Genomic DNA, 228,123 nt, shown 5'->3' with positions numbered 1-228,123 from the left:
CGAAAGACTTCGGTCTTCTCGAACGGCTCGGTCTGACCCATCCGCAACCCGGCAAGCGTCGTGAAACGCTGGTCAATGTCGCGGCGGTCAAAGCCGGTTAATACGCGGCAAGGCACGAGCCTGCTGTTGCAAAACAGCGCGAGGCGGCGGCAACTGCGCCGCGTTTGTGCTTTCCTCGCGCTTATTTGCGCCTGTCCGTGCTTACTTGCGCAGCGTCACCACTTCGCCCGTCAACGCGACGCCGGCGATCACCGCGCCCGCGCCGCAGGTGTACTCGGTCGCGCTCTCACGCAACTCGTTCTTGTAGTTGCTCTTGATGTTGATCACCGCGTTGCCGCCTTCCTTGCGCGCGCGTTCCTGCAACTCGATCACCGCCGAGAGGAACACGTGCTGGCAGGCTTGCAAATCGCTCTTGCCGAACGCGTTGGTCTTCTTGTTGGTGGCGAATTCGCCTACCGTCTTGACGACGGCCGGATGGCGCTGACCCGCGAAATACAGCGCGATGTCGTCGCTCACCTTGCCGGGTTCGCTTTGCAAGGCCTGGTCGATGGGATAGTTGTTGACCGTATCGCGGGCAAAAGCCGGCGCGGCGCTGAGCGTGGCAAACGATGCAAACAATGCGGCAAACAGCAGTTGGCGTTTCATTGAGGCTCCTTCGTGGTTGTTGTTGCTCTGTGGGTTCTATTTTCAACTCGGTTCAGTTCGATTCCAGCACGACGAGCTGGCCGCACACCGCGATCGCTGCGGCGCTCGGACTGGCCTTCACCTGCGTCGCGCAACCCGCCTGCGTCAACGCCTCGATGGCCAGCGCGCCCAGCACGCGTGCTGGTTTCATTTTTATCGCCTTCATTTTTTTGGGTCGCGGCCGTTTCAGCCGCCCTGCCATGCTTCGAACATCAGGCTCGCGCAACTGCCGCCGAACCCGTATGAAACCGACATCGCCGTGCCGATGCGCGCCTCGCGCGTCGTGCGCACGAGCGGCATGCCGTCGAGAGCCGGCTCCGGCGTGTCGATGTCCGCCGTGCCCGCGATGAAACCGTCGCGCATCATCAACAGCGTGTAGATCGCCTCGTGCGCGCCGCACGCGCCGAGCGGATGCCCCGTCATCCCCTTGGTCGACGAAAATGCCGGCACGCGACGGTCGAACGCCGCGCCGAACACTTCTTTCAAAGCGTGCAGTTCTTCCAGGTCGCCGAGCGGGGTCGACGGCGCGTGCGTGTTGACGTAGTCGGGCCGCTTGCCCGCTTCGTGCAGCGCGCCGCGCATGGCCCGCGCAATCCCCGCCGCGCGCGGCGTGACCATGCCGGCGCTATCCGTGCAGTCGCCGAAGCCGGTGAGTTCGGCGTGGATGCGCGCGCCGCGTGCAAGCGCGTGATCGAGCGCTTCGAGCACGAGCACGCCGCCGCCGGAGGCGATCACGAAACCGTCGCGCTGCGTGTCGTAGGGTCGCGAGGCCCGCTTCGGCGTATCGTTGAAGCGGCGCGACAACGCGCCCATCGCGTCGAACATCAGCGTCATGTTGTCGTGCAGCGACTCGCTGCCGCCGGCGAGCACGATCTGCTGACGGCCGGTCTGAATCAGCTGCATCGCCTGGCCGATCGCGAGCGCCGAAGTCGTGCACGCCGACGACGGCGAATAGCTGACGCCTTCGAGCCCGAACACCTGCGCGACATTGGCCGACGCGGTGCTGCTCATCGCATGCGGCACGACGTAGGGCGGCACTTTCTCGACGCCGCGCGCGTTGGCGACTGCCATGGCCGCGTCGTAGCTCAGCATGTTGCCGACGCCCGAACCGATCACCGTGCCCGCACGCGGCGAGCACAACTGCGCGGCGTCGAGCCCGGCGTCGCTGATCGCCTTGCGCGCGGCATGACAGGCAAACCGCGCGGTATCGCCCATGAAGCGTTCGAGCTTGCGCTCGAACGGCGGCTCGTGCGCGACCGAGGCGACGCCCGCGACCTGCGAGGCGAAACCACGCTCGCGCCACGCGTCGATCCGCTCGATGCGCGAGCGGCCCGTGCGCAAGGCAGCGGAGACTTCATCGAGCGTATTGCCGAGACACGACACGATGCCCATGCCGGTCACGACCACGCGTTGCAACGCCATGCTCATCGAACGCGCCTGAAAATCAGCGACGTGTTGATGCCGCCGAACGCGAAGTTGTTGCTCATCACGTAGCCGGCGTCGATCTCACGCCCCGTGCCGACGATGTAATCGAGCGGCGCGCAAGCCGGGTCGACATTCTCCAGATTCAAGGTCGGCGCATACCAGTTGCGCTTCATCATCTCGATGGTCCACCATGCTTCGAGCGCGCCGCACGCGCCGAGCGTGTGGCCGACATAGCTCTTGAGCGAACTGATCGGCATGCGCGCGCCGAAGGTCTGCGCGGTCGCATGACTTTCGGCAATGTCGCCGCGATCCGTCGAGGTGCCGTGCGCGTTCACATACTCGATCGCTTCGGGCGGCAGTTGGGCGTCGTCGAGCGCGAGCTGCATCGCGAGCGCCATGGTTTCGGCGGTCGGCTGGGTCATATGCGCGCCGTCCGAGTTGCAGCCGAAGCCGACAATCTCCGCGTGAATCCGCGCACCGCGCGCCACCGCATGTTCGTATTCCTCGAGCACCAGCGTGGCCGCGCCTTCGCCGACCACGAGGCCGTCACGCGCGGCGTCGAATGGACGCGGCGTCAGATGCGGTTCGTCGTTGCGCGTGCTGGTGGCGTACAGCGTGTCGAACACGGCGACCGCCGGCCCCGACAGTTCCTCCGCGCCGCCGGCCAGCATCAGCGTCTGCTTGCCCGCCTGGATCGCTTCATACGCGTAGCCGATCGCCTGGCTGCCCGAGGCGCACGCGCACGAGGTCGGAATGATCCGCCCTTTCAGATCCCAGAACAGGCTGACGTTGACCGCGGTGGTATGCGGCATCATCTGCACGTAGCTGTTCGACGTGACGTCGCTCATCGAACCGGTTTCGAGCATCGTGCCGAACGCGTGGATCGGCTGCACCGAGCCCGACGACGAACCATACGCGACGCCCATGCGGCCGTCCTTGATGGTGGTGTCGTCGGCGAGGCCGGCGTCGGCGAGCGCCAGTTCACTGGCGCGCACCGAGTACATGGACACCGGACCCATCGAACGCGTCTTCTTGCGCGGATAGTGCGCGGGCGCGGTGAAACCCGGCAGCGGACACGCCAGCCGCGTATGCAGCGATTCGAAGTAATCCCACTCGGGCATGCGGCGCACGGCGTTCACGCCGCTTCTCAAGCGCGTTTCGATGACGTCCCAGCTATCGCCAAACGCCGTGACGCCGCCCATGCCGGTTATGACGACACGTTTCATCAGATCATCCCGCCGTTGACGCCGATCACCTGACGCGTGACATACGAGGCCGCATCCGACATCAGGAAGCTGACCACGGACGCCACTTCGGCAGGCTGGCCGACGCGGTTCATCGGCACCGTCTTGAGCGCCTGCTCGAGCGGCATTTCGTCGAGCATGCCGGTCTCGATCAGACCCGGCGCCACGCAATTGACGGTGATGTTGCGCGACGCCAGTTCGACGGCGAGCGCCTTGCTCGCGCCGATCAGGCCGGCTTTCGCCGCACTGTAGTTGACCTGGCCGCGATTGCCCATCACGCCGGACACCGAAGCGATCGTGACGATGCGGCCGCCCTTGCGGGCGCGCACCATCGGCATGGTCAACGGATGCACGACGTTATAGAACGAGTCGAGACCGGTTTCGATCACGATGTCCCAATCTTCTTCGGTGAGCGCGGGGAACGCTGCGTCACGGGTCACGCCCGCGCTGCACACGATGCCGTAGTAAGGGCCATTCGCCGCGACGTCCGCTTCGAGCACTTCGCGGCATACCGCACGCTCGCGCACGTCGAATTGCAGCACGCGCGCCGTGCCGCCCTGTGCGGCGATGCCCGTCGCCACCGCATCGGCTTCGCTGCGTCCCGTGCGGCAATGCACGGACACCGCGAAGCCGTCGGCGGCCAACTTGTACGCAATCGCGCGGCCGATGCCGCGGCTTGCGCCGGTAACGAGAACACGCCGGCTCATGGACTGAAACTCCCTTCGATGAATGATTGAAAGTCGCGCGGTTGAAAAACCTTGATGACGGCTTCGGCGCAAACCGCGTCGCCGTGCCGGATGGTGCATTCGTAGGCGCCGTGGCCTTCTTCGCTGCGCAGCAGTTCCGTGACATGGATCGACAACTGCGCGCCGCTAGCGAACGACGGCTGCAATGCCTTGTAGCTGCGCGAGCCGAGCAGCACGCCGGGCCGCGCGCGGCCGCCGCCGCGCATGGCCAGCAACGCGACGTGCGCGGCGATCGCCTGCGCCATCAGTTCGATGCCGATCCACGCGGGCATCGCGCCGTCGGCGTCGGCATGCCAGGCGTCGGCGCGCACCGTGGCGCGCGCGGTGAGCGTTTCTTCGCTGAACGTGTCGACGGCGTCGATCAGCAGCATGGTGCCGCGATGCGGGATGATCGCTTCGATCGGCTGGTGGACCAGTTCGTCAACGGAGGGCGTCGAGCTCATCGGGCGACTCATCGGGCAAGGACAAGGCTGACATTGCTGCCGCCGAAAGCAAACGAGTTGCTCATCGCGTATTGCGCGCCGCCTTGCGGCATAAAGCGCTCGCTAACAACCAGGTCCAGCGCCGGCAGCGCGGGATCGGCCTCGCCGTCCCACAGATGCCTCGGCAGCGGCACGTTGTCATGCGCCAGCGAAAGCCACGTGAAGCCGAGTTCGGTGGCGCCCGCCGCGCCGAGCTGGTGGCCGGTCAACGGCTTGGTGCCGCTCGTCGCCACGCCTTGCGGAAACACCCGCGACATCAAACCGGCTTCCATCTCGTCGTTCTTGCGCGTCGCGGTGGCGTGCAGATTCACATAGCCGATCGCAGACGGTTCGATGCCCGCATCGGCAAGCGCCGCGCGCAGCGCGAGTTCGCCGCCCAAGCCTTGCGGGTCCGGTGACGAGATGTGATGCGCGTCGCTCGATTCGCCGACGCCCGCGAGCCGCACCGCCGCTTCGTCGCGGCTCATGAGGAACACGGCCGCGCCTTCGCCGACATTGATTCCGCAACGATTGCGGCTCATCGGATTGCTGCGCACGTTGCTGGTCGATTCAAGCGAGGCGAAACCTTGCACCGTCAACTCGCACAGCGAATCGACGCCGCCCACCACGACGGCGTCGCACAGTTGCAATTGCAGCAGCCGGCGCGCGGACGCGAAGGCCTTCGCGCTCGACGTGCACGCGGTCGAAATGGTGAACGCCGGACCATGCACGCCGAGTACGGCGGCGGCGAACGGCGCGGCGGTGCCGATTTCCATTTGCCGATAGTTGAAGTTCGCGGGCAGATCGCCCGCTTGGGCCTGATACACGAACGCGGCCTCAGCGGCCTCGATGCCCGACGTGCTGGTGCCGAGCACCACACCGATGCGATACACGCCATAGCGCTCGCGCGCTGCATCGACGGCGGGCGCGATCTGCGCCAGCGCGGCGAGCAGCAGGCGGTTATTGCGGCAGTCGTAACGGGCAAGTTCGGCCGGCGGCGCCAGCTCCAGAGGCGCGAGCACGCTGCCGACGAACGCTTCGCCGATCCCCGTGTGCGCGTTCGCCATACCCGGCGAGCGGCCGGCAGCGAGCGCCGGGACAATGCTGTCGAGGTCGCCGCCGAGCGCGTTGATCATACCGAGCGCGTGCAAATAAACTGATGGCGCTTTCATGCGGCCCTCCTTGATTCCGATGGCATGCCGATCGGCGCGAGCAATACCGATACCGCGATGCCGAGCGCGAGCGTCGCGCCGAAACTCTTCAGTGCCGGCATTGCGCTCATGCCGAGCATGCCGAACGACAACAGCGTGGTGGCCGCCGACAGCAGCACGCCGGTCCACACCGCGCCGAGATCCGCGTCCGCGCGCAGGCAGCCTTCGCGCAGGAACACGGCATAGTTTGCGCCAACGCCGAGCACGAGCATCAACGCGAGCCAGTTGAACAGATTGAGCGGCACGTGCGCGTAGCCGAATACGGCGAGCGTGACGCCCACGGCGAGCAGCACCGGCAGAGTCACGGCGATGCCGCCGCGCATTTTGTACCGCACCATCAGCAGGACGAGTACAAGGGCGAGCGCGCCGCCGAGCCACCAGCCGCTATCCACGCGATACGCGCCGAACAGTTTCGACACGCTGGCGGCCTTGTCGACGAACACGACGCCGGGCAAGCCTTGCGCGATGCCGATCAACGCAGGCTCGTTTTGCGGCGTCACACCCTGCGGAATGACGACGGCGGCATATGCTTTCGTCGACGCATCGACTTCGCCGAGCCAGAGATGTTTGTACGGCTGCAACCACGGCGCCGCGAGCCACGTGTCGATCGTGAGCGGCGCTTGCGGTTTGGCGTAGGCGGCGAGCCAGGCGTCGGCGACTTCGTCTTTGAAGCCGGCTTGCAGGAGCGTGGCGCGCAACGCGGCGCGGTCGTTGAATACGTGTTGCGCGAGCAGCGCGCGGTCTTCATTCTGCTGTTTCGCGGACGGCACGAATTGCGCAACCGACTGATAGCTGCCGACCTTGTTCGCGGTGCCGTTCAATGCATCCAGCTTCGTGCCCAACGCTTCGGCGCGTTGCAAAACGCGTTCCGGCGTCTCGCCGCGCACGACGAAAAACTGCGCGCTGTTATCCACGCCGACCGCCTCTCGCACCTTGTCCTCCTGCGCGACGAGCGCGGGATCGCGCTGGATCAGCAGATGGATATCGTCGTCGCTGCTCAGACGCAGCCAGCCGGGAATCGCCAACAGCAGCAACAGCGCCGCCACGAACCACGCGCGCTTGCCGCCAATCGCGCGATGCCACACCGCCAGCACCCGCGCCGCGCCCGAGAACACACGTTGCGGGCTGCGTTTAGGCGGGCGTGTGAGCAGCGCGGGCAGCAGCCACAGCACGGAGGCGAACGCCGTCGTAATGCCGGCAATCGCGAAACAGGCGATCTGCTTGAGCGCGGGGAATGGCACCCACGTGAGGATCGCGTAGCCGAGCAGGCTCGTCGCGAGCGCCACGCTCAACGCGGGACGCACGGCGCGCGCGCCGCGACGCGCGTCCCAATCGCGCTGCGCGCCGAGATACACCACGAAGTACTGGATCGAATAGTCGACGGCCTCGCCGATCAGGCTGGCGCCGAACACGAGCGTCAACAGATGCAGCTTGCCGAACACCAGCATGGTCACCGAAAGCGCGCAAACAATGCCGAGCGCGGTCGATACGAAGCCGAGCAGCAACAGACGCGGTGAGCGGAACACCCACATCATCAGAAGCGCGATGCCGCACAGCGACGCGACGCCGATCAGATGCACTTCATGTTCGGATGCGCTGCGTGCCGATTCCGCGTAAAACACGGCGCCGGTGCGCGCGACCGAGACATCGGGAAACGCTTGCTTCAACGCGCCTTCGCTTTGAGCGAGCGCCGCGAGCACGGCGTGCTGTGTTTTCGTTTCGTACGCGGAGCCCGGCAGCGTCGCAACGATCAGCACGCTGGTGGCGGCGCCGCGATGCGCAACCAGCATGTTGTCTTCGAGTTCGAGATTCGATGTCGCGAGCGGTAGCCCGCCGAGCCAGTGTTCGAGCCAGCCGAACGGATCGTCGGCGAGCGGCGTGGTGAGGCCGCCGCGCAGCGGGCTGTAGATGCGCTGGGCGAGCGCGTCGTGCAGCGCGGTGCTGGCCGCACCATCCGCACCGTCCGCACCATTCGCGCCGCCCGCGAGCGCCGCGCGGTCTGCCGGCGCCAGCAAGCCGAAGCGATATGGCATATACAGCGCCGCGATCTGCGACAGATCGAACGGCGGCAATTCCGCCGTCACCGAACCGAACGCGCCGCTCTTTTGCAACGACGCGCCGAGTTGCTTCGCCGCGGCTTTCGCGTGCGCGTCGTCGTTGCTGGTGACGAGAAAAACGGTGCGGTCGCCGAGCGCGCTCGCCAGCGTATCGACGGCCTTTTCGGCGACCGGGTCGGCCTCGGTCGCCGGCAGCAGCGCGAGTAGATTGGTTTGCAGCGGCGACGGTCCCGCGAACCGCCAGCCGCAATACAGCGCCGCAACGAGCGCGAGCAGCAGCCACGCGGCGCGCATGCCCCACGCCTGTTTCGCGGATCGCTGTTGCAGCATCTCCATCACGGCGCCCCGAGCAGACCGCGTTCAGCCGCGGTCAGTTCGGTCACGGCCGCGCTCTTCGTGAACTCCAGCTGAGTGACATCGCCGTTCGCGAGCGTGATGCGCAAGCGCTGCAGATAGTCGCCGCCGTTCATCTCCAGACCTTTGATCGACTGCGCGATTTGCGGCTGGTTCGGCGTGAGTTGCATGCGCCACTGCGCCGCGCTGCCTTCGGCCTGCACGTCGAATTGCGAGTACAGCGCAGACAGATCGCCGCCGAGCATCGCGCGCATCATCTTCGAAACTTGCGCGACACCGCGCGTGCCCTGAGCGCTGTGAGCCGTGACGCGCTGGCCATTGGCATTGACTTCGGCGACGCCGGCATCGGTGATCACGTAGGTGGCTTTGTACGGCGTGTCGATCTGCCAGATCACGCCGCGTTCGCGGAAGAACAGCAGCGAGCCGGTGCTGACGAGCGGCTGCTTCATCGCCGCGAGCGTTTGCGTCTGCGTGAATTGCGCGCGCACGCCCTTGGCTTGCGCGAGGCGCGCGGCGATCTGCGAGACGAGCGCGGGGTTGCCGGGCGCGCCTTGTGTTGCCGACGCGGCGGCCGACGCAGATTCCGTCCATGCGACTGTCGGGGCAAACACGGTTAACGCGCTTAACGCGCTCAAGGTGCCCACAATCACGGCGCGCAAATTCATCGTCCCCATACGCGCTCCAGCTTGTCGAACACCACCGGCGGTGAAACGAACTGCAACTCCTGGGTGGCGGCATCGACCGCGACCTGGATCGTATAACCCTTGGTCAGTCGCGTGCCGGTCACGCAGTCGACGATTTCGTAGCCAATTTTCAGGCGGTTTTCGTGTTCGAGCAGTTGCGTGCGCACCTCGATCTGCTGACCGTAGATGGCCGGCTTCACGTACTTGAGATGCGCTTCCACGATCGGCCACAAATAACCCGAAGCCTGCATCTCCCGATAGTCGTAATCGAAGGCGCGCAACAGCGCCGCACGTCCGATTTCGAAGTACTTCAGATAATGGCCGTGCCAGCACACGTTCATCGCGTCGACATCATGGAACGGCACTTCCACCGTCGCGCTCGCGCTCAGCACTTTGCGGGAACCGGTCATGCGCCCGATCCTCCGCGATAGTCGTGCAGCAGGTCGCACGCGGCAATGCGCGCGGTCAGCGCACGCAGTTCATGTTCGAGCGCGCGATCTTCGTCGACGAACGGCGACTGCGCGGCCACGCTGTCGATAAACGCTTGCAGCGGGGCCGGCACCGGCGTCGCGCTGTCGATCTTCAACCGCAAACGCGCGGCTTGCACGGTCGCGAGCGTATGCGCGGCGGCGACCTGCTCGGTCAGTTCCAGCACGCGCAAACAGTCGCGCGCGGCGATCGTGCCCATGCTGACCTTGTCCTGATTGTGCGCTTCGGTGGAGCGCGAAAAGACGCTGGCGGGCATCGTGTTCTTCAAGGCTTCAGCGGTCCATGCGGACGACGAAATCTGCACCGCCTTGAAACCATGATTGATCGCGGCGCGCGCAGGCGCGGCGCCCGACAGATTGCGCGGCAAGCCGTTGTTGAAATTCACATCGACCAGCAGCGCGAGTTGGCGGTCCATCAGATCGGCGAGATTGGCGACCGCGACCTTCAGCGAGTCCATCGCGAACGCGATATGGCCGCCGTAGAAGTTGCCGCCGTGCAGCACGCGTTCGTTGTCCGGATCGATCAACGGGTTGTCGTTCGCGCTGTTCAGTTCGTTCTCGACATCGCGGCGCACCCACGAGAGCGCATCGCGCGCCACACCGATCACGTGCGGCGCGCAGCGAATCGAATAACGGTCCTGCAGACGGTGGCCCGGCGTGTCGTCGCGGCCGGACAGGTCGTCGCGAATCCATGCCGCGGCTTCGGCCTGGCCTGCGTGTGGCTTCACTTCGAAGAGCATCGCGTCGAAGTGCGCGGCGCGGCCGTCGAGCGCGACCGTGCACAGCGCCGTCAGGCGCGCGGTGAGCCGCGTCAGATGATCGGCGCGCGCGAACGCAAGACAGGCGAGACCCGTCATCACCGCCGTGCCGTTCATCAGCGCGAGCCCTTCCTTCGGCGCGAGCGTGAGCGGCGCGTGACCGAGTTCGGCCCACACGTCGCGCACGTCACGCAGATGCCCTTCGAACATCACGTCGCGTTCGCCCGCGAGCGCGGCGGCCACATACGAGAGCGGCGTGAGATCGCCGCTCGCGCCGACCGAGCCTTCCGACGGAATGCGCGGCAACACACGATGGTTGACCAGATCGGCCAGACGTTCCAGCAACACGGGACGCACGCCGGAAAAACCGTAAGCGAGCGAATTGAGCCGCGCGGCGATCACCGCGAGCGTTTGCGCGTCGTCGAGATACTGGCCCATGCCGCAGCCGTGATAGCGCGTGAGTTGCAGCGGCAAGGCTTCGACCAGTTCCATCGGCACGTCGACCACGCACGCGTCGCCGTAACCGGTATTGACGCCATACACGGTCGCGCCCGCGGCCAGATGCCGGCGCAGAAAATCCGCGCCGCGCTGGATGCGCGCGCGCCACGCCGGATCGCCGCTCAAGGCGACCGGCGCACGGTGCTGCGCAATCGCGACGACCTCTTCGATCGTCAGCTTGCGGCCGCCGATCACGACCGCCGCTTCGTTCACATTTGCGCCGGCATTCGGCACATCGATCAGATCATGTTCGGCCATTCGCGCCTCGCTTGGGGCTGGCCCAGAAATCGAAGAAGTTGAACCATTGGTAAGGGGCCTTGCGGCAGTAGTGTTCGAGACGCACGGCATAGCGCTGCGCCCACGCGGCGAGATGCTGCGCGCGTTCGCGGCGCGGCAGCTCGATGCGCTCGGCGAACGGTTCGAAATACAGACGGTAGCCGTCGCGCTCTTTCAGACAGAAGAACAGGTAGACCGGGCAACCCAGCGCATGCGCGAGCACATACGGACCCTGCGCGAACGGCGCGGTCGAGCCGAGAAATTGCGCCTCCGTCGTGCGGCCCGCTTCGTGCGCGGGCACGCGGTCGCCGACGATCACCAGCAGTTCGCCGGCGTCGACACGCTCCTGCATCATCATCGCGGTCTCGGGCCCGAAGTCGCTGACTTCGAGCAGATGCTTCGCGAACTCGCTATTGGCCGAGGCCAGCACGCTATTGAAGCGGCGCGCATGTTCGGTATAGACGACCGCCGTGACGTTCGCGTACGCACCTTGCGCGGCGAGCGCGCGGGTCATTTCCAGATTGCCGAGATGCGCGCCGATCACGAGCGCGCCTTTGCCGCTCGCCACCAATGCTTCGAATGCCGAAGGATCTTCGAATTGGACGTCGGCGTTATTGACGCGGCCTGACCATGCCGCGAGCTTGTCGAAGCCCGATTGCGCAAACGCCAGCATATGTCGGTAGGCGGACAACCAGCCCGGACGCGGCGTATCGCCATGCGGCGCGGCCTCGCCGAGATGCCGGAAGTAGTTGCCGGAAGCCTCGCGCGCGGCGCGGCCCGTCAACAGAAAATACGCGACGATCGGATGCAGCCAGAGCGCGGTGAAGCGTCGACCGAACAGCTTGCAACTGAGCGCGAGCAGCGACATGCCGAGATGGCTGCCGCGTTCGGCGATGCGCCACCAGTCCTGTTCGTTTTCTTTGCCCTGCTCGCCTGCAATTGCGGAGCGGCGCGGCATCACCTTGTGCGCGAGCAGCATCGGCAGACGCCACAGCATGCCGAACACGAGCCGCGTATGACTGCGGCTGATGCGCACGTTGTCCCACAGCACGTCGAAATGCGAGACGCCGTCGCTTGCATAAGTGACGCGCGTTGGAATCGAACGGAACGCCGCGCGCCGCCAGTACAGGCGCACGAGGATCTCGATGTCGAAGTCCATGCGCGTGGGCAGCTGCACGCGGTCGATCAGATCGCAGGCGAGCGCCAGCGGATAGAGGCGAAAGCCGCACATCGAGTCGCGGATCGTCAACGAAAGCGTTTCGATCCACACCCACACGTGCGTCAGGTAACGGCCGTAGAGACGCGCTTTCGGCACGCTCTCGTCGTAGACCGGACGGCCGAGAATCACCGCGCCCGGCTCGGCGCGCGCCGCTTCGATGAAACGCGGCACGTCGGTGGCGTCGTGCTGGCCGTCGGCGTCGATCTGCAACGCGTGCGTGTAGCCCGCCTTGCGCGCGGCGCGCAGCCCTGCCATCACCGCCGCGCCTTTGCCGCCGTTGACCGCCAGGCGCAGCAGCGTGAGCCGCCCGGCGTACTGCTGCGCCAGCGTGGCGAGCATCTGCTGGGTGGCCTCGTCGCTGCCGTCGTCGACGACGAAAAACGGCAGGCCATGAACCGCCAGATGCGCGAGCGTCGCGCCAATCGCGTCCTTGTGGTTGTAGATCGGAATGACGATGCATGGGGAGAACGTCATCACGCGGCCTCCCCGTAGACGATCACGCCGGACGCGCATTCACGGCCGTTCACGCGGTACGCGAACTGCACGCGCCGGCGCGTCGCGTCGTGCGCGAGCGTGAGCTTGAGCACCGCGCCTGGCGACACCGGCGCCATGAATTTCAGACGATCGATCGACGCCACCGCGCGCACGGCCGGCACGTGCTCGGCGGCAAGACGCACGGCCCAGTCGACCTGCACGACACCGGGCAGAATCGGCAGGCCGGGAAAGTGGCCGGCGAAATGCACGAGCGCGGCGGGCACGCGCAATTCGTAATGCAGCATGTCGCCGCTGCGCGCTTCGGCCAGCACTTCCATGCCCTCGCTGCGCGGTTCGAACGCGGCCGCCACGGCGGTCACCGGCAATTTGCCGCGCGCGTCGAACGGCAGCGTGACGCGAAAACGCCAATGGCGCGGCAGCACCACGACGTCGAAGTATTCGGCGAGATGCCGGCGCAGGCGTTTCGCGAGCGCCACGCGGCCTTCGTCGCGCAGGGCTGCGCCGCCCGCTTCGGTCAGCGCCACGACGCCGCCGACGCGCTCGCGCGAGGCGCCTTCCAGCGGCACGAGCGCCGCTTGCGCAACATACGGATGCAGCGCGAGGCGTGCTTCCAGTTCCGGCAGCGACACGCGCTTGCCGTCGAGCTTGAGCACGCGGTCGAGCCGCCCTTGCAGGCGGAAACGGCCTTCGGCGTCGAACGCGATCTTGTCGTCGGTGCGATGCCAGCCGGCGTGATCGAGATGCGGCGAGCGGACGTTCAGCGCGCCGTCTTCGTCGCGGCGCACTTCGATGCCGGACACCGGCTGCCAGGCATCGGTCTGATCCTGGCGCCGCCACGCGATGCCGCCGGTCTCCGTGCTGCCGTAAATCTCGAGCGGCGCGGCGCCATAGGCGGCGGCGTATTCCTGCGCGGCTTCGAGCGCGAGCGGGCCGCCCGACGAGAAGAATGCGCGCGGCGCCGGAGAAAGGTCGGCGAAGCCGGGCAACGCGGGCCAGCGCGACAACTGCGCGGGCGTCGAGACGATCACCGCCGCGCCGCATCGTTCGATCTGCGTTTGCAATTGCAACGGCTCGATGCTGACCGCACGGTCGAATGCACGGCCGGCTGCGAGCGGCCAGAGCACGCGGAACAGCAAACCGTAGATGTGGTGATGCGGAACACTCGCGAGCATCGTCGCGTCGCCGACTAGCGCGCCCCACTGCTTTTCTAGCGTGTGCACTTCGGCGTTGAATTGCGCGAGAGTCTTGCGGATCGGCTTGGGACTGCCGCTGCTGCCTGAGGTGTAGAGCGTGAGCGGGGCTTGCGGGTCGATCGGGTACGTGGCGCGGGATGGTTGCGGTGAAGCTGGGTCGGTGTCGGTGTTGGTGTTGGCGTTGGCGTTGGCGTTGGCGTTGGCGTTGGCGTTGGCTTCGGCTTCAGCGGCGTTGGCGGCGTTGGCGGCGTTGGCGGCGTTGGCGGCAACGTTGACCGTGGCCTCCACTTTGGCTTCGGCCTTGGCTCCAGCGGCGAGCGCGAATGGCGGCAAATCTGCGTCGCTCAGCACAACCTCATACGCGTCGGCGAGATCGGCGAGATAGCCCGGCGTCGAGTTGGCCGGAATCACCGGCTCCTTGCTGCACGCGAACAGCGCAAAAAGGGCGCAGGCGAAATCGAACGGATCGTCGATGCACAAGGCGTAGCGTTGCGCGTCCTGCGTTTGCACAAGCCCGATCAACGCAACGACGCGCCCGCGAAACGCCGTGCGATCGAGCACTGCGTCGCCGTCGCGACATACCGGTGCGTGCACCGCGGCAGTCTCTTCGACCACCGTCAACAGCTCATGCAACGCGATCATGCCGCCTCCGAACGCGCGGCGCGCGGCAGCACGACCAGATAACGCCAGATGACCTCGGCCACCAGCAGCACGCCGATCAGCACATAGGCGATCGCGCCGTTATAGAGCGACCAGCTCGCACGGCTCCAGTACAGCGCCGTATAAGCGGAAAACACGCCGTTCAGCGCGAAGAACCCGCACCACACCTGGGTTACACGCAGCGTATGGCGCACCGCGCCCGGCGACAGGTTGGGATTGCCGAGGCGTGCGAATTTTTCGATCATCGACGGCCCGTGCACGAGCGTCGCGCCGAACGCGATCAAGAGGCCCAGATTGACGAGCGACGGATAAAGGCGCAACAGCAGTTCGCTATTGGTCAGCACGATCGCCGCCGACGCGCAGCTCAGCAAGCCGACCACGGTCCAGTCGATCGTGGAGAGCCGCCGCAGCGAGGTCGCGACCGGCCCGCTGCCGGCCCAACGCTGCAGCCACAGAATCGCAAACAGCATGCAGCCGACGTAGCGCGGCGTGTCCCATTTCCATGCGCACAGAATCAGCGCGGGGTACGCGAGCTTCAACAGCACCTGCACAACGGTTTTGCCCAGGCGGCGCTCAGTGCCGGACGAGGCATCGGCGGCCCGATCCGCCCCCGCTTGCGTTCGCGAACGCACGGCAGGCATCAGCCTTGCGCCGCCAGCAGAGATTCGACCGCACCGATCACATCGCCGACCGTGCGCACCGATTTGAACTCTTCCGGCTTGATGCGGCGTCCGGTCATTTCCTGCAGTTTGATCGCGAGGTCGACGGCGTCGATGCTGTCGAGATCGAGGTCTTCGAACAGATGCGCTTCGGGCGTGACACGCTCGGGCTCGATTGCGAAGTTCTCTTTGAAGATGGCGCGGATGCGCTCCAGAATCTCTGCCTCGGACACGATTTACTCCCCCTTTCTGGTTGTTTCGTTCACAGCGTGCACCGCTTCGCGCTGGCTCGTCACGAGCGCCGCCAGCGTGTTGATCGAGCGGAAATGTTCGCGCGTGCGCTCGTCGTTCGCCGCGATGGTCAGTTGGTATTGTTTGCGCAGCACGATGCCGATTTCGAGCGCATCGATCGAATCGAGACCGATGCCGTCGGTTTCGAACAACGGCGCGTCGTCGTCGATATCGGCCGGGCTCAGGTCTTCCAGATCGAGAGCTTCGATCAGGAACTGTTTAATTTCCAGTTTTAAAGAATCCATAGTCGAACAAGTGCTGAGTGATGTGTGCTTCGACGGCGCTCGTCACGCTGCGCGCAGCGAGAGCCGGTGGAGTGTCATGGGCGGCGAGCTGCTCGACGCCGAGCGGCTCGAGCACGTTCACGCGCATTCTGAACGCGCGCGCCGGCACGTCGTACCAGCGCATCTGCTTGGTGAATGCGGGCGGGTCGCAATCCATCAGCACTGGGACGATCGGCGCGCCGACCTTCAGCGCCATGTGCGCGAAACCGCGCGAAAACGCATGCAGCCGGTTCGGCGCGGGGCTGCGCGTGCCTTCCGGAAAAATGATCATGGTATAGCCTGCCGCCAGCTGCTTCGCGCCGGCCTCGACGAGTTCCGCAGGATCGGCGTTGCTGACGTATTCGGCCGAACGCACGATGCCCCAGAAACACGGGTTGCTCCAGTGCGCGTTTTTCACCACGCAGCAGGCATGCGGCGTGAGCGACAGCAGCACCATCACGTCGAGGTAGGTCGGGTGGTTGGCGACCACGATCGCCGGGCCGCCCGCGCGCAACGCCTGCACGCCTGACACTTCGAGTTCCATGACGCCGATGCGCTGCAACACCGCGACCAGCGCGCGGAAAAACCAGTGGATCACGCTCGTCACCGCGAACTGGCGCGAGGCGCGGTGCGGCCACACCCATGCAAGCGGAAACACCACCGCCGAGAACAATACGCCGCACACGCCGAACACCACGAAGGCCATGCCGGTCGCGCAGAATCGCCAGGAGTAATCAAGCCGCGCGGTCATGCCAACTCCAGTGCCAGATGGCGCCGGCGCCTTGCCAGGCGGCGGGCAGGCCGGTTTCCAGACAGTGCTGCAGCGCCTGGCTCTGGGTCGCGAAGAGGGTTTCCGCGGCGACGGCGCCTGCAGCGCCTCGCGCGCTTGCGCTGGTTTGCTTCGCCGACGCCGATTCTGACTGGTCTGCGCGCGACACCGTGCACGTCAGCTCCCCCGTCGCGGTTTCGCCATCGAGCAGGATCGCGATCGCGCCACCCTGCACTTCGTCTTCGATCATGCCGTACGCCGGGTCGGCGGTTTCGTCGGCGTATACCAGCAGCGTCGGCGAATCCGGCTGTGTCGCGTACTGCGCATGTGCTTCCAGCAGCGCATAACCCAGCGTTTCCGCGCCGGCCGAGATCGCGCTCGCCGCGGAGCGGTCGCCGCGCGCTATGCCGAATACGCCGGTCATGGCATTGAGCACCGACAGGCTGAAGGCGGTCGGCGACACCGGCTCGCCCGCGCTGATGGCGCGCAGGATATCCGTGGTGCGCCGCAATTCCCCGTGGCGCGAGGCGAACACGACCCGCGCCGCGTCCTCGCCGACACAGTCGTGCGCAACCTTCAGCGCCACTCTGGACAGAGTGCTCAGACGACGCCGCACGATCGGCTCGATAAAGCCGATATTGGGTGCGGCAGATGCGGCAGCAGGCCAGCTAGACCAGCGAGCGACGGGAATGGTCCAGTGTAGAACGGGCATATCGGTGTTCGCGCGTAGAAGCGAGGAGAGGCTGAAGCGCCTGACGGAATACGGCACCGTCACAGCGTGTACGCGCCGCGCGGACCGGCAACTTCAGCCGGGATCAATCCAATCTTCTTATATAGGTTTCAGCGAATTAACGGCACGTGGCCCCGATTATTTAGGAACCTTTTGCCAATTTGTCTGAAGGATTGTCGCCGGTCCCATGGTCGCCGGAATCATACTGAATATTGTGGGATAAATCAGCCATAAAAGACGTATCCATCTGTATCCGTATCTATCGCGCGACGCCCGCTTGAAAAAGCGCCCGCACGGACCTTTGGCACCCTATTCCACCTTGCGAGCAGCGCCTTTGCCCATTGGCAGTATGGCTCGCCGCCGGTCCGGACACGGAAAACAATCCGCCCGAATCCGCCAATACTTTCAATTTACTTTCTTTAAAAGAATTTCAGCCGGGAAGGCCTGCGTTCATGTGTCGGAGGCGCGACGCGCGCTTTTTCTATCTCAAAAGAACAGAACGGCCCGGCAGGAATGACCTACCGGACCGTTCTGTTCACTACGGGCGTTCACACTTCGATTCGTCACAGCCGCATACGACTTACTGAATGACTTTCGCACCGGACGCCGGCGCCGGCGTGGCAGCGGGCGCGGCGCCGGTAGCAGCGATTTCGTTCGGTGCGCCGCCGTCCTTGCCGACCGGAATCTTCACCGTATGGACCACGCCGTTGCCGAGCGGAAAATCGGCCAGCGCGCTACGCGCCAGATACGGCATGGCCCGAACCAGCGACGACTCTCCGCCCGAATTGCGCGCCGTCACGTTGTAGACCTCCTTGCCGCTAGTCCGCTCGGTAATCCGTACGCCCAGAAGGTGCGTGAAGATCGGATAGCTCTGGTTCACGTAAGTGGTTGGGAACGCGCCCCACGGGCCCCACGGATCGAACGGCCGGCCATAGCCCCAGTACGGCGCTGGCCACGGGTTGTAATACACCGGCTCCGCGACCGTCACCATGTCCGAGCGCATCCCGTACGAAAGGCCGACCAGATAGCGCGCCTGCGCGCTGTCGACCTGGCGGAATGCATGTGCGGCGAGTTCGTTCGCGACAACGCGCTCGTACGTGCTGAGCTCGAGATTGTTCTGCTGGTCCGCCGCCCGCGTGAACGCGTAGGTCCGGGTGGCGTCGTTGCTGCTCCAGTCGGAGAAGGCCGTGACCTGGGTGGTGACATAGGTCGTGCAGCCGGAAAGCAGCACCGTCAGCGCGGCTAGCAGCAGCGTGGCGCGGCGGGTCCATCGATCGATTGTCATGGTCTACCTCGTGAAGCTTCTGAATTGCCTCTGTATTGTCCGTCAAACCCGGCCTCGTCGACGCACAGGCTTTCCCGCACGCGGGCGCCCGATAATACGCTGACCAGGCAATTCGGTAAAAAGTTCGCTCCGCACGATTCGCCGAGGCTTTGTACAATGGCTCGACATGCCCGGCCCGCACGCCAGAAGCGCGCTCGCCGACTTCAGTTCCAACATTACAGAACGCCATGGCCGATACCGCAACGCCCAATGTGATTCGCCGCGCCGACTACGCGCCGCCCGCCTTCCTGATCGAGACCGTCGCACTGGAGTTCGATCTGGTTCCCGAACGCACGGTTGTCCGGAACACCATGCGCGTGCGCCGCAATCCGGAGGCGTCGCGCGCCGCCCACCTGGAACTGATGGGCGAACAACTGGAGTTCGTCAGCGCCGCGATCGACGGCCAGCCGTTCGCCAACGCCCACGCGCACGAACACGGCCTGCTGCTCGACAACGTGCCGGATCAGTTCGACCTGACGCTCACGAGCATCTGCAATCCGGCTGAGAACACCACGCTGTCGGGCCTGTATGTGTCGGGCGGCAATTTCTTCACGCAGTGCGAGGCCGAGGGCTTTCGCCGCATCACTTATTTCCTCGACCGCCCGGACGTGATGGCGACCTTCACAGTCACGCTGCGCGCCAGCAAGGCCGATTATCCGGTGTTGCTGTCGAACGGCAACCTGCTCGAAGAAGGCGACTTGCCCGACGGCCGCCACTTCGCGCGCTGGGAAGATCCGTTCAGAAAGCCGAGCTATCTGTTCGCGCTGGTCGCCGGCAAGCTGGTGGCCCTGGAAGAGCGCGTGAAGAGCGGTTCGGGCAAGGAAAAGCTGCTGCAGGTGTGGGTCGAGCCGCACGACCTCGACAAGACCCGCCACGCCATGGACTCGCTGATCCATTCGATCCGCTGGGACGAGGAGCGCTTCGGGCTCGAACTCGATCTGGACCGCTTCATGATCGTCGCGGTGAGCGACTTCAACATGGGCGCGATGGAGAACAAGGGGCTCAACATCTTCAACACGAAGTACGTGCTGGCGAACCCCGAAACGGCAACCGACACCGACTTCGCGAACATCGAGGCCGTGGTCGGCCACGAGTACTTCCACAATTGGACCGGCAACCGCGTGACGTGCCGCGACTGGTTCCAGCTGAGCCTGAAAGAAGGCCTGACGGTATTCCGCGACCAGGAGTTCTCGGCCGACATGGCGGGCGGCGCGACTGACGAAGCCGCGCGCGCCACCAAGCGCATCGAGGACGTGCGCGTGCTGCGCCAGATGCAGTTCGCCGAAGACGCGGGTCCGATGTCGCATCCGGTACGCCCCGAGAGCTACGTCGAGATCAACAACTTCTACACGATGACCGTCTACGAGAAAGGTTCGGAAGTCGTGCGGATGTATCAGACACTGTTCGGCCGCGACGGTTTCCGCAAGGGCATGGACCTGTACTTCAAGCGCCATGACGGCCAGGCCGTGACCTGCGACGATTTCCGTCATGCGCTCGCCGATGCGAACGGCCGCGATCTCACGCAGTTCGAGCGCTGGTATAGCCAGGCCGGCACGCCGCGCGTGTCCGTGCGCACCCAATACGACGCCGCACAGCACCGTTACAGCGTGACGCTCACGCAAGGCTATGGCGAAGGCGCGCCGGCCGCGCGCGAAACGCAAAAGGGTCCGCTGCTGATTCCGTTCGCGATCGGTTTGATCGGCAAGGACGGCCGCGACCTGCCGCTGCAATTGCAAGGCGAAAACACGGCGTCGGCCTCCACCACGCGCGTGCTCGAATTCACGCAGACCGAACAGACCTTTACGTTCGTCAACGTGGCGCAGGAGCCGCTGCCCTCGCTGCTGCGCAATTTCTCGGCGCCGGTGATCGTCGAATACGACTACTCGGCGCAACAGTTGGCGTTCCTGCTTGCTCACGACAGCGACCCGTTCAACCGCTGGGAAGCCGGCCAACGGCTCGCCACGCGCGAACTGCTCACGCTCGCCGGGCGCGCCGCCACGGGCGTGCCGCTGCAACTCGACGATTCCGTGGTCGCCGCGTTCGCGCGCGTGCTGACCGATGAAACGCTCTCGCCTTCGTTCCGCGAACTCGCATTGATGTTGCCTTCGGAAGCGTATCTGGCCGAGCAGATGGCCGAATCGAATCCGGCGGCCGTGCACGCCGCGCGGCAATTCGTGCGCAAGCGTCTCGCCAACGCGCTCAGGAGCGACTGGCTCAAGGTGTACGAGCAACATCGCACGCCGGGCGCGTACGAAGCCACGCCCGAAGCGTCCGGTCACCGCGCGCTGAAGAACCTCGCGCTGTCGTACCTCGCTGAACTGGACGATCCGGCCGAGGCTGTGGGTCTCGCGTCCGCGCAATACGATGCGGCGAACAACATGACCGACCGCTCGGCGGCGCTCTCCGCGTTGCTCAATGCGTCGGCGGCCAAGGGCGGCAGCGCCGAGGCGCAGCAGGCGCTGGACGACTTCTACCGGCGCTTCGAAAAGGAGCCGCTCGTGATCGACAAATGGTTCGCCTTGCAGGCCACGCAGCGTGGCAGCGCGCAACGTCCGGTGATCGAGATCGTGCGCAAGCTGATGACGCACCCGGCCTTCAACCTGAAGAACCCGAACCGCACGCGTTCGCTGATCTTCAGCTTCTGCGCGGCGAACCCGGCGCAGTTCCATGCCGAAAACGGCTCGGGCTACGCGTTCTGGGCCGATCAGGTGATCGCGCTCGACGCCATCAATCCGCAAGTGGCCGCCCGCCTCGCCCGCTCGCTGGAACTGTGGCGCCGCTTCACGCCGACATTGCGCGACGGCATGCGCGCGGCGCTGGAGAAAGTCGCGTCGCAGGTGAAATCGCGCGATGTGCGCGAGATCGTGGAGAAAGCATTGGCGTGATGCCCGCCTGAACGCGGTTGTCGCATCGAAAGCCGGCAGATGTTGCCGGCTTTTTTTCGCCCCTGCGTTTTGCCGGCGCGACTGTGCGCGGCACTCACGTTAGCCATCTGGACGACTGTTCGACTCGCGTCGGCGAGGGGAAATTAAACGCATTCACTTAACGGTTTACGTTTAACGCGATGCGTTATATCATCCCATGATCACGACATTCGGCGACAAAGCTACGGCGAGAATCTTTCAGGGTAGGTTCGTTTATTCACTGCCGCTTCACATGCAACAGCTCGCGCGCCGCAAGCTGTTTATGATCGACGCCGCGGAGTCCATCCGCGACCTGCACGCGCCGCCTGGCAACCGGCTGGAAGCGCTGCAAGGCCAGCGCAGCGGGCAATGGAGTATTCGGATCAATGCGCAATGGCGCATCTGTTTTCATTTCGTCGACGGGGAGGCGCTGAATGTCGAGATTGTCGACTATCACTGATTATTGGGAGACCGGCATGGTCATCAAACGCTCCGATCTGCACAGCATCGATTTCTCGGACATCGACACCGGCGAGAGCATCCCGGAAATCCATCCGGGCGAGGTTCTGCGCAGCGAGTTCCTCGAACCGCTCGGCATGTCCGTCAACGCGCTCGCGCTTGCGCTGCGCGTGCCGGCGCCGCGCATCAACGACGTGGTGCGCGGCAAGCGCGCCATTTCGGCTGACACCGCACTGCGGCTCGAGCGCTACTTCGGCGCGAGCGCGCAATTCTGGCTCAACCTGCAAATCGCCTACGACCTGCGCGTTGCCACCGCGGCCGCTGGCGAACAGATCGAACGCGAGATCGAACCCATGCCGAAGGCGGACCGCCCGAAAATGCCGAAGGTTTCGACCGAACACGCCCGTGCCGCGGCGCTTGCGGCGAGCGTAAGCGGCAAGCTCACGGCCGGCAAGGCGCGCCGCAAAGCCTGAATTTCGCGACATGTCGGTGTGCCCTGCGGCATCGCCGCGCACGGTTCCCGCGCAAAAGCACGGAAGCGACACAACGAACGGTTAAAATCGGAATATTCCTCAAGCCTTCCCGGAGTACAGCATGGCTTTGCAACGTCGTACCACTCTCACGAAGTACCTGATCGAGCAGCAGCGCGAGACCAACAACCTGCCGGCCGATCTGCGCCTTTTGATCGAAGTCGTCGCACGTGCATGCAAGGCGATCAGCTACCACGTCAGCAAGGGCGCGCTGGGCGATGCGCTCGGCACGGCGGGCAGCGAGAACGTCCAAGGCGAGGTGCAGAAGAAGCTCGACATCCTGTCGAACGAAATCCTGCTCGAAGCGAATGAATGGGGCGGCAATCTCGCCGGTATGGCGTCCGAGGAAATGGAACAGTTCTTCCCGATCCCGGCGAACTATCCGAAGGGCGAGTACCTGCTCGTGTTCGACCCGCTCGACGGTTCGTCGAACATCGACGTCAACGTGTCGATCGGCACCATCTTCTCCGTGTTGCGCTGCCCGGACGGCCAGCAGCCCACCGAACAGTCGTTCCTGCAGCCAGGCACGCAGCAGGTCGCCGCCGGCTATGCGGTCTATGGTCCGCAAACCGTGCTGGTGCTGACCACCGGCAACGGCGTGAACTGCTTCACGCTCGACCGCGAACTCGGCTCGTGGGTGCTCACGCAGAGCGACATGCGTATTCCGGTCGAAACGCGTGAATACGCGATCAACGCTTCGAACGAGCGTCACTGGTATCCGCCGGTCGAGCAGTACATCGGCGAATTGAAGGCTGGCAAGGACGGTTCGCGCCAAAGCGACTTCAACATGCGCTGGATCGCGTCGATGGTGGCGGACGTGCATCGTATCCTGAATCGCGGCGGCATCTTCATGTATCCGGCCGACAAGCGCACGCCGGACAAGCCGGGCAAGCTGCGCCTGATGTACGAGGCGAATCCGATGGCCTTCATCGTCGAGCAGGCGGGCGGCGCCGCGACCAACGGCGAGAAGCGCATTCTGGACATCCAGCCGAAAAGCCTGCATGAACGCGTGGCGGTGTTCCTCGGCTCGAAGAACGAGGTGGACCGGGTTACCCGCTACCATCTCGAAACAAAAAAGTGAGTTCAGGGGCTTGCCAAGCTGATAAAGAAGTCCCTATAATCTCGTTTCTCCTGATGCCGGAATAGCTCAGACGGTAGAGCAGCGCATTCGTAATGCGAAGGTCGGGGGTTCGATTCCTCTTTCCGGCACCAACAGATTCAAGCACTTAGCCCAGTCATTGCGACTGGGCTTTTTGCTTTCTGGGCTCCGTGTAGGCACTGTGTAGGCAGTTTCGGTCAGTGCGCGAGAATACGAACCCTCTGTCCGAAAGGACGCGATGACGCCGCAGGACAAGCTGGCGAGCCTGCCCGGTGCGGCGACGTTCCTGCGCCGAGGGACCACGCTCGAAGTTCTGCGGTAACGCGTCCTTGGTGACCAAACACGTGCCGCAGCTCGCAGCGAGAAAAAGTCGGGACGAAATATGGCCATTGCGTGAGTTAGCAGGCGAGCCAATTTGGACACTCCACGCTGACTTTCAGACCGTCGACAATCTTGCCACTTCGTTCCTACATCGACGGAGTGGGCCAATTCGAAATATATCGAACAAATCGGAGTGAATACCCGTATCGGGTTACTGTCATCTAACGCTCCGTGCGCCAGCGCAATCAGTTCGGATAGCTATGGAAGAATCTGATGATCCGTCCGTACGGCGTTTTGCATGGGCCTAGCATCGAAGCGCCGGTGCGGCTGCGGCTTTATCTGGGGACGAGGAGGCGGCTAACTGCGCTACACTCGCGCTCTGCTAGCGATTCACTATTTCCGCGCTTCGGCAGCTTGCGCGGTCGAGGAGAAAAAATGCGCCTTAAATCCGTCACTTACCGAGAGTATGCAGGCAGCACGCAATTCTGGTGCCTTGAAAAAATGACATATGGGCCAAGGATGCTCATTGTTGGAAAGAATTCCGCCGGTAAGTCACGATCAATCACTGTGCTTGCGTCGCTCGCGAGGAACATATCGGGCCGCCAGCCTCCCGGTCTATCTGGAGATTATTTCGCTGAGTTCGATTTTGACGGACACGCTTATACGTATGAAGTCCGTTACAGTGAAGGCGCAGTTGAGCACGAACGGATTGCAATTGACGAAAGAGAATATCTCTCGCGCGGCGTCGGAGGGTTTGGCAAAATTGTCGCCGAAAAAATAGGGGGCGGTCTGGTGATGGACTTTCAGCTTCCCCCAAATATCCTTGCGGCGACGGCACGGCGAGATGCAGTCCAGCATAGTTTTATCGAACCACTATTCGAATGGGCAGACTCGCTTCGCCACTATCAGTTTGCCGGGATTGCGCAAGGAGCTTTGGCTGTCTTTATACCCGGGGCGCAAGCTGTTGATATTCGCGATCAGAATGCGGTTGCCGGGGTATTCAAGGAAGGAAAGAAGCTGTTTTCGGATGAATTCGTCGAATCAATTAAAAGGGATATGTCGGCAATCGACTATGCGATCGACGAAATTGAATTGGCACCCCCGGTAACAATTCGTGTCAATGGATTTGGCCCCCAACAACCGGTTTCCTTGTGCGTCCGGGAGGCGGGATTGCCTGGTGTGACGGATCAGCTGGGTATGTCGACAGGCATGTTCCGCGTACTGGCATTATTGATTCATGTGAATTTCGCGCAATTCAAAGGCGCGGTGAGCACGGTATTAGTCGATGACATTGGAGAGGGACTCGACTTTGATCGTTCGTGCAGATTAATCGAATTGTTACGAGATAAAGCGGTGCAGTACGGATTTCAGCTGGTAATGTCGACCAACGATAAATTCGTAATGAATCATGTGCCGCTCGAAGAATGGACAGTTTTGCATCGAGAAGGTAATACGGTGCATGTGAAAAACAACCAAAACTCGAAAGCTGCGTTCGATGAATTCAAGTTTACCGGGCTTAGCAATTTCTCATTCTTTGAAATGAACGCGGTTGAGATGGCACAAGAAATCGACGACGAAGAGGGGCGCGATGCGTAGATTGGCGATTTTCGTGGAAGGATATACTGAACTATTATTCATCGATAGATTGATTCGCGAGATTGCCGAGAAAAAACAGCTTGCGGTTCAGCATCGTAAAATTCGCGGAGGTGGACGCGACGGTAAGGTGCCTAAGCGATACGTTGAGCTTCAAGTGCCGACTGAAATGGACGGTATATCGCACTATGTGTTGATCGTCGATTGCGGGGGTGAAAAGTTAGTCGCGCAACGCGTGCGAGAAGAGCACGCCTCGCTAGATGCGAAAGGCTACGAGAAGATTATTGGCATCAGAGACGTGTTCCCGAATTTTACTAAGGCCGATGTGCCCTCGCTCCGCCGGGCGATGCAATACGCGATCAAGACCAAGCTGGCGCCCGTCCAGTTTGTGCTATCGGTCATGGAAATAGAGGCTTGGTTCCTTTCCGAACATCTACATTTCCCGCTTATCGATCCCGCAATAACAGTTGCTGCCATACACGCAGTGCTCGGCTTTAACCCTGCGACCGATGATATGTCCGACAGGCCAGCACCGGCCGAGGACATGACCGCTGCTTACCAATTAGCGGGCAAGACGTACGCCAAGGGTAGCGCGGACGGAACAATTCATGCGCTCGACTATGACCATGTGTATGCGGGCTTGCGCGACCGAATCCCCGACCTCAACGACCTTGTGACGTCTATCGATACGTTCCTTGCATGATGCGAGCGTCCGCTTTGATAAAGGGTTACCGACTGCTGTGGGCCGATGCTGTCGAAAAAGTCGGCGACGGTCTACATAGCGAGGTTTTCATGGGTCGCTTTACCCTTGACCGAGGCCCGCGAACGGCTTGTAGGCCGATCTGAGAGGTCGATTTTCTGGCCGGCGGTGCGCTAACCAACTGCCGCGACTTTTTCAACAGCATCGGTCGGTTTCTGCCAACCGGAGAGGTTCGTGTTCGCACTCACGAGCGCGCGCGTGGGTTGTGACTGTCGCCCCCTTTGCGGGCAGTTCGTTCGCCATCGGCCCAGTATTCCGGCCGCCTTGCCGCCGCGCCCAATAGTAGCCGCTCTAGTGTTCGGCCGCCGCATTCGCCCGGCCGCCGTTCGGCCGTGAGCGCCGCCACCAGATCAGCGCACACCCAAAACGATAGCCGCCTAAATCCTGCGGCTCGCAATCGGAGCTTGTGGCGCTGCAGCCGATTAGCGTTTTTCGATACCATTACCAACCCCTTAAAAACAGAACCCGTCCACCGAGACGCAAAGGACGAAAAGGACGAAATTGCGTCTCGTGCGTCCAGCCCATAGCAAAGACGAAAGGACGAAAAGACGCACCACCCCTTTAGGGGTGGCGTCTTTGCGTCTCGTCCTTTGGGGTTCAGATTTCCCAAACCCATCCGTCGAACTCCGCATAGTGACCCGCCGTGATCAACGCATCGAGCGCGCGACGAGCTTCAGGCTTGCGGCGTCTCTGCTCGCACGTCATATCACTGGCGAGGGCCGTCACCGCCTCCTCTTTTCGCACGCACTGGCGGCCGGCAGGTGCGCCCGCCTCGCCGTGACGCTCCGAGGCAAGCAAGAGGATTTGCATAGACTCATGCACGACCTTTTGCGTCGCTCCCCTTGGCGCGCGCGGGCCGCCTTGTGCGGGGCTGTTATCGGGCTCAACTACGCACGATGTAACCGGCTCGCCGTTGTGATCCTCGCCAAGGTCAACGAGCTGGAGCCGGAACGGATTGCTTGCGCCGTCCGCATCGTCTTTGCTTTTTGCGACGAGCCATTCGCGATGGTCGCCGTCCCGTTTCACTTCAATGCCCGCATCGAGCGCCGCAAATAGGCTGCTATGGCCGCGCAAGCCCTTCGCCGCATCCTTACCTGTGTGATGCACCGCCAACACCACGCCGCCGATTACGCGCTGAATTTCCTTGCACGCCTCGATCAACTCGCCCATGTCCGTACTCGCGTTTTCGTCGGCTCCAGGTGCGGCACGGTTCAATGTGTCGATAACGACCAACCCGTCACGCAAGCCGGTCGCCAATACCGCCGCGCACAAGTCAGCAACATCGGCCGCGCGGCGAAGGTCGAATGGTTGCGTGATGAATTGCAGCCGATCAGAACGCAGCGTCCTGCCGTTGTGCTTGCGCCATGCGTTGACGCGCTTTCCCATACCGGCCTCGCCTTCGAGGCAGACATACATTACAGGCGCAGCATCGACGCGCCGCCCGAACCATTCGCTTCCTTCGGCAACGGCCGCGCACAGATCGAGCGCCAGAAATGACTTGCCCGAGCCCGAAGGGCCATAGAGCGCGGCCAGTCCCGACGCCGGCAGCACACCGCGCACAAGCCATCGAAGCGGGGGAGCGTTTAGCAAATCGTCGGCCGACAGGACGCGGTAACGTTGCGGGTCAGCTTCGTGAGAGTCTCGCGCTTTCGCGGGGTCGTGCCAGCCGGCTTTCTGCGCTTCATAGAACAGCGTGGCAGCCGTCACGGGCACCGCCTTATTGCCCTTGAACGAATCCCACACGCTCCGGCAATCGTCTTCACCCGTATAGTTCGCCCCGTTGGCGCTCCACGCATGGAACACGTCATAAGGGACGCCGGCATCTTTCGCAGCCATCGCGATTCGAACCCATGTTGGGCGGTCGCAGCCGGCTCCGAGCGAGAAAAGCGCATAGCATGCCCTCGCCGCCTCGTTCGGCGGCCGTTTAGAGTCGTTTATAGGGCTGTTCACGGGCTCGATACGGGGCGCGCATACCCATTCGGGCAACAGCGGCATCTGCTGTGCATCAAACGGGCTACAGCCCGGCAGCCATTCATACGGCTCGCCATTCGGATGAATGCTCGGCGGCGCCACGATATAGCCGTTGTGTTTCAGGTCGATCCCCGGCCCAGCCTTGCCGGGCAGGTGCGCGCCGCCAGGTTCGCGGTAATAGCGATGCTCCCCGCCACTGCCCGACTTTGCTACGACGGACGAGCGAAGAGGGCCGTTCTCCGTTTCGAGCGCCGAAAGCGTTTCAAAGCCGTTCGCCTTCCCTTCGTGGCGGTCGATATCGACCACAACGATTCCTGACGCGGCGCAATTGATGCCGATATTGGCATCGGGCACGGCGCGCCACCATGCTTTAATCGCTTCGGCGTCGCACGTCGCATCGTCCTTACCATTTGGCACGAGCGCGCCAAGCGGCGCTTTGCCCTTCGGCCTCAACGGGAGTACGCGCAACCCCCGTGCGGCGTAATCCAGCGCATAATCGAGCATTGTCGCGGGTTCGAGTTGCTCGTGCGCCGCCCCACCGACATATTCTGCAATGCTAATCATTTTCGTTCCGTGATAGGAATGAACGCCCCGGCCTCAAAACCCGGGGCTCTTTTTTATTCGGTTACTTGGTTCGCATCTGTCGGCGAGCCGGGATTGCGCTTGTACACGTGCCAGTCGTAACGCCGCATCTCCGGACTGACGACCATGTCGAATACGCAGTTGATGTGGGCGCTGTTGTCGTGCCTGTAGCCGCAGATAAGCGCGGCGAGAATAAATGCGCCGTTCAAGATATGGTCCGGCAAGCCGTTCTCGCCCGCCCAGTTCTCTGCGTTGTGTTTCAGGCGGTACGAATACGCATTCTTGTTGAACGTCCGGCGTGGCCGGCCCAAAGCCAGCAGGAACAAGACCGCCGCTCGCACTTGCTCATAGTCGAATTCGCGACCAGCGTCGGGCATCCGTTTGTCGGGCCAACCCTGGACAGTAAGCTGAGGGTGTGCCCGCAACACAGCAGCACCGCGCCGCCGCACTTCGCGCACGGTCATTGGCGGCGCGACGGAATTGGAAATCAGACGGGCCGCGCTCATGCTGCCACCCCCGTCAGTTGCTCGACGGAATCCATCGGCCAGCAAAGGCGGCGGTTCGGCAGCTTGACGGGGCGCACATTGAAGTACGCGCCGGTCTGGCTGTAGCGCTTGTGGATTGAGCGCGCACGGACGTTCAAGCGTTCGGCCAGCTCGTCGGTCGTGAGAAAAAGGCGGGTGCTTCGTTCGGTTTGCAGTTCCATGACTCCCTCATCGGTGTGATCGATGGGGAGAACGGTAGATCTTCAGGATAACTACTTGTGTCGATCGAGCGCCGCGGAGCTTCAGACGCCAATTAAGTTATTGATTTTTAAAAGGTCGTCGCGTCTTACTTGTCACTATTCGTTGCACGGCGCTTTCTGGAACTGCATCGCCCTCGATGCCTATTTCGCGGCGAACTCCCAAAGATTTTTTCGACGGGTATGTGCTCGGTGAACTCGCAATTTTTCTTTGGCACGGCCTAAACACGCGGTGAATTTTAAGATTTTTCTCAAAAGAATTTCGTCGGTGAGTGCATGGCATCGCGCTGTAAATCCCGCCCCCTCAGAAGGCTACGGGGGGGCCTCTCCGCGAGCGCGTCGCCCTTCGCGCCGGCATTTACGCATTCGCAACCACACGCAACCCCGGCGCGTCGTCCTCGACCTCGAACTCGATGCGCGCCTGTTCCAACAACCACGCTTCTATCTTGACGTGCCACATGCGCAGCAGGTCGAGCGGGCGGCGGCGGTAATGCTTCTCCGCAATGGCGGACGGCTTGTGACCTTGAATCTGGGCCACCACCCCGACTGGCACCTCGCACCATTCGGCCAGCGTACCGAATGAACGGCGCAGGCCGTGAAGGGTTACGTGCGGCAATCCGGCCGCCGCCAGCGCCTGATTGTGCGCAATTCGCGGCTCGGCAATCTTTCCATCGGCGGCGGCAGGACTGGAAAAGACCCAGCCGTTGCGGCGCGGCAAGGCAGCTAACAAACAAGCAAGGTAAGGCGTCAATGGAATGACGCGGCCTGTGTCCTGTTCCACTTTGTCGGCAATGGAAAGGCTGCGCCACTGGAAGTCCACATCAACCCACCTGAGCGCAGCCATTTCCTCACGGCGCGCGCCGGTCAGCAGAAGCGATTGCAGATAGGCGGAGATAACCGGGTTCCCGATGTTGCGGACCGCCCCAAACCACACCGCCAGTTGCTCGCGCTGCAAGCTGTCGCCCTCCTTCGCCTTGCTCTTAGGCAGCACCGCCGTTACCTTCGGGGAATCGTAAGAATCAGTGGGGATCGTTCCGGCATACTCATCCTGCCCGCCGCACCAGCGGATGAACGCCTTCACGAGCCGATAGGCATGCGCCGCATTGCTCGGGCGCTCCTGTGCCTCGTCCGCCAGCCATGCCGCAACCGTTTTTGCAGTCAGATCAGACAGCTTGAGCGGCATCAGCGGCGCGAGCGGCCCGCGTACCGTCTTTCCCTTGCCGCGCTTCAACGGCTCGCCACCGGGAGCCGCCAGGGCGATATGGTCCGCCAGATAACGGGCCGACCGGGGCAGTTTCGTCTTGGGGGAAATGGCCGATTTCAGGTATCCAAGGTAATCGGCCCATGCGTCGCCAACGGTGGCACTCTGACGGCGCGCTTCTGCCTTCCGGGCCTCATGGGCAACCTTCCGCTCGGCCCTCACTTCACGCGGGTCTTTTCCGTCATCAATCAGGGTCTTGAGCCTCGCTGCCTCAGTCCGGGCCTTGCCAAGCTCCCATGCACGTGCGTCGCCGATGGTTACCCGGACGGTCTTGCCGAACAGGCGAGACTCGTAGATGTACGACCGGGCGCCGGCAGGTGTTACGCGCAGGCCCAAGCCAGGCGTTTTGGCGTCCCAATGGATGGTCTGGGCCTTGCCAACCTCAGCCTGAAACGACGCGACCCGCTCCGCCGTGAAATTTAGTTTTTTCACTACCCACCTCAAATAGGGGCCGCATCAATGTAGGCACCGTGTAGGCAGATTATGTCGCAATCGATCAACCTCGGTCAATTCAGATATGCGAACAAGTAGGCCGCACACCGTTGTATTCATTGATACTGACTGCCTACATGGGCATAAATCAACATCGATAAATATCATCTTTGTCGCATTCGTAATGCGAAGGTCGGGGGTTCGATTCCTCTTTCCGGCACCACAAGATTCAAGCAAAAAGCCCAGTCCTCGAGACTGGGCTTTTTGTTTTCTGCGCCTGCTTTCCCGATACTGCGCGCATTACCGGTAAAGCAACCTACGCTGCCGCTCACCCACGAAAATCCAGCCGATCGTATTGCGCCGTCAAGACGAGGTTACGAGCCACGATCGAATCTTCCACCTGTGCTGGCGCTGACCGTTGAGTGTCATAAGCCGCGACCGCTTCCTGCGGCGCCGAAGAAAACCACAAAATGCGGCCGTCACACTCGATCCCGACCTGACGACCTTTCCAGTAGACAGCGTTTTCCATGGCGAACTCTCTGAAGGGCGAAGACTGCAATCTTCCGCGCCAGTCGTGGCGCGTCCGTTATCCACCGCACTCTGGGCGCGAATAGTCGCTTCAATGATAGGCGGTCATTTCTGGATCGACGGGAGTGCGCGTGCCTCGCCTTCACTGCCATCATCGCCACTTCATCGTCGGGCATGTTCTGTGCGGCCTCACAAACGTCCGCCCGATTCGCCGGGCCGCGCTTATCCGCTATTCATCGATATGGACGCCATCCGCAACAAGTCTCGCTCGACACGGCCGACTTCCGACGCAACCGCATTCACCGGCTTCGTGCGCGTGCGCGGCGCTCGCGAACACAATCTGAAAAACGTCGACGTTCAGATTCCGCGCGATGCGCTCGTCGTCTTCACCGGCGTGTCCGGCTCGGGCAAATCGTCGCTGGCATTCGGCACCTTGTACGCCGAGGCGCAGCGGCGCTATTTCGAATCGGTCGCGCCGTATGCCCGACGCCTGATCGAGCAGGTCGGCGTGCCCGAGGTCGACGCAATTGAAGGCCTGCCGCCCGCGGTCGCCCTGCAACAACAGCGCGGCACGCCAAGCGCGCGATCGTCGGTAGGCAGCGTGACCACGCTGTCGAGTCTCGTGCGTATGCTCTATTCGCGCACCGGCGACTATCCGCCGAAGCAACCCATGCTGTTTGCCGAAGATTTCTCGCCGAACACCGTGCAAGGCGCCTGTCCGACTTGCCATGGACTCGGCCGCGTGTACGAGGTCACCGAAAAATCGATGGTGCCGGACGACTCGCTGACCATCCGCGAGCGCGCGATCGCCGCATGGCCGCCCGCATGGCACGGACAAAATCTGCGCGACATTCTCGTGACGCTCGGCTACGACGTCGACAAGCCGTGGCGCGACTTGCCGAAGCAAGACCGCGACTGGATTCTCTTCACCGACGAACAGCCGACCGCGCCCGTCTATGCCGGCCTCACGCCGAAGGAAACCCGCGCCGCGCTCAAGCGCAAGGACGAGCCGAGCTATCAGGGCACCTTCACCAGCGCACGCCGCTACGTGCTGCACACGTTCGCGAATACCCAAAGCGCGCTGATGAAAAAACGCGTGTCGCAATTCATGGTCGGCAGCGTCTGTCCGACCTGCCACGGCAAGCGGCTTAAGAAAGAAGCGCTGTCGGTGACATTCGCCGGACTCGATATCGGCGAGTTCGCGCAGTTGCCGCTGGCCAGACTTGCCGCGATGCTCGAACCGATCGCGCGAGGTCATTGGCCGGAGTCGGACGTCACCCACTCGGGCCAAACCACCGCCAAGGGCAGCGTGCTCAGCAAGAGCGCCATGCGCGACGCCGTCGACAAGCGGATCGCCGCAGGCGGTTCCGCGCACAAAGCCTCGCCCGATGTGCGGCGCACGCCCAACCTGTCGGAGGAGAAGCGCGTCGCCGCGCAGCGCATTGCAGCTGAACTGCTCGAACGGTTGACGACTCTCGTCGATCTGGGTCTGGGCTATCTCGCGCTGGAGCGCAGCACGCCCACGCTGTCGTCCGGCGAATTGCAGCGCTTGCGACTCGCCACGCAGTTGTCGTCGCAGTTGTTCGGCGTCGTGTACGTGCTCGACGAGCCATCGGCCGGCCTGCATCCCGCCGACGGCGAAGCGCTCTTCAGTGCGCTGCGGGGATTGAAGGCGGCGGGCAATTCGCTGTTCGTCGTCGAACACGATTTGCAGATGATGCGGCGCGCGGATTGGCTCGTCGACGTCGGTCCCGCGGCCGGCGAAGCAGGCGGCCACGTGGTTTATAGCGGGCCGCCCGCCGGCCTGGCGAAGGTCGAAGCGTCGCAAACGCGCCGCCATCTGTTCGCGCCGCCCGCGCCCGTCGAGCGCGCGTCACGCGAACCTGCCGGCTGGCTGCGGCTCGCCGGCATCACGCGCAATAATCTGCACGGTCTGGACGCCGCGTTTCCCCTCGGCTGCCTGACTGCCGTTACGGGCGTGTCGGGCTCGGGCAAATCGAGCCTCGTGAGCCAGGCGCTGCCGGAACTGGTTGCAAGCCACCTTGGACGCGTCTTCGAAAACCCGGACGACGACGAGCAAAACCCGTTGCTTGCCACCGAGACCGTGCCGACCGGCGGCCACATCGTCGAAGGCATGGATGCGCTGCGGCGGCTCGTGCGCGTCGATCAGAAACCGATCGGCCGCACGCCGCGCTCCAACCTCGCCACCTACACGGGCCTCTTCGACCACGTGCGCAAGCTGTTCGCCGACACGCCGCTCGCGCGCAAACGCCGCTACAGCGCGGGCCGCTTCTCGTTCAACGTGGCGCAAGGCCGTTGCCCGACATGCGAAGGCGAAGGCTTCGTCAGCGTCGAACTGCTGTTTCTGCCGAGCGTCTATGCGCCCTGCTCGACATGTCACGGCACACGCTACAACCCGCAGACGCTCGAAATCACATGGCGCGATAAAAACATCGCTGAGGTGCTCGGCCTGACCGTCGACGCGGCGTGCGATTTCTTCGCCGACGAAACCAGCGTGATGCGCGCGTTAAACGTGCTGCGCGACATCGGCCTCGGTTATCTGCGGCTCGGTCAGCCGGCCACGGAACTGTCCGGCGGCGAAGCCCAGCGCATCAAACTCGCCACCGAACTGCAACGCGCGCAGCGCGGCGACACGCTGTATATCCTCGACGAGCCGACCACCGGCCTGCATCCCGCCGACGTGGACCGGCTCATGGTGCAACTCCAGGGACTCGTGGATGCCGGCAATTCGGTGGTGGTAGTCGAACACGACATGCGCGTGGCCGCGCAAAGCGACTGGGTCATCGACGTCGGCCCGGGCGCCGGCGACGCAGGCGGCAAGATCGTCGCAAGCGGCACACCAGCCGAAATCGTGCGCGCGAAGGAAAGCCGCACCGCGGAGTATCTGCGGCAGCAACTCGCAGCCTGAAGGCGAAGGAAGCGTGCACGCTAGCGAGCGCCGCGCTTCTCTTTCGGAAAGTCGATCAGCGCGCGCAGTTTGAGCGGGATCTGCGCGCGGCTCGCCGTGCAGAGATAGAAACCCGGAAAGCTCGGGCACCATGCGTCCGGCACGCGCACGAGGCGGCCGTCGTCGAGCTGCTCACGTGAGTAGTCTTCGCTCACGCGCAGCAAGCGGCGTTTTTCCACGAAAAGAATCGGCGCAGGACAGGCCATCGATTCAATAAAATCCCCGCGCCGACGGCGTAAAAATAACCTCAGACAAAACCCAGCGTTCGCTGCCGAACGTTGGGTTTTTCTCGTTCGGGCAAAAAATCCTGAAAAGTGCTTTTTAGTCGTCAACGAAATCCGAGAATGGTTCGTTTACAAAAGATTAGGGGGCCGAATGGCTTGCACCGGAACGAGTGGTAATAAACGAACGTTCGGCCTCTTAAGAAGAATATCCTGCCGATGTGGCAGTGCACAAAAATCCACGAAGATTGGATGATATTGGCCAATTCGGATTGTGGTGATGTGCAGAAGCGAAGGTTATTGCTGAACAGCCCGCACGACAAGGCGAGGAATGGAGTGGCGAGGAATATCGGAGTGGTTCGGCCAGCGACGGCGAAATCAGCGCACTGGCAGCCAATCGATAAATTCTATTCAAACATTCCGCTTCTTTGTCGGCCTGTGCCGTTAAAGCAACAAACAACATGTGACCCGTGTCAGGCGCTGGTGCAAAACGGGGACCGAGGCAGATAATCGGTTTGTAAAGGAGAAAGATCATGGATGCCAAACCACCGAAAGTTCCGACCCCGGATAAAGTATTTTGCCCGGATCCGGAACCCGCTGGCGTCGAGTTTCTGGGTGCCGAACTGCCTGAGCACGTTCGTGCTTTTTTCGACGAACAACGCAAGTCGTGCGACTCGAAATAATTGCGCAGTGGCGCGATGCAGCATCGACATCCGCGTGTTCGGCGGGCGGCGCTTGCATGCACACGCCTGACCGCTCGATTTGCTCGATTCGTGACGCGGGGTAAGTCCGTCTGATTCGGACGACGCCTGGCCGTGCGGCCCGGCGTTTCGCTTCTGCTCGCCTTCAGAGACATACATCTGGAGGTTTCCCGTCGCGGCCAGGACCTAGGCTCGACGGATCGTCTATTCTTCTGGTTTTCTTCCGCGGCCGCTCGGCCACTGCCCGCTTCCATGAACCGTTCTTACCGCTTCGGCGCGTCATGCGCATTCGCGCTCCTTGCTACGCTTGCGTTCGCGCCCGCCCCGGCCGTCGCTGATGGCGACGACACGGCACTCACCAATCTGATCGCGCTCGCTTCGCAGCGCCTCGCACTCGCCGAACCTGTGGCGCGCTGGAAGTGGGCCCATCACCAGGACATCACCGATACGCCGCGCGAGAACGCGCTCCTTGCCGACGTCGAGAAGCGCGCCCCCGCAGCGAACGTCGACCCGGCGTTCGCCCGCGCTTTCTTCCAGGATCAGATCGACGCCAGCAAGGAAGTGCAAAACGCGCTGTTCGCCACGTGGCGTAGCAGCCAGGCGCCGCAAGGGCCCGCGCCCGATCTGGCGAGCAGCACGCGACCGCAACTGGACCGGCTGACGCAATCGCTCGTGGCCGGCCTTGCACGCGTGCAGTCGTTGCGTGCGGCGCCCGATTGTCCGTCGCGCGTCGCGCAATCGTTGGCCAACTGGAAATCGTTGACTCGCTACGACTCGGTTCATTCGAGCGCGTTGACTCGCGCGCTCGGGCACGTATGCGAAACGGGCGGCGTGGGCGCGACGGGTTAGTTTTGGGCGGGATGAAGCGCGCGGCTTGAGGCTGGTTGTTGGCCGCGTTGGTGGCCCGCGTGCTCGAACCCGCTTTGGACGGCGGGTTATCGGCTGAAAACGAAGCGATTAAGACGTAAGCCGGCGTGCGCCTTCAGGCAAGACTCGCCAGCGCCGTTGCGCTCGACACGCTCAAGGGCATCACACGCAGACCGCGGGCAAGATGACTTTGCAAGATGCGAAAGGTCGACAGCTCGAACGGTCCCGCCGCGCTCGACGCATGCAACTCCGCTGCCTGCGCGAGCGACGCCGCATGACCCACGTAACGCCAACGGTCGACGATATGAAACGCGCGCGCCTGCGACGCCTCCTCGCGCTCCTCGAACACGATCGGCCCTTCGAACGGCCAGGGCGCATCCACTGGATCACTCTTCGCGACCCGCGGCACCCTGTTATGGCCAGGGCGCAGCGTCGCGATCCATTGCGCCTCCGCGAGCATGGCGCCCAATTCGCCACCGGTCGCGCGCCACTCGACACGTCGCACCTGCTGCGCGAGCCGGATATCCTTGGACGAGCGCCGCTCGCCGGTCAAATGTGATCGCAGTCGCTGACGCACGCGCACGCTTCGCCCGACGTACAGCGGCAAATCCTGTTCCCCGTAGAACGCGTAGACGCCGCAACCCGCCGGCGCGGTGTCGAGCAGATCTTCCGTGATATTGCCTGCAAGCCGGTAGCGCCGCATGGTGCGCTCGATCTGCGTGCGCAATACGTCGAGCGGCACGAGGCCGTGCAGACGCTGCCAGAACTGCCAGATCAGATCGGCGTCGGCGAGCGCGCGGTGGCGATCGGACGGTACGAGTGCATGACGCTCCACCAACGCATCCAGACCGTGACGCTTTTCCGCCGGGAATAGCGCGCGCGACAGGCGCACGGTGCACAGCACGTCCGGATCGAACGCCAGGCCCACCCGGCGAAACTCGCCGCGCAGAAATCCGCGATCGAAACTGGCGTTGTGCGCGACGAACAGTTTGCCATTCAGACGCTCGAAGAGAGCCGGCGCAATCGCGTCGAAGGTCGGCGCGCCCCGCACCATTGCATTCGTGATGCCGGTGAGTTGCTGGATGAATGAGGGAATCGGCTGTTGAGGGTCGACCAAACTGCTCCAGCGCGACACGCCGCTGGACCCGACTTCGACGACACCGACCTCAGTAATGCGATGCTCGGCAGTCGAGCCGCCCGTGGTTTCAAGGTCGACAAAGACGATCGGACCATCCAGGGCCGGTTCCGGCAAAAACTGTTCAGACATGAAAAGAAGACTTTGGACGCGTGGCTTTGCGGCAAGTATGCACCAGTTGGCGGCCGCGTACCCGCACAGCATCGCATTACGTCAATTAACTGGGCGCGCAATGGTGCTGTTTTGCGTGAGCGATGAGCTTCGCGCGAACCCAGAAATCATTTTTTCACAGCGGACGCTGAAACCTACGGGGAAAGCTATCCGGGCGATTCGGGTAGGCGGCCCAAATCGTTCCGAACCAGATGGTTAAAACCAATTGCCGCGATCAAATCGCATTGGGTATAAATAGCCCTCGCGTTTTGCGAAGGCTTTTGTGTGTTCCGCTGCTCCGGGCAAAGCATTTGCAGCGTTTACCGGCTTACAAGGGCTGGATGTCGCCGCCTGCTTGCCTTTCGGGCCGGCCTTGAGTCGAACGAGACGCGCTGGCTTTCCCTCAGCGACTTGAAGCCTTCAGCTCGAATTTTCCGAAAAGTGTGCGAACAGATCGTCGCCGCCGAAACCGACGTGATGAAGCCAAAGCGCTTGGCATCGTTGCACCATTTGACGATACCAGTTTCCATTTTCCCGCTTCCCTTGAGAATTTATCCAAATCGGGCATCGCCCCTCAAGCTGAATATACGACTCCGCCGCGCAATCAGATCCGGCGGGTGAAATTCAGCATGGCCGTTTTACCGGGAACGAAGAATTGTCATTCAAGAAAATTTTCGATAAGCGCTTATTGCGCACCGCCATAAGCCACCGTTTTATTTTCTCAACAATTCCAGGCGAATATTCAGTGACATCTGGATAATCAGACGAAGTCCATATTACCTGACCGACTATGTCGATGCGCCATAGCGGGAAATTTTTCGGCAGACATCGGAAATATGTAACAAAAGATGTTTTCCGTAAGTGTTTGTCCGACTTGCTGCACCGCGTTCGCGGCAGGATGATCGGACCCAGTAATGGTAGTAACGCGCATTAGGGAGATTGTCATGCTGTTCAACCAAATCCGCCGCCTCATTACCTGGCTGACCCACTCGTCCGCAGACACGGCTTCTGGACAATCCGCGACAGCGGCAGAAACGCCGTCGATATTCGAGATCGATCCCATGTGGCACGGAGATCACTGGCAGAACCTGCTGTCATGCCCCATGGATGCGCGCCGCTATGTCATGGAAGACTGGAGCGTCTCCGTAGCGAACGACTGGAACGAAGTAGACGGCGCAGCGCCAGCCCACTAACCGCGTTTCCTCAAACGACGCAACGCGGGCGAAAAAAAAGCGCGACTGGGAAGTCGCGCCGACAAAGGTTTGGAGATCTTTTTCGTCAACGAAAAAGTCCGCTTCGGAAAGCAGAAATTTGAGTATAGCGGTTGAACACCATTTCGATTATTCACACAAATAACAATCATCTATTTCAGTAACAACAACAATCTCATTTTACGTTTTATTACGTTGTTTTTTTGCGTCGATTAGTGTCGCTAATCAGCAACGCAGCTGTGTCGCCGCCCCGGCTGCGCGCCGCCAAAATCGCTGGAAGCCTTTATTTATAAGGCTTAAGCGGCATTCATATATCGTTTCCGAACGCGTAATACTTTATTGCGAAAATCGGAACGTCCATTGCGCGAAGTGTCTCTCTACACTCTGGCTAATCGGAAACCGGCGCGATTTTGTTGAGCGCGCTTCACTCGGATTACGCCTCTCGCAGCGCCCGCGTGAAAGGTCTCCCTAAGCCTGGGTTCAATGCCCACTCTCGCTCTCGGAGTTACAAGATGAAAAAGACACTCATGGTCGCCGCCCTCACGGGCGTCTTCGCAACGGCAGCGCATGCGCAAAGCAGCGTGACGTTGTACGGTTTGATCGACGCCGGCATCACCTATACCAACAACCAGCACGGCCATAGCAACTGGCAGGAAACGAGCGGTTCCGTGAACGGCAGCCGCTGGGGCCTGCGAGGCTCTGACGATCTGGGCGGCGGTCTCAAGGCCATCTTCACGTTGGAAAACGGCTTCGGCATCAATGACGGCACGCTCAAGCAAGGTGGCCGCGAATTCGGCCGGCAAGCCTTCGTGGGTCTGACTAGCGATCAGTTCGGCGCCGTCACCCTGGGCCGTCAATACGACAGCATGGTCGACTACGTCGGCCCGCTGGCACTGACCGGCACGCAATACGGCGGCACGCAGTTCGCGCATCCGTTCGACAACGACAACCTGAACAACTCGTTCCGCATCAACAATTCGGTCAAGTACCAAAGCGTCAACTACGGTGGCTTCAAGTTCGGCGCGTTGTATGGCTTCTCGAATCAGGCCGACGGCTTCGCGAACAACCGCGCTTATAGCGCGGGCGCGTCGTACAACTGGGGCGGCCTGAACGTCGCCGCCGCTTACCTGCAACTGAACAGCAACGGCGCAACCGGCGCGGCTGCGGCGTTCAATTCGGGTGGCGCAGTGTCGAGCGACAACACATTCTTCGCCGGCCGTCAGCAAACGTGGGGCGCAGGTGCCAACTACGCGTTCGGCCCGGCAACGGTCGGTCTCGTGTACTCGCAAACCAACCTGTCGAACCTGGCCGGTATCGGCGCTGGTGCATCGGGTCAAACCAACGGCATCGCCTTCGGCAACAACAGCGCTCACTTCCAGAACTTTGAAGCGAACGCTCGCTACGCGCTCACGCCGGCAGTCAGCATTGCGGGTTCCTACACGTACACCCGCGCAAGCCTGGCTGGCACCCGTCCGCACTGGAACCAGTTCAACCTGCAAACCGCGTACGCGCTGTCCAAGCGTACCGACGTGTACCTGCAAGGCGAATATCAGCAAGTCAACGAAAACGCTATCGTCGATGCCGACATCAACGGTCTGGCCGCTTCGAGCAACAACAAGCAAATCGCTGTGACCGCAGGTCTGCGTCACCGCTTCTAAAGCTGCGGGTAGCACCCGTGATCTCGAAGGCGCCGTTCGCGGCGCCTTTTTTATGCCCTAGCGCTGGAGCCGATTGGCGAGAACGAGACGGAGGCGCCTGTCAGACGCGACTCAAGCGCCCGTGTCAGGCTGCGGATACTTGACGTCGAGTATGTCGATCGGCTGCGGGCCGGCCGGCGTGTATAACGTGACCGTATCGCCGACTTTCGCCTTGAGCAGCGCGCGCGCTATCGGCGAGATCCAGCTCACGTGGCCGATATCCAGATCGACCTCGTCGATCCCGACAATCGTCACGATGTGCTCCTCGCCGTCTTGCGTCGCATACTCGACGGCCGCGCCGAAGAAAACCTGATCGACATTCTCCTGCTTGCTACTGTCGACGACTTCAGCGAGATCGAGACGTTTGGTCAGAAACCGGATGCGCCGATCGATTTCGCGCAACCGACGTTTGCCATAGATGTAATCGCCATTTTCGGAGCGATCGCCGTTCGAGGCCGCCCACGACACCAGCTTGACCACTTCGGGCCGATCGACGTCGATCAGATGCAGTAGTTCATCGCGCATGCGCCGGTAGCCGGCGGGCGTGATGTAGTTTTTCGTGCCAGCGGGAACGTCCGGCTGGGCGACGTCGAGGTCGTCGTCATTCTCTTCGCTCGATTCTTTGACAAAGGCCTTGTTCATGATGATCCGGTAACTGCAGCAAACGACTGCCTATCAAGGGTACACGATCACGACTATGGGACAAATCGCAGTTACATGCTTCCCTTTTTCGAAACCTTTGCTATAATCTCGTTTCTGCGTGCGGCTGTAGCTCAGTTGGATAGAGTACTTGGCTACGAACCAAGGGGTCGTGGGTTCGAATCCTGCCAGCCGCACCACTTATTCGAGGGCCTCCCTCTGGGGAGGCCCTTACGTTTTGCCCCAGTTTCAGTGCAGTAAGCATCACCGTTTAGCGTGCGGCTGTAGCTCAGTTGGATAGAGTACTTGGCTACGAACCAAGGGGTCGTGGGTTCGAATCCTGCCAGCCGCACCACCTATAAAGGGCCTTCCGATCGGAAGGCCCTTTGTTTTTTCATCGAATCCAGTTTCATTGGGCTCGCTGCATCCCAGGTCCCTAGCCAGCTCCCAACGAAGCACGCCCTACCGAGGCGGCGACTGAATATCGCCGATCTGCCCGTCCGGGCTCGGTACATCTCCGAACGAACCCCTCGCCGCCTGCTCGTTACCAATCTCCCGCTCGCCGATCGGTTGCGCCTGGTCGCCGGTCACCGCCTGCGCCTCGTGCAACACATCATCCACGGTATCGCCGAAGCGGCTTTCGACGAACGCTCGCAACAGCGCGACCCGTAACGAGTCGCCCCGCCCTTCCACGGTTCGGTGCCCGCCTTCAAATTCCGCAATGCAATGTGCCGAGCCCTGGTAGCTCCGCTCGCGCACTTCCAGCCGCTGCGCGCGCTCCAGCACGGCCGCCGCGGCCTCCCACGACGTCGACGGCGTAAAACGGCCGTCCCACGGACGACCGCGGTCATTGCCGCGAATCGAGACGGTTTCGCCGCTGTCGGTAAAGTGGATTTCGCGCACGAAGTCGTGCAGGCTGCGGGCGACCCAATAGTCGAGCGCCAGTCCGGTGAGGTCAGCTACGTTCACAAGCGTTTCTCCCTGAGTTTCGGATGAAACTCGCCCGCAGCCGCTGCGTTCAGATTCGAACGATGGAGATTGGAAGCGCCCCAAGACCGACTAAAGGCAACCGCTGGAATCAGTAATCCGCTCGCTCGCGGTCGATGCGCATTCCGCCGTCGTGCCGATGATGGCCTTCCTCGCTCGGCCGTTCGCGCGCGATACGCATGACGTCCGGGTTGGTCCGCACCCGGCGCATCACATTGGCCAGATGGACCCGATCGCTAACCTGGATCACGAAGCGCAACACCGTGGACTCCTGCGACAGGTCTTCGTCCATGGCAATGTGGACGATGTTGGCATCCGCCGAGGTAATATCCGCCGCCACGCGGGCGAACACGCCCTTGGTATTCTTGACCAACACCTTCACGGCGACGTCGAACAGACGTCCAGGTTGCGGTGCCCAGGCGACGTCGATCCAGCGGCCCGGATCGCGCCGGTGGATGCGTTGCGCGACGCGGCAGTCCGTGGTGTGGATCGCCATGCCGAGGCCGATGCCGATATAGCCCATGATGTCGTCGCCCGGAATCGGACGGCAGCACGCGGACAGTTGCACCGACATACCCTCGGTGCCGGTGATGACGACCGGCGGCGCATGCGGCAAATCGGAGTGGGAGCGCGAGCCGTCGTCGTCGGCGTCGCGGCCACTCATCAGCACTTCGATGCGCTTGGCCATCACCGCCGCGACACGCCGGCCGAGGCCGATGTCCGCGAAAATTTCCTGACGGTTCTTGTTGCCCGTCCACTGCACGAGCTTTTCCCACGCTTCCGGCGTCACATCCGAGAGCGCCAGCCCATAGCCCTTCAGCGCCTGGTCGACCAGGCGCTCGCCGAGCTGAACGGACTCGTTCAGACGCATCGTTTTCAGATAATGGCGGATCGCCGAGCGCGCCTTGCCAGTGCGCACGAACCCGAGCCACGCCGGATTCGGCTTCGAATAAGGCGCGGTGATGACTTCGACGATGTCCCCGCTCTTCAGCTCGGTGCGCAGCGGCAGCAGTTCATTGTTGATCTTGACCGCGACGCACTGGTTGCCCAGGTCGCTGTGGATCGAATACGCGAAGTCGAGCGCGGTGGCGCCGCGCGGCAGCGCCATGATCTTCGACTTCGGCGTAAACACGTAGACCGCGTCCGGGAACAGGTCGATCTTGACGTGCTCGAGGAATTCGCTTGAGTCGCCGGCTTCGCTCTGAATGTCGAGCAGCGACTTGAGCCACTGGTGCGCGCGCTTCTGCACGTCGTTCAGGTCCGCGCCGCCGTTCTTGTACAGCCAGTGCGCGGCCACGCCAGCTTCGGCGATCTCGTGCATCTTGCGCGTGCGCACCTGAAACTCGATCGGCGCACCGAACGGGCCGACCAGCGTGGTGTGCAGCGACTGATAGCCGTTCACCTTCGGGATCGCGATGTAATCCTTGAACTTGCCCGGCACGGGCTTGTACAGCGCGTGCAGCGCGCCGATGCACGTGTAGCACTCCAGCGCGCTGTCCACCACGACACGGAAGCCGTACACGTCGAGCACCTGCGAGAACGACAACTGCTTGTCGCGCATCTTCTTGTAGATACTGAAGATGGTTTTCTCGCGGCCGGTGACTTCGGCGTCGAGCTTCGCGTCCGCAATGGCGCGCTGCACCGATTCGAGAATCTTGCCGACCACTTCGCGCCGGTTGCCGCGCGCCGCCTTGACTGCTTTTTCGAGCGTGGCGTACCGGTGCGGATTGAAGTTCGCGAAGCTCAGGTCTTGCAGTTCGCGATACGTATTGTTCAGGCCGAGCCGGTGAGCGATCGGCGCATAGATATCCAGCGTTTCGCGCGCCACGCGACGGCGCTTTTCTGACGGCACCGCGCCCAGCGTGCGCATGTTGTGCAGCCGGTCGGCGAGCTTGACCAGAATCACGCGGACGTCGCGCGCCATTGCGAGCAGCATCTTGCGGAAGTTTTCCGCCTGCGCTTCCTCGCGATTGCGAAACTCCATCTTGTCCAACTTCGACAAGCCGTCGACCAGTTCCGCGACCTTCGCGCCGAAACGCTCGGCGAGTTCGGCCTTGGTCACGCCCTGGTCTTCCATCACGTCATGCAGCAGCGCCGCCATGAGCGCCTGGGCGTCGAGATTCCAGCCCGCGCAGATTTCCGCGACGGCGACCGGATGCGTGATGTACGGTTCGCCGCTCTGACGGTACTGGCCCAGGTGGGCTTCGTCGCTGAAATGAAAGGCCGACTTGATGTCCTTGATCTCTTCCGGCTGCAGATAGCCGGACAAGGCGGACGTCAGTTTGGCGATGGAGACGACGTCATGCCGGCGCGGTTGCTCCGGCGTAGCGGTCGGCCCGAACAGATGGCGAAACGACTGTTCGAGGACCGCGTCGATGTACTTCCGTGCAGACGAGGGCGAGTCAGCGTCGTGTTCCACTTCCGTGGCGGTGGGCGGGGTAGCACTCATGTTCGCCTCCGTAGCGGTCAGGGTTGGACGCCGGTCTGCACGTTGATGCGATTACGTGCGGCAAAAGGTGTTGCAAACGCGTGTGGCAAGTAGGCTTGGCAGACAGGTTTGACAAACGCACAATCGAAAACGGAACAGTGCGCCTTAGACAGGCACCTTCTTCAGCATTTCGACGCCGACCTGGCCGGCTGCGATTTCGCGCAGCGCGACGACCGTGGGCTTGTCGCGGCTTTCGATCTTCGGCGTGTGGCCTTGAGCGAGCTGACGCGCGCGATAGGTTGCGGCAAGCGCGAGTTCGAAACGGTTCGGGATCTGTTTGAGGCAGTCTTCGACGGTAATGCGGGCCATGTTGGGTTCCTTCTCAGTATGTTGCTTATTCTACCTTATGTGCTCGGTACACCGCCGCGCTTACGCGTGTGGCAGGTGAATGCCGAGTTGCACGAAAAGCTGCGTGTGGCGTGCGTATTGCGAGGCGAAGCGCGAACGGGTCGCGGCCACGAGGCATTGCAGTTCGCTGAGCGCGCGGTCGAACTTCTCGTTGATCACCACGTACTCCGCTTCCGCCGCGTGCGCCATCTCGCTGCCGGCCGCCAGCAGCCGGCGAGTGATCACGTTCGGCTCGTCCTGGCCGCGCTTCTTCAGACGCTCTTCGAGCGCTTCCAGCGACGGCGGCAAGATGAAAATTTCGACCGCGTTGTGAAACTGTTTTTTCACCTGCTGGGCGCCCTGCCAGTCGATTTCGAGCAGCACGTCATGGCCATTCTTCATCTGGTCCTCGATCCACACGCGCGAGGTGCCGTAATAGTTGCCGTGCACTTCCGCGCTTTCCAGGAACTCGCCCGCATCGTGACGCTTCATGAAGTCGTCGACGGTGGTGAAGTGGTAGTGCTCGCCGTCCTGCTCCTTCGGACGCGGCGGACGCGTCGTGTACGAGATCGACAGACGGATCGCGTCGTCGCCGGCGAGCAGCGCGTTCACGAGCGTCGACTTGCCCGCGCCCGATGGCGCCACGACCATGAACAGGTTGCCGGGGTAAGCACCGGCATACGGATTGCGCGGCGTTTCGCGTGGGTGGTGATGGTCGGTCATGTGGATGGTGCTCCAGCCTTATTCCAGATTCTGTACTTGCTCGCGCATCTGTTCGATGAGCAGCTTCAGGGTCATCGACGAATCCGCCAGTTCCTTCGCGGCCGCCTTCGAACCGAGCGTGTTCGCTTCGCGGTTGAGTTCCTGCATCATGAAGTCGAGGCGCTTGCCGACCTTGCCGCCCTTCTGGATCACGTGGCGAGTTTCGTTCAGGTGAGCCGTGAGGCGCGACAATTCTTCGGCGATGTCGATACGAATGCCGTACATCGTGACTTCCTGGCGAATCCGCTCGTTGATTTCCTCGCGCGAGACGATCGTCGCGGCGGTATCCGGCGCGGCGATGCCGAGCGCTTCCTGCAAGCGTTCGACAATCTTCTGCTGATGCTTGGCGATCAGTTCCGGCACGAGCGGCGTGATCTTCGTGACGATCGTTTCCATTTCGGTGACGTTGGCGATCAGCATGGTCGCCAGTTGCGCGCCTTCGCGGGCGCGCACGTCGATCAGGTCCGTAATGGCCTGCTTGCCGCACGCGAGCACGGCTTCACGCAGCACTTCGGGCGCCACGCCGCTTTCGGCCAGGATCCCCGGCCAGCGCAGAATTTCGCCGGTCCGCAGGCGTTCAGCTTCCGGAAACGTCGAGAGCACCGTGCGTTCGAGCAGCGCGAGTTGCGTGAGCGCGTCGTGATTGATCGAACCCGCGTTGGCGGACTGTTCGCTGCGTTGCAGGTTGATACGAATATCGACCTTGCCGCGCGACAGCTTGTTCATCAGCATCTCGCGCAGCGTGGGTTCGCACACGCGCACGTCTTCCGGCATGCGGAAGTTCAGATCGAGAAAGCGCGAATTCACAGTGCGCAGTTCGACCGACACGCTCACGCCACCTGTGCCCGAAGCCGCGACGAGTTCGCGCGTGGCGCTCGCATAGCCAGTCATGCTGTAGATCATCGTATTTCTCGCGATTGTGGCCATGCGTTCGACGATGGCCGGAGAGTCGAATCGCCCGGCGTGTACGAGACGCGGGGCGGGGAAACGGCATTATCCCATTTTTAACGATTGGGCCCCTTGAAGAGCCAACGCACAGGCGGGCAGCCGGCCCGCCCGATCGGCGGTAAAATCGCGCTTTCCCTCCTGTTTTTCTTCCTCACCGACCCCGACATGACCAACAACACCCAACGCCCCAGCGGCCGCCAGGCCAATCAGCTGCGCGACGTGCGCATCACGCGCCACTACACGAAGCACGCGGAGGGCTCGGTGCTGGTCGAATTCGGCGACACGAAAGTGATCTGCACCGCGAGCATTGCCGAGAGCGTGCCGTCGTTTCTGCGTGATCGCGGCCAAGGTTGGCTCACCGCCGAATACGGTATGTTGCCGCGCGCCACGCACACCCGCAGCGACCGCGAAGCCGCACGCGGCAAACAGACCGGCCGCACGCAGGAAATCCAGCGGCTGATCGGCCGCGCGCTGCGCTCGGTGTTCGATCTGGAGAAGCTCGGCGCGCGCACGCTGCATATCGACTGCGACGTGATCCAGGCCGACGGCGGCACGCGCACGGCCAGCATCACCGGCGCGTTCGTGGCGGCACATGACGCGGTGGCGAAGCTGCTGGCGACGGGCCGCATCGAAAGCTCGCCGATCACGGATTACGTCGCGGCGATTTCGGTGGGCGTGTACGACGGCCTGCCGGTGCTCGACCTCGACTACGACGAAGACTCGCAATGCGACACCGACATGAACGTCGTGATGACGGGCGCGGGCGGCTTCGTCGAAATTCAGGGCACCGCTGAAGGCGTGGCATTCACGCGCGAGGAAATGAACGCGCTGCTGGATCTGGCCAGCGACGGCATCAACACGCTGATCGCGAAGCAGAAGGCGGCGCTGGAGCAAAAGAGTGAGTGAGGTTTTTCAACGCAATAGCGCGGCCAATTCAGGTGCGCCGTTGAAGAAAGTCGTGCTGGCGTCGAACAACGCGGGCAAGCTGCGCGAGTTCGCGGCCTTGCTCGGCGCGGCCGGCATCGAACTGATTCCGCAAGGCGAGTTGAACGTGCCGGAAGCAGAAGAGCCGCATCCGACCTTCGTCGAGAACGCACTGACCAAGGCGCGCCACGCATCGAAGCTGACCGGCCTGCCCGCGCTCGCTGACGACTCGGGCCTGTGTGTGCGCGCGTTGCGCGGCGCACCGGGCGTCTACTCGGCGCGCTACGCGCAACTTGCCGGCGGTGAGAAGAGCGACGCGGCGAACAACGCACGCCTCGTCTCGGCGTTGCAAGGCGAGACCGATCGCCGCGCATACTACTTCTGCGTGCTGGCTTTGGTGCGTCACCCGGACGATCCCGAGCCGCTGATCGCCGAAGGCCGCTGGCATGGCGAAATGCTGGACGCGCCGCGCGGCGCGCATGGATTCGGCTATGACCCGTACTTCTTCTTGCCGTCGCTGAATGCCAGCGCCGCCGAGCTTGAACCGGCGGTGAAGAACGCCAGCAGCCATCGCGCGATTGCGTTGCGGCAACTGCTCGCGCGTCTGACGGAGGAAGCGTGATTCCGATCAAACCGGCGCCCGCCGATATCGGCAACGGCGTCATCAAGGCCTTCACGTCGCCAGGCAGCATCCGGCTGACGTCGCTGCCGCCGCTGGCGTTGTACGTGCATTTTCCGTGGTGCGTGCGCAAGTGTCCGTACTGCGATTTCAACTCGCACGAATGGAAAGGCGACACGTTCCCCGAGAACGAATATCTCGACGCCTTGCGCGCCGATCTCGAGATGGCGCTGCCGCTGGTCTGGGGCCGCCAGGTGCATACGGTGTTTATCGGCGGCGGCACGCCGAGCCTGCTGTCGGCGGCCGGACTCGATCGCATGCTGTCCGACGTGCGCGCACTGCTGCCGCTCGACGCCGACGCGGAAATCACGCTCGAAGCCAATCCAGGCACGTTCGAAACCGCCAAGTTCGCACAGTTTCGCGCGAGCGGCGTGAACCGGCTCTCGGTGGGCATCCAGAGTTTCAACGAAGCGCATCTGAAGGCGCTCGGCCGCATTCACGACTCGGCGCAAGCGCGCCATGCCGTCGAAGTGGCTGCGACCACCTTCGACAACTTCAACCTCGACCTGATGTTCGCATTGCCCGGGCAGACGCTCGCCGAATGCCAGGCCGATGTCGAGACGGCATTGTCGTTCGCGCCGCCGCATTTGTCGCTGTATCACCTGACACTCGAACCGAACACATTGTTTGCGAAGTTCCCGCCCGCCCTGCCCGACGACGATGCATCCGCCGACATGCAGGACTGGATTCATGAGCGCACCTGCGCTGCGGGTTACGAACGTTATGAGGTGTCGGCGTATGCGCAGCCGCATCGGCAGAGCAGGCACAATCTGAACTACTGGCGTTTCGGCGACTATCTCGGCATCGGTGCGGGCGCGCATACGAAGCTGTCGTTTCCGAATCGCGTGCTGCGGCAGGCGCGCTACAAGCATCCCACCACCTTCATCGAGCAGGCGAAGGCCGGCACGGCGGTGCAGGAAGAGCATGAAGTCGGGCCGCACGATCTGCCGTTCGAGTTCATGTTGAATGCGCTGCGACTGGTGGAAGGGTTTCCGGTGCATCGGTTCATCGAGCGCACGGGCATGTCGATGACGTCGATCGAACCGGCTTTGCAGGAAGCCGAACGACGCAAGCTCATCACGCGCGACCACGAAAAGATTGCCCCGACGCCGCTCGGCCAGGCGTTCCTGAACGATCTGCAAGGGCTCTTTCTGAAGGATCCGCAGTAATTGAAGATCGACTGCGCGCCGCAGCGAGGTTTTTTCAGGTTACAATTTAGGGCTTGGAGGTGTGGCCGAGCGGTTTAAGGCACCGGTCTTGAAAACCGGCGAAGGAGCAATCTTTCCGTGAGTTCGAATCTCACCGCCTCCGCCAGAACATCAATGAATACGGGCCTTTCGGCCCGTTTTTCGTTCTAGCCGCCAAAGAACCCGCCAACCATGCAAATGTCCTTGGATGGGTACATCAGGACTTGTGGCGCACCCAATCCCGCAGATGGTGTTCCCGGAACCAGCGGGATAGTCGCTCCTCGTTCTCGGAAACGGCCCAGATCCCTGCGCCAAACACAACCACGATCGTCCCTATTAATATCGCCAACATTGAGTCGCTCATGGCAGCCTCCATCAAAGTCATGGCCACGCTTAAATTTTAGGCGACAGCTTGCACCAATGCCCACCTTGGGTGTTGCCTCGGGTGTAATCATCCGTGCGCACTTGCCAGGCAGGTGCCGAGCACTGCTAGATGCATCCTTGCCGGATGCTCCAAGCATTCCCTCAAGCATCCTCGTTGCGTCGCGTTGGGCTGCGTTGCACGCCATGCAAGACGGTCCCGAATTTGGGACAGTTCCGGTTTTGGTACCGTTGGCGTCCTGTCGGGGGACTAGTGCCGATTCGTGACGCCGTGGGGACCGGATATTGCTGTCCAGTTCATGAAGGGGGAAAAGATCATGATCAGGCTATGCGGCATATTGGCTTTAGGGGCCGGTCTCGCGGGGTGTGTGGTGGCCACGCCATACCAGGATGGCTACGGTTACGGGCCAGTACCTGCGTACGACTATGGCCCCGGCTATTACGCGCCGCGCACTAATATTGGCGTCGGCGTTGGTGGTGGCAGCGGTGGCGGCGGCGTTGGTGTTGGAGTAGGCGTCGGTTTCTGAGCCAGCGCGAAGCTCGGCGCATCGACTGCGTCGATAGGCGCGTGCGCGATGACGAACATGAGCGGCAATGTCGGCGTAAATATCGCGGCCAGTGTGAGCAATGCCCGTTCAATGGGCTCGTGATTCACTGAGCTTATGCATTCACGCGACCCGTTGAACGCCCTTAGCCCACTGCCCCGAACGCGCGCCAAAACTCGGGACGCCAACGCCACTAGCTAAACCAGCGCGGTCGCCTCAACTTCGATCTTGAAACCGTAATGCAGTTGAGGAACTGGCACGACGGCTCTCGCCGGACACGCTTCACCGGCCCAACGCGCGTAGATCTGATTGAAGCTCATCCAGTTTTCGACATCGACCAAATAGACCCGCACTTGCACCAGTTGCGCGACGCTGCTGCCAACGCTTTCGAGCGCGGCCCGCACATTGGCCAGCACCTGTTCGGCCTGAACTTCGAACGACGCCTCGGACAGCTTGCCGCCTTGCGCGGTGATCGGCAATTGTCCTGAGACGAACACAAAACCGTTAGCGACCGCGACGTGGCTGTAGTGACCGCCCGGCTGCGAAAGCGTAGCGGGATTGTCGGTATGCGGCAGACGTGGGTCGTGCTGGCTACCAGCCATGAGTACCACTCCAAATGTGGCGACGCATGACGCTGCGTGCAATTCATTCGCACGGCAGCACTCCGAATCGCAAAAGTCACGAAGCGATCACGCGAGGAATCATGCAACGCGCAAGCGCTCTCGATTCGAGGCACGACGCCTCACGTAATCAGCACGCTTTTGCGAATGAGCCGCCCGCAGCACGCATCACACGCTAAGCATCTCCAGCTTTTCGCGCGCATCCGCACAACGGCCGTTCAGGTCGCGATGCATCAACTGACTGTCAAGCAGTGTCGATACATCAGACAAACCGTAATCAAAGCGCAAGACGTATTCGATGTCTGTGTAATCGTGATAGGCGCCGCTGTCCGCCAGCTTCTGCGCTTCAGCGAAAGCAGCCTGTTGCCGTTCGCCATTCACCAAATCTCTGATCGCCATGATTTTGCCGCTCCGAGGAACAGTGGCTCCATCATAGCAACGCAAATTGAGACGCACGGTCGCGCGCGCGCAACACCTGGTGTTTTCCGTAGACGCGGCGCGCTGTGCGCCTTATCGCTCCTTATACGGCAGCGACAGGCGCTTTGGCTCCATGCCACCTCACGACCAGAATCCGGCCGAGATAGCAGAGCAAGCCCGCCACCCCCACCGTGACGCCCATGCCCTTGGGCGAACCGTCCTGCCAAAGTCCGACGGCGAGGCTCGACAACGCGCCGAGCGCCAACTGCACGGCGCCGAACACGGCGGCCGCGGCGCCAGCATTCATCGGATAGCGATGCATCAGATCGGTCGTGCAGTTGGCGGACAGAAGACCGACCACGCCGACCACGAAGAACAGTCCGAAGACGATCGACCACAGACCGCCCCAACCGGTTAGCGAGACGAGACAGACGAACAGTGAGGCAATGCAGCTGACGGTGGCGGCGAAAGAGATGATTGGGAGCGAACCGAGCCGGCCGACGAGTCGCGTATTCATGAAGTTGCCGAACATGATGCCGACGATATTCAGCGCGAACAGAAAGCCATAGTGCTGCGCCGACACATGGAAATACTCGATGTAGACGAAAGGCGTCGCGGTGATGTACGCGAACATCGACGCGAACGCCATGCCGCCGCACAGCATGTGCCCCCACGCAACCGGATCGCGCAGCAACTTGCCGTACGCGCCGAACGATTTCAGCAATGCCGAGTGCGCACGCTTCTCACGCGGCCACGTTTCCGGCACCTTGAAAAATGCGGTCGCCGCGCACACGGTGCCGAACAGCGTCAGCACGACAAACACGACACGCCAGCCACCGAGCAGCAGCAACTGTCCGCCGATGAGCGGCGCGAGCAACGGCCCGATCGACGTGACGATGGCGAGCATCGAGAGCACGCGAGCGGCATCAGTCGGTCCATGGGCGTCGCGTGCAATGGCGCGCGCCAGCACCGACGCCGCGCCCGCGCCCAGCGCCTGCACGAAACGGAACGTCACTAGCGAGCCGATCGAAAACGACATCGCACATGCCACGCTGGCCAGCGCATACATGACGATGCCGCCGAGCAGCACAGGCCGGCGGCCATAGGTATCCGACAGCGGACCATAGAGCAGCATGCCGATCGAAAAGCCGAACATGAAGCTGGTGAGCGTCGTTTGCGCGGCGCCGGTGCTGATGGCGAACGCCTGCGCGATGGTCGGCAGGCTCGGCAGGTACATGTCGATGGAGATCGGCCCGCATGCGGCAAGCGCACCGAGCAACAGAATCAGCCGGCCATCGGGCCGGCTTCTGGTGACGTGAGACATGGGAATCCAGATGAAGCGCCGCGCCGTCTTCGGCAGCGGAACAGGGGAAACGGGGAAAACAGCAACATGACACCCTCAATTGTACGCGACGGTTAACAAGGCGACCGGGCCTCGGCCATGATGGCGAAGACGCCAGTCAGGTATCGACGGCGCGCGGCAAGCACGCCGCCGATCGGTTAAGCTGCGGCCTGAACGCTTCGGGCGACGCGCGAAGCGGTGCGCAGCGCTCTTCCCTACCATCCACTTCCGACCATGCGATGACCGCATTCCTGCTCATCTGGAGCCCCAGGAAATGGCCGTGGCCCGAGTTGCCCGACGTGGCCAAACGCGTGGCCGCGGGCGTCGCGGTGGCCGACGTATGGGGCTGCGGATTTGCGCGCGGCATCCTGCCGGGTGACCGCGTCTTCCTGCATCGGGTCGCGCAGGAACCGAAGGGCATTTTCGGCTCCGGTTACGTGACGCGCGCGCCGTACGAGGTCCCCGATACGACGACGAAGCGTGGCTACCGTTTGTGCATCGACTTCGTGTACGACTGGCTCGTCGATGCACACGAAGGTGTGGTGATTGCGCGCGAGATGTTGCGCATACATCCTTTCTCCGTGCAGACGTGGGACGCGCAGAGTTCAGGCACCGTGATCAAGCCGATCGCCGAAGGCGCATTGGAAAAACGCTGGGCGGAACTCACCGGCAAGCGCAAGCCGCCGAAGCTCGATACGCCGGCGGGTCCCACGCGCTCAAGCAAGGTCACGGCTCACGCGGCGGCGAAAATGCGCGCAGCGCACGGCCGCGCTGGCAACGAGGCGAAGGTGGCGGCTAGTTCCGTCTCGCCGCAAGTGGCGAACCCGGCGCCCCAATCAGTTGCGACGCGAGACAAGATGCTGGCTACGAAACCGGTAGAGCAGCCGGTGGCAAAGACGGCAGCCGCGAAACGCACGCGCAAAACCTGAGCGAACGGCCCGCTGCGCAGGCGCATCCGGAAAACCTGTTCACGCCGACTCCGGTACAATTTCCCCACCTATCCCAGCGCCGCGCGACTCGCCGACAGGCAACCTGCGCCGCTGCGCAACCCCAATTCCAGCCATCGCCATGTCCAGAAACGAAACCCTCTTCGAACGCGCGCAACGCACCATTCCCGGCGGCGTGAACTCGCCTGTGCGTGCCTTCCGCTCGGTCGGCGGCACGCCGCGGTTCATCGAACGCGCGCAAGGCCCTTACTTCTGGGACGCGGACGGCCAGCGTTATATCGACTACATCGGCTCATGGGGCCCGATGATTCTCGGCCATGTTCATCCGGAAGTCCTCGAAGCCGTGCAGCGCGTGCTGGGCAACGGCTTCTCGTTCGGCGCGCCGACCGAAGCAGAGGTGGAAATCGCCGAAGAAATCTGCAAGCTGGTGCCTTCCATCGAGCAGGTCCGCATGGTGTCGAGCGGCACCGAAGCGACCATGAGCGCGCTGCGTCTCGCGCGCGGCTTCACGAACCGCAGCCGTATCGTCAAGTTCGAAGGCTGCTATCACGGCCATGCGGACAGCCTGCTGGTCAAGGCCGGCTCGGGCCTGCTGACCTTCGGCAATCCGACTTCGGCGGGCGTGCCGGTGGATATCGCCAAGCACACCACCGTGCTCGAATACAACAACGTCGCCGAACTCGAAGAAGCGTTCAAGGCATTCGGCAACGAGATCGCCTCGGTGATCGTCGAACCGGTAGCCGGCAACATGAACCTCGTGCGCGCCACGCCCGAATTCCTGCAAGCGTTGCGGCGCCTGTGCACGGAGTACGGCTCGGTGCTGATTTTCGACGAAGTGATGTGCGGCTTCCGCGTCGCCCTGGGCGGCGCGCAAGAGGTCTACGGCATCACGCCGGATCTGACCTGCCTCGGCAAGGTGATCGGCGGCGGCATGCCGGCGGCGGCCTTCGGTGGCCGGCGCGACATCATGGCTCACCTCGCGCCGCTCGGCGGCGTCTACCAGGCGGGCACGCTGTCGGGCAATCCGATCGCGGTCGCGGCCGGCCTGAAAACGCTGCAACTGATCCAGGCGCCCGGCTTTTACGACACACTCACGGCGCGCACCACGCGCCTCGTGCAAGGTCTCGCGAACGTCGCGCGCGAAGCCAAAGTGCCGTTCGCGGCCGATTCGCTCGGCGGCATGTTCGGCCTCTACTTCACCGACTCGATCCCGACCAGCTTCGCCGAAGTCACGAAGAGCGACGTGCCGCGTTTCAACGCGTTCTTTCACAAGATGCTCGACGCCGGCGTGTACTTCGCGCCGTCGGCATATGAAGCGGGCTTCGTTTCGATCGTTCACGACGACGCAATCGTCGACGCCACGATCGACGCGGCGCGCGGCGCGTTCGCCTCGCTCGTGGCCTGAAGCCCGCGAGACAGCACATCGCTAAAACCGAAACCCGTTACAGCCCAGCCACCGTACCCGACCGGACACAGATGTTTTCGCAAACCGATTTCGTCCATATGGAACGCGCGCTCGCGTTGGCCAAGCGCGGCATGTACACCACCGATCCGAATCCCCGGGTCGGCTGCGTGCTCGTCAAGAACGGCGAGATGATCGGCGAAGGCTTCACGCAGCCGGCCGGTCAGGACCATGCCGAGATCCGCGCGTTGAAAGACGCGCGCTCGCGCGGTCATGACCTGCGCGGCGCTACGGCCTATGTGACGCTGGAGCCGTGCAGCCACTTCGGCCGCACGCCGCCGTGCGTGAATGCGCTCATCGAAGCGCAGATCGCGCGCGTGGTCGCGGCGATGGAAGATCCCAATCCGCAGGTATCCGGACGCGGTCTCGCGATGCTGCGCGATGCCGGCATCGAAGTGCGCTGCGGACTGCTCGCCCTCGAAGCGCACGAACTCAATATCGGCTTCGTCTCGCGCATGACGCGCGGCCGCCCGTGGGTGCGCATGAAAGTGGCGGCCTCGCTGGACGGCCGTACCGGTTTGCCTTCGGGCGAGAGCCAGTGGATCACCGGTGAAGCGGCACGCGCGGACGGCCACGCCTGGCGCGCCCGTGCGTCGGCGATCCTGACTGGCATCGGCACGGTCAGGGAAGACGATCCGCGCATGACGGTGCGCGCCGTCGACACGCCGCGCCAGCCGCAACGCGTACTGATCGACAGCCAGCTCGACGTGCCGCCCGGGGCGCAGATTCTGGCCGGCGCACCCACGCTGATCTTCTGCGGCAATCTCGATCAACGCCATACAGATCGCGCCAATGCGCTGCGCGATCGCGGCGCCGAGATCGTCCAGCTGGCGAATCCGGACGGCAAGGTCGATCTGCCCGGCGTGCTGAAAGTGCTCGGCGAGCGCAACGTGAACGAACTGCATGTCGAGGCGGGCTACAAGCTGAACGGCTCGCTGCTGCGCGAAGGCTGTGTCGACGAACTGCTCGTGTATCTCGCGCCGAGCCTGCTCGGCATGGATTCGATGAGCATGTTCAACCTGAGTGCGCCCGAAACGCTCGAAGGCCGCGTCAAGCTGAACTTCCACGCGATCGACCGGATCGGCGAGGATCTGCGGATTCTCGCGCGCTTTGTGCCCCAACACGCACCCGAGGCCACGCCCGGACCCGGCACCGACCCCGCGCCCCCAACCGTTTCGAAATGATCAAGGATCAGTACGATGTTCACAGGAATCGTCGCGGCCGTGGGCCGCATTGAATCAGTCAAGCCGCTCGGCACGGACGGCGACGCGGGTGTACGCCTGAACGTCGAAGCCGGCGGCCTCGATCTCGGCGACGTGCAGCTCGGCGACAGCATTACGATCCAGGGCGCATGCATGACCGTGGTCGCGAAGACCGCCCACTCGTTCGAAGTCGACGTGTCGCGCGAAAGCCTGAACTGCACGGCCGGCCTCGGCGAGACCGGCGAAGTGAATCTCGAGAAAGCGCTGCGCGCGCACGACCGGCTCGGCGGACATATCGTCTCCGGCCACGTGGACGGCCTCGGCACGGTCACGCATTTCGCGCCGGTCGGCGAATCGCACGAACTGCGCGTGCTGGCGCCGCGCGAGATCGGCCGCTACCTGGCGTACAAAGGTTCTATCACTGTCAATGGCGTGAGCTTGACCGTCAACTCGGTTAAAGATCGCGACGATGGCTGCGAGTTCTCGATCAACCTGATTCCGCACACCGTCGAAGTAACGGCGCTCAAACGTCTGCGTGAAGGCACGCAGGTGAACCTGGAGATCGATCTGATCGCGCGCTACGTCGAGCGCATGCTGAACGCGCCGAAATAAACGACCGCAAGCCCGGCCGCGCATGGGCCGGCGGCGGCGCTGCGCCGCTTTCAGCCGGTTCATGCCTGCATCGTTTCGACGAGCATAACGACGGCGGACGGCTCATCGCCAGTCGGCCAAACGGCCTATGCCGTTCGGCGGAGGCGACTTGGGCTCGCGCGTGGCGTAAAATACGCGCTTTCTCCGAAACTCTCGCCAACATGACGCTCGCCTCCACTCCAGAGATCATTGCCGAACTGAAAGCAGGCCGGATGGTGATCCTCGTCGACGAAGAAGACCGCGAAAACGAGGGCGACCTTGTGATCGCCGCCGAATTCGTCACGCCGGAAGCGATCAACTTCATGGCCCGCTACGGCCGTGGCCTGATCTGCCTGACACTCACGCAGGAACGCTGCAAGCTGCTGAACCTGCCGCTCATGACGTACCGCAACGGCACGCAATACGGAACGGCGTTCACCGTCAGTATCGAAGCGGCAGAAGGCGTCACCACCGGCATCTCGGCGGCCGACCGCGCCCGCACTATCGCCGCCGCGGTCGCACCGGATGCCAAGGCCGAACACATCGTGCAGCCAGGCCACGTGTTCCCGATCATGGCGCAGCCCGGCGGCGTGCTGGTGCGTGCCGGCCACACCGAGGCGGGCTGCGACTTCACCGCGCTGGCAGGCCTCACGCCGGCCGCGGTGATCTGCGAAGTCATCAAGGACGACGGCACGATGGCGCGCTTGCCGGACCTGATGGAATTCGCGAAGGAACACGGTCTGAAAATCGGCACGATCGCGGATTTGATCCACTATCGCAGCCGCACGGAGTCGATTGTCGAGCGGATTTGCGAGCGCACCATGCAAACGGCGCACGGCGCGTTTCGCGCGGTCATGTATCTCGACCAGCCGAGCGGCCAGCCGCACATCGCGCTGGTGCGCGGCACGCCCTGCACGGATCAGGACACGCTGGTGCGCGTGCATGAACCGCTGTCGGTGCTGGATCTGCTCGAAGTCGGCGAATCCACCCACTCGTGGACGCTCGATGCGGCCATGAAAGAGATCGCCGCGCGCGACTGCGGCGTGATCGTGCTGCTGAACTGCGGCGACTCGAAAGACCATCTGATCGACGTTTTCAAGGCGTTCGACTCGAAGGAAAAAGCCGACGCGCTCAAACGCCGCCCGGTCGACTTCAAGACGTACGGCATCGGCGCGCAGATTCTGCGCGAGCTCGGTGTCGGCAAGATGCAGGTGCTGTCGAACCCTCGCAAGCTGGGCAGCATGTCGGGCTACGGTCTCGAAGTCACGGGCTTCGTGCCGATGCCGGGCGGCAAGGCACAAGCTCCGCAACAAGGCTGATCCGACCATTCACGCGCTTAGCGCCCACTCAAAACACTACGGAATTCACATGGAAATCGGACAATACCAACCGAATCTCGACGGCGACGGACTGCGTATCGGCATCGTCCAGGCGCGCTTTAACGAACCCGTCTGCAACGGCCTCGCGGACTCCTGCATCGAAGAACTCGAACGCCTCGGCGTCACCGGCGAAGACGTGCTGCTCGTCACCGTGCCGGGCGCGCTGGAAATCCCGCTGGCGCTGCAAAAACTCGCCGAGAGCGCGCAATTCGACGCACTGATCGCACTCGGCGCGGTGATTCGCGGCGAAACGTATCACTTCGAACTGGTCTCGAACGAAAGCGGCGCGGGCATCACGCGTATCGGCCTCGACTTCGGCATTCCGGTCGCGAACGCGGTGCTGACAACCGAGAACGACGAGCAAGCCGTCGCGCGCATGACCGAAAAGGGTCGAGACGCGGCGCGCGTAGCCGTCGAAATGGCGAATCTCGCCGTCGCTCTCGAACAACTCGGCGGCGACGACGAGGAAGAAGACGAAGAAGAGGAAGAGGCATGAAGAGCGCACGCCGACGCTCCCGCGAACTGGCCACGCAGGGGCTTTACCAGTGGCTGCTGTCGGGCTCGCCCGGCGGTGAGATCGACGCGCAGCTGCGCGGCGCGCAAGGCTTCGACAAGGCCGACCACGAACATCTGGACGCCATTCTGCACGGTGTGATCCGCGATTCGGACTCACTGTCCGCGGCAATCGCGCCGTGTCTCGACCGTCCGATCGAGCAGCTCTCGCCGGTCGAACGCGCCGTGCTGCTTGTGGCCGCGTTTGAACTGAAGAATCACGTCGACATTCCGTATCGCGTGGTCATCAACGAAGCGGTCGAACTCGCCAAGACGTTCGGCGGCGCGGACGGCTACAAGTACGTGAACGGCGTGCTGGACAAGCTGTCGGCGCAACTGCGCGTGGACGAAACGCAGGCGGCTCGCAAGCGTTGAGTGCAAGGCACATGAGCGGCGGCACGACCGTCGTCATGCGCCTCCCTGAGCGCGGCGGCGCAACCGAACCGTTTGCAAGGACGGCGTTTCACGCGTGAACACACGCGCCAAACGTCGTCCCGCTTTTGCTTTTGAACTGGATTTGATCGTATGAACTCCGTGACCGAACCCCTGGTGCGGCTTGCTGCACGCGTGGACGCCATCCAGCCTTTCTATGTGATGGAGCTGGCCAAGGAGGCCGCGCTTCTCGAGCGCGACGGACGCGACATCATTCACATGGGAATCGGCGAGCCCGATTTCACCGCGCCGGAGCCGGTCATCGAGGCGGCCGCTAGCGCACTGCGCCGTGGCGTCACGCAATACACCAGCGCGGTCGGTCTGCACGCGCTGCGCGAGGCGATCTCGGCGCAATACGCCGACTTCTACGGCGTCAACGTGGATCCGGCGCGAATCGTCGTCACTGCCGGCGCATCGGCCGCATTGCTGCTGGCATGCGCGGCGCTGGTCGATCGCGACGACGAAGTGCTGATGCCCGACCCGTGCTATCCGTGCAACCGTCATTTCGTGATCGCCGCCGAAGGCAAGCCGGTGATGGTGCCAAGCGGCCCGGCCGAACGTTTCCAACTCACAGCCGCCGACGTCGAGCGCCTCTGGAACGAACACACCCGTGGTGTGCTGCTCGCGTCGCCGTCGAATCCGACCGGCACGTCGATCGAACCGGCTGAACTGGAGCGCATCGTCAAGGCTGTGCGGGCGCGTGGCGGCTTTACGATCGTCGACGAGATCTACCAGGGCCTCAGCTACGACGCAAAGCCCGTGTCGGCGCTCTCGTTCGGCGACGACGTGATCACCGTCAACAGCTTCTCGAAGTACTTCAACATGACGGGTTGGCGTCTGGGCTGGCTGGTGGTGCCGCCCGGCATGGTCAGCGCGTTCGAAAAGCTCGCGCAAAACCTGTTCATCTGCGCCTCCGCGCTCGCCCAGCACGCGGCGCTCGCCTGCTTCGAGCCGGAAACGATCGCAATCTACGAAGCGCGGCGCCTGGAATTCAAGCGTCGCCGCGACTTCATCGCGCCGGCGCTCGAATCGCTCGGTTTCTCGGTGCCGGTGATGCCCGATGGCGCGTTCTACGTGTACGCCGATTGCCGCAGGGTCGCGCATGCCGCGGCCGGCGACAGCGCGGCGCTCACCAAGGCCATGCTGCACGATGCCGGAGTGGTGCTGGTGCCGGGTATGGATTTCGGCACGCACGCGCCGAAGGAGTACATCCGGCTGTCGTATGCCACCGCCTATCCGAAGCTGGAAGAAGCGGTCGAGCGGCTCGCGAAGTTCTTCGGCAAGGGCTGAGCGAAGCCGCGCGCTCTCAAGCGCCAGACGAAAAAAAGGACACGCCTGCTGGGTGTCCTTTTTTTGTTGCCGCTTGCTTCAACAGCTAACTGTCTGTCAGCTTTACGCTACCAACCTCAAGCGCCCAACTCCGACGCCGATGCCACGTGTTTGGTCGCGCTGGCGCTCGCATCGTCCTGCTCGGAGGAAACCGGCGTCTTCACCGATGTCGCCGCGCTCAACGGATGACTGCCCTCGAGCGTCACCTGCACGCGCTTGCCGTTGCCGGCGGACGCAGCCGTAGCCGTATTGGTCGACGCAGTGAGAACCGGCGCCTGCGGTGCGTTGATCGGCACCTTGCGGCCACGCGCCACATCGCGCAGACGGCCACGTTCGGCCATCACCTTGGCGCCGTAGCCGCCGTCGTCCTGCGAGGTCGAGCCGACGTACAGACGCAAGCCGCCCGGCAGCGAGCCGCCTCGCGCGATGCAATCCTTCAGCACCAGCGCGCCCACCTTGATGTTCGCGACCGGTTCGAGCGCCGCGCTCTGGCCTCCGAAATACTGGAATTTGTCCGAGTGCACCTTGGACATCACCTGCATCAGGCCTTGCGCGCCCACGCCGCTCTCGGCGTACGGGTTGAAGCCCGATTCGATCGCCATCACGGAGAGCAGCAGCAGCGGATCGAGACCGACTTCATGGCCTGTGTCGAACGCGGCCTTCACGAGCTCGCTGACGGGCTCCTGAGCGACGCGATAGCGCCGCGCCAGATAGGATGCAACCAGATCCTGCTCGCGGGTCGAGATCAGCACGCGGTCGTCGCGCGCGTCGGCGGAAACGCGTTGCGACGGGATCAGCCGCGCCAGCGCGGTGACGCTTTGCATGGTGCGCGGGTCGAGGCCGTTCAGTGCCGCGACGCCCATGCCGTTCGAGCCAGCAATGTCGAATGCGCCGTCGAAGCTCGTGTTACTCGCGGTGACGCCAGAGTTGCCGCTGCTTGCGCCGCTCACGGCATCGGAACCGTTCGAGTTGGCGGACAGCGAGTCCTCAGAGGACGCCCGTGCGGGCGGTCCGAAAGCCGGCAGCGGGTTGCCCTGCAGCAGACGGGCGGGACCGGCTTGCACAGCGGCGGAGATGACCGGCATCAACTTGGCGGCAAGCGTGCCGCGCAGGGCCGGCATCAGCCACAGTGCGACTGTCAGCACAACGGCGATCCCGCCGACGATGCTGAACAGGTGATGACTCATCCGCGTCCCGCGACGCAGCACACCACGCACAACTTGCGCGATACGCTCATCGGGACGCCACGATAACCAGGCGTTCATTCAGATCTCCCATGTTGCATGATCCGCGAACCCCGCCGGATGAAGAGGCGGTGAGGCACGTTCGCAGAGTCAAGACGTCGCGTGCTCTGTCTGGTTAGGGCAGCAGCGACGTCGGGAAAACGGCAAATACCGTCTGTGGGGAGCCATCCTGAAAAAGGATCGCGGCATGTCAAAAAAGCATGCGGGCGGTGGCTCCCACGCGAAAAACCAGCGTCAGTCGGCGCTGGCAGCACATCAATAAGACCGATAGATACCGTGCAGGGGTCGGTAAGCGGTGACGCGTTGCGTCTGATGGGACCGGGGGCAGTGGTAAAAAGGTTCACGCCCTGCAACCAATGTGGACGGATTCTATGCAGGGTTTTATAGATCGTCAACACTATAGCTAAGCAAATGTATAACTAATTGTAATAATGAACAGTGTTCAGAGCGTCCAAAACCGCCCGCCGCGCGCGATTTGAGCCATTTCGATTCCTCCGTCTCGCCTAGGCCGTTTGGCCGCTCTACGTGCGCTCGCCAACACAGGTAAAATCGACAATCGTTCTGGCGCCGTTAGACCCTGTTGCGCCTCCCCTTTTCCGCCGCTCGTGCGGCATTGAACCGCACCAGATGAAATACAAAGACCTGCGCGATTTCGTCGGCCGTCTCGAGACGATCGGCGAACTGCGCCGCATCTCACAAAACGTCTCGCCTGTCCTGGAAATGACCGAGTTGTGCGACCGCGTGCTGCGCGCCGGCGGTCCGGCTTTGCTGTTCGAGAGCAAGGCACAGCATGCGTTTCCGGTGCTCGGCAACCTGTTCGGCACGCCTCGGCGGGTCGCGCTCGGCATGGGTATCGACGCGCAAGCCGGCGAAGGCGACGGCGCCGCGCTCGAGTCGCTGCGCGACGTGGGCCGGCTGCTCTCCGCATTGAAGGAACCGGAGCCGCCGAAGGGGCTCAAGGACGCCGGCAAACTGTTCTCGCTCGCAAAGGCGGTATGGGACATGGCGCCCAAGACGGTTAGCGCGCCGCCCTGCCAGGAAATCGTCTGGGAAGGCCGCGACGTCGACCTCGCCAGACTGCCGATTCAGACGTGCTGGCCGGGCGACGCGGGTCCGTTGATCACATGGGGCCTGACCGTGACAAAAGGTCCTAATAAGAGCCGACAAAACTTAGGCATATATCGCCAGCAATTAATCGGACGTAACAAACTGATCATGCGATGGCTCGCGCATCGCGGCGGCGCGCTCGATTTTCGCGAGTTCGCGCTGCAGAATCCGGGCAAGCCGTATCCGGTAGCCGTCGTGCTTGGCGCCGATCCGGCGACGATCCTCGGCGCGGTCACGCCGGTGCCCGACACGCTGTCCGAATACCAGTTCGCCGGCCTGCTGCGCGGCGGCCGCACCGAACTGGCGAAGTGCCTCACCCCGGGCGTCGATGGCTTGCAGGTGCCCGCACGCGCCGAAATCGTGCTCGAAGGCTTCATCTATCCGCAGGAGGGCGTGCCCTCGCCCGCTCCCGCAGGCGCTCCGCCGCGTCCGGTCAAAGGCGCGTCGGCGGGCTACGAACATGCGTTGGAAGGCCCGTACGGCGATCACACCGGCTACTACAACGAGCAGGAGTGGTTCCCCGTCTTCACAGTCGAGCGCATCACCATGCGGCGCGACGCGATCTACCACTCCACCTACACCGGCAAACCGCCTGACGAGCCCGCCGTACTCGGCGTCGCGCTCAACGAAGTGTTCGTGCCGCTGCTGCAAAAGCAGTTCAGTGAGATCACCGACTTCTATTTGCCGCCCGAAGGCTGCAGCTACCGCATGGCCATCGTGCAGATGAAGAAGAGCTATCCCGGCCACGCCAAACGCGTGATGTTCGGCGTGTGGAGCTTCCTGCGGCAGTTCATGTATACGAAGTTCATCGTCGTAGTCGACGAGGACGTGAATATCCGCGACTGGAAGGAAGTGATCTGGGCAATCACCACGCGCATCGATCCGGCGCGCGACACGGTGCTGGTGGATCGCACACCGATCGACTATCTGGATTTCGCCTCGCCCGTCGCGGGACTCGGATCGAAGATGGGCCTCGACGCGACCAACAAGTGGCCCGGCGAAACCGATCGCGAATGGGGCCGCCCCATCGTGATGGACGACGCGGTCAAACAGCGCATCGACACCTTGTGGAACGAGTTGGGCCTCTGAGGCAAGCCGTACAACAAAACTGAAATAACAAAGCTATCGGAGCAGTTGCGCGGATGCATGCCTTTTCAATGATGTCGGATGGATTTTTTCTGTCGTTGTCGCTGTGCCTCGATATCGGTCTCGTGAACGTCGCCATCATTTCCCTGACGCTCTCGCATGGCTTCAAACCGGGCTTCTGGCTCGGCCTCGGTTCGTGCTTCGGCGATCTGATCTACGCGGCGCTCGCGCTCGCGGGCATGGCCGCGTTGCTGCAGTTCGAATCGGTACGCTGGGTGGTGTGGATCGGCGGCGCGGCGATCCTGCTTTTCCTGACCTGGAAAATGACGCGTGAAGCGATGTTCCCGGCGACCGCGCCGGCAGTGGCCGGCGAGGCGGACGCCAATGCGCCGCATCTGTCCGCGTGGCGCGGTTTCTTGCGCGGCGTCCTGCTGGCCGTGTCATCGCCATCGGCGATTCTGTGGTTCGCCGCGGTCGGCGGCGCGCTGATCGCGAAAGCGGGCGCCACCAGCGTGACGACCGCGCCGGTATTTCTCGGCGGATTTTTTCTCGGCGGTCTGTGCTGGACGATCTTTATCTGCGGACTCGGCAGCCACGGACGCAAACGCGCCGGCACCGGTTTGCTGCGCGCCTGTCACGTGCTGTCGGCGCTGCTGTTTGCGTACTTCTCGTACAGCGTGATCGTCAACGGTTATCGCGACCTGATCGTGCAAACCGCGCACGCGGCAAGCTGACATAACAACGGCTCGCGCTGGCGAGCCGTTTTCGATCGGGTATCAGGCATCAGGTTCTGCGAGCGCAGTAGCGCCAGCCGACGCGATGTCTCAAGCGAGATACTGCGCGAGCTTCTCCAGATCGACGTTACCGCCGCTCACGACCACGCCGACACGCTTGCCCTTCACCGGCAAGATGCCGTTGAGCACCGCGGCCGCGGCGAGACAGCCCGTCGGCTCGACCACGATCTTCATGCGCTGCGCGAAAAAGCGCATCGTCTCGATCAACTGCTGGTCACTGACCGTTTCGATTTGCGCGACCAGCTTTCGGATGATCGCGAACGTGTAGTCGCCGAGATGCGTGGAGGCGGCGCCGTCGGCGATCGTGCGCGGCGTGTCGATATGCACGACCTCACCGCGCGCCAGCGACTGCTGACCGTCGTTGCCCGCTTCCGGCTCGATGCCGATCACCGTACATGACGGACTCAATGCCGCCGCGGACAACGCGCTGCCGCCGATCAACCCGCCACCGCCGAGGCACACGAACAGCATGTCGAGCGGACCGGTTTCCTCGATCAACTCTTTCACCGCCGTGCCCTGCCCGGCGATCACATGCGGATGGTCGTACGGCGGAATCAGCGTCATGCCGCGCTCTTCGGCAAGCCGCCGGCCGATCTCTTCACGGTTCTCCGTGTAGTGGTCATAGGTGATCACTTCGCCGCCGTAACCCTTGGTTGCCGCCACTTTGGCCGCTGGCGCGTCTTGCGGCATGACGATCGTCGCGTGGATGCCGGCGAGGCGGGCCGACAATGCGATCGCCTGGGCATGGTTACCCGACGAATAGGTCAGCACACCGGCTTTGCGTTGCTCCGCGTCGAAATGCGAGATCGCGTTATAGGCGCCGCGAAACTTGAAAGCGCCCATGCGCTGAAAATTTTCGCACTTGAAGAACACCGACGCCCCCGTGCGCTCATTGAACGTGGTCGAGGTCAGAACGGGAGTGCGGTGGGCGACGCCGTCGAGACGCGCTGCGGCGTCGAGTACGTCGTCGAAAGTGGGAGCGGGAAGCGCTTGCATCGGCAAAACTCTCCAGAGCGGTGGCGAAACAGCCATTCTCCCAGCTTCGACCGAAGTTTGGAACGTCGGCCGTGCAGTGAACTCTGTCACGCCCCCGCCCTGACGCGGTAAGCGCCAATTCAAAACTGCCATTCAAACGACAAGCCCAGCATCGGCTGCGCGAAAGCGCGCCCGAAAAACAAGCGGCGTAACCCGGCGATCAAGCCGGCGTTACGCCGTCAATCCAAATGGCTCTGTTACCGCGATCAGCGGCGATAGTAGCCGTGACCGTAATAGCCGCGATAATAACCGTGGTGATAGTACGGACGTCCATAGCCGCCGTAATACCCGCCCACCACGACCGGCGGCGGTGCATAAACGACTGGCGGCGCATAAACCGGCTGTGGCGCGTAGTAAACCGGCGGCGGCGCGGCATAAACCGGATAAGCCGGCGCAACCGGCACCCCGATACCGATACCGACGGAAACGTGCGCCTGGGCGGCACCGGCAATTCCCAAGCCGAGTGCTGCGGCAACGACAAACGGAACGATCTTTTTCACTTTATTCTCCTAGCGCGGCCCACCAAGGTCGCCGACTTCGCATGCCCTGCATGCTCTGAAATCAATGTATCGAAAAAGACCGAGCCTATTTGTTCACATTTGTTGCAAATTGCAATTGGCCGCGAAAGGCCGCCACGTCCGCTTTCGCGGCGCGCCGCCATTCGGCTTCGCAACGCACTGAAAACTCAGGGATTGCGCATGGCAGAAACAGCGCAATCAGTCGTGACGCCTGCTTTAAGGCCTGGAGCGTGCGCTTCGCGGTAATCTTTGATTACAAATTAACTTCAATCCTGACGCCGTCCGGTTGAGCTCCAAAATGAAAAATGCCCGGCTGATGAGCCGGGCATTTCTTACCCTGCGAGGGCCGCAATGTCAGCCGACCTTCACATACGCAAATTCGCGGGACACGCTCGGCGGGACATAGGCGCCGCTGATCCGCACGCGCGGCGTCAGGCGCTTTTTCTGGTCCCACCAGCGACGGCGCTGTGCATGCGTCAGGAACCGCAAGTGCTTTCGGTAAGAAAAAATACTCATCGTGAACCTCCCGAATCTGACTGCGAGACGAAGTACCCAGAACAGCAACTGCCAAACCGGCTCTGAAGAATTGTGAGCAGTTTTCAAGCGCGCGGGGCGCACGCCGCCGGATGGCCGGCCGGGCGCGTCATATCGCGCGCGCATTGATCGAAGGAAAGCCTCGCGAGGCCGTGCCGCGGGCGTGGCCGATGCGCGATACTTCTGCTTTTCCAATGTTCCGTCTGGAGCAGGCAACCATGTCCCAGTCCTCTCTGCCGCGCCTCGGCTTTATCGGTGCGGGCCGGCTCGCGCGGTGTCTCGCGCTGAGCTTTTCACGCGCCGGCTATCCGGTCACGGCGGTAGCAAGCCGCTCGGCGGCCTCCGCCGGTCGGCTTGCCAGTCAAATCGAGCATTGCACGGCGTTCGGGAACCCACAACAGGTTGTCGACGCCGCCGATATCGTCTTTTTAGCCGTTCCCGATGACAGCATCGGTACGTCAGCACACACACTCCGGTTCAACCCGGACGACGCGGTTGGCACGCACGGCAAGGCACTCGTCCACTGCAGCGGCGCCTCGCCGGTCGAATTGCTCGCCCCGGCACGCGACCAGGGCGCCTCGATCGGCGGTTTTCACCCACTGTACCTCTTTAGCGGCGAGCTCGCCGATACGGAGCGCATCGCCGGCTGCTCGGTGACGATCGAGGCCGACGGCGCGCTCAAGGACACGCTCACGGCGCTCGCCGTCGCGCTGCGCTGCCATCCGCTGTCGATTCCTGCAGGCGGCCGCATGCTCTATCACGCCGCCGCGCACTACGCCGCCAGCTTCGCGCTGTGCAGCCTCGCGGAGTGCGTCGCGCTGTGGCGCACGCTGGGCTTCGCGGAAGACGACGCCTTGCGCGCGCTGTTGCCAATGCTTTCCGGCACCATCGAAACCGCTCGTGACAAGGGCCTGCCCAACGCCCTCGCGGGTCCCGTATCGCGTGGCGACACGGGTGTCGTGGAGAAGCAGCTGGCGTTGCTGGAGAGCCTCGGCGGCGACCATGCCGCGCTGTACGGGTTGATGTCGCGGCGCGCGGTCGGGCTGGCCGAGCGCCGCGCCACGCCGCCCGCCGCGATCGACGCCATCGCCCAGGCAGTGGAAGAATCGCTCAACCGGTCGCTGAATCAGGCGGCAGCAGGTGCAAGCGTCAAGTAAGCCGTGATAATGTGACGTCCGGCGCCGCGCGCAATCCGCCAGCGTCGCGCATCGGGACCAAACAGACGAGAACGCACAATGATCAAGGTCAGCATCCTTTATCCGTACCGGGAAAACGGCCACTTCGACGTGGACTATTACTGCGTCACGCATATGCCGCTTGCGGCGAAACTATTCGGGCCGTCGCTGAAGGGCTGGTCGGTCGACGTCGGCATCAACGCCGGGCCGCCTGGAACGCCGCCGCCGTACGTCGCCGCGGGCCACTTCCTGTTCGACAGCACGGACGACTTCTACAAGGTCTTCAAGCCGGCTGCCGAGCAATTGATGGCCGACATCCCCAACTACACGGACGGTGGCAACGGCACGATTCTGGTCAGCGAGATCAAGATTTCCGTGTGATGCCCAGCGGAAGCGGAACGAATCACGGCCTTTAATGCAGTGAGCCGTCGATCGTGACCCGCAAACCGTCGCATCGCAACACCACGCGGCCGCTTTAAACGACGCGTAACGCGCCCCAACGGAAAGGCGCGGGAAATCCAACTGAAACCGCCGGCGCGCCGATTGGAGAGCGCCGGCGCCCTGCGGCCGGTCGGCCGCCGTCATCCGAAGGATAAGGACACGAGATGTTTGGCGATATCGCCCGTTTTCTGCTCAATACCGTCTTCACGCTGTTCGGCGCGGCGCTGTTGCTGCGCGCATGGCTGCAGGTCGTGCGCATGCCGCCCTACAACCCTGTCACGAACGCCGTGCTGCAAGTCACCAACTGGATCGTGCTGCCGCTGCGGCATATCCTGCCGAGCACGCGCAAGATCGATTGGGCGAGCCTTGTCGCGGCCCTGCTCGCGGCCATTGTGTACGTGGTCCTGATGGTGGTGCTGACCGGCGCCGATCCGCTCTCGCTGTTGCCGACGCTGCTGATCGTCGCGGTGCTGACGCTGATCAAGTGGGCGCTGAATCTGATCATCTGGATGACGATCCTGATGGCGCTCCTGTCGTGGCTCAATCCACGTTCGCCGGCCATGCCGATCCTGTACCAGCTCACGGCGCCGTTTCTGAATCCGTTGCGCCGCGTGGTGCCGCAGCTCGGCGGCATCGACCTTTCACCGATCCTGCTGTTCGTGATCGTGCAGGTGCTGCTGATGGTGGTCACCCGCGCGGCCGTTCAACTGACTTACTTCGTGATCTGAACGCAAGCGTTGCAAGCCGCTTTCGTCAGCAGCCGCCGCCCGTCAAAGGCGGCGGCTGCTTCGCTTTATGCGTCGCTTGTTGCTTGCGCTTATTGCTTCGTTAGCTGACCGTAGGCGACCGTCGTGTTGGCCGCCGTCTTGATCATGAAGAAAATCGCGCGGGCATACAGGTTGCTGCCCGTGATCGGCAGGAACGTAATCGCGGCATTGCCGGAATAAGTCGCGCCCGATTTCAGCGTGCAGGATGCGGACGTGCCGGTCACGCTCAACGTATAGAGATTTTTCGTGGACGACGGCGTGGCGAGCAGCAATGTTCCGGAGACCGGGCAGTTGCTCAGGGTTCCGCTCAGCGTGCCATCGCTTGCGATCGTCAGCGACGAGCCGGTTTGCGCCCACGTGCCCGCGACGCTCGACTGGGTCACGGCAAGCGCATTCGCGGCGTCGTAGTTCCAGGACAGGTTCACCGTGCTGCCGTTCTCGACGTAGCTGCCGGTGAACGTCTGGTTATTGACGAACGAGCCGGAGCCGGAACTCGCCGGGAAGTAGACGTTGGCGATGAAAGCCGCACCCGAACTGAGCGTCCAGTTCGGCGTGCTGGCCGCGATGACGCCGAAGAATTCCGATATCCCGAAGCCGGCGACCGTATTCAGGTAAGAGATGTTGCCTTGCGGGTCGACGAGCGCCGTGGTCTTGTCGACGCCGGACTGGGCGATCCAGATCCCTTCCACGCCGTTGCCCACGGCCGCTGCCGAACCGCTCTGCGGACTGGACAGACTTGGCAGTTGCTCACCGGCGAGGGCCGGCGAAGAAGCCGGATCCGGCACGCCTGCCGAACCGGGGGCACTCGCCGCCGACGGCGACGAAGCGCTACCTGCCGAAGGCGTCGCCGCCGAATTGCCCCCGTCGCCACCACCGCCGCCACACGCTACCAGAGCGAGCGAAGCGAGCAGGGATAACGTCAATTTAGCCTTATTTTTCATATCCATTTTTTGTTTTTGGGCGAGTGTGCAGCCAATCAGATTGGCTGTGTCACGCCGCTGTTGGTTTGATCTCGATGTTTACCGCCAGCGCCAATTCGTTGAATCATTTCGAAAATCCACTTGACAAAATCAAATCGCGTGAACTCTCGTAACAATTGGAAAAGGACGCCAGAGGAGTAAACGGCGGGATTTCATCAAGCTTTAATATTTATTTGAACGCTTCGAGAGCGGTGTCAGCTGCATGCAGACGAAACATCATGCATAGCGAATAAAGATCGACGCAGGCGCGTATCTGATTGATAGGTCTTGTATTTGGATGCCCTTCTATCCGTCTTCAATTTTCCGCGATCTGATTGGCAATCGACGCGTTAATCGGTGCGTTCGGTGCTGCGTACGGTGGAGGGCGGAACCGGCCTCGGTCTACTCAACGGCGGCGCCTGACCATGACTCGATGCGGGGCCACTTCGGAGTCGCCTCAAGTGAAGCTCGCATGAGAGTTGTTCGGAGCGATAGTCGGCCGAATGGCAACCGCACGCAAGGAAACGCTGAATACGGCCGGCCTAGGTGTGGTGAGGCGGTGCGCCGTGCCGCTCAACACTGCACGCTCCCCGTCAGCACTCCCGCGGCAAGCACGCGTTCAGACGGCCCGTTCAGCCTCACGTTTGCCAAATCGCGTGGAACCCGCGTAGAATGGCGTGCTCTGCGGGCGTCGTATAATGGTAATACCCTAGCTTCCCAAGCTAGAGCCGTGGGTTCGATTCCCATCGCCCGCTCCAGATACTTTCCAGTCAGCCCGTGAACAAGCGGGCAGTTTCGCGAAAGGATCTGTTCCCACCGCTCATGCCCCGTCCGGCGCTTCGTAAAAAGCCATTTCTAGTTCGTCAAATCCAGCAATTGATTCGCGTGCCAAACTATGCAAGCAGACGCGGCATTGCGATAGCGGCCGAGAAAATCTCGAATGCCGCGTTACCATTCTTCGACCGCATTCCCGAAGCACAGTAAGTTAGTCGCGCAGGCGACGCCGCCCCGATCGTGACCCAGCGTGTTCTGCGGGTAAGTTGGAACGGGAGTCAGAGCGGCGGGCACCCAAATCATTTTCGCCATTCTCACATGACGGTAATGACGCGCACACCTGCTGACCGTTGTTATTCGCGAAGATAATCGCCCCGGTAAATTTCCTTAAAAACGATTAAATCAAATTGGCAGGCGCGTCCGTTATTTAAATGTAAGATTCGCGCCCGTATCCCTACTCCCCAACGCCACACTCAGTCTGGACGCACCCTTTTCGGTTGTGCTACCTTACGCGCACTTGCAATGCTTGCTCCACTTTCCTGCTGATGCCTTCAGCAGAATCCAGCACGAGCCGCCTCCATGAAGGCGGCTTTTTTGTCATAGCGGCGGCCCGGCGCGGCGATCCATCAGCATCGCGCTTGCCACCAGCGCGTGTGACTCGCGGCCCATCCCGCGCGAGCGTGGTCAACCCCGCGCAGCACGCCAAGCAAGCCGCCAAGACCTGATCCTTTGTAGCAGCATCGACGATGATCCACGATCCAAACAACGCCGGCCTGCCGGACGAACTCGCAAGGTCCGCCGGCGACGCCGAAGACCAGACCGCCGGCGATGCGCCTCAAGAAGAAGCCCTGCATCGGCGGCGCATCCGCAGCTTCGTCACGCGCGCCGGCCGCGTCTCGACCGGCCAGCGCCGCGCCATGGACGAACTCGGCCCGCGCTTCGTGGTGCCCTTCACCGCGCAACAGCCCGACTGGAACAGCGTATTTGGCCGCGAGGCGCCGCGCGTGCTGGAAATCGGCTTCGGCATGGGTGCGACCACCGCCGAAATCGCCTCGCACCGTCCCGGCGACGATTTTCTCGGCGTCGAAGTACACGAACCGGGGGTGGGCGCACTGCTGAAACTGATGGGCGAACAGAACCTGTCGAACATCCGCATCATTCAGCATGACGCGGTCGAAGTGCTCGAACAGATGATCGCGCCGGAGAGCCTCGACGGCGTGCACATCTTCTTTCCGGACCCGTGGCACAAGGCGCGCCACCACAAGCGCCGGCTGATCCAGCCAAAGTTTGTTGCGCTACTGGCATCGCGCCTGAAGCCGGGCGCCTACCTGCATTGCGCGACGGACTGGCAAAACTATGCCGAACAGATGCTCGAAGTCCTGGGCGCCGATCCGGCGCTGGAAAATACCGCCGACGGCTATGCGCCGCGTCCGGAGTACCGTCCGGTGACGAAGTTCGAGCGCCGTGGGCTGCGGCTCGGACACGGCGTATGGGACCTCGTCTTTCGCAAACGCGGCGCCGTGTAAAACGGCGCAGGAAGATTTATCCGTCGATAAGAAAAAGGTCCGCAAACGCGGACCTTTTCTCATGGATCGACGAAAACGGAAGCGTTCACTCCGTCCAGCTCAAGGCGCCGCTATAGCCGACCAGCAGGATCAGCAGCCCGAAACCGATCCGATACCACGCAAACGCGGTGAAATCGTGGGCGGCGATGTAGCGCAACAGCCAGCGCACACAGGCGAAAGCACTGACGAAGGCAGCCACGAAACCGACCGCGAAGGTACCGAGCGCGTCGACGGAAAGCACATGCCAGTCTTTGTACAGCTCGTAAGCGGTCGCGCCGAAAATGATCGGAATCGCGAGGAAGAAGGAAAACTCCGTGGCGACGCGCCGGTCGAGGCCGAACAGCATCCCGCCGATGATCGTCGAGCCCGAGCGCGACATGCCCGGAATCAGGGCGAAACATTGCGCGAGGCCGACTTTCAGCGCGTCGAGCGCGCTCAGGTCGTCCACGTTCTGCACACGCGCCGCCGTCTCGCCGCGCACGCGCTGACGCGCCTCCGCCCATAGGATCACGACGCCGCCCGCCACCAGCGCGAACGCGACCGGCACCGGCGAGAACAGCGCCGCTTTGATGGATTTTTCGAACAGCAAGCCGAGCACGATGGCCGGAATCGTGGCGATGATCACGTTCAGCGTGAAGCGGCGCGCATCCGGCCGGCTCGGCAAACCGGACACCACGCTGCCGATGCGGCGGCGAAACTCCCAACATACCGCGAGAATCGCGCCGAGCTGAATCACGACGTCGAAGGTTTTCGCGTGCTCATCCGTAAAGTTCAGCAGACTGCCCGCGACGATCAAATGCCCGGTGCTCGACACGGGCAAAAACTCCGTCAACCCCTCGACGACGCCCAGAATCAGCGCCTTGCAAGCCAATAGCCAGTCCATCCTTGACCCTCATCGCTGTAGATAGTCGGAACGAACAGGGCCGGCACGAAAAACACGCGGCCCTGCCGGCCGCGCGCCGCGTCATTTTTCGACGATTTGCACGCGTATACCGTTTGTAAGGATGGTGATTGTACCGGGTTCGTAATTCACTCCGGCAAATTGAAGTTGTTCGGGTTTGAAGGTGTAGATCGGATAGTTGGTCAGCAACTGCGTGGCGAGCAGTGCCGCCGCGGCGTTGATCTGCTGCGTGTAGGCCTGCGCCTGCCCGCTCACGCTGACGTTGTCGACGTTCGGCGACTTGAGCACAACCGATTTGCTGGCGGCGTCATAAGCCAGTTCGCTCGACAGCGTGAACACGCCGTCGACCGGCTGCGGCATGAAGGGACTGGCGAGGCGTGCGTCGAGCTTCACCGAGACGCGATTCGCGTCCGGCAGCAAACCGACCACGGGGTGGGTCAGCGCGACATCGAACACTTGCGAGACCGTGCGCTGATAGGGGAATTTGCGCTGCACCGCGTCCTGCACCTGCTGCTGCGAGAACGTGTAGTGCGAAGGGATGAACGGAAAAGTCGACGTTGCGCAGGCCGCGAGCGAAACGGTGATGCCGAGCGCGCTACAGCCCGTCAGCGCGGCAAGGAGGAAGCGGCGCCGGGCCGGCGCAGCGGGTCGAGTCATGCGAAATCTCCTGTGAAAACCTGTTCGGGCATGCGATTGCGTTGTTCGTTTTCGGGTTGTGGGTGTGCGGCGATCCGCCTGCGCGCGTCAGCAGCGAACCACCGGTTGCGCGTGCGGTTGAGTTTGCGTTTCAAGCTGCGTGAGCCACGCGAGTGCTTCGCCACGGTTCGTGCCGCACATTTCCATTTGCGGTTGCAGACCGGAACAGCATGCCGGCCGCTCCGGTCGGCCGAAGATCGCGCAGCGCAGATCGTCGCCAAGTTGCACGCAGCGTATGCCCGCCGGCTTGCCGTTCGGCATGCCCGGAATCGGACTCGAAATAGACGGCGCGATGCAACACGCGCCGCAATCGGGGCGGCACGCATGACCGGCCACGTGGAACGGAGACTCGCGCTTCACGGCGCTGTTCGGCACATCACTCACGACATTTTTCCTGAACCCGAAAACAGGCAATGCACTATCAGACCCGCATTGTGCCACCGCATTCCGTGCGACCTTTTTACGCAATCGGACGAATGGCCGCTCACGTAAACTCGAAAAATCCTAAAGGCCATGCTCAAGAGGCGTCCGCGCTGTTCGATCCGGCCGCGCGAACCGCGCCGGTTCCCGCTTCTTCCTCGATGGCCGCCAGCCCTCGAGTCCCTCATGTCCACCGCCAACACGCTGTTCCGCCCCGACCTGCTTGCCAAATACAGCGCGAACGGCCCACGGTATACGTCCTATCCGACCGCCCTGCAGTTCCGCGACGACTTCGATCCAGCCGCCTATTTACGCGCCGCCGCCGACCCGGGCGCGTCGGCCACGGATCTCTCGCTGTACTTCCACATTCCGTTTTGCGACACCGTGTGTTTCTACTGCGGTTGCAACAAGGTCGCCACGAAAAACCGCGCCCATGCGCGTCCGTACCTCGAGCGGTTGAAGCGCGAAATGGCGTTGCAGGCGACATGTTTCGACACGCGGCGTCCGGTGTCGCAATTGCATTGGGGCGGCGGCACGCCAACCTTTTTGTCGCACGACGAAACGGCCGAACTGATGGCCGCCACGCGTGAGCACTTCACGCTGCTGCCCGATACTGAAGCCGAATATTCAATCGAAGTAGATCCGCGCGAAGCGTCGCCCGAGACTATCGCGCATCTGCGCAAGCTGGGTTTCAACCGGCTGAGCCTCGGCGTGCAGGATTTCGATCCGATCGTGCAGCAGGCGATCAACCGCATTCAGCCGCTCGAGATGACCGCCTCGGTGATGCAGGCCGCGCGCGACACCGGCTTTCACTCGATTGGTGTCGATCTGATCTACGGGCTGCCGCATCAAACGGTCGAGAGCTTCAGCCGGACGCTCGACACGATGCTCGCGCTCGCGCCCGATCGCCTCTCGGTGTTCGCCTATGCGCACATGCCGCAGCTTTTCAAGATGCAACGTCAGATGGACCCCGCCACGCTGCCCTCGCCTGAAGGTCGACTCGCGATCCTGCAACGCGTGGTCGAGCGTCTGACGGGCGCGGGCTACGTGTATATCGGCATGGATCACTTCGCGCTGCCCACCGACGAGCTTGCACGCGCGCAAGCGCAACGCACTTTGCACCGCAATTTCCAGGGCTACAGCACGCGGGCGGAATGCGATCTGATCGGCTTCGGCGCGTCGTCGATCGGCAAGGTCGGCGACGTGTATGCGCAGAACGTCAAGGATCTGTCCGGCTACGCCGCGGCGATCGATGCGGGCAAGCTCGCCATCACGCGCGGCGTGCGCCTTAGCGCCGACGACCGTCTGCGCCGCGATGTGATCACGCAACTGATGTGCAACCTGGAATTGCGCTTCGACGAATTCGAAGCGGCGTATGGCATCCGCTTCGCCGAGGCGTTCGAGCCGGAGCTGGAGCGTTTGCGCGGCTTCGAACAGGACGGACTGGTGTCGCTCGGCGCGGACAAACTCGAAGTGCGGATGGCCGGACGTATGCTCGTGCGCAACATCGCGATGGTGTTCGACCGTTATCTCGGGCAGCAGACACTCGAACGGTTTTCCCGTACGGTTTGATTGCGTTGAAGCGGGTGAAAGCAACTGGCTTGCCCGTCGTCCAATTTTCGGCCATAATCTGCGTCTTCGCCGCGCGCCAGCTTCTGACGCGTGCGCTGCAAGACCTGCCCAGGTGGTGAAATTGGTAGACGCAGGGGACTCAAAATCCCCCGCCGCAAGGCGTGCCGGTTCGATTCCGGCCCTGGGCACCAAAGAATTCGAAAGACCGCTGTTTCAGCATTTCCTCGAACCCCGCCAGCACATGCTGCTCGCGGGGTTTGTCGTTTCTGGCCCGGCTGAAAACCTCACTGGACTCAAACGGCGTGAGCGCGACCTCGCCGCCCACGCCATTCGCAACACCCTCCTACCGCCCCGCCATCCGCGCGCCACCCTGTAAAGCAGCGCGCCGGCGCTTGAACACATATCCGGCCCACATCACCACCAGCCACGCCGGCACCAGCCACACCGAAACCGACAACCCGGGCGTCATCGCCAGAATCACGAGGATCAGCGCCATGAACGCGAGGCAGATCCAGTTGCTGACCGGGAACCAGAACGACTTGAACACGAGCGTCTCGCCCGCCGCGACCATCGCCTTGCGCGACTTGAGGTGCGTCAGGCTGATCAGCGCCCAGTTCAGCACCAGCGCCGCCACCACCAGCGCCATCAGCAGGCCGAGCACTTCGGCCGGAATCAGGTAGTTGACGATCACGCACGTGAACGTGGCGAGCGCCGACAAGCCGATCGCCATATACGGCACGCCGCGCCGGTCGACCTTCATCAGCGCGCGCGGCGCATTGCCCTGTTCCGCGAGGCCGTAGAGCATGCGGCTATTCGCATACACGCCGCTGTTGTACACCGACAGCGCCGCAGTCAACACAACCACGTTGAGCACGTTCGCGGTCAGCGTCGAACCGATCTGCGAGAAGATCATGACGAACGGACTGCCGCCTGCCGCCACTTCGTTCCACGGGTACAACGACAGCAGCACCGCCAGCGAGCAGATGTAGAAAATCAGAATCCGGTAGATCACCTGATTCACGGCCTTCGGAATGCTCTTCTGCGGCTCGTCGGCTTCCGCCGCCGTAATGCCGATCAGTTCCAACCCGCCGAATGAGAACATGATGACCGCGAGCATCATGAACAGGCCATGAAACCCATGCGGGAAAAAGCCGCCGTGCGCCCACAGGTTGGAGATCGAGGCTTGCGGGCCGCCGTGGCCGCTGATCAGCAGATAGCCGCCGAACACGATCATGCCGATCACCGCCACGACTTTGATGATCGCGAACCAGAACTCGGTTTCGCCGTAGGCTTTGACGTTGGCGAGATTGATCGCGTTGATGCCGGCGAAACACACCAGCGCCGACACCCACGTCGGCACGCCGGGCCACCAGTAATGAACGTAAGTGCCGACGGCGGTCAGCTCGGCCATGCTCACGAGCACATACAACACCCAATAATTCCAGCCCGACAGAAAGCCGGGAAAGTCGCCCCAATACTTGTACGCGAAGTGGCTGAACGAACCGGCCACTGGCTCCTGCGCCACCATTTCGCCTAACTGCCGCATGATCATGAAGGCGATGATGCCGCCGATCGCGTAGCCGAGAATCATCGACGGTCCGGCTGCCTGCAAGACGCTGGCGGAGCCGAGAAACAGGCCGGTGCCGATCGCGCCGCCCAGCGCGATCAGCTGGATATGGCGATTCTTGAGCCCGCGCTTCAGGCCGTCTTGCTGCTGTGCACTATTCAACATTGCGTCCCAGTGTATGGATATCGATCACCCGACTGGACTTATGGCCCGGTCCGGCAGAACCTGAAATTTTACCGTGGCCGATATTGGCTAAATAGTGGGAGCAACCCGCGCTTGGTTGTGCGCCGCACCTAACGGCGAGGATAGGGATTGTCACTGACGCAGGGCTTCTGTATGTTGCCCTAGTCGGGCTTTCAGCCTTCGGAGATTCAACATGTCGCCCAAACGTCTGCTTTGCGCCGCTACTTTGTGTCTCTGCTTGACGGGGGCCGCCGCATTCGCCCAAACGACCGCGCCCGCCGCGGCACCGGCGCCCACCATGGCACCGAGCATGGCGCCCGCTGCCGAGCCGGCCGACGAGACGGGCACGGAGGCAAGCGCGCCCGAAGCACCGGCGCCGGCGCCCGTGGCGCCCGCCGCACCACCCGCCAAGGCGGCCGCCGCGCCGCCTCCCGCCGCGCCCATGACCGGCCCGGTGCGCAACGTGGTGCTGGTGCACGGCGCGTTCCTCGACGGATCGAGCTGGAACGGCGTGGTCGCCAAACTGCAGCAGAAGGGCTATCACGTGAGTTCGGTGCAGAATCCGCTCACCTCACTCGCCGACGACGTTGCCGCGACCCGCCGCGTCCTCGCGCGTCAGGACGGCCCGACCATACTGGTGGGCCACTCGTGGGGCGGCGTGGTGATCACCGAGGCGGGCGCGAACGCGCCGAACGTCGCCGGCCTCGTGTATGTCGCGGCGATCGCGCCGGACCTGCATGAGTCGACCATGGATCTGATGAAGCGCGCCGCGCCGGCGCCTGTGGGCGCGGGCATCATGAAGGATTCGAGCGGCTTCCTCTGGCTCGACCGCACGAAATACCACGCTGACTTCGCCGCGGACGTCCCGGAGAATCTGACGCGCGTGCTGGCCACCGCGCAGGTGCCGATCGCCGCGACGGCCTTCAATGAGACGGTCAGCCAGGTCGCCTGGAAAGAAAAGCCATCGTGGTACGTGCTCACGACGCGCGACCGGGCGTTGTCGCCGGACGTCGAAAAATTCATGGCCGACCGGATGGGCGCTAAGATCGTGCCGATGGCGTCGAGCCACCTGGTGCCCGTGTCGCACGCGGGCGCGATCGCCGACGTGATCGATCGCGCGGCGCGCGAATTGAGCCGGCAGCAATAATCCTGTTCAGACGTATGCGCGAACGTCATCGCGCATACGCCGGTCGAAACAACTCAACCCCACCGCTTTTCAGCGCAGATTCGTGGTCGCCAGCTCGACGACCTCGTCGCCGCGGCCATTCAACACGGCCCGCAGCATATACAGGCTGAAGCCCTTGGCCTGCGCCCATTGGATCTTCGGCGGCATCGCGAGCTCGTGCTTGGCGGTCACCACGTCGATCACCGCCGGCCCCGGATGCGCGAATGCCTCGCGCAACGCCGGCTCGATGTTCTCCGACAGTTCGATTCGGACACCGTAGATTCCCGCGCCGCGCGCGATCGCCGAGAAATCGGTCGTAGCCAGATCGGTGCCGGCCTCGAGATAGCCGCCCGCCTTCATCTCCATCGCGACGAAACCGAGCGTGCTGTTGTTGAACACCACGACCTTGATCGGCAGATTGAGCTGGCGCGCGGTGAGCAGGTCGCCAAGCAGCATCGACAGACCACCGTCGCCCGACAGCGAAATCACCTGGCGGCCCGGCTCGGCCGCCTGCGCGCCCAGGGCTTGCGGCATCGCATTCGCCATCGAACCGTGATTGAACGAACCGTGCAACGTGCGCTTGCCGTTCATGGTCAGATAACGCGCGGCCCAGAGCGTCGGCGTGCCGACGTCGACGGAGAACACCGCGTCTTCGTTGGCGACCTTGTCGACGATGCTGGTGAGGTATTGCGGATGAATCGCGCGCCCCGGATCGGACGGCCGCGCGAGATCGTCGAGGTCCTTGCGCGTGTCTGCGTAGTGCTTGCGCGCATTCTCGAGGAAGCGCCGGTCGCTCTTGCGCTTGAGCTTCGGCATCAGCGCCTGCAAGGTCGCCTTCACATCGCCGACCAGACCGAGCTTCAACGGTGCGCGCTTGCCCAGCGCGGAACCACGCCGGTCGATCTGTACCACGTTGCCGTGCGACGGATAGAAGTTGCGATACGGGAAATCGGTGCCGAGCATCACGAGCGTGTCGCACGACATCATCGCGTGATAGCCGGAGCTGAAGCCGATCAGCCCGGTCATGCCGACATCGAACGGGTTGTCCCACTCCACGTATTGCTTGCCGCGCAGCGCATGCACGGTTGGCGCGCCGAGCTGATCGGCGAAGGCGACCACTTCATCGTGCGCGCCGGCGCAGCCGCTGCCGCACAGCAGCGTCACGCCGCCCGCCTGGTTGAGCAGATCGGCGAGCCGGTCGAGATCCGCCCCGGACGGCACCACCGTCGAACGTTCCAGCGTGCCGGCCCATGCCGGCGTTTCGTCGGGCGCCTCACCCAGCGCGACATCGCCCGGCAGCACGATCACCGCAACCCCGCGCTCTTCGATCGCGGTGCGCATGGCGCGCGCCAGCACACGCGGAAACTGCGACGGATTCGTCACCAGTTCGACGTAGTGACTGCACTCCTTGAACAACTCTTGCGGATGGGTTTCCTGAAAATAGCCGAGGCCGATTTCCGAGGACGGAATGTGCGCGGCAATCGCGAGCACAGGCTGATGATTGCGATGACAGTCGTACAGGCCGTTGATGAGGTGCAGATTGCCGGGACCGCAACTTCCCGCGCAGACGGCGAGTTTGCCGGTCGCGGCGGCATCGGCGCCGGCGGCGAAGGCGGCCACTTCTTCGTGGCGCGTGTGCATCCAGCGAATCGAACCGAGGCGTTGCAAGCTATCCGACAGGCCGTTCAGGCTGTCGCCCGTCACGCCCCAGATTCGCTCGATGCCCGCCGCCGCCAGTGTTTTGGCCAGATAATCCGCGATAGTCTGCTTACCCATGCTGTGCTCCGCTCAGTGAGAAAGACGCTGCCTCCGGAATGCAGGAGAGTAACGCTTCCTCGCGAAACGTGCCGCCACGGTGCCGCTGTATGCGTGGCGAAATGGCCGCGCCTGGAGGACGGTCGGTTCTCGCGCGCTCAGCGCAACATGAACGACATGGCCGATAGGCAATTGAGCATGCGCACCGCATGTTCCGCCGACGCCGCGCCAAAGCGCAGCGTGACAGCATCGACGCGCGTGAGCGTCGGCCATTGGCAGAACAGATCGGCAAGCGCGCTGGTTTGCACGCGCAGTTCGCATTCCACCGACTTCGCTTCGGTGCGTGTGGATTCGCGCGCGTGTCCCTTCGCGAGATGCTGCTGAACCACTTCACGCGCGGCGGCTTCGATAGCGGCGCGCGCGTTTGCCGGCGATTGCGTGACGCCGCTTGCATGCCCCGTCGCGCTCTTCGTGACGACAAAGCGCGCGCCCGGAAAACGCGGCGCGGTTTCTTCGGCAAAGACGTCGTCGCCGGATAAAAGCGCGACCTGTGCGCCATATTCTTCAGCCAGCGCGCCGTACACGCCCGCCTCGCCGACCTCGACACCGTTCAGCGAAACGCGCGCGAACGCAAAGCTGTTGATGGTGTGCGCGAGGATGCCGCGCGTTTGCGACATCGCGTGATAGCCGATCATGAAGACCAGCGCCGCGCCGTATTCGAGCCCGGCCATCATGCCTAGCGTGCGCGGCTTGCCGAGCACCGCCTGGGCGCGCGCGTCGAGCAGGTCGGGGAGCAGATTGCGAAAGCCGCCGTGAGAGTCGTTGACCCACACGTGCGTCGCGCCGCCGGCGAAGGCGCCTTCAATCGCAGCATTGGCTTCGAGCGTCATCCAGCGGCGCGCGGCTTCGTATTCGCCGTTGCCCGCGCGCGTTTGCTCAGGATGAAACACACCGGCAATGCCTTCGATGTCGGTGGAAATGAGGACTTTCATCAGGGATTGGGCTTGAGTAGTTGGGCGAGATCGGGCACTGCGTCACGCAGCGATAGACGTCGATGGCCGTCGCGCCCGGTCAAGGACGCAGCGCTCCACAAGGCATCGAGAATCGCCTGCTCGACGCTGTCCGCGCACGCGCGAAAGAGCGGGTCCAGACGCTCGTCCGCGAGCAACGGCGGGAGCGTGATGAAGTCGGCGCCGTGCGGCACGGCGTAGGCCGTCGAAAACGCGAGTGCGATATCGCCGCTGCCGTGGCCGTACACCGAGCCGGTGCGCGCGAGACCCGCCGCCGCGCGCAAGGAGAGACGTTTGAGTTGGCGCGCGTCGAGCGGCGCGTCGGTGGCGACGATCATGATGATCGAACCTTGCTCGGGTTTCGCCGCCAAGGCGCCCGATAACGCCGCGGCCTTGGCATGGCGTTCGACCAGCCCACGGCCGAGCGGCATGCCGTCGATGGCCAGCATCGGCAGGCGGCCGAAGTTCGCCAGCACGAGTGCGCCGACGGTATAGCTACGGCCCGCCGCGCTCACCACGCGCGACGCATTGCCTATGCCGCCCTTCAGATCGAAGCACGACATGCCCCGGCCCGCGCCGACCGAGCCGCTCGCAACATCCGCGTTGGCCGCTGCATACGCATCGTCGAAATGCTGCGCGGTGACGGCCAGTGCCTGGATATCGTTCAGGTAACCGTCATTGCATTCGAACACCAGCGGATTGACAGTCGACCACTCGCGTCCGATCCGCGGATTCGCGCGAATGGCCGCGCGAATCTGCGCCTGCGCGACGGCGGCAACGCCGAACGTATTGGTCAACGCAATCGGCGTCTCCAGCGTGCCGAGCTCCTCGACCTGCACGAGTCCGACGCTCTTGCCGAACCCGTTTATCACCGACGCCGCCGCGGGCACCTTGGCGAGAAACGGATCGCCGTCGTGTGGACGAATCACGGTCACGCCGGTTTGCACGTCGCCTTGATCGAGCGTGCAATGTCCGACCGTCACGCCCTGCACATCGGCAATCGTGCCGAGCGGACCGCATGGTAGTTCGCCGATATGCGGTGCGTTTCGAAGCTCACTCGACTTCATGGCCGGTCGAGCTTCGGATCGAGCGCATCGCGCAAACCATCGCCGAGCAGGTTGAACGCCAGCACGGTCAGGAAGATCGCCAGACTCGGAAACAGCGCGATATGCGGCGCCGTGACCATGTCGGCACGCGCTTCGTTGAGCATCGCGCCCCACTCGGGCGTCGGCGGTTGTGCGCCGAGTCCGAGAAACGACAGACTCGCCGCGGTGATGATCGACGTGCCGATGCGCATCGTGAAGTACACCACCACAGACGAAATCGTCCCCGGCAGAATGTGTCGCACGATGATGGTCCAATCCGACGCGCCGATGCTGCGCGCCGCCTCGATATACGTGAGCTGCTTGAGCATCAGCGTATTGCCGCGCACGAGCCGCGCGAACGCCGGAATGCTGAAGATCGCGACCGCGCAGATCACGTTGATCATGCCGTTGCCGAGAATCGCCACCACGCCGATCGCCAGCAGAATGCCGGGAAAGGCGAACAGCACGTCGGCGACACGCATCGTGATGCGATCCCACCAGCCTTCGTAGTAGCCGGCCAGCAAGCCGAAGAACGTGCCGATCACCGCGCCGATCGCAACAGAGAGAAACCCCGCTTCGAGCGAAATACGCGAGCCCGCCAGAATGCGGCTGAAGATATCGCGGCCCAGCGAATCCACGCCGAACCAGTGCGCCGCGGACGGCCCCGCGTTCAGCGCGTCGTAGTCGAAAAAATTCTCCGGATCGTACGGCACGATATGCGGCGCGGCGATCGCGACCGCGATCAACAGCAGCACGAAGATGCCGGCGCCGAGCGCCACGTGCTGCTTACGGAATTTGCGCCAGAACTCGCTCCACGGCGTGCGGATCGCGCGTTCTGCTTTGGCGGCTTGCGCCGTGGTCGGCTCGGTGGCGGTCGTGCTCATGCGGGCCTCACTTGAAACGGATGGTCGGGTTGATCACGGCGTACAGCACGTCCACGACCAGATTGATGATGATGAATTCCAGCGAGAACAACAGCACTTCAGCCTGAATCACCGGGTAGTCGCGCATCGATACGGCATCCACCAGCAGGCGCCCGAGGCCCGGCCAGTTGAACACCACTTCGACCACGATCGAACCACCCAGCAGAAAGCCGAATTGCAGACCCATCATCGTGATGACGGGAATCATCGCGTTGCGCAGGCAGTGTTTGACGATCACGAGACGCTCGGGCACGCCCTTGGCGCGCGCGGTCCGCACGAAATCTTCGTTCATCACTTCGACGAACGAAGCACGCGTGAAGCGCGCCATCACCGCCGCGACGGCCGCGCCGAGCGTGAGCGACGGCAACACGTAGCTCTGCCACGAACCGTCGCCGACAATCGGCAGCCAGCCGAGCTGCACCGAAAAAATCTCCATCAGCAGCATGCCGAGCGCGAACGCGGGAAACGAAATGCCCGACACCGCGAGCGTCATACCGAGCCGGTCGGGCCAGCGGTTGCGCCACACGGCCGAGACGATGCCGATACCCATGCCCAGCACCACCGCCCACACCATGCTGGCGAGCGTGAGCAGCAGCGTCGGCATGAAGCGCTCGCCGATTTCCTGGCTGACCGGGCGCTTGCTGCGCGTCGAGATGCCGAAGTCGCCGTGCGCGATCTTCACGAAGAAGCTGGCGAACTGCTGCGGCATCGGCTTGTTCAGACCGAGGTCGGCACGCACCAGCGCGACTGTCGCCTCGTCCGCATCGGGACCGGCGGCGAGCCGCGCCGGATCGCCCGGCAACAGATGCACGAACAGGAACACCAGCACGGCGACGATGAAGAGCGTCGGCAGCAGGCCAAAGAGACGTTTGACGAGGAAGTTCAGCATGACATCCAATCCGGCAATGATGCGGGCAACGAAAGATCTTGTGCTTCTGCACGGCGACCGCGCGGCGCGGCGTGCTAACGAACGGCACGCCGGCGCGCACGCTCAGCTCATCACTTGATCGCGATCTCGTCGAAATTGAACGAACCGTCCGGCGCCACATAAGCTCCCGACAGACGCTTGCTGCGCGCGTACACGACCTTTTCCTTGACGAGGAAAATCCACGGCGCGTCGGTCCAGATGCGTTTTTGCGCGTCGGTGTAGAGTTCGGCTTTCTTCGTGCGGTCGGTGGTTTCGAGCGCCTGCTTCAGATCGCTGTCGACGGTGTCGTTCTTGTAGTACGCGGTGTTGACCATCTTCGGTGGGAACGAAACCGACGCGAGCAGCGGCGTGATCGCCCAATCCGCTTCACCCGTCGACGACGACCAGCCCGAGTAGTACATACGGACCGGCGCCGTCGCCGCATCCTGCGCGCTTTCCACCTTGGCGACACGTTGACCCGCCTCGAGCGCTTCGACCTGCGCCTTGATGCCCACTTGCGCGAGTTGCTGCTGCACGAACTGGATCACCTTCTGCGCGGTCGAGTAGTTATACGCGGACCACAGCGTGGTTTCGAAACCGTTCGGATAACCCGCTTCCTTCAGCAACGCGCGCGCCTTGGCCGGATCGTACGGCCACGGACCCTGCTTGACCGCATAGTCGACGCCTTGCGGCACCACGCCGTCGGCCGGCGTCGCGTAACCGGCGAACACGACCTTGGTGAGCGCGTCCTTGTTGACCGCGTAGTTCAGCGCTTCACGCACCTTCGGATTGTCGAACGGCTTCTGGTTCACGTTCAGGCTGATATAGCGCTGAATGATCGACGGCGACGCGATCAGATCCACCTTCGGGCTCGACTGCAATTGCGCGGCCTGTTCGAACGGCACCTGGAACGCGAAGTCCGCTTCGCCGGTGCGCATCAGCGCAGCGCGCGTGTTGTTGTCGACCACCGGCTTCCAGTCGATCGCGTCGACTTTCGGGTAACCCTTCTTCCAGTAACCGGCGAACTTCTTTACCGTCAGATCGCCCGCCGGATCCCATTTCACCAGTTCGAACGGACCCGTGCCGACCGGATGGAACGCGATGTCCTTGCCGTACTTCTTCAGCGCGTCCGGCGAAATCATCACCGCCGAAGGATGCGCCAGCACATTGACAAACGCCGAGAACGGCGCCTTCAGCGTGATCTTCACCGTGTACGGATCGACCACCTCGGTTTTCTCGATACGGTTGAACATGTTGTAACGCTTGAGCTTGTTCGCCGGATCCGTGACGCGGTCGAAGTTCGCCTTCACTGCGGCCGCGTTGAAGTCAGTGCCGTCCTGGAACTTCACGCCGTGGCGCAGCTTGAACGTGTAGACCTTCGCGTCCGGGCTGGCTTCGTAGCTATCGGCCAGCACGTTGACCAGCTTCATGTCCTTGTCGAACCCGAACAGTCCTTGATAGAACGACTTGGCGACGGCTTGCGAAAGCGTGTCGTTGGCATCGTACGGATCGAGCGTGGTGAAGGTCGAGGCGACGGCCATCACGGCCGTGGTATCGGCGTGCGCCGCATTGCCCGCGAGCATCGCGAACACCACCGCGCCGCCGCTGACCAGCGCGCGCAAACGAAACGGAGAAGACGGGACCAGCAGGTTCATGAGGTTGGCTCCAGGCTGCGAAATGAAAACAGGTTGTGATGCTGCGAGAAGAAGCGTGTTGCTTTAGGTTTTTAGTACGGGTTTTTAGTACGCGCCGCCCACGCGATGCTGGGCGACGAAATGATCCGGTCCGACGGCAACGAGCGGCGCCACGACCGGTTCATCGTGCAGCGCGCGGATCGGGCTGGGAATCTCGTCGGCGGCGAGCATGCGTTTGGCGTGACGGCGCGCCGGATCGGCGACGGGCACCGCGCCCATTAGCTTGCGCGTGTACGAATGCTGCGGCGCTTCGAACACCGCGCGGCGTGGGCCGATTTCGACGATCTGCCCGAGATACATCACCGCGACGCGATGACTGACGCGTTCGACCACCGCCATGTCGTGCGAAATGAACAGATACGCGACACCGAGTTCACGCTGCAGATCGAGCATCAGGTTGACGATCTGCGCTTGCACCGAGACGTCGAGTGCCGAGACGGATTCGTCGGCGATCACGACTTTGGGGTTCAGCGCCAGCGCCCGCGCGATCGCGATGCGTTGCCGCTGACCGCCGGAGAATTCGTGCGGATAGCGCCGCGCGGCTTCGGGCGGCAAGCCGACTTTTTCGAGCAGCCATGCCACGCGCGCTTGCGCTTCTGCGCCCTGCGCGACGCCATGCACAAGCAGCGGCTCCATGATCGAGAAGCCGACCGTCAGACGCGGATTCAGCGAGGCGAACGGATCCTGGAAAATAAACTGGATATCGCGGCGCAGCGCCTGTAACGCGGGGCCCGTCAGCGAGCTGATTTCCTTGCCGTTGAACTCGATCGACCCGCTTTGACTTTCGACGAGACGCAGCAGCGAGCGCCCCGTGGTCGATTTGCCGCAACCCGATTCGCCGACCAGCGCGAGCGTTTCGCCGGGCCGCAAATCGAAGCTGACTTTTTCCACCGCATGCACGCGGCCCGTCAAGCGGCCGAACAGTCCGCTCTTCACCGGAAAGCGCGTGACCAGATCGCGGACTCGCAGAATCGGCGGCGTGGTTTCCTGCACCAGCGGCTGCGTTTCTTCGGCGACGGCGGCAGCGGGACGCACGGCCTGGTCGGTGCCGCTCAAGCTCGCCTGCTCGACGGTCAGGATCGGAAACTTGGCCGGCTGATCGGTGCCTTGCATCGCGCCGAGACGCGGCACCGCGGCGAGCAGCGCCTTCGTATAAGGATGCGACGGCGCGGCGAACAACGCGTCGGACGCGCCCTCTTCCACCTTCTCGCCGCGATACATCACCAGCACGCGGTCCGCCACTTCGGCGACCACGCCCATGTCGTGCGTGATGAAGATCACGCCCATGTTCATCTCGTCCTGCAAGCCGCGAATCAATTGCAGGATCTGCGCCTGGATCGTCACGTCGAGTGCGGTGGTCGGCTCGTCGGCGATCAGCAAGGCGGGTTTGCACGACAGCGCCATCGCGATCATCACGCGCTGGCGCATGCCGCCCGACAGTTGATGCGGGAAACGCGCCGCCACGCGCCGCGCCTCCGGAATGCGCACGAGTTCGAGCAGGCGCAGCGTCTCAGCGTGCGCGGCGGAGCGGCTCTTGCCCTGATGCAAGGCAATCGCCTCGCTGATCTGATCGCCCACCGTGAAGACCGGGTTGAGCGAGGTCATCGGCTCCTGAAAGATCATCGCGATGTCGGCGCCGCGAATCGAACGCATCGTGCCGGACGACGCTTTCGCGAGGTCGAGCACGCTGCCGTCGCGGCGCCGAAAAGCGATGCTGCCGCCGGCAAGGCGCCCACCGCCGTGCTCGATCAGCCGCATCAACGCGAGCGAGGTCACCGATTTGCCCGAACCCGATTCGCCGACGATCGCCAGCGTCTCGCCGCGCTCGACCGTCAGCGAGAGATGGCGCACCGCGTTGAACGTGGTGTCGCCGCTGCGGAAGGCGACCGACAGATCGTCGACCGCGAGCACGCGTTGCGGCGGCAAGGTTTCGATAAGCGGGCGGGCAGTGTGCGATGAAGTCGGCACGGTGGTTCCTTTGGATTCGAACGCTGCTAGCGAAAATTCAGGCAAGGGTTCAGGCGACTGGCGGCAGACGGACTAGCGGTAAATCGCCGTCACCGGCGCTTCGCCGAGCCGCGCAAAGCCGCGATACATGCCTTCGGTATTGAAAGGCAGCGTGACGTTGCCGCGCGCGTCGACCGCGATCAGGCCACCGCGTCCGCCGATCTTCGGCAAGCGGTTCATCACCACGTCGTCGGCCGCTTCCTGCAGCGACACATTGCGGTAAGCCATTTGCGCCGCGACGTCGTAGGCCGCGACCATGCGCATGAACATTTCGCCTGAGCCGGTGGTCGAGACCGCGCAGGTCGCGTCGTCCGCATAGCAGCCCGCGCCGATCAGCGGCGTATCGCCGACCCGGCCAACCTGCTTGTTGGTGACGCCGCCGGTCGAGGTCGCCGCCGCCACATGGCCGTGTTGATCGAGCGCGACCGCGCCGACGGTGCCGAACTTGCGGTTCGGATCGATCGGTTCGTGCGGCACCGGGTCGTCGTCACTCGGAGACGGCGCGGCGGAGAGCGTCGCTCCATCGTGATCGAGCATGGCCCGCTGCTGACCGCGCGCGATCAGCCATTGACGATGGCGCGCTTCGGTATGGAAATACGCCGGCTCGGCGAATTCGAGTCCTTGCGCGGCGGCGAACGCTTCCGCGCCTTCGCCGGTGAATAACACATGCTCGCTGCGTTCGAGCACGCGGCGCGCCGCCAGAATCGGATTGCGCACGCGCTTCACACAACAGATCGCGCCGGCTTCGAGCGTGCTGCCGTCCATGATCGCCGCGTCGAGTTCGTGCGTGCCGGCCGCCGTGTAGACCGCGCCGTGGCCCGCGTTGAAAAGCGGACAATCTTCGAGCAGGCGCACGGCTTCGCTCACGGCGTCGAGGGCGCTGCCGCCGTCGGCGAGCACACGTTGCCCGGCGCTCAGCACCGCATGCAAGGCGGCGTGGTATTCGGCTTCGGCGCTGGCCGACATCGACGTGCGCAGGATCGTCCCTGCCCCGCCATGAATGGCAATCACTGCGTTGGAGTTCATCGTTTGGTTTTCGTAGTGCGAGGTTTTCGGGTGGTTCGGGTCGCGCTGCGCGCGGGCCGCTCGTTCGTGCCGGCCGCTTCGGCCCGCGGGTCCACGAGCCACGGCAACACGAATTCGCTGACTTCGGCGGCGGCCTTCACCGAGCGTTTGGCCCGATACGCCACCGCGTCGCACAGCGCTTCGATCACCGCGAGCACGGCCGAATCGGCATTCGCCGCGAGCCGCCGGTCCGCGCGGATGTAGAGCGAAAGATCGGCGAATTGCGCGAGCGGCGAGCGCGGGCTGTCGGTGAGCGCGAGCACGCGAGCGCCACGGCCTGCCGCGCGTCGCGCGAGTTCGATGGTGTCTTCGACGTAACGTGGAAAGGCGATGCCGATGAGCAGATCGTGCTCGTTGGAAGCGACCAGACGCCGCCCGGCGTGCGACGGTCCGCCCATCAGCGCGAGCGACTGCACGTTGTCGTGATACGGCATCAGGCCGTGTTCCATGAGTCCTGCGAGAAACGCGCTGGCGCCGTAGCCGAGCACGAACACGCGGCGCGCGGCGATGATCGCTTCGACGGCGGCTTCGGCCGCGGCGCTGTCGATCGCCGTGCGAGTGGCGTGCAGATTGTTGGCGGCCTGTTCGAGCGATGCGTCCACCACATCGTCGCCGGCTGCGAGCGACTCCTGCGCACTGCGCAAGCGCTCGACCGGCGCAAGCGTCGCTTCGAAGCCGCGCACCAGCGCTTCACGAAACTGCGGGTAGCCGTCGAAACCGAGCGCGCGGGCGAAGCGATTCGCCGTCGCCACCGAGGCGTCGACCACGCTGGCCAATTCGTCGATTCGCATGGTCGCCGCGCGAAACAGATTGGCCAGCACGTAGTCGCCCATGCGCCGATGAATCGGTGTGAGGGTCGGCATGGCCGCGGCGATACGCGCGGCGATGGCCTGCTCGGCGGGACTGGAAGCAACGGGCGGTTGATGAATCATGCGAGCGAGGGCGCGGTGCCCGGGGCGTAATGAAAATGAATGAAAGTATATTTACACGGAAATCTCTCAGAAAAAAATTCATTTTCATTTTCGAGGGTTTTCACCGACGACCAGCGCTCAACCGACGCATCTCCATCGCACGCCGACCCGGCTTCTTGAAAATCTGTTTTCAGCAAGCCGCAGCGCTTTGCTCAGGAATGCCAGCCAGCCGTGCCGCCGGCGACATCACGATGATCAACGCCTGCACGAGGAAGGCGGCCGCCGCCGCGACCAGACACGCGTCCATGCCCCACCGCGCGCTGATCGCCGCGCCGAGCAATGCGCCGAGCGGCCGCGCGCCGTAGGTGGCCGTGCTGTTGAGCGCGGAGACGCGGCCCATCATCCGTTCGGGCGTGATGGCCTGGCGCAGCGTGGTCGAGCCGACCACCCACAGAATCGGTCCGGCGCCGAGCAGGAAGAAGCTCAGCATCGCCAGCCAGAACGACGGCGCGGCGAGCGTCGCCACCATCACGAGCGATGCGAGCAATCCGCACGACGGTCCGATGATCAACACGCGGCCGAAGACGAGGCGTCGCGCGATGGCGGGCGCGGCGAGCGCGCCGCACACCATGCCGACACCGTAGGCGCCGAGCGTCACTCCGATCGCCGACGCGCTCAGACCCAGCCGATGCACCGCGTACGGCACATACACCGCTTGCAGCACGAAGAAGCCAAGATTGAAAAACACCGCGGTCGCGAGCATGGGACGCAGCAGCGCATCGCGCAGCACGAAACGCGTACCGTCGCGCAGTTCCAGCATGAAGTGACGTTGCGGCACTGCAGTGCGCGCCGGTTCGCGCAAGCCCGCCAGCAACGCGACGGCCAACGCCGACAGCGCGGCCGCACAGCCATACGCCCAACCCGCGCCGATCCAGCCGACCAGCAACCCGCCGAGCGCCGGCCCCGCGGAATACGCGACGCTGCGCGCGAGTTCCAGTCGGCTGTTCGCGCTGGCGTACGCTTCGCGCGGCACGAGCGCGGGCACCAGCGAAGGCGCCGCGACGTTGTAGGCCACCGTGCCGGTCGCGGCAATGAAGCCGAGCGCGGCGAGCAGCGGCAGGCTCAACGCATGTGTCATCACGAGCAGCAGCACGCACAGCATGGCGATGACGCGCACGCTTTCGGCGAGCGTCATCAACGTGCGGCGTGAACGGCGGTCGGCCCAGACGCCGAGCGGGATCGACAGCAACAGGAACGGCAGCGTCTGCGCGGTCTGCAACAGACCCGTGTCGCGCGCGTCGGCGCCGAGTGCGAAGACCGCGACGAGCGGCGCGGCGGCGAGGCTGATCTGCTCGGCGGATTGCGCGACCAGGTTCGACCACGCGAGTCGCTGAAAGGCGGCCGGCAGTCGGTGTGCAGATAACGTGGAGGATGTAGCGTGCATCGACGAACTCCTGCGACGGGACATGAAAAGTTCATCGTGGTCCGACTCGCGACGCGGGGCGCTCCGCTTCTTGCGGTGTTATTCTTCGCTCGCCATGAATCTCGAAAGCATTCTCTTCACTCAAGGTTTCGGCTCGCGCCGTCAATGCCGCGCGTTGATCGCCGACGCGCGCGTGAGCATCGGCGGCGCAGTCTGCACCGATGCCGACGCCGATTTCCCCACCGCCGACACCACCTTCTCCTTCACTGTGGACGGCGTCGTCTGGCCGTATCGCGAGCATGCCTATCTGCTGCTGAACAAGCCCGCGGGCTATGAGTGTTCGCGCGATCCGCAGCATCACCTGAGCGTATTCAGCCTGTTGCCGCCGCAGTTCGCCGAGCGCGGCGTGCAGTGCGTGGGCCGGCTCGACCAGGACACGACCGGCCTGCTGCTGCTCTCCGACGACGGCAAGTTCGTCCACCTGTTCACGTCGCCGAAACGCAAAGTGCCGAAGGTGTATGTCGCGACCACACGCCATCCGATCGACGACGCGCAATTGGGCGCACTGCGCGATGGCGTGCTGCTGCACGGCGAGCCCAAACCGATAGCCGCAGTCGACGCACAGGCGCGCGGCGATCACTCACTCGCGCTCACCGTGATGGAAGGCAAGTATCACCAGGTCAAGCGGATGATCGCGGCAGCCGGCAACCGCTGCGAAACGCTGCATCGCGAGCGGATCGGCGGACTCGCCTTGCCCGGAACGCTTGCGTCAGGCGCGTGGCAATGGCTTGACGAAACCGACCTCGGATCTTTACGGAGCGGGTAAACCGGTAGCGCCCCTTTAAGGCCTTGATGCAGCAGGAAACCGCATGAGCGGCCGCGCACATAGCCCGGGCGGCGCCTCGCTCGAGCGCTGCGTCGCAGCATGATCTTCCTTACACCTCGCCCTATACTCGTTTAAACAAAGACTACAAAGAGTTCAAGGAGGGGCGCCATGGTCATCCACCACGGTTTCCAGATCTGGTCCGTGATGATTGCTTTTGTGTGCTTGAGCGTGGTCCTGATCGGCGGATTGCTGGTCGTGATGCGGCTGCGGCACAAATATCATCCGAACCTGATCGGCGCGTTGATCGGCGCAATGCTGTGCTTCCTGCTGCTGGAAGCATTGCCCGCGCTGACGTAGGTCTCGCGAGGCCGCGTGGCGCTGATGCAGTGGAGCGCGGCGCGGGTGGGATTGTCCGGGCGATGCTCGGGGCGTTGGCTTTTTGCCGCGCTTTTGGACTTGGGTTTTGCGCTGCGTGGGAAGGGTTCAAGCGTGACCCTTCCGCCTACCTTTTCACGCCTTCACGCAAAAAACCTTCGACGCTCGGATACCGCAAGCGCACGCGCAATTCCTCTTTGAGCCGCCGGTTCACGAGCCGCCTCGACTCACGCATGAACGACAGCAAGGTCGGGGCGATCTGCAACTCCGCTTCGGCCCGCGTAATGCGTGGCGCACGCGGGAGGCCGAACGCGTCGGCGACCTCGTCGAAGTACTCACCCATTTTCAGCGACGAATCGTCGGACGCATGGACCACGCGTCCCGGCCGCCCGTGCGTGGCAAGGCGCACAAGGATCGCGGCCAGGTCGTCGGCATGAATGTGGTTGGTGTAGACGTCGTCGGCATCGATCAAGGCCGGCGTGCGCTTGTCGAGCCGCGCAAGCGGCAGACGGTTGCCCGCGTAAATGCCGGGAATCCGCGCGATACTGGCCGCGACGCTGCCGCGCGCGGTCGCGCGCCGCAATTGCCGTTCGGCCGAGACACGGCGCCTGGCGCGCGCATTGGCTGCTTGCGTTGCGCGCGTCTCGTCGATCCACGCGCCGCCGCAGTCGCCATAGACGCCCGTCGTGCTCGCGTACACGAGGCGCACGGGCGCGCGCGAACGGGCGGTCCGGCGCACCCCGTCGGGTACAATATCGGCTGTTCCAGATTCCGCCCACGAGGCACGAAGGTGGCGCAACCGCCCTGCCGGCGAGACTGCAGGCGCCACGGCGGCCCGCGTTGAAGCGCGGCGCGCGCCCAGCGTAGCGAGCAAGGCGCGGGTTCGGCGGTCGTCGTCGCCGGTTTTCTGCGGTGGAGCGAGATGCAGCACCGTCGGCGCGAGGCCCGCGAGCCGTTTCAGGCTGCGGCGCACATCGAGATCGCCGACCAGCGGCGTGACGCCCGCCGCGCGCAATTCGGCGCAGCGCCCGGCATGGCTGGTCAGCGCGAAGACATGCGCGCGCGGCCGCAGCAAGGGCACGCAGCGCATGCCGACATCGCCGCAACCTACGATCAACACGCGCGGCCGGCGGAAGTTTCGTGTCGCTTTCATGGTGGACGCATTGTAGCCGTCATGCGCGGAAGGCACCGCGTGGTTGATACGGCAGGTCCGATAACGATTACCGACTTTTCGATTTCGAATACTTTATGGCATTTAACGTCACGCTCCGGCAAAGCGGCCGGCAGTTTCAGGTAGAACAGGACGAACCGGTGCTGAGCGCCGCCTTGCGCCAGGGCATCGGCCTGCCGTACGGCTGCAAGAACGGCGCCTGCGGCTCGTGCAAGGGCACGGTGGTCAGCGGGGAAATCGAGCAGCGTGCGCATTCGTCGTCGGCTTTGTCGAACGACGAAAAGACGCGCGGCATGGCGCTCTTCTGCTGCGCGACCGCCTGCACCGATCTCGAAGTGGATATCCGCGAAGTGGCCGGCGTCGGCGACGTGCAGGTCAAGAAACTGCCGTGCCGCGTGAACGCGATCGAACGCAAGGCCGACGACGTCATCGTGCTGAAGCTGCAATTGCCCGCCAACGAGCGTCTGCAATATCTCGCCGGCCAGTACCTGGAATTCATTCTGAAAGACGGCAAGCGCCGCAGCTATTCGATGGCGAACGCGCCGCACACGGAAGGCCCGGTCGAATTGCACATCCGTCACATGCCCGGTGGCGCCTTCACCGATCACGTGTTCAACACCATGAAGGAGCGTGACATCCTGCGCTTCGAGGCGCCGCTCGGCACGTTCTTCCTGCGCGAAGATTCGGATAAGCCGATCGTGCTGCTTGCATCGGGTACGGGCTTCGCGCCGCTGAAGGCGATCGTCGAACACGCGGTGTTCAAGAACCTGAACCGGCCAATGACGCTCTACTGGGGCGCACGCCGCAAGAAGGATCTGTATCTGCTCGAACTGGCCGAACAATGGGCGCGCGAGATTCCGAATTTCAAGTTCGTGCCGGTGCTGTCGGAGCCGGACGCGGGCGACGCATGGACGGGCCGCGTCGGCTTCGTGCATCGCGCGGTGATCGAGGACTTGCCGGATCTGTCGGCGTATCAGGTGTATGCGTGCGGCGCGCCGGTGATGGTCGAGTCGGCGCAGCGCGATTTCACGCAGCATCACGGTCTGCCGGAAGACGAGTTCTACGCGGATTCGTTCACGAGCGCAGCGGATCTGGCGAACGCGGTTTGATGGGAAAGGCGTCGTCGTGGACCCGTCGATGCTCGCCATGCGCACTTCTGGAAGCGCGGCAAGGCAGATGGCCGCGCTTCGTGCATTGATGATTCGCTCCGGCGCAAGTCTCAATTCTGCGCTGAAGCACGTGCGCCTGATTCTCAAGCGCGGCATGTTCGGACTGCAGCATTTTATGCAATGCGGTGCAGCCATCGCTGCCAGCCGCGCCCAGATTCGAAGCCAGAAAATCCACCGCGTTCAATGTATCGAACAGCCTGTAACCATACACAGGTTCATGGTGTGCAACGCGATTGCGTGTCTGGTAAATGCGCTCACGCTGAACGGCAACCGCGGACCTGTCGATCCGCTTTTCCGGGAAAATGCGCTTTAGCGCCGGTTTCCAGAGTGTCTGTTCGTAGTCGCGGGAAAAGAGGCGCTTCCAGAAGTACAGCGTGAGTTGACTAATCACTTGGCCACTTCGAACGGCGATCGCTTTTTGCCGCGCGTCGACCCGATGCTCATAGTCCAGGCCCACTGGCACGCCGCGACGGAACGCGGTTTGATCGAGCGCGAGCTTCTCAGAAAGCGTTAGCTTGGCATACGCCGCGCGTTGCGCTCCGCGCACCGCCGCTTCTATCTTGCTCCGCTCCTCAACTTTCCAAACGAACGACGCGGGTGGGCGACGCAACCAGCCGTCTACGCCAAAGTAATCGCTCAGCCGATCGCACACCGCATTGCGCAGCGCTATTTCGACGACCGCCGTCACGCTCATCAACGATCCGGCGAGTTGCAGCATCTGTTGATGAAGTGCAACGGCCGCGCGAGTCGTGCCCGCCATCGCGTGAAAAGTACTCAGGCGTTCTCCGGAAAGCAGCGTTGCAACCGCTGAAATTTCCTGGTCTGTGAGGTGGTCCATTGACGTGGGCCTCCCTGGATTTTAGAATTGTTGGCGATAAGTCGGGATCAGCGTCGGCAGCTATCTTCGGATGGGCGGACCCCCGGCTTCCTGATTCAGAATGGGCGCTCAGTTGAGCGCCCATTTGCATTTCCGGCGGCCATTCTTCGTGACCTGCACTACCCGCCGGACAAGCGGTTTAAACGACCGCCGTCACATTTTAGTCAGCCGGACATCTCATACTCGGCAAGCGCACGAACTTACGCTGCGGACAAAAATATCCGTCCAACGCAAATTCATGGTTTACACCGGCGCTTTCCTTGTCGTATTCTTTCGCGCATGAACCGCATCCACTCCGAACTTCGACGTCGCCGCTCGCCGCTTCCCTAGGGACGCCGCTGGCTTCGTCACGGATTCGCGCCACACAAAGGCGCACGCTGTTCGAATCATGAAAGCCACGGCATGCCGTGGCTTTTCTGTTTTTCCGGTCCCTGTCCTGTAGTTGGCCAATCTTCATCCACCCTTCACCCCCGCTGTCTGGAGCCTGCCGTCATGAATTTCAATGAGTATCCGATCGAGTCGCTGATGTACATCACGAACCGGCCCGAAATCGTTTTCACGCACGGCAAAGGCTCGTGGCTCTATGACAATAACGGCAAGCGATATCTGGACTTCATCCAGGGCTGGGCGGTCAACAGCCTCGGCCATTGCAACGACGGCATGATCGAAGCGCTGAACAAACAGGCGCAATTGCTGATCAACCCGTCGCCGGCCTTCTACAACCAGCCGATGGCGCAACTCGCCGGCCTGCTCACGCAACACAGCTGCTTCGACAAGGTGTTCTTCGCGAACAGCGGGGCCGAAGCCAACGAAGGCGCGATCAAGCTCGCGCGCAAGTGGGGCAAGAAGTTCAAGGACGGCGCGTTCGAGATCATCACGTTCGATCACAGCTTCCACGGGCGCACCCTCGCCACCATGTCGGCGAGCGGCAAGCCGGGCTGGGACACGATCTACGCACCGCAAGTGCCGGGCTTCCCGAAGGCGGATTTGAACGACATCGCGTCGGTGGAAAAGCTCATCAACGCGAAGACCGTCGCCGTGATGCTCGAACCGATCCAGGGCGAAGGCGGCGTGATTCCCGCCACGCGCGAGTTCATGCAGCAACTGCGTGAGCTGACCAGAAAGCACAATTTGCTGCTGATCGTCGACGAAGTGCAAAGCGGCTGCGGCCGTGCCGGCACGTTGTTCGCGTACGAACTGTCGGGCATCGAGCCGGACATCATGACGCTCGGCAAGGGCATCGGCGGTGGCGTACCGCTCGCGGCGCTGCTCGCGAAAGCGGAGATCGCCGTGTTCGAAGCGGGCGATCAGGGCGGCACCTACAACGGCAATCCGCTGATGACCGCGGTCGGCTACTCGGTGATCTCGCAACTCACGGCGCCGGGTTTCCTCGAAGGCGTGCGGGCGCGCGGCGAGTATCTGCGCGCGAAGCTGCTGGAGTTGTCGGAAGAGCGCGGCTTCAAGGGCGAGCGCGGTGAAGGCCTGCTGCGCGCGCTGCTGCTCGGCAAGGATATCGGCAACCAGATCGTCGAAAAGGCGCGCGACATGCAGCCCGACGGCCTGTTGCTGAACGCGGCGCGTCCGAACCTGCTGCGCTTCATGCCGGCGCTGAACGTGACGAACGAAGAAATCGACCAGATGATGGCAATGCTGCGTTCGATCCTCGACACGCTGTAAGCGAACAGGACCGCGCGTATGACGACGAGCGCAACGCTATCGATCCGCCGCTTCGAAGCGAGCGACACCGATGCTGTAATCGCACTGTGGCAGGAGGCCTTCCCCGAGTACCGGGACGTGACGAGGCCGCAGCGCAATCCGCATCTGTCGATCGCCAACAAGCTGGCGACGCAGCCGGAACTGTTCTTTGTCGCGGTGCTCGGCGAGCGGATCGCCGGCACGGTGATGGGCGGCTACGACGGCCACCGCGGCTGGCTGTATTCGCTCGCGGTGGATGAGTCGCTGCGTCGTCATGGGATCGGCACGCGTCTCGTCGCGCATGTCGAAAAAGCACTGACGGAGCGTGGCTGCCCGAAGCTGAATCTGCAGGTGCTGTCCGCGAAGGCCGACGTCCGTGCGTTTTACGAGGCGCTCGGTTATCGCGCCGATGCGGTGGTCAGTCTCGGCAAGCGTCTCGGTGAATTGGCGGACCCGGTGCCCGCTGTTTAAAGCGTCACGTCGAATAGACAAAGGCCGCATGCGTTTCTAAGCGCATGCGGCCTTTTTCGTACGGAGCCAACCAAGCGGGCTTATTCGCCCAACTTATTCACCCAGATAAGCCGCCCGCACCTTCGGATCATCCAGCATCTGCTTCGCGTCGCCCGACATCGTGACCAGACCCGAGTCCATCACGTAGCCGCGATTCGCCGCCTGCAGCGCCAGACGCGCGTTCTGCTCGACCAGCAGCACGGTCATGCCTTCAGCCGAGATCGCCCGCACCACTTCGAAGATCTTCTCGACCATGATCGGCGACAGACCCATCGACGGTTCGTCCAGCAGCAACAGCTTGGGACGCGAGATGATCGCGCGCGCCATCGCCAGCATCTGCTGTTCGCCGCCCGAGAGCGTGCCCGCGTATTGCGTCGCACGTTCCTTCAGACGCGGGAAAAAGCCGAACATGCGATCGACGTCCGCCTTGATGCCCTCGGTGTCGGTACGCAGATAAGCACCCATCTGCATGTTCTCGACGATCGACATGCGCGCGAAAATGCCGCGGCCTTCCGGCACCATCGCGAGACCCCGCTTGAGCAGCAGATGCGGCGGCACGCCCTTGATCGACTCGCCCATGTACTCGATGTCGCCGATCGAATACGGCTTCAAACCCGTGATCGCCTTCATCGTCGTGGTCTTGCCCGCGCCGTTCGCGCCGATCAGCGTGACCAGCTCTCCCTGCGCGACCTCGAGGTCGATCCCCTTGACTGCCTGGATGCCGCCGTAATTGACCTGCAGGCCCTTGATTTTCAACATTGCCGTTGCCATTAGTGGACCCCCGCACCCAGATAAGCTTCGATCACTTTCGGATCCTTCTGCACGTCGTGCGGCAGACCTTGTGCAATCACCTTGCCGTAGTCGAGCACCGTCATCTGGTTGCACAGACCCATCACCAGTTTCACGTCGTGTTCGATCAGCAGGATCGTCTTGCCGTCCGCGCGGATCTTGTCGAGCAGCTTGGTCAGCTCGACCTTTTCCGTCGCGTTCATGCCGGCCGCCGGTTCGTCCAGCGCGAGCAGCTTCGGATCCGTTGCCAACGCGCGGGCGATCTCCAGACGCCGCTGGTGACCGTACGACAGGTTGCGCGACGTATAGTCCGCGTACTGCGCAATGCCGACGTACTCCAGCAGTTCGATCGCGCGTTCCTTGATCTCACGCTCTTCCTTGCGCTCGGCCGGCGTCTGGAACACCGCGCCGATCAGGCCGTGTTTCGTGCGCACATGACGTCCAACCATCACGTTTTCCAGCGCCGTCATACCGCCGAACAGACGGATGTTCTGGAATGTGCGCGCGATGCCCGCCTTCGCCACCTGATATACCGCGGTCGGCGTGTAGTTCTCGCCGTCCAGCTTGAAGTCGCCCGAATCCGGCGTGTACAAACCCGTGATCACGTTGAAGAACGTCGTCTTGCCGGCGCCGTTCGGGCCGATCAGACCGTAGATCGTGCCTTCCTTGATCTCAAGCCCGACATCGGACAGTGCCTGCAAACCGCCGAAGCGTTTGTTGACGCCTTTCACCGACAGTCGAATGTTGTCGCTCATCTTTTTCTCCCTCGGTGCTTTACGCGCGTACCGGCTTCTTGCCGCCACGCTTCGACAGTTTCGCGATCTTGTCTTCGTGCTTGGGCGACGGCCACAAGCCTTCCGAGCGGTACAGCATGATCAGCACCATCGCGAGTGCGTAGACCAGCTGACGGATCACTTCCGTATCGACGATCTCATGGCCGAAGACCATGTTCTGCAACGGACCCATCGTCGAGCGCAGGAATTCCGGCAGCACCGCAAGCAGCACCGCGCCGAGAATCACGCCCGGAATGTGGCCCATGCCGCCCAGCACCACGCACGCCAGCACGACGATCGACTCCGGCAGCGTGAACGATTCCGGCGACACGAAGCCCTGGAACGCGCCGAACATCGCGCCCGACAGGCCGCCGAACGACGCGCCCATCGCAAACGCCAGCAGCTTCACGTTACGGGTGTTGATGCCCATCGCCTTGGCGGCGATTTCGTCCTCGCGGATCGCGGCCCATGCACGCCCGATACGCGAGTGCTGCAAACGCGTACACACCCAGATCACCAGCAGCGCGGCCAGCACGAACAGGTAGTAATACGAGTACACCGACGGGAACTGGAAGCCGAACAGCGAGTGGGTCTGCGCAAGACTGAAGTCGCCGACATGCACCGGGTCGATCGCGGTAATGCCCTTCGGGCCGTTGGTGATGTTCACCGGACGGTCGAGGTTGTTCAGGAAGATCCGCACGATTTCCCCGAAGCCCAACGTCACGATGGCGAGATAGTCGCCTCGCAGACGCAGCGTCGGGGCGCCGAGAATCACGCCGAAGAACGCGGCGATGGCCATCGCGCAGGGCACGATGATCAGGAACGGCACGTGCAGGCCATTCGGCGCGAGATGCGCGATCCACTCGAACTGCGAGGACAGGTGCGGCGAGCTCAGCAGCGCGGCCGTATAGGCGCCGACCGCGTAGAACGCGATGTAGCCCAAGTCCAGCAGGCCGGCAAAGCCGACCACTACATTGAGGCCGAGCGCGAGCATCACGTACAGCATCGCGAAGTCGAGCACGCGGACCCAGTAGTTGCCGCCGGCCGTGCCGATGATCATCGGCGCCGCGATCACGAAGATCGCGGTGATGATGCCGACGGTCAGCGTCTTCGTCAGGTTCTTTTCAGGGATGAGCGTCGTGGACGGCTCGATCGGTTGAATTGAGGTCATGTTTGCTTTCTCCCAGGGATCAGGCGCGATCCGCAACGCGTTCGCCGAGCAGGCCCGACGGACGGAACACCAGCACGATGATCAGCACGATGAAGGCGAACACGTCCTGATAGTTACTACCGAACACACCGCCCGTGAGGTTGCCGATGTAGCCGGCGCCCAACTGCTCGATCAGACCCAGAATGACACCGCCCACCATCGCGCCGCCGAGGTTGCCGATCCCGCCCAGCACCGCTGCGGTAAAGGCCTTCAGGCCGGGGATGAAGCCCATGTAGAAGTGTGCGTTGCCGTATTCGGACGCGATCATCACGCCGGCCAGTGCGGCGAGCGCCGAGCCGATCATGAAGGTGGCCGAGATCACGAAGTTCGGGTTCACGCCCATCAGCGAGGCGTTGCCCGGGTTTTCAGCGATCGCCCGCATGGCGCGGCCGAGCTTGGTCTTGTGCACGAGCAGCAGCAGACCGCCCATCACGAGGAACGCCACCACGATGATCACGATTTCAGTCATCGAGATCACGGCGCCAGGCGTCGTGTCGGTGGCCTTGATCACGTTGAGCGGGTCGGTGGGCAGCAGCTGCGGGAACGGCAGCGGGTTGCGCGACCAGATCATCATGGCCAGCGTCTGCAGCAGGATCGACACGCCGATGGCGGTGATCAGCGGCGCGAGACGCGGCGCTTTACGCAACGGCCGGTAGGCCACGCGCTCGATCGTGTAGCCGACCGCCGCGCACACAATGGCCGCGATGATCAGCGCGATGATCAGCGTCGGCACATTGCCGAGGCCGGGGAAGTGGTTCTGAAGCACACCTATGGCCGAGAGCGCAACCATCGCGCCCACCATCAACACATCGCCGTGAGCGAAGTTGATGATGCCCAGGATGCCGTAAACCATCGTATAGCCCAGTGCGATGATGGCGTAAACGCTGCCAAGCACCAGCCCGTTGAGGACCTGCTGGATGAAAATATCCATTTAATGCTCCTTAGCCCGTGCGACTGGATTCGCGTTCTTCATCAGCCGGTGGGCGGTGATGCGGTACGCCAATCTCAACGGCACTGCGGGTACTGATGTAAAAGACCGGTAAGGGTTATCCGCCGCCGGTTCGCCTTGACGACTGGATGACAGTCGCGGGCTTGCCTTGGGCGGATGCAAAAACGGCACCGTTGGGTGGTTTCGGTGCCGTCAGGCTGAACGTCCCGTCATCACATCTTCACGACGTCGAGAACTGCTTTCTTGCCGTCCTTGAAGTCGTAAAGCGTAATGGCGCTCTCTTTCAAATCACCCTTGTCGTCGAACGCGATGTGGCCGATTACCCCGTTGTAATCGGTCGACGGCATCGCAGCCAGCACCTTGGGCGCCTCGATTGAATTAGCGCGCTTCATTGCATCGACAATCACGTACACAGCGTCATACGTGAACGGCGCGTAAATCTGCACCGGTGTGTGGAAGCGGTCCACGTACTTCTTTTCGAAGTCCGCTCCCTTGTCCATTTTCGAAAGCGCGAGTCCTGCCTCCGAACAGACCAGGTTTTGCACGGCGGTTCCCGCCAGCTCACCCACCTTGTCGGTACACACACCGTCGCCGCCAAGGATTTTTGCCCTGATACCGAGCGCCGCCGCCTGTTTGGTAAACGGCCCGCCCGTCGCGTCCATGCCGCCGAACATGATCACGTCCGGCTGAACACTCTTGATCTTTCTAAGGACGGCCTGAAACTCCGTAGCCCTGTCATTCGTGGTTTCGCGCACAACGATCCTTGCGCCGCTCGCCTGTGCTGCTTTCGCAAACTCGTCTGCCAATCCCTTGCCGTAGACGCTCGAGTCGTCGACGATCGCGATGCGTTTCGCGTTAAGCACCTTAGTTGCGTAATTGGCCAGCGCCGGCCCCTGCTGGGCGTCGGTCGCGACCACACGATACGTCGTCTTGAAACCTTGTTGCGTGTACCCCGGGTTCGTCGACGACGGCGAGATTTGCACGATGCCTGCATCGCTATAAATCTTCGACGCAGGAATCGAGACGCCCGAATTCAAGTGGCCGACCACGGCAACGACATGATCGTCGACGAATTTTTCGGCGACCGCCGTGCCCGTTTTCGGGTCCGCGGCGTCGTCTTGCGCGTCGAGTTCCAACTGGATCTTGTGGCCGTCGATAGTCAAACCCTGCGTGTTGATTTCATCAACCGCCAGACGCGCGCCGTTTTCATTGTCTTTACCAAGATGAGCAATGGGCCCCGTCAATGGGGCCGCATGACCGATCTTGACGATAGTCGCTTCGCTCGCCGGTGCCGCCGCGGCCATTGCCGCCGACGCACCCGCTCCCGCCTCTCCATCCTGTTTTTTGCCGCACGCGGTCAACATCGCAACCGCGGCCGCGATGGACACGGCGTAAGCAAACTTGGCTCGCATTAAGTAGGTCTCCTGCGCCTTCCAGAAACTATTGTTCGGGGCCTAAGGCCCTGAGAACGCGCGCATTGTAACTCCAATTTTGCGACGGGCAATATTGTTGAACCGGCAGGGTTTTCCTGCATTGCAACCTTCTTTTGAGAGCGAAATCCACCCAAAGGCGCAACCCGGTTGCGATTGTTTTTCGTGCATCAGTTGCACCACCGCTGCACCCAATAGCATCAAGTGTTGCAGCAAATTCGCCCGACGCCCGATTGCACCGTGCTTCGCGTTAAGTATTACGTTTCCTTCAATATTGAGACGTATGCACTAGCATAGTGCATCCAAAAGCGTTCAGGCCGCTATAAGTCTAATAAAACGGGGACGCATCACTTATAAATCTATAAAAAGCCGGATCACATTTCAAAGAAATTTGTGCGAGAGAACACCAAAATCGCTTCTTTTTAATGATCTGGCACTTTATTTACCATGAGCTTGATAAAGTTTGGATATAAAAAAAGCGCGCCGGCGGCGCGCTTTTCTTTCTGCGGTCAGCGGATTGTCAGGCTGGAAGACCCAGTCCTCGTGGCAACGGAAACGCTATGTTTTCCTCGATGCCGTCCAGCGCACGTACGTTGCGCACGCCAAGCTCACGCAACCGGCCAATCACCGCCTGCGCCAGCACCTCCGGCGCCGAGGCGCCGGCCGTCACACCGATGCGGCGCTTGCCTTCGACCCAGACCGGATCGATCTGATCGGGCGAATCCACCATATAGGCCGGTACGCCGAGCTTTTCGGCCAGTTCGCGCAGCCGGTTGGAGTTCGAACTATTCGGGCTGCCGACCACGATCACGACGTCGCACTGGGGCGCCATGAACTTCACCGCGTCCTGGCGGTTTTGTGTGGCGTAGCAGATGTCCTGCTTCTTCGGTTCGCGGATGGACGGGTATTTGGCCTTCAGGGCGCCGATGATCTCGGCGGCGTCGTCGACCGACAGCGTGGTTTGCGTGACGAAGGCGATCCGCTCGGGGTCGGCCAGTTGCAAGGCCTGCACGTCTTCGATGTCTTCCACCAGATGCATGCCCTCGCCCGCCTGGCCCATCGTGCCTTCGACTTCAGGATGGCCCTTGTGGCCGATCATGACGATGTCGAAGCCGTCCTGGCGCATCTTCGCGACTTCGATATGCACCTTGGTCACGAGCGGACACGTAGCGTCGTACACGCGCAGCCCGCGCGACTCGGCTTCCGAACGCACAGCCTTCGACACGCCGTGCGCACTGAAAATGACCGTATTGCCGGCCGGCACTTCTTCCAGCCGCTCGATGAAGATCGCACCCTTCTTGCGCAGATCCTCGACGACGTACGCGTTATGGACGATTTCATGGCGCACGTAGATCGGCGAGCCATGCAGTTTGATAGCGCGCTCGACAATCTCGATCGCCCGGTCGACGCCGGCGCAGAACCCGCGCGGCTGCGCCAACAGGATCTCGGTTTCAGCAAGAGTCGTGTCCGTGGTGCTCATTTTTACAGGATCCCGATGATTTTCACTTCAAACGCCAGCGCCTGGCCGGCGAGCGGGTGGTTGAAATCGAACAGGGCCGAAGTTTCGCCGACTTCCTTCAGGACGCCGGCGTAGCGGCCGCCGCCTGGCGCGTTGAATTCGACCAGGTCGCCCGGCGAAAAATCCTCGCCGATCATGCTGTTTTCGCGCAGTGTGGCCAGCGACACGCGCTGGATCAGTTCCGGATTGCGGGGACCGAACGCCTGACCTGGCGCTAGCTGAAAGGTCGAATGGTGGCCCACCTTCAAACCCAGCAAAATGTCTTCCAGCGGCGGCGCCAGTTGGCCGGCGCCGAGCAGCAGCGTGGCGGGCTTGTCGTTAAACGTATTGATGACTTCGGCGCCATCGGCAAGGGAAAGCCGGTAGTGAAGCGTCACGTGTGAACCGGGCTTCACTTCGGAAATGTCGATGATGCTCATGCAATGCTCGCTCAGTCGAAGCGCGCTGCACGCGTGCGCCGCTCGCGCAGTCGACGCGTGTGGCAAACCGTCGGGTGCCGTGCGCAAAGCGCCTATTGTAAGCCACATAACGGGCGGCGGCTTGCGTCCGTCGCACCCCAAATCCGAAGCGGAGGACACCCTATATATGGCAGATTTCGCCACCCTATTTGACGAGACAGCGTCTGAAGCGGCCTCCCCCGAGCCGCGGACGCCCCATGCAACGACGAGCGGCGCGCCTGCGCCCCAGTCGCTCCTGCGAGGCAAATGGCTAAAAAACGACATGCCGCGCGAGCGGCTGCTCGAACAGGGGCCCGGCGTGCTGTCGGATACCGAGATGATCGTGCTGATACTCGGCTCGGGCCTGCCCGGCCACGATGTCTTCAGCGTCGCGCGCGCGTTGCTCGACCGTTTCGGCTCGCTGCGCGCGATGCTCGATGCGACCTACACGGATTTCGACGGCCTGCGCGGCATCGGCCCAGCGAAAAAAGCGCAACTGCTCGCCATCATGGAAATGGCGCGGCGCTCGCTGGTCGACAAATTGCGCTCGCGCTCGCTGCTAAATTCGCCCGAAGCCGTGGAAAACTACCTGCGCCTGCGGATCGGCGGGCGTCCGCAGGAAGTTTTCGTGTCGCTCTTCCTCGACGCCAGGCATCGGCTGATACGCTGCGAAGAAAGCGCGCAGGGCACGCTCACACGCATGGCGGTGTATCCGCGCGAGATCGTGCGGCGCGCGTTGACCCTGAATGCGGCCAGTCTGATCGTCGCGCATAATCACCCTTCCGGCGCCGTCCAGCCGAGCGCAAGCGACTGCCGGTTGACGCACACGCTGCGCGACGCCCTTACCCTGATCGACGTGCAACTGGTCGATCATCTGGTGATCGGCGCCGACAGCGTCTACTCGTTCGCCCGCGCCGGCTGGCCGTGACACCACGTGAACCAGGGTCGCGCGGAGATTGCGCCGTGTCCGGTATCGCAAATAAGGTTTGATTTTGCGGCTTTTTTTCCGCTATAATTCCGGTTTGCCTATTTCCAACCCCCTGTTCCGAAGCCACCAAGGCGTTCCGGAAAGGAAACGTGCCTGAATTTCAGCGCGGTTCTTTTCGGGAAACTTTCACGGCGTTCGAACTCAGAATTAGCGTATTAGGAGTGCTCTCATGGCACGCGTATGCCAAGTAACTGGGAAAGCGCCGATGAGCGGCAACAACGTTTCCCACGCGAACAACAAAACCAAGCGCCGGTTCCTGCCGAACCTGCAAAACCGCCGCATTTGGGTGGAAAGCGAAAACCGTTGGGTGCGTCTGCGCGTTTCGAACGCCGGCCTGCGCCTGATCGACAAGAACGGTATCGACGCTGTGCTCGCGGATCTGCGCGCACGCGGTGAAGCGTAAGGAGTAAATCATGGCGAAAGGCGCACGCGACAAGATCAAGTTGGAATCGACCGCAGGCACGGGTCACTTCTACACGACGACGAAGAACAAACGCAACATGCCGGAAAAGATGCTGATCAAGAAGTTTGATCCGGTCGTCCGTAAGCACGTTGAGTACAAGGAAACCAAGATCAAGTAAGTCTTGGCTCCTGCCTGACGAAGGCAAAAGACATGCAAAAAAGCCTCGCATTCGTGCGAGGCTTTTTTGTTTTTTGGCGCGCGTTTCTTTTTGCATCTGTGTCATTGCTGCTGCCTATTCGCCCGCGCGAACAGTCTTATGTCGTTCGGCCAGCTTTCCCTCATTCGTCGCGGCGCGTATCCTTTCTCGTTTCGGCGGCGAGCGAATGGCGCGCCGTCACCGCAAAACGAAAAGACGGAGATGCAGGCAATGGAATTCGATGTGGCGATTGTCGGTAGCGGTCTGGCTGGCTTGAGCGTCGCGCTCAATCTGGCGGAGACGCGGCGGGTTGCAGTGGTCGCCAAGCGATCGATGACCGAAGGCGCGAGCGACTGGGCGCAAGGCGGCATCGCCGCAGTTCTGGATTCGGCAGACAGCATCGAAAATCACGTGCGCGATACGCTGATCGCCGGCGGCGGCCTGTGCGACGAAGCGGCAACACGCTTTATCGTCGAGCATGGGCGTGCGGCGATCGAATGGTTGATCGCGCAAGGCGTGCCGTTCACCAAGGACGACGCAGCGGAGCTCGGTTTCCACCTGACACGCGAAGGCGGCCATAGCCATCGCCGGATCATTCATGCGGCAGATGCGACGGGCCATGCCGTGGTGGCCACGCTGAGCGAACGGGTGCGCCGTCACCCGAACATCACGCTGCTCGAAGATCACTACGCCATCGACCTGATCACGTCCGACCGCCTCGGCTTGCCGGGACGTCGTTGTCACGGCCTGTATGCGCTCGATCTGCAAAGCGGGCGCACCGTGACGATCGAGGCACCTCACACCGTGCTCGCCACCGGCGGCGCGGGGAAAGTCTATCTCTACACCACGAATCCCGACACCGCGACGGGCGACGGCATCGCGATGGCGTGGCGGGCCGGCTGCCGCGTGTCGAATATGGAGTTCATCCAGTTCCATCCGACCTGCCTGTTCCATCCGTACGCGAAGTCCTTTCTGATTTCGGAAGCCGTGCGCGGCGAAGGCGGCATTCTCAAGCTGCCGGACGGCACGCGCTTCATGCCGAACCACGACGAACGCGCCGAACTCGCGCCGCGCGACATCGTCGCGCGTGCGATCGACTTCGAAATCAAGAAGCGCGGCATCGACTGTGTGTATCTCGACATCAGCCATCAGCCGCCTGAATTCCTGCGTGAACACTTCCCGACGATCCTGGCACGCTGCCAGGAATTCGGCATCGATATCACCAAGCAAGCGATTCCGGTCGTGCCGGCCGCGCACTACACCTGCGGTGGCGTCGTCACGGATCTGGCGGGCCGCACGGATCTGGCGGGACTCTATGCGGTTGGCGAGACGTCATGCACGGGCCTGCACGGCGCAAACCGGCTTGCCAGCAATTCCCTGCTCGAGTGCCTGGTGATCGGACGCTCAGCGGCGCAGGCTATCGAAGAAGAAGGTTTTAGCGCCGCCGTCCATGCGCCGCTGCCGGATTGGGACGAGAGCCGCGTGTCCGATCCGGACGAAGAAGTCGTGGTCGCGCACAACTGGGACGAACTGCGCCGGCTGATGTGGAATTACGTCGGTATCGTCCGGACCGACAAACGGCTCGCGCGAGCGAAGCACCGACTTGCCCTGCTGCGCGACGAGATCCATGAGTACTACGCAAACTTCAAGGTGAGCCGTGACCTGCTCGAATTGCGCAATCTGGTCGATGTGGGATCGTTGATCGTCGAGGGCGCGCGGTCGCGGCGTGAAAGCCGCGGCCTGCATTTCAGCCGTGACTGGCCGGCAACCTTGCCCAAGGCGCTGCCGACGGTGCTCTCGCCGGAGCATGTGCGCAACCGCAACGTGTGAACGAGACGAGCTGAAACGAAAAGGCCATCGCCCGAATAATCCGGCGATGGCCTTTTTTGCTTGAATGCTGTTGATTGCTAGCTTGAGCGTCAGACGATCCGCATCGAGTAATCCGTTGCGCGCACGTCTTTGGTCAGCGCGCCGATCGACACGCGATCAACGCCGGTTTCCGCAATCGTCCGCACCGTATCGAAGTTCACGCCGCCCGATACCTCCAGCACCGCTCGCCCCGCTGTAATGCGCACCGCTTCGCGCATGGCCTCGAACGAGAAATTGTCCAGCAGAATGGATTGCGCGCGATGAGCCAGCGCGGTTTCCAACTGATCGAGCGTCTCGACTTCGATCTGGATCGACACACCAGCATTCAGCGCCAGTGCAGCGTCCATAGCCGCGCCTACGCCACCGGCCGCGGCAATGTGGTTCTCCTTGATGAGAATGCCGTCGTAAAGGGCAAGCCGTTGATTCGCGCCACCGCCGACACGCACCGCGTACTTCTGCGCGAGCCGCAAGCCCGGCAAGGTCTTGCGCGTGTCGAGAATGCGCGTTCGCGTATGCGCAACGGCATCGACATAACGGCGCGTCGCGCTCGCCACACCCGACAGCAGTTGCAGGAAGTTCAACGCATTGCGTTCCGCGGTCAACAACGCGCGAACGGGGCCGCGCATTTCGCAAACCGTTGTGTCGGCCGTCATCTGCTCGCCTTCGCGATAGCGCCAGCGCACGTCGATACGCGGATCGACCTGGCGCATCACCGCTTCAAACCATGGCACACCGCACAGTACCGCATCTTCGCGCACGATGATGCGCGCGTCGCGCACGTCGTCCGCTGGAACGAGGCGGCCTGTCTGATCGCCTGCGCCGACGTCTTCAGTCAGCGCATCGGTCACATTACGCGCCAGGGCGGCATCGAATGCTTCGCCGTACTGCGCGTGAATTTCAGCGAACAGCGGCGACACCGCATCGAGCTTGTTGTCTTCTACCGCGCCCATCAAGCCGCCCCCACGTTCGAATACAGTTGCGCGTCGCGCGCGAGATCGCCGCTCGCCTGTACGCGCTTCTTGTGACGCGCCGCGAAGTCCAGCATCCGGTCGATCGGCAAACGCGCTCGCTCGCCGATCGCACGATCGACGAAAATTTCGTTGTGGCCGCGTTCGAGCACCTCGGCCAGGTTCGCGAGGCCGTTCATCGCCATCCACGGGCAATGCGCGCAACTCTTGCAGGTCGCGCTGTTGCCGGCCGTCGGCGCGGCAATCAAGGTCTTGCCGGGTGCGGCGAGCTGCATCTTGTGCAAAATGCCGAGATCGGTCGCCACGATGAAATGTGTCGCGTCGAGCTTTTGCGCGGCATCGATCAATTGCGTGGTCGAGCCCACTACGTCCGCTTGCGCGACCACGTTAGCCGGCGACTCCGGATGCACCAACACTTTCGCGCCCGGATATTCGGCGCGCAGCAGATCGAGTTCGATACCTTTGAACTCGTCGTGCACCAGACACGAACCTTGCCACAGCAGCATGTCCGCGCCGGTCTTGTTCTGGATATAGCTGCCGAGGTGCCGGTCCGGCGCCCAGATGATCTTTTCGCCGCGCGCGTGCAGATCGGCAACAATCTCCAGGCCGATCGACGACGTCACCATCCAGTCCGCGCGCGCCTTCACCGCCGCGCTCGTGTTCGCGTACACGACCACCGTGCGATCCGGGTGCGCATCGCAGAAGGCCGAGAATTCGTCGACCGGGCAGCCAAGATCGAGCGAACAGGTCGCGTCGAGATCCGGCATCAGAATACGCTTGTCCGGGCTCAGGATTTTCGCCGTCTCGCCCATGAAGCGCACGCCCGCGACGACCAGCGTTTGCGCCGCGTGATCGCGACCGAAGCGCGCCATCTCAAGGGAGTCGGCCACGCAGCCGCCGGTCTCGTCGGCAAGCTCCTGCAATTCCGCATCGACATAATAGTGCGCGACAAGCACCGCTTTCTCGCGCTCGAGCAAGGCGCGGATACGCGCCTTCAGCGCCACCTTCTCTTCCGCCGACGGCATGTCGGGTACCTTCGCCCACGCCTGCCCGATCCCGCAGGTGGTGCCCTGCGCCTGCGGACGGTCGTATTCGACGGTTCTGATCGCCTGCTGATCCATGATCTCCTCTGCCTTCGCTCTGCTGCCGCACACTGTCAATCGCGTATCGTTGAAGTTTCCGCGGCCCAAAAAGCAAAACCCCGCCAACGCGGGGTTTTGTGACGTACTGAGATTTTAATAGATTTCGCTATCAGGCATAACGACGCAGTCGCATCGCAAACTCTTGCAGCGCTTTAATACCGCTCTGCTCAGCGCGATGACACCAGTCCTGCAACTGGATCAGCAATTGATCGCGCGATGCATTGGAGCGCTCCCACATGGCGGCCAGCTCATTGCGCATGTCGATGTAGGTCTTGAGCTTCTGGCTGTTCGCAAAGATTTGCGGCAACTGGCGTTTCTGCGGCTCGTCGAGACCCGCTTCTTCCTTGTGGAACCAGCTACGCGCGCCGCGCATAACCTGATACTTCTCGCGCGCGCCCACTTCCTTCAAATGCGCCAGTTCCTGACGATAGGCGCGCTTGAGCGCCTTGCCGTAACGCGCCATCACTTCGTAGCGATTCGCCAGCACGGCTTGCAACGTGTCCTGATCGAGCACCAGCTTGCCGGTGGTCAGACGCGGCGTGGGCGCAACCTTCTTCACCTTGGCCAGACGGAAGGCCGACATGATGCGGATGTACATCCAGCCGATATCGAACTCGTACCACTTGTTCGACAGCTTGGCCGACGTCGCATAGGTGTGGTGATTGTTATGCAGCTCTTCACCGCCGATGATGATGCCCCACGGGAAAATGTTGGTGCTCGCATCCGACGAGTTGAAGTTGCGGTAGCCCCAGAAGTGCGCGAGGCCGTTGACCACGCCGGCGGCCCAGAAGGGGATCCACACCATTTGTACGGCCCAGATGGTCAGACCGACGACGCCGAACAGCGCGACGTTCAGCACCATCATCAAGCTCACGCCGAGGATCGGGTACTTGGTGTAGACGTTGCGTTCCATCCAGTCGTTCGGCGTGCCGTGACTGAACTTGCGCATGGTTTCTTCGTTTTTCGCTTCGGTGCGATACAGTTCCGCGCCTTCGAGCAGCACCTTCCAGATGCCGCGCGTTTGCGGGCTGTGCGGATCTTCTTCGGTCTCGCACTTGGCGTGGTGCTTACGGTGAATCGCGGCCCACTGGCCGGTCAACATGCCGGTGGTCATCCACAACCAGAAACGGAAAAAATGACTGGCGATCGGATGCAGCTCCAACGCGCGGTGCGCCTGGCAGCGATGCAAATAGACCGTCACACCGATGATCGTGATGTGCGTCGCGATTGCGGTGTACAGCACAAGTTGCCACCACGAGAAGTGCAACAGACCGTGGGCAAGAAAGTCGAGCAAAGAATTCAACAAGGCAATTTACCTGTGGAACGAGAGACACGAGACACGTGCAAAATGCGCGTGTCAAGAAAGTGAAAGCATACAGCGGGATTGGACGCTATTCTACTTGAAGCGTTCCAAGTGTTTGTAACAAATAGGGAATTTTTGTGCGGCATCAACAGAACGAGCGAGCCGAAGGCCCTTTGAGACCTGTCGGTGCGTTCAAAGTGCCCGTCAGTGGCCGCTGTCGGACTGACTGGCCGCCGCAGCGGTCATTGCTACCGGCTGCGGCATTGCGTTCCCGATGTTGCCGACGATCCGCACCTCGCGTTGCGCGAACGGAATCGTGATGTCGTGTTCGGAGAACAGACGCCAGATATTGCGGTTGACGGCCGAACGCACGCCCGAGGTACCGGTAGCCGCGTCCTCGATCCAGAAACCCAGTTCGAGGTTGATGCCGTCCGAGCCGAAACTCGCCAGATAAGACGTCGGCGCTGGCTCCTGCAGCACCCGCGGCACGCCCTGAGCGGCTTGGGCCAGCAGCGCCATGGCCTGCTCGACGTCCGACGTGTAAGCGACCTGCACGGCCACTTTCGCATGGCCGCGCGTCAGGTAAGACGACTGGTTCTGCACCACGTCCGTGATCAGTTTCTCGTTCGGGATCAGCGTTTCGATGCCGTCGAGCCCCCGCACCACGGTGTAGCGCGTGCGGATCTGCGTGACCATGCCCTGCAGGCCGCTCACGTTGATGGTGTCGCCAATGCGCAGCGACCGGTCGATCAGGATGATGAAACCCGACACGTAATTGCTGGCGATCTTCTGCAGGCCGAACCCGAGCCCGACGCCCAGCGCGCCGCCGAACACGCCCAGCACGGTGATGTCGATGCCGACCAGCGACAGGCTGATCAGGATCGCCGCCAGCACGAACGCCGCCCGGCCGACCCGCGCCAGCACGACCTTGAGGTTGGCGTCGAGCGTCTTCGCGCGCATCAGGCGGTCTTCGAACGTGGCGCCGAGCCACATTGCGACGACCATCGTCACGCAGACCCACAGCAGACCGGAGATCAGCGAAAGCAGCGTCAGGTGCGCGTTGGCGACGCTGAAATGCACGCCGGCCATCCACGTGATCACGTCATCCTGAATGCCCATGACCGTGAGCACCATGCCGATCCAGACGACCAGCGAGACGATCTTCTCGACGAGGAACAGCCACGGATGGGTCTCGCCATCGTGGCTAAAAACCCGTCGCGCGAAGAAAAACACGATGTAAATCAAGCCGATGCCGAAGAGCGGCACCAAGGCCAGATCGAGCAGCGCCGTGTGCATGAACTGGCCGGTGATCGAGCGCGCGAGCCACACGAGGGCCGCTCCGATCAGCGGAAAGAACGCGCGGTTCAGGCTTTCCGCGCCGAAGCGCAGTGTCTGGTAACGCGTCTGGCGGCGCAGATCCAGCGTGCGGCGCAGCACGCGCGCGAGCAGCCACGCGATCGCCAGCGTCCCGAGCAGCACGCCGACCTGCCACAGCATCACGGGCTGGCCGAAGTCGCGCGCGAGGTCGCTGAACATATGAGGAAAAAGACGGTTTTGCATGATGTCGCCGAAATCGCCGGCGCGCCGCGGGGTTCATGAATCGAACCCGCGGCGCACCGGCAAAAAAAGCCCGTTGCGCTCAGCTCTGGCGTTCCAGCACGGCGGCGAAGAAGCCGTCGGTTGCGTGGCGGTGCGGCCACAGCGAAAGGTAATCGCCCATTTCCAGATCGATGCGCTGCTCGGCCAGCACGTCGCGCGCGGGCACCAGAGCGAAATCCGGATGGTCCGCGAGGAACTTCTCTACCACGGCTTCGTTTTCGGCTTCCAGAATCGAGCAGGTGGCGTAGACGAGGCGGCCGCCCTTCTTCACCAGACGCGCCGCGCTGGCCAGAATCGAGGTCTGCTTCGGCGCCAGTTCCGCAACCGATTCGGGCGACTGCCGCCACTTCAGATCCGGATTACGGCGCAACGTGCCCAAGCCGCTGCACGGCGCGTCGACCAGCACGCGGTCGATCTTGCCCGCGAGCCGCTTGATCTTGGCGTCATGTTCACTATCGATCAGCACCGGATTGACGTTGGACAAACCGCTGCGCGCGAGCCGCGGCTTCAGCTTGGCGAGACGCCGCTCGGAGATGTCAAAGGCATAGAGCCGCCCGGTGGAGCGCATCGCCGCGCCCAGCGCCAGCGTCTTGCCGCCCGCGCCCGCGCAGAAGTCGACGATCATCTCGCCGCGTTTGGGCGCGACCAGCGAGCACAGCAACTGGCTGCCTTCGTCCTGCACCTCGACCCAGCCGTGCTGGAACGCGTCGAGCTTGGTAAGCGGCGGCTTGCCGACCACCCGCACGCCAAATGGCGCGAACGGCGTCGCGCCGCCCTCGATACCGGCCTTCGACAGCGCGTTCAGCACGTCGTCGCGGCTTGCCTTGATCGGGTTCGCGCGCAGATCCAGCGGCGCCGGGTAGTTCAGCGCGGCGGCCAGTTGCGCCAGTTCGTCGGCTTCGAAACGCTTGGAGAGCGCCTGATAGATCCAGTCAGGCAGATTCAGGCGAATCCGCAGCGGCAGGCTTTCCGGGTCGATCTTCGACACGTGTTCGAGCCAGCTCAACTCCTGTTCCGACACGAACGGCTTGAGCGCGTTACGCCCCGCAGTCTGCATCAGACCCAGCAAAGCCATGCGGCGCGCCGGGCTGCCGGCGCCGCCTTCGGCCAGATGGGCGAATTCCATCCGGCGGCGCAGCACCGCGAAAACCGCCTCGGCAATCACGCCGCGTTCGCCGTGCCCGAGCTTCGGATGCGCGCGGAAGAAACGGCTCGTGGTGGCGTCGGCCGGGCCGTTGAGTCTTAGGACTTCAGCCAACAAAGTCTCAGTTTGTCCAATCAAAAAACCATGCAATCTCATGCGCCCTCTCCGGCGGTGTGACCGGCAAAGAGCCATTGCGGCTCCGGCGGCGTAAGCGTGACACGCAGGCCATCGAGAGCAAGGCGCCCTTCGACGAACCAGCGCACCGCGCGTGGATAAATGATGTGTTCGGTTGCCAGCACGCGTTCGGCGAGCATGGCGGGGGTGTCGCCCGTCTCGACGGGAACCGCCGACTGCGCGACGATCGGCCCGTGATCCAGTTGCGACGTGACAAAATGCACGGACGCGCCATGCAGCCGCACGCCCGCGTCGAGCGCCTGCTGATGGGTTTTCAGGCCCGGAAAGCTCGGCAGCAGCGACGGATGCACGTTCAGCATGCGCCCGGCGTAATGATCGACGAAACCGGCTGTCAGTACCCGCATGAATCCAGCGAGCGCCACCAGGTCGGGGGCGAAACTGTCGATTTCCTTGGCGAGCGCGGCGTCGAAGCTGTCGCGATCGGGAAACTGGCGGTGGTCGACCACCGCCGTGGCAATTCCGTGCGATGCCGCGAACGCAAGGCCCGCGGCATCAGGACGGTTGGCAATCACGGCGGCGACTTGCGCCGGCCAGGCCTCGTCCGAGCAGGCTCGAACGATGGCTTCCATGTTGCTTCCCCGTCCGGAAATCAGGATGACGAGTTTTTTCATCCGCGGATTTTATCATTCGGGGCCACCGAAACCGCGACGCGCCGCCGTCCACCGCCCTGAACGTTTATAATCGTTTGTTTTGCGGCACCCCGGCCGCTCCACCTCAAACCCGCTATCGTGAGAGTCTTCCGCGGTCTTCCCAATGCTGAAAGCCGTGCGCCCTGCGCACTGACCATCGGCAACTTCGACGGTGTCCACCGCGGCCATCAGGCTTTGCTCGCCCATGTGCGCGCGGCTGCCGATGCGCGCGGCCTACCCGTCTGCGTGATGACCTTCGAGCCGCACCCGCGCGAGTTCTTCAATCCGGCGGGCGCCCCGCCGCGCATCGCCATGCTGCGCGACAAGCTCGAGGCGCTGCGCACCAACGGCGTCGACCGGGTGGTGGTCGAGCACTTCAATCACACGTTCGCGAGCCAGTCGCCGGACACGTTCGTCGAGCGGATCATCGTCAACGGGCTGCACGCGCGCTGGGTGATGATCGGCGACGACTTCCGCTACGGCTCGAAGCGCGCGGGCGACTTCGCGTCGCTCAAGGCCGCGGGGCAGCAATACGGTTTCGAAGTCGAGCAGATGGCCACGGTGGCCGATCCGTCGGGCGCGCGCATTTCCAGCTCGGGCGTGCGCGCCGCGCTGGTGGCGGGCGACCTCGATTCGGCGCGCGCCGCGCTGGGCCGCGACTATCTGATCAGCGGCCATGTCGTGCACGGCATGAAGCTCGGCCGCGATCTCGGCTTCCCCACGCTCAATCTGCCGATCGCCCACAAGCGTCCGGCGCTCGCGGGCATTTTCGTGGTGCGCGTGCACGGCGTGGCGGACGAACCGCTGCCGGGCGTCGCGAGCCTCGGCCTGCGTCCCACGGTAGACGACTCCGGCCGCGTGCTGCTCGAAGTCCACCTGCTCGACTGGCACGGCGACGCGTATGGCAAACTCGTGCGCGTCGAATTCCTGAAGAAGCTGCGCGACGAGGAAAAGTACGTCGACCTCGAAACGCTGACCGCCGCCATTGCGCGCGACGTCGCCAACGCGCGCGCGTGGTTCGCGGCTGTCGGCGCCGGCACGCCGGGCAGCCGTTCCACCGGCTTCGCCACCTCGGCCACCGACCGAATTAGATAACCGCCGTGGTCCATGCAAGCGTGCTGAACGCCGCGTGTGTGGACCTTCGCCGCGCGCATCGAAGGGCGTCCGTGAATCACGCGACATGCCTGCCGGGCGCGCCCAACGCCCTCGCGCATCAAGCGCAATCCGCGCGCTACTGCGCATAGAAAGAATTCACCGCGACCTCATCATGAGCAACAAGAAAGCCGATTCGAAACCGCAGTCACGCTACCCGGTCAACCTGCTCGACACGCCGTTCCCGATGCGCGGCGACCTGCCCAAGCGCGAGCCGCAATGGGTCAAGGAATGGCAGGAACGCAAGGTCTACGAGACGATCCGCGCCGCCTCCAAGGGCCGCAAGAAGTTCATCCTGCACGACGGCCCGCCGTATGCGAACGGCGACATCCACCTCGGCCACGCGGTGAACAAGATCCTGAAGGACATGATCGTCAAGGCGCGCAATCTGGCGGGCTTCGACGCGGTCTACGTGCCGGGCTGGGATTGCCACGGCATGCCGATCGAGATCCAGATCGAAAAACAGTTCGGCAAGTCGCTGCCGGCCGCTGAAGTCATGCAGAAGGCGCGCGCCTACGCAACCGAGCAGATCGAGAAGCAGAAGGTCGGCTTCCGCCGCCTGGGCGTGCTCGGCGATTGGGACAATCCGTACAAGACCATGAACTTCACGAACGAAGCCGGCGAAATCCGCGCGCTCGCGAAGATCATGGAAAAAGGCTACGTATTCCGCGGCCTGAAGCCGGTGAACTGGTGCTTCGACTGCGGCTCGGCACTCGCCGAAGCGGAAGTCGAATACAAGGACAAGACCGATCCGACCATCGACGTGCTGTTCAGCTTCGCCGAGCCGGAAAAGACCGCGCAGGCGTTCGGTTTGAATGCGCTGCCGCGCAATGAAGGCGGCATCGTGATCTGGACGACCACGCCGTGGACCATCCCCGCCAACCAGGCGCTGAACCTGCATCCGGAAATCGTCTACGCGCTGGTCGACACGCCGCGCGGCCTGTTGATCCTCGCGCAAGAGCGCGTTGAAGCCTGCCTGAAGCTGTATGGCCTGGAAGGCAAGATCGTCGCCACCACGCCGGGCGCGAAGCTCGTCAATCTGCGCTTCCATCATCCGCTCGCGTCCGCGCATCCGGGCTACAAGCGCACGGCGCCGGTCTATCTCGGCGACTATGTGACGACCGAAACGGGTACGGGTATCGTGCACTCGTCGCCGGCATACGGCGTGGAAGACTTCGTGTCGTGCAAGGCGCACGGCATGGCGGACTCGGACATCATCAATCCGGTGATGGGCGACGGCCGTTATATCGAATCGCTCGCGCTGTTCGGCGGCCTGTCGATCTGGGCGGCCAACCCGCAGATCGTCGAAGCGCTGCAAGGCGCCGGCTCGCTGATGCGCACCGAGAAGTACACGCACAGCTACATGCACTGCTGGCGCCACAAGACGCCGATCATCTACCGCGCGACGTCGCAATGGTTCGCCGGCATGGACGTGAAGCCGAACGATACCGACAAGACGCTGCGCGAAACCGCGCTCGAAGGCATCGAGAACACCGCCTTCTTCCCGGCGTGGGGCAAGCAGCGCCTCTTCAGCATGATCGCCAACCGCCCGGACTGGACGCTGTCGCGCCAGCGCCAATGGGGCGTGCCGATGGCGTTCTTCGTGCACAAGGAAACCGGCGAACTGCATCCGCGTACGCTGGAATTGCTCGAGGAAGTCGCGCAACGTGTCGAGAAGGCCGGCATCGAAGCCTGGCAAACACTCGACCCGCGCGAATTGATTGGCGACGACGCCAACATGTACGAAAAGAACCGCGACACGCTGGACGTGTGGTTCGATTCGGGCACCACGCACTGGCACGTGCTGCGCGGCTCGCACAAGGACGAACTGCAATTCCCGGCCGACCTGTATCTGGAGGGCTCGGACCAGCATCGCGGCTGGTTCCACTCGTCGCTGCTGACCGCTTCGATGCTCGACGGCCGCCCGCCGTATAACGCGCTGCTCACGCACGGCTTCACCGTGGACGGCGAAGGCCGCAAGATGAGCAAGTCGCTCGGCAACGGCATCGATCCGCATGAAGTGGCGAACCGCCTCGGCGCGGAAATCATCCGCCTGTGGATCGCGTCGACCGATTACTCGGGCGAACTGGCGATCTCGGAAGAAATTCTGAAGCGGGTGACGGAAGGCTATCGGCGTATCCGCAACACGCTGCGTTTTCTGCTCGCGAACCTGTCGGACTTCGACTTCGCGCAGCACGCGCGTCCGGTCGAAGACTGGCTCGAGATCGACCGCTATGCAGTGGCGCTGTCGGCAAATCTGCAAAACGACATCCTCTCGCACTACGACAAGTACGAGTTCCACCCGGTGGTCGCCAAGCTGCAGACGTTCTGCTCGGAAGACCTCGGCGGCTTCTATCTGGACGTGCTGAAGGATCGTCTGTACACGACCGCCGCGGACTCCGTCGCGCGCCGCTCGGCGCAGACCGCGCTGTATCACATCGCGCACGGCCTGTTGCGTCTGATGGCGCCGTTCCTGTCGTTCACCGCCGAAGAAGCGTGGAAGATCTTCCAGCCGAACAGCGAAACGATCTTCACCGAGACGTATCACGCGTTCCCGGCCGTGCCGGAAGCGGGCACGCTGCTCGACAAATGGACGCTCCTGCGCGCCGCGCGCAGCGACGTGACCAAGGCGCTCGAAGAAGCACGCGTGGCGAACCTGATCGGCTCATCGTTGCAGGCGGAAGTGGAAATCCGCGCAAGCGGCGCGCGCTACGACGCGCTCACGAGCCTCGGCGACGACCTGAAGTTCGTGCTGATCACGTCGGCGGCAAGCGTGGTGAAGGTCGACAGCGAAGCGGAAGAAGGCGTCGAGGTCATCGCCTCGAAGTATTTGAAGTGCGAACGCTGCTGGCACTACCGCGCGGACGTCGGCGCGAACGCCGAACACCCCACGCTGTGCGGCCGCTGCTTTAGCAATCTGTTCGGCAACGGTGAAATCAGGAGCGCGGCATAATGGCGAGAACCATGTCGAAAACCGCGTCGAAAACGTCTGCTGCAAACGGTTCGCTGGCGCCCTGGCTGGGCGTCGCGCTGATCGTCATCCTGTTCGATCAGCTGACGAAAATCGCCGTCCAGAAAGTGTTCGCCTACGGTGTCGCGCATGAGGTCACGTCGTTTTTCAACCTGATCCTCGTGTACAACCGCGGCGCGGCATTCAGCTTCCTAGCGATGGCGGGCGGCTGGCAACGCTGGGCGTTCACCGCGCTCGGCGTGGTGGCCGCGCTGGTGATCTGCTACCTGCTCAAGCGCCACGGCGGTCAGAAAATGTTCTGCACGGCGCTCGCGCTGATTCTCGGCGGCGCGCTCGGCAACGTGATTGACCGGCTCGCGTATGGCCACGTGATCGACTTCCTCGATTTCCACGTGCGCACGTGGCACTGGCCGGCGTTCAATCTCGCCGACAGCGCGATCACGGTCGGCGCGGTGCTGCTCGTGCTCGACGAGTTGCGGCGCGTGCGCGGCTCGCGCTAACGGCACACGCTAACTTCGCGCGCTGGCGGTTGCGCACCAGTACGCTTTGAAAGACGCGGCGGCGGGGACGCAACGCCTCGCCGCTCGCCACCACGCTTTGTCGGAGGCTTTCGTTGGCAACCGCAGAACTCGCAGGAAAACACCTCGTCCTCGGCATGACGGGCGGCATTGCCTGCTACAAGATTGCCGAACTCACGCGTCTGTTGACCAAGGCCGGCGCGACCGTGCAGGTCGTCATGACCGAAGCGGCGACGCAGTTCATCACTCCCGTCACCATGCAGGCGCTTTCGGGACGTCCGGTCTACACGAGCCAGTGGGACGAGCGGGTGCCGAACAACATGGCGCACATCGATCTGTCGCGTGAAGCGGATGCGATCGTGATCGCGCCCGCCTCCACCGATTTCCTCGCCAAACTCGCGCACGGCATGGCCGACGACCTCCTGTCGACGCTCTGTGTCGCCCGCGATTGTCCGCTGCTGGTCGTGCCCGCCATGAACCGGCAGATGTGGCAGAACCCGGCTACGCAGCGCAATGTCGCGCAATTGCGCGCCGACGGCATCGAAGTGCTTGGGCCCGATTCCGGCCCGCAAGCGTGCGGCGAAGTCGGCGACGGCCGCATGCTCGAAGCCGCGGCCACGTACGAAGCCATCGCCTCGTTCTTCGCGCCGAAAATCCTGGCCGGCAAGCGCGTGTTGCTGACAGCCGGGCCGACGTTCGAACCACTCGATCCGGTACGCGGCATCACCAACCGCTCCAGCGGCAAGATGGGCTTCGCGCTGGCGCGCGCCGCGCAGCAGGCCGGCGCCGAGGTGCATCTGATCGCCGGCCCCGTCGCGCTCGAAACGCCGTGGGGCGTGTTCCGCCAGGACGTGCAAACCGCGCAGCAGATGCACGACGCGGTGATGCGCTCGGTTGCGGACGCCGACATTTTTATCGGCGTGGCCGCAGTGGCCGACTGGCGTGTCGATCACGCCAGCGAGCACAAGATCAAGAAGACAGCGGATCGTGCGCTGCCCACGTTTTCCTTCGTCGAGAATCCGGACATTCTGGCCTCGGTGGCGAAGCTGCCGCATCCGCCGTTCGCGGTCGGCTTCGCTGCGGAAAGCGGCGATCTGGAAGTGCACGGCGATGAAAAGCGCGTGCGCAAGAATGTGCCGCTTCTGATCGGCAATCTCGGTCCGCTGACTTTCGGCCTCGACGACAACGAGGTGATCCTGTTCGAAGCAGGCGGCGCGACGAAGCTGCCACGCGCCGACAAGCAGACGCTCGCGCGCGCGCTGATCGCGGAAATCGCCAGGCGTCTGCCCGACACAAGTCTGATTCGCTGAGCCACGCGGGCGACGCGTCATTGCAGTCGCCGCGAGTCGCGCTAACGAATTGAATCATCTGGAGCGGTACTGACATGACGCGACTATCCGTACTCGATCAAACGCCCGTGATCGCCGGGCACTCGGTGGCGGATGCGATTGCCGCCACGGTCGAACTCGCGCAACTCGCCGACGACCTCGGCTACACACGTTACTGGTGCGCCGAGCATCATGGCCTGCGCGGCGTGTCGAACCCCTGCCCCGAGGTGATGCTGGCGCGCCTGGGCAGCGTGACCCAGCGCATTCGACTGGGCTCCGGCGGCGTGATGCTGCCGTACTACAGCCCGTTCAAGGTCGCCGAGCAATTCATGATGCTCGAAGCGTTGTTCCCCAACCGCATCGATCTGGGCGTGGGACGCGCACCGGGCGGCGACATGCGCACGGCGCAAGCGGTCGCAGCCGGCGACTACAATCGCGGTGATATTTTTCCGCAGCAGGTGGCCGATCTGCTCGGCCTGATGCACGGGACCTTGCCCGCCGATCACATTGCGAGCGGCGTGCTGCTGCAGCCGCAAATCGACACGCGTCCGCAAGTGTGGATGCTCGGGTCGAGCGAATTCGGCGGCTTGCTGGCGGCGCAACTCGGCATTCCCTTTGCGTTTGCGCACTTCATCAATGCGCATTTCGGGCATCAGGTCGCGCATGCGTATCGTGAGCGCTTCAAGGCCGGCAAGGATATGCAGCAACCGTATCTGGCAGCCGCCGTGTTCGTGATCTGCGCGGACACCGAACAGGAAGCGGCTGATCTGGAAAAAGCCGTCGATCTGCGCCGCGTGCAAATGGCCTATGGCCTGAACGAACCGATCCCGACGATCGAACAGGGCGTCGCGCAGGAGTACGGCGAGCGCGAGCGTCTCGTGATCGATCGCGAGAAGCCGCGCAGTATTATCGGTACGCCGGAAACCGTCACTGAGCGGCTGCATGCCTTGCAGGAGCAGTTCGACGCCGACGAACTGATCGTGCTCACCGTGGCGGGCAGCTATCGCGCCCGCTTGCGCTCCTATGAACTTCTTGCCGATGCGTTCCAGCTCGAACGCCCGGCCCCCGCACCTTAACTTTCGAACCTGCATGAAACTCGACCTGAAGATCCTCGACGCGCGCATGCGCGAGCAGCTCCCGGCTTACGCCACCACCGGCAGCGCGGGCCTCGACCTGCGCGCGTGCCTCGACGAACCGTTGACGCTGAAACCCGGCGAAACCGCCTTGGTGCCGACGGGTCTGGCGATTCACGTCGGCGATCCGGGCTATGCCGCGCTGATTCTGCCGCGCTCGGGCCTGGGACATAAGCATGGGATCGTGCTGGGCAATCTGGTCGGCCTGATCGATTCGGATTACCAAGGTCAACTGATGATCTCGACGTGGAACCGTGGTGAGACCACGTTCGTGCTGAATCCGATGGAGCGCCTCGCGCAACTGGTGATCGTGCCGGTCGTGCAAGCGGAGTTCAATATCGTCGACGACTTCGAAACCAGCGAGCGCGGCGCCGGCGGGTTCGGCAGCACGGGCAAGCACTGACTGATTCGATTGCTTCGGTCTACCGAATGTAGCGGGCGTAGATCGAAGCATAGCCGAGCGCACAAAAGAAAACGGCGCGGGGTTGAACCCGCGCCGTTCTGCTTTTCGATGACGACTCGAACTTACTCGATTTCCACCGCTTCCGGATTCGGGTTGCGCGGCGCCGGATGCTCGTCGAAGGTCAACTGCACCTTGTCTTCCGCATCCACGTCGACCGATACGCGGCCGCCGTTCATCAGCTTGCCGAACAGCAGCTCGTCGGCCAGTGCACGACGGATCGTGTCCTGGATCAGACGCTGCATCGGTCGTGCGCCCATCAACGGATCGAAACCGTGCTTGGCGAGATGCTTGCGCAGCGCGTCGGTGAAGAGCGCATCGACCTTCTTCTCGTGCAACTGATCTTCCAGCTGCATGAGGAACTTGTCGACCACGCGCATGATGATTTCCTCATCGAGCGAACGGAAGCTGATCGTCGCGTCCAGACGGTTACGAAACTCCGGCGTGAACATGCGCTTGATGTCGACCATTTCGTCGCCGGTTTCCCGACGATTCGTGAAGCCGATCACCGACTTGCCCATTGCCTCGGCGCCCGCGTTCGTCGTCATGATGATGATGACGTTACGGAAATCCGCTTTGCGGCCATTGTTGTCCGTCAGCGTGCCGTGGTCCATGACCTGCAGCAGCACGTTGTAGATGTCCGGATGCGCCTTCTCGATTTCGTCGAGCAGCAGCACGCAATGCGGCTTCTTCGTGACAGCTTCGGTCAGCAGGCCGCCCTGATCGAAACCCACATAGCCCGGCGGCGCGCCGATCAACCGGCTGACCGCATGACGTTCCATGTACTCCGACATGTCGAAGCGGATCAGCTCGATGCCCAGCGTGAACGCCAGCTGCTTGGCCACTTCCGTCTTGCCGACACCGGTCGGGCCGGAGAACAGGAACGCGCCGATCGGCTTGTCCAGCTTGCCGAGACCAGCACGCGCCATCTTGATCGCGGCCGACAGCGCGTCGATGGCCGGGTCCTGCCCGAACACCACGCTCTTCAGATCGCGATCCAGCGTTTGCAGCTTGCTGCGATCGTCTTGTGACACACTTTGCGGCGGGACGCGGGCGATCTTCGAGATGATTTCCTCGATCTCGTTCTTGCCGATGGTCTTCTTCTGCTTCGACTTCGGCAGGATGCGTTGCGCGGCGCCCGCTTCGTCGATCACATCGATCGCCTTGTCCGGCAGATGACGATCCGTGATGAAGCGTGCCGACAACTCAGCCGCCGCCGACAGCGCGCCCGACGAATACTTCACGCCATGATGCTCTTCGAAACGCGACTTCAGGCCACGCAGGATCGCCACCGTCTGTTCGACCGTCGGCTCGGTCACGTCGACCTTCTGGAAACGGCGCGACAAGGCCGCGTCTTTTTCGAAGATGCCGCGATATTCCGTGAACGTGGTCGCGCCGATGCACTTCAACGTGCCCGACGACAACGCTGGCTTGAGCAGATTCGACGCGTCGAGCGTGCCGCCCGACGCAGCGCCTGCGCCGATCAGCGTATGAATTTCGTCGATGAACAGGATGGCGTGCGGACGTTCCTTCAATTCCTTCAGGACCGTCTTCAGACGCTGTTCGAAGTCGCCGCGATACTTGGTGCCGGCGAGCAGCGCGCCCATGTCGAGCGAATACACCTGCGCATCCGCCAGAATGTCCGGCACTTCGCCGCGCGTAATGCGCCACGCGAGCCCTTCGGCAATGGCCGTCTTGCCGACGCCGGCCTCACCGACCAGCAGCGGGTTGTTCTTGCGGCGACGGCACAGCACCTGGACCACACGCTCGACTTCCGACTCGCGTCCGATCAGCGGATCAATGCGGCCGTCTTTCGCCATCTGGTTCAGGTTCTGGGTGAACTGCGCGAGCGGGGTTTCCTTCTGTGCGGCGGCTTCGTCGGACTCGGCATTCGCGTCGCTCGCTTTCGCGGCGTCGGTGCTGCTCGTCTTGGCGATGCCGTGCGAGATGAAGTTGACCACGTCCAGACGCGTCACGCCCTGCTGTTGCAGGTAGTACACCGCGTGCGAATCCTTCTCGCCGAAGATCGCCACCAGCACGTTTGCGCCGGTCACTTCCTTCTTGCCATTCGAGGTGGATTGCACATGCATGATCGCGCGCTGGATCACACGCTGGAAACCCAGCGTGGGCTGCGTGTCGACGTCGTCCGTGCCAGGCACGGTCGGCGTGTTGTCATGAATGAAGTTGCGCAGGTTCTGGCGCAGATCCTCGATATTGGCCGCGCATGCACGCAACACCTCCGCCGCTGTCGGATTGTCCAACAGTGCCAGCAAAAGGTGTTCGACCGTTATGAACTCGTGCCGCGCCTGGCGTGCTTCCATGAACGCCATGTGCAGGCTGACTTCCAGTTCCTGGGCAATCATGCTTCCTCCATCACACACTGCAGCGGATGCCCGGCCTGCCGTGCGTGGGTAACGACTTGCTCGACTTTGGTCGACGCGATGTCCCGCGTATAGACCCCACAAACTCCCCTGCCTTCGCGATGCACCTTCAACATAACCTGTGTTGCGGTTTCACGATCTTTATTGAAATATTCCTGCACGATCATCACGACAAATTCCATTGGCGTGAAGTCGTCGTTCAGCAGCACCACCTTGTACATGGATGGCGGCTTGAGCTTTTTCTCCTGCCGCTCCAGTACGGTGCCGTCCTGCTTGTCCGGGATAATCGCCATACACCCATTCTAAACAACTAGGACAGGCCCGCAATCCTGTCAAAACCCGGCCGACCGGCCGGTGAGCCCGTTCGCTACCGCCTGATGGGTGAATACCCCGCCCTGCGTGCGTTAAATCGACGAGCCGATTGCGGAGCCGGCCCCTATCCTGTGATGCCTTGCGGCCGTGTTGCACCGCAGTCGGATCGAGTATCGCACAACCTGCCGTAGCTGGCAGGCAGCTCGCCCGGCCTCGTTGCCAGCAGGGCGACCCGCACAACAGCACGTGAGTCGATTATGCGACTTTTCAAGACAGCCCGCTTGCGCAACCGCACATAACGAAAGCGGGAAAAACCCTGGAAAGTGCCTGTTTGCAACGCCACAACTACGTCTCAAAATTTTCTTGACACCCGAATAAAGAGCCTCAACAATCAAGCTGGCACTTTTTTCACTGCGCCATAATTTCGAAAAAATGCCGATGGTGAGCTTGTGAGGAGGGAGCGACTGCATCGCGCGGTCGTCGAGCTTTTCGAGGGCTCGTGGTAGTGACATGAGTTACAGGGGAAGTTGGAATGGCAACTGGTACGGTCAAATGGTTCAATGACGCAAAAGGTTTCGGATTCATCACGCCTGACGAAGGTGGTGAGGATCTGTTTGCACACTTCTCGGCCATCCAGATGAATGGGTTCAAGACCCTCAAGGAAGGCCAAAAGGTAACCTTCGAGGTCGTGCAAGGCCCGAAAGGCAAACAGGCATCGAACATCCAGGCACCTGCCTGATACTGGTCGATACCCGTCCTTTGAAACCCGGCCTCGTGCCGGGTTTCTTTTTTGGACGACGACTTTCCAGTCGCGCTCATTGCACGCGCATCCCACATATCGGGTAGTACTTCGGGCTACGGTCCACTTCCGCTTTTGCGATGATGGCCGTCCGCCGGTTTTTGCACCGAGGCGGGGCAAGCAAGGAGCGAAGCATAGGCAGCCATCTTGCAGGTCCCTGCAACTCTTTTCCGCGGCATCGCTAACATCTGGTCGCGCGACGTTCCACGAGCCAAAAACAAACAACCCCGGCCGCCTCTCAGCGCCGGGGTTGCAGATACGACCTGCGTCAGTTCAACGCGAACCGCTCACTCGATCATTCTATGTAAATCGACAGCAAAGCCTTGTCAGGCATAGAGCCAGCAATTACACACTTCGAATTCCCCTCCGAATTCCCCTCACTATCTCCCGGCTACCCCACTTATCCACAGGCTGACCGGCAGACTGGCTGCGCGTTCAATCTAGATCGAACAGCGCACGGTCTCCATTTGGGCCGCGCCATTCTATGCGCGCCGCCGACAACCCGGAACCGTCATTTCCGTGGAAACCTCACGTTTTGGAAACCATCCAGTCGTGCGGATGCCGTGAACCAGGAACGGGCCGACGCATCATTGAATCGGGCGCGTCGCTACTCCAACAGTGTTGTCGAGGGCGCAAGGTTCGAGCTAAGCCCGGAAGAAGTGATCGAGAACTGCTGGGATAGACGTGTTTGAAAAAAAAGGGGCTCACGGCCCCTTTCTTTTTGCTGCTCGATGTCCGATCAGGCGAAGGTATTAACGATGCTGCCAACCATGCCATTCGAGCTAACCTGCGGCGCGGTGGCGACTTCCGCTTCGACGAGTGCAAGCGCACCGCGCTGGGAGGAGGCATGCGCACCGTTGGCTAAAGACGAGGGTTGCTCCATGACCTGCATAGCTACGCTGCTAGCGGTTTGGCCGATATTCATAGACTCTCCTTTAACGAAAAGCGATCAGGCTAGCACGGCGCGTAGTTTTATGCCGACGATTGACTTGCCCTCGTCCTAAAGGTTGCAGCTGCAACCATCGCCATCATCGGCGGTACCCGGGGCCACTGAAGCTGAACGGACAGGCGGGAGGCGAAGCTCCCTAAGCTATTTCACTACCTCCGGCCTGACACTGAACACCGGCTGAGCGATCCAAGCGGCGAATTCGTCGTGCCAGTGCGCCCATTCATACTCGCCGAGGTCAAATTGGTCTTCGAGGTGGTCGCTGCCGTTGTTGTCGGGAAAAGCGTAGATGACCTGCTGCCCGTCCCAATACGCGAGCGCGAATTCCGTGAGGTGAGCAGTTGTACCACGCGGAATGTCACGCAGAAGCTTCGAGAGTTGTGACTTGAATTGATCGAGCGTCACCGATGGTTCGGATCTTTCTGTTCGGCAAGCAGATACCAAGAAGGCTTGATCTTCCGTGATATGAAGTTCAAGCAGAGCCTCGCGTGCGCGCGTACCGCAGTGTCCAAAACCCTCGAAACCGTGGAAACCAAAGTGGAAACCGCTGCCTCGCGGATTAACCAGTCGGTACGCGCGCGCGCGCGCGTGCGCGTACTGGTCGCATAATCCGGTTCGAGTGCCGACGGCCGTCTCCGATATTTCCCTGAGACGGAAAAAACCCCGCACTCGGCGGGGTGTAGTCGGATTCAAATCTGATCGGCATCATCAGACCCGCTTCAGCCGCTCCCGGCAGGCTCGCAACAGGTCGTTGATGCGCTTCTGGTACGCAAGCCATTCCCGCGCCCGTAGGCCATGCACGACGGCGTTTTGCGATGACACGGCCTTACCCTCGTCGCTCGTCGGCCCGCTTGACCGTTCCCACGGTCGCCAGCGCTTTATCGCTTCCCGCTGCTTCGCCCGCCGCTCCTCTGTCCAGCCATTCGCCATGTTGATGCTCCAATAGTTCGTTCGATTCGTCGCCGCGTTCCTCCTGCGCGCGTGCGGGTGCGGAACGGCCTTCGATACCGTTATTCACCTGTACGTTATGCCCCACGTTCTGCTGCTTCACGAACGCCACCGCGCGCGGACTCTTCAACTCGCCCAATATCCGCAGCGTGGATGCCGATTGCTGCTGTGCCTTTAGCGCCATGCGCATATACGCTTCCAGCTTGGGCATGGTGTCGCTGCGGATCGCGCGGCGTGCGAACTCGTGAAAGATGGCTTCACATGTGTGCGCCTGGGCTAACAGCATCGCTTCAGGCGTCGTCATGTCGCCTTCTTCCGTGACCTTAAGAAAGCGTTCCGTCAGCGCGTCATTTACGTCCAAAAGGTCTAGCTCGGAGCCTCCCATCGACGTGCCAATGAACTGCCGCTCAGTGACCGCCGCTCGGAATGTCGCGCTTCCTGCCAACCGCGCGATGGCCTTCTGCTTTGATTCGCTTTCGGGTGCCTCGACGGTCATATCGGCGCGCTTCCCTGGCGGCACGCCTTTCTTCTTCGTCACCATCTCATGGCCTCCGATCATCAAAGCCTTCCAGTCGCCACGTCCGCCGATCCAATGCCGCCCTTGCCTCGGCCTCTGCGCGCGCCGCCGTCAGCCGTTCATTGAAATGCGCAAGGTTCGGAAGCAGGTCGGCAAGCGGCCCGCGTATGGCCCGCGTCAGTACGTCATAGCGACGACCAGCGTCCCAATGCTCCATGTCGGCCAGCGTCTCAATCATGTCGATCAGCTCGGCGCGCATCTGGTGAACATCGTCCGGCGCAAGGTATGGCCCCCACGGCAGATACAGCCCGCCATCAGCGGATTGCAATGCGCCGATGCAGTCGGCGGGGATCGGCGCGGGGTCGTTCGCGGCTTCGAGATTTCTGGACTTTGCTACAGCTACAGTTGCTACAGTTGCTACAGTTAGCCCGCTTACCCCGCGATGTGTAGCAGGCGTAGCGGGTGTAGCAGTAGCAAACGCCCCGGATGGCTTTTTGCGATTCCGGTAGATCAGATCCTCCAAGCTCATTTCGTGCCTCCGGTTGCAATCAATGCGGGGTTGATGTGAATGACGATTTGCTTACCGATTCGCTCGACGCGCAGGCGGTCCAATTCCTCCAGCGTCTTCAATGCGACGCTCAGAGGATCGGCCTTGCGCAGCGGTCCGAATTGTTGGGCGGTGCGCTTGCTAACCGTCTGCGTGCGCTCCGTGCGGCAATGCTCGATCAGCCATGCATCGAGCCGTGCGGCGTTTGCCAGATCGTCGGGTAATGCAAGCTCAGAGAAAAACCGCTTGGACTCGCTCAGGTGCCATGCAACTATGCTCGCCGCACTCTCGAACGATTCCAGCCCCACTGGGCCGGTAGCGCCGCTGAATACGTGAAACAGCGCCGCCAGCCGCGCCGCGTTGTCTGCGGACTTGCTCGCCACGTCGCGAACGTCATGCAGGTCGCCACCAGCGCTTAGCTGGGCCTCTACGGCATCGTGAAACGCGACCCATGCCGCTTTTGCCTCAGGTGACAGCGTGAACATCAGCGGCGCAAGATTGCCGCCGTCATCCATCGGCACGGGCTGGCTCAGAATCTCTGCGGTGCGCTGATTGAACGTCGCCATGTGCGGCCAGTGCTCCGGCGCTTCGCGGAACGGTCGATAGCCTTGCGTCGATTGCGGCCACGCCACAAGGAAACGGGCGAGAAAGCCCGTCCCGCGCGCGAGCGTCCCGGACTTATCGAAGAAGCTACGGATCGTGGCTTCCTGCACCTGCAAAGCCACCGTCAGGCGTGCGCCACGTACCGCGAATGATTCGGAGGTGCGCCGGTCAATCTGTAGCGTGTTGCCGTCCCAAAGCTGATTGAGCGTCGCCAGATTGCGCATCACGCTATCCGAACCCATGCCGTGCGATCCGAATACAATCCCGGCCTCGGCGGAAACCACGCCGCCGGACGGCCATTGCTTGCCAAGTGAGAAAGCGAGCGCTTCCGGCGTCACGTCCGCATAGATCAGGCGCGGGACCTTCGGCGGCTCCGGTTTCTCGTGTTCCAGGTCGCGTAGCTCGCCCTCCAGCGCGATTGTCGGCTTGCGGGCCTTCACCTCGCCCTTGATCTTTTCCTTCAGGCCGTTGTACTTCGCCTCCCACGCGGCCATGTCTGCCTGGTGGTCTTTCTGGACTGGCTTGTATGCCTCCGCCTGCTCGGCTTCGTAATCGCGGATCGCCCGCGTAAAGAATCCGTCGCAGGTCGATTTGCGCTCGCCGCTGTCCGCGATGGTCAGCATGAAAAGCCCGACAGGCCCGGTCAGGCGTTCGGCACGCTTCACATCGGCGTGTGCCTGAATCGCCAGCGACAGCGCCGCAATTGCCGACGACGCCACCAGCGGCAAGGGAGCCTGCACAAACCCGCATACCTCATCCACGGCGGCGCGGATGCAGGGCGGCAGGCTTTCTACCGGGTATTCCAGCGGCTCGGTCGTCTCGGTCAACGGCTGCGGATCAGGCCACCCATCAGACGGCCCGTTATCCGCTTGCCCGACCTTCGGCAATGCCAGCACATCATCAGCAGTCGGCATCCGGTCGTGAGTGGCCTTGAACATCTCCAGCCAGTCCATTATGTCTCCCTTAACAGGCAAGCCCATAGCGGCAATGTCCAGCCGTTCCACTGTGCATCCGATCGCTTCCAGCTTCGCCGTCGCCTCGTCGGCGTACTTCGCGCCGGGTGCATCGTGATCCGGCCACAGCAGCACGCGACGGCCCGCCAGCGGTTGCCAGTCCGCAGCGCCGGCACTTGTGCATCCGCCAGACGTGACACCAATGACTTGACCGGCCCCAATCTTCGTCAGCGCGTCCGCCTTCTGCTCGCCCTCGCATAGGACTACTAAAGCCTTAGCAAACGCCGAAGCATCGTGCAGGCCATACAGCAGCTTTCCGCCGTACTGTTTCGGCTCGCCATGCGTCCAGCGGGTGCCGTCATGCAAGAAAGGGCGAATCAGCTTTTCGTACCCGCCGCCCTGTATCGCCTTGTGCATCCGGACGCGCCCGTACAGGATCGCGCCATCGGCGGCGCGGTACAGGTGCAGTGCAACAGGTTGATAGCCCTCGCGCTTCTTGAAGGAGAACAGGTCGCCCGCCGCCTTCTTCCACGCGGAAAGCTCGGACGCTTCCGTTATTTCAACCACTGCGCTCATTTACCCTCCCATGCGCCAAGCTCCCGCGCCGCCTGTGTGAAGCTCAGGCCACGTGCACGGCGGTACAGTTCGAGTTGGTCACCGCCAGCCTCGCCACAAGCGAAACAGCGCCAGTTGCCGCGCTCCAGGTGAATTGACAGGCTCGGATTCGACTCACCATGAATCGGGCACTTCACTTGCGCGTAGCCGGATCCGTTCGGCCTCGTCGGCTCCAGATTAAGCAGCGCCAGAACGTCAGCGACGGCGGGCAGGGCGTCACGGTTGAATTGAGAGTGCATCATGTGCTGCCCTCCTTCGCCTGGCTCAGGAAATACACGCCGACGCGATGCCGCACGCCGCTCTCGGTCTCCTCGTCGCGCATTACGGTAGTGATGGTGTGGCCATGCTTATTCCGAAGCTCGTGAATACGGGCGCGCGGGTCGTAGCAGTCGAGAAGTCGCGACCCCTCATAGCTCGTGACGTGACCCAGCGTCTGCATCGCTGCGAGCAACCGCGCCCGCTGGCTTGCGCTATCATTTCCGGGCATCTTGGCAAGGATGCTTTTCATGGCTGCTTCGCGTTGCGGGGCGGCATTTTTGTTTTGGTCCATTGCTCAGCCCTCCGCGCGGTAGTTCGACGGGTCGGCCAAGTATTCCCGGACGGCGGACGCATCCCATGCCGTCACGCGCTCCGACAACTTTACCGGCCTCGGAAACGTGCCGTTTTTCACCTTGCGCCACAACGTCGCGGACGAGAAGGGGACGATTGCAGGGATAAGCTGTGACTGACGGACGTAACCGGCTTCCGGCAGTTTCCCGATAAGGTGCGCCAGCAGTTTCGATGCTGCTGGGCGTTGGTCGTTGGCGTTGCTTTGTTGCATGTCGCGCTGCTCCATGAAATGAGTGTGCGCAACATGGCGTTGTAATGCCGGTCCTGCCGTGTCGCGCTCACTCGTGAATAGAAGTGAGACGACGTGTATTTAATAGCCGATTCGCCCGGATGTTTGCCAACTGGCAATACTCGTTGCCAACTGGCAAACCGGCTATCCCTTCAGCAGCTTGATTCCGGCTGCGATGCTATTCCTTATCGAAGTAGAGCTAATACCCATAGTGTTAGCGCCTCGCATCTCATCAACGAGCGCCAGCACCGTCTCTGCAATTTGATTGGCGTTTGGCGTATCGCCTTTCCTGTATTTATTTGACTTTTCGGCCAGCGCTAATGCCAGGGCCGCTATTTGCTTTTGAAGCGACGTGCGCTCTTTGTTGCCCAATGAATCAATCACCTCTTCCGGAGGAGCACTGACACTCTGAATAAACGAAGCCAGATTGCTCGTGCGGACAACGAGATTGCAGTCTGTGGGCAGACCGCCAGCGGGGTAGTAGTGGTCGCTCGCGGGGCGCTCGGTTCGATGGGCTAAAAACTCCTTTCGCTTTTCGGCGTGCAGCTTCAATAGCGCCTCGCCCTTTTCAGTAGGCAGTTTTTCTTCACTGATAAGTTGCTTGATTGTTTTAAGTTGCGCGTTTGATCCCTCCACATACTCGTTATCATCCGTGCTTTCTTGAATCTGGCACACTAGATCGCCGCGTTTAACGAACGATCCCTCAAGATTGGAGGATGTGACAGCATGGCCGCTGATTAACATCTGAAATGTGTGCTCGACGTCGAGTCGATCGCCGCCCAGCATAGGTAAATCCCAAACACCATCAATCGATATTACATCCTCACTGAGATTGATATACTCATCGCGGTCGTCATAGAGTTTCAAACTCCGCATGTGGCGAATGTGCGTAGCGGCTCGGGGGCCGCCGATACCAAATACGTTGGGCAGATCCATCCATTCAATACCTTCAGGCCCAACGATGTGCCCGTATCGTGCGCGAGCGGGATTGACGAAGTGAACTGATAGAGTCAGTCGCCCATCGAGCGCAAACTGCAGTATGTCTGCTTCTGCCACATTTTCGCCAAACACCGCGGATAAATGATTCGCAGCTGCTAGAACTGTTACCCATTCCTTCAAGTAAAATAGCTTGCTCATTCATCCGCCCCGCGCTTGCCTTGCAGCATCTCGATCCCTGCCTTGATGCTGGCGCGTAAAGATGCGGAGCTAACCCCGTGCTTATTAGCTTCAGGCATAGCGTCCAACATAAGTGCAACGGCTTCGGCAATCTGGTTCGCGTTTGGCTTGTCTCCGTTTTTATACTTGGCCGCCCTCTCGGCTAATACCAAGGCCAGTGCAGCTACCTGCTTGTGCAGTGATTCGCGCTCCCGCCTTGATAGCTCGGGGGGCACATCAATGCTCCCAACACACTGATAATCAATATTTTTTGACTTTTCCGACTCCGTGGCGATGTGCTCGCCGCCGAACCAAAATCGGGGCAAAGGTATATCTTTCCTTTCCAACCATTTCTGGAAGTCATGCTTGCTTATACAAAAGTGATTGCAAGTTGAACTTAGGTCGAATACGTCAACTGTTTTTGGTCCGCCGTATTGGATAACCTCACTAATTGCAGTGAAATGGCTATCCTCCATAACAATCGGCCCATCCCCAGAGGGCCAGTAATGGCGACTATATTTCCTGTGCTTCGACAGGAAGTTATCGACCTCATCCTCTGTATCGAGAACCCAAGATTCGACGAGCGGGTCGATGACCCTCAACTGACCGTAGGCGATTGCATAGAGAATTTCAAATGTGTAATCTCTGGTCGATTCTTTTTTCCACGACAAAGTTAGGTCGCTAATGCTCAAAGCCAAAACGCGGTGATCCACGATGCGCCCTCACGCAACCCCTCATAAGGAAGGGCCGCGCCATCGGGTGAGGGAACCCGTTTTCGATTGGCCGATCTAAGCGCAGCCCAAGGCTATTATGCCGTCTTCGTCTTGATATTCACCACATTGCCCGCCGAGGAGATAGCGGCTTGCCGGTCGATCTCGTCGGCCAGGTACTGAAGTGCCTTCCGCCGTTCGGCCTCCAGCTCGTGATGGTGGTAGCTCGCCGCCGTCTGGCTTCGTTCCGTGTGCGCCAGCAGCAGTTCAACCACGTCCCGGCTGAATCCATGCTCACGCAACAATGTTGCCGCCGTGCCTCGTGTGCCGTGCGGGGAAAACTCCGGTACGCCGAAGTCCAGCCGCTTGAACAGGTGATTGAGCGTCGCGTCAGCCATCGGCACAATAGCGCGGAAAGCGGACGGAAACACATAATCCAGATCGCCGGTTAGCGCGCGCTGCACCTCCAGTACTTCCAGCGCCTGCCGTGACAGATACACACGATGCGGGCGGCGCGACTTCATGCGCTCTGGGGGAATGTCCCACTGCGCTTTATCAGTGTCGATCTCGGTCCACTTCGCGCGCAGCACCTCGGCCTTACGGCACATGCTGTACATCAGCAGCTTGACTGCGGCAGTCGTGGACGGATGCGCGCCCTGCTTACCAACAGCGCGCCAGAAGGCTCCAAGCTCCGATTCGCTCAGGTGGCGATAGTGCTCAGCCTTGGGAACGTCGATCACGCCACGCAACGCCAGCGCCGGATTCGTTTCGACCAATAGTTTCTGGATCGCGTAGTTGTACACCTGCTGAATGAGAACTCGCACGTTCTCCGCAGTGTTCGGCGTCGTGCGGCGCTTCTCGATGATTTCCAGCACGTGCGTGGGCCTCACATCCTCCAGCGCCTTGCCGCCAATCTCAGGCCAGACAAATCGCTCCAGCAGCGAGCGCATTTGCGAACGATAGCCGTCTGACTTGCTGCCCAGGCGCTCGTCTAGCCACTTGATGGAAAACGCCTTAAATTGCCCTTCATCCGCCTTTACCGCCTCTCGCGCCTTGCGCGCGGCCTCGTCTGCCCGTTTGCTGGCGGCTGGGTTCTGACCCTGCTCTACCATCGCCCGGTACTCGGAATGTCGGTCACGCGCATCCGCAACGGAAACTTCAGGGTAGCGGCCTATCGTCACCTCGCGCCGCTTGCCATCAAGCGAGTACTGATAAACCCATGTCTTGGCCCCGCCTGGCTGCACCAGCACCAGCAGCCCGCCGCCGTCCGTCAACTTGTACAGCTTCTCCTTCGGCTTCGCGTTGTTAAGGCGCGTCGGGGTAAGGGTGTAGTTGAAGTGTCGTACGCGGGTCATATGGCCTCCCCTCACTAGTGAGGGTAATGAGGGGAATCGAACTTTGATCCCCCGTCGAATTCCCCTCGTTAGTGAGGGGATTCCGTGATTCTACGTGAGATGACGTGAAAAGAAAAAACCCCGGAGAGTTTTACTCTACCGGGGTTTTCGAGACTTCTTGATATTGCGTGAAACGGCCTTACATATTTTCGATCAACACCTGCCCGAAGCCCGAACACGACACCTGCGTCGCGCCTTCCATCAAGCGCGCGAAGTCGTACGTGACGCGTTTTTGCAGAATCGACTTTTCCATCGACTGGATGATCAGATCCGCCGCCTCGGTCCAGCCGAGATGGCGCAGCATCATTTCCGCCGAGAGAATTTCCGAACCCGGGTTCACGTAGTCCTTGCCGGCGTACTTCGGCGCGGTGCCGTGCGTGGCTTCGAACATTGCGACCGAATCCGACATGTTCGCGCCCGGCGCGATACCGATACCGCCGACCTGCGCGGCCAACGCATCCGACACATAGTCGCCGTTCAGGTTGAGCGTGGCGATCACGTCGTATTCGGCCGGACGCAGCAGGATCTGCTGCAGGAACGCGTCGGCGATCACATCCTTCAGGACGATGTCGCCACCCGTCTTCGGATTCTTGATTTTCATCCACGGGCCGCCGTCGATCAGTTCCGCGGCGAATTCCTTTTGCGCGAGCGCATAACCGTAGTCGCGGAATGCGCCTTCGGTGAACTTCATGATGTTGCCCTTGTGCACCAGCGTGACAGAACGGCGTTCGTTGTCGATCGCGTACTGGATCGCCTTGCGCACCAGACGCTCCGTGCCCTCACGCGACACCGGCTTGATGCCGATCCCCGACGTATCCGGGAAGCGGATCTTCTTCACGCCCATCTCTTCGCGCAGGAACTTGATGACCTTCCTCGCCTGCTCCGATTCAGCCGGCCATTCGATACCGGCGTAGATGTCTTCCGAGTTCTCGCGGAAGATCACCATGTTGGTCTTTTCCGGCTCACGCACCGGCGAAGGCACGCCCTTGAAATACTGCACCGGACGCAAACACACGTAGAGGTCCAGCTCCTGGCGCAGCGCGACGTTCAGCGAACGGATGCCGCCGCCCACCGGCGTGGTGAGCGGGCCCTTGATCGACACGACGTATTCCTTGAGCACCTGCAGCGTCTCTTCCGGCAGCCACACGTCCGGGCCGTACACCTTGGTCGACTTCTCGCCGGCGTAGATTTCCATCCAGTGGATTTTCTTCTTGCCCGCGTACGCTTTTTCGACCGCGGCATCCACGACCTTGATCATGACCGGTGTGATGTCGAGGCCGGTGCCGTCGCCTTCGATGAACGGAATGATCGGCTGGTCCGACACGTTAAGCGAGAAGTCGGCGTTGACGGTGATCTTGTCACCGCCGGTCGGAACCTTGATGTGCTGATACGGCATGATCGGACTCCAGTGAAGGCTGTGCTGAAAGCTGATGGGGAGACTGGGAAACGGAGCGCTCCTCGCTACGCGCAATGCCGGACGACTGCAAGCGGCCTGGCCGCTATTCTAGCCCACACGGCCGCTGCCCCGAGGCCGCAAGGGCTCGGGGTTTTCCAACATGGACGAAACGCAAATCCGCGAGGCAATAGTCTTATGTCTTATATAAGACACAGAAAATGTCGCCGCGCATAATGCTTTATTATCCCGCCATTCAGGATTGATCCGGCGCCTCCCGGAGACTGGCGACGGTGGCCACCGCAACCGGCGCCGCGCGACTCTTATCTCGTTCCTCATGCGCCTTCTCGCTCTTAACAAACCGTTCGGCACCATCTGTCAGTTCTCGCCGCACGAAACGCGCGCGTCGCTGGCCGACTGGGTCAAGGTGCCCAACGTGTATCCGGCGGGCCGACTCGACTCCGATAGCGAAGGCCTGCTGCTCCTCACCGACGACGGCGCGTTGCAAGCGCGCATCGCGGAGCCGCGTCACAAGCTCGTCAAACGTTATTGGGCGCAAGTGGAAGGCGCGGTCGACGCGGCCACACTAAAGAAGCTCGCACGCGGCGTCGATCTTGGCGATTATGTGACGCGGCCGTGTCGCGCCGAATACGTGGAGCCGACGGACGCACTCTGGACGCGCACGCCGCCGATTCGCTACCGCGCGGCGATACCGACCACATGGATCGAGCTATCGATCACCGAAGGCAAGAACCGTCAGGTGCGTCGCATGACGGCGGCAGTCGGGTTCCCGACGCTGCGATTGGTGCGTGTCGGCATCGGCGCGCTCGACATATTTTCGCTCGGGCTGCAACCGGGAGAGCACGTCGAATTGCCACCGAAGGCGCCATGGGAAGGCATCGCGTGATCATCTGCGCGCACGTGTCGACTGATGATAGAAGCCGCCACACACGCCAAGAAAAAAATAAGCTAACCCGTTGTATCAGCAAACAAAAGAGCGCGTGAAACTACGGCGAAAAACGCGTGAAACAATTGCGTGCATGCGTATGCCACAACCTCGCATTCGCATCAACGCGTCCGCATATAACTTTTCCATGAAATTTACGTCAACCGGTGCGCGAGCTCAGGCGTTATTCGACGCAGATGCCGCCCGAAGCTATCCGGCATTCAGCCTTAAGGGCCTTTGTACAAACCGCTCTCGCGGTAAGCACAGGGAGTCTGAGCGCTAAAGCAGACGCGTCGAAAATTTGTTCGATGCGGCTGTCAACCGAAAGGTGGATGGCACGTTTACCGACATGACTCCATATATAACCGGGTCATTTGGTTAATTAACTAAAGCTGAGGATTCACAAAATGAACAAACTGATCGCCGCTCTGGTCGCTGGTCTCTTCGCAACGGCAGCATTCGCACAAGCTTCGGCACCGGCAGCAGCTTCGGCAGCTCCGATGGCAGCAGCTTCGTCGGCAAAGAAGACCACGAAGCACGCTCACAAGAAGTCGCACAAGAAGGCAGCAGCAGCAGCTGCAGCTTCGGGCGCTTCGGAGTAAGTTTGTTGTAAAAACGCAGTCAAGAACCAGTTTCACTGCCGTTCTTACGGCGTTGAAAGGCAGATCACCGCAAGGCGATCTGCCTTTTTGTTTTTGACGCGCTCGCGTAACATTCGCGGGTTAATTTCCAGCAAGGAGTCATGCCGTGCGATTTCCCATGCGCTCGTTGATTGCGCGTTTCGCTGTTGCCGTTGCGCTGCCGCTTGCCGCGTTGGCATTTACCGCCACCACCACCGCGCCTGCCCATGCGCAGCAGATGCCGGCTGGCGCGAAACAACCCAGCGAATTTCCCCGCGCCAAGCTCACTGCGGGCATGTTCGTGATCGACGCCGCCGTCGCCGCGAACGACGCGGACCGCGAGCAAGGCCTCATGTATCGCACGAGCCTCGCGCCGAACGAAGGCATGCTGTTCGTCTTCGGCGAAAACGCCGTGCATTGCTTCTGGATGAAGAACACGTTGATCCCGTTGTCGATCGCGTTCATGCGCGCGGACGGCACGGTCACCGACATCGACGAGATGGATGCCGAGACCACCAACAATCATTGCCCGAAGAACAACGGCGTGTATGCGTTGGAGATGAGCAAAGGCTGGTTCACGTCGAAGGGCATCAAACCGGGGATGAAGATCCAGGGCTTGCCGGCCGCGCAATAAATCGCGGCGACGGCGTCCGGGCGCTGCCGCTTCGTCCTACCGCTTGCCGAAAGCCGGTGCCTTGTTTCGAGGCGCCGGCTTTTTTCATTGGCGCGCCGCGGCATCGGCGGGCACCGCGTTGCACCGCATCGAAGCGCGCGGCGCCGGCAGCCGAAGCCTTGCCAGCAGGCCCTCGGGCGCGGCTGGCAAGATTCCTGCAAAAGAAGGGCCGACGCGCTATCCTAGTAATCTTAGTAAAGCAGCACCCAGGCTCCCCGGGCAGCACAGACTGCCGCCCGGCAAGCGTTTCAGGCGCGCCATTCCAAGGAGGTTCACGTGCCCCGCAAGACTCCCATCGAGCGCTACCGGAATATCGGCATCAGCGCTCACATCGATGCCGGCAAGACCACCACCACTGAACGCATCCTGTTCTACACCGGCGTGACCCACAAGATCGGCGAGGTTCACGACGGTGCGGCGACGATGGACTGGATGGAACAGGAGCAGGAGCGCGGCATCACCATTACGTCGGCGGCTACTACCGCTTTCTGGAAGGGCATGGCCGGCAACTATCCGGAACACCGGATCAACATCATCGACACCCCCGGACACGTCGACTTCACGATCGAAGTGGAGCGCTCCATGCGCGTGCTCGACGGCGCGTGCATGGTGTACGACTCGGTCGGCGGCGTGCAGCCGCAGTCGGAAACCGTGTGGCGCCAGGCGAACAAGTACAAGGTGCCGCGTATTGCGTTCGTCAACAAGATGGACCGCGTGGGCGCGGACTTCTTCCGTGTGCAGCGGCAGATCGGCGATCGCCTGAAGGGCGTCGCGGTGCCGATCCAGATTCCGGTCGGCGCGGAAGATCATTTCCAGGGCGTGGTCGATCTGGTCAAGATGAAGGCGATTTACTGGGACGAAGAGAACCAGGGCATCAAGTTCGAGTACCGTGATATTCCGCCGGAACTCGCGGCGACGGCGAAGGAATGGCACGACAAAATGGTCGAGGCCGCGGCCGAAGCAAATGAAGAACTGCTCGACAAATACCTCGGTGGCGAGACGCTGACCGAAGAGGAAATCAAGTACGGCATCCGCACGCGCTGCATCGCCAACGAAATCGTGCCGATGCTGTGCGGCAGCGCTTTCAAGAACAAGGGCGTGCAAGCCATGCTCGACGCGGTGATCGATTATCTGCCCTCGCCGGTGGACGTGCCCGCCATCACCGGCCACGACGAATACGACAAGGAGATCGAGCGCCATCCGACCGACACCGACCCGTTCTCCGCGCTCGCCTTCAAGATCATGACCGACCCGTTCGTCGGCCAGCTGATCTTCTTCCGCGTCTATTCGGGCGTGGTGAATTCGGGCGACACCGTCTACAACGCGGTCAAGGAAAAGAAGGAACGCCTTGGCCGGATCCTGCAGATGCACGCCAACGAGCGCAAGGAAATCAAGGAAGTCTACGCGGGCGACATCGCCGCGGCCGTCGGCCTGAAGGAAGCGACCACGGGCGACACGCTGTGCGATCCGAACAACGTGATCATCCTCGAAAAGATGATTTTCCCGGAGCCGGTGATCTCGCAGGCTGTCGAGCCGAAGACCAAGGTCGACCAGGAAAAGATGGGCATCGCGCTGAACCGTCTTGCCCAGGAAGATCCGTCGTTCCGCGTGCAGACGGATGAAGAATCCGGCCAGACCATCATCTCCGGCATGGGCGAGTTGCATCTGGAAATTCTGGTGGACCGCATGAAGCGCGAGTTCGGCGTCGATGCCACTGTCGGCAAGCCGCAGGTCGCGTATCGCGAGACGGTGCGCAACAAGGTCGAAGATATCGAAGGCAAGTTCGTCAAGCAATCGGGCGGCCGCGGTCAGTACGGTCACGCGGTGATCACGCTGGAGCCGGCGCCGCAAGGCAAGGGTTACGAATTCGTCGACGCGATCAAGGGCGGCGTGATCCCGCGTGAATACATTCCGGCGGTCGACAAGGGCATCGTGGAAACGCTGAAGGCCGGCGTGCTGGCGGGCTACCCGGTGGTCGACGTGAAGGTGACGCTGACCTTCGGTTCGTACCACGACGTCGACTCGAATGAAAACGCCTTCCGCATGGCCGGCTCGATGGCCTTCAAGGAAGCGATGCGCAAAGCCAAGCCCGTGCTGCTCGAACCGATGATGGCTGTCGAGGTGGAAACGCCGGAAGACTTCATGGGCAACGTGATGGGCGATCTGTCGAGCCGTCGCGGCATGGTGCAAGGCATGGAAGACATTGCCGGCGGCGGCGGCAAGCTGGTGCGCGCCGAAGTGCCGCTCGCGGAGATGTTCGGTTACTCCACGTCGCTGCGCTCCGCGACCCAGGGCCGCGCGACTTACACGATGGAGTTCAAGCACTACGCGGAAACACCGAACAACGTCGCTGAAGCCGTGATCAACGCGAAGCACAAGTAAGCACGGCGCCAAAGGCAGCACACGCCAACGGCTCGAAGCCCGTCCCCTGAGGACGGGCTTTTTTTTCGTCCGCTGCGCCGCACACAGGGCTTCTTCACACGCACGTTTTTGAACGTGCAAAAATGCCAGACGGCGCCGTGCCGAACGCCGGGAATCACGCTCTCGAGGAGACACATCATGAGCCAGGATCACGAACACCCGCATTACAAAGCCGCGCCGCCGGCCGGACCGGTCGATTGGCGCGAGCACGGCGTGAAGGTCATCAAAGGCGATCAGCTCGATACCAACACCGCGCAGACGCCGGGCATGAATCGCGCGGCCGCGATCAACGCCGCGCGCGTCGGCGCGCAGAAGATCTGGGCCGGCACCGTGACGATCCATCCGAATGCGAAGACCGGCGCGCATCATCACGGCGCGCTCGAAAGCGTGATCTACGTAGTACGCGGCCAGGCGCGCATGCGCTGGGGCGAGCATCTGGAGTTCACCGCCGAAGCCGGCCCCGGTGACTTCATCTTCGTGCCGCCGTACGTGCCGCATCAGGAGATCAACGCAAGCACCGACGACCCGCTCGAATGCGTACTGGTGCGCAGCGACAACGAAGCCGTGGTGGTCAACCTGAACATCGACGCGGTGGAACAACCCGAGACGGTGTTCTGGGTCGATCCGATTCACAAGCATCCGCACGATCACTAAATCTTGCCCACGCGACTCATGACGCCGACTGCTTCCCTGCGCCCTCGCCTCTTCACGCTGTATGCCGTGCTGATCGCCGCCAACCTCGGCGCATGGGCATGGGCGCTGATTGCGTTTCGCCATTACCCGCTGCTGCTCGGCACCGCGCTGCTCGCCTATGGCTTCGGCCTGCGTCATGCGGTCGACGCGGATCACATCGCGGCGATCGACGCCGTCACGCGCAAACTGATGCAAACCGGCAAGCGGCCGCTCGGCGTCGGGCTATCGTTTTCGCTGGGCCATTCAACCATCGTGATTCTGGCGACGCTCGGCATTGCGTGGACCGCGCATTCGCTGCATGGACGTTTCGAGACCTTCAAGGCGGTGGGCGGCACGATCGGCACCCTCGTCTCCGCGAGCTTCCTGCTGGTGTTGGCAGCAGTCAACCTCGTGATTCTGCGCGACGTATGGCGCCGTTATCGGCAGGTCCAGCACAGCGGCGAATTGCCTGCTCAAACGCCGGACTCGATTGCGCCGGCCGGTTTGCTGTCGCGCGCGCTGCGTCCGCTCTTCAGGCTCGTGACGAAAAGCTGGCACATGTACCCCGTCGGCGTGCTGTTCGGCCTCGGCTTCGATACCGCGACCGAAATCGGTTTGCTGGCGATTGCCGCATCCGAAGCCGGCAAGGGTTTGCCGCTCTATTCGATTCTCGTGTTCCCGGCGCTCTTCACTGCCGGCATGACCCTCGTCGATTCGACCGACAACGTGCTGATGGTGCAAGCCTACAGCTGGGCCATGGACGACCCGAAGCGCAAGCTCTACTACAACGCCAGCATCACATTCGTTTCGGCGGTGGTGGCGATCGTGATCGGCGGCGTCGAGGCACTGGGCCTGCTGTCGGACAAGCTCGGTCTGAACGGCGGCGTATGGGCTGTGGTGGCCAGCGTGAACGAGCGCTTCGGCGTGCTGGGTTACGGCATCGTCGCGGCGTTCATGGCGTGCTGGATCGGCTCGGTGCTGTTCCACCGCTGGCGGCGTCCGGACGCGGTCGCGCGGTAAATCCAGCACCTGTCGCGCGATGCGATCGGTAAGGTTTCCGTCGCTACATTAACCGTTACGCTGCGGCGACGACGCGCGCATCGGCCATGCCTCATGACATGGCCGCGCCAAGCGTTGTGATGACGATACACACCCGCCCTTTTATCCGCCGATCGGGCGGCCGGCGGCGCCGTAAGCGCTCCGAATCCATGGGCAATCGCTTACACTGAACCCGCTTCGCCTCGTCGCTTTCGTCATTGCATTACCGTCGCCCTGTCGCGCGCATCCGGCGCGGCCCTTCAGAACCGGCAACAGAACGGACTGGACACTCCATCGATGAAGACTCCCGCGGACCGATTTCTCGCACTCGACGCAGCCCGCCTCACCGCCGACGCCTACGGCAACCACGCCATCGACGAATTCCTCGCCGGCCGCATCTCGCGCCGCGATCTGCTGCGCTATGCCAGCGTGATCGGTTTGTCGCTGGTCGGCGGCGGCGTGCTGAATGCACCGCAGGCACGTGCGCAAGGCACCGCGGCCGCCTCGAATCAGACGATCCGTGTGGCTCACCTGACGCCGGCCGGCGCGGTCGATCCGCTCACCGTGACCGACGCCGCCAGTCTTGCGCTGCTGAACCAGACCGGCGAATTCCTGATCGACGACGACGGCGAAAAACTCGTGCTGAAGCCGGCGCTCGCCTTGTCATGGAAACCGAACGACAAGGGCGACGTGTGGACCTTCAAGCTGCGCCCGAACGTCAAGTTCCACGACGGCCAGCCGTTCACCGCCAAAGACGTGGTCGCCACGTTCGACCGCCTCGCCGACCCGGCAAGCGGTTCGGCGGCGCTCTCGGTGCTCAAGGGCGTGCTCTCGAAAGGCGGCGCGAAAGCGGTCGACGACCACACGGTCGCGTTTCATCTGGATGCGCCGAACGGCAACTTCCCCTACTACGTTTCCTCCGACAATTACAACGCCGTGATCCTGCCCGCGAACTACGCGGGCGGTTATGAAAAGAGCTTTATCGGCACGGGTCCGTTCAAGCTCGAAAAATATCAGGCGAAGGTGGGTGCATCGTTCGTGCGCAATCCCGATTACTGGGGTGAGAAAGCGTTACCGCAACGCGTACAGTTTTCGTTCTACGCGGACGAACAGGCGCAATTGCTCGCGCTGCAAGGCCATCAGGCGGACGTGATGGGCACCTTCACCGTGCAGGGCGGCGCCGGTATTCTGAACAATCCGGATTACAAAGCCGTGGGCGTGAAGTCGAGCGCGCATCGGCAGATTCACATGCGCAACGACAATCCGTTGTTCAAGGACAAGCGTGTGCGCCAGGCGCTGGCGTTGTCGCTCGATCGCGACGTGCTGGTGCGCGGCCTGTTCAAAGGGCGCGCGCAGCTCGGCAACGACAGTCCGTTCGCTCCTGTGTTTCCTTCCTCGGATGCGGGTGTGCCGCAACGCAAGATCGATGTCGCGAAAGCGAAGCAGTTGCTCGCGCAAGCGGGCGTGCCGAACGGCTTCGACGTGACGCTGACCACCGAAAAATACATGGAGATCCCCGATCTCGCGGTGGTCGTGCAAAACGCGGCGAAGGCGATCGGCGTGCGCATCAATCTGAAAGTCGAGAGTCAGTCGCTGTATTACGGCGCGGGCACGCCGGGCAAATCGGATTGGCTGGACTCGCCGCTCGGCATTACCGACTATGGTCATCGCGGCGTGCCGAACGTGTTCCTGAATGCGCCGCTCACCAGCACCGGCACATGGAACGCCGCGCACTTCAAGAACCCGCAATACGATCAACTGGTCGCGCAATTCGTCGCGGCAATCGATCTCGGCTCGCAGAAGAAAATCTCCGGGCAGATCCAGACGCTGTTGCTCGATGAAACGCCCATCATCATTCCGTTCTTCTACGATCAACTGATCGCCATGCGCAAGGGTGTGAACGGCGTGCGCTTCACCGCGCTCGCGCAACTCTATTTCGACCGCGCGGTGTTGAGCGCGTAATGTCGAACGCCTAAGCGCCGGCGCGTTTCAGCAGGAGAGCTCGATGTCGACCATGGTGACTCCTTCCGCTTCCCCTGCGTCGAGCGGCAACGCGGGCCGCGTCGTGCGCTTTCTGGCCACGCGTGTGGGCTTGTCGCTGATTACGCTGTGGCTGTTGTCGGTGATCGTCTTCGCGGGCGGACAGCTTCTGCCCGGCGATATTGGCCGCGCGGTCCTCGGCCCGCTCGCCGACGCGCGCGCGGTCGCCGCGCTCAATCATCAACTCGGCGCGGACCGGCCGCTGATGACGCAATACGTCGAGTGGATTTCGCATTTCGTGCGCGGCAATATGGGGCTCTCCTATGCGTATCGCGAGCCGGTCGGGCCGTTTATCGCCGAGGCGCTCGCGCATTCCGCCAAGCTCGGCCTGCTGGCGTTCATCGTCGTCGTGCCGCTCGGCATTGCGGGTGGCGTGTGGTCAGCCATGCATGCGGGACGCTGGCTCGATCGCACGATCAGCATCGCCGGATTGTCGGCGACCGTCGTGCCGGAATTCGTTTCGTCGATCGTGCTGATTCTGGTGTTCGGCGTGTGGCTGCGCTGGCTGCCGATCGAGGCGTCGTATCCGCCCGAAGCGAGCGCGCTCGAACAGCTGCGTCATCTGGTGCTGCCGGTGCTGCCGCTCGTGCTGGTGTTCTTCGGCTACATCGCGAGAATGGCGCGCGCCGGCACCGTCGAAGCGCTCGACGCGGACTACACGCGCACCGCGATTCTCAAAGGCCTGCCGCGCCATATCGTGATCTGGCGGCACGTGCTGCGCAATGCGCTGCTGCCCACCATCACGGTCGCCGCCACGCAACTCGGCTATATGATCGGCGGCCTCGTGGTGGTCGAGACGCTGTTTCACTATCAGGGTATCGGCTCGCTGATCTACAACGCCGCCAAGGCCAAGGACTTTCCGATGCTCGAAGCGGGCGTGCTGACGATCGGCGTGGTCTACACCGTCGCCAATCTCGTCGCCGATGCGCTGCATGTCCTGCTCAATCCGCGGCTGCGGGTGAGGAGCGCCGAATGAGCACCATCGTTCCGCCGACTCCACGCGCGGCTGTCGAGCCGCGCTTCGACCAGTTGCGCGCGCTGCTGCGCTCACCTACCTTCGTGGTGGGCGTGGTGATCGTCGCGTGGTGGATCGTCTGCGCCATTGCCGGGCAATGGATCGTACGCATCGATCCGTACGCGTCCGATCCACTCAATTCGCTAACGCCGCCCGACAGCACGCATTGGTTCGGCACCGACCAGCTCGGCCGCGACGTGTTCTCGCGCGTGATCGTCGGCGCGCGCGACATTCTCACCATCGCGCCGCTCGCAACCTTGCTCGGCACGATTGCGGGCACCGCGCTGGGGTTGATCGTCGGCTATTTCGAAGGCTGGGTCGACAACGTAGTCGGACGCGCCATCGACGCCGTGCTCGCGCTGCCGCTCGTGATCGTCGCGCTGCTCGCGCTGGCCGCAGTGGGTGCGTCGAATTTCACCGTGATCCTCGTGATCGGCATCACCTTCACGCCGATCACCGCGCGCACCGTGCGCGCCGCCGTGTTCGCCGAACGGCATCTCGACTACGTCGCCGCGGCGCAACTGCGCGGCGAACGCGCCCCCTATATCATGTTCGCCGAGATTCTGCCGAACGTGCTGCCGCCCATCATCGTCGAAGCGACCGTGCGACTCGGTTACGCGATCTTCGCGGTCGCCACGTTGTCGTTTCTCGGCTTCGGCATTCAGCCGCCGTCCGCCGACTGGGGTCTCGCGCTGTCCGAGTCGTACACGCTGATGGCGGGCGGCGCGTGGTGGACCGTGGTGTTCGCGGCCGGCGCGATTGCCAGCCTGGTGGTCGGCGTGAATCTGATCGCCGACAGCGTGCAAGGCGTGCTCGACCGATGAACGGCCCGCCGCCCTCCTCGTTCCCCGCCTTCGACGTCTCGAAGAGCGATCGCACGGACGCGCTGACCGTGGTTGGTCTGACGGTCACGTACCGCATGCGCGGACGCGATCGCGAAGTGCTGCAGGACATTTCGTTTCGCGTGCGGCGCGGCGAGGCGTACGGTCTGGTCGGCGAGTCCGGCTGCGGCAAGTCGACGGTCGCGATGGCGGCGCTGCGCTATCTGCCGCGCAACGGCAAGGTGAAGGCCGGCAAGGTCGTCATCGCCGGCGAGGACGTGCAGAAGCTCAACGCCGACGCATTGCGCCACATGCGCGCGAATGCGATTTCGATGGTCTATCAGGATCCCGGGCGCGCGCTGAATCCGTCGCTGACGGTCGCGCGGCAAGTCTCCGAAGCGTTCGAAGCCGCCGGCGTCGCGCGCGACGAAGCCTTGCGGCGTACGCACGAGATGCTGCAGCGTGTACGCATCGCATCGCCCGAGCGGGTGATGGAGAGTTATCCGCATCAACTGTCGGGCGGCATGCAGCAGCGCGTGGTGATCGCCATGGCGCTCGCCTCGAACCCCGCGCTGCTGATTCTCGACGAACCGACCACCGGGCTCGACGCGACCGTCGAAGCGGAAGTGCTCGACCTCGTCGCGCAATTGCGCAAGGAACTCGGCACGGCGGTGCTCTTCATCAGCCACAACCTCGCGGTGATCGGGCGGATGTGCGAACGCGTCGGCGTGCTTTACGCGGGCAAACTGGTCGAAGAAGGCGCGACGCAAGATGTCTTCACGCGGCCGCGCCATCCCTATACGGTCGGATTGTTGCGCTGTTTGCCCACGGCCGGGCGCAGCAAAGACAGCGAGCGGCTCGATACGATCGCCGGGAGTCTGCCCTTGCCGGGTTCGGTCACACAGGGCTGCATTTACGCGGACCGCTGCCGCCTCGCCGACGACCGCTGCCGCCGTGAAGCACCGCCGCCGTATCGCGTGAGCGCCGCGCGCGGCGATCAGATGTCGCGCTGCCACTACCACGAACGCGCGACCGAATTGCCGCGGGCCAGCGCGGAAGCCTTGCCCGAGCACAACGGCGCGTTGCTCGACGGCAAGGCTCGTGCTCTCGTGCTGCGCGCAAAAGAACTCTCGAAGACATTTCACGTGTCCGGCGCCCCGCTGCGCGCGGTCGACAATGTCTCGATCGATCTCGCCAGCGGCGAAACGCTTGGCCTCGTCGGCGAATCGGGCAGCGGCAAGACGACGCTCGCCAAGCTGATGCTCGGCCTGCTCACGCCCGATGCGGGCAGCGTGCTCGAACTCGACGGCGCGCCGCTCGCCGCGCGCGTCACGCGACGCAACAACGATCAGGTCAAGTCGTTGCAGATCGTGTTTCAGAACCCGGACTCGGCGCTCAATCGGGCGCATTCGGTGAAGCGGTTGATCGGTCGCGCGCTCTCGCGTCTCACCGCGTTGCGCGGGCCGGCCATCGACGAACGGCTCGCCTCGCTGACGGCCGCCGTGCGCTTGCCGGAACGTTATCTCGGCTCGCGCACGCGGCAACTGTCCGGCGGACTCAAACAGCGTGTGGCGATTGCCCGCGCGTTCGCCGGCGAGCCGCGCGTGGTGGTGTGCGACGAACCGACTTCCGCGCTCGACGTCTCCGTACAGGCCGCGATCCTGAACCTGCTCGTCGATCTGCAACGCGAGCGTGGCGTCAGTTATCTTTTCATCTCCCACGATCTGCATGTGGTCCGCTATCTGTCGGACCGCATCGCCGTGCTGTATCTGGGCAGGCTGCTGGAAATCGGACCGGCTGCGGCCGTGTTCGAGGGACCGCATCATCCTTATACGGAAGCCTTGCTGTCCTCGGTGCCGACACTCGATGGTCATGGTGGCGCGACCCGCATCCGCTTGTCCGGCGATTTGCCGAGCGCGGCTTCGCCGCCGTCCGGCTGCGTATTTCATACACGCTGCCCACGCAAGCTCGGCGCGATCTGCGAACAGCAGGATCCGCCGTTCGTCGATGCCGGCGACGGCCAGGCTGCCGCGCCGTCCGCGCATCGAATCCGCTGTCACATTCCCGTCGACGAATTGCGCGCGCTGCAAACGCTTTCGCGCGACGATGCGGGCAAGGTCGCGGGCAAGGTCCCTGGCAACGGCTCGGAAAACGCGCCCGAGAGCGCCGGGCGCAACGAATAACGCGGCGTGACGGGAAACAGCGCGGCTTCGAGGCCGCGCGTTTTATCGCCGAAACGTTTTCGGGTGGTTTTTCAGCGTGCGTGACCGGAACCAAACCGAAGCGATTGCCTCATATCAGATTCAACGTTCGATATGGGGCAGCACAACATGCAACCAGACGTCCCCCGCTCCGCGGCACGCGTGGCCACCGGCCTGTTGATGGCAGCCGCGCTCAGCCTCGCATCGCTCGCTCATGCGCAAACGGCAGTACAAAAGCCGGCGCAAACAGCGCCAGCGGCACAGCCGCTCTCCCCGACGCTGTCGCAAGCCGCCCCTCCGGTCGATCCCACCTTCTCCGCCTATTCGCTCGCGCAAACCTGCAAGCGAAAAAACGATAACGTCGCGCAAGGCCAATGCATCGGCGCGATTCGCGGCATCATCCACGGCTATCAGTACGGCGTGCTGTTCCTCAGTCAGCGCACCGCCTTGCCGGCCAATGAGACGCAGCGTGTGTCGCTGTGCCTGCGCAATACGCAGGTGTCGTCGATCGTCGACGATTTCGTCGCGGACGCCGCCCAGGTCAACGACGATTCGCTCAAGCACACTCCCGCGGAAGTCGCGGTGCTCGGTTCCGTGCACATGCACCACAGCTGCAATTGATGAGGCGAGCGCCGCGCCGCGCCTACAGCATTTCAAGCGGACGCTTGCCGCGCGGTGGCTTGAAATAAGCGTCGATCGCGGCCAGTTCATCCGCACCGAGTTGCAGTTGCGATGCGCGATGGTTGTCGCGCACATGCTCGACGCGCGCCGCCTTCGGGATCGCAAACACGCCGGGCTGGAGCAATACCCACGCGAGCGCCACCTGGAACACCGAGACGCCGCGCGCGTCGGCGATATCGTCGAGCGGCGAGCGCTTCGGCAGACGCGCATGATCGACCGGGCTGTAGGCCATGCCCGGCATCTTGCGCGCGGCGAGCCACGGCAGCAGATCGAACTCCGCCCCGCGGCGCGCCACGTTGTAGAGAATCTGATTGGTCACGCACGCATCGCCGCCGGGCGTGGCGACGAGTTCCTCCATGTCCTCGGTATCGAAGTTGCTGACGCCCCAATGACGGATCTTGCCCGCCCGCCGCAACGCCTCGAAGCCCTCGACCGTTTCCGCGAGCGGCACCGAGCCGCGCCAGTGCAGCAGATACAGATCGAGCCGATCCGTTTTCAAACGCTTGAGGCTCTGCTCGCAGGCCGCGATCACGCCGCGCCGGCTGGCGTTGTGCGGATACACCTTGCTGACCAGAAACAGCTTGTCGCGCAGCCCGGCGAGCGCAACGCCGAGCAGCGATTCCGTCGCGCCGTCGCCGTACATTTCCGCCGTATCGATCAAGGTCATGCCGAGTTCGATGCCGCAACGCAGCGCGTCGATTTCAGCGGCACGCCGCGCCGGCACTTCACCCGTCTCCCAGGTGCCCTGCCCCAGTTTTGGAATGCGTTCGCCGTCGGGCAGGCTTACGCTTGCAATGTCGCTCGTCATGCTGACTCCTAGAAGTGGCTCAATGGTCGGCAATGGCGCTGCGCAAGCGAATGCGCGGCGCATGCCACGAAATCATAGCGACGAGTTTAGCGGTTCAATGGTCGTCCGATCGGGCACCAGGCAAAAGCCCGCTATAACACGGCGCGCCGATGTCATAGAATTGCCGCTTGCCCTTCTTGCGTGAGCTCCATGACCTCTGCCTCGGAAGACCGCTGGCGCGATCTGCGTCCGGACCCGGAAAACGACACGCCGCTATATCTGCAACTGGCTCGCAAGCTTGGTGCCGCCATCCACGAGAACCGCTGGAACGCGGGCGAGGCGCTGCCCTCGGAGCGTGTGCTCTCCGACGCGCTCGGTGTGTCGCGGATCACTTCACGCAAGGCGATCGCGTTGCTGGTCGAGCAGGGTTTGATTCGACGCACGCAGGGCGCGGGCAGTTTCATCACGCCGCGCTATGAAGATCCGCTGTCGCGTCTGTCGAGTTTTAGCGAAATGCTGCGGCGACGGGGCTTCACGCCGAGTTCGAAGTGGCTGTCGCGCGAAATTCTGCCGGCCAATCGCGACGAGGTGATCCAGCTCGGCTTGTCGCCGGCGGCGGCGGTGACGCGGTTGCGACGCTTGCGGATGGCCGACGGCATCGTCATGGCGGTCGAGAATTCCACTTTTCCCGCCGCGGTGATTCCCGATCCCCAGGCGATCGGCGATTCGCTGTACACGTACCTGGAGAATCGTGGACTGACCATTGTCCGCGCGTTGCAGCATTTTCGCGCGGTGAACGCGAGCGAGGAGATCGCGCAGCAGATGAGTATCGCGCCGAACGAGGCACTGCTGTTGATCACGCGTGTGGGCTACACCGCCGATCAGCGGGCGATCGAATTGACCGATACGTACTGCCGCAACGATTACTATGACTTCGTGGCGGAGTTGAGGAAGTAGGTGGTTAGCTCTCCGCTCTCTTGCTTTGCGCTGTGCGCGAGGCGATGTGCCGGTTGTGCCCCGGCACAGGTCGCCGCAAGAGCTTGATGCCTTCACTCCCACTTGGCTTCATGCGCGCCTACTCGGGTCGGCGGCAATGCGAAATACGCGGGCGTCTCGTCCAAAGTCTCGGCAGGCTGCACCCCTAGCACACGTCCAAACTCCGACTCGACGGTCGCAAGGCAATCGCCCACATCGTCGAGCGTGACATCGGGCGCTTTCCGGCCATCGGCAATCTGTCCGAACGACTGCAGCCAGCGGCCCGTTTGCGCGAGCGAGACGCGCACATGCCAGCTTCCGCCTTCGGTGGCCCGCCGCGCCAGCGCGGCCATCGCGCCGAAAGCCGCCAGATAACCGGTCGCGTGATCCAGCGCCTGACACGGCAGATGCTTGGGTTCGTTCCACCCCGCCGCCTGCCGTTCAGTAAAAGCAATTCCGCTCGCCGACTGCACCAGACTGTCGAACCCGCGTCGTTGAGCCCAAGGCCCCTCGTGCCCATAAGCCGACACCGACACGTAGACGATCCCCGGCCGCGCGCGCGCCAATTCCTCGGGACCGAAACCGCGCGCGGCCAGCGCCCCAGGGCGATATGCCTGCAGGAATACGTCGGCGTCACCGGCGAGGCCGCGCAAAATCTCGCGTCCCGCCGCATCGCGCAGATCGGCGAGAGCCGAACGCTTGCCGCGCCCGTTGTCGATCACCAGCGGCGCGATATTCGGCAGATGCGGCCCGTTGATCATCAACACGTCCGCGCCGTGCTGCGCGAGCGCCCGTCCGGCCACCGGCCCGGCAATGATGCGCGACAGATCCAGCACCCGCACACCCGCCAGCGGCCGATCCGCGCCGCCCTCGCGTGGCGGCTCGACCGGCGCGCCGCCGATGCGCTCGATCTCGAAGAGCGGCAAGCCCGCAATCGCTTTCGCCTGATCGAGCGCGGCCCACTCGTCGGGCGTGCGAATCAACGCCGCGCATAGGCCCGCGTCAGCGAGCGTCTGGTCGAGCGTCGCGCCGTCCCACCTGCGAATCGCGACAGCCACGGCAGCAGGATCGTTCTCGCAGCCGAGCACCTGCAAGACACCCTGCAAGTGATGCGCGAAGTTCGTGTGCAGTTGAATCCAGCGGCCGTCACGCGTCTCGTAGAAACCCGTCACCGGATCGCGCAAGGCGGGCGGCGGCCCGTCGTCGACACGCAAATAGCGTTCGCTGCGAAACGACGCCAGCGCGCGCCGCATCTCCACCGTCACATGCTGCCTGCGGCCCGTGCGCAAACGCCAGTATTCGGCGGCCGCAAGGCCGGTCGCGGCGATGCTCGCGGAGGCCAGACTGCCGACCCGATAGACCGACGGCAAGCCCGGATCGACGCCGCTCAGCGTGACGGACCTCAGCGCGGTCGGGTCGCATCCAGCGAGCGTCCAGATATGTTTGAGAGCGAGTTCAGGCGTCATGGCGTCCATTGCAAAGCAGGAAGAAGTGAACCGAGTCTAAAATTCCGCCACGCCGCAATCAATCTTGATTATGATAATCAATATATATTGATTTCTTCGGTTTCCACACTTTTTCATGCCGACCTCGAATTCCCTGACCGCTGCTGAGGCCGCCGCCACGCTCGGCATCAGCTTGCCCACGCTCTACGCGTATGTAAGCCGCGGCATGCTGAGTTCGTCGCCGGATACGCAGGGCAAGCATCGTCTCTACGACGCTGGCGAAGTACGGCGCCTCGCGCGTCGCAAGGAAGACGGCAAGCGCGCGGGCAAGGTCGCGCAGAAGGTGTTGGACTGGGGCGTGCCGGTGCTCGAATCGTCGATCACACTGGTCGCCGAGGGGCGACTCCTGTATCGCGGGCACGATGCGATGGAGCTGGCGCAAAGCGCATCGCTCGAGGACATCGCGGCGCTGCTGTGGGAATGCAGCGCAAGGCGGATCGCCGATGCGCCGGCCGTGCCATTCGCCACCGCTCAATGGGCGGCGTGGCTCAAGCTGTGGAGCGACAGCACGCCGCTCGATCGCGCGCTCGTGCTGTTGCCGGCCGCCGCGGCGCAAATGCCGCGGGTGTGGGCGCTCGGCCGCGATGCGCAGCTCGATACGGCCTGCGCCGTCATGCGGCTGCTGGCCGCCGCGATGATCTCGGTGGCGCCCTCGAACGAACCGCTGCACCGGCAACTGGCTTTAGCGTGGCATGTACGTAACCGGCAACAGGCCGGCTTGCTGCGCGCGGCGCTCGTGGCCTGCGCGGATCATGAATTGAATGCCTCGACCTTCACGGTGCGCTGTATCACGTCGACGGGGACACACCTGTTCGGCGCGGTGGCGGGCGGTCTCGCCGCCTTGTCGGGTCCGCGGCATGGCGGCGAGACGGTGCGCATCGCCGCGCTGCTCGAAGAAGCGTCGCGCGCCCCTGATCTCGACCGTTATCTGGCGAACCGCCTCGCGCGCCTCGAACATGGCGCGCATGGGCCGGTGCTCTCGGGCTTCGGTCATCAGCTTTATCCGGACGGCGACCCGCGGGCGCGGCTGCTGTTGGCCATGCTCGCCGACTGCGCGCCGGCGCGTTCGCCGTTGCCTGAAGTGCTGCAACTGGCGCGCACGGTGCGCGACACGACCGGCGCGGAGCCGACTGTGGACTTCGCGCTCGCCGCCATCGAGCGAGTATTGGCGTTGCCGCCCGGCGCCGCCTTCACGCTCTTCGCGGTCGGCCGGGTGGTCGGCTGGATTGCGCACGCCATGGAACAGACGCGCGACGGCCGCTTGATCCGGCCGCGCGCGCGCTACATCGGCGAATATGAGGCTGCGGGGCTGAAGTGAGGTGACGCGGACCCGGTTGACACCCTTGGCGACTCGTCAGACCGTACCCAACCAGCGCGGCAGCCAGTTCAACACTGGCGAGCCCAGCACCGGCTTCGTGACGGCGCGCTCGGAGCCGCTCGCCAGCGCAAAGCGCGCGCCGGTCTGCCCAGCGCTGACCCACGCCACCGCCCGGCGCGGCAACTCGACCGACTCGCCGGTAGCGAGCCAGTAATCCTCGCTGTCGCCTTCGACCGTCAGCCAGATCTCGCCCGAGATCACCTTGAAGATCGACGGACGCGCGACACGCCAGGCCGCCGCGGGCTCGCCATGTTCCAATTCGAAAATCCGGACTTCACGCATCGCTCTCTCCTTCAAAAGAACTTTCTGTTGTACCGATTATTGACGTGCGATGATCGGATACCCATGCACAGTTCCGAACACTTCCATCGGAACTGTTCAGTTAAAAAACCGGACAGTTGCCGGGCGGCGTGTCGTCTGTGGAGAGTCTGCGCACAATCGCCGCGCCGTCTGGTGAAGGAGCAGACCCGCATGAAACTCGAAATCCAGCTCGATCGAGACAACGGCGTGCCGCTGACCGAACAGATCGTCACGGGCGTCACGGCGTGGATCCGGTCGCGCACCGCCCACCCCGGTTCGAAGCTGCCCTCCATTCGCCAGTTCGCCACCAACTACTGCGTGAGCCGCTTTCCCGTGATCGAGGCTTATGACCGGCTGGTGTCACTCGGCTACGTCGATTCGCGCCACGGCTCCGGCTTCTACGTCGCCGACCGCCAGCCGGGGAACACGCAGTGCCAGGGCACCTCCGACCCGCGCCGCGCCGAGGACGAATCGGACCATCTGATGCAGCAGTTCAACCACCCGGGCGAAACACTCAAGCTGGGCAGCGGCTTCATCCCCGAAGCGTGGCGCGACACGGACGGCATCGCGCAGGCCATCCGCCACGTGTCGCGGACCGATCCCGCAAGCATGATCGAATACGCCACCCCGCTCGGCAACCTGAGTTTGCGCGAGCATCTGCAAGGACGCATCGGCCAGCTAGGGATGCAGGCGGACACGTCGCAGATCCTCATTACCAACGGCGCAAGCCAGGCGCTCGATCTGCTGATGCGCTACATGCTCAAGGCAGGCGACACGATCTTTGTCGAAGACCCCGGTTACTACAACCTCTACGGCCTGCTAAAGCTGCACGGCGTGAAACTGATCGGCATTCCACGCACCCGCAACGGTCCCGATCTGGACGTGATGCAGGAGCAGTTGAAGTCGCACCGCCCCAAGCTGCTGTTCATCAATACCGTGTTCCACAATCCGACAGGCACCAACGTCGCGCCGCCAGTGGCCTTCCGGCTGTTACAGCTGGCGCGGGAGCACGGCTTCTCGATCATCGAAGACGACATCTACGCCGATTTTCAGACCGACCTCACCGACCGCCTCGCCACGCTCGATCAGCTCGAACACGTGATCTATGTGGGCGGGCTGTCGAAGACGCTGTCGTCGTCGCTGCGGATAGGCTGTGTGGTCGCGAGCCACGCGATCATCAAGGACCTGGTCGACATCAAGATGTTGACGAGCATCGGCGGCTCGCGTTTTGCCGAAGCGGTCGCCGTGGCGATGCTGGAGCGCGGCGCGTATCGCAAATATCTGGAACGCCTGCGCCGACGTATGCGCGACGCGCTCGGCTCGACCATTCAGACGCTCGAAGACGCCGGCTGGGAAATTTTCGAGAAGCCCGTCGGCGGCAAATTCGTATGGGCTCGCGTGCCGCATGTGGGCAATGCGGAACGGTTGGTGGAGTGCGGCGTGCCGCTGGGAGTCACCGTCGTGCCGGGCAACCACTTCCGGCCGAACATGGAAGAGAGTCCGTGGATCAGGATTCACATCGCATTTGGTAACGACCCGCGTGCGCAGGCGTTCTTTCGCGCTGCGGCCGCGTTGCCGGCGTCGGGGTGAGTTGGAGGGTTGACCATCGCGTCCGCTGCGCGGCGAGGCGCTTTTCCCTAGAATAGCGACTCCCAGCCCGCCCCGCGCGCCTAGCCGCCCTCCATGTCCACGCCGACTCCGCCCGCCGCCACGCCCAGTGCGCCCAGTACGCCGTCGCCCCGCTCGCTCACCGTGATGCTGTGGGTCGTCGCCACCGGCTTTTTCATGCAGACGCTCGACTCGACCATCGTCAACACCGCGCTCCCCGCGATGGCGACGAGCCTCGGCGAGTTGCCGCTGCGCATGCAATCGGTGGTGATCGCCTATTCGCTGACGATGGCCGTGATGATCCCGGTATCCGGCTGGCTGGCCGACAAGCTCGGCACGCGCCGCGTGTTCTTCAGCGCAATCCTCGTGTTCGCAGTCGCCTCGTTGCTGTGCGCGAACGCGCATACCCTGAGTCAGCTCGTGGCCTTCCGCATCATGCAGGGCGTGGGCGGCGCGATGCTGCTGCCGGTCGGACGGCTCGCGGTGCTGCGCACCTTTCCGGCCGAACGCTATTTGCCGGCGCTCTCGTTCGTGGCGATCCCCGGCCTGATCGGTCCGCTGATCGGCCCCACGCTCGGCGGCTGGCTCGTGAAGATCGCCTCGTGGCACTGGATCTTTCTGATCAACGTGCCGGTGGGGATCGTGGGTTGCATCGCCACGTTCATCTTCATGCCGGACAGCCGGAATGAGCACGTCGGCAAGTTCGACATGACAGGCTACCTGCTGCTGACCCTCGGCATGGTGGCGATTTCGTTCGCGCTCGACGGTCGGACCGAGTTCGGCATTCAGCACGCCACGGTGTTGGTGCTGCTGATTTTGAGCCTGGCCTGCTTTGTCGCCTACGGCTTGCACGCCGTGCGCGAGCCCGCGCCGATCTTCTCGCTCGACCTGTTCAAGATCCACACCTTCAGCGTCGGCCTGCTAGGCAATCTGTTCGCGCGGATCGGCAGCGGCGCGATGCCCTACCTGATACCTTTGCTATTGCAGGTGAGTCTCGGCTATAGCGCCTTCGAAGCCGGCATGATGATGCTGCCGGTGGCGGCCGCAGGCATGGCGTCCAAACGTCTCGTGACGAGCCTGATCATCAAGCACAGCTATCGACGCGTGCTGATCGTCAACACCGTGCTGGTCGGCTTGACCATGGCGAGCTTCGCGCTCACCACCACGAACCAGCCGCTGTGGCTGCGCCTCGTGCAACTTGCGTTCTTCGGCGGCGTCAACTCGATCCAGTTCACCGCAATGAACACGTTGACGCTCAAGGACCTGGGCACCGGCGGCGCAAGCAGCGGCAACAGCCTGTTTTCGCTGGTCCAGATGCTGTCGATGAGTCTCGGGGTGACGGTGGCCGGCGCCCTGCTCGCGACCTTTACCGGCCTGCTGCCGCGCGTGACGGCCGCCAACTCGCTGCCAGCATTTCATGCGACGTTCCTGTGTGTCGGCATCATCACGGCAGGCTCGTCGTGGATCTTTGCGCAGCTGTCGCCGGACATCCGCACGCCCGCAAAAAAGACCGATCCCTCTGAACGGACCTGATGCACGCCTACGCAGCCGCGCGCCCCGCCGCCGATCCGCAACGGGGCGCGGGCCGCACCAGCGAAGTGCGAATCGCAGCCTGCGCACCGGTGCTGACGCACAATCGTCTTATCTGAGTGTGACAGCCGGGCATGCGTGCTGTGTTTCCGCACTCGCATAGTTCTTGCTCGCCTATCCTGTAAACTCACATTTTGCGCGTGCGAACTTGTGCCGAGCATGCAGGCGCGCAGCCACCTCCACACGACTGACATGATGAGCATGATCGAACTCGATCCTCCCGGCTTCCAGCCGCCGCGCCCAATGGCCGGCGACGAAGGCTCACGGCGCACCGTTCTGTACGGCGGCTACACTGTTTTCAGCGTGTTCCAGCCAGTTTTCTCCGTGTCGCACCGGCGCGCGATCGGTTATCACGCGTCGCTGCGCGCCCGTGACGAACATGCGCTGCAAGTGCCGTCGCACGAGGTTTTCACGCAGGCCGCCCGACGCGGCGACCTGCTCGAACTCGGGCGGCTCGCCGAGTCGCTGCATCTGGGCAATTTCAACGCGTTCGACAGTCACGACGAATGGCTCTTCCTGAGCCTGCACCCCGCCGCGCTGATGGACACCAGTTACGGCGATGCGCTGCTCGCCGGCCTCAAGGCGCTCGGCCTGCCGCCGCAGCGCGTGGTGCTCGAAGTGTCCGAACAGGCGGGCGGCGAAACCACGCGCTTTACCGAAATCGTCGATTTGCTGCGTAAATCCGGCTTCCTGATCGCGCTCGACGGCTTCGGCGCGAAGCATTCGAACATTGACCGCGTGTGGAATCTGCGGCCAGACATCGTCACGCTCGACCGCTGCATTCTCGCGCAAGCCAGCGAACACTCGCACATTGAACGCGTGCTGCCGGGGCTCGTCTCGCTGCTGCACGAATCCGGCCAACTGGTGCTGATGGGCGGCCTGAGCACCGAACGCGACGCGCTGATCGCGCTCGAATGCAACGTGGATTTCGTACAAGGCGCGTTCTTCGCTGGCCCAAGCGTCGAACCGGTCAAGCCGCAAGCGGCGGCCGGTTTGATGGACTCGCTTTCCGCGGCGCTGCGAGAACGTGTCGCCGCGCGTGAACGCGCACAGTCCGCGCGGCTCGCACCGTACGTCGCAGCGCTCGAGACGGCGGCCGCGCAACTGGTGGCCGGCGAGTCGGTTGCGCAAGCCACGGCCCCGCTTCTGATGCTCGGCGAGACGGCACGCTGTTTCGTGCTCGACGGATCGGGCCGGCAGATCGGCGATAACGTGCTGCCGCCCGGACGCGCCTCGCAACGCGCCAAGCGTTTCCGCCCGCTGCTCCATTCGGAAGGCGCAAGCTGGGAGCGCCGGCCGTACTTTATCCAGGCGATGCGCACGCCCGGCCATGTGCATCTCACCCCGCCCTATCTGTCCATCAACGAAGCGCACCTGTGCGTGACCGCCTCGATCGCCGCGCACACGCCGACTGGCACACAGGTGCTATGCGTGGACATCAACTGGGAAGTCGCAGTCCACCGTAACTGAGTTCATGGCGCTCTGCTGGATCCGTGCGAGCAGTTGCGTGATTGCCGTGCGGCCCAGCATGCGGTTGGTGGCCCGCAGGCGCGCCGCGCTGGTCACCACGCGCATGGCGACGATCTTCGCGGAACCATCCGCCAGGCTGTTCGTGGAGACGTCGAGTACGCCGACGACGTCGCCCTCGAAAAGCAAGGCGATACACAACGTGCCCGCCACCGACACCGTCTCGGCGTTGCTCGCATGCTCGACGAGCGACGTTACCGTGTCCATCCACCCTGCCACCGCCGGTTCAGACGTGCTTACCGGTGCGCACACAGGCGCGTCGCTGACGACTTCCGGCGCATCGCTAAAGAGCCGCAACAAGCCGACTCGATCCTGCGCCTCCAACGCCGTGCGCAAGCGTTCCACGATCCGCGCATGCGCTGCGGGGTCGGCGGGCTCCGCCGGCGCACCCGCGCGTTGCAGGCGCGCCCTGGCCCGATGGACAATCTGCCGGCAGGCTGCCGGCGTTCGCTCGAGAATGGCCGCGATCTCCGAGTAGCCACAATCAAAGGCTTCGTGCAACACGAACGCCGCCCGTTCGTCAGGTTTCAGGCGCTCCAGCAGCAGCATCACGCCATAGGACATCTCCGCCGCGCGCAAGGCCAGTTCTTCCGCCGATGGCGCCACCTCGTCGAGCCACGGCTCCGGCAACCAGCCAGCGGCCTGCGACGCGCGTTCGCGCTGCACACGCCGCAGCCGGTCGATCGCCACGCGCGTGGTGATCGTGGTGAGCCAGGCGGCAGGTACCTGCACCTCCTGCGTGTCCGCGAGGTGCCATTTCAATCCGACGTCCTGCACGACGTCTTCCGCTTCAGCCCGGCTGCCGAGCATCCGGTACGCCAGCGCGAGCAGGCGGGCGCGCACGGCCTCGAAGCTGGATGCCTTGTCGATTCCCTGTTCCGTCATACGTAGACCTCCAGATCGTGCGTGTTGAAAAGCGCGCGGCGCCCTGCCTGCGAAACGATCCGGGCGCGCGCCGACATCCTGATTCTTTTCGTCTTGACGGCTGGGCATCGAACGATGTGACAGCTGCCCGAAAAAATATTTCTGTCACGGCGTCGTGCGTCGGGTCGTCATAGGGACAACAACCGGCGCAATGAATGCGCAGCTTCCGGATCGGCCAAGGGCAGAGCCAAGCCTGAGGCTTCGTGCCATAAAGCCACGCGCTCCGCACAAATCACGGTCACCCAGACCGCATACACGAGGTGAACATGCATTCCAGCTATCCAAACATCAACGGCTTGGGCCTCGTGCCCACCGTGATCGAACAGTCCGGCCGCGGCGAGCGCGCCTACGACATCTATTCGCGTTTGCTGCGCGAGCGCATCGTGTTTCTGGTCGGGCCCGTGAACGAGCAGTCGGCCAGTCTGATTGTCGCGCAGTTGCTGTTTCTGGAATCCGAGAATCCCGACAAGGATATTTCTTTTTACATCAATTCGCCGGGCGGTTCGGTGTACGACGGCCTCGCGATCTACGACACCATGCAGTTCATCAAACCGGAGGTATCCACCTTGTGCACGGGCTTTGCCGCGAGCATGGGGACTTTCCTGCTGACGGCGGGTCAGCGCGGCAAGCGGTATGCGTTGCCGAACGCGCGCATCATGATTCACCAGCCGTCGGGCGGCAGCCAGGGCACGGCGGCAGACGTCGAGATTCAGGCGAAGGAAGTGCTCTATCTGCGAGAGCGCCTGAACGCCATGATGGCCGAACGCACCGGGCGCAGCATCGAGGAAATCGCCCGCGACACCGACCGCGACAACTTCATGTCGGCACAGACCGCCAAGACGTATGGCCTCGTGGATGAGGTGCTGGAAACGCGCGCGGCGCTGAATGTCGCGCCGTATCATCACGAGAGGTAGTACGTTCGCCCGCGTGGTCAATGCATTGTGGCCCGCTGTCGGGCGGTGGCGCTGAGCCGATTCGTCACAGTGCCAGCCACGCAGCAAAAAACCTGGAAAACGCCCGAAAAACCGCGCGCTGTCACAGCTTCGCGCGGCCCGTATCGGTGCGCCCGGAACACAAAAGCTGATCACCTCCGCTGGAATCGCTATCATGGTCGCGATTCGTCGAATTCGACGATCGCTTCAATGGAGATAACCATGGCGTCATCCAACGAAACCGTCAGCATGGCGCTATTCTGCGACTTCGAAAACGTCGCGCTCGGCGTGCGCGACGCGAAGTACGACAAGTTCGATATCAAGCTGGTGCTCGAACGTCTGCTGCTCAAGGGCAGCATCGTCGTGAAGAAAGCGTATTGCGACTGGGACCGCTACAAGAGTTTCAAAGGCGCGATGCACGAGGCCAATTTCGAATTGATCGAGATTCCGCACGTGCGCCAATCGGGCAAGAATTCCGCCGACATCCGGCTCGTGGTCGACGCGCTCGACCTCTGCTACACGAAGTCGCACGTCAATACGTTCGTGATCATCAGTGGCGACTCGGATTTTTCGCCGCTAGTGTCGAAGCTGCGCGAGAACGCCAAGCAGGTCATTGGCGTCGGCGTGCAGCAATCCACGTCCGATCTGCTGATCGCGAACTGCGACGAGTTCTTTTTCTACGACGACCTCGTGCGTGAGAGTCAGCGCACCGTCGCCAAGCGCGAGTCGTCGCGCCCGCAACAGTCCGCCCAGCCGGCGGCCAAACGCGCGCCCGACGAGGAGAAGACGCGCAACAAGGAAGACCTCGAAAAACGACGCACCAAGGCGGTCGAGATCGCGGTGCAAACGTTCGACGCGCTCGCGTCCGAACGCGGCGATAGCGGCAAGATCTGGGCGTCGGTGTTGAAGAACGCGATCAAGCGTCGCAAGCCGGATTTCAACGAGACGTACTACGGTTTTCGCGCCTTCGGCAATCTGCTCGAAGAAGCTCATGCTCGCGGGCTGCTCGAATTTGGTCGCGATGAAAAGTCAGGCGCGTATGTGTATCGAAGCACGGCCGCGAATATAGCGGGCGACAACACGGGCGAGCCTGTCGAAGTTGTGGAGTCGGCTGAACAATTGTATGAGGCGCAGGTTGCCGAAACGGTGATTGCCGAGTCGGGCGGCAAACACGAGTCGCGCCGTCGGGGGCGAGGCAATCGTAAAGCAGGCCGCGGCCAGCAGGAGATCGTTCACGAGGAGCGTACTGGCATTGAGCACGGCGGCAGCGCTCAGGCTCAAACGGAAGACGTGCACGCGCACGCGCCGGAAAATACCGGGTTCATTTTTGAGGCGCCCGAAGCGCCTTGGGCGGAGCCGGAAACCGTGACGGCCGAAGAACCAGCTGGCTCGCAGAGCCCGGCAGACGAGCGGGATGCGAGCGGCAAGCAACCCAAGCGTCGCAATGAACGCGCGCCGCGCAAGACGGCTGCGAAGAGGGCAAAGAAAGCCGCGCCGCGAAGCATCGACGACATACCGGAGATCGCCGCACCTGCTGAACCGCCGGCCGCCTCTGCCACAGTGGAAGAAACGCCCGCGCCGGCAAAAAAGGCCGCACGCAAAACTGCGCCGCGCAGTCGTCGTCCGCGTAAGACGGCCGCGAAGAGCGACGTGGAGTAAGCGTCATACCTGGCGGATATGTAGCGGCGTGATGTGAGGTTAGCCGCGATACGAGGTCTGCTGCAAACACAAAGCCCCTGCTCAAAACAAGCAGGGGCTTTTTCATATCGCGACCCGGGTCATCGCTTGCCAACCAACCACGCGAGCACACCCGACGCACCCAATCACCGCAACCCGAACACCGCCACGCCATTGGTGGCGCCGACGTATACCTTGCCGCGCGCGATCATCGGCGTGATGAATTTATTGCCCGCGCCCCATTGATCACGCGCGCCGGCCTGGTTGCTGTTGTACAACTCGACGGCGAGATTACCCGCGTTGTACGCGTGCAAAGCGCCGGTCGTGCCGTTTTCCGCCGCCCATACAATACCGTTGCTTGCGCCGTTCGCCGACACGGCCGGCGTCGCCCCCGGATACGGAAAGGTGGTCGGGCTCCGCGACGCAGCCGTTGTCGCGAGGAACGCCCCCGAAACCGGCAACGCCTTCAGGTTGTCGTTCAGCCCACCGTAATAGACCACGCCGTTGTAGTAAGCCGGCGATCCCCAGATGCCGCCCGCCAGCGTACCGATCAACTCCTGCCAGATGTTGTTGGCCGTTGGGCTGAATTTACCCATCGAGTCGCGATCGACGACATAGATATGGTTGTCCTTGCCGGCCGCCACCGCCAGATGCTTGACGACACCGCCTGCCGTGGTCTGATCCGGCAACACCATGGCGCCGCCCGAGCCAAAATCGTTGTCGGTGGCCGCTTGCGTGACCACATCTGACATCGCGAAATAGTCGGTGACCTGCAGGTTGCCCAAGGAGAGCTTCATCATCGAATCACCGAAGTCGCCGTCGACGGGGAAGCCCTGCGCATTCAGCGTGGTGCCGAACGTGCCGTTGCCGTCCACGACATAGAGCGACGTGCCGTCCGACGCCATACCCGAGCCGGCCATCCAGATCGAGCCCTGACTGCCGTTCGGCGTGATGTTGAGCACGCTCGTCTGTTTCAGCGTGTCAGCGCTATAGGCCATCAACCAGCCGGTGTACGAGCCCCCCATGCAGTGCGCGGTCCAGCCCATGTAGATGTTGCCGCCGACCAGCGTGAGTGCCGCGCGCTCCGTATGCAGCGTCGGGTTGAAGTTGATCACGCCATTGACGCTGCCCGCGCCGTTGCCCGGATAAGTCGCCGCGATTTCCGTCGGACCGCCGAGTACTTCGGCGCCGGTCGTCAAATCGAGCGCATGCAGCCGGTGATGGTAGCCGCCAGTACTGTCTTTCGTCATCGCGACGGCATACAGCACGCCGTTTGTGCCGCGGTTGCGGTCGATGACCGGCGTCGACGTAATGCCGATCTCAGGAGTGATGTCCGGGCATCCGTGATCGTCGCTGGGCGTTTCGCCACTGCCGATCAACGAGACTTTCCACAGTTGCGCGAAAGATGTGGCGTCGTAGGCGTACACGCTATCGTGTTCGGTGACCACATACACCACGTCGTGCGCCGTGCCGCCGATTGACAGACTGGTGACGAAAAGCGGTTGCCCGTCGACCTTGCCGTCCGCGGCAAGAAACGCAAGCTTGCCGAAGCCTGCCGAATTGACGTTCGCTGGCGTGAGCGTGGTCTCGGCAAGCATCTGACCGGTGCGGCCGAGATCGTTGTGATGCATGAGGACGTCGGTGGCGTAGGCCGTCACCGCTACCGGCGTGTTGCCCGTGCCGGTCGTTCCGGTTCCGGTTTCGGTTCCAGTTCCGGCGCCAGTGCCAGTGGTCGAGCCAGCGCCGGTGGTCGAGCCGGTCCCAGTGCTGCCAGTGCCCGCACCGGCACTACCGGTCCCCGAGCCACTGGTTCCCGTGCTGCCCGAACCCGAACCCGAATCCGAGCCGCTCGGCGTACCACTACCGCTTCCGCCCGACGACCCCGACGCCACGCCGGACGTGCCGCCCGAACCGCCGCCGCACGACACGAAACAGGCGGCGACGGCGATCAGCGTCGCCACCGTGGCCCGACGGGTCCACGCGCCGAGTCCGGGTGTCTCAACGCCAGCTTGCGAGATTCGCATTTTCGCCTCGTCTCTTGAACGATGCGACGGTCAGCTCCGCACAACGAACGGCGCGCCGAAAAATCGCGTCGCGTGCCGTAAGAGAGGAGTCCGCCACGCGCGTCTCCCGCTCGCTGAATACATTCATCGCCCTTACTGCTGCTTAACCGTACGCTGTTTGCAAAGGCGTTTATCGCCATCGTGTCGCCTCTCTCCGCCATACGAGGCAATACGTGAAGACGATGCGATTCAGTGGATGCGGACGCTCAACGGAATTCGATTAGTAGTACGGATAGGGGGCATACATTACCGGCGGTGGCCCGTAATAACGGGGCGGCGGCGCAACATATACCGGCTGCGGTGCGTAAACCGGCATCTGCGGCTGCGAAATCGTGTTGCCCTTGGATGTCATGCACTGCGCGTACGCCGCGTCGTACTGCGCCTGGAGGCTACCCGCCGAATACTGTGCGCCGTTCGCGCCGGCCGCGCCGCCGACCAGCAGGCCGCTTCCTGCACCAATCGCCGCACCCGCGCCGGCATTGCCCGCGGCTGCGCCAAGGAGTGCACCGACGGCGGCGCCGCCCAGCGTGCCGAGAGCGGTGCTATTGACGCTATTCGTGGTCGCGGCCTGCGAGGCGCCGGTCGCGTTGGTCGAGCGATAGGCGTAGTCGCGGCAGTTGTAGTCGTCCTGCTGGAACTGATTGAGCGGCTCGCCGCTGCGCGGCAACGCGACGATGGACGGACCGCTCGGCGGCACCACCGCGCAGCCGCCGAGGAGCGCCAGTGCGACCGCTGCCACAGGCAGCGCGACGCGTATCGATTTAGGACTTGAGATCATGGTGGCGCACGTTTCTTCATAGGGGAAACATACGTTAGGCCAATTTGCGCGCGCTTTGTTTACGAGATAGTTACCGTATTTTTTTCGTCTGCATCTGGACGCGCCGTCGCCCGGCTGAAGGCGAACTGGAAGCACGGGTGCCGTTACCAACTGTGACAAAGATTTTATGCGCCGCGTCGTGTGAGAAGCAATCCTCTGCATCGCCGGCAGGATGCCCTTCACGCAACTACCGACGGCCCGTGTTCGGTCAGTAGTGTTCTGTCGCTGCCGCGTTGCCGGTTGTGGGTGCGGTGCTCGCCGTCGTTACGCCGTAACCGTCAGCAACCGGTCGCGCGCCGGCGCCACCTGGCTGCCCAGGACGCAACAACAACCCTCCCAGCACACCCGCCGCCGCCGCGAAGATCGCACCGAACAGAAACGCCACGTGATAGCCGCTATTGAGCGCCGCCGCGGCGCTTTCGGAAGCCTGCATTGCGTCGCTGCGCGCGGCAGCGAGACTGGCGAGCACCGCGAGGCCGAGTGCGCCTCCCATCATGAGCGACGTATTGACGATACCGGACGCGAGGCCTGAATCGTTCGGATCGACGTCGCTCATGGCAGCCAGCAGCACGGAATTGAATGCGATGCCGGCGCCGAATCCGAGCAGGATCATGCCGGGCAGCACGTCGAACAGGAAGTTGCCGTTCACCGGTGCCCGTGCAAACAGCGCGAGGCCACACGCCGCGACGAGCAGCCCGACGGCAAGCGGAAGGCGCAGCCCGAACCGCATCACCACGCGCGCCGACAGGCCCAGCGAAAAGAACGCCATGATCAGACTGGCAGGCAGGAACGCGAGCCCGACCTGCAAGGGTCGGTAGCCGAGCACGCGCTGCAGATACAAGGCTGAGATGAAGAACCACCCGAACATCGCCGCCGTCCAAAGCACGCCGACCACATTGGCCGTCGCGACATTGCGCAAGTGGAACAGACCGAGCGGCATCAACGGATGCTGCACGCGCGCTTCGATAACGAGAAACACGGCCAGCAGCGCCAGCGCGGCGAACAGCAGGCCCAGCGTCTGCGCCGAGGTCCAGCCCGCTTCATTGCCGTTCACGACTGCGTACACGGCGAGCATCAGCGAAGCCGTTACCGTCACGGCGCCGGCCACGTCGAGCCGTTCGCCATGAGCATGACCGCGGGCCGACGGCAAGAGCGCGACGCACATCGCATAAACGGCGATGCCAATGGGCAAGTTGACGAGAAAGATCCAGTGCCAGCTCAGCAGGTTGGTCAGCAGACCGCCGAGCAATACGCCGATGCTGCCGCCCCCTGCGCAGACAAAGCCGTACACGCCCATTGCTTTGGCCCGTTCGCCGGTCTCGGTGAACAGATTCATGATCAGCGACAGCGAAACAGCGGAGACGACCGCGCCGCCCAAACCCTGCACCGCACGCGCGCAAATCAGCAGGATTTGCGAGTTGGCCATGCCGCAGGCGAGCGACGCCAGCGTGAACAGCGCAATGCCACCGAGGAACAGCTTGCGGTGGCCATATAGATCGCCCAGCCGTCCGCCAAGCAGCAGACAGCCGCCGTAGGTCAGCATGTACGCGTTGACCACCCACACCAGCGAAGTTTCGCTAAAGCCGAGGTCCGCGGCGATGGACGGCAGCGCAACGTTCACGATCGTCGTATCGAGCACGATCATGAGCACGCCAAGGCACAGAACGATCAGCGCTAGCCAGCGTTTGTTGCCGTGGATCGAATGAGTCATGCAAGTGCTCCTTTGCCTTGGTCAAACGGGTGCAGGCAGATACCGGACGTGCCGCCGCCCGGCACGAAGTCGCAGACGCGATCGGCAATCTGCTGATGACAATGCCTTCGTCACGCGGCGAGTGCCGCGGTCTCTTTCTTCGCCGAGGCAATGGCCCCACTGCGCGCCTCCGGACCCATCGCCACACCTTCCGCGCGAATGAAGGCGATATCCGTGATGCCCAGAAAACCGAAGGCCGCCTTCAGATAGGTTTCCTGATGATCGAAGAAGGCTGCGGGCGAGCCCTCGCGATAAACGCCGCCGCGCGACGAGGCGATGATCAGCTTCTTGCCGCCGCATAGTCCAACCGGGCCGTGCTCCCCGTAGCTGAACGTCTTCCCGGCGACAGAGAGGCGGTCGATCCAGGCCTTCAGTTGAGAGGGCACGCCAAGGTTGTACATCGGCGCGCCGATGACCACGATGTCGGCGGCCAGAAACTCGTCGAGCGCAACCTGGCCGGCGGCAACGTCGGACTTTAATGCCTCGTCGACCGGAGCGCCTTGCGCGGCCGCGAGGTGTGCTGCCGTCAGATGGCCGATCGGTGTGACGGCAAGGTCGAGACGAGTGACCGCGAGGTCGGGATGGCGCGCCTGGAAGGTCGCGACTACGTCCGCTGACAGATCACGACTGACGGAGCCTTGCCCGAGGATGCTGGAATCTACGTGTAGCAGTTTCATGAGAACGATCTCCGAAGTGGCAGACGATGCGTTTGCCGGAAAACGCACAATAGGCTTCGACTTACGATCTTGATAGCCTATATTTTCAGATGAAACCCATCGTTCTCATGGATATATGCCGGGCGGAGTAAAGCCGTGATCGGGCACACGGTTGCTTCGGCGTGCGTGCGCCGCGCGGAACAGGAAGCCTTTGCTGCTCAGCGCCAGAGCTAGACGTCTGGCTTGAATCAGCTATGTCCGCGAAAAAGAGTCGCTTTGAAAAGAAAAGCCAGGCGCAAAAAAAAGCCCTCTTATAGAGGGCTTTCATATTGGCTACGGCCTTCAAAGTTTATTGCGTGGCACCCTGCCCGCTTTCCAGACTTCTTTGCCGTTTCCAAACTGTATTGTCACCGACCAGCAGTCTCACGCGAAGTTCTTCGACGCGAATGCCCAGTTGACGATGTTCCAGTACGCTTCGACGAACTTCGGACGTGCATTGCGGTAGTCGATGTAGTAAGCGTGTTCCCACACGTCGATCGTCAGCAGTGCTTTCGCGTCGGTGGTCAGCGGCGTAGCGGCATTGCTCGTGGACACGAGGTCGAGCGAACCGTCGGCCTTCTTCACCAGCCATGCCCAGCCCGAACCGAACGTGCCGACCGCGGTCTTGGCGAACTCTTCCTTGAACTTGTCGAACGAGCCCCACTTGGCGTTGATCGCGTCAGCGAGCGCACCGGTCGGCGCACCGCCACCTTGCGGCGACAGGCTGTTCCAGAAGAACGTGTGATTCCACACTTGAGCTGCGTTGTTGAACACGCCGCCCGATGCCTTCTTGACGATCTCTTCGAGCGACAGGTTCTCGAACTCGGTACCCTTGATCAGATTGTTCAGGTTGGTCACATAGGTCTGGTGATGCTTGCCGTAGTGATACTCGAGCGTCTCTTCCGACATGTGCGGAACGAGTGCGTTTTTCGCGAACGGCAGCGGCGGGAGCGTATGTTCCATGGTGCTTTCCTTCTGTCTGTATCTGTTGTGGGGGAGTCTGCGGATAACGCTTTAGAGCACTCGATTGTAGGCGAGTTGGAATAACCCCGCAAACCAACGGACTTTATGTCCGGCATCGGCGAACATGCCGCACGTGTAGCGTAAATAGTGCTTCCTCGCTGCGTGTGCCCGGTCCTCGCAACAGTCAAAAGTACGGGCACTCATACCGTCGGCGAAGTGTCAGAAACCGTCGGTCAGGCGCGGCTGCACATCGGCCAGTGCGATGTCCGCGGCGCCTTCCGCGAGATGCACTGTGAGACGCCGTCCCGGCTTCAACGACGACGGCGCGCGCACCGCACGCCCGCTCTGCGCATCGAGCACCGCGGCATAACCACGCTCGAGCGTACGCTGCGGACTCAGCACTTCGAGGCGCGCGGCGAGCGTGTCGATGCGCGCAGTCTGACGTTCATGCTGCCGTAACAAAGCGGCGTCCAGACGTTGCGAAAGATTGCCGAGTTTCGCCTGATGCCCGGCGAGGTCCGGACGCCAACGCTGCCAGCGCATCTGCAGCAGCGAAAACCGCGCTCGCGCGTCACGCACTGGACGCGCGCCCGCCGACGCGAGCCGCACGCTCAGTTGCTGCAGATGCGTGCGTTGCCGCGCGAGGCGCTCGGCCGGCGACACCAGTCGGCGCGCGAGCCAGTCGAGCTGTTGGGCGCGCCGCTCCATCATGCGACCGAAGCCGCGCGCGAGCGTTGCGTGACGGTGATCCAACTCGCGCAACAGCAGCACGCGCTGCGGACTGACGAGTTCGGCGGCGCCGGTGGGCGTCGGCGCGCGCACGTCCGCGGCGAAGTCGGCGATCGTGAAATCGGTTTCGTGGCCCACGCCGCTGACCACCGGAATCGCGCTTTCCGCAATCGCGCGCGCCAGCACTTCTTCGTTGAACGCCCACAAGTCTTCGATCGAGCCGCCGCCGCGGCACACGATCAGCACATCGACTTCGCGCCGCGCGTTGGCGGCGTCGACCATCGCGGCGAGCTTGCCACTCACGCCCACGCCCTGCACCGGCGCCGGATAAACGATCACCGGAATGTGCGGTGCGCGCCGCGACAGTGTGGTCAGGACGTCGCGCAAGGCGGCGGCCTGCAACGACGTCACAATGCCAATTGTCCGGGGATGCGACGGCAACGCGCGTTTTCGTTCAGCGGCAAAGAGACCTTCGGCTTCGAGTTGCGCTTTCAGCCTGAGGAACGCTTCGTAGAGACGTCCCTGCCCGGTGCGCCGCACCGCTTCCACATTCAGTTGCAGTTCGCCGCGCGGCTCGTACATCGTCACCAGCGCGCGCACTTCGATGCGGTCGCCTTCGCGCGGCGTGAATTCGGCGTATTGCGCCCGCCCGCGGAACATTACGCAACGCATTTGCGCCTGCGCGTCCTTGATGGAGAAATACCAGTGGCCGCTCGCGGCACGCGTGAAATTCGACACTTCGCCGGCGACCCAGACGAGCGGAAACGAACGTTCGAGCATCGTACCGATCGCGCGATTGAGCGCCGAAACGGGAACGACGACCTCACCGCCGGGCGTCGCCGACGAGGAAAAAGGGCTTTCGGGATTCATGCGAGGAATATGTGTGGCTGGCCGGACAGACGATAGACCGACCGGCCATCCGCGTCCAGCGCGGCGCTCAAATTGTCAAAAGTGTCCACATGGCGGGACCTGCCAGACGGATCTCGCCAGACTGCCCGCGCGGCCGCATGAATTCTAGGCATGTCGTTGATTTATATGGTGTTTACACCTCGTTATAGAGAATGATGACCGATACTGGGCGCGCGGAACGGCCTTCTCCGCCGATCGGACGGCAGGTTCTCCACAAAGTTATCCACAGGCTGGGCGCAACGCCGGAAGCGCCGTTTCGTCGCGCGGCGCCCGGTGCGCAACTTGCGGGGCGGGACACCCGCGCGCTAGAGTGGCGGGTTCGACGGCATGCCGAACGCACCCGCCGCGCCCGGCATTGCGGCACACTGCACAAGTGCGCCGGTTGCCGTCCTGCTTCATTTTTTGCCTCACCTTCCATCGTCCGGAGAACCGCGTTGATGCTTGCCCCGCGTATTGCGCACAGCTCCTTCACGCCGCCGTCCCGGCGCCTTCCCGCGAGCGGCGCGCCGCTCGTCCGCGCGATCTGCCCATGAGCGAAGTCAGCAACCGTCTCGAAGCACGCCTTGCGCGCGAATGGCAGCAGCGCGGTCCGCTCGCCTGGGCGCTGACGCCGCTTGCCTGCGTGTTCGGCGCGATCGCCGCCGCGCGCCGCGCCGCCTTTTCGTTCGGCTGGTTGAAATCGGTGCGCATCGGCGTGCCCGTGGTGGTGGTCGGCAATGTGACCGTCGGCGGCACCGGCAAGACGCCGACCGTGATCGCGCTGGTCGAGGCGTTACGCGCCGCGGGCTTCAAACCCGGCGTGGTGTCGCGCGGCTACGGTGCGCGCGTGAAGATGCCGACGCGGGTCACGCCCGCTTCGGCGGCGAGCGTCGGCGGCGACGAACCGCTGCTGATCGCCCGACGCACCGGCGCGCCAGTCTGGGTCTGTCCGGATCGCGTGGCGGCCGCACGGGCGCTGTGCGCCGCGCACCGCGAAGTCGACGTGATCGTGAGCGACGACGGCTTGCAGCATTACCGGCTCGAACGCGACGCCGAACTCGTCGTGTTCGACCACCGGCTCGGCGGCAACGGTTTTCTGCTGCCGGCCGGCCCGCTCCGTGAGCCGCTGTCGCGCCGCCGCGACGCAACGCTCATCAACGACCCTTACGCGCGCACGCTGCCCGCATGGCCGAACACCTTCGCATTGCAACTCGCGCCCGCCGACGCGTGGCATCTCGACAATCCCGCGTTGCGTCGGCCGCTCGCGCAATTCAGCGGAGACCGCGTGCTGGCCGCGGCCGGCATCGGCGCGCCGGAGCGCTTCTTCGCTACACTGCGCGCCGCCGGCCTCACGCCCGCCACCCGCGCGCTGCCGGATCACTACGCGTTCGAGCGCAATCCGTTTATCGACGTGGACGCCGACGCCATCCTGATAACGGAAAAGGATGCGGTAAAATTAGGGTCCTGGCACGACGCGCGCATCTGGGTTGTCCCGGTCGAAGCCGCGCTCGATCATCGCCTCATTGCATTAGTTGTGGAGAAAGTCCGTGGACGCTCGCCTGCTTGAAATTCTCGTCTGCCCGATCTGCAAGGGCCCGCTCAGCTACGACCGCGCCGCGCAGGAGCTGATCTGCAACGCGGACAAGCTGGCCTATCCGATTCGCGACGGCATTCCCGTCATGCTGGTCGACGAAGCGCGGCAGACCGTAGAAGGCACGCCGGTGGATCTGAATCCGGGCTCTGTGGCCTGAGTCTGGCCGCCCTCGCACGCGGCGGCCGTGTTTGCGGCGTGCCGCGATCTGCTTTTATTGTTTTGCCTGTCCGCGGCCGCGCTGCATGCGCGGTCGCTTTCTTCCGGCTTCATCGCCGCCCGTCTTTGTGCCCGCCCTGCCGATGACCCACGCCAACATCACCACTCCTCCGTTCATCGCCGTCGTGCCGGCCCGACTCGCCTCGACGCGTCTGCCGAACAAGCCGCTCGCCGACATCGGCGGCAAGCCGATGGTGGTGCGGGTCGCCGAACGCGCGCGCGAATCGGGCGCGCAACAGGTGCTGGTCGCCTCGGACGCGCAAGCGGTGCTCGACGCCGCCCGCGACCACGGCTTCGAAGCGGTGTTGACGCGCGCGGACCATCCGTCCGGCACGGACCGTCTCGCGGAAGTCGCGGCGCAGTTCGGCTGGAGCGACGACACGATCGTGGTCAACGTGCAGGGCGACGAACCGCTGATCGATCCGGCGCTCGTGTGCGGCGTTGCGTCGCACCTCGCGGCAAGCCACGGCTGCGCGATCGCCACCGCCGCGCACCCGATCACCGATCCCGCCGAAATTTTCAACCCGAACGTCGTCAAGGTCGTGCTCGACGCGCGCGGCGTCGCGCTGTACTTTTCGCGCGCGCCGATTCCATGGGCTCGCGACGCCTATCAGCCACACTGGCCCGACGTCGCATCGATGCCCGCGCCGCCCGCACCCGCGGTGGTTCATCGGCATATCGGCCTGTACGCGTATCGCGCGCAATTTCTGCGCACTTACCCGAGCCTCGCGATCTCGCCGATCGAACAGATCGAAGCTCTCGAACAACTGCGCGCGATGTGGCACGGCGAGCGCATCGCGGTGCTCGTCACGCACGACGTGCCGCTGCCGGGCGTCGACACGCCCGCCGATCTCGCGCGCGTGCAGGCTTTATTCGGGTCTTGAGCTGAAAAACCCATGGCATAATCGGACGGTTGTGCGCGCCTCCCGCCACAAGCGAGAGTCAGGGTTTGCCCGGTCGGGCCGTTGCTGTCTTGCAGCGCCGTCGTCTTCGACGTGCAGCGCGAGAACTGGAACGGCAGCCGATGCGGGCCCCCTCGACGCATCGTGGGACGTCCGCAGCGCACCAAAGAATTCACATAGATCTGGAGATATCACATGCGTTTGATCCTTTTGGGTGCGCCCGGCGCGGGCAAGGGCACTCAGGCAAACTTCATCAAGGAAAAGTTCGGTATTCCGCAAATTTCCACCGGCGACATGCTGCGTGCGGCCGTCAAGGCAGGTACGCCGCTCGGCCTCGAAGCCAAGCGCTTCATGGATGCCGGCGAACTGGTTACGGACGAGTTGATCATCAACCTGGTGAAAGAGCGTCTGCAGCAGCCGGACTGCGCGAACGGCTATCTGTTCGACGGTTTTCCGCGCACCATTCCGCAAGCTGAAGCCATGAAGCAGGCCGGCGTTCCGATCGATTACGTGCTGGAAATCGACGTGCCGTTCGACGAGATCATCGTGCGCATGAGCGGGCGCCGCTCGCACGCCGCATCGGGCCGTACGTATCACGTCAAGTTCAATCCGCCGAAGGTCGAAGGCGTGGACGACGTGACCGGCGAACCGCTGATCCAGCGCGAAGACGACAAGGAAGAAACCGTCAAGAAGCGTCTGGAAGTGTACGAGGCGCAAACCAAGCCGCTGATCGAGTACTACAACAGCTGGGCGCAGAACGGCGATTCGTCGACTTCGTTGAAAGCACCGCAGTATCGCCGCATTTCGGGCCTCGGCAGCGTCGACGAAATTCGTGACCGCGCGTTCGAGGCGTTGAAATAAGCTCGTTTGCGTTGATGTTCGCCTCAGGAAAAACCCGCCTTTGCCGGCGGGTTTTTTTATGCAGCGCACGGCTTGAGCGCCGAGCGGCTCTCCTTTCTCCTGTCTGTCCGCGTTCAATATTAATTAGCCATCCGTAACGGTTTGCTCTGCCTAAGCCCTCCCAAGGCGTAAGAATCACGCTCCTGCCCGCTTCGCTTTCCGCATTGCAGCATAGCCGTTACAATCGGTCATCGAAAAGATATTCGATCTAGACATTACTGAACCGTAGCAAAGGAGAAGACATGGAAATTCGTGACAACGTTTTTCTGATCACCGGCGGTGCATCGGGTCTGGGCGCCGCCACGGCGCGCCTGTTCGTCGAAAACGGCGGCAAGGTCGTGCTCGCCGACCTGAACGTGGATGCGGGCGAGGCGCTTGCCAAGGAGCTCGGCGGCGTCTTCGTCAAATGCGATGTGAGCCGCGAAGACGACGCGACGCAAGCCGTCGAAGCCGCCACGAAGCTCGGCACGCTGCGCGGCCTCGTCAATTGCGCGGGCGTCGCGCCGGCCGTCAAAACGGTGGGCAAGGACGGCCCGCATCCGCTCGACTCGTTCGCGCGCGCCATCTCGATCAATCTGATCGGCACCTTCAACATGATCCGGCTCGCCGCCGCGGCCATGTCGAAGAACGAGCCGAATGCGAATGGCGAGCGCGGCGTGATCGTCAACACGGCGTCGGTGGCCGCGTACGACGGCCAGATCGGCCAGGCGGCTTATGCGGCGTCCAAGGCCGGCGTGGTCGGCATGACGCTGCCCATCGCACGCGACCTGTCGCGCAACGCGATCCGCGTGATGACGATTGCACCGGGCATTTTCGAAACGCCCATGCTGCTCGGCATGCCGCAGGAAGTGCAAGATGCTCTCGGCGCGATGGTGCCGTTCCCGCCGCGTCTCGGCAAACCGGCCGAGTACGCGATGCTGGCCAAGCAGATCTTCGACAATCCGATGCTCAACGGCGAAGTGATTCGTCTGGACGGCGCGATTCGGATGCAGCCGAAGTAAGCCTGCGTGCAACGTGCGGTTTTCGTACAGCCCGCGTCAATAAAAAACGCCTGCACAGTAACCTGTGCAGGCGTTTTTTTGTGCGTGGTTCCGTTACGCGTGGCCGCGCGTCTACTCGCGATCGTCGTGCTGGGTGCGTTGACGCAATTCGTGCAATTGCGACTCCACCACGGTCGCATCTTCGGCATCGGGCCGGTCACCGAGATAGCGCTCGAGATCTTCGAGAGCGGGACGCAGATAATCGAGCCGCGCATAAGCGAAGCCGCGATCGCGCACTTCCTCGATACTGTCCGGCAGCAGAATCACGAGACGCTGCTGCACTGCGAGCAGACGTTGCCAGCGTTCCGTCTGAAGATACGTTGACTTCAGATTGCGCAGCATGCGGGCGATGATCTCGCGGCGCGTGGCCGGTTGCAGGAGCATGCGCAGCGCCCTGCTCACCGATTCGCCCGCGGACGCCACATACGGCTCCAGCATCTCCACCATCTCCGATTCGGACAGCGAGTGTCCGCTGGTCGGATCAAGCATGACGTCGCCATCCGGTGTCGTCACGCGCAAAAGGAAGTGGCCGGGAAACGACACGCCGCGCGCCGGAACGCCGATCTGTTCGGCCATTTCCAGATACAGCACCGCCAGCGAAATCGGAATGCCGCGGCGACGCTTGAGCACCGCATTCAAATGGCTGTTGTCGGGGTCGTAATAGTCGTTGAGATTGCTGGCGAAGCCCAGCTCGCGAAAGAAGAACCGGTTCAGAATGCCGACTTTCTGCTTGATGTCGGCGTCGTCCGGCATGCGTCGCTGCAGCCGCACCACCAGTTCGTCGATCTCGGCGAGCGTGCCTTGCAGATCGAGATCGGGATAGGCGTCCTGCGCGAGCGAGAGCGCCGCCTCGGTCAGCGGAAGACTCTCATCTTCGGCGACGAGCGTGCTGAAATAGTCGAGAACTCGCGTCATCGTGATCACTTCACTCGCCTTTTGAAATACGCGTACTTGAAGCCCATCAGCCAAAGCATACCGAAATATAGCGCGGCGAACAGAACGAGGCACGCTGCGAGCAACACCATGCGGTCGACCGGCCGGCTATGCATGCCGATCCAGTCGAAGCTGATGGCCAGCCAATGCATCGCCCCGGCCAGCACGAGACAGGCGCCGAACAACTGCACGAAGAATTTGAGCCAGCCGCTCGACGGCGTATAGATGCCGCGCTTGCGCAGACCGAGAAACAGCAGCAGCGCATTGCCGCAAGCGCCGAGCCCGACACTCAGCGTCAAACCCGCATGCGCGAAAATCGGCACGAACAGATAGTTGCTCAGCTGCGTGAGAATCAGCACGCCGACGCCGATCTTCACCGGCGTCTTGATGTCCTGCTTCGCGTAGAAACCCGGCGCGAGGATCTTGATGAGAATCAGGCCGATCAGGCCGACCCCGTACGCCGACAAAGCGCGCGCAACCATCACCACCGAATTGCCGTCGAACTTACCGTAATGGAACAGCGTGGCGGTCAACGGCTGCGCGAAGAAGAACAGCGCGACGGCGCTCGGCGCGGCCAGCAGGAAAGTCACGCGCAAGCCCCAATCGAGCAGCGACGAATATTCGTGCGGGTCGGCATCGACGTGCGCCTTGGAGAGGCTCGGCAGCAGGATCGTGCCGAGCGCGACGCCCAGCAGCGCGGTCGGGAACTCCATCAGCCGGTCGGCGTAGTTGATCCACGACACGGCGCCCGGACCGATGCGCGAGGCGATATTCGTGTTGATGATCAGGCTGATCTGCGCGACCGAGACGGCGAACATCGCGGGCACCATCTTGGACAGCACGCGCTTGACGCCGCGATGCGCGAGCGCCTTCACCGGGTTCAGGCCGATGCGCGGGATCATGTCGATCTTCTTCAGACCCGGCAGTTGCACGAGGAATTGCAGCACGCCGCCGGCGATCACTGCCCACGCCAGCGCATAGACCGGCGTCTGCATACGCGGCGCGACGAACACCGCGGCGACGATGAACGCGACGTTCAGCAGGACCGGCGCGAACGCGGGCAGCGAAAAGTTCTTGTACGTATTCAGCACGCCCGACGCCAGCGACGTCAGCGAAATGAAAATGATGTACGGGAACATGATGCGCGTCATGGTGACTGCGAGGGCGTACGCCTGACCTTCGTGCGCAAGACCCGAGGCGACGATGAACACCACGCCCGACGCGCCCACCACGCCGATCAGCGAGAGGACCGCGAGCGCCCAGGCGAGCACCGTCGACGTGGCGTCGACCAGTGCCTTGGTGGCGTCGTGGCCTTGCTGGTTCTTGAACTCGGCGAGGATCGGCACGAAGGCCTGGGAGAACGCGCCTTCGGCGGAGATGCGGCGCAGCAGGTTCGGAATGCGGAAGGCGACGTAGAACGCGTCAGTGTATTGACTGGCGCCGAACGCGCGTGCGATCAGCGTTTCGCGGGCCAGTCCGGTCACGCGCGACAGCAGCGTGAAGCCGCTGACCGTCAGCAGGGCTCGGAATAGATTCATGGGGCGCTTATTATACGGGTGCCGCGAGTGCGGACGACGAGCCGGAACGCGATTCGGACCGATTTGCCGCGCAGACGTTCGATTCGACGGGTGAATCGGCCGCGTTTTTTATGGCTTCGCCGCACCGTATGGGCGGCCTTGGACACACCCGCGCCCGCCTTCTGCCCGCGCTCCGACGCGCTCGCGTCACATGGCCGACGGCAGAGCGCCGGACTTTACGCAACAGGGAGGCTCGGCGTCATGGCGCTTTCCCGTTGCCACGTGCCTGATTTTGTTGCTATAATCGCCGGTTTCGAAGCTCGCTCAATTTTTGGACGGGGTTCAGGCTGGCGCCACGCCACCTGTCAAATCCTCGAACAACCCGAAAACACGGGCCTGCCTTCGCGTAGTCCGATCGATTTTTTTCGACACTTTTGCGCTCTTGGGCAATCGCTTCCAAGAGTTCGATCTAAAAGCAGCACCTCACCACTTGAAGGTCAGGTACTGGAAACAGGAACAGGATAAGGAACCGTCATGGCTAACTCCGCACAAGCACGCAAGCGCGCCCGCCAGGCCGCCAAGGCAAACTCGCACAACTCGGCACTGCGCTCGAAGTTCCGCACGGCTATCAAGGCTGTCCGCAAGGCGATCGACGCCGGCGACAAGGCTAAGGCCGCTGAAATCTTCCAGGCATCGTCGAAGACCATCGACATCATTGCCGACAAGAACATCGTTCACAAGAACAAGGCTGCTCGCCATAAGAGCCGTCTCGCTGCAGCCATCAAGGGTCTGCAAGCGCCCGCAGCGCAGTAATTCCGGTCAGCCCGCTTCGGTGGGCTACCTCCTGTTTCCGCTGCACAGAAAGGCCCGCCTCGGCGGGCTTTTTTGCTTCGGACCGACAGATCCGCCCTGTATCGCGTGGCCCGTCGCGCGCGTGACTCACGGACTGCTCATAAAAAAAACCCGCTGCTAGCGGGTTTTTGCTTTTGCTGATCCGGCAGGCTTGCGCTATATCACGTGCCTTTTCTCTTGCGGCGCGGCGTGCTCGAGTTGCAACTCGCACGCCTCCGTCACGACGAGGTCGTTGTCTTTCGCGAAGTTGAGAACGAAGTCGAAAGCCATGGGTTCGATGTCACGCAAACGGGAATCGAGAATCACGCACTTGAGGTCGCCGATCATGGTCGGCCGGACATACAGCGAGTACTGCATATAGGCGTTCGGCCCTCTCCTTGCGCCGGGGCCGAAGCAGGCCATGACGCCCGCGAGCCGCTCCGACCAGTCGCTCGGCCGAAACTTTTTTCCCGTCGACGTGATGCCCTGAATGAAATATTCGGTTGGAGCTGCTTCGGCCATGTAGGGATACCTGTGTGACTGCCCAGCGGGATGGCAAAGCGGACGGTGAAACGGCTCTGATTGCCGGGACTCGCCGACGATGCCACGATGGCGAGCCGCACCACCAGAAACCGCCAAGGGCCGGCTAAGCTGCCTTGGCGCTCGCCATGACGGCGCACCGCGAGCGGGTTGTTCCGAACCGCGGGAGCCGGGGCCTGCCAAGCGGAATACCGGCCTGCTGGGCTTTGGGATAACCCGGGGATTATAGCGCAGCGGACCTTTTTCCGCAGCGCACACAAGATAAGTCTGAGGACTCCAAGAGGCTTTCGGACAGCTTGCTCGGCCTTTTGGCCGACTCGTCAAACCGGGCGAAATCCTTTATGCTGCATTGAGTTACCACAAACGACGGCGGCGCCGTCCGGCAATCCTGCCGGGTGAGACCGCCGTATTTGTTTCATGACCGCCAAGAAAATTCGCCACTACCTGCAGTTCAAGGATTTCTCGCTGGAAGACTACGAGTACGTGCTGGAACGCGCGCGCATTCTGAAACGCAAATTCAAGAACTACGAGACTTACCATCCGCTGCACGATCGCACGCTGGCGATGATCTTCGAAAAAAATTCGACGCGCACGCGCCTGTCGTTCGAAGCCGGCATCTTCCAGTTGGGCGGCCACGCCGTTTTCATGAGCACGCGTGACACGCAGCTCGGCCGCGGCGAACCGATCGAAGACGCAGCGCAAGTGATCTCGCGCATGGTCGACATCATCATGATCCGCACGTTCGGCCAGGACATTCTCCAGCGCTTTTCCGAGAACTCGCGCGTGCCCGTGATCAACGGACTGACCAACGAATATCACCCGTGCCAAGTGCTGGCGGACATCTTCACGTACTTCGAGCATCGCGGGCCGATTCGCGGCAAGACGGTCGCGTGGGTGGGCGACGCCAACAACATGCTGTACACGTGGATCGAAGCCGCGCAGATTCTCGGCTTCAAGCTGCGCCTGTCCACGCCGCCGGGCTACAAGCTCGACCGCGCCATGGTCGCCGCCGAGAGCGCGCCGTTCTACGAAGAATTCGACGATCCGAACGAGACCTGCGCCGGCGCCGATCTAGTCACCACCGACGTCTGGACCAGCATGGGCTTCGAAGCCGAAAACGAAGCACGCAAGAAGGCCTTCGCCGACTGGTGCGTCGACGCCGACATGATGGCGCGCGCGAATTCGGATGCGCTCTTCATGCATTGCCTGCCCGCCCATCGCGGCGAAGAAGTCAGCGCGGAAGTGATCGACGGCCCGCAAAGCGTCGTGTGGGACGAGGCGGAAAATCGTCTGCATGTGCAAAAGGCTTTGATGGAATACCTGCTGCTCGGCAAGCTGAATCACTGAGCGAGCCGCTCAGTCAGCAGGTTGAGCAGCTTCTGCGTGAAGCGCGACAGGGGCCTTGAATATGAGGCAAGGCATCCACGTTTAGCGCCACGCATCGGGCCGGCGTCCACTGCGGTAAGCGGACCCGGCTTCATCACCGCACCGTCCCAAAATCGCGGGCAGGCGGCGGTTTAGTGTCAAAATAGTGGTTTTCCGCGCTCCGGGATCACCGGTGCGCCTTGTTTTCCCGCTTTCTCCAGCTACGAGTTCACCATGAGCGATATCAAGAAAGTCGTGCTCGCCTATTCGGGCGGCCTCGACACCTCCGTCATCCTGAAGTGGTTGCAGGACAACTACGACGCCGAAGTCGTCACGTTCACGGCCGACATCGGCCAGGGCGAAGAGCTGGAACCGGCGCGCAAGAAAGCTCTGCAACTCGGCATCAAGCAGGAAAACATCTTTATCGAAGATCTGCGCGAAGAATTCGTGCGTGACTTCGTGTTCCCGATGTTCCGCGCCAACACGATCTATGAAGGCGAGTACCTGCTGGGCACGTCGATCGCGCGTCCGCTGATCGCCAAGCGTCAGATCGAAATCGCCCGCGCCAGCGGCGCACAGGCGGTTTCGCACGGCGCAACCGGCAAGGGCAACGACCAGGTTCGCTTCGAACTCGGTTACTACGCGCTGGAACCGGGCATCAAGGTGATCGCACCGTGGCGTGAATGGGACCTGCTGTCGCGCGAAAAGCTGCTCGCGTACGCGGAAAAGGCCGGCATTCCGATCGAAATGAAGCACAAGCAAGGCGGCGCGCCGTATTCGATGGACGCGAACCTGCTGCACATCTCGTTCGAAGGCCGTCACCTGGAAGACCCGAAGGCGGAAGCCGAAGCCGATATGTGGCGTTGGACCGTGTCGCCGGAACAGGCGCCGGACCAGGCTGAATACCTCGACATCGAATACGAGCACGGCGATCCGGTCGCGATCAACGGCAAGCGTCTGTCGGCCGCGGAAATGCTCACCGAGCTGAACCGTCTGGGCGGCAAGCACGGCATCGGCCGTCTGGATCTGGTGGAAAACCGTTACGTCGGCATGAAGTCGCGCGGCTGCTATGAAACGCCGGGCGGCACGATCATGCTGAAGGCGCACCGCGGCATCGAGTCGATCACGCTCGACCGTGAAGTGGCTCACCTGAAAGACGACCTGATGGCTCGTTATGCGTCGCTGATTTATAACGGCTACTGGTGGAGCCCGGAGCGCCGCGCGATTCAGGTGCTGATCGACCATACGCAAGAGAAGGTCAACGGCTGGGTGCGTGTGAAGCTGTACAAGGGCAGCGTGTCGGTGGTCGCGCGCGATTCGAAGGAAACGCTGTTCGACAAGACCATTGCAACGTTCGACGACGACGGCGGCGCTTATAACCAGGCCGACGCTGGCGGGTTCATCAAGCTGAACGCACTGCGTATGCGGATTGCGGAAAATGCACGCCGTCAGCGCGGCTGATTACGCGTGCTTCGGTGAAGGCTAACTTCGCGCAAGCGAGTGAAGCGTCATAAGGCGCGGCCAGAGCCAAAACGCAAAAAGGCGCCGGGAGGAAACTCGCGGCGCCTTTTTTATCGGCATCCAATCATCACAAACAAACCGGCTCCGCCTCCAGCTCCACCCCGAACCGCTCCAGCACATCGCGCTGAATCGCTTTCGCAAGCGCCAGCACTTCCGCCCCGCTCGCGCCGCCGCGATTCACCAGCACCAGCGCCTGCCGCTCATGCACCGCAGCCGCGCCCATTGCGCGGCCTTTCCAGCCGCATCGGTCGATCAGCCAGCCCGCGGCGAGTTTCACCCGCCCATCCGGCTGAGCGTACGACACGACGTCCGGCTCCCTGGCCTTCAGCGCGTCGAACTGCGCCGCTTCGATTACTGGATTCTTGAAGAAGCTGCCGGCATTGCCGAGTTCCAGCGGATCGGGCAGCTTGGCGCGGCGCACCGCCACCACCGCGTCGAAAATCGCCTGCGCGGTCGGCGGCGTATCGGCATGGCCGTTCCCGGCCAATTCGCGAGCGAGATCCGCGTACCCGGCACGCGGCTGCCACACCTTCGGCAAACGGAACGTCACCGACGTAATCACGAAACGGTCGCGCCCTTCCCGCTTGAAAAAACTGTCGCGATAGCCGAAGCGGCACGCCTGCGCATCCATATCGATCACGTCACCGGTAGCCAGCTCCACGGCGCGCAACGACGCGAAGCGCTCGCACATCTCCAACCCGTACGCGCCGATATTCTGAATCGGCGCCGCGCCCACCGTGCCCGGAATCAACGCGAGGTTTTCGAGCCCGGGCAGCCCTTGCGCCAAAGTCCAGCCGACGAACTCATGCCACGGCTCGCCACCGGCCGCCTCGACGTACCATGCGTCATCGTCCTCGCGCACGACGCGGCGACCCCGCAACGCGATCAGCAGCACGATGCCGCCAAAGTCGCCGGTCAGCACGACATTGCTGCCGCCGCCCAGCACCAGGCGCGGCAGGCCGGCTGCGCGCGGATCGCGCACCGCGGCCATCAATTGCTCTTCGCGCTCGATGCGGCACGCAAACTGCGCACGGACATCGAAGCCGAAGGTGTTGTGCGTCTTCAACGGATAGCCGGCAGTGAACTCGGCGGAATCGGATTGGGACATCGGAATGAGAACAGTGAAACGCGAATGAAACCACGAATAAAGCAGCCGATGAAACCGGCTTCGGGCCCCGGCCCGGGCGACAATGCGCGGCGGCCTTGGGCAAAAGGGAGTGGCGTCGGTAAAATGACGTCCGGTTCGTGATTATAGCGAGTGCCCCGTGAACAGCCGCCCGGCTGCGTCACGCACCGCAGCACTATTGGGAGAAAAAAATGCCATCGTTTGACGTCGTCTGCGAAGCGAACATGATCGAAGTCAAGAACGCGATCGAGCAGTCCAACAAGGAAATTTCAACGCGCTTCGACTTCAAAGGGTCGGACGCGCGCGTGGAACACAAAGAAAACGAAATCACGGCCTACGCGGACGACGATTTCAAACTCGGCCAGGTAAAAGACGTCCTGCTGTCGAAAATGGCCAAGCGCAACGTGGACGTGCGCTTCCTCGACTACGGCAAGATCGAGAAGATCGGCGGCGACAAGGTCAAGCAGGTCATCAAGATCAAGAAAGGCGTGTCGGGCGATCTGTCGAAGAAAATCGTGCGGCTCGTGAAGGACAGCAAGATCAAGGTTCAGGCAAGCATTCAGGGCGACGCGGTGCGCATCACCGGCGGCAAGCGCGACGATCTGCAAAGCGTGATCGCCATGCTGCGCAAGGACGTGACCGACACGCCGCTCGACTTCAACAACTTCCGCGATTGATCTGCCGGCGCGCGAGTGCGTCTAACGCGCGCGCCGCAACATTGACGTGCGGCGCCGCGCACACGGGCGCGCTGAGCGCCGAGCACGCGGCGCCAGGCTGTCGGCGCGCAAGCGCGCCCCCGTCGCTGCGTGCACCGCAGTGCAACCACCAGACACGCGCGCAATGACGTGCATGACTGGCGCACCACGCAAGAAGCGCCGAGGCATGGAAGCCTCCAGGCACCGTACATCAAACGTCGTTACCACCCGCCGCCCTCGCCGCCGCATCCGCCTTCTTCTTGTCGCCGATGCGGCTTTCCTGCCCGCGCATCAGCTTGGCGATGTTGCCGCGATGGCGCCACACCAGCAGCGAACTCATCACGACGATCGCCAGCGCGATGACGTGTGGCCCGAACAGGAAGCCGTCGAAGATCGGCGCGAACACCGCCGCCGCCAATGCCGCCAGCGACGAGTAGCGCGTGAAGAACGCCACGATCAGCCACGTCAGCAGGGTCGCGACGCCGAGAATCGGATTGATTGCGAGCAGCACGCCGGCCGCGGTCGCCACGCCCTTGCCGCCCTTGAAACGGAAGAAAACCGGATACAGGTGTCCAAGAAACACGGCCACCGACGCAAGCGCCACCGACGTCTCGTCGAGCCCATAGCGCGCGCCGTAGTGCACCACGAACCACACCGGCAGCCAGCCCTTGAATGCGTCGCCGATCAGCGTGAGAATCGCGGCCTTCTTGCTGCCGCTGCGCAGCACGTTGGTGGCGCCCGGGTTGCCCGAACCGTACGAGCGCGGGTCGTCGAGGCCCATCGCGGCGCTCACGATCACGGCGAACGACACCGAACCGATCAGGTAGGCAACGACAGCAACGATCAGGTTTTGCATCTGGGACTCTTATAAGGATCGGCGGTCTGAAACTCGATACCCCAACCGCAACAGGGCGCGCAACTCGGAACGAGGCGGCGCACATTCTACCGAACCCGCGCGCCCGCAAAACATTCAGGCAAACGTCAATCGACGCTCGCGCACTGAACCGCCTTCGCCGCCAGCAAATCTGTCAGCACCTTCGGCTCGATGCTGACCAGAAAACCGCGCCGGCCGCCGTTCAGCCAGATTTTGTCCATCTCGAGAATGCTCGACTCGACGTACACCGGCATCTGCTTCTTCGTACCGAACGGCGAGGTGCCGCCGATCAGGTAGCCGGAATGGCGGTTCGCCACCTCGGGCTTGCACGGTTCGACGCGCTTCGCGCCGATCTGGCGCGCGAGGTTCTTGGTGCTGACGGTGCGGTCGCCGTGCATCAGCACGATCAGCGGCTTGGCGTGCTCGTCTTCCATCACCAGCGTCTTCACGACGTAATGTTCGTCCACGCCGAGCTGGCGCGCCGATTCCCCGGTGCCGCCGTGCTCGACATAATCATAAGGATGTTCGCCGAAAGCGACGCCGTGGCGGCGCAGAAACTGCGTGGCCGGCGTTTCGGAGACGTGTCTGGATTTGCTCATCGGCGCATTGTAATGGCGACTTTCCGCAACGGCTATTTGCCGAATGGTCAATTGTGCGGGTCCGGCGATTGTGGCACGATCGTTCGAAAATCTTCCGGCGCGACGCACGCCGGGCATCGAATCGTTTTCTGGAGACAGCGTTGAGCTTCGATACACCCACCCGTTCCACGATCGACATTCCCGCGCTGCTGGCCGCCTTGCCCGCGCGCATCGCCGACATCCCGGCGCTGGCCGCCGCGCGCGATCCGCAGCACGTCGCGTTGATCGAGGATGCGCGCCGCCTGACCAGCGCGCAACTGCTGCAGGCCGTCGACGCCGCCACCGCGCTGCTGCGCGAATGGGGCGTGCGCGGCGGCGATCGCGTGATGATCGTCGCGGAAAACAGCATCGTGCAGATCGTCCTGCTGTTCGCGACCGCCCGGCTCGATGCGTGGGCGCTGGTGTCGAATGCGCGTCTGTCCGCAGCCGAACTCGATTCGATCCGCGCACACGCGCAGCCTCGCGTGGTCGCCTACGCCACGGAAAGCTCGAACGATGCCAGGCAGCATGCGCAGCGGCATCAGGCCAAGACAGCGCCAACTATCACGCCGGACATCGGCGTCTGGTCGTACACGGTGGACAGCGCGGCGATCGCCGAACCGGTCGAAACCGCAAGCGAGCGCCAATGCGCCGCGTTGATTTACACCACCGGCACCACCGGCGCTCCGAAGGGCGTGATGCTCTCGCATCGCAATCTGCTGTTCATCGCCGCGATCTCGAGCCGCTTGCGTAAAGTCGGCCCGGACGACGTCGTCTACGCCGTGCTGCCGATCTCGCACGTGTACGGTTTCGCGTCGGTGTGCCTGGGCAGCCTGCACGCGGGCGCAACCTTGCGGCTCGTGCCGCGCTTCGCGCCGCAAGCCGTGCGCCGCGCGCTCGCCGAGGAACGCGTGTCGATCTTCCAGGGCGTGCCGGCCATGCACGCCAAGCTGCTCGAGCATCTGCAGACGCACGGCTACTCGTGGTCCGCGCCGCAGTTGCGCTTCGCCTATTCGGGCGGCTCGCCGCTCGACGCCGCCTTGAAAGCGCAGGTGGAAAGCGTCTACGGTCTACCGCTGCACAACGGCTACGGCATGACCGAGAGCAGCCCGACCGTGTCGCACACCATGATCGATGCGCCGCGCAGCGATTGCTCGGTCGGCGAAGTCATTCCGGGTGTCGAGGTGCGCTTCGTCGGACTCGACGGCATCGAGGCCGCGAAGGGCGAAATCGGCGAGCTATGGGTGCGCGGCCCCAACGTGATGCTCGGCTACTACCGCAGCCCTGAACAGACCCGTACGGTCGTGACCGAAGACGGCTGGCTGAAGACCGGCGATCTCGCACGGCAGGACGCGGACGGCGCGTTGCATATCGTCGGGCGTAGCAAGGAGCTGATCATCCGCTCGGGCTTCAACGTGTACCCGGCCGAGGTGGAACATGTGCTGAACGCGCATCCGCAGGTCGTGCAGTCGGCGGTGATCGGGCGCGCGGTAGAAGGTAACGAGGAAGTGGTTGCGTTCGTCGAGTTGCTGGCGGGCGCGACGGTGACGCCCGCCGAATTGACCGACTGGTGCGGCGAGCGTCTGGCGCCGTACAAGCGGCCGGCCGAAGTCAAAGTGCTCGCCGCGCTGCCGGCCGCATCGACCGGCAAGATCCTCAAGCACCGGCTGCGCGAGTTTCTCTGACCGCAGCGCAAGCGCGAACCCAGCATCAGCCTCGCGGATGATGCTGCGCATGCAGCGACTTCAACCGTTCGCGGGCCACGTGCGTGTAGATCTGCGTGGTCGATATATCCGTGTGGCCGAGCAGCAGTTGCACGACGCGCAGGTCGGCACCGTGATTGAGCAGATGCGTGGCGAACGCATGCCGCAAGGTATGCGGCGAAAGCGGCGCCTGCACGCCGGCCGCCGCCGCGTGACGCTTGATGATGTTCCAGAACTGCTGGCGCGTCATGCCCTCGGCGCGGTTCGTCACGAACAAGGCGTCGGTCGCGCGCGCGCCGAGCAACGCGGGCCGTGCTTCGCGCAGATAACGCTCAATCCAGTCGTGCGCTTCCTCGCCGAACGGAATCAGGCGCTCCTTCGAACCCTTGCCCATGACGCGCACCACGCCTTCGTTCAGGCCCACTTCCACCGTCTTCAACGTGACGAGTTCGGTCACGCGCAAACCGCTCGCGTACATCAGTTCCAGCATCGTGCGATCGCGCAGACCCAAAGGTGTATCGATGTCGGGCGCGCCGAGCAACGCTTCGACTTGCGCCTCGCTGAGCGTAGATGGAAAACGTGGCGGCTGTTTCGCCGAGCGGATGCGCACGGTCGGATCGACCTTCGCGCGATGCTCGCGCACCGCCCAACCGTAGTAGCGGCGAAACACCGAGAGCCGACGGTTGGCCGAAGTCGATTTGTCTTTCTGCCGCGCCGCGCTATATGCGTTCAGATCGGCTTCGCTGGCGGTGTCGAGCGACGTCTTGCGGCTCTGCGCGAGCCATTCGCAAAAGAGACGCAGGTCGCGGCGGTACGCGTCGAGCGTGTTGCGCGACAGCCCGTGTTCGAGCCACAGCGCGTCGCAGAATGCATCGATCGACGCCGAGCTGGCGACGAACAGGGGTGACGCGGCGGCCGCGTCGTTGATCAACGTATCGCTCATGCGTAGGGAATGCCTTCATGCGCCAGCAGCCAGCGCTTGATGTTGCGAAAGAAACCCTCTTCGGCGTGATTCGCAAACCCGCCGATGCCGCTCGAACTCACCACCCGATGACATGGAATCACAATCGGAAAGTAATTGGCGCCGCACGCCTGACCGACCGCACGCGGCGCGCTGCCGAGTTGTCTTGCCAGTTGCCCGTAGGTCAGCACGACACCGGGCGGAATGTCGCTGATGGCCTGCCACACACGCTTCTGAAACGCGGTGCCGACCGAGGCCAGCGGCAACTCGAACTTCGCCGACGCGCGCTCGAAATATCGCTCGATCTGCTCGGCCGCCTGTCTCGCCAAAGGCGTGTCGGGCGCGACGCTTTGCATCGAATCAGGCAGGTAGACGATCTCGCGCACGGCCTCGCCTTCGAGGCGAATGCCGACCTTGCCGAACGGCGCATCGATCACTGCATTGAACATGGTTGCCTGCTCCTGACTGACGCGGCGATCTGGTTTGCAAAGCGGCGTGCCTGCATGTCGGGCAGACCACTTCGCACGTCAAACCGCCGATTTGCCGCTACTTTACGCCGCTTCCAACGCCCATTCCACATGCTCGCGCACGACGGCGGATGCGTCATCGATACGCAATCTCAGCGCCTGCACGATCGCCTCGCGCGCCGGCCCGCTCAAACTGTCGGGCGACGCACGCAGCGCGTTGCCCATGCCTACCGCGAGATTGCGCAGCCAGCTCTCGTAGCCGATGCGCCGTATCGCGCTGCCCTGCATGCGCGTATCGAACTCGTCCGCACTCCACGCAAAGAGCTCGACGAGCGACGCGCGATCGAGCCCATGCCGCACGTCGAAATCGGCGACCGGCGCGGCCTGCGCGAACTTGTTCCATGGACACACGAGCTGGCAATCATCGCAGCCATACACACGATTGCCGATTAGCGGCCGCATTTCCAGGGGAATACTGCCCTTCAATTCGATCGTCAGATAGGAAATGCAGAGGCGCGCATCGACCTTGTAAGGCGCGACGATCGCGCCGGTCGGACAGGCGCCGATACAGCGCGTGCAACTGCCGCAATGCGAGGCCGGCGTTTCCGGCGCGACTTCGGGCAGAGTCTCGGCGTCGGTCGGCAATGGCACGTCGACGTAGATTTCGCCGAGAAAAAACAGCGAACCCGCGTCACGCTGTAGCAGCAGCGTATGCTTGCCGCGCCAGCCGATGCCGGCCTTCTGGGCAAGTTCTACTTCGAGCACCGGCGCCGAATCGGTAAATACGCGGTAGCCGAACGCGCCGATCTCAGCCTCGATTTTCTCGGCAAGATGTTGCAAACGGTTACGCATGACCTTGTGATAATCACGGCCACGCGCATAAACCGACACCACCGCCGCCGACGGGTCCGCCAGCCGCGCATGCTCGGCTGCGCGCCAGTCCTGTGTCAGCGGGCCGTCCTGCAAAGCGCTTTCGCGCGCCTTTCCGCTCAATGTCTGAGCGGGCAAATAAGCGATGCGCGCCGTAATCACACGTCGCGTGCCGGCCACAAGCTCGGCGGGCCGCGCGCGTTTCATGCCGTGTTTCGCCATATAATCCATCTCGCCGTGGCAACCCGCTTCCAGCCAGGCTGCAAGCGGCGCTTCGGCGGCGGAGAGATCGGTGTCGCTAATGCCGATCGCTCCGAAACCCAGTTCACGGCCCCACGTTTTGATGTTCAGCGCGAGCGCGTTCAGCGCCGCTTCATCGAAATGACGCTCGGCACGCACATCGTCGGTAGACGCAGGCGTGCAGGAAACAGGGGACTCCGGACTTCGGTTCATCACGCCATTTTACGAGAATGCCTGTCAATCCCGATCTCGCGATCCAACCGCCCGCCAACGTCCTGCTCGAACGCACCTTTGCGCTCGCGGACGAAGCCGCCACGCTGGCGTTCGGCGAGCGCTTCGCGCAGGCGATCGAAAGCGTGCGCGAAGCCGCGCGGCAGGCACCAAGCGCGGACGGCGACAAGACGTTTTACGGACTTCAAGTGCAACTCGTCGGCGACCTCGGCGCCGGCAAAACCACCCTCGTGCGCGCAACCTTGCGCGGCCTCGGCCACACGGGCCGCGTGCGCAGTCCCACTTACACACTCGTCGAACCCTACGTACTCGAGCGGCCCGCCGGGGAACTCGCGCTCTATCACTTCGATCTGTACAGATTCACCGATCCGGCCGAATGGGCCGACGCGGGCTTTCGCGAGTACTTCGATAGCGGCGCCGTCTGCCTCGTCGAATGGCCGCAACGCGCGGGGCGTCTCTTGGGCGTGCCGGATCTTGTCTTCTCGCTCGACCTCGACAATGACAACGAGAACGAAAGCGACGGCCGTGTCCTCGTCGCACGGGCATACAGCGAATCAGGAAAGGCATGTCTCGAAAGATGTTGATCAAACCGTTCCGCTCGATCGAATCGGCGGCTACCGCAACGCATAACTGGCGGCGCCGGCAGATTCTGCGCGCGGGTGCGTCCACGCTCGTGCTCGGCCTCGTCGCGCCGCGGCTCGCGTGGGCGAGTTCGGTGCTCGGCGTGCGGGTCTGGCCGGCGCGCGACTACACGCGCGTGACGATCGAATCCGATCAGCCGCTGCAGAACGCCCAGCAGTTGCTGCAGGGACCGGACCGGCTGGTGGTCGATCTGAGCGGCCTCGATCTGGATCAGGCGCTGAAGGACCTGGTGTCGCAGATCACGCCGAACGATCCGCAGATCCAGTCGGTGCGCGTCGGACAATACCAGCCACATGTGGTGCGCATGGTGTTCGATCTGAAGGGCTCGGTGAAGCCGCAGGTGTTCACGCTGCCGCCGGTCGGCGCGTACAAGTACCGGCTGGTGTTCGACCTGTACCCCGCCGTCGCGCCTGATCCGTTGATGGATCTGCTCGCACAGACGGAACACAAGCAGCAGACGTTGAACGAAGAGAACGCCGCGCCGCCGCCCGCCACGCTGAGCGGTCCGGGCACCACGCCGCCCACCGCCGACAACAGCGAGGCGTTCTTCGAGCGCTACGCGCAGAACGGCGGCAGCGGCGCCGCGCCGGGCGTGCCGCGTCCTCCGGTGCATGTTGCGCCGACACCTGTTCCGCCGATGTTCGGCAAGCCGGCCACGCCTGCTGCTCCGGTGGCGCCGGTGGCACCGCCCACGGCCATCGCTCGCAATAAAGGCAACAGCGCGAACACGCTGGGCGCGGACGACGCCGGCAGCGACGACACCTACGCCTTCACCAATCCCAAGTCCGGCAAGAGCAACACGGTGCGTCTGTTGACCGTTGCGATCGATCCGGGCCACGGCGGCGAAGACCCGGGCGCGATCGGCGGCTCGGGCACGTACGAGAAACACGTCGCGCTCGACATCGCGAAGAAGCTGCGCGCGAAGATCGACGGGCAACCGAACATGCGCGCCATGATGACGCGCGACGCCGACTTCTTCGTGCCGCTGAACGTGCGCGTGCAGAAGGCGCGGCGCGTCGGTGCGGACCTGTTCGTGTCGATCCATGCCGACGCGTTCACCACGCCCGACGCCAAGGGTTCGTCGGTGTTCGCGCTGTCCGAGCATGGCGCGTCGAGCGCCGCGGCGCGCTGGATGGCGAACAAGGAGAACTCGTCGGATCAGATCGGCGGGATCAATATCAAGTCCGCTGACGCTACCGTGAATCGCGCGTTGTTCGATATGTCGACCACGGCGCAGATTCGCGACTCGATGCGTTACGGCAACTTCGTGCTGAAGGAAATCGGCGGCATCAACAAGCTGCACAAGGGCTCGGTCGAACAGGCGGGCTTCGCGGTGCTGAAGGCGCCGGACATTCCGTCGATCCTCGTGGAGACCGCCTTCATCAGCAACCCGGACGAAGAGCGCCGCCTGAACGACGACGCGTACCGGGACAAGATGGCCGATGCGATCATGACCGGCATCAAGCGCTATTTCGCGGCGAATCCACCGCTTGCGAAGAATCGCATGACGTGACGCGTTCGCTTGCGACGATACGATGCAGTGCAAACGGCCGCTCGAAGCGGCCGTTTTTTCGTCTTCGTTTTCCGTCCTCGTGCAGACGAGCCAGTCGCTCAGCGCGCCGGTGCAAACCGCTGCACGACCCAGCCGCCGAACACGTTCACGGCCAGGCCCGCCATCACCAGCAAAGCGCCGGCGATCTGCGCCGCGGACAGTTGCTCGTCGAGAAAAAGGGACGCCGATGCCAAGCCGACAATCGGCACCAGCAGCGAAAACGGCGCGACCTGACTCGCCGGATAGCGCGACAGCAGCCGGCTCCACAAACCGTAACCGATCAGCGTGGCGATGAACGCGAGATACACGATAGCGAAGATCGACATCGCACTGATGCCGGAAAGCGCGGCGACGATTCGCTGCGGCCCCTCCAACGCATACGACAGCGCGAAAAACGGCAGCGGCGGAATCAGGCTGCCCCACACCACGAGTCCGACGAGATCGACCTTGCCCACCTTCTTGGTGACGATATTGCCGAGCGCCCACGAACACGCGGCGCACAACGTGAGGACAAAGCCGGCCAGCGTCATGGCGTGGCCGCCTTGCATGCCGATCACGGCAAGGCCGCCCGCCGCGATCAGCAAACCCGCGACATTCGGCAAGCGGAGCCGCTCATGCAGGAACAAGGCCGCGAAGATCAGTGTGAAAAACGCCTGCGCCTGCAATACCAGGGAGGCCAGTCCGGCCGGCATACCGACATACATGGCCGAGAACAGAAAGGCGAACTGCCCGAACGAAATCGTCGCGCCGTAGGCGATCAGCCAGCGCCACGGCAGGTTGGGCCGTTTGATGAAAAACACCGCCGGCACCGCGGCGAGCGCGAAGCGCAGCGCGCCGAGCAGCATCGGCGGCACGCCATGCAGACCCACCTTGATCACGACGAAATTGACGCCCCACGCCACGACGACGACCAGCGCAAGCAGCAGATCCCTGGGGGACATCCCGGTCTCCAATTGATTGTTCGATCCGGCAGTTTAGCGGAGCCGGCAGCGCCAGGCGATGACCCGCGCTACGGATTCCCGGAGAGTCGACGTGTCGCGCAGCCGTCGTCATCAGGTCCACCGCAGTAGAATCGTTCATTGAGCCCAATCCCCCCACCACTCCAGCCGAGCCTGCCTATGTCCTCCTCCATCAAAGCAGTCCTCAAACCGCATCTGCGCGACGTCGGCAGTCTGACCGTGCGGCGCGTGCTGCCGGCCATGGCGGCGCGCCTGATCGGCCCGTTCATCTTCTTCGACCACATGGGGCCGGCCACCCTCGAACCCGGCGTCGGCCTCGACGTGCGGCCGCATCCGCATATCGGCCTCGCCACCGTGACCTATCTGTTCGAAGGCGCGATCATGCATCGCGACAGCCTCGGCTCGGCGCAGAAAATCGTCCCCGGCGACGTCAACTGGATGACGGCCGGGCGCGGCATCGTCCACTCCGAGCGCACCCCGGACGAGGATCGCGCGAGCGGCCAGACCATGCACGGCATTCAGACGTGGGTCGCGCTGCCGCTCGACGACGAGGAAATCGAGCCGTCGTTCGCGCATCACGCCGCCGACACGCTGCCGGTGGTCGAGCGCAATGGCGTCACGCTGCGGGTGATCGCCGGCACCGCGTTCGGCGAAACCTCGCCGGTCGCGACGTTCTCCGGCACGCTGTATGTGGCCGGCGAATTCGCACCGGGCGGCGCGTTCGCGCTCGAACCGGAGCACGAAGAACGCGGCGTCTATCTCGTCGACGGCGATCTGGAGATCGACGGCACGCCGCTCGAAGTCGGCCAGATGGCGGTGCTCGCGCTCGACGAAACGGTGACGCTGGCGAGCACCCACGGCGCGCGCGTCATGCTGCTCGGCGGCGAAAAGCTGGACGGCGAGCGCTTTATCGAATGGAATTTCGTCGCCAGTTCGCGCGAGAAGATCGAAGCCGCGAAGCTCGCGTGGAGCAATCAGGAAATGGGCAAGGTGCCGGGCGAAACTGAATGGATCCCGCTGCCCGAGCGCAAATGAGCGCAAGCGGCTTCGGGGAGCATTGAATCCGCGGTGTTCGGCCCCAAATAGTCAACAGACCGTTTTATCGACGAGGACGCAATGGACACCACTCTGGCCACTTTCGAACAGGACGTCATCACGGCGTCGACACTGGCCCCCGTGCTGGTCGATTTCTGGGCGCCCTGGTGCGGCCCGTGCAAGACGCTTGGCCCGATGCTGGAAAAGCTCGAAGCCGAAGCCGCCGGCAAATGGAAGCTGGTGAAGGTGAACGTAGACGAGAACCAGGAGCTGGCCGCGCACTTCCAGGTGCGCAGCATTCCGCACGTCATGGCCTTCGCCGACGGGCGGCCGGTCGATCAGTTTGTCGGCGTGCTGCCTGAAGGTCAGTTACGCGAGTTTATCGAGCGGCTCGTGCCGCAAGGCGCGGACGCCTCGCGTCTGGAGGCGCAAACCGCGCTGGCCGAAGGCCGCCGCGAAGATGCCTACGACGCGCTGCAAGCCGCCCTCGCCTACGACCCGGGTTTCGACGAAGCGCGCATGGACCGCATTGAAATGCTGCTCGAAGACAACCGTATCGACGAAGCGCGCAACGAAGTCGATCTGCTGTCGCCGAAAACAACGCAAGGTATCGACGCGCGTTTCAACGCGATCAAGACGCGCCTCGACGCGGTGGACGCCGCAGCCGACTTGCCGCCCACGGACGCGCTGGAGGCAAAGGTCGCGGCGAACCCCGCCGATCTCGAAGCGCGTTTCGATCTGGCTAGCGCGTTTATCGCTCGCCGCAAATACGCGGAGGCGCTCGAACAGCTGCTCGCGATCGTGCAACGTGACCGCACCTTCCGCGAAGATATCGGCCGCAAGACGATGCTCTCGGTATTCGATCTGGCCGCGCATCAGCCGGAGCTGGTGTCGCAATGGCGGCGCAAGCTGAGCGCTTCGTTGTTCTGATCTGATTGACTCAATCGCTATTCAGGCGCGGCGCCCCAGCGGCGCCTGAATACGACACCGCGGCATCCACCACGGCGTGACTTGCCTCAAGCTGTCGCCTGCTTCGCCAGCGCCCGCAACACATGCGCGGCTGCGGCAAAACCGAAGCTCGCCGTCACGCACACGCTCGAACCAAATCCCGCGCAGTTCAAACCGACCGGCCCCGTGTGGCCCGGCGACGTGGTGACGTGTTCCGCTTCCTCGTCGATATCGCAGACGGCGGCTTCCGGATAGATCAGCGGTTCGTCGGAATACACCGCGCTCACCTTGAACCTGGCCTTCGGGCCGCGCGGAAAACCGTGCTGCTTGCGCAATTGCCCGCGCACTTTCGACAGCAACGGGTCCTGGATCGTCAGCGCGAGATCGTCGATGCGAATGCGCGTCGGGTCGAGCTGGCCACCCGCGCCGCCGACGGTGATCAACGGCTGCTTCTTCTCCACGCACCATGCGATCAACGCGGTCTTGGTGCGCACGCTGTCGATCGCATCGATCACGTAATCGAAGCCGCCGCCGAGCGTTGCGTCGAAGTTATCCGGCTCGACGAAGTCCTCGATCAGACGCACGACGCAAAACGGATTGATTGCCGCGATACGTTCGGCCATGGCCTCGACCTTCGGTTTCCCGTAGTTGCCGTCGAGCGCGTGGATCTGCCGGTTCGTGTTGCTCTCGGCGACGTTGTCGAGATCGATCAGCGTCAGCGTACCGACCGCGCTGCGCGCCAGCGCCTCGGCCACCCACGACCCCACTCCGCCGATGCCGATCACCGCGACGTGCGCGCCTTCAAACGCGGCGAGAGCCGGCGCGCCATACAGTCGCGCTATGCCGCCGAAGCGCCGCGCGCGGTCGGCGGTTTCACTCCCGTCGAGGCTGGTAGTAAGATCGGAATGCGCGGTGGTGCTGGACATGATGGCAGGGCTCGGTGGTCAGGCAAAAAACACGAAGTGGCGATGCGAAGGCATACGCAACCCCGTATTTTGCCTGAACGCGCCAGCTTGCATCGCCGCGAAACGCGCAGCACCGAAAGCCATCCGCACGTCGGCACACACGAACGCACCGCGCGAGGCCTTGACCTGGCTGCCGGCAAAAAATCAGCGCCTTAGCTATACTGATTGAACTGTAGCGTTCGCATAAGAACATGACCTCACTCGCTGAACTTCGAAAAAACTATTCGCTGGGTTCTTTGGATGTTGCCGATATCGACCGCAACCCGTTTCGTCAATTCGATACGTGGTTTCAACAAGCAGTCGACGCCAAACTGCCCGAACCGAATACCATGACGCTGGCCACGGTCGACTCGCGCGGCCGCCCGTCGGCGCGCATCGTGCTGATCAAAGGCGTTGACGAGCGTGGCTTCGTGTTCTTCACTAATTACGAAAGCCGTAAAGGCCGCGAACTGGCCGCCAATCCGTATGCCAGCCTGCTGTTCTACTGGATCGAACTCGAACGCCAGGTGCGCGTGGAAGGCCGCATCGTCAAAACCAGCGCAGAAGAAAGCGACGCATATTTCGCATCGCGCCCACTAGGTTCGCGCATCGGCGCGTGGGCATCGAATCAGAGTCAGGTAATTGAAAGCCGTTCGCAGCTCGAAACACGCGAACGCGAAATCCGCCTGCAATACGGCGACCAGCCACCACGGCCACCGCATTGGGGCGGTTATCGTTTGGTGCCCGAAGCAATCGAATTCTGGCAGGGCCGGCCGTCGCGTCTTCACGACCGTTTGCTCTACACGCGTTCAAGTGAACACGGCGACTGGCAAATCTCCCGCCTATCGCCTTGAATCGGAATACAACGCCGCCGGCGCGTTGCCAACGCAGCAGCGCGCGGCGGCCGGATGGCATCTCGCGGCATGGGAGTCGCGCCGCATTGAGTTGCGATCCACACAGGCTTTGCTTTAGTTCAACGGACACGGAGAGTTCACATGTTCTGGGAGAAGAAGCTGGCGCAGTGGGTGGAAGATGTAAAAATCAAAGCTAACGTTCCTGCACGCCTCGTGCTGTGGGACGGTCAGCAACATGACTTCGGGCAGTTCGCCGCGCCTCAGGTCACGCTACATGTCAAAAGCGCCACGGCGCTGCCCTATCTGCTCGAACCGAGCCTCGACAACCTTGGCGAGGCGTACGTGAAGGGCAAGATCGACATTGAGGGCAAGCTGTCGGACATCATCAATATCGGCTACCAGCTGGCGCGCAATACGGTTACCAGCGCGGGCAAGCTGGCGCGCGTGCGCCGCTACTTCAATCATTCGAAAGCGTCGGACAGGAAGGCGATCCAGTATCACTACGACGTCTCGAACGAGTTCTACAAGTTGTGGCTCGACGAGAACATGGTGTACTCGTGCGCGTACTTCGAGAACGGCAACGAAGATCTCGCCACCGCGCAGATCAAGAAGATCGACCACATCCTCACCAAGATCCAGTTGCAACCGGGGCAGCGCCTGCTCGATATCGGCTGCGGTTGGGGCGCGCTCGTCCTGCGCGCGGCGCAGAAGTTCGGCGCGCGGTGTGTGGGCGTGACGCTCTCGCAGAACCAGTTCGACCTCGCCACCGCGCGCGTGAAAGCGGCGGGTCTGGAAGGCCAGATCGAGATTCGTCTGCAGGATTATCGCGACGTCGAAGGGCAATTCGATCGCATCACCAGCGTCGGCATGTTCGAGCACGTGGGCCGCAAGAATCTGCCGGGCTACTTCGAGAAGATCCGCGATCTGCTGGTCGACGACGGCGTCGCCATGAATCACGGCATCACGTCGAGCGATGCGGACAGCGGCGAAACCGCGCTCGGCGGCGGCGAATTCATCGACCGCTATGTGTTTCCGGACGGCGAACTGCCGCATATCAGCCTCGCGCTCGAGTCGATGCAGCGCGGCGGACTCGAAGCGGTTGACGTCGAAAGCCTGCGCCGTCACTATGCGCACACGCTGGACATCTGGGCGGAGAATTTCGAAGCGCATGCGGAGGAAGCCCGCAAGCTCGTCGACGACGAAAAATTCCGCATCTGGCGCGTGTACCTCGCCGGTTGCGCGTATGCGTTCGAAAACGACGACGTCTCGATCTACCAGGTGGTGTGCCGTAAAGCCGGCCGCAGCGCGAAAACCCTGCCGTGGTCGCGCCGCTATATGTACGACAAACCGCTGTGATACGGTTGGGCCGCGGCGCCGTGCATGAGCGGGCGACGTGGAGCAACCTTTGATCAGCAGGTCGAACACTGATGGACCAGAGCGGGACAAGCGAAGTTGAACAGCCGGTCGATGGCGAATCTGGCGCCGAGGGCGAAGCCGTGCAGTTCGATCTGTTCGGAATGCCGGTGGATGCGGCGACGGCGACGGGCGATGGCGAGGTGAAGCTGCCGCATCGGTCGGTCGATGCAACCACCGCTCCCGGCGCCGCGACGCAGCCTGAGCGCCGGCGTCCGCCGCGCGCGAAGGCCGGCAGCGCCGCCTCGCTGTGGCAGGAAGACGAAACGGCAGTGCCGGAATACGCCACCGCCGCACCCGAAGCCAACCCCGCACCCACCCCCAAAAAACGCCGCACCCGCGAAATCCTCGCCGCTCCGCCTTCGCCCGAGTTGCTCGCGCTCGCGGCGCAACTGCCGCCGCAGATTCACCTCGGCACCTCGACATGGTCCTTTCCAGGCTGGAACGGCATCGTCTACGGCGACGAGTACAGCAACAGCAAACTCTCGCGCGAGGGTCTCACGGCGTACGGCGCGCATCCGTTGCTGAAGACGGTCAGCATCGACCGGTCGTTTTATCAGGCGCTCACGGTCACCGAGTATTTGCGTTACGCGCAGCAAGTGCCCGAGCATTTCCGCTTCATCGTCAAAGCGCCGATGACGATCACCGATGCCACCGTGCGCGCCGAACGCGGCGAGCCGGTCTCGATGAATCCGTGTTTTCTGAACGCGCAAATGGCGATTGACGACTTCGTCACGCCATGTCTGGAAGGGCTCGGCGCCAAGGCCGGCGCGCTGGTGTTCCAGCTTTCGCCGCTACCGGATCAGATGCTCGCGCAGCCGGCGGTGTTCATCGAACGGCTGGCCGAATTTTTGATGGCCTTGCCGCAGCTGCCGGACAGCGCCTGCTACGCGATCGAGATCCGTGATGCGAGCCTGCTCACGCCGCGCTTCATCCGCACGCTCAAAACGGCGGGCGTGCGCTATTGCGTCGGGATTCATGCGCGTATGCCCGATCCGCTGCGCCAGGCCGCGGCGCTCGCGCTGCTGGACGGCGAACCGGCCGGGCCGCTGATCGTGCGCTGGAGTCTGCACGGCGGCTTCAAATACGAACAGGCGAAGGCCAAGTACGAACCGTTCAACCAGTTGGTCGATCAGGACCCGGCGACCCGCGCGTCACTCGCCGAACTGGCTGCGCGCTATGCGCTGGCCGGCCAGCCGGTGGTGATCGCGATCAACAACAAAGCGGAAGGCTCGGCGCCGCTCAGTTGTGTTGAACTGGCGCGTGCAATTATCGACGCGTATGCGCGGATCGCTCATGAGCACGAGCACGAAGGCCATGAACCCGCGCCGTCCGAAGAAAACGAGCAGCCGCCCGACTCCGCCGCTTGAGCAACGCGCAAGCGGCCGCCCATCCCGTTAGCTCGCCTTGATCCGGTGAGCAAACTTCTGACGAAACTTCGCGACTTTCGGCGCCACCACGAACGAGCAGTAGCCCTGATTCGGGTGCTGCGCAAAATAGTTCTGGTGATAAGCCTCGGCAGGCCAGTAATTGCCGTCGAGGGGCAGCACCTGAGTGACGATCTGCCCGTCGTAAATGCCCTGCTCGCCGATCTCGCGGATCGCCTGCAACGCCGTTTCCCGCTGCGCTTCGGAATGCGTGAAGATCACCGAGCGGTATTGCGTGCCGACGTCGTTGCCCTGCCGGTTCAGCTGCGTCGGATCGTGGATCGCGAACAAGATATCGAGAATCTCGCGATAACTGATCTTCGCCGGATCGAAGTCGACCTTCACGACTTCGGCGTGGCCCGTCACGCCGTCGCACACCTGCTCGTAGGTCGGACGCTGGGTCTGGCCACCCGCATAGCCCGACTCCACCGCGTTCACGCCGTCGACACCCAGGTACACCGCTTCGAGGCACCAGAAACACCCGCCACCGAGGGTGGCGACTTCGCCTGTCTGACTCATGCTGCACGCTCCTTCAAACTCATAGTCGGCCGATGCCGGCCCGCAGTTCGCCGCAACGCTCATGCCACTACCCGACCTTTCCAGCTTAGCGGCTTTTTCATTCACCGGCGGGGGTCGCGGCCAATCCGCCGCGATTGCAGTTAAAATTGGGACAAATCGACGATTTTCACTATGACTTTCGAATCATTTGTTTCCAGCCGCGCGCGCGATCGGTCCAGCCCGGGATTCACCCGGTTTGCGCCAGGGACTTGCGCCCGATGAAGCACGCCAGCCCACCCAATTTCGACCAGAACGCCTTCAAACAGGCGCTTAGCCAATTTGCCACCGGCGTCACCGTCATTACGACGCGTGCGGCGTCCGGCCAGCTGATCGGCATCACGGCCAGTTCGTTCAATTCGGTGTCGCTCAATCCGCCGCTGGTGCTGTGGAGTCTGGCCACGCGCTCGGCGTCTATGCCGGTGTTCCGCGCCAACAGCCACTACGTGGTCAACGTGCTGGCCGCGTCGCAACTCGATCTGTGCAAGCGTTTTGCGACCGTGAAGGGCGATCGCTTCGAAGGCGTGTCGCACGCGAAAGGCGACACCGGCATGCCGGTGCTCGACGGCGCGCTCGCCTGGTTCGAATGCCATAACCGCAGCCGTTACGAAGAAGGCGACCACGTGATTTTTGTCGGTGAAGTGGAACGCTGCGGCGTGCATGAGAATGCCGCGGCGACTTCGCCGCTGGTGTTTCAGAACGGCTTGTTTCACGGACTCGAACCGCTTTGACGGCGCCGCCGCGCCTGGATGCGGCACGAACGGTTCAAGCGGTTCAAGCGGTTCAGGAATGACATGCGGCCCGAGGCCGTTGCCACGGGAAATTGCCGGCGCACTCGTGTCAGCGCCGGCCGCCCTCTCTCTCAGCGATCGTTATGCGCGGCGCTATGCCCGCCGGTTTTCTTCACCAGGGAAACCGGCACGCCCGAATCTTCCTTGAGCGTCTGCAGCACGATATTCGAACGAATATCCATCACACCCGGCGCCTTGTAGAGACGCTGCAGCACGAAATCCGAATAATGCTTGAGGTTGTGCGCGAGGACGCGCAGCAGATAGTGGGTCTCCCCCGTCACGACGAACGCGCCGACCACTTCCGGCCAGTCGCGCACCGCTTCCGCGAAGCGCTCGTGCCAGTTCTCCTGGTCGTTGCGCATGGACACCTGCACGAACGCTTCCAGTTCGAAACCCAGCACTTCGCGGTTCAGACACGCGCGGTAATGTTCGATGACGCCCTGTTCCTCGAGCAGGCGCAGGCGTCGCAGGCAGGCTGACGGCGAGAGCGAAATGCGCTCCGCCAGGTCGAGATTGCTGATCCGTCCTTCTTGCTGAAGCACCGTCAAGATACGGCAATCGGTGGCGTCGAGCGAGATCGCGTTCATATTCGGTCTCCCTTTCCCGTTTGTCTCAAATTATGTTCCAAGACACGGCGCAGAAGGAGATTTTTTCGCAATCACATTTCGCGGCAAGCCACCTATCATTCCCGGATAGACACAAACCGCCGATCCGACTATGCCAACATTTTGGGATATCACCCCAGCCGTCGATACCACTACCCCCGTCTGGCCTGGCGACACGCCGGTGGGCATCGAGCGCGTGTGGCGCATGGAGGCGGGCTCGCCCGTCAACGTCGCGCGGCTGACCCTGTCGCCGCACACCGGCGCACACACCGACGCCCCGCTGCACTACGACGCCGACGGCGCCGCGATCGGTGAAGTGCCGCTCGACGCTTACCTCGGCCGATGCCGTGTGATTCATTGCATCGGCGCGTCGCCTGTTGTGATGCCACAACACCTAACCGGCTCGCTCGATGATCTGCCGCCACGAGTCTTACTGCGCACTTACAGAAATGCGCCGACCACCGTGTGGGACAGCGCGTTCTGCGCGGTCGCGCCGGACACCATCGACCTGCTGGCCGCGAGAGGCGTGATGCTGATCGGCATCGACACACCGTCGCTCGATCCGCAAGAGTCGAAGACGATGGACGCGCACCACCGTATCCGTGCGCATCGCATGGCGATTCTCGAAGGCATCGTGCTCGACGACGTCGCGCCCGGCGACTACGAACTGATCGCCCTGCCGCTCAAGCTGACCACGCTCGATGCAAGCCCGGTGCGCGCCATCCTGCGCGCGCTGCCCGAATCGCAATGAACATCTCCATCTGACTGACGGAATCACCATGAACCACCGTGACGAAGCACTCGCGCTCGACAGCGCCGATCCCCTCGCGACGTTGCGCGATCAGTTCGCGCTGTCGTCGACCACCATCTATCTCGACGGCAATTCGCTGGGCGTGCCGCCCGCGGCCGCCGCGCAGCGCGCACAAACCGTGATCGGTGCTGAATGGGGCGAAGGCCTGATCCGCAGCTGGAACACAGCCGGATGGTTCGAGCTGCCGCGCCGCCTCGGCAACAAGCTCGCGCCGCTGATCGGCGCGGCGGAAAACGAAGTGGTCGTCACCGATACGATTTCGATCAATCTGTTCAAGCTGCTGTCGGCGGCCTTGCGGGTCGCGAATGCGCGCGATCCGAAGCGTCGCGTGATCGTGTCCGAGCGCTCGAATTTCCCGACGGATCTGTACATCGCGCAAGGCTTGATCGCGCAGCTCGACCGCGGCTATGAACTGCGCCTCGTCGACGATCCTTCTGAACTGCCGGACGCGATCGGCGACGACACCGCCATTGCGATGATCACGCACGTGAACTACCGCACCGGCTACATGCACGACATGGCCGCGCTTACGAAGCTCATCCACGACAAGGGCGCGCTCGCGCTGTGGGACCTCGCGCATTCGGCGGGCGCGGTGCCGGTCGATCTGAACGGCGCCGGCGCGGACTATGCGGTTGGCTGTACGTATAAGTATCTGAACGGCGGTCCGGGTTCGCCCGCGTTTGTGTGGGTGCCTAAGCGCCACCAAAACGAGTCTGTGCAACCGCTGTCCGGCTGGTGGGGGCATCGCGCGCCGTTCGAGATGGACCCGGCGTATCGGCCCGATGAAGGAATCGGGCGCTTTCTGTGCGGCACGCAGCCGATGGTGTCGATGTCGCTCGTCGAGTGCGGGCTCGATGTGTTTTTGCAAACCGACATGCTGGCGATTCGCGAGAAGTCGCTGGCGTTGACCGATCTGTTCATCGAACTGGTCGAAGCGCGTTGCAGCGAATTTCCTTTGAAGCTCGTTACGCCGCGTGAACACGCGCAGCGTGGGTCGCATGCGAGTTTCGAGCATCCGCATGGATATGAGGTGATGCAGGCGTTGATCGCACGTGGGGTGATCGGCGATTATCGCGAGCCGCATGTGTTGCGGTTTGGTTTTACGCCGCTGTACACGCGCTTTGTTGATGTCTGGGATGCCGTGGAAACGTTGCGCGATGTACTCGCGAACGAGGTCTGGCGGGCGCCTGAATTCGCCGCTCGCGGCGCAGTGACCTAAGGAGCGCGCGATGACCGATCACATGCAAACACCGGGGTTGCCGGAAGAGAAGCCGGCTCAGGGATGCCCGTTTGGGCATGGGAGTGTTGCTTCTCCTGCGGGTTCCGTGGCTGCCGGTTCCGGCGATGGCTGGCACGATGCGCAGCTCGATTTTTCTGACTCGATGAGTTACGGCGATTATTTGTCGCTGGGGACGGTGCTGGATGCGCAGCATCCGTTGTCGCCGGATCACAACGAGATGCTGTTCATCATTCAGCATCAGACGAGCGAGTTGTGGATGAAGCTCGCGCTGTATGAGTTGCGGGCGGCGCTGCAGGCCGTGCATCGGGATGAATTGCCGCCGGCGTTCAAGATGCTGGCGCGTGTGTCGCGGATTATGGAGCAGCTGGTGCAGGCGTGGAGCGTTCTTGCGACTATGACGCCGTCTGAGTACACGGCGATGCGGCCTTATCTGGGGAGTTCTTCCGGGTTTCAGTCTTATCAGTATCGGCAGATTGAGTTTTTGCTTGGGAATAAGAATGATCAGATGCTGAAGCCGCATGCGCATCGGCCTGATGTGCTTGCTGAGGTTAAGGCTTCGTTGGAAGCGCCTTCTTTTTATGATGAGGTTGTGCGGTTGCTCGCTCGGCGGGGGTTTGCGATTTCACCTTCCAGGTTGGAGCGGGATTGGACTTTGCCTACTGCTCATGATGCTTCTGTTGAAGCGGCCTGGTTGGAGGTTTATCGGAATCCTTCCCAGCATTGGGAACTGTATGAGATGGCTGAGGAGCTTGTTGATCTCGAGGATGCTTTTCGGCAGTGGCGGTTTAGGCATGTGACCACCGTTGAGAGGATTATTGGGTTTAAGCAAGGGACTGGTGGGACCAGTGGGGCGACTTATCTTCGGAAAATGCTGGATGTGGTTTTGTTTCCGGAGCTTTGGCATGTGAGGACTATGCTGTAGAACTTTTTTTGCCTGCGCGGCGCTTTTTTTTGTGTTCTTTGGGTGTTGGCCTTTTCTTGAATTCTTAGTGGTCTATTAGCGTTGTCCCTGTGCGGGGCGGCACCTACTTTCTTTGCCGCCGCAAAGAAAGTAGGCAAAGAAAGCGGCTTCACACCGCTAATTCTTAAGCGGGTCCCCCGCGCAGCCACGGTAGTGGTGCATCTGGAATCTGTGTTCTCGCGCATTCGGCGTAAGTGACAAAGCCGTCATACTTCCCGCCTCGCGCTCCGCGCTCGTCGGAACGGTCGGCTCAAAACCTGTGGGTTTTTCTGTGTGCCGTGGGAGCCGTCGGCTTTGCCTCGGCGAAATGCCGGCACCTTTCTGGTTTTACTAGCCGCCTTCATTGTCGTGCCCTGCCCTGCGAAGGGCTTATCTCAATGCGCCGTCGCTGTTGATCGAGCGATCGTTTTGAAGCGAAATGGTCGGTTCTGCATCGCTCTGGTCGCGCCGATACGTTCGCGGCTCTCTGACGCCGTCCGCGTGCCCTTCGCCAGCAGGTCCGCTGCATGGCGCGCAGTGATGCGGCTTTGAGGGATTCCCTTTGCATCCAGCGCGATGACCTGGTACAGCTCATGATCAATCTCGACCTCGCGCTGGTAATCCTCGCCAGTGTCGAGCAGCAGTTCCAGCAATTTCCGCTGTTGTTGTCTCTCCTCCCGTGTCACAGCCGGACTCCGAACTATCGAGGCCACAAGCGTAACCAGCTTGTCCAGTTGGTTTAATTGCCGCTCAACGAGCCCGAATGCAGACAGCGCGAGTTTCTCGTATTGAAGCGCGTCAACAGGCGGGCGCGACGTAGTTCGTGAATGCTTGGCGGATTTACTCATGGCGCGATCTCCCTGAAACTTAACTCGGATCGCCCGACAGTCGCTTGCGCGGTGGTGAGCGGGCACATTGACGGGAATAGCAGACCGGTGCATTTCACCACTTACCGGCGAGCCGCGAGGCTCCCCCGCCAAGGCCCGCCCTTTGAAATCAGACGTGCTAAGGCAGCCGCATACAGGCGTGTGCAAGCGTGCGGGGTAAAATGCTCAACAGGCTGCTATACCTGTTGTCGTGGAGTACACGACGGAATGAGTTTAATCACATCACTGCGCAAGTGATCACCTGAACAAGCTAAACCGCGCGCGCGATATTCATTTCTGAAATTTCCCAACCATCTACGCCCATAAAAGACCACAGTGCCAATGAGCGCCGGCGCAAAAACATATCAATGGTGAATAGCGTGCCCTGCCATTCCGTGCGTATCACGGTCTTGCTGAGCGCGAGATCAATCCACCGCCCAGGGCCCCTTCAAAACGAGCGCCGTGTGTGGCGTTGCCGAGGCGAAGCCGAAGTCCCCCCAAGCACAACCAAAGCCACAGGTTTGCGAGCAGACCGTACCGGCGAGCGCGCAGCGTGAGGCGGGAAGTATGACGGCTTTGTCACTTACGCCGAATGTGCGAGAACACAGATTCCAGATGTACCACTACCGTGGCTGCGCGGGGGACCCGCTTAAGAATTAGCGGTGTGAAGCCGCTTTCTTTGCCTACTTTCTTTGCGGCGGCAAAGAAAGTAGGTGCCGCCCCGCACAGGGGCAACGCTAATAAACCACTACCAAAGCAAGGAAAGGCCAAAACCTTAGGATCCCAGACAAAACCAATCGCCGAACAGGCAAAAAAAACCCTCACCTAGCCGTATACCCCCCATCAACAGCCAAACAAACCCCACTAACCATAGAAGCCGCATCACTCAACAAAAACAAAATCGCCGCAGCAACTTCAGCCGACTCAGCAAACCGCTGCAACGGAATAGCTCTCAGCGCGGGATCGCGCTTAACCGGATCACTCCACGCCAGCACCGCCATAGGCGTCAACGTAACAGTAGGATTAACGCTATTAACCCGAATCCCAAACGGCCCCAACTCAACACACAAAGCCCGCGTAACAGCATCGAGCGCCGCCTTGGAAGCCGAATAACTCAAATGATCATCCAACGCCACAAGTGCAGCCTGACTAGAAACATTAACGATACTGCCGGGCCGCTGAGCACCAATCATCCCGCGCGCCACATGCTTGGCAACCAGCACCGCGCCGCGCGCATTCACCGCCATCACACGATCAAAACTAGCACCAGTCGTATCCACAGCCCGCTCGAGCAACGCAATCCCCGCGCAATTCACGAGCCCATCGAACGTATCGAGCGAACCGAACGCGTCATCAATAGCAGCCTCATCGCTCACATCGAGCACCAACGGCTCGCAGCCCGTTTCCTCAGCCAGCCGCGCAAGCTCATTCACATTCCGCGCCGCAGCGACCACACTCGCACCAGACGCACACAACGCCTCGACCGTCGCGCGCCCAATGCCACTCGAAGCCCCCGTCACAAGAATCGAGCGACCAGAAAAATCAAAAGTAGCATTCATGATGTCCGCAACCGATGCATGACCGGCTTCAACGCCGGATACAAATCCGTATAAACGCCGAACCGTTGCTCGTACAACGCCATCCGCACCGCGTCCGGTTGAGCGCGTTCGACTAACGTGACCCAGCCGCGCTGCGCCTCCTCGCGCGATACGAGTCCGACACCGACACCCGCCAGCAACGCCGCGCCCATCGCCGCCTCCACGTCCTGCTCGATGGTATAGACCGGATACCCGGTGATGTCCGCGATGATCTGCATCCACAAATCCGAATGCGCGGCGCCACCCACCACGATCAACTTGTCATCGAGCGACTGCGCGCCTTTACGCCCAGCTTCAATGTTGTGCTTCAGCGCGAACGACACACCCTCCAGCACCGCGCGATACAAATGCGCCCGCGTATGAAACAGGTTCAAGCCGACGAACGCGCCACTGGCCCTGGCGTCCCACACCGGACTGCGCTCACCCATCAGATACGGCAGAAACATCACGCCGTCAGAACCAGCCGGAATTCGAGAAGCGCTCTCTTCAAGCAGCCGATGCGGATCACCATGCGGCGTCGCGCGCGCGGCCTCGATCTCCGCATGACAAAACTGCTCGCGATACCACGTTACCGACGCGCCCGCCGTAATCGCACCGCCGAACACATAAATATCGCGCTGCCCGTTGAACACATGCGGCATGCTGATCAACCCATGCCGTGCATCGACGCTCTGGTTGATATAGCCCCAGCACATGCTCGTGCCGATCATCGCGACATGCTGGCCCCCGCGCGTGACGCCGGCCGCGAACGTCGCCATCGCCGCGTCCACGCCACCCGCGACAATCGCCGTGCCCGCGTCCAGTCCAAGCTGCTCGACCCATTGCGACAGCAACCCGCCCACCACTTCCGACGAATCGACCAGCCGCTCCGGCATCATCGTCGCGGGAATGCCTAGCATGTCGAGCGCTTCGTCGGACCAGTCGCGTTTGCCTATATCGTAGATGCCGCCGATATTGCCCGCCGAACTATGATCCACAGCCACCTCGCCGGTCAGCATGTAAATCACGTACGCATTCGGTGGCAGGAAATAGCGCGTATGCGACCACACGTCCGGCTCGTGATCCCGCAGCCACAACATCTTCGTGTAGCCGTAATAGCTGTCCACGCCGTTGCCGGTAATCGCATAAAGCCGTTCGAGATCGACGTTGCCGCGCACCCATTCAACCTGTTCGGTGGCGCGCCGATCCATCCAGATCAGACAGGGATAGAGCGGCCGCATCTCGCTATCCACCGGAATGCCCGAGCCGCCATACAGGCTGCTCACGCACACCGCTTTGATCGACTTCGCCGCGACGCCCGCCTCCTTCGCTTTCGCGACGCACGCGGCGATGCACTCCACGACTGCCTTCAACCAGACCGCGGGCCATTGTTCCGCCCACAGCGGTTTGGGCGTATCCGGCTGATAGCTCGACGCATGCTGCGCGACGATCGCGCCGTGCTGATCGACCAGCAGCGCTTTGGTGCTCTGCGTGCCGATATCGACGCCGATAACGTAATCCATACTGTCTCCGTTTAGATGCCGCCCGTACTCTGTCCGTATCCGATGCTCAGGCGCGCGGCTTCAGCAACACCTTGATCGAATCGAGCGAGTTGGCGATCTTGATCGCCTCGTCCCATTCTTCCAGCGAAAACCCGTGCGTGACAATGCCTTTCGATGTGACCAGCCCGCGCGCCAGCAGATCGATCGCGATCGGGTAGCAATACGGTCCGAGATGCGCGCCGCGCACGTCGAGTTCCTTGCGATCGCCGATCACCGACCAGTCCAGCGTCGTATCCGCGCCGAACACCGAAAACTCGACGAACCGCCCGAGCTTGCGAATCAGGTCCATGCCCTGATTCACGCCGATCGGCGCGCCGGTGGTTTCAATATACACATCGCAGCCGTAACCGTCGGTGAGCGAGTGGATGATCGCGAGCGCGTCGTCCTGTTTCGGGTTGATCGTCACGTCGGCGCCATATTCGCGGGCGAGTGCGAGCCGCTCTTCGACAAGATCGATCACCACCAACTTCTTCGGCGTTTTCAGATGCGCGACTTGCGTCATCATCAGACCGAGCGGACCGGCGCCCGCGATCATCACCACGTCGTCGAGTTGCACTTCGCCGCGGTTGACGGTGTGGATCGCGCAGGCGAGCGGCTCGATGATCGCGGCGTCTTCGAGCGAAATGCCGTCGGGAATCTTGTGAACAATCGCCGTCGGCGGAATACGCATGTACTCGGCCATACCGCCATCGGCGACTTCGCGCTGAAAGCCGAAAATATTGTGCACTTCGCACATCCAGTACTGACCGGATTTGCAATAGCGGCATTTGCCGCACGGCACGATCTGTTCCGCGATCACGCGGTCGCCCATCTTCACGCCGAAGTGATCGGCCGCGCCTTCGCCGATTTCCTCGACGAAACCGAAGAACTCGTGGCCCGGAATCACCGGTGCTTTCACCCACGGGCTCGGGCCGCCCCAGAACATTTTCGCGCCCGAGTGGCATTTGCAGTCGCTCGCGCAAATGCCGCACGCGGCAATGCGGATCACCAGTTCGTGTGCGCCCGCACGAGGCTTCGACACCTGCTCGACGCGATAGTCTTTCGGTGCATGACAGACGATGGCGGTCATGTTCTGCTTGTCGGTTTGAGTCGTCATTGCATGGTCCTGCTAAAAGTGGAAGTCAGTGGAGAGTTACTTTCTGCGGTCGCGGCTGATGTAAATCGCGAGCAAAATGATTCCGCCCTTGATCACGTTCTGCACATACGGATTCACGCCGACCATGTTCAGGCCGTTGTTCAAGACACCGAGCAGCAGCGCGCCGATCAGGGTGCCGATGATCGAGCCGCGGCCGCCGGAGATCGACGTGCCGCCCATCACCACGGCGGCGATGGCGTCGAGTTCGAAACCGACGCCGGCGTTCGGCTGGCCGCTCATCAAACGCGCGGTAAGAACAATGGCGGCGAAGGCGGACGTCAAACCGGCGATCGTGTAGACGATCAGCTTGACGCGCGCCACGCGCACGCCGGACAAACGCGTCGCCTGCTCGTTGCCGCCGATCGCATAGACATAGCGGCCGAACGGCATGCGCTCCAGCAGCACCCACGCGATCGCGTAGATCACCACCATGATCACGACGGGCGCCTGCACGCCGAGGATCTTGCCGCTGCCAAAGAAGCTCACCCAGTCCGGCAAACCGTCAATGGGATAGCCACCCGTGTAGATCAACGCGAGGCCGCGCGCGATACCCATCGTCGCGAGCGTGACGATGATCGGCGGCATGCCGGCAAACGCCACGAAGAAGCCATTCGCCGCACCAAAGCCCAAACCGACCGCGACACCGATCGCGAGCGCGGCCACCGCGTTCATGCCGGCCACCATCAATCCGGCGGCGAGCGTGCCGGCCAGCGCCATGACCGAGCCCACGGAGAGATCGATGCCGCCGGTCAGAATCACGCACGTCATCCCCACGGCGATAATCGCGTTGATCGACACCTGGCGCAGCACGTTCTCGATGTTCGCCCCGGAGAGAAAACTGTCGCTCGCAAACACCATCACGATGCAGACCACCAGCAAGCCAATGAACGGATAGAACAGCGTCGAGCGTTTCAACGCGGCCCAGGTGAAGCGCATTGGCGCTCCCGGCGTATCGCTGCCGACAGTGGATGTCTCAGGTGACGATGATGGATTAGGCGTGTTCATGTGTTGCTCCACGAGAGCCGGCGGTTGCATAGGTCATCACGGCGTTCGAGTCGATCGCGTCGCCTTCGAGCATCGCTTCGATGCGGCCCTGCCGGAACACGGCAACGCGGTCGCACATGCCGACGATCTCCGGCAGTTCGGACGAGATCATGATGATCGAGTAGCCGCGCGCGGTGAGTTCGCGCATCAGCAGGTAGATTTCGGCTTTGGCGCCGACGTCGATGCCGCGCGTCGGTTCGTCGAAGATCAGGATGTTGGTGTGGTGATTCAGCCAGCGCGCGATCACTACCTTCTGCTGATTGCCACCTGAGAGAGTCGCGACTTCGGTGTGCATGGTCGGTGCTTTGACGCCCACGCGTTTCATGATGTCGGCGGTCGCGCGCGCTTCGCTGCGCTGGTCGATGAAGAAGCGCAGCGAGCGATATTTGCCGAGGTTGTTGATCGAAATGTTCTGCTTGATCGAGAAGTCGGTGATCAGGCCTTCGGTCTTGCGGCTTTCCGGCAGAATGCCGACGCCGGCGCGCAATGCATCCGCGGGATCGGATAGTTTCGCCGCCGCGCCGTTGATGCGAATTTCCTTCACGTAAGCGGGATCCGCGCCGATCACGGCGAGGGCGGTTTCCGTGCGCCCCGAGCCGACCAATCCCGCGAAGCCGAGAATCTCGCCTTCACGCAGCGTAAAGCTCAGCACAGGGCTGTCCTTAAGCAATTGCAGCTTGTCGACTTGCAGCACGATCTTCGCATCGGCGCGCAGTGGCGGCTTCGGCGGAAAGCTGTTTTCGATGCGGCGTCCCACCATCATCTCCACGAGATGTCCCACGTCGGATCGAGCGATCTCGGTCATGCCGACGTACTGGCCATCACGCAACACGGTAATGCGGTCGCACACTTCGAAAATCTCTTCGAGGTGGTGCGAGATGAAGATCATCGCCACGCCCTGCTGCTTCAGCTCGCGCATGATCGTGAACAGATGCTCGGCTTCGGCGGGCGTGAGCGTGGCGGTGGGCTCGTCCAGAATCAGAATGCGCGCCTCCAGCGAGAGCGCCTTGCCGATTTCGACGAACTGCTGCTGCGCCACCGAGAGTTCGCGAATCGGCACCGACAGATCGATCGTCACGCCGAGCCGCTGGAAAATCGCCGCCGCCGCGCGCCGCATCTTGCCGCGTTCGAGCAGCCCCAGACCGTTCTTCAATTCGCGGCCGAGAAACATGTTCTCCACCGCGTTCAGATACGGAATCAGGCTGAACTCCTGGAACACGATGCCGACGCCCGCGGCCACCGCATCGTGATAGCTGGTGAAATGACGCACCTCGCCTTCGATCGTGATCGTGCCTTCGTCGGGCTGATAGATGCCGCACAGGATCTTCATCAGCGTCGATTTGCCCGCGCCGTTTTCGCCGAGCAGCGCATGAATCTCGCCGCGCGCGATTTCCAGATGAATGCCTTGCAGCGCCTTCACGCCTGGAAAACTTTTGATGATGTTGTCGAGCTTGAGTATCGTGTCCATCGGGTCCTCCTCTGCTGTCCGTTGCCGCGCTTCGCTCAACGCGGCAACGGACATTCGCCTTACCAGCTGAAACCCTTGGCATTGCTCTTGTCGATCATCTTCACGTCGACCGGAATGGCTTTCGGCACATTGGCGCCCCACTTCTTCGCGAGCGCGATGCCGAGCGCGATACGCACCTGGTCGGCCGGGAATTGCGCGGACGTTTCGACGAACTTCGAATTCGGCTTCTGTATCGCGGCAATCGCTTCCGGCGCGCCGTCGACGCTGGTCAGCTTGATGTCCTTGCCCGACGAGTCGATCGCCGAGAGCGCGCCCATCGAGCCGCCGTCGTTCACGCTGAACACGCCCTTCAGATTCGGATGCGCCTGAATCATGTTCTCGGTGACGGACAACGCGGTGGCGCGTTCCTGCTTGCCGTTCTGCGTATCCACGAGCTTCACGCCCGGCACTTTCGCGAGCGCCGCCTTGCAGCCGCGCACGCGTTCGAGAATCGGCACGACCGGAATGCCGTCGAGAATCGCCACTTCACCGCTGCCGCCGATCGACTTCGCCAGATACTCGCAAGCCATCTCACCCGCGTCGTAATTCTTCGAGCCGACGAACGAATCGACCGGACCGTTGGCGTTCGCATCGACGGCGACCACCACCACGCCCGCCTTCTTCGCCGATGTCACCGCCGACTGGATGCCGGTCGAGTCGGTCGGGTTCACAAGCAGGATGTCGATCTTCTTCTGCAGCATGTCTTCGACGTCGCTGACCTGCTTGCTGACATCGTGGTGCGCGTCGGTGACGACCACCGTCGCGCCAGTGGAAGCGGCCGCATCATTGAGCGCTTTTTGCATCGTCACGAAATACGGGTTGTTCAGTTCCTGAAATGTCATGCCGATTTTCAGCGGCGCGGCTTGCGCAGCCGGCGCGGCGATGAACGACAGGCCGAAGGCGAGCGTCGCCAGTGCTGCCGTGCCGCGCGCGAAAGTCTTCGACGAAGCCGGCTTCGAATGGGATTGCGTCATGGTTGTCTCCATTATTGAAAGTGAGCACGTCCGTCACGCTGTCCTGGAACAGCGCGCTACGTGTTGAAACGCGGGTGAATTAAAACGCTTCGGTGCAAGCGTGGGCTTGGGACTACGTCGGTGGATAAGCGGCGGCGGCGCTGCGCGGCAGACCCGGCGCGAGCACGATGGCGGGCGCGTCGTCGATGCCCACGCCGCGCGCGGCGGCTTCTTCGGAGGCGTCGCGGCTCGCGTCGTTCAGTTGCTGATAGCGGCGAAATTTCGAAGGCGCCATGCCCTTCACCGCAAGGAACTGCCGGTTGAAATTCGACAGGTTGTTGAAGCCCGCCTTGAAACAGATATCGGTGACGCTCAGATCGTCGTCGGTGAGCAACTGGCACGCGAGGTTGATACGCATGCGGTTCACGTACTGCACGAACGGCAGCCCCGTATGCCGGCGGAAATACCGCGAGAACGCGCTGACGCTCTGGCCCGCGAGCTGCGCCAGGTCCGATTCGCGCAAATCATTCGCCAGGTTTTTACCGATATACGACAGCACGTGATTGATGCGCGTCGACGCGAAACTGGTCGGGTCGGCCTGATAAGCGGGACTCGCGAGCGTCTCACGATCCTCGGCGTTCATCAGGATCTCGAGCATCGACATGAACAGAACCAGCCGGCGCAGTCCGCGCGCCGCCAGCAATTCGAGGAACAACGGCTGGATCGCCGCACTCGTTTGCATGCCGAACGAGATGCCCCGACGCGAATCGGCGAGCAGTGCTTCGGCCTGGCGCCACTCCGGAAAACTGTCGATGCAGCTCGACACGAACTCCTGTCCGAATTGCACGACCAGATTGCGCTGCGCGATCGTCTCGCCTTCCGGCACGTCGCTCACCCAGTTGTGCGGCAGGTTCGGCCCCATCAACACGAGATTGCCGGGCGTGTAGCTGCTGATGTGATCGCCGACGAACATCTTGCCGGTCGTCGCCACGATCAGATGAATTTCGTATTCCGGATGAAAATGCCAGCGCACCGTGCGGTACGGATAGCCGTGCGACCATACTTTGAACGATTCGTCACGGCGTACGGCCACGAGCTCGAGATCGGGTTGCACTGTCTGCCTCCATGAAGCGGCCTGTTGAGTGCGCCGCTGGTCTTCGTCTTGTATAGCGAAAAGTAGTCTTCTCGCGCGCGATCCACCACTAAAAATGAAACCGCGGACCGATACTTTTTTGCATTCGGGTTAGTCCTGGCGCGCTCGATGTCAAATTTGATGCAATGCAATACGCTTGGCAACGCGCCTCCACTACGCTAAGGCGCATCGTCAGCCACGCCGAAAACCCGCGCCACGCCGCGCTGCGCCACAAAAAACCGTACGCGGTCGCCTTGACTTTCGTTTCGCCGGGTACGATCATTCGCTCACATGCAGAGCAAATGCTCCATCACGAGAAGAAACGCACGCTACTGGCCGTGCGAGCAAGGACATCCAGGAGACGCACATGAACAGCGGGCAAGACAGCGGCGCGGCCGCACACGTGATCCTGCACATCGGCGCGGGATCGTTTCATCGCGCCCATCAGGCGTGGTATCTCCATCGACTGAACGAGGCCAAGGTGCCGGGCGAGCCGCACTGGTCGCTAACGGTCGGCAATATCCGTAGCGACATGAATGCGGTGCTCGAAGCGCTCGCCGCGCAAAACGGCGTCTATACGCTCGAGACCGTCACCCCTCAAGGTGAGCGCGCCTACGAGACGATTCGTTCGATCGAGCGCGTCGTGCCATGGACCGAGAGCCTCGACGCGCTGATCGAAGCAGGCGCCGATCCGGCCTGCAAGATCATCGCGTTCACCGTCACCGAAGGCGGCTATTACCTCGACGAGCACGACGAACTCGACACCGCCAACCCCGATCTCGCCACCGACCTCAAAGGCGGCCACACCACCATCTACGGCGCGCTCGCAGCGATTCTCGACGCGCGCATGAAAAGCGGTGCGGGCCCGGTGACGCTGCAGACCTGCGACAACCTGCGCAGCAACGGCGAGCGCTTCCATGCGGGCATGAGCGAGTTTCTCGAACGACGCGGCGCTGCCGACCTGGCGCAATGGTTCGACGACAACACCGCCTGTCCGAGTTCGATGGTCGACCGCATCACGCCGCGTCCCACGCCGGACGTGAGTGAACGCGTCAAGGCCGCCACCGGCGTCGACGATGCCTGCCCGGTGATGGGCGAAGCGTTCATCCAATGGGTGATCGAAGACCGCTTTATCGCGGGACGTCCGGCATGGGAAAAGGTCGGCGCGGAACTGGTCGACTCGGTGATGCCCTACGAAGAAGCGAAGATCCGCATTCTCAACGCGACGCATAGCTGCATCGCGTGGGCGGGCACGCTGGTCGGGCTGAACTACATCCATGAAGGCACGCTCGACGCCGACATCAACAAATTCGCCTACGAATACGTGACCGAAGACGTGATTCCGTGTCTCACGCCGAGTCCGCTCGATCTGGAAAGTTATCGCGACGTGGTGCTCGAGCGCTTCAGCAATCCTTATATCCAGGACACCAATCAGCGCGTCGCGGCGGACGGCTTCTCGAAGTTGCCGGGCTTTATCGCGCCGACGTTGTCGGAGTGTTTCGAGCGTGGCGTGACGCCCGCGGCGACTGCCATGCTGCCCGCGCTGTTCTTTCGCTTTCTCGATCGCTGGAACGCCGGCGAGTTGCCCTACGCGTATCAGGACGGCGTGATGGATGAACGCGCGGCGCGTGCCTTCTTCGAGGCGCCCGATCCGTTGAAAGCGTTCGCCGCCGACCGGCTGCTGTGGGGCAGCATGGCGCAAACGCCGGAACTGGAATCGGCACTGGAAGGCGCACTGGCGCGTGTCGATGTATGGCTCGCCAAACGCGGCGCGGTTTGAGCGCCGCCGACTTCGCGATTCAGAAGCGCCGCGCACCGCGCGGTATCGAAGCGCGCACGTGCCACGCCACGCCAGGCTCAGCCAGGCTTAATGCGCATGGCACGGCGCGCCATGTGCGGCTAAAGTAGCGCATCTCCAACGACGAAGGTTCCGCGCCCATGTATCTCGGCATCGACCTCGGCACGTCCGAAGTGAAAGTTCTGCTGCTCGCCTCCGACGGACGCGTGATCGGCACCGCAGGCTCACCGTTTACCGTTTCGCGCCCGCATCAGCGCTGGGCCGAGCAGAATCCCGAAGATTGGTGGGCCGGCACGCGTACCGCGCTGGCGGCTTTGCGCGCCAAGTATCCCGACGAGTTCGCGCAGATTCGCGGCATCGGCCTGTCGGGGCAGATGCACGGCGCCGTGCTGCTGGATGCGCAGGACCGCGTGCTGCGTCCGGCGATTCTGTGGAACGACATGCGCAGCGACAAGGAGTGCGCGGAACTGACCGAGCGCGCGCCAGAGTTGCACAGCGTGGCCGGCAATCTCGCCATGCCCGGTTTCACCGCGCCGAAGCTGCTGTGGGTCGCGCGGCACGAACCCGAGATTTTTGCGCAGACCGCCTGCGTGCTGCTGCCAAAAGATTATTTGCGCCTGCAACTGACCGGCGGCAAGGTGTCCGATCCATCGGACGCGGCCGGCACGCTGTGGCTCGACGTCGCCAAACGCGACTGGTCCGACTCGCTGCTCGCGGCTTGCAACATGTCGCGTGCGCAGATGCCGAGCCTCGCCGAAGGCAGCGCGCCCTCCGGCACGCTGCTGCCCGAGGTGGCGCGCGAATTCGGTTTGAGCGACGGTGTGGTCGTCGCGGCCGGCGGCGGTGATAACGCCACCAGCGCGATCGGCATCGGCGCGACGCAACCCGGCGACGGCTTCGTCTCGCTCGGCACGTCGGGCGTGCTGTGCGTGGTCGGTGACAGCTTCCGGCCGAATCCGGCTTCGGCCGTGCACGCGTTCTGCCACGCAATTCCGGATCGCTGGCATCAGATGAGCGTGGTGCTCTCCGCCGCGAGTTGTCTGCGCTGGGTCTGCAAGCTCACCTCCACCGACGAGCCGACCTTGCTCGCCGAAATCGAGGCGCTGCCCGCCGACGCGTTGAACACGGCGCCACTCTTTCTGCCGTATCTGTCCGGCGAGCGCACGCCGCACAACGACCCGTATGCGCAAGGCGTGTTCTTCGGCATGACGCACGCAACCGATCGCGCGCTGCTCGGCTACGCGGTGCTCGAAGGCGTCACGCTCGCGCTCACCGACGGCCTCGACGCGCTGCGCGCAGCCGGCACCGAGGCGAAAGGGCTGTCCCTGCTCGGCGGCGGTGCCCGCAGCGACTACTGGGCCCAGTTGCTCGCCGATGCGCTCGACACCGCCACCCGCAAGCACGGCGGCGGCGAGACCGGCGCGGCGCTCGGCGCGGCGCGCCTCGGCTGGCTGGCCGCCGGCGGCGACCCGACCACGGTGCTGACCAAGCCGCCCATCGCCAAGGAGTTCACGCCGAACCCGCGCCGCCATGCCGAACTGCGCGCGCGGCTCGAAGCCTATCGCGCGCTTTACCGCCACGTGCGGCCGCTGTTCGACCCCGCGCGGCAACCGCTTGCCTGACCGGCAATCCGCGGCCGGTTTTCGCGCCGGTGTCAGCGCCGGTCTAAGTCAAGGCGCGAGGACCGGCTGCTATCATCGGCGCACTTCAAGCGAACCGTCACCGTGCCCAAGTCCACAGAAAAATTAGATCTTGCTACCCGCGCGGCGTGGCTTTACTACGTCGCCGGCAATACCCAGAACGAGATCGCCGAGAAGCTCCAGGTGTCGCGCCCGGTCGCGCAACGGCTGGTTGCCTTCGCGGTGGAGAAGAATCTGATTCGCGTGCGCGTCGATCATCAACTGGCCGATTGCCTCGCGCTCGCCGATCAACTGTCGAAACGCTACGGCCTGAGCATGTGCGAAGTGGTGCCGATCGACAGCGACACATCCGACGAAGTCGACCGCAAACTGGCGGTGGCCGGCGCGCAGGTGATGGAGCGCTATCTCAGCGAGGAAAAACCCATGGTGGTTGCGGTGAGCAGCGGCCGGACGCTGAAGGCCGCCGTCGATCAGATCGCGCAGCTGGACCGCCCGCAGCACCGGCTGGTATCGATGGTCGGCGCGATCGCCCAGGACGGCTCCTCGAACCGCTATGACGTCGCGCTGCACATTTCGGAGAAGACGGGCGGCAAGCATTTTCTGCTGCCCGCGCCGCTGCTCGCCGATAGCGAAGCGGAGCGCGCGCAGTGGTGCAATCACCGGCTTTACCGGATCGTCGAATCGCTGTCGGCGCAGGCCGACGTGGCGTTCGTCGGCATCGGCAATATCGGGCCGAAGTGTCCGTTGCACGAAGACGGCTTCATTACGTCAGCGGAAGTGAAGGAGTTGATGCAGAACGGCGCGGTGGCTGAAATGCTCGGGTTGCCAATCGACGCAGCCGGCGCGCACGTCGAGTCGCCGACCGGCCGGCGCGTGACGAGCATCGCGCTCGACTCGCCGCCGCGGCGCCCGACCATCGGTTTCGCCGGCGGCCAGCGCAAGCGTGAAGCGCTGATCGCAGTGCTCAAAGGCGGCTGGCTTTCGGGACTCGTGACCGACGAATCGTGCGCGAGGGCCGCGCTCGAGGCGTGAGCGGGCGGTCCTGCCGCGCTACATCGCCGTCAGGCCTTCGGTGATGATGATCCGATATTCCCCGCCCTGCAGACGCGTCTCGCTGACAGCCTGATACTCCGGGCTGCGATACCAGGCGAGCGCTTCGTCGTAACTGGCGAATTCGAGGATCAGGATTTCGTCGATCGGTGGACCTTCCACCACTTCCTTGCGCCCGTGGCTCGCCAGCATCATCACCGGATGCCGCTCGAAGGTTGCAGGCGCAACCTGCTTGTATTCGTCCAGCTTCGCGGCGTCGAGCGTTTTCTCGCGCGTGATGACAACGTAGGCGGCCATGAGCGTTTCCGAAGCATGATTGAAAGGAAAGCGGCGCGCCCGCCGCTTTCCCCAAACATCACGCGGCCAGCACTTCAACGATCTTACGCTGGAATGCTTTCCCTGCGCTGTCGAACAGATGGCAATGCTCAGGCGTGGCGCCGAGTTTTTGCGTCTCGCCTTTGGCATGCCGTTCGAGCGGCGGAATCCGCGCGATCAGACCATCCGGCGCGACGCTCGATTCCGCGTACAGATACGCCGCATCGCCGAGCGACTCGACCGCCATCGTGCGGGCCGATATGCCGTCTTCGACCATGCCCACATGCAGATGCTCGGGACGAATGCCGACCGTCACCTTGTCGCCCTGCTTCACCGCGGCCGGCTCCACTGCGACGCGCTGCGTCTCGCCGGTTTCGTAGCGCACCGTGACGCCGTCGTGCGTGACCGACTGCACCACGCCCTCCATGAAGTTCATCTTCGGCGAACCGATGAAGCCTGCGACGAAACGGTTGGCCGGCGCGTGATACAGCATGGTCGGGCTGCCGACCTGTTCCAGATTGCCCGCCGACAGCACGACGATCTTGTCCGCCAGCGTCATGGCTTCGACCTGATCGTGCGTCACGTAGATCATCGTGGTCTTCAGTTCGTCATGCAGACGCGCGAATTCGAGGCGCATTTTCACGCGCAAGGCGGCGTCGAGATTCGACAGCGGTTCGTCGAACAGGAACACCTTCGGCTTGCGCGTGATCGCGCGGCCGATCGCCACGCGCTGACGCTGGCCGCCCGACAACTGCTTCGGCTTGCGATCGAGCAGATGGTCGATGTGCAGGATCTTCGCCGCGTTGCGCACGGCGGCGTCGATTTCCGGCTTCTTGGTGCCGGCGAGCTTCAGGCCGAACGCCATGTTGTCGTACAGCGTCATGTGCGGATACAGCGCGTACGACTGGAACACCATCGCGATGCCGCGCTTGGCGGGTGCAACGTCGTTCACGCGCATGCCGTCGATGGTCAGATCGCCGCCGCTGATATCTTCGAGGCCGGCGATCATTCGCATCAGCGTCGATTTACCGCAACCGCTCGGGCCCACGAACACGACGAACTCGCCGTCCGCGATATCGAGGTTGATGTCGCGCATCACTTCGTTTTCGTCGTACGCCTTTCTGATGTTGCGCAGAGTTACGCTTGCCATGATGTGTCTCCGTGTAATGCTGTGTGTTGCTTGTCCGATGTTTCGGTTGCCTGAGTTGTTTGGCACGCCCAGGCGGCTACGTTGATTCGCTTTGCGATGCCGCGCTTACGGCGCGGCCGCCGTCGCACTCAGCGTCCATTGCGCGACCAGTTCCGGCAACTGCTGCATGTCGTCGAATACGTGACGCGCGCCAGCTGCATGCAGCTTGTCGATCTGCGCATCGCTCGCATGACCGCCGCCGATGAAGCCGAGCACCGTCATGCCCGCCGCGCTCGCCGCCGTCACGCCGGTAACGCTGTCCTCCACCACGAGGCACGCCGAGGGCGCGAGTCCGAGACCCTTGGCCGCCGCCAGATAGACGTCGGGCGCAGGCTTCGGATTCGGCACCGCATCGGCGCAGAACAGGCGGTCGCCGAAAAACCTCACGAGGCCTGTGCGCGCCAGCACCGTTTCCACATACGGGCGAAAGCTGTTGCTCGCGCAGCCTTTGGTGAGCGGCACCTGTGCCAGCGCGGCTTCGATGCCTTCGACCGTCGGCGCCTGCATCGCCGCTGCTTCCACCGCGCCGCGGATCGCATCGATATCGTCGGCGCTGAGGCTTTTGCCGAGTTGCGCCGCGGTGCCTTGCAGCACTTTCTCGATGCGCAGTCCGAGCAGCGGCAGCACCACCGGTTCGACGTCGGTGTTCGGCCAACGCGCTTCGAGTTCGTGCACCAGCATGCGCGCCGCCACGGCTTCGCTGTCGATCAGCACGCCGTCGCAATCGCAGATCAATGCGAAATTGGCGGCGAGCGTGCTTGCGCTCGTGCCTGCCGTCATTTGACCGCCCCGAAGGTAAGGCCGCGCACCAGTTGCTTCTGCGACAGCCAGCCGACGATCAGGATCGGCGCGACCGCCAGCAGCGAAGCGGCGGACAGCTTGGCCCAGAAGAGACCCTCAGGACTCGAATATGACGCGATGAACACCGTCAGCGGCGCGGCATTCGAACTCGACAGGTTGATGCTCCAGAACGCTTCGTTCCACGACAGGATCACGAGCAACAGCGCAGTGGAGGCCAGACCCGGCAGCGACATGGGCATCAGCAGATAGACGATTTCCTGCCACGTCGCCGCGCCGTCGATCCGCCCGGCTTCGAGAATGTCACGCGGAATTTCGGCGAAGTACGTGAACGACATCCACACCGCAATCGGCAGATTGATCAGCGTGTAGACGATCACGAGACCCGACACCGAATCCAGCAACCCGCTGTTTTTCCACAGCAGATAGATCGGCACCAGCACGCCGACCGACGGCATCATCTTGGTCGACAGCATCCACAGCAGCACTTTCTGCGTGCGGCGGGTCGGGAAGAACGCCATCGCATAAGCGGCCGGCACGGCGAGAATCAGGCACAGAATCGTCACGCCCGCCGAGATCAGCACCGAATTCAACGCGAACGAAAAGTAATTGCTGCGCGCGAACACCTCGCGGAAGCTATCGAACGTCGGGATGAAAAACAGCGACGACGAATAGGCCTGCTGCTCCGTCTTGAATGCGGTGATCGTCATCCAGAAGATCGGGAAGAACAGCAGCAAGGCCACGAGCCAGGCGATCACGCCGGGAATGCCGCGGCGAATCGCGGCGAACGGCGACTTCGCCGGCACGGTCATGGCAGCCGAGGTCGACACCGGGGTAGAGGCAACTTGGCTCATTTTTCGTACTCCCCTTTCAGGTTCTTCGCGAGCATCCGCACGAGGAAGAACGACACGATATTGGCCAGCACGACAGCGAGAATGCCGCCCGCCGACGCGAGACCGACGTCGAACTGTTGCAGGCCCAGCGAATAGATCAGGTACGACAGATTGGTGGTCGCGGTGCCCGGACCGCCGCCCGTGGTCGTATAGATTTCGGCGAAGATCGACAGCAGGAAAATCGTCTCCATCATCACCACCACCGCGATCGCCCGTTTCAGGTGAGGCAGCGTGATGTAGAAGAACATCGAGAACGGACCCGCGCCGTCGATACGCGCCGCCTCTTTCTGCTCCTGATCGAGCGACTGGATCGCCGTGAACAGAATCAGGAAAGCAAACGGCAGCCACTGCCACGCGACGATCATGATCACCGCCGTCAGCGGATATTGCGCGAACCAGTCGATCGGCGTCATGCCCATGGCGCGCATGCCCTGCGCGATCAGGCCATACACCGGATGCAGGATCATGTTCTTCCAGATCAATGCGCTCACGGTCGGCATCACGAAGAACGGCGCGATGGCGAGCAGCCGCGCGATCCCCTGGCCGTAGAACTTGCGGTCGAACAGAATCGCCATCAGCACGCCGCCGACCACCGTGATCACGAGGACCGAGATGATCAGTTCGAGCGTGTGACCGATCGAAGGGCCGAACGACGGATCGCTGGCAAGGTATTTATAGTTGTCGAAACCCGCGAAGCCTTTCAGATCCGGATTCAGCAGGTTGTAGCGCGAGAACGAAAACCAGATCGTCATCGCGAGCGGAATCGCCATCCACAGCACAAGTACCGCGACCGACGGCGAGACTAGCCAGCGGGCGGAATTGGCTTTGCGGGTTTCGCGTTCTTTTTCTGTCTGGGGATGGGCATGCATGATAGGTAGGCGCAGAGGACGCATGATTGACCACCTGTTCGGTAATGCGCGGACCGCCGCCCGAAACCGCATGAACGCCGCGGCGACACTTCACGATGTCGCGGCGCATGCGCTGCGGGGACGGCCCGCTGTGCTGCGTGAGCCGGCTGACGGGCGTCAGCCGGCGCGTGCCACATGACTACCGTGGCTTACTTCTGGTAGCCGGCCTGCTTCACCGCGCGATCCGCGGTGGCGTTACCGGCTGCCAGCGCCTGATCGATCGTCATCTGACCGGCAATCGCGCCGGAGATGCTCTGACCGACCACGGTACCGAACGACTGGAACTCAGGAATCCCGACGAACTGCACACCGGTGTACGGCACCGGCTTGAGCGTCGGATGATCCGGATCCGCCGTTTCGATCGCCTTCAGCACGAAGTCGCCGAATGGCGCTGCCTGCTTGTACTCCGGGCGCGCGTACGTGGATTTACGCGTTCCTGGCGGCACCGAGGCCCAGCCTTCGTCCTTCGCGACCATTTCGATGTATTGCTTCGACGTGGCCCACGTGATGAACTTCTTCGCCGCGTCAGGCTGCTTCGACGACTTCGGAATCGCCAGCGCCCAGGCCCACAGCCAATGCGAACCCTTCGGCGTGACCGCAATCGGCGCCGCGGCGAAACCGACCTTGTCGGCGATCTGCGATTGCTGCTTGTTGTAAAGGATGCCGGCGGCAACCGTGGCGTCGATCCACATGCCGCACTTGCCGGAGGACATCAGTGTGAGGTTTTCGTTGAAGCCGTTCGAGCTCGCTCCCGGAGGGCCATCCTTCTTCAGCAAATCGATATAGAAGGTCATCGCCTTCTTCCATTCCGGCGAGGTGAGCTGCGCGTTCCACTTCTCGTCGAACCAGCGGCCACCGAAGGTGTTCACCACCGTCGTGCCGTAGGCCATGTTCTCGCCCCAGCCCGCCTTGCCGCGCAGACAGATGCCGTAGATGCCGTTGGCCTTGTCGGTGAGCTTGTCGGCGAATTGCGCGATCTGGTCGTAGGTCGGCTGATCGGGCATCTTCAGACCCTTGGCCGCGAACAGGTCCTTGCGGTAATACGTCATCGAGCTTTCGACGTAGAACGGCAGCGCGTACAGCTGGCCGCCACTCGAGAGGCCGTCGCGGGCCGTCTTCACGACGTCGTTCAGATCGTAGTCGGCGGGCAGGTTGGTGAGCGGCGTGAGCCAGCCGCGCTTGCCCCATTGCGGCGTTTCGTACGCGCCGATCGTCATCACGTCGAACTGGCCGCTGCCGGTCGTGATGTCGGTGGTGGCGCGCTGACGCAGCACGTTTTCTTCGAGAATCACCCAGTTCAGTTTAATGTCCGGATTCGCCTTTTCGAATTCAGGCGAGAGCTTCTTCAGCTCGATCATGTCCGGATTGTTCAGCGTGGCGATCGTCACCGTGGCCGCTGACGCGTTCAATGCAAAGCACGCGACAGCGCCGGCACTGACCGCCTTTAGCGTGGATTTGAGGACTGGCTTCATGTGTTGTCTCCTTTCTCGTACGTTATGTAGTGCAGCGTTTCTTCTACGAAAATGACGATGAACGGCGCGGACTCAGCTCATCCAGTTGCCGCCGTCGACGTTCAGGGTTTGCGCGGTGATGTAGTCGGCGTCCGCCGAGGCGAGAAACAGGGCGGCGCCGGTCAGATCGTCCGGCACACCCATGCGGCCGAGCGGCACCGCTTCGCCGACAAGGCGTTTCTTCTCGCCGAGCGGCCGGTTTTCATAGCGGGCGAAGAGCGCGTCGACTTCGTTCCACATCGGCGTATCGACGACGCCCGGCGCGATGCCGTTCACATTGATCTTGTGCGGCGCGAGCGCCAATGCCGCGGATTGCGTGTAGCTCAGCACAGCCGCCTTGGTCGCGCAGTAGTGCGACACGAGCGCTTCGCCGCGCCGGCCGGCTTGCGATGACATATTGATGATCTTGCCGCCATGGCCCTGCTCGACCATCTTTTGCGCAACGGCTTGCATCAGGAAGAACATGCCCTTCACATTGACCGCGAAGAGGCGGTCGAACACGTCCCAGGATTCGTCGAGGATCGGGCGCATGTCGAAGAGCGCCGCGTTGTTGAAGAGAATGTCGATCTGGCCGAAGCGCTCCAGCGTGCTCGCCACGATGCGCTGAATATCGTCGCGGCGCGTGACGTCGGCGCTCACGGTCAGCACGCGCTCGCCGTAGGCGGTGCGCAATGTGTCGCCGAAACTGTCCGCCGGCTTCACATCGACGAGCACGCAGCGCGCGCCTTCGTCCAGATACCGGCGGGCCACGGCTTCACCGATTCCGCTTGCCGCGCCCGTCAGGATGGCCACCTTGTCTTGCAATCGTGCCGCCACTGCTCGTCTCCGGTTCGTTTTGCTTCTTGAGGCGCGGTGAGCGAACGCTCATTGCGCGAACAATTGCTCTGTTAGTGATCGAATGATCGGATACGTACCGGGTCATGTCAAGGCGCCCGAGCAGATTTCGATGGTGCAGCGCGGCAGGACATGCGCACCCCTCACCTGCCTCGAACAACACTAATACGAGAAATCGAAGACAGCCAATTTGCTTTCTGCTCGTCACTCTGACAAAAATTTGAGATACGTTATATCATTTCGACCTCGCGCCGCCTTGAAGCCGCCCGATTGCTATTTCGCTTGATCGTCATTTCGTCAGGAGCATCCGCCGATGGCCACCTTGATTGCAGAACACCATGCCGTGCGGCTCGCGCATGCGCAAGCGCATGCCGCGTTGCACGGACTCGCGCTCACGCCGCTGCGTCGACAGGTATATGCGGCGATCGTTGCCAGCGAACGGCCGATCGGCGCTTACGAACTGCTTGATGCGCTCGAGCCGGAACGCGGCCGTGTGCCGCCGACGACCGTGTACCGCGCGCTGGACTTTCTGCTCGCGCATGGCTTCGTCCATCGGATCGAGTCGAAGAACGCGTTCGTGGCCTGCTGCGAAGTCGGCGTGCCGCATCGCAGCCAGTTTCTGATGTGCGACGGCTGCGGCGCGACCGTCGAGATCCCCGGCGACGACCTCGCCGAACAGTTGTCGCATAGCGCACCGGCACATGGTTTCGAAGTGCATCGGCAGGTGGTCGAACTGAGCGGTCTGTGCGCGCTGTGTGCCCGCGCCGCGCAGCCTGCGGGTGCTTGCGCCGGCACAAAGCCGGCGTAGAGCCGGCGCACCCTTCCTAACATTGGTGATTCTTTCAACTCTCACGCAGCAGGACACAACAATGAAGAATTTCGGCTCGATGTTGAACGGCGCGCAGCGTGCGCTGAAGCTGTCGAAGTACCTCGCCGTGAGCGCCGCCGTGCTCGCGTTCGGCCAGGGCGCGATGGCCGCGGATGCCAGAATTCCGGTGGTCGCGGCGGAGAATTTTTACGGCGACGTGGTGCAGCAACTCGGCGGCGATCGCGTCGACGTGACGAGCATTCTCAGCAATCCGGACCAGGACCCGCATCTGTTCGAAGCCAGCCCGAAGACGGCGCGTGCGTTGCAGCATGCGAGTCTTGTGGTCTACAACGGCGCCGACTACGATCCGTGGATGGCAAAATTGCTGGCGGCGTCGAAGGGCTCGAAGCGCGTCACGATCGTCGCGGCCGATCTCACCGGCAAGAAGAGCGGCGACAATCCGCACCTCTGGTACGACCCGGCGACCATGCCGAAAGTGGCTCGCGCGGTGAGCGAGGCGCTCGTCGCGGCTGACCCGGCGCACAAGTCGGCGTACGATGCGAACCTCGCGAAGTTTCTCGATTCGCT

General features: G+C 62.8%; 213 protein-coding genes and 6 tRNA genes (2 of these 219 running past the window's edge). 97 read left to right on the top strand and 122 right to left on the bottom strand.

The genetic code is table 11. The features are described 5' to 3' along the window. Positions 1-101: the final stretch of a class I SAM-dependent methyltransferase gene (locus RI103_RS04540; protein WP_310814210.1), read on the top strand. Its footprint begins 628 nt before the window's first position; the window shows 101 of its 729 coding nt (coding positions 629-729); its start codon lies off the left edge, out of view; its stop codon occupies positions 99-101. A gap of 100 nt (positions 102-201) precedes the next feature. On the opposite strand, the gene RI103_RS04535 is transcribed toward RI103_RS04540, so the two are convergent. The 19 genes from RI103_RS04535 to RI103_RS04445 form a co-directional block, all read right to left on the bottom strand. Then, positions 202-645, bottom strand: coding sequence for an excinuclease ABC subunit A (locus RI103_RS04535; RefSeq protein ID WP_310814209.1), 444 nt, complete (start codon positions 643-645; stop codon positions 202-204). A 52-nt stretch (positions 646-697) separates the two neighbouring features. After that, positions 698-835, bottom strand: a complete 138-nt coding sequence (locus RI103_RS04530) for a hypothetical protein (protein ID WP_310814208.1) — start codon at positions 833-835, stop codon at positions 698-700. A gap of 35 nt (positions 836-870) precedes the next feature. After that, positions 871-2,112, bottom strand: coding sequence for a beta-ketoacyl synthase N-terminal-like domain-containing protein (locus RI103_RS04525; protein WP_310814207.1), 1,242 nt, complete (start codon positions 2,110-2,112; stop codon positions 871-873). Next, positions 2,109-3,335 carry a beta-ketoacyl-ACP synthase gene (locus RI103_RS04520; protein WP_310814206.1) on the bottom strand — a complete coding sequence of 409 codons (1,227 nt, stop codon included), beginning with the start codon at positions 3,333-3,335 and terminating at the stop codon, positions 2,109-2,111. Before RI103_RS04520 ends, RI103_RS04525 begins: the two co-directional genes overlap by 4 nt. Next, positions 3,335-4,060 carry a 3-ketoacyl-ACP reductase FabG2 gene (locus RI103_RS04515; RefSeq protein WP_106283304.1) on the bottom strand — a complete coding sequence of 242 codons (726 nt, stop codon included), beginning with the start codon at positions 4,058-4,060 and terminating at the stop codon, positions 3,335-3,337. The genes RI103_RS04520 and RI103_RS04515 overlap by 1 nt, the downstream gene beginning before the upstream one ends. Beyond that, positions 4,057-4,542, bottom strand: a complete 486-nt coding sequence (locus RI103_RS04510; RefSeq protein WP_310814205.1) for a hotdog family protein — start codon at positions 4,540-4,542, stop codon at positions 4,057-4,059. Before RI103_RS04510 ends, RI103_RS04515 begins: the two co-directional genes overlap by 4 nt. An 8-nt stretch (positions 4,543-4,550) precedes the next feature. Beyond that, positions 4,551-5,732, bottom strand: a complete 1,182-nt coding sequence (locus tag RI103_RS04505) for a beta-ketoacyl-[acyl-carrier-protein] synthase family protein (protein ID WP_310814204.1) — start codon at positions 5,730-5,732, stop codon at positions 4,551-4,553. Next, positions 5,729-8,164: an MMPL family transporter gene (locus tag RI103_RS04500; RefSeq protein WP_310814203.1), complete on the bottom strand. Its 2,436-nt coding sequence runs from the start codon at positions 8,162-8,164 to the stop codon at positions 5,729-5,731. The genes RI103_RS04505 and RI103_RS04500 overlap by 4 nt, the downstream gene beginning before the upstream one ends. Continuing rightward, on the bottom strand, positions 8,164-8,856 hold the full coding sequence (locus RI103_RS04495; protein ID WP_310814202.1) for an outer membrane lipoprotein carrier protein LolA: 693 nt from the start codon (positions 8,854-8,856) through the stop codon (positions 8,164-8,166). Before RI103_RS04495 ends, RI103_RS04500 begins: the two co-directional genes overlap by 1 nt. Further along, complete coding sequence (locus RI103_RS04490; protein WP_310814201.1) at positions 8,844-9,275, bottom strand: thioesterase family protein; 432 nt, start codon at positions 9,273-9,275, stop codon at positions 8,844-8,846. Before RI103_RS04490 ends, RI103_RS04495 begins: the two co-directional genes overlap by 13 nt. Beyond that, a complete protein-coding gene (locus tag RI103_RS04485; protein WP_310814200.1) occupies positions 9,272-10,867 on the bottom strand; it encodes an aromatic amino acid ammonia-lyase in 1,596 nt (531 codons plus the stop codon). Before RI103_RS04485 ends, RI103_RS04490 begins: the two co-directional genes overlap by 4 nt. Next, positions 10,854-12,578, bottom strand: a complete 1,725-nt coding sequence (locus tag RI103_RS04480; RefSeq protein WP_310814199.1) for a glycosyltransferase — start codon at positions 12,576-12,578, stop codon at positions 10,854-10,856. Before RI103_RS04480 ends, RI103_RS04485 begins: the two co-directional genes overlap by 14 nt. Then, positions 12,578-14,434 carry an AMP-binding protein gene (locus RI103_RS04475; RefSeq protein ID WP_310814198.1) on the bottom strand — a complete coding sequence of 619 codons (1,857 nt, stop codon included), beginning with the start codon at positions 14,432-14,434 and terminating at the stop codon, positions 12,578-12,580. Before RI103_RS04475 ends, RI103_RS04480 begins: the two co-directional genes overlap by 1 nt. Next, positions 14,431-15,093 (bottom strand): hypothetical protein, encoded by a 663-nt coding sequence (locus RI103_RS04470; protein WP_310814197.1) that lies wholly within the window; start codon positions 15,091-15,093, stop codon positions 14,431-14,433. The genes RI103_RS04475 and RI103_RS04470 overlap by 4 nt, the downstream gene beginning before the upstream one ends. Next, positions 15,093-15,344 (bottom strand): acyl carrier protein, encoded by a 252-nt coding sequence (locus tag RI103_RS04465; RefSeq protein ID WP_007180827.1) that lies wholly within the window; start codon positions 15,342-15,344, stop codon positions 15,093-15,095. Before RI103_RS04465 ends, RI103_RS04470 begins: the two co-directional genes overlap by 1 nt. A gap of 3 nt (positions 15,345-15,347) precedes the next feature. Next, positions 15,348-15,647, bottom strand: a complete 300-nt coding sequence (locus RI103_RS04460; RefSeq protein WP_310814196.1) for a phosphopantetheine-binding protein — start codon at positions 15,645-15,647, stop codon at positions 15,348-15,350. After that, positions 15,622-16,416 (bottom strand): lysophospholipid acyltransferase family protein, encoded by a 795-nt coding sequence (locus RI103_RS04455; RefSeq protein WP_310814195.1) that lies wholly within the window; start codon positions 16,414-16,416, stop codon positions 15,622-15,624. The genes RI103_RS04460 and RI103_RS04455 overlap by 26 nt, the downstream gene beginning before the upstream one ends. After that, positions 16,400-17,146 (bottom strand): beta-ketoacyl synthase chain length factor, encoded by a 747-nt coding sequence (locus tag RI103_RS04450; RefSeq protein ID WP_310814194.1) that lies wholly within the window; start codon positions 17,144-17,146, stop codon positions 16,400-16,402. Before RI103_RS04450 ends, RI103_RS04455 begins: the two co-directional genes overlap by 17 nt. A 598-nt stretch (positions 17,147-17,744) precedes the next feature. Next, complete coding sequence (locus RI103_RS04445) at positions 17,745-18,449, bottom strand: DUF4136 domain-containing protein (RefSeq protein WP_310814193.1); 705 nt, start codon at positions 18,447-18,449, stop codon at positions 17,745-17,747. 227 nt (positions 18,450-18,676) lie between these two features. Here RI103_RS04445 and pepN point away from each other — a divergent pair, with 227 nt between their 5' ends. From pepN to RI103_RS04410, 7 genes are all read left to right on the top strand, one after another. Next, positions 18,677-21,373: an aminopeptidase N gene (pepN, locus tag RI103_RS04440; protein WP_310814192.1), complete on the top strand. Its 2,697-nt coding sequence runs from the start codon at positions 18,677-18,679 to the stop codon at positions 21,371-21,373. Positions 21,374-21,569: 196 nt separating this feature from the next. Beyond that, entirely contained in the window at positions 21,570-21,851 is a 282-nt protein-coding gene (locus tag RI103_RS04435) for a type II toxin-antitoxin system RelE/ParE family toxin (protein WP_310814191.1), read from the top strand. 16 nt (positions 21,852-21,867) lie between these two features. Next, positions 21,868-22,323 (top strand): HigA family addiction module antitoxin, encoded by a 456-nt coding sequence (locus tag RI103_RS04430; RefSeq protein WP_310814190.1) that lies wholly within the window; start codon positions 21,868-21,870, stop codon positions 22,321-22,323. Between the two features lie 121 nt (positions 22,324-22,444). After that, positions 22,445-23,461, top strand: coding sequence for a class 1 fructose-bisphosphatase (locus RI103_RS04425; protein ID WP_106283319.1), 1,017 nt, complete (start codon positions 22,445-22,447; stop codon positions 23,459-23,461). Between the two features lie 55 nt (positions 23,462-23,516). Further along, positions 23,517-23,592 (top strand) — tRNA-Thr (locus RI103_RS04420). Between the two features lie 481 nt (positions 23,593-24,073). Next, entirely contained in the window at positions 24,074-25,396 is a 1,323-nt protein-coding gene (locus tag RI103_RS04415; RefSeq protein ID WP_310814188.1) for a hypothetical protein, read from the top strand. A gap of 13 nt (positions 25,397-25,409) precedes the next feature. After that, positions 25,410-26,096, top strand: a complete 687-nt coding sequence (locus tag RI103_RS04410; protein ID WP_310814187.1) for a hypothetical protein — start codon at positions 25,410-25,412, stop codon at positions 26,094-26,096. Between the two features lie 654 nt (positions 26,097-26,750). Here the strand turns inward: RI103_RS04410 and RI103_RS04405 are convergent. The 5 genes from RI103_RS04405 to RI103_RS04385 all read right to left on the bottom strand — a co-directional run bounded on the left by RI103_RS04405 (position 26,751) and on the right by RI103_RS04385 (position 31,670). Beyond that, complete coding sequence (locus RI103_RS04405) at positions 26,751-28,688, bottom strand: AAA family ATPase (RefSeq protein ID WP_310814186.1); 1,938 nt, start codon at positions 28,686-28,688, stop codon at positions 26,751-26,753. A gap of 53 nt (positions 28,689-28,741) precedes the next feature. Then, entirely contained in the window at positions 28,742-29,212 is a 471-nt protein-coding gene (locus RI103_RS04400) for a hypothetical protein (RefSeq protein ID WP_310814185.1), read from the bottom strand. After that, positions 29,209-29,412 carry a DNA-binding protein gene (locus RI103_RS04395; protein ID WP_310814184.1) on the bottom strand — a complete coding sequence of 68 codons (204 nt, stop codon included), beginning with the start codon at positions 29,410-29,412 and terminating at the stop codon, positions 29,209-29,211. Before RI103_RS04395 ends, RI103_RS04400 begins: the two co-directional genes overlap by 4 nt. Before the next feature lie 394 nt (positions 29,413-29,806). Continuing rightward, a complete protein-coding gene (locus tag RI103_RS04390; protein WP_310814183.1) occupies positions 29,807-31,141 on the bottom strand; it encodes an integrase family protein in 1,335 nt (444 codons plus the stop codon). A 328-nt stretch (positions 31,142-31,469) separates the two neighbouring features. After that, entirely contained in the window at positions 31,470-31,670 is a 201-nt protein-coding gene (locus RI103_RS04385) for a hypothetical protein (RefSeq protein WP_310814182.1), read from the bottom strand. A gap of 240 nt (positions 31,671-31,910) precedes the next feature. On the opposite strand from RI103_RS04385, the gene RI103_RS04380 reads away from it, so the two are divergent. Beyond that, a complete protein-coding gene (locus RI103_RS04380) occupies positions 31,911-34,598 on the top strand; it encodes an excinuclease ABC subunit UvrA (RefSeq protein WP_310815171.1) in 2,688 nt (895 codons plus the stop codon). A gap of 20 nt (positions 34,599-34,618) precedes the next feature. On the opposite strand, the gene RI103_RS04375 is transcribed toward RI103_RS04380, so the two are convergent. Beyond that, the gene (locus tag RI103_RS04375; RefSeq protein ID WP_310814181.1) at positions 34,619-34,816 is read right to left on the bottom strand and encodes a hypothetical protein; all 198 of its coding nucleotides are present in this window, start codon (positions 34,814-34,816) and stop codon (positions 34,619-34,621) included. Between the two features lie 575 nt (positions 34,817-35,391). Here RI103_RS04375 and RI103_RS04370 point away from each other — a divergent pair. Continuing rightward, positions 35,392-35,541 (top strand): hypothetical protein, encoded by a 150-nt coding sequence (locus tag RI103_RS04370; RefSeq protein ID WP_007180815.1) that lies wholly within the window; start codon positions 35,392-35,394, stop codon positions 35,539-35,541. Positions 35,542-35,811: 270 nt separating this feature from the next. After that, entirely contained in the window at positions 35,812-36,408 is a 597-nt protein-coding gene (locus RI103_RS04365) for a chorismate mutase (protein ID WP_310814180.1), read from the top strand. A gap of 133 nt (positions 36,409-36,541) precedes the next feature. Here the strand turns inward: RI103_RS04365 and RI103_RS04360 are convergent, their stop codons facing one another. After that, a complete protein-coding gene (locus RI103_RS04360) occupies positions 36,542-37,693 on the bottom strand; it encodes an exonuclease domain-containing protein (RefSeq protein WP_310814179.1) in 1,152 nt (383 codons plus the stop codon). A gap of 338 nt (positions 37,694-38,031) precedes the next feature. Beyond that, positions 38,032-38,241: a cold shock domain-containing protein gene (locus RI103_RS04355; RefSeq protein WP_310814178.1), complete on the bottom strand. Its 210-nt coding sequence runs from the start codon at positions 38,239-38,241 to the stop codon at positions 38,032-38,034. Between the two features lie 414 nt (positions 38,242-38,655). Between RI103_RS04355 and RI103_RS04350 the strand changes: the two genes are divergently transcribed. Together RI103_RS04350 and RI103_RS04345 are read left to right on the top strand one after the other, a co-directional pair. Continuing rightward, complete coding sequence (locus RI103_RS04350; protein WP_310814177.1) at positions 38,656-38,904, top strand: hypothetical protein; 249 nt, start codon at positions 38,656-38,658, stop codon at positions 38,902-38,904. 530 nt (positions 38,905-39,434) lie between these two features. Then, the gene (locus RI103_RS04345; protein ID WP_310814176.1) at positions 39,435-40,580 is read left to right on the top strand and encodes a porin; all 1,146 of its coding nucleotides are present in this window, start codon (positions 39,435-39,437) and stop codon (positions 40,578-40,580) included. Between the two features lie 111 nt (positions 40,581-40,691). Here the strand turns inward: RI103_RS04345 and greB are convergent, their stop codons facing one another. Further along, on the bottom strand, positions 40,692-41,261 hold the full coding sequence (gene greB / locus RI103_RS04340; RefSeq protein WP_310814175.1) for a transcription elongation factor GreB: 570 nt from the start codon (positions 41,259-41,261) through the stop codon (positions 40,692-40,694). A gap of 120 nt (positions 41,262-41,381) precedes the next feature. Between greB and RI103_RS04335 the strand changes: the two genes are divergently transcribed. Next, a tRNA-Arg gene (locus RI103_RS04335) sits at positions 41,382-41,458 on the top strand. Between the two features lie 78 nt (positions 41,459-41,536). Continuing rightward, positions 41,537-41,613 (top strand) — tRNA-Arg (locus tag RI103_RS04330). A 107-nt stretch (positions 41,614-41,720) separates the two neighbouring features. Here the strand turns inward: RI103_RS04330 and RI103_RS04325 are convergent. The 5 genes from RI103_RS04325 to RI103_RS04305 all read right to left on the bottom strand — a co-directional run bounded on the left by RI103_RS04325 (position 41,721) and on the right by RI103_RS04305 (position 46,725). Beyond that, a complete protein-coding gene (locus RI103_RS04325; RefSeq protein ID WP_310814174.1) occupies positions 41,721-42,227 on the bottom strand; it encodes a phage protein NinX family protein in 507 nt (168 codons plus the stop codon). A 109-nt stretch (positions 42,228-42,336) separates the two neighbouring features. After that, positions 42,337-44,694, bottom strand: a complete 2,358-nt coding sequence (locus tag RI103_RS04320) for a bifunctional (p)ppGpp synthetase/guanosine-3',5'-bis(diphosphate) 3'-pyrophosphohydrolase (RefSeq protein ID WP_310814173.1) — start codon at positions 44,692-44,694, stop codon at positions 42,337-42,339. Between the two features lie 144 nt (positions 44,695-44,838). Then, the gene (gene rpoZ, locus RI103_RS04315) at positions 44,839-45,042 is read right to left on the bottom strand and encodes a DNA-directed RNA polymerase subunit omega (protein WP_006025620.1); all 204 of its coding nucleotides are present in this window, start codon (positions 45,040-45,042) and stop codon (positions 44,839-44,841) included. Positions 45,043-45,102: 60 nt separating this feature from the next. Next, on the bottom strand, positions 45,103-45,783 hold the full coding sequence (gene gmk, locus RI103_RS04310; RefSeq protein ID WP_310814172.1) for a guanylate kinase: 681 nt from the start codon (positions 45,781-45,783) through the stop codon (positions 45,103-45,105). An 18-nt stretch (positions 45,784-45,801) separates the two neighbouring features. Continuing rightward, the gene (locus tag RI103_RS04305) at positions 45,802-46,725 is read right to left on the bottom strand and encodes a YicC/YloC family endoribonuclease (protein WP_310814171.1); all 924 of its coding nucleotides are present in this window, start codon (positions 46,723-46,725) and stop codon (positions 45,802-45,804) included. Positions 46,726-46,935: 210 nt separating this feature from the next. Between RI103_RS04305 and rph the strand changes: the two genes are divergently transcribed. From rph to RI103_RS04285, 4 genes are all read left to right on the top strand, one after another. Next, positions 46,936-47,676, top strand: coding sequence for a ribonuclease PH (rph, locus tag RI103_RS04300; RefSeq protein ID WP_310815170.1), 741 nt, complete (start codon positions 46,936-46,938; stop codon positions 47,674-47,676). Beyond that, positions 47,669-48,316 carry an RdgB/HAM1 family non-canonical purine NTP pyrophosphatase gene (gene rdgB, locus RI103_RS04295; protein WP_310814170.1) on the top strand — a complete coding sequence of 216 codons (648 nt, stop codon included), beginning with the start codon at positions 47,669-47,671 and terminating at the stop codon, positions 48,314-48,316. The genes rph and rdgB overlap by 8 nt, the downstream gene beginning before the upstream one ends. Further along, positions 48,313-49,542, top strand: coding sequence for a radical SAM family heme chaperone HemW (gene hemW / locus RI103_RS04290; RefSeq protein ID WP_310814169.1), 1,230 nt, complete (start codon positions 48,313-48,315; stop codon positions 49,540-49,542). Before rdgB ends, hemW begins: the two co-directional genes overlap by 4 nt. Before the next feature lie 55 nt (positions 49,543-49,597). Then, positions 49,598-49,687: transfer RNA gene (locus RI103_RS04285), tRNA-Ser, on the top strand. A 996-nt stretch (positions 49,688-50,683) separates the two neighbouring features. Here RI103_RS04285 and RI103_RS04275 read toward each other — a convergent pair. The 3 genes from RI103_RS04275 to RI103_RS04265 form a co-directional block, all read right to left on the bottom strand. Beyond that, complete coding sequence (locus RI103_RS04275; RefSeq protein WP_310814168.1) at positions 50,684-51,088, bottom strand: RidA family protein; 405 nt, start codon at positions 51,086-51,088, stop codon at positions 50,684-50,686. A gap of 186 nt (positions 51,089-51,274) precedes the next feature. After that, positions 51,275-51,505, bottom strand: coding sequence for a hypothetical protein (locus RI103_RS04270; RefSeq protein ID WP_310815168.1), 231 nt, complete (start codon positions 51,503-51,505; stop codon positions 51,275-51,277). Positions 51,506-51,626: 121 nt separating this feature from the next. Continuing rightward, the gene (locus tag RI103_RS04265; protein ID WP_310814167.1) at positions 51,627-52,847 is read right to left on the bottom strand and encodes a Bcr/CflA family multidrug efflux MFS transporter; all 1,221 of its coding nucleotides are present in this window, start codon (positions 52,845-52,847) and stop codon (positions 51,627-51,629) included. Positions 52,848-53,104: 257 nt separating this feature from the next. Between RI103_RS04265 and RI103_RS04260 the strand changes: the two genes are divergently transcribed. The 8 genes from RI103_RS04260 (at position 53,105) to RI103_RS04225 (ending at position 60,759) form a co-directional block, all read left to right on the top strand. Continuing rightward, on the top strand, positions 53,105-53,794 hold the full coding sequence (locus tag RI103_RS04260; protein ID WP_310814166.1) for a hypothetical protein: 690 nt from the start codon (positions 53,105-53,107) through the stop codon (positions 53,792-53,794). A 139-nt stretch (positions 53,795-53,933) separates the two neighbouring features. Next, on the top strand, positions 53,934-55,217 hold the full coding sequence (gene hemL / locus RI103_RS04255; RefSeq protein ID WP_310814165.1) for a glutamate-1-semialdehyde 2,1-aminomutase: 1,284 nt from the start codon (positions 53,934-53,936) through the stop codon (positions 55,215-55,217). A gap of 71 nt (positions 55,218-55,288) precedes the next feature. After that, a complete protein-coding gene (ribD, locus tag RI103_RS04250; RefSeq protein WP_310814164.1) occupies positions 55,289-56,458 on the top strand; it encodes a bifunctional diaminohydroxyphosphoribosylaminopyrimidine deaminase/5-amino-6-(5-phosphoribosylamino)uracil reductase RibD in 1,170 nt (389 codons plus the stop codon). Positions 56,459-56,473: 15 nt separating this feature from the next. Further along, on the top strand, positions 56,474-57,088 hold the full coding sequence (locus RI103_RS04245) for a riboflavin synthase (protein WP_106283367.1): 615 nt from the start codon (positions 56,474-56,476) through the stop codon (positions 57,086-57,088). A gap of 200 nt (positions 57,089-57,288) precedes the next feature. After that, positions 57,289-58,425 carry a bifunctional 3,4-dihydroxy-2-butanone-4-phosphate synthase/GTP cyclohydrolase II gene (gene ribBA / locus RI103_RS04240; RefSeq protein WP_310814163.1) on the top strand — a complete coding sequence of 379 codons (1,137 nt, stop codon included), beginning with the start codon at positions 57,289-57,291 and terminating at the stop codon, positions 58,423-58,425. A gap of 49 nt (positions 58,426-58,474) precedes the next feature. After that, positions 58,475-58,981: a 6,7-dimethyl-8-ribityllumazine synthase gene (gene ribH / locus RI103_RS04235; RefSeq protein WP_006050161.1), complete on the top strand. Its 507-nt coding sequence runs from the start codon at positions 58,475-58,477 to the stop codon at positions 58,979-58,981. After that, the gene (gene nusB, locus RI103_RS04230; protein ID WP_310814162.1) at positions 58,978-59,412 is read left to right on the top strand and encodes a transcription antitermination factor NusB; all 435 of its coding nucleotides are present in this window, start codon (positions 58,978-58,980) and stop codon (positions 59,410-59,412) included. Before ribH ends, nusB begins: the two co-directional genes overlap by 4 nt. Before the next feature lie 150 nt (positions 59,413-59,562). After that, positions 59,563-60,759: a pyridoxal phosphate-dependent aminotransferase gene (locus tag RI103_RS04225; RefSeq protein WP_310814161.1), complete on the top strand. Its 1,197-nt coding sequence runs from the start codon at positions 59,563-59,565 to the stop codon at positions 60,757-60,759. 116 nt (positions 60,760-60,875) lie between these two features. On the opposite strand, the gene RI103_RS04220 is transcribed toward RI103_RS04225, so the two are convergent. Then, the gene (locus RI103_RS04220) at positions 60,876-62,063 is read right to left on the bottom strand and encodes a lytic transglycosylase domain-containing protein (RefSeq protein WP_310814160.1); all 1,188 of its coding nucleotides are present in this window, start codon (positions 62,061-62,063) and stop codon (positions 60,876-60,878) included. 606 nt (positions 62,064-62,669) lie between these two features. Here RI103_RS04220 and RI103_RS04215 point away from each other — a divergent pair. Beyond that, positions 62,670-64,238 carry a UbiD family decarboxylase gene (locus RI103_RS04215; RefSeq protein ID WP_310814159.1) on the top strand — a complete coding sequence of 523 codons (1,569 nt, stop codon included), beginning with the start codon at positions 62,670-62,672 and terminating at the stop codon, positions 64,236-64,238. A gap of 53 nt (positions 64,239-64,291) precedes the next feature. Beyond that, positions 64,292-64,969, top strand: coding sequence for a LysE family transporter (locus tag RI103_RS04210; protein ID WP_310814158.1), 678 nt, complete (start codon positions 64,292-64,294; stop codon positions 64,967-64,969). Positions 64,970-65,059: 90 nt separating this feature from the next. On the opposite strand, the gene RI103_RS04205 is transcribed toward RI103_RS04210, so the two are convergent. The 3 genes from RI103_RS04205 to RI103_RS04195 form a co-directional block, all read right to left on the bottom strand. Then, complete coding sequence (locus tag RI103_RS04205; protein WP_310814157.1) at positions 65,060-66,025, bottom strand: threo-3-hydroxy-L-aspartate ammonia-lyase; 966 nt, start codon at positions 66,023-66,025, stop codon at positions 65,060-65,062. Between the two features lie 245 nt (positions 66,026-66,270). Further along, entirely contained in the window at positions 66,271-66,564 is a 294-nt protein-coding gene (locus RI103_RS04200; RefSeq protein WP_310814156.1) for a hypothetical protein, read from the bottom strand. A 372-nt stretch (positions 66,565-66,936) separates the two neighbouring features. After that, on the bottom strand, positions 66,937-67,098 hold the full coding sequence (locus tag RI103_RS04195) for a hypothetical protein (protein WP_176058684.1): 162 nt from the start codon (positions 67,096-67,098) through the stop codon (positions 66,937-66,939). Positions 67,099-67,334: 236 nt separating this feature from the next. Here RI103_RS04195 and RI103_RS04190 point away from each other — a divergent pair, with 236 nt between their 5' ends. The 3 genes from RI103_RS04190 to RI103_RS04180 all read left to right on the top strand — a co-directional run bounded on the left by RI103_RS04190 (position 67,335) and on the right by RI103_RS04180 (position 69,460). Continuing rightward, positions 67,335-68,273 carry a DUF2520 domain-containing protein gene (locus tag RI103_RS04190; RefSeq protein ID WP_310814155.1) on the top strand — a complete coding sequence of 313 codons (939 nt, stop codon included), beginning with the start codon at positions 67,335-67,337 and terminating at the stop codon, positions 68,271-68,273. A 78-nt stretch (positions 68,274-68,351) separates the two neighbouring features. After that, a complete protein-coding gene (locus tag RI103_RS04185; protein WP_310814154.1) occupies positions 68,352-68,672 on the top strand; it encodes an EthD family reductase in 321 nt (106 codons plus the stop codon). 224 nt (positions 68,673-68,896) lie between these two features. Then, positions 68,897-69,460, top strand: coding sequence for a YggT family protein (locus RI103_RS04180; protein WP_310814153.1), 564 nt, complete (start codon positions 68,897-68,899; stop codon positions 69,458-69,460). Between the two features lie 89 nt (positions 69,461-69,549). Here the strand turns inward: RI103_RS04180 and RI103_RS04175 are convergent, their stop codons facing one another. Further along, complete coding sequence (locus RI103_RS04175) at positions 69,550-70,446, bottom strand: hypothetical protein (RefSeq protein ID WP_409076962.1); 897 nt, start codon at positions 70,444-70,446, stop codon at positions 69,550-69,552. Between the two features lie 696 nt (positions 70,447-71,142). Here RI103_RS04175 and RI103_RS04170 point away from each other — a divergent pair. Next, positions 71,143-71,216, top strand: a tRNA-Gly gene (locus tag RI103_RS04170). Between the two features lie 762 nt (positions 71,217-71,978). After that, positions 71,979-72,758 (top strand): tRNA (guanosine(46)-N7)-methyltransferase TrmB, encoded by a 780-nt coding sequence (gene trmB, locus RI103_RS04165; protein WP_310814151.1) that lies wholly within the window; start codon positions 71,979-71,981, stop codon positions 72,756-72,758. 85 nt (positions 72,759-72,843) lie between these two features. Here the strand turns inward: trmB and RI103_RS04160 are convergent, their stop codons facing one another. The 3 genes from RI103_RS04160 to RI103_RS04150 all read right to left on the bottom strand — a co-directional run bounded on the left by RI103_RS04160 (position 72,844) and on the right by RI103_RS04150 (position 74,778). Further along, a complete protein-coding gene (locus tag RI103_RS04160) occupies positions 72,844-73,680 on the bottom strand; it encodes an undecaprenyl-diphosphate phosphatase (protein ID WP_310814150.1) in 837 nt (278 codons plus the stop codon). Positions 73,681-73,761: 81 nt separating this feature from the next. Continuing rightward, entirely contained in the window at positions 73,762-74,355 is a 594-nt protein-coding gene (locus RI103_RS04155; RefSeq protein ID WP_310814149.1) for a DUF1439 domain-containing protein, read from the bottom strand. 87 nt (positions 74,356-74,442) lie between these two features. Next, complete coding sequence (locus RI103_RS04150) at positions 74,443-74,778, bottom strand: YkgJ family cysteine cluster protein (RefSeq protein WP_310814148.1); 336 nt, start codon at positions 74,776-74,778, stop codon at positions 74,443-74,445. A 222-nt stretch (positions 74,779-75,000) separates the two neighbouring features. On the opposite strand from RI103_RS04150, the gene hemN reads away from it, so the two are divergent. Next, entirely contained in the window at positions 75,001-76,386 is a 1,386-nt protein-coding gene (hemN, locus tag RI103_RS04145) for an oxygen-independent coproporphyrinogen III oxidase (protein ID WP_310814147.1), read from the top strand. Between the two features lie 106 nt (positions 76,387-76,492). Then, a tRNA-Leu gene (locus RI103_RS04140) sits at positions 76,493-76,577 on the top strand. Positions 76,578-76,729: 152 nt separating this feature from the next. Here RI103_RS04140 and RI103_RS04135 read toward each other — a convergent pair. Continuing rightward, positions 76,730-78,115, bottom strand: a complete 1,386-nt coding sequence (locus tag RI103_RS04135; RefSeq protein ID WP_310815167.1) for an amino acid permease — start codon at positions 78,113-78,115, stop codon at positions 76,730-76,732. A gap of 214 nt (positions 78,116-78,329) precedes the next feature. Between RI103_RS04135 and RI103_RS04130 the strand changes: the two genes are divergently transcribed. Continuing rightward, positions 78,330-79,283, top strand: coding sequence for an alpha/beta hydrolase (locus RI103_RS04130; RefSeq protein ID WP_310814146.1), 954 nt, complete (start codon positions 78,330-78,332; stop codon positions 79,281-79,283). A gap of 69 nt (positions 79,284-79,352) precedes the next feature. Here RI103_RS04130 and poxB read toward each other — a convergent pair whose 3' ends face one another. The 10 genes from poxB to RI103_RS04080 all read right to left on the bottom strand — a co-directional run bounded on the left by poxB (position 79,353) and on the right by RI103_RS04080 (position 92,102). Next, entirely contained in the window at positions 79,353-81,077 is a 1,725-nt protein-coding gene (gene poxB, locus RI103_RS04125; RefSeq protein WP_310814145.1) for a ubiquinone-dependent pyruvate dehydrogenase, read from the bottom strand. Between the two features lie 137 nt (positions 81,078-81,214). After that, positions 81,215-82,048 (bottom strand): M55 family metallopeptidase, encoded by an 834-nt coding sequence (locus RI103_RS04120; RefSeq protein ID WP_310814144.1) that lies wholly within the window; start codon positions 82,046-82,048, stop codon positions 81,215-81,217. Then, a complete protein-coding gene (locus tag RI103_RS04115) occupies positions 82,048-83,133 on the bottom strand; it encodes a P1 family peptidase (protein WP_310814143.1) in 1,086 nt (361 codons plus the stop codon). The genes RI103_RS04120 and RI103_RS04115 overlap by 1 nt, the downstream gene beginning before the upstream one ends. After that, complete coding sequence (gsiD, locus tag RI103_RS04110; protein ID WP_310814142.1) at positions 83,130-84,035, bottom strand: glutathione ABC transporter permease GsiD; 906 nt, start codon at positions 84,033-84,035, stop codon at positions 83,130-83,132. Before gsiD ends, RI103_RS04115 begins: the two co-directional genes overlap by 4 nt. Before the next feature lie 7 nt (positions 84,036-84,042). Continuing rightward, positions 84,043-84,963 (bottom strand): glutathione ABC transporter permease GsiC, encoded by a 921-nt coding sequence (gene gsiC, locus RI103_RS04105; protein ID WP_310814141.1) that lies wholly within the window; start codon positions 84,961-84,963, stop codon positions 84,043-84,045. A 110-nt stretch (positions 84,964-85,073) separates the two neighbouring features. Beyond that, the gene (gene gsiB / locus RI103_RS04100; RefSeq protein ID WP_310814140.1) at positions 85,074-86,636 is read right to left on the bottom strand and encodes a glutathione ABC transporter substrate-binding protein GsiB; all 1,563 of its coding nucleotides are present in this window, start codon (positions 86,634-86,636) and stop codon (positions 85,074-85,076) included. Positions 86,637-86,720: 84 nt separating this feature from the next. Further along, positions 86,721-88,643, bottom strand: a complete 1,923-nt coding sequence (locus RI103_RS04095) for a dipeptide ABC transporter ATP-binding protein (protein WP_310814139.1) — start codon at positions 88,641-88,643, stop codon at positions 86,721-86,723. Between the two features lie 72 nt (positions 88,644-88,715). Next, entirely contained in the window at positions 88,716-89,708 is a 993-nt protein-coding gene (locus RI103_RS04090) for an isoaspartyl peptidase/L-asparaginase (RefSeq protein WP_310814137.1), read from the bottom strand. Further along, the gene (locus RI103_RS04085; protein ID WP_310814136.1) at positions 89,705-90,679 is read right to left on the bottom strand and encodes a MurR/RpiR family transcriptional regulator; all 975 of its coding nucleotides are present in this window, start codon (positions 90,677-90,679) and stop codon (positions 89,705-89,707) included. The genes RI103_RS04090 and RI103_RS04085 overlap by 4 nt, the downstream gene beginning before the upstream one ends. Before the next feature lie 169 nt (positions 90,680-90,848). Then, on the bottom strand, positions 90,849-92,102 hold the full coding sequence (locus RI103_RS04080) for an MFS transporter (RefSeq protein ID WP_310814135.1): 1,254 nt from the start codon (positions 92,100-92,102) through the stop codon (positions 90,849-90,851). 94 nt (positions 92,103-92,196) lie between these two features. On the opposite strand from RI103_RS04080, the gene RI103_RS04075 reads away from it, so the two are divergent. Next, positions 92,197-92,907 carry a 16S rRNA pseudouridine(516) synthase gene (locus RI103_RS04075; protein ID WP_310814134.1) on the top strand — a complete coding sequence of 237 codons (711 nt, stop codon included), beginning with the start codon at positions 92,197-92,199 and terminating at the stop codon, positions 92,905-92,907. 168 nt (positions 92,908-93,075) lie between these two features. Continuing rightward, positions 93,076-93,264 carry a hypothetical protein gene (locus RI103_RS04070; RefSeq protein ID WP_310814133.1) on the top strand — a complete coding sequence of 63 codons (189 nt, stop codon included), beginning with the start codon at positions 93,076-93,078 and terminating at the stop codon, positions 93,262-93,264. 145 nt (positions 93,265-93,409) lie between these two features. Here the strand turns inward: RI103_RS04070 and RI103_RS04065 are convergent, their stop codons facing one another. Beyond that, positions 93,410-94,435 carry an SDR family NAD(P)-dependent oxidoreductase gene (locus RI103_RS04065; RefSeq protein WP_310814132.1) on the bottom strand — a complete coding sequence of 342 codons (1,026 nt, stop codon included), beginning with the start codon at positions 94,433-94,435 and terminating at the stop codon, positions 93,410-93,412. 95 nt (positions 94,436-94,530) lie between these two features. Here RI103_RS04065 and RI103_RS04060 point away from each other — a divergent pair, with 95 nt between their 5' ends. Beyond that, positions 94,531-95,562, top strand: coding sequence for a CDP-6-deoxy-delta-3,4-glucoseen reductase (locus tag RI103_RS04060; protein WP_310814131.1), 1,032 nt, complete (start codon positions 94,531-94,533; stop codon positions 95,560-95,562). Here the strand turns inward: RI103_RS04060 and RI103_RS04055 are convergent. Further along, entirely contained in the window at positions 95,528-96,340 is an 813-nt protein-coding gene (locus tag RI103_RS04055; RefSeq protein ID WP_310814130.1) for a hypothetical protein, read from the bottom strand. The two genes, RI103_RS04060 and RI103_RS04055, sit on opposite strands and share 35 nt — an antisense overlap. Positions 96,341-96,991: 651 nt before the next feature. On the opposite strand from RI103_RS04055, the gene RI103_RS04050 reads away from it, so the two are divergent. Both RI103_RS04050 and RI103_RS04045 read left to right on the top strand, forming a co-directional pair. Then, positions 96,992-98,176, top strand: a complete 1,185-nt coding sequence (locus RI103_RS04050) for an acetylornithine transaminase (RefSeq protein WP_310814129.1) — start codon at positions 96,992-96,994, stop codon at positions 98,174-98,176. Between the two features lie 18 nt (positions 98,177-98,194). Then, positions 98,195-98,665 (top strand): GNAT family acetyltransferase, encoded by a 471-nt coding sequence (locus tag RI103_RS04045; RefSeq protein ID WP_310814128.1) that lies wholly within the window; start codon positions 98,195-98,197, stop codon positions 98,663-98,665. 93 nt (positions 98,666-98,758) lie between these two features. Here RI103_RS04045 and RI103_RS04040 read toward each other — a convergent pair whose 3' ends face one another. The 7 genes from RI103_RS04040 to RI103_RS04010 form a co-directional block, all read right to left on the bottom strand. Continuing rightward, complete coding sequence (locus RI103_RS04040; RefSeq protein WP_310814127.1) at positions 98,759-99,475, bottom strand: ABC transporter ATP-binding protein; 717 nt, start codon at positions 99,473-99,475, stop codon at positions 98,759-98,761. Beyond that, positions 99,475-100,248 (bottom strand): ABC transporter ATP-binding protein, encoded by a 774-nt coding sequence (locus tag RI103_RS04035; protein ID WP_310814126.1) that lies wholly within the window; start codon positions 100,246-100,248, stop codon positions 99,475-99,477. Before RI103_RS04035 ends, RI103_RS04040 begins: the two co-directional genes overlap by 1 nt. A gap of 19 nt (positions 100,249-100,267) precedes the next feature. Then, positions 100,268-101,437, bottom strand: coding sequence for an ABC transporter permease subunit (locus RI103_RS04030; RefSeq protein WP_310814125.1), 1,170 nt, complete (start codon positions 101,435-101,437; stop codon positions 100,268-100,270). Positions 101,438-101,456: 19 nt separating this feature from the next. Then, complete coding sequence (locus tag RI103_RS04025; protein WP_012434109.1) at positions 101,457-102,407, bottom strand: branched-chain amino acid ABC transporter permease; 951 nt, start codon at positions 102,405-102,407, stop codon at positions 101,457-101,459. Positions 102,408-102,637: 230 nt separating this feature from the next. Continuing rightward, positions 102,638-103,837 carry a branched-chain amino acid ABC transporter substrate-binding protein gene (locus RI103_RS04020; protein WP_310814124.1) on the bottom strand — a complete coding sequence of 400 codons (1,200 nt, stop codon included), beginning with the start codon at positions 103,835-103,837 and terminating at the stop codon, positions 102,638-102,640. Between the two features lie 538 nt (positions 103,838-104,375). Continuing rightward, entirely contained in the window at positions 104,376-105,335 is a 960-nt protein-coding gene (gene ispH / locus RI103_RS04015; RefSeq protein ID WP_310814123.1) for a 4-hydroxy-3-methylbut-2-enyl diphosphate reductase, read from the bottom strand. 2 nt (positions 105,336-105,337) lie between these two features. Continuing rightward, on the bottom strand, positions 105,338-105,793 hold the full coding sequence (locus RI103_RS04010; protein WP_075302429.1) for a peptidylprolyl isomerase: 456 nt from the start codon (positions 105,791-105,793) through the stop codon (positions 105,338-105,340). A gap of 166 nt (positions 105,794-105,959) precedes the next feature. Between RI103_RS04010 and radC the strand changes: the two genes are divergently transcribed. From radC to nadB, 4 genes are all read left to right on the top strand, one after another. Further along, positions 105,960-106,739 carry a RadC family protein gene (gene radC / locus RI103_RS04005; RefSeq protein WP_310814122.1) on the top strand — a complete coding sequence of 260 codons (780 nt, stop codon included), beginning with the start codon at positions 105,960-105,962 and terminating at the stop codon, positions 106,737-106,739. A 229-nt stretch (positions 106,740-106,968) separates the two neighbouring features. Further along, positions 106,969-107,202 (top strand): 50S ribosomal protein L28, encoded by a 234-nt coding sequence (rpmB, locus tag RI103_RS04000; RefSeq protein WP_007180631.1) that lies wholly within the window; start codon positions 106,969-106,971, stop codon positions 107,200-107,202. A gap of 10 nt (positions 107,203-107,212) precedes the next feature. Further along, a complete protein-coding gene (rpmG, locus tag RI103_RS03995; RefSeq protein ID WP_007180630.1) occupies positions 107,213-107,380 on the top strand; it encodes a 50S ribosomal protein L33 in 168 nt (55 codons plus the stop codon). Positions 107,381-107,629: 249 nt separating this feature from the next. After that, entirely contained in the window at positions 107,630-109,228 is a 1,599-nt protein-coding gene (gene nadB, locus RI103_RS03990; protein ID WP_310814121.1) for an L-aspartate oxidase, read from the top strand. Between the two features lie 89 nt (positions 109,229-109,317). Here nadB and nadC read toward each other — a convergent pair whose 3' ends face one another. The 6 genes from nadC to purN form a co-directional block, all read right to left on the bottom strand. Then, positions 109,318-110,217 (bottom strand): carboxylating nicotinate-nucleotide diphosphorylase, encoded by a 900-nt coding sequence (gene nadC / locus RI103_RS03985; protein WP_310814120.1) that lies wholly within the window; start codon positions 110,215-110,217, stop codon positions 109,318-109,320. Then, positions 110,217-111,356 (bottom strand): quinolinate synthase NadA, encoded by a 1,140-nt coding sequence (gene nadA / locus RI103_RS03980; protein WP_310814119.1) that lies wholly within the window; start codon positions 111,354-111,356, stop codon positions 110,217-110,219. Before nadA ends, nadC begins: the two co-directional genes overlap by 1 nt. A 130-nt stretch (positions 111,357-111,486) precedes the next feature. After that, on the bottom strand, positions 111,487-112,683 hold the full coding sequence (locus RI103_RS03975; protein WP_310814118.1) for a fatty acid desaturase: 1,197 nt from the start codon (positions 112,681-112,683) through the stop codon (positions 111,487-111,489). Between the two features lie 201 nt (positions 112,684-112,884). Beyond that, a complete protein-coding gene (locus tag RI103_RS03970) occupies positions 112,885-114,240 on the bottom strand; it encodes a mechanosensitive ion channel domain-containing protein (RefSeq protein ID WP_310814117.1) in 1,356 nt (451 codons plus the stop codon). A 79-nt stretch (positions 114,241-114,319) separates the two neighbouring features. Further along, positions 114,320-115,579 (bottom strand): RsmB/NOP family class I SAM-dependent RNA methyltransferase, encoded by a 1,260-nt coding sequence (locus RI103_RS03965; protein WP_310814116.1) that lies wholly within the window; start codon positions 115,577-115,579, stop codon positions 114,320-114,322. After that, positions 115,576-116,229, bottom strand: a complete 654-nt coding sequence (gene purN / locus RI103_RS03960; protein WP_310814115.1) for a phosphoribosylglycinamide formyltransferase — start codon at positions 116,227-116,229, stop codon at positions 115,576-115,578. Before purN ends, RI103_RS03965 begins: the two co-directional genes overlap by 4 nt. Positions 116,230-116,346: 117 nt before the next feature. On the opposite strand from purN, the gene RI103_RS03955 reads away from it, so the two are divergent. The 6 genes from RI103_RS03955 to dut all read left to right on the top strand — a co-directional run bounded on the left by RI103_RS03955 (position 116,347) and on the right by dut (position 123,752). Further along, positions 116,347-117,342, top strand: a complete 996-nt coding sequence (locus RI103_RS03955; RefSeq protein WP_310814114.1) for a bifunctional riboflavin kinase/FAD synthetase — start codon at positions 116,347-116,349, stop codon at positions 117,340-117,342. 172 nt (positions 117,343-117,514) lie between these two features. Then, on the top strand, positions 117,515-120,352 hold the full coding sequence (ileS, locus tag RI103_RS03950) for an isoleucine--tRNA ligase (protein ID WP_310814113.1): 2,838 nt from the start codon (positions 117,515-117,517) through the stop codon (positions 120,350-120,352). Positions 120,353-120,363: 11 nt separating this feature from the next. Further along, positions 120,364-120,870, top strand: a complete 507-nt coding sequence (gene lspA / locus RI103_RS03945; protein WP_106283460.1) for a signal peptidase II — start codon at positions 120,364-120,366, stop codon at positions 120,868-120,870. Between the two features lie 113 nt (positions 120,871-120,983). Continuing rightward, positions 120,984-122,198 (top strand): bifunctional phosphopantothenoylcysteine decarboxylase/phosphopantothenate--cysteine ligase CoaBC, encoded by a 1,215-nt coding sequence (gene coaBC, locus RI103_RS03940; protein ID WP_310814112.1) that lies wholly within the window; start codon positions 120,984-120,986, stop codon positions 122,196-122,198. Positions 122,199-122,272: 74 nt separating this feature from the next. Next, entirely contained in the window at positions 122,273-123,292 is a 1,020-nt protein-coding gene (locus RI103_RS03935; RefSeq protein ID WP_310814111.1) for an LLM class flavin-dependent oxidoreductase, read from the top strand. A 13-nt stretch (positions 123,293-123,305) separates the two neighbouring features. Continuing rightward, the gene (dut, locus tag RI103_RS03930; protein WP_115780839.1) at positions 123,306-123,752 is read left to right on the top strand and encodes a dUTP diphosphatase; all 447 of its coding nucleotides are present in this window, start codon (positions 123,306-123,308) and stop codon (positions 123,750-123,752) included. 122 nt (positions 123,753-123,874) lie between these two features. On the opposite strand, the gene clpA is transcribed toward dut, so the two are convergent. Together clpA and clpS are read right to left on the bottom strand one after the other, a co-directional pair. Next, entirely contained in the window at positions 123,875-126,172 is a 2,298-nt protein-coding gene (clpA, locus tag RI103_RS03925) for an ATP-dependent Clp protease ATP-binding subunit ClpA (protein WP_012434129.1), read from the bottom strand. After that, positions 126,169-126,483 (bottom strand): ATP-dependent Clp protease adapter ClpS, encoded by a 315-nt coding sequence (clpS, locus tag RI103_RS03920; protein ID WP_006050100.1) that lies wholly within the window; start codon positions 126,481-126,483, stop codon positions 126,169-126,171. The genes clpA and clpS overlap by 4 nt, the downstream gene beginning before the upstream one ends. A 551-nt stretch (positions 126,484-127,034) precedes the next feature. On the opposite strand from clpS, the gene RI103_RS03915 reads away from it, so the two are divergent. Beyond that, entirely contained in the window at positions 127,035-127,241 is a 207-nt protein-coding gene (locus RI103_RS03915; RefSeq protein WP_007180614.1) for a cold-shock protein, read from the top strand. Between the two features lie 799 nt (positions 127,242-128,040). Here RI103_RS03915 and RI103_RS03910 read toward each other — a convergent pair. From RI103_RS03910 to icd, 12 genes are all read right to left on the bottom strand, one after another. Next, on the bottom strand, positions 128,041-128,226 hold the full coding sequence (locus RI103_RS03910; RefSeq protein WP_310814110.1) for a hypothetical protein: 186 nt from the start codon (positions 128,224-128,226) through the stop codon (positions 128,041-128,043). A gap of 165 nt (positions 128,227-128,391) precedes the next feature. Then, the gene (locus tag RI103_RS03905) at positions 128,392-128,652 is read right to left on the bottom strand and encodes a hypothetical protein (protein WP_310814109.1); all 261 of its coding nucleotides are present in this window, start codon (positions 128,650-128,652) and stop codon (positions 128,392-128,394) included. Between the two features lie 421 nt (positions 128,653-129,073). After that, on the bottom strand, positions 129,074-129,736 hold the full coding sequence (locus RI103_RS03900) for a hypothetical protein (protein ID WP_310814108.1): 663 nt from the start codon (positions 129,734-129,736) through the stop codon (positions 129,074-129,076). Position 129,737: 1 nt separating this feature from the next. Next, the gene (locus RI103_RS03895; RefSeq protein ID WP_310814107.1) at positions 129,738-130,241 is read right to left on the bottom strand and encodes a hypothetical protein; all 504 of its coding nucleotides are present in this window, start codon (positions 130,239-130,241) and stop codon (positions 129,738-129,740) included. After that, complete coding sequence (locus RI103_RS03890; protein ID WP_310814106.1) at positions 130,238-131,866, bottom strand: YfjI family protein; 1,629 nt, start codon at positions 131,864-131,866, stop codon at positions 130,238-130,240. Before RI103_RS03890 ends, RI103_RS03895 begins: the two co-directional genes overlap by 4 nt. Positions 131,867-132,387: 521 nt before the next feature. Next, entirely contained in the window at positions 132,388-132,672 is a 285-nt protein-coding gene (locus tag RI103_RS03885) for a CHC2 zinc finger domain-containing protein (RefSeq protein ID WP_310814105.1), read from the bottom strand. Continuing rightward, positions 132,669-132,980 carry a helix-turn-helix domain-containing protein gene (locus RI103_RS03880; protein WP_310814103.1) on the bottom strand — a complete coding sequence of 104 codons (312 nt, stop codon included), beginning with the start codon at positions 132,978-132,980 and terminating at the stop codon, positions 132,669-132,671. The genes RI103_RS03885 and RI103_RS03880 overlap by 4 nt, the downstream gene beginning before the upstream one ends. Before the next feature lie 3 nt (positions 132,981-132,983). Then, positions 132,984-133,250, bottom strand: a complete 267-nt coding sequence (locus RI103_RS03875; RefSeq protein WP_310814102.1) for an AlpA family phage regulatory protein — start codon at positions 133,248-133,250, stop codon at positions 132,984-132,986. A gap of 162 nt (positions 133,251-133,412) precedes the next feature. After that, positions 133,413-134,405, bottom strand: coding sequence for a hypothetical protein (locus RI103_RS03870; RefSeq protein ID WP_310814101.1), 993 nt, complete (start codon positions 134,403-134,405; stop codon positions 133,413-133,415). After that, positions 134,402-135,136 (bottom strand): hypothetical protein, encoded by a 735-nt coding sequence (locus tag RI103_RS03865; protein WP_310814100.1) that lies wholly within the window; start codon positions 135,134-135,136, stop codon positions 134,402-134,404. Before RI103_RS03865 ends, RI103_RS03870 begins: the two co-directional genes overlap by 4 nt. Before the next feature lie 95 nt (positions 135,137-135,231). Further along, positions 135,232-136,488 carry an integrase arm-type DNA-binding domain-containing protein gene (locus RI103_RS03860; protein ID WP_310814099.1) on the bottom strand — a complete coding sequence of 419 codons (1,257 nt, stop codon included), beginning with the start codon at positions 136,486-136,488 and terminating at the stop codon, positions 135,232-135,234. A gap of 178 nt (positions 136,489-136,666) precedes the next feature. After that, positions 136,667-137,923 (bottom strand): NADP-dependent isocitrate dehydrogenase, encoded by a 1,257-nt coding sequence (gene icd, locus RI103_RS03855; protein ID WP_310814098.1) that lies wholly within the window; start codon positions 137,921-137,923, stop codon positions 136,667-136,669. A gap of 334 nt (positions 137,924-138,257) precedes the next feature. Here icd and RI103_RS03850 point away from each other — a divergent pair, with 334 nt between their 5' ends. The 11 genes from RI103_RS03850 to RI103_RS03800 all read left to right on the top strand — a co-directional run bounded on the left by RI103_RS03850 (position 138,258) and on the right by RI103_RS03800 (position 150,988). Continuing rightward, positions 138,258-138,827 (top strand): pseudouridine synthase, encoded by a 570-nt coding sequence (locus tag RI103_RS03850; protein WP_310814097.1) that lies wholly within the window; start codon positions 138,258-138,260, stop codon positions 138,825-138,827. 446 nt (positions 138,828-139,273) lie between these two features. After that, complete coding sequence (locus RI103_RS03845; protein ID WP_041758551.1) at positions 139,274-139,468, top strand: hypothetical protein; 195 nt, start codon at positions 139,274-139,276, stop codon at positions 139,466-139,468. A gap of 145 nt (positions 139,469-139,613) precedes the next feature. After that, positions 139,614-140,120: a DUF192 domain-containing protein gene (locus RI103_RS03840; protein WP_310814096.1), complete on the top strand. Its 507-nt coding sequence runs from the start codon at positions 139,614-139,616 to the stop codon at positions 140,118-140,120. A 315-nt stretch (positions 140,121-140,435) separates the two neighbouring features. Continuing rightward, positions 140,436-142,541, top strand: a complete 2,106-nt coding sequence (gene fusA, locus RI103_RS03835) for an elongation factor G (RefSeq protein ID WP_310814095.1) — start codon at positions 140,436-140,438, stop codon at positions 142,539-142,541. A gap of 177 nt (positions 142,542-142,718) precedes the next feature. Continuing rightward, positions 142,719-143,234: a cupin domain-containing protein gene (locus tag RI103_RS03830; protein ID WP_310814094.1), complete on the top strand. Its 516-nt coding sequence runs from the start codon at positions 142,719-142,721 to the stop codon at positions 143,232-143,234. An 18-nt stretch (positions 143,235-143,252) separates the two neighbouring features. Then, positions 143,253-144,272 (top strand): HoxN/HupN/NixA family nickel/cobalt transporter, encoded by a 1,020-nt coding sequence (locus RI103_RS03825; protein ID WP_310815166.1) that lies wholly within the window; start codon positions 143,253-143,255, stop codon positions 144,270-144,272. A 315-nt stretch (positions 144,273-144,587) separates the two neighbouring features. Continuing rightward, positions 144,588-146,252, top strand: a complete 1,665-nt coding sequence (locus RI103_RS03820; protein WP_310814093.1) for an ABC transporter substrate-binding protein — start codon at positions 144,588-144,590, stop codon at positions 146,250-146,252. Between the two features lie 43 nt (positions 146,253-146,295). Continuing rightward, positions 146,296-147,306, top strand: a complete 1,011-nt coding sequence (locus RI103_RS03815; protein WP_310814092.1) for an ABC transporter permease — start codon at positions 146,296-146,298, stop codon at positions 147,304-147,306. Continuing rightward, positions 147,303-148,169, top strand: a complete 867-nt coding sequence (locus tag RI103_RS03810) for an ABC transporter permease (RefSeq protein WP_310814091.1) — start codon at positions 147,303-147,305, stop codon at positions 148,167-148,169. Before RI103_RS03815 ends, RI103_RS03810 begins: the two co-directional genes overlap by 4 nt. Next, positions 148,166-150,349: an ABC transporter ATP-binding protein gene (locus RI103_RS03805; RefSeq protein ID WP_310814090.1), complete on the top strand. Its 2,184-nt coding sequence runs from the start codon at positions 148,166-148,168 to the stop codon at positions 150,347-150,349. Before RI103_RS03810 ends, RI103_RS03805 begins: the two co-directional genes overlap by 4 nt. A gap of 147 nt (positions 150,350-150,496) precedes the next feature. Continuing rightward, positions 150,497-150,988 carry a hypothetical protein gene (locus RI103_RS03800; RefSeq protein ID WP_310814089.1) on the top strand — a complete coding sequence of 164 codons (492 nt, stop codon included), beginning with the start codon at positions 150,497-150,499 and terminating at the stop codon, positions 150,986-150,988. 22 nt (positions 150,989-151,010) lie between these two features. Here the strand turns inward: RI103_RS03800 and RI103_RS03795 are convergent, their stop codons facing one another. Then, positions 151,011-151,856, bottom strand: a complete 846-nt coding sequence (locus RI103_RS03795; RefSeq protein WP_310814088.1) for an aldo/keto reductase — start codon at positions 151,854-151,856, stop codon at positions 151,011-151,013. 189 nt (positions 151,857-152,045) lie between these two features. On the opposite strand from RI103_RS03795, the gene RI103_RS03790 reads away from it, so the two are divergent. Then, complete coding sequence (locus RI103_RS03790) at positions 152,046-152,792, top strand: GntR family transcriptional regulator (RefSeq protein WP_310814087.1); 747 nt, start codon at positions 152,046-152,048, stop codon at positions 152,790-152,792. A gap of 92 nt (positions 152,793-152,884) precedes the next feature. Here RI103_RS03790 and RI103_RS03785 read toward each other — a convergent pair whose 3' ends face one another. Beyond that, positions 152,885-154,276 (bottom strand): CoA transferase, encoded by a 1,392-nt coding sequence (locus RI103_RS03785; protein ID WP_310814086.1) that lies wholly within the window; start codon positions 154,274-154,276, stop codon positions 152,885-152,887. 115 nt (positions 154,277-154,391) lie between these two features. On the opposite strand from RI103_RS03785, the gene RI103_RS03780 reads away from it, so the two are divergent. Then, positions 154,392-155,633 (top strand): citrate/2-methylcitrate synthase, encoded by a 1,242-nt coding sequence (locus RI103_RS03780; protein WP_310814085.1) that lies wholly within the window; start codon positions 154,392-154,394, stop codon positions 155,631-155,633. A 36-nt stretch (positions 155,634-155,669) separates the two neighbouring features. On the opposite strand, the gene RI103_RS03775 is transcribed toward RI103_RS03780, so the two are convergent. Next, positions 155,670-155,975: a DUF2917 domain-containing protein gene (locus RI103_RS03775; protein ID WP_310814084.1), complete on the bottom strand. Its 306-nt coding sequence runs from the start codon at positions 155,973-155,975 to the stop codon at positions 155,670-155,672. A 189-nt stretch (positions 155,976-156,164) separates the two neighbouring features. Between RI103_RS03775 and RI103_RS03770 the strand changes: the two genes are divergently transcribed. The 3 genes from RI103_RS03770 (at position 156,165) to RI103_RS03760 (ending at position 160,661) form a co-directional block, all read left to right on the top strand. Further along, positions 156,165-157,583, top strand: a complete 1,419-nt coding sequence (locus RI103_RS03770; protein ID WP_310814083.1) for a PLP-dependent aminotransferase family protein — start codon at positions 156,165-156,167, stop codon at positions 157,581-157,583. Between the two features lie 93 nt (positions 157,584-157,676). Then, a complete protein-coding gene (gene mdtD, locus RI103_RS03765) occupies positions 157,677-159,134 on the top strand; it encodes a multidrug transporter subunit MdtD (protein ID WP_310814082.1) in 1,458 nt (485 codons plus the stop codon). 252 nt (positions 159,135-159,386) lie between these two features. Continuing rightward, on the top strand, positions 159,387-160,661 hold the full coding sequence (locus RI103_RS03760) for an EAL domain-containing protein (RefSeq protein ID WP_310815165.1): 1,275 nt from the start codon (positions 159,387-159,389) through the stop codon (positions 160,659-160,661). Here RI103_RS03760 and RI103_RS03755 read toward each other — a convergent pair. After that, positions 160,617-161,603 carry a sigma-70 family RNA polymerase sigma factor gene (locus RI103_RS03755; RefSeq protein ID WP_310814080.1) on the bottom strand — a complete coding sequence of 329 codons (987 nt, stop codon included), beginning with the start codon at positions 161,601-161,603 and terminating at the stop codon, positions 160,617-160,619. The genes RI103_RS03760 and RI103_RS03755 overlap by 45 nt on opposite strands. A 305-nt stretch (positions 161,604-161,908) precedes the next feature. On the opposite strand from RI103_RS03755, the gene clpP reads away from it, so the two are divergent. Continuing rightward, on the top strand, positions 161,909-162,556 hold the full coding sequence (gene clpP, locus RI103_RS03750) for an ATP-dependent Clp endopeptidase proteolytic subunit ClpP (protein WP_310814079.1): 648 nt from the start codon (positions 161,909-161,911) through the stop codon (positions 162,554-162,556). Positions 162,557-162,796: 240 nt separating this feature from the next. Next, positions 162,797-164,233, top strand: a complete 1,437-nt coding sequence (locus RI103_RS03745; RefSeq protein WP_310814078.1) for an NYN domain-containing protein — start codon at positions 162,797-162,799, stop codon at positions 164,231-164,233. A 164-nt stretch (positions 164,234-164,397) separates the two neighbouring features. On the opposite strand, the gene RI103_RS03740 is transcribed toward RI103_RS03745, so the two are convergent. The 6 genes from RI103_RS03740 to xseA all read right to left on the bottom strand — a co-directional run bounded on the left by RI103_RS03740 (position 164,398) and on the right by xseA (position 172,138). Further along, positions 164,398-166,275 (bottom strand): pyrrolo-quinoline quinone, encoded by a 1,878-nt coding sequence (locus tag RI103_RS03740; protein WP_310814077.1) that lies wholly within the window; start codon positions 166,273-166,275, stop codon positions 164,398-164,400. 259 nt (positions 166,276-166,534) lie between these two features. Then, positions 166,535-167,092, bottom strand: a complete 558-nt coding sequence (locus tag RI103_RS03735; protein WP_310814076.1) for a YMGG-like glycine zipper-containing protein — start codon at positions 167,090-167,092, stop codon at positions 166,535-166,537. Positions 167,093-167,339: 247 nt separating this feature from the next. After that, positions 167,340-168,842, bottom strand: coding sequence for a DHA2 family efflux MFS transporter permease subunit (locus tag RI103_RS03730; protein WP_310814075.1), 1,503 nt, complete (start codon positions 168,840-168,842; stop codon positions 167,340-167,342). Positions 168,843-168,952: 110 nt separating this feature from the next. Beyond that, positions 168,953-169,558: an FMN-dependent NADH-azoreductase gene (locus tag RI103_RS03725; protein WP_310814074.1), complete on the bottom strand. Its 606-nt coding sequence runs from the start codon at positions 169,556-169,558 to the stop codon at positions 168,953-168,955. A gap of 402 nt (positions 169,559-169,960) precedes the next feature. Then, entirely contained in the window at positions 169,961-170,539 is a 579-nt protein-coding gene (sodB, locus tag RI103_RS03720; protein ID WP_106283446.1) for a superoxide dismutase [Fe], read from the bottom strand. Between the two features lie 219 nt (positions 170,540-170,758). Continuing rightward, positions 170,759-172,138: an exodeoxyribonuclease VII large subunit gene (xseA, locus tag RI103_RS03715; protein WP_310814073.1), complete on the bottom strand. Its 1,380-nt coding sequence runs from the start codon at positions 172,136-172,138 to the stop codon at positions 170,759-170,761. Between the two features lie 568 nt (positions 172,139-172,706). Between xseA and lpxK the strand changes: the two genes are divergently transcribed. The 5 genes from lpxK to RI103_RS03690 all read left to right on the top strand — a co-directional run bounded on the left by lpxK (position 172,707) and on the right by RI103_RS03690 (position 176,769). Beyond that, the gene (gene lpxK / locus RI103_RS03710; RefSeq protein WP_310814072.1) at positions 172,707-173,723 is read left to right on the top strand and encodes a tetraacyldisaccharide 4'-kinase; all 1,017 of its coding nucleotides are present in this window, start codon (positions 172,707-172,709) and stop codon (positions 173,721-173,723) included. Further along, the gene (locus RI103_RS03705; RefSeq protein WP_007180583.1) at positions 173,704-173,907 is read left to right on the top strand and encodes a Trm112 family protein; all 204 of its coding nucleotides are present in this window, start codon (positions 173,704-173,706) and stop codon (positions 173,905-173,907) included. The genes lpxK and RI103_RS03705 overlap by 20 nt, the downstream gene beginning before the upstream one ends. A 142-nt stretch (positions 173,908-174,049) precedes the next feature. Further along, positions 174,050-174,850: a 3-deoxy-manno-octulosonate cytidylyltransferase gene (gene kdsB / locus RI103_RS03700; RefSeq protein WP_310814071.1), complete on the top strand. Its 801-nt coding sequence runs from the start codon at positions 174,050-174,052 to the stop codon at positions 174,848-174,850. A 213-nt stretch (positions 174,851-175,063) separates the two neighbouring features. Continuing rightward, a complete protein-coding gene (adk, locus tag RI103_RS03695; RefSeq protein WP_310814070.1) occupies positions 175,064-175,729 on the top strand; it encodes an adenylate kinase in 666 nt (221 codons plus the stop codon). Positions 175,730-176,010: 281 nt separating this feature from the next. Next, a complete protein-coding gene (locus tag RI103_RS03690; protein WP_310814069.1) occupies positions 176,011-176,769 on the top strand; it encodes a 3-hydroxyacyl-CoA dehydrogenase in 759 nt (252 codons plus the stop codon). A 111-nt stretch (positions 176,770-176,880) separates the two neighbouring features. Here the strand turns inward: RI103_RS03690 and RI103_RS03685 are convergent, their stop codons facing one another. Then, the gene (locus RI103_RS03685) at positions 176,881-177,723 is read right to left on the bottom strand and encodes a SirB1 family protein (protein ID WP_310814068.1); all 843 of its coding nucleotides are present in this window, start codon (positions 177,721-177,723) and stop codon (positions 176,881-176,883) included. Between the two features lie 5 nt (positions 177,724-177,728). Then, the gene (gene murJ, locus RI103_RS03680) at positions 177,729-179,279 is read right to left on the bottom strand and encodes a murein biosynthesis integral membrane protein MurJ (protein WP_310814067.1); all 1,551 of its coding nucleotides are present in this window, start codon (positions 179,277-179,279) and stop codon (positions 177,729-177,731) included. A gap of 513 nt (positions 179,280-179,792) precedes the next feature. Here murJ and rpsT point away from each other — a divergent pair. Beyond that, the gene (gene rpsT, locus RI103_RS03675; protein ID WP_310814066.1) at positions 179,793-180,071 is read left to right on the top strand and encodes a 30S ribosomal protein S20; all 279 of its coding nucleotides are present in this window, start codon (positions 179,793-179,795) and stop codon (positions 180,069-180,071) included. 195 nt (positions 180,072-180,266) lie between these two features. Here the strand turns inward: rpsT and RI103_RS03670 are convergent, their stop codons facing one another. After that, a complete protein-coding gene (locus RI103_RS03670; RefSeq protein WP_310814065.1) occupies positions 180,267-180,611 on the bottom strand; it encodes a DUF3579 domain-containing protein in 345 nt (114 codons plus the stop codon). A 435-nt stretch (positions 180,612-181,046) separates the two neighbouring features. On the opposite strand from RI103_RS03670, the gene argF reads away from it, so the two are divergent. After that, positions 181,047-181,976: an ornithine carbamoyltransferase gene (gene argF, locus RI103_RS03665; protein WP_310814064.1), complete on the top strand. Its 930-nt coding sequence runs from the start codon at positions 181,047-181,049 to the stop codon at positions 181,974-181,976. 252 nt (positions 181,977-182,228) lie between these two features. Then, the gene (locus RI103_RS03660; protein WP_310814063.1) at positions 182,229-183,455 is read left to right on the top strand and encodes an argininosuccinate synthase; all 1,227 of its coding nucleotides are present in this window, start codon (positions 182,229-182,231) and stop codon (positions 183,453-183,455) included. Between the two features lie 127 nt (positions 183,456-183,582). On the opposite strand, the gene murB is transcribed toward RI103_RS03660, so the two are convergent. Then, positions 183,583-184,623 (bottom strand): UDP-N-acetylmuramate dehydrogenase, encoded by a 1,041-nt coding sequence (gene murB, locus RI103_RS03655; RefSeq protein ID WP_310814062.1) that lies wholly within the window; start codon positions 184,621-184,623, stop codon positions 183,583-183,585. A gap of 209 nt (positions 184,624-184,832) precedes the next feature. Here murB and RI103_RS03650 point away from each other — a divergent pair, with 209 nt between their 5' ends. Continuing rightward, positions 184,833-185,318 carry a YajQ family cyclic di-GMP-binding protein gene (locus tag RI103_RS03650; RefSeq protein WP_007180572.1) on the top strand — a complete coding sequence of 162 codons (486 nt, stop codon included), beginning with the start codon at positions 184,833-184,835 and terminating at the stop codon, positions 185,316-185,318. Between the two features lie 229 nt (positions 185,319-185,547). On the opposite strand, the gene plsY is transcribed toward RI103_RS03650, so the two are convergent. Both plsY and ybaK read right to left on the bottom strand, forming a co-directional pair. Further along, positions 185,548-186,192, bottom strand: a complete 645-nt coding sequence (gene plsY / locus RI103_RS03645; protein ID WP_310814061.1) for a glycerol-3-phosphate 1-O-acyltransferase PlsY — start codon at positions 186,190-186,192, stop codon at positions 185,548-185,550. 125 nt (positions 186,193-186,317) lie between these two features. Then, a complete protein-coding gene (gene ybaK / locus RI103_RS03640; RefSeq protein ID WP_310814060.1) occupies positions 186,318-186,809 on the bottom strand; it encodes a Cys-tRNA(Pro) deacylase in 492 nt (163 codons plus the stop codon). A 140-nt stretch (positions 186,810-186,949) separates the two neighbouring features. Between ybaK and RI103_RS03635 the strand changes: the two genes are divergently transcribed. Further along, the gene (locus tag RI103_RS03635; RefSeq protein WP_310814059.1) at positions 186,950-188,512 is read left to right on the top strand and encodes an AMP-binding protein; all 1,563 of its coding nucleotides are present in this window, start codon (positions 186,950-186,952) and stop codon (positions 188,510-188,512) included. Positions 188,513-188,537: 25 nt separating this feature from the next. Here RI103_RS03635 and xerD read toward each other — a convergent pair whose 3' ends face one another. The 3 genes from xerD to queG all read right to left on the bottom strand — a co-directional run bounded on the left by xerD (position 188,538) and on the right by queG (position 191,281). Continuing rightward, entirely contained in the window at positions 188,538-189,473 is a 936-nt protein-coding gene (gene xerD / locus RI103_RS03630) for a site-specific tyrosine recombinase XerD (protein ID WP_310814058.1), read from the bottom strand. Further along, complete coding sequence (locus RI103_RS03625) at positions 189,470-189,940, bottom strand: methylated-DNA--[protein]-cysteine S-methyltransferase (RefSeq protein ID WP_310814057.1); 471 nt, start codon at positions 189,938-189,940, stop codon at positions 189,470-189,472. Before RI103_RS03625 ends, xerD begins: the two co-directional genes overlap by 4 nt. Before the next feature lie 102 nt (positions 189,941-190,042). Beyond that, a complete protein-coding gene (gene queG / locus RI103_RS03620; RefSeq protein WP_310814056.1) occupies positions 190,043-191,281 on the bottom strand; it encodes a tRNA epoxyqueuosine(34) reductase QueG in 1,239 nt (412 codons plus the stop codon). A 17-nt stretch (positions 191,282-191,298) separates the two neighbouring features. On the opposite strand from queG, the gene tsaE reads away from it, so the two are divergent. Both tsaE and RI103_RS03610 read left to right on the top strand, forming a co-directional pair. Beyond that, entirely contained in the window at positions 191,299-191,883 is a 585-nt protein-coding gene (gene tsaE / locus RI103_RS03615) for a tRNA (adenosine(37)-N6)-threonylcarbamoyltransferase complex ATPase subunit type 1 TsaE (RefSeq protein ID WP_310814055.1), read from the top strand. Beyond that, the gene (locus tag RI103_RS03610) at positions 191,865-193,454 is read left to right on the top strand and encodes an N-acetylmuramoyl-L-alanine amidase (protein ID WP_310814054.1); all 1,590 of its coding nucleotides are present in this window, start codon (positions 191,865-191,867) and stop codon (positions 193,452-193,454) included. The genes tsaE and RI103_RS03610 overlap by 19 nt, the downstream gene beginning before the upstream one ends. Before the next feature lie 98 nt (positions 193,455-193,552). Here the strand turns inward: RI103_RS03610 and RI103_RS03605 are convergent, their stop codons facing one another. Then, positions 193,553-194,434 (bottom strand): EamA family transporter, encoded by an 882-nt coding sequence (locus RI103_RS03605; RefSeq protein WP_310814053.1) that lies wholly within the window; start codon positions 194,432-194,434, stop codon positions 193,553-193,555. 177 nt (positions 194,435-194,611) lie between these two features. On the opposite strand from RI103_RS03605, the gene RI103_RS03600 reads away from it, so the two are divergent. Together RI103_RS03600 and trxA are read left to right on the top strand one after the other, a co-directional pair. After that, positions 194,612-195,487 (top strand): pirin family protein, encoded by an 876-nt coding sequence (locus RI103_RS03600; RefSeq protein ID WP_310814052.1) that lies wholly within the window; start codon positions 194,612-194,614, stop codon positions 195,485-195,487. A gap of 81 nt (positions 195,488-195,568) precedes the next feature. Further along, the gene (trxA, locus tag RI103_RS03595; RefSeq protein ID WP_310814051.1) at positions 195,569-196,417 is read left to right on the top strand and encodes a thioredoxin; all 849 of its coding nucleotides are present in this window, start codon (positions 195,569-195,571) and stop codon (positions 196,415-196,417) included. Between the two features lie 86 nt (positions 196,418-196,503). Here trxA and tcdA read toward each other — a convergent pair whose 3' ends face one another. Then, positions 196,504-197,361, bottom strand: coding sequence for a tRNA cyclic N6-threonylcarbamoyladenosine(37) synthase TcdA (tcdA, locus tag RI103_RS03590; RefSeq protein ID WP_310814050.1), 858 nt, complete (start codon positions 197,359-197,361; stop codon positions 196,504-196,506). Between the two features lie 230 nt (positions 197,362-197,591). Here tcdA and pdxH point away from each other — a divergent pair, with 230 nt between their 5' ends. The 3 genes from pdxH to RI103_RS03575 all read left to right on the top strand — a co-directional run bounded on the left by pdxH (position 197,592) and on the right by RI103_RS03575 (position 201,016). After that, positions 197,592-198,233 carry a pyridoxamine 5'-phosphate oxidase gene (gene pdxH / locus RI103_RS03585; protein WP_310814049.1) on the top strand — a complete coding sequence of 214 codons (642 nt, stop codon included), beginning with the start codon at positions 197,592-197,594 and terminating at the stop codon, positions 198,231-198,233. Positions 198,234-198,374: 141 nt separating this feature from the next. After that, on the top strand, positions 198,375-199,589 hold the full coding sequence (locus RI103_RS03580; RefSeq protein WP_310814048.1) for a cyclopropane-fatty-acyl-phospholipid synthase family protein: 1,215 nt from the start codon (positions 198,375-198,377) through the stop codon (positions 199,587-199,589). Between the two features lie 71 nt (positions 199,590-199,660). After that, positions 199,661-201,016, top strand: coding sequence for a DUF72 domain-containing protein (locus RI103_RS03575; protein ID WP_310814047.1), 1,356 nt, complete (start codon positions 199,661-199,663; stop codon positions 201,014-201,016). Positions 201,017-201,043: 27 nt separating this feature from the next. Here the strand turns inward: RI103_RS03575 and msrA are convergent, their stop codons facing one another. Continuing rightward, positions 201,044-201,592, bottom strand: coding sequence for a peptide-methionine (S)-S-oxide reductase MsrA (gene msrA, locus RI103_RS03570; RefSeq protein ID WP_310814046.1), 549 nt, complete (start codon positions 201,590-201,592; stop codon positions 201,044-201,046). 257 nt (positions 201,593-201,849) lie between these two features. Here msrA and RI103_RS03565 point away from each other — a divergent pair, with 257 nt between their 5' ends. Further along, positions 201,850-202,359: a flavin reductase family protein gene (locus RI103_RS03565; protein WP_310814045.1), complete on the top strand. Its 510-nt coding sequence runs from the start codon at positions 201,850-201,852 to the stop codon at positions 202,357-202,359. A gap of 131 nt (positions 202,360-202,490) precedes the next feature. Here the strand turns inward: RI103_RS03565 and RI103_RS03560 are convergent, their stop codons facing one another. Next, a complete protein-coding gene (locus tag RI103_RS03560; protein WP_012434188.1) occupies positions 202,491-203,006 on the bottom strand; it encodes an Lrp/AsnC family transcriptional regulator in 516 nt (171 codons plus the stop codon). Positions 203,007-203,136: 130 nt separating this feature from the next. Here RI103_RS03560 and kynB point away from each other — a divergent pair, with 130 nt between their 5' ends. The 3 genes from kynB to kynA are packed head-to-tail and all read left to right on the top strand — an operon-like array spanning position 203,137 to position 205,997. Next, a complete protein-coding gene (kynB, locus tag RI103_RS03555; RefSeq protein ID WP_310814044.1) occupies positions 203,137-203,775 on the top strand; it encodes an arylformamidase in 639 nt (212 codons plus the stop codon). Positions 203,776-203,803: 28 nt separating this feature from the next. After that, positions 203,804-205,054: a kynureninase gene (gene kynU / locus RI103_RS03550; RefSeq protein ID WP_310814043.1), complete on the top strand. Its 1,251-nt coding sequence runs from the start codon at positions 203,804-203,806 to the stop codon at positions 205,052-205,054. A gap of 10 nt (positions 205,055-205,064) precedes the next feature. Next, entirely contained in the window at positions 205,065-205,997 is a 933-nt protein-coding gene (kynA, locus tag RI103_RS03545; RefSeq protein WP_310814042.1) for a tryptophan 2,3-dioxygenase, read from the top strand. A 413-nt stretch (positions 205,998-206,410) separates the two neighbouring features. On the opposite strand, the gene RI103_RS03540 is transcribed toward kynA, so the two are convergent. The 8 genes from RI103_RS03540 to RI103_RS03505 form a co-directional block, all read right to left on the bottom strand. Then, positions 206,411-206,863, bottom strand: coding sequence for a hypothetical protein (locus tag RI103_RS03540; RefSeq protein WP_310814041.1), 453 nt, complete (start codon positions 206,861-206,863; stop codon positions 206,411-206,413). An 839-nt stretch (positions 206,864-207,702) separates the two neighbouring features. After that, a complete protein-coding gene (locus RI103_RS03535; RefSeq protein ID WP_310814040.1) occupies positions 207,703-208,440 on the bottom strand; it encodes an SDR family oxidoreductase in 738 nt (245 codons plus the stop codon). Next, positions 208,437-209,981, bottom strand: coding sequence for an FGGY-family carbohydrate kinase (locus tag RI103_RS03530; RefSeq protein ID WP_310814039.1), 1,545 nt, complete (start codon positions 209,979-209,981; stop codon positions 208,437-208,439). Before RI103_RS03530 ends, RI103_RS03535 begins: the two co-directional genes overlap by 4 nt. A 46-nt stretch (positions 209,982-210,027) precedes the next feature. Next, a complete protein-coding gene (locus RI103_RS03525) occupies positions 210,028-211,116 on the bottom strand; it encodes an alcohol dehydrogenase catalytic domain-containing protein (RefSeq protein WP_310814038.1) in 1,089 nt (362 codons plus the stop codon). Between the two features lie 36 nt (positions 211,117-211,152). Continuing rightward, positions 211,153-212,160: an ABC transporter permease gene (locus RI103_RS03520; protein ID WP_310814036.1), complete on the bottom strand. Its 1,008-nt coding sequence runs from the start codon at positions 212,158-212,160 to the stop codon at positions 211,153-211,155. Then, positions 212,147-213,667, bottom strand: a complete 1,521-nt coding sequence (locus RI103_RS03515) for a sugar ABC transporter ATP-binding protein (protein WP_310814035.1) — start codon at positions 213,665-213,667, stop codon at positions 212,147-212,149. The genes RI103_RS03520 and RI103_RS03515 overlap by 14 nt, the downstream gene beginning before the upstream one ends. A 59-nt stretch (positions 213,668-213,726) precedes the next feature. Next, on the bottom strand, positions 213,727-214,680 hold the full coding sequence (locus RI103_RS03510; protein WP_310814034.1) for an ABC transporter substrate-binding protein: 954 nt from the start codon (positions 214,678-214,680) through the stop codon (positions 213,727-213,729). A 112-nt stretch (positions 214,681-214,792) separates the two neighbouring features. Continuing rightward, positions 214,793-215,773, bottom strand: coding sequence for an AraC family transcriptional regulator (locus RI103_RS03505; RefSeq protein ID WP_310814033.1), 981 nt, complete (start codon positions 215,771-215,773; stop codon positions 214,793-214,795). A gap of 385 nt (positions 215,774-216,158) precedes the next feature. Between RI103_RS03505 and dalD the strand changes: the two genes are divergently transcribed. From dalD to RI103_RS03490, 3 genes are all read left to right on the top strand, one after another. Further along, entirely contained in the window at positions 216,159-217,571 is a 1,413-nt protein-coding gene (gene dalD, locus RI103_RS03500) for a D-arabinitol 4-dehydrogenase (protein WP_310814032.1), read from the top strand. Between the two features lie 158 nt (positions 217,572-217,729). Beyond that, positions 217,730-219,211, top strand: coding sequence for a xylulokinase (gene xylB / locus RI103_RS03495; RefSeq protein WP_310814031.1), 1,482 nt, complete (start codon positions 217,730-217,732; stop codon positions 219,209-219,211). A gap of 102 nt (positions 219,212-219,313) precedes the next feature. After that, positions 219,314-220,261: a sugar-binding transcriptional regulator gene (locus RI103_RS03490; RefSeq protein ID WP_310814030.1), complete on the top strand. Its 948-nt coding sequence runs from the start codon at positions 219,314-219,316 to the stop codon at positions 220,259-220,261. An 18-nt stretch (positions 220,262-220,279) separates the two neighbouring features. On the opposite strand, the gene RI103_RS03485 is transcribed toward RI103_RS03490, so the two are convergent. From RI103_RS03485 to RI103_RS03455, 7 genes are all read right to left on the bottom strand, one after another. Beyond that, on the bottom strand, positions 220,280-220,576 hold the full coding sequence (locus RI103_RS03485; protein ID WP_310814029.1) for a DUF1330 domain-containing protein: 297 nt from the start codon (positions 220,574-220,576) through the stop codon (positions 220,280-220,282). Between the two features lie 58 nt (positions 220,577-220,634). Next, positions 220,635-221,744, bottom strand: coding sequence for a sn-glycerol-3-phosphate ABC transporter ATP-binding protein UgpC (locus RI103_RS03480; protein ID WP_310814028.1), 1,110 nt, complete (start codon positions 221,742-221,744; stop codon positions 220,635-220,637). Positions 221,745-221,849: 105 nt separating this feature from the next. Next, on the bottom strand, positions 221,850-222,563 hold the full coding sequence (locus RI103_RS03475) for an HAD family phosphatase (RefSeq protein ID WP_310814027.1): 714 nt from the start codon (positions 222,561-222,563) through the stop codon (positions 221,850-221,852). Next, positions 222,560-223,393: a carbohydrate ABC transporter permease gene (locus RI103_RS03470; protein WP_310815164.1), complete on the bottom strand. Its 834-nt coding sequence runs from the start codon at positions 223,391-223,393 to the stop codon at positions 222,560-222,562. The genes RI103_RS03475 and RI103_RS03470 overlap by 4 nt, the downstream gene beginning before the upstream one ends. 38 nt (positions 223,394-223,431) lie before the next feature. Continuing rightward, on the bottom strand, positions 223,432-224,367 hold the full coding sequence (locus RI103_RS03465) for a sugar ABC transporter permease (RefSeq protein WP_310814025.1): 936 nt from the start codon (positions 224,365-224,367) through the stop codon (positions 223,432-223,434). Between the two features lie 164 nt (positions 224,368-224,531). After that, positions 224,532-225,854, bottom strand: a complete 1,323-nt coding sequence (locus RI103_RS03460) for a sugar ABC transporter substrate-binding protein (RefSeq protein ID WP_310814024.1) — start codon at positions 225,852-225,854, stop codon at positions 224,532-224,534. A 72-nt stretch (positions 225,855-225,926) separates the two neighbouring features. After that, positions 225,927-226,709, bottom strand: coding sequence for an L-iditol 2-dehydrogenase (locus tag RI103_RS03455; RefSeq protein ID WP_310814023.1), 783 nt, complete (start codon positions 226,707-226,709; stop codon positions 225,927-225,929). 331 nt (positions 226,710-227,040) lie between these two features. Between RI103_RS03455 and RI103_RS03450 the strand changes: the two genes are divergently transcribed. Then, entirely contained in the window at positions 227,041-227,535 is a 495-nt protein-coding gene (locus RI103_RS03450) for a Fur family transcriptional regulator (protein ID WP_310814022.1), read from the top strand. Positions 227,536-227,596: 61 nt separating this feature from the next. Then, positions 227,597-228,123, top strand: the 5' portion of a protein-coding gene (locus tag RI103_RS03445) for a metal ABC transporter solute-binding protein (protein ID WP_310814021.1). Its footprint extends 442 nt past the window's final position; the window shows 527 of its 969 coding nt (coding positions 1-527); it begins with the start codon at positions 227,597-227,599; the stop codon falls past the right edge of the window.

It is taken from the genome of Paraburkholderia sp. FT54, assembly GCF_031585635.1.
Taxonomy (GTDB): Bacteria; Pseudomonadota; Gammaproteobacteria; order Burkholderiales; family Burkholderiaceae; genus Paraburkholderia.
This window is presented reverse-complemented; position numbering and strand designations above follow the sequence as displayed.

Excerpts from the sequence above, each read along its gene's own strand:
- RI103_RS04535 (WP_310814209.1), bottom strand. The coding sequence starts at position 645 with ATGAAACGCCAACTGCTGTTTGCCGCATTGTTTGCATCGTTTGCCACG.
- RI103_RS04530 (WP_310814208.1), bottom strand. The coding sequence starts at position 835 with ATGAAACCAGCACGCGTGCTGGGCGCGCTGGCCATCGAGGCGTTGACG.
- RI103_RS04525 (WP_310814207.1), bottom strand. The coding sequence starts at position 2,112 with ATGAGCATGGCGTTGCAACGCGTGGTCGTGACCGGCATGGGCATCGTG.
- RI103_RS04520 (WP_310814206.1), bottom strand. The coding sequence starts at position 3,335 with ATGAAACGTGTCGTCATAACCGGCATGGGCGGCGTCACGGCGTTTGGC.
- RI103_RS04515 (WP_106283304.1), bottom strand. The coding sequence starts at position 4,060 with ATGAGCCGGCGTGTTCTCGTTACCGGCGCAAGCCGCGGCATCGGCCGC.
- RI103_RS04510 (WP_310814205.1), bottom strand. The coding sequence starts at position 4,542 with ATGAGCTCGACGCCCTCCGTTGACGAACTGGTCCACCAGCCGATCGAA.
- RI103_RS04505 (WP_310814204.1), bottom strand. The coding sequence starts at position 5,732 with ATGAAAGCGCCATCAGTTTATTTGCACGCGCTCGGTATGATCAACGCG.
- RI103_RS04500 (WP_310814203.1), bottom strand. The coding sequence starts at position 8,164 with ATGGAGATGCTGCAACAGCGATCCGCGAAACAGGCGTGGGGCATGCGC.
- RI103_RS04495 (WP_310814202.1), bottom strand. The coding sequence starts at position 8,856 with ATGGGGACGATGAATTTGCGCGCCGTGATTGTGGGCACCTTGAGCGCG.
- RI103_RS04490 (WP_310814201.1), bottom strand. The coding sequence starts at position 9,275 with ATGACCGGTTCCCGCAAAGTGCTGAGCGCGAGCGCGACGGTGGAAGTG.
- RI103_RS04485 (WP_310814200.1), bottom strand. The coding sequence starts at position 10,867 with ATGGCCGAACATGATCTGATCGATGTGCCGAATGCCGGCGCAAATGTG.
- RI103_RS04480 (WP_310814199.1), bottom strand. The coding sequence starts at position 12,578 with ATGACGTTCTCCCCATGCATCGTCATTCCGATCTACAACCACAAGGAC.
- RI103_RS04475 (WP_310814198.1), bottom strand. The coding sequence starts at position 14,434 with ATGATCGCGTTGCATGAGCTGTTGACGGTGGTCGAAGAGACTGCCGCG.
- RI103_RS04470 (WP_310814197.1), bottom strand. The coding sequence starts at position 15,093 with ATGCCTGCCGTGCGTTCGCGAACGCAAGCGGGGGCGGATCGGGCCGCC.
- RI103_RS04460 (WP_310814196.1), bottom strand. The coding sequence starts at position 15,647 with ATGGATTCTTTAAAACTGGAAATTAAACAGTTCCTGATCGAAGCTCTC.
- RI103_RS04455 (WP_310814195.1), bottom strand. The coding sequence starts at position 16,416 with ATGACCGCGCGGCTTGATTACTCCTGGCGATTCTGCGCGACCGGCATG.
- RI103_RS04450 (WP_310814194.1), bottom strand. The coding sequence starts at position 17,146 with ATGCCCGTTCTACACTGGACCATTCCCGTCGCTCGCTGGTCTAGCTGG.
- RI103_RS04445 (WP_310814193.1), bottom strand. The coding sequence starts at position 18,449 with ATGACAATCGATCGATGGACCCGCCGCGCCACGCTGCTGCTAGCCGCG.
- pepN (WP_310814192.1), top strand. The coding sequence starts at position 18,677 with ATGGCCGATACCGCAACGCCCAATGTGATTCGCCGCGCCGACTACGCG.
- RI103_RS04435 (WP_310814191.1), top strand. The coding sequence starts at position 21,570 with ATGATCACGACATTCGGCGACAAAGCTACGGCGAGAATCTTTCAGGGT.
- RI103_RS04430 (WP_310814190.1), top strand. The coding sequence starts at position 21,868 with ATGGTCATCAAACGCTCCGATCTGCACAGCATCGATTTCTCGGACATC.
- RI103_RS04425 (WP_106283319.1), top strand. The coding sequence starts at position 22,445 with ATGGCTTTGCAACGTCGTACCACTCTCACGAAGTACCTGATCGAGCAG.
- RI103_RS04415 (WP_310814188.1), top strand. The coding sequence starts at position 24,074 with ATGATCCGTCCGTACGGCGTTTTGCATGGGCCTAGCATCGAAGCGCCG.
- RI103_RS04405 (WP_310814186.1), bottom strand. The coding sequence starts at position 28,688 with ATGATTAGCATTGCAGAATATGTCGGTGGGGCGGCGCACGAGCAACTC.
- RI103_RS04400 (WP_310814185.1), bottom strand. The coding sequence starts at position 29,212 with ATGAGCGCGGCCCGTCTGATTTCCAATTCCGTCGCGCCGCCAATGACC.
- RI103_RS04395 (WP_310814184.1), bottom strand. The coding sequence starts at position 29,412 with ATGGAACTGCAAACCGAACGAAGCACCCGCCTTTTTCTCACGACCGAC.
- RI103_RS04385 (WP_310814182.1), bottom strand. The coding sequence starts at position 31,670 with ATGGAAAACGCTGTCTACTGGAAAGGTCGTCAGGTCGGGATCGAGTGT.
- RI103_RS04380 (WP_310815171.1), top strand. The coding sequence starts at position 31,911 with ATGGACGCCATCCGCAACAAGTCTCGCTCGACACGGCCGACTTCCGAC.
- RI103_RS04370 (WP_007180815.1), top strand. The coding sequence starts at position 35,392 with ATGGATGCCAAACCACCGAAAGTTCCGACCCCGGATAAAGTATTTTGC.
- RI103_RS04365 (WP_310814180.1), top strand. The coding sequence starts at position 35,812 with ATGAACCGTTCTTACCGCTTCGGCGCGTCATGCGCATTCGCGCTCCTT.
- RI103_RS04360 (WP_310814179.1), bottom strand. The coding sequence starts at position 37,693 with ATGTCTGAACAGTTTTTGCCGGAACCGGCCCTGGATGGTCCGATCGTC.
- RI103_RS04355 (WP_310814178.1), bottom strand. The coding sequence starts at position 38,241 with ATGGAAACTGGTATCGTCAAATGGTGCAACGATGCCAAGCGCTTTGGC.
- RI103_RS04350 (WP_310814177.1), top strand. The coding sequence starts at position 38,656 with ATGCTGTTCAACCAAATCCGCCGCCTCATTACCTGGCTGACCCACTCG.
- RI103_RS04345 (WP_310814176.1), top strand. The coding sequence starts at position 39,435 with ATGAAAAAGACACTCATGGTCGCCGCCCTCACGGGCGTCTTCGCAACG.
- greB (WP_310814175.1), bottom strand. The coding sequence starts at position 41,261 with ATGAACAAGGCCTTTGTCAAAGAATCGAGCGAAGAGAATGACGACGAC.
- RI103_RS04320 (WP_310814173.1), bottom strand. The coding sequence starts at position 44,694 with ATGAGTGCTACCCCGCCCACCGCCACGGAAGTGGAACACGACGCTGAC.
- rpoZ (WP_006025620.1), bottom strand. The coding sequence starts at position 45,042 with ATGGCCCGCATTACCGTCGAAGACTGCCTCAAACAGATCCCGAACCGT.
- gmk (WP_310814172.1), bottom strand. The coding sequence starts at position 45,783 with ATGACCGACCATCACCACCCACGCGAAACGCCGCGCAATCCGTATGCC.
- RI103_RS04305 (WP_310814171.1), bottom strand. The coding sequence starts at position 46,725 with ATGATCTACAGCATGACTGGCTATGCGAGCGCCACGCGCGAACTCGTC.
- rph (WP_310815170.1), top strand. The coding sequence starts at position 46,936 with ATGACCAACAACACCCAACGCCCCAGCGGCCGCCAGGCCAATCAGCTG.
- RI103_RS04275 (WP_310814168.1), bottom strand. The coding sequence starts at position 51,088 with ATGGCTGGTAGCCAGCACGACCCACGTCTGCCGCATACCGACAATCCC.
- RI103_RS04270 (WP_310815168.1), bottom strand. The coding sequence starts at position 51,505 with ATGGCGATCAGAGATTTGGTGAATGGCGAACGGCAACAGGCTGCTTTC.
- RI103_RS04265 (WP_310814167.1), bottom strand. The coding sequence starts at position 52,847 with ATGTCTCACGTCACCAGAAGCCGGCCCGATGGCCGGCTGATTCTGTTG.
- RI103_RS04260 (WP_310814166.1), top strand. The coding sequence starts at position 53,105 with ATGACCGCATTCCTGCTCATCTGGAGCCCCAGGAAATGGCCGTGGCCC.
- hemL (WP_310814165.1), top strand. The coding sequence starts at position 53,934 with ATGTCCAGAAACGAAACCCTCTTCGAACGCGCGCAACGCACCATTCCC.
- ribD (WP_310814164.1), top strand. The coding sequence starts at position 55,289 with ATGTTTTCGCAAACCGATTTCGTCCATATGGAACGCGCGCTCGCGTTG.
- RI103_RS04245 (WP_106283367.1), top strand. The coding sequence starts at position 56,474 with ATGTTCACAGGAATCGTCGCGGCCGTGGGCCGCATTGAATCAGTCAAG.
- ribBA (WP_310814163.1), top strand. The coding sequence starts at position 57,289 with ATGACGCTCGCCTCCACTCCAGAGATCATTGCCGAACTGAAAGCAGGC.
- ribH (WP_006050161.1), top strand. The coding sequence starts at position 58,475 with ATGGAAATCGGACAATACCAACCGAATCTCGACGGCGACGGACTGCGT.
- nusB (WP_310814162.1), top strand. The coding sequence starts at position 58,978 with ATGAAGAGCGCACGCCGACGCTCCCGCGAACTGGCCACGCAGGGGCTT.
- RI103_RS04225 (WP_310814161.1), top strand. The coding sequence starts at position 59,563 with ATGAACTCCGTGACCGAACCCCTGGTGCGGCTTGCTGCACGCGTGGAC.
- RI103_RS04220 (WP_310814160.1), bottom strand. The coding sequence starts at position 62,063 with ATGAACGCCTGGTTATCGTGGCGTCCCGATGAGCGTATCGCGCAAGTT.
- RI103_RS04215 (WP_310814159.1), top strand. The coding sequence starts at position 62,670 with ATGAAATACAAAGACCTGCGCGATTTCGTCGGCCGTCTCGAGACGATC.
- RI103_RS04210 (WP_310814158.1), top strand. The coding sequence starts at position 64,292 with ATGCATGCCTTTTCAATGATGTCGGATGGATTTTTTCTGTCGTTGTCG.
- RI103_RS04205 (WP_310814157.1), bottom strand. The coding sequence starts at position 66,025 with ATGCAAGCGCTTCCCGCTCCCACTTTCGACGACGTACTCGACGCCGCA.
- RI103_RS04195 (WP_176058684.1), bottom strand. The coding sequence starts at position 67,098 with ATGAGTATTTTTTCTTACCGAAAGCACTTGCGGTTCCTGACGCATGCA.
- RI103_RS04190 (WP_310814155.1), top strand. The coding sequence starts at position 67,335 with ATGTCCCAGTCCTCTCTGCCGCGCCTCGGCTTTATCGGTGCGGGCCGG.
- RI103_RS04185 (WP_310814154.1), top strand. The coding sequence starts at position 68,352 with ATGATCAAGGTCAGCATCCTTTATCCGTACCGGGAAAACGGCCACTTC.
- RI103_RS04180 (WP_310814153.1), top strand. The coding sequence starts at position 68,897 with ATGTTTGGCGATATCGCCCGTTTTCTGCTCAATACCGTCTTCACGCTG.
- RI103_RS04175 (WP_409076962.1), bottom strand. The coding sequence starts at position 70,446 with ATGGATATGAAAAATAAGGCTAAATTGACGTTATCCCTGCTCGCTTCG.
- trmB (WP_310814151.1), top strand. The coding sequence starts at position 71,979 with ATGATCCACGATCCAAACAACGCCGGCCTGCCGGACGAACTCGCAAGG.
- RI103_RS04160 (WP_310814150.1), bottom strand. The coding sequence starts at position 73,680 with ATGGACTGGCTATTGGCTTGCAAGGCGCTGATTCTGGGCGTCGTCGAG.
- RI103_RS04155 (WP_310814149.1), bottom strand. The coding sequence starts at position 74,355 with ATGACTCGACCCGCTGCGCCGGCCCGGCGCCGCTTCCTCCTTGCCGCG.
- hemN (WP_310814147.1), top strand. The coding sequence starts at position 75,001 with ATGTCCACCGCCAACACGCTGTTCCGCCCCGACCTGCTTGCCAAATAC.
- RI103_RS04130 (WP_310814146.1), top strand. The coding sequence starts at position 78,330 with ATGTCGCCCAAACGTCTGCTTTGCGCCGCTACTTTGTGTCTCTGCTTG.
- poxB (WP_310814145.1), bottom strand. The coding sequence starts at position 81,077 with ATGGGTAAGCAGACTATCGCGGATTATCTGGCCAAAACACTGGCGGCG.
- RI103_RS04120 (WP_310814144.1), bottom strand. The coding sequence starts at position 82,048 with ATGAAAGTCCTCATTTCCACCGACATCGAAGGCATTGCCGGTGTGTTT.
- RI103_RS04115 (WP_310814143.1), bottom strand. The coding sequence starts at position 83,133 with ATGAAGTCGAGTGAGCTTCGAAACGCACCGCATATCGGCGAACTACCA.
- gsiD (WP_310814142.1), bottom strand. The coding sequence starts at position 84,035 with ATGAGCACGACCGCCACCGAGCCGACCACGGCGCAAGCCGCCAAAGCA.
- gsiC (WP_310814141.1), bottom strand. The coding sequence starts at position 84,963 with ATGCTGAACTTCCTCGTCAAACGTCTCTTTGGCCTGCTGCCGACGCTC.
- gsiB (WP_310814140.1), bottom strand. The coding sequence starts at position 86,636 with ATGAACCTGCTGGTCCCGTCTTCTCCGTTTCGTTTGCGCGCGCTGGTC.
- RI103_RS04090 (WP_310814137.1), bottom strand. The coding sequence starts at position 89,708 with ATGAACTCCAACGCAGTGATTGCCATTCATGGCGGGGCAGGGACGATC.
- RI103_RS04085 (WP_310814136.1), bottom strand. The coding sequence starts at position 90,679 with ATGATTCATCAACCGCCCGTTGCTTCCAGTCCCGCCGAGCAGGCCATC.
- RI103_RS04080 (WP_310814135.1), bottom strand. The coding sequence starts at position 92,102 with ATGCACGCTACATCCTCCACGTTATCTGCACACCGACTGCCGGCCGCC.
- RI103_RS04075 (WP_310814134.1), top strand. The coding sequence starts at position 92,197 with ATGAATCTCGAAAGCATTCTCTTCACTCAAGGTTTCGGCTCGCGCCGT.
- RI103_RS04070 (WP_310814133.1), top strand. The coding sequence starts at position 93,076 with ATGGTCATCCACCACGGTTTCCAGATCTGGTCCGTGATGATTGCTTTT.
- RI103_RS04065 (WP_310814132.1), bottom strand. The coding sequence starts at position 94,435 with ATGAAAGCGACACGAAACTTCCGCCGGCCGCGCGTGTTGATCGTAGGT.
- RI103_RS04060 (WP_310814131.1), top strand. The coding sequence starts at position 94,531 with ATGGCATTTAACGTCACGCTCCGGCAAAGCGGCCGGCAGTTTCAGGTA.
- RI103_RS04055 (WP_310814130.1), bottom strand. The coding sequence starts at position 96,340 with ATGCTGCAACTCGCCGGATCGTTGATGAGCGTGACGGCGGTCGTCGAA.
- RI103_RS04050 (WP_310814129.1), top strand. The coding sequence starts at position 96,992 with ATGAATTTCAATGAGTATCCGATCGAGTCGCTGATGTACATCACGAAC.
- RI103_RS04045 (WP_310814128.1), top strand. The coding sequence starts at position 98,195 with ATGACGACGAGCGCAACGCTATCGATCCGCCGCTTCGAAGCGAGCGAC.
- RI103_RS04040 (WP_310814127.1), bottom strand. The coding sequence starts at position 99,475 with ATGGCAACGGCAATGTTGAAAATCAAGGGCCTGCAGGTCAATTACGGC.
- RI103_RS04035 (WP_310814126.1), bottom strand. The coding sequence starts at position 100,248 with ATGAGCGACAACATTCGACTGTCGGTGAAAGGCGTCAACAAACGCTTC.
- RI103_RS04030 (WP_310814125.1), bottom strand. The coding sequence starts at position 101,437 with ATGACCTCAATTCAACCGATCGAGCCGTCCACGACGCTCATCCCTGAA.
- RI103_RS04025 (WP_012434109.1), bottom strand. The coding sequence starts at position 102,407 with ATGGATATTTTCATCCAGCAGGTCCTCAACGGGCTGGTGCTTGGCAGC.
- RI103_RS04020 (WP_310814124.1), bottom strand. The coding sequence starts at position 103,837 with ATGCGAGCCAAGTTTGCTTACGCCGTGTCCATCGCGGCCGCGGTTGCG.
- ispH (WP_310814123.1), bottom strand. The coding sequence starts at position 105,335 with ATGAGCACCACGGACACGACTCTTGCTGAAACCGAGATCCTGTTGGCG.
- RI103_RS04010 (WP_075302429.1), bottom strand. The coding sequence starts at position 105,793 with ATGAGCATCATCGACATTTCCGAAGTGAAGCCCGGTTCACACGTGACG.
- radC (WP_310814122.1), top strand. The coding sequence starts at position 105,960 with ATGGCAGATTTCGCCACCCTATTTGACGAGACAGCGTCTGAAGCGGCC.
- rpmB (WP_007180631.1), top strand. The coding sequence starts at position 106,969 with ATGGCACGCGTATGCCAAGTAACTGGGAAAGCGCCGATGAGCGGCAAC.
- rpmG (WP_007180630.1), top strand. The coding sequence starts at position 107,213 with ATGGCGAAAGGCGCACGCGACAAGATCAAGTTGGAATCGACCGCAGGC.
- nadB (WP_310814121.1), top strand. The coding sequence starts at position 107,630 with ATGGAATTCGATGTGGCGATTGTCGGTAGCGGTCTGGCTGGCTTGAGC.
- nadC (WP_310814120.1), bottom strand. The coding sequence starts at position 110,217 with ATGGGCGCGGTAGAAGACAACAAGCTCGATGCGGTGTCGCCGCTGTTC.
- nadA (WP_310814119.1), bottom strand. The coding sequence starts at position 111,356 with ATGGATCAGCAGGCGATCAGAACCGTCGAATACGACCGTCCGCAGGCG.
- RI103_RS03970 (WP_310814117.1), bottom strand. The coding sequence starts at position 114,240 with ATGCAAAACCGTCTTTTTCCTCATATGTTCAGCGACCTCGCGCGCGAC.
- RI103_RS03965 (WP_310814116.1), bottom strand. The coding sequence starts at position 115,579 with ATGAGATTGCATGGTTTTTTGATTGGACAAACTGAGACTTTGTTGGCT.
- purN (WP_310814115.1), bottom strand. The coding sequence starts at position 116,229 with ATGAAAAAACTCGTCATCCTGATTTCCGGACGGGGAAGCAACATGGAA.
- ileS (WP_310814113.1), top strand. The coding sequence starts at position 117,515 with ATGAGCAACAAGAAAGCCGATTCGAAACCGCAGTCACGCTACCCGGTC.
- lspA (WP_106283460.1), top strand. The coding sequence starts at position 120,364 with ATGTCGAAAACCGCGTCGAAAACGTCTGCTGCAAACGGTTCGCTGGCG.
- RI103_RS03935 (WP_310814111.1), top strand. The coding sequence starts at position 122,273 with ATGACGCGACTATCCGTACTCGATCAAACGCCCGTGATCGCCGGGCAC.
- dut (WP_115780839.1), top strand. The coding sequence starts at position 123,306 with ATGAAACTCGACCTGAAGATCCTCGACGCGCGCATGCGCGAGCAGCTC.
- clpA (WP_012434129.1), bottom strand. The coding sequence starts at position 126,172 with ATGATTGCCCAGGAACTGGAAGTCAGCCTGCACATGGCGTTCATGGAA.
- clpS (WP_006050100.1), bottom strand. The coding sequence starts at position 126,483 with ATGGCGATTATCCCGGACAAGCAGGACGGCACCGTACTGGAGCGGCAG.
- RI103_RS03915 (WP_007180614.1), top strand. The coding sequence starts at position 127,035 with ATGGCAACTGGTACGGTCAAATGGTTCAATGACGCAAAAGGTTTCGGA.
- RI103_RS03910 (WP_310814110.1), bottom strand. The coding sequence starts at position 128,226 with ATGAATATCGGCCAAACCGCTAGCAGCGTAGCTATGCAGGTCATGGAG.
- RI103_RS03900 (WP_310814108.1), bottom strand. The coding sequence starts at position 129,736 with ATGGTGACGAAGAAGAAAGGCGTGCCGCCAGGGAAGCGCGCCGATATG.
- RI103_RS03895 (WP_310814107.1), bottom strand. The coding sequence starts at position 130,241 with ATGAGCTTGGAGGATCTGATCTACCGGAATCGCAAAAAGCCATCCGGG.
- RI103_RS03885 (WP_310814105.1), bottom strand. The coding sequence starts at position 132,672 with ATGATGCACTCTCAATTCAACCGTGACGCCCTGCCCGCCGTCGCTGAC.
- RI103_RS03880 (WP_310814103.1), bottom strand. The coding sequence starts at position 132,980 with ATGGACCAAAACAAAAATGCCGCCCCGCAACGCGAAGCAGCCATGAAA.
- RI103_RS03875 (WP_310814102.1), bottom strand. The coding sequence starts at position 133,250 with ATGCAACAAAGCAACGCCAACGACCAACGCCCAGCAGCATCGAAACTG.
- RI103_RS03870 (WP_310814101.1), bottom strand. The coding sequence starts at position 134,405 with ATGAGCAAGCTATTTTACTTGAAGGAATGGGTAACAGTTCTAGCAGCT.
- RI103_RS03860 (WP_310814099.1), bottom strand. The coding sequence starts at position 136,488 with ATGACCCGCGTACGACACTTCAACTACACCCTTACCCCGACGCGCCTT.
- icd (WP_310814098.1), bottom strand. The coding sequence starts at position 137,923 with ATGCCGTATCAGCACATCAAGGTTCCGACCGGCGGTGACAAGATCACC.
- RI103_RS03850 (WP_310814097.1), top strand. The coding sequence starts at position 138,258 with ATGCGCCTTCTCGCTCTTAACAAACCGTTCGGCACCATCTGTCAGTTC.
- RI103_RS03845 (WP_041758551.1), top strand. The coding sequence starts at position 139,274 with ATGAACAAACTGATCGCCGCTCTGGTCGCTGGTCTCTTCGCAACGGCA.
- RI103_RS03830 (WP_310814094.1), top strand. The coding sequence starts at position 142,719 with ATGAGCCAGGATCACGAACACCCGCATTACAAAGCCGCGCCGCCGGCC.
- RI103_RS03825 (WP_310815166.1), top strand. The coding sequence starts at position 143,253 with ATGACGCCGACTGCTTCCCTGCGCCCTCGCCTCTTCACGCTGTATGCC.
- RI103_RS03820 (WP_310814093.1), top strand. The coding sequence starts at position 144,588 with ATGAAGACTCCCGCGGACCGATTTCTCGCACTCGACGCAGCCCGCCTC.
- RI103_RS03815 (WP_310814092.1), top strand. The coding sequence starts at position 146,296 with ATGTCGACCATGGTGACTCCTTCCGCTTCCCCTGCGTCGAGCGGCAAC.
- RI103_RS03810 (WP_310814091.1), top strand. The coding sequence starts at position 147,303 with ATGAGCACCATCGTTCCGCCGACTCCACGCGCGGCTGTCGAGCCGCGC.
- RI103_RS03805 (WP_310814090.1), top strand. The coding sequence starts at position 148,166 with ATGAACGGCCCGCCGCCCTCCTCGTTCCCCGCCTTCGACGTCTCGAAG.
- RI103_RS03800 (WP_310814089.1), top strand. The coding sequence starts at position 150,497 with ATGCAACCAGACGTCCCCCGCTCCGCGGCACGCGTGGCCACCGGCCTG.
- RI103_RS03795 (WP_310814088.1), bottom strand. The coding sequence starts at position 151,856 with ATGACGAGCGACATTGCAAGCGTAAGCCTGCCCGACGGCGAACGCATT.
- RI103_RS03790 (WP_310814087.1), top strand. The coding sequence starts at position 152,046 with ATGACCTCTGCCTCGGAAGACCGCTGGCGCGATCTGCGTCCGGACCCG.
- RI103_RS03785 (WP_310814086.1), bottom strand. The coding sequence starts at position 154,276 with ATGACGCCTGAACTCGCTCTCAAACATATCTGGACGCTCGCTGGATGC.
- RI103_RS03780 (WP_310814085.1), top strand. The coding sequence starts at position 154,392 with ATGCCGACCTCGAATTCCCTGACCGCTGCTGAGGCCGCCGCCACGCTC.
- RI103_RS03775 (WP_310814084.1), bottom strand. The coding sequence starts at position 155,975 with ATGCGTGAAGTCCGGATTTTCGAATTGGAACATGGCGAGCCCGCGGCG.
- RI103_RS03770 (WP_310814083.1), top strand. The coding sequence starts at position 156,165 with ATGAAACTCGAAATCCAGCTCGATCGAGACAACGGCGTGCCGCTGACC.
- mdtD (WP_310814082.1), top strand. The coding sequence starts at position 157,677 with ATGTCCACGCCGACTCCGCCCGCCGCCACGCCCAGTGCGCCCAGTACG.
- RI103_RS03760 (WP_310815165.1), top strand. The coding sequence starts at position 159,387 with ATGAGCATGATCGAACTCGATCCTCCCGGCTTCCAGCCGCCGCGCCCA.
- RI103_RS03755 (WP_310814080.1), bottom strand. The coding sequence starts at position 161,603 with ATGACGGAACAGGGAATCGACAAGGCATCCAGCTTCGAGGCCGTGCGC.
- clpP (WP_310814079.1), top strand. The coding sequence starts at position 161,909 with ATGCATTCCAGCTATCCAAACATCAACGGCTTGGGCCTCGTGCCCACC.
- RI103_RS03745 (WP_310814078.1), top strand. The coding sequence starts at position 162,797 with ATGGCGTCATCCAACGAAACCGTCAGCATGGCGCTATTCTGCGACTTC.
- RI103_RS03740 (WP_310814077.1), bottom strand. The coding sequence starts at position 166,275 with ATGCGAATCTCGCAAGCTGGCGTTGAGACACCCGGACTCGGCGCGTGG.
- RI103_RS03735 (WP_310814076.1), bottom strand. The coding sequence starts at position 167,092 with ATGATCTCAAGTCCTAAATCGATACGCGTCGCGCTGCCTGTGGCAGCG.
- RI103_RS03730 (WP_310814075.1), bottom strand. The coding sequence starts at position 168,842 with ATGACTCATTCGATCCACGGCAACAAACGCTGGCTAGCGCTGATCGTT.
- RI103_RS03725 (WP_310814074.1), bottom strand. The coding sequence starts at position 169,558 with ATGAAACTGCTACACGTAGATTCCAGCATCCTCGGGCAAGGCTCCGTC.
- sodB (WP_106283446.1), bottom strand. The coding sequence starts at position 170,539 with ATGGAACATACGCTCCCGCCGCTGCCGTTCGCGAAAAACGCACTCGTT.
- xseA (WP_310814073.1), bottom strand. The coding sequence starts at position 172,138 with ATGAATCCCGAAAGCCCTTTTTCCTCGTCGGCGACGCCCGGCGGTGAG.
- lpxK (WP_310814072.1), top strand. The coding sequence starts at position 172,707 with ATGAGCGAAGTCAGCAACCGTCTCGAAGCACGCCTTGCGCGCGAATGG.
- kdsB (WP_310814071.1), top strand. The coding sequence starts at position 174,050 with ATGACCCACGCCAACATCACCACTCCTCCGTTCATCGCCGTCGTGCCG.
- adk (WP_310814070.1), top strand. The coding sequence starts at position 175,064 with ATGCGTTTGATCCTTTTGGGTGCGCCCGGCGCGGGCAAGGGCACTCAG.
- RI103_RS03690 (WP_310814069.1), top strand. The coding sequence starts at position 176,011 with ATGGAAATTCGTGACAACGTTTTTCTGATCACCGGCGGTGCATCGGGT.
- RI103_RS03685 (WP_310814068.1), bottom strand. The coding sequence starts at position 177,723 with ATGACGCGAGTTCTCGACTATTTCAGCACGCTCGTCGCCGAAGATGAG.
- murJ (WP_310814067.1), bottom strand. The coding sequence starts at position 179,279 with ATGAATCTATTCCGAGCCCTGCTGACGGTCAGCGGCTTCACGCTGCTG.
- rpsT (WP_310814066.1), top strand. The coding sequence starts at position 179,793 with ATGGCTAACTCCGCACAAGCACGCAAGCGCGCCCGCCAGGCCGCCAAG.
- RI103_RS03670 (WP_310814065.1), bottom strand. The coding sequence starts at position 180,611 with ATGGCCGAAGCAGCTCCAACCGAATATTTCATTCAGGGCATCACGTCG.
- argF (WP_310814064.1), top strand. The coding sequence starts at position 181,047 with ATGACCGCCAAGAAAATTCGCCACTACCTGCAGTTCAAGGATTTCTCG.
- RI103_RS03660 (WP_310814063.1), top strand. The coding sequence starts at position 182,229 with ATGAGCGATATCAAGAAAGTCGTGCTCGCCTATTCGGGCGGCCTCGAC.
- murB (WP_310814062.1), bottom strand. The coding sequence starts at position 184,623 with ATGTCCCAATCCGATTCCGCCGAGTTCACTGCCGGCTATCCGTTGAAG.
- RI103_RS03650 (WP_007180572.1), top strand. The coding sequence starts at position 184,833 with ATGCCATCGTTTGACGTCGTCTGCGAAGCGAACATGATCGAAGTCAAG.
- plsY (WP_310814061.1), bottom strand. The coding sequence starts at position 186,192 with ATGCAAAACCTGATCGTTGCTGTCGTTGCCTACCTGATCGGTTCGGTG.
- ybaK (WP_310814060.1), bottom strand. The coding sequence starts at position 186,809 with ATGAGCAAATCCAGACACGTCTCCGAAACGCCGGCCACGCAGTTTCTG.
- xerD (WP_310814058.1), bottom strand. The coding sequence starts at position 189,473 with ATGAGCGATACGTTGATCAACGACGCGGCCGCCGCGTCACCCCTGTTC.
- RI103_RS03625 (WP_310814057.1), bottom strand. The coding sequence starts at position 189,940 with ATGTTCAATGCAGTGATCGATGCGCCGTTCGGCAAGGTCGGCATTCGC.
- queG (WP_310814056.1), bottom strand. The coding sequence starts at position 191,281 with ATGAACCGAAGTCCGGAGTCCCCTGTTTCCTGCACGCCTGCGTCTACC.
- tsaE (WP_310814055.1), top strand. The coding sequence starts at position 191,299 with ATGCCTGTCAATCCCGATCTCGCGATCCAACCGCCCGCCAACGTCCTG.
- RI103_RS03610 (WP_310814054.1), top strand. The coding sequence starts at position 191,865 with ATGTCTCGAAAGATGTTGATCAAACCGTTCCGCTCGATCGAATCGGCG.
- RI103_RS03605 (WP_310814053.1), bottom strand. The coding sequence starts at position 194,434 with ATGTCCCCCAGGGATCTGCTGCTTGCGCTGGTCGTCGTCGTGGCGTGG.
- RI103_RS03600 (WP_310814052.1), top strand. The coding sequence starts at position 194,612 with ATGTCCTCCTCCATCAAAGCAGTCCTCAAACCGCATCTGCGCGACGTC.
- trxA (WP_310814051.1), top strand. The coding sequence starts at position 195,569 with ATGGACACCACTCTGGCCACTTTCGAACAGGACGTCATCACGGCGTCG.
- tcdA (WP_310814050.1), bottom strand. The coding sequence starts at position 197,361 with ATGTCCAGCACCACCGCGCATTCCGATCTTACTACCAGCCTCGACGGG.
- pdxH (WP_310814049.1), top strand. The coding sequence starts at position 197,592 with ATGACCTCACTCGCTGAACTTCGAAAAAACTATTCGCTGGGTTCTTTG.
- RI103_RS03580 (WP_310814048.1), top strand. The coding sequence starts at position 198,375 with ATGTTCTGGGAGAAGAAGCTGGCGCAGTGGGTGGAAGATGTAAAAATC.
- RI103_RS03575 (WP_310814047.1), top strand. The coding sequence starts at position 199,661 with ATGGACCAGAGCGGGACAAGCGAAGTTGAACAGCCGGTCGATGGCGAA.
- msrA (WP_310814046.1), bottom strand. The coding sequence starts at position 201,592 with ATGAGTCAGACAGGCGAAGTCGCCACCCTCGGTGGCGGGTGTTTCTGG.
- RI103_RS03565 (WP_310814045.1), top strand. The coding sequence starts at position 201,850 with ATGAAGCACGCCAGCCCACCCAATTTCGACCAGAACGCCTTCAAACAG.
- RI103_RS03560 (WP_012434188.1), bottom strand. The coding sequence starts at position 203,006 with ATGAACGCGATCTCGCTCGACGCCACCGATTGCCGTATCTTGACGGTG.
- kynB (WP_310814044.1), top strand. The coding sequence starts at position 203,137 with ATGCCAACATTTTGGGATATCACCCCAGCCGTCGATACCACTACCCCC.
- kynU (WP_310814043.1), top strand. The coding sequence starts at position 203,804 with ATGAACCACCGTGACGAAGCACTCGCGCTCGACAGCGCCGATCCCCTC.
- kynA (WP_310814042.1), top strand. The coding sequence starts at position 205,065 with ATGACCGATCACATGCAAACACCGGGGTTGCCGGAAGAGAAGCCGGCT.
- RI103_RS03540 (WP_310814041.1), bottom strand. The coding sequence starts at position 206,863 with ATGAGTAAATCCGCCAAGCATTCACGAACTACGTCGCGCCCGCCTGTT.
- RI103_RS03535 (WP_310814040.1), bottom strand. The coding sequence starts at position 208,440 with ATGAATGCTACTTTTGATTTTTCTGGTCGCTCGATTCTTGTGACGGGG.
- RI103_RS03530 (WP_310814039.1), bottom strand. The coding sequence starts at position 209,981 with ATGGATTACGTTATCGGCGTCGATATCGGCACGCAGAGCACCAAAGCG.
- RI103_RS03525 (WP_310814038.1), bottom strand. The coding sequence starts at position 211,116 with ATGACGACTCAAACCGACAAGCAGAACATGACCGCCATCGTCTGTCAT.
- RI103_RS03520 (WP_310814036.1), bottom strand. The coding sequence starts at position 212,160 with ATGAACACGCCTAATCCATCATCGTCACCTGAGACATCCACTGTCGGC.
- RI103_RS03515 (WP_310814035.1), bottom strand. The coding sequence starts at position 213,667 with ATGGACACGATACTCAAGCTCGACAACATCATCAAAAGTTTTCCAGGC.
- RI103_RS03510 (WP_310814034.1), bottom strand. The coding sequence starts at position 214,680 with ATGACGCAATCCCATTCGAAGCCGGCTTCGTCGAAGACTTTCGCGCGC.
- dalD (WP_310814032.1), top strand. The coding sequence starts at position 216,159 with ATGAACAGCGGGCAAGACAGCGGCGCGGCCGCACACGTGATCCTGCAC.
- xylB (WP_310814031.1), top strand. The coding sequence starts at position 217,730 with ATGTATCTCGGCATCGACCTCGGCACGTCCGAAGTGAAAGTTCTGCTG.
- RI103_RS03485 (WP_310814029.1), bottom strand. The coding sequence starts at position 220,576 with ATGGCCGCCTACGTTGTCATCACGCGCGAGAAAACGCTCGACGCCGCG.
- RI103_RS03480 (WP_310814028.1), bottom strand. The coding sequence starts at position 221,744 with ATGGCAAGCGTAACTCTGCGCAACATCAGAAAGGCGTACGACGAAAAC.
- RI103_RS03475 (WP_310814027.1), bottom strand. The coding sequence starts at position 222,563 with ATGACGGCAGGCACGAGCGCAAGCACGCTCGCCGCCAATTTCGCATTG.
- RI103_RS03470 (WP_310815164.1), bottom strand. The coding sequence starts at position 223,393 with ATGACCGTGCCGGCGAAGTCGCCGTTCGCCGCGATTCGCCGCGGCATT.
- RI103_RS03465 (WP_310814025.1), bottom strand. The coding sequence starts at position 224,367 with ATGCGTCCTCTGCGCCTACCTATCATGCATGCCCATCCCCAGACAGAA.
- RI103_RS03460 (WP_310814024.1), bottom strand. The coding sequence starts at position 225,854 with ATGAAGCCAGTCCTCAAATCCACGCTAAAGGCGGTCAGTGCCGGCGCT.
- RI103_RS03450 (WP_310814022.1), top strand. The coding sequence starts at position 227,041 with ATGGCCACCTTGATTGCAGAACACCATGCCGTGCGGCTCGCGCATGCG.